This is a genomic window from Arenimonas sp. (genome assembly GCF_041919775.1).
Lineage (GTDB): Bacteria > Pseudomonadota > Gammaproteobacteria > Xanthomonadales > Xanthomonadaceae > Arenimonas.
On record NZ_JAYRTE010000001.1, the window covers coordinates 1 to 225813 of the forward strand.

General features: G+C 69.3%; 208 protein-coding genes, 2 tRNA genes, 2 pseudogenes and 2 riboswitches (1 of these 214 only partly in view). Of the genes and pseudogenes, 80 read left to right on the forward strand and 132 right to left on the reverse strand.

From position 1 onward, the window contains the following. Positions 1-83: 83 nt before the first annotated feature. Together ACE3TE_RS00005 and ACE3TE_RS00010 are read right to left on the reverse strand one after the other, a co-directional pair. Entirely contained in the window at positions 84-1832 is a 1749-nt protein-coding gene (locus ACE3TE_RS00005; RefSeq protein WP_374601022.1) for a phosphoenolpyruvate carboxykinase (GTP), read from the reverse strand. A 47-nt stretch (positions 1833-1879) separates the two neighbouring features. Beyond that, on the reverse strand, positions 1880-2464 hold the full coding sequence (locus ACE3TE_RS00010) for a TetR/AcrR family transcriptional regulator (RefSeq protein WP_374601024.1): 585 nt from the start codon (positions 2462-2464) through the stop codon (positions 1880-1882). 115 nt (positions 2465-2579) lie between these two features. Between ACE3TE_RS00010 and ACE3TE_RS00015 the strand changes: the two genes are divergently transcribed. From ACE3TE_RS00015 to ACE3TE_RS00025, 3 genes are all read left to right on the forward strand, one after another. After that, entirely contained in the window at positions 2580-3452 is an 873-nt protein-coding gene (locus ACE3TE_RS00015; RefSeq protein WP_374601026.1) for an alpha/beta fold hydrolase, read from the forward strand. After that, positions 3449-5926, forward strand: coding sequence for an acyl-CoA dehydrogenase (locus tag ACE3TE_RS00020; protein WP_374601028.1), 2478 nt, complete (start codon positions 3449-3451; stop codon positions 5924-5926). The genes ACE3TE_RS00015 and ACE3TE_RS00020 overlap by 4 nt, the downstream gene beginning before the upstream one ends. A gap of 108 nt (positions 5927-6034) precedes the next feature. Then, complete coding sequence (locus ACE3TE_RS00025) at positions 6035-6505, forward strand: hotdog fold domain-containing protein (RefSeq protein WP_374601030.1); 471 nt, start codon at positions 6035-6037, stop codon at positions 6503-6505. A 297-nt stretch (positions 6506-6802) separates the two neighbouring features. Here the strand turns inward: ACE3TE_RS00025 and fghA are convergent, their stop codons facing one another. The 3 genes from fghA to ACE3TE_RS00040 form a co-directional block, all read right to left on the reverse strand. Further along, a complete protein-coding gene (gene fghA / locus ACE3TE_RS00030) occupies positions 6803-7645 on the reverse strand; it encodes an S-formylglutathione hydrolase (RefSeq protein WP_374601032.1) in 843 nt (280 codons plus the stop codon). Further along, positions 7645-8754, reverse strand: a complete 1110-nt coding sequence (locus ACE3TE_RS00035; RefSeq protein WP_374601034.1) for an S-(hydroxymethyl)glutathione dehydrogenase/class III alcohol dehydrogenase — start codon at positions 8752-8754, stop codon at positions 7645-7647. Before ACE3TE_RS00035 ends, fghA begins: the two co-directional genes overlap by 1 nt. A 78-nt stretch (positions 8755-8832) precedes the next feature. After that, a complete protein-coding gene (locus tag ACE3TE_RS00040; RefSeq protein ID WP_374601035.1) occupies positions 8833-10182 on the reverse strand; it encodes an NTP/NDP exchange transporter in 1350 nt (449 codons plus the stop codon). A 165-nt stretch (positions 10183-10347) separates the two neighbouring features. Here ACE3TE_RS00040 and ACE3TE_RS00045 point away from each other — a divergent pair, with 165 nt between their 5' ends. Next, positions 10348-11940 (forward strand): GMC family oxidoreductase, encoded by a 1593-nt coding sequence (locus ACE3TE_RS00045; protein ID WP_374601037.1) that lies wholly within the window; start codon positions 10348-10350, stop codon positions 11938-11940. A 21-nt stretch (positions 11941-11961) separates the two neighbouring features. On the opposite strand, the gene ACE3TE_RS00050 is transcribed toward ACE3TE_RS00045, so the two are convergent. Then, positions 11962-13869: a M48 family metallopeptidase gene (locus ACE3TE_RS00050; RefSeq protein WP_374601039.1), complete on the reverse strand. Its 1908-nt coding sequence runs from the start codon at positions 13867-13869 to the stop codon at positions 11962-11964. Between the two features lie 2 nt (positions 13870-13871). Next, positions 13872-14459 (reverse strand): LemA family protein, encoded by a 588-nt coding sequence (locus tag ACE3TE_RS00055; RefSeq protein WP_374601041.1) that lies wholly within the window; start codon positions 14457-14459, stop codon positions 13872-13874. Between the two features lie 78 nt (positions 14460-14537). Between ACE3TE_RS00055 and ACE3TE_RS00060 the strand changes: the two genes are divergently transcribed. Beyond that, positions 14538-15746, forward strand: a complete 1209-nt coding sequence (locus ACE3TE_RS00060; protein ID WP_374601043.1) for a serine hydrolase domain-containing protein — start codon at positions 14538-14540, stop codon at positions 15744-15746. Positions 15747-15872: 126 nt separating this feature from the next. Here the strand turns inward: ACE3TE_RS00060 and ACE3TE_RS00065 are convergent, their stop codons facing one another. From ACE3TE_RS00065 to ACE3TE_RS00095, 7 genes are all read right to left on the reverse strand, one after another. Beyond that, positions 15873-16391, reverse strand: coding sequence for a hypothetical protein (locus tag ACE3TE_RS00065; protein ID WP_374601045.1), 519 nt, complete (start codon positions 16389-16391; stop codon positions 15873-15875). 730 nt (positions 16392-17121) lie between these two features. Then, positions 17122-17517, reverse strand: a complete 396-nt coding sequence (gene gcvH, locus ACE3TE_RS00070; RefSeq protein ID WP_374601047.1) for a glycine cleavage system protein GcvH — start codon at positions 17515-17517, stop codon at positions 17122-17124. A gap of 83 nt (positions 17518-17600) precedes the next feature. Further along, the gene (gene gcvT / locus ACE3TE_RS00075) at positions 17601-18692 is read right to left on the reverse strand and encodes a glycine cleavage system aminomethyltransferase GcvT (protein WP_374601049.1); all 1092 of its coding nucleotides are present in this window, start codon (positions 18690-18692) and stop codon (positions 17601-17603) included. Positions 18693-18788: 96 nt separating this feature from the next. Beyond that, positions 18789-20375, reverse strand: a complete 1587-nt coding sequence (locus ACE3TE_RS00080) for an ABC transporter permease (protein WP_374601051.1) — start codon at positions 20373-20375, stop codon at positions 18789-18791. Positions 20376-20379: 4 nt separating this feature from the next. Beyond that, on the reverse strand, positions 20380-21384 hold the full coding sequence (locus ACE3TE_RS00085; RefSeq protein ID WP_374601053.1) for an extracellular solute-binding protein: 1005 nt from the start codon (positions 21382-21384) through the stop codon (positions 20380-20382). A gap of 85 nt (positions 21385-21469) precedes the next feature. Next, complete coding sequence (locus ACE3TE_RS00090; RefSeq protein WP_374601055.1) at positions 21470-21901, reverse strand: NfeD family protein; 432 nt, start codon at positions 21899-21901, stop codon at positions 21470-21472. 3 nt (positions 21902-21904) lie between these two features. Continuing rightward, entirely contained in the window at positions 21905-22870 is a 966-nt protein-coding gene (locus ACE3TE_RS00095; protein ID WP_374601057.1) for an SPFH domain-containing protein, read from the reverse strand. 148 nt (positions 22871-23018) lie between these two features. Here ACE3TE_RS00095 and ACE3TE_RS00100 point away from each other — a divergent pair, with 148 nt between their 5' ends. The 14 genes from ACE3TE_RS00100 to dusB all read left to right on the forward strand — a co-directional run bounded on the left by ACE3TE_RS00100 (position 23019) and on the right by dusB (position 37334). After that, complete coding sequence (locus ACE3TE_RS00100; RefSeq protein ID WP_374601059.1) at positions 23019-25253, forward strand: TonB-dependent receptor family protein; 2235 nt, start codon at positions 23019-23021, stop codon at positions 25251-25253. A 92-nt stretch (positions 25254-25345) separates the two neighbouring features. Further along, positions 25346-25918 carry an RNA polymerase sigma factor gene (locus tag ACE3TE_RS00105; RefSeq protein WP_374601061.1) on the forward strand — a complete coding sequence of 191 codons (573 nt, stop codon included), beginning with the start codon at positions 25346-25348 and terminating at the stop codon, positions 25916-25918. Continuing rightward, positions 25911-26480 carry a hypothetical protein gene (locus ACE3TE_RS00110; RefSeq protein ID WP_374601063.1) on the forward strand — a complete coding sequence of 190 codons (570 nt, stop codon included), beginning with the start codon at positions 25911-25913 and terminating at the stop codon, positions 26478-26480. Before ACE3TE_RS00105 ends, ACE3TE_RS00110 begins: the two co-directional genes overlap by 8 nt. A gap of 24 nt (positions 26481-26504) precedes the next feature. Continuing rightward, on the forward strand, positions 26505-27761 hold the full coding sequence (locus ACE3TE_RS00115) for a PDZ domain-containing protein (RefSeq protein WP_374601064.1): 1257 nt from the start codon (positions 26505-26507) through the stop codon (positions 27759-27761). Positions 27762-27828: 67 nt separating this feature from the next. Next, on the forward strand, positions 27829-28839 hold the full coding sequence (locus tag ACE3TE_RS00120) for a hypothetical protein (protein ID WP_374601066.1): 1011 nt from the start codon (positions 27829-27831) through the stop codon (positions 28837-28839). Further along, positions 28836-29795 (forward strand): hypothetical protein, encoded by a 960-nt coding sequence (locus ACE3TE_RS00125; protein ID WP_374601068.1) that lies wholly within the window; start codon positions 28836-28838, stop codon positions 29793-29795. Before ACE3TE_RS00120 ends, ACE3TE_RS00125 begins: the two co-directional genes overlap by 4 nt. Beyond that, positions 29792-30721: a hypothetical protein gene (locus ACE3TE_RS00130; protein ID WP_374601070.1), complete on the forward strand. Its 930-nt coding sequence runs from the start codon at positions 29792-29794 to the stop codon at positions 30719-30721. Before ACE3TE_RS00125 ends, ACE3TE_RS00130 begins: the two co-directional genes overlap by 4 nt. Then, positions 30718-31695: a hypothetical protein gene (locus ACE3TE_RS00135; RefSeq protein WP_374601072.1), complete on the forward strand. Its 978-nt coding sequence runs from the start codon at positions 30718-30720 to the stop codon at positions 31693-31695. The genes ACE3TE_RS00130 and ACE3TE_RS00135 overlap by 4 nt, the downstream gene beginning before the upstream one ends. Before the next feature lie 47 nt (positions 31696-31742). Next, positions 31743-32309 (forward strand): TMEM165/GDT1 family protein, encoded by a 567-nt coding sequence (locus ACE3TE_RS00140; protein WP_374601074.1) that lies wholly within the window; start codon positions 31743-31745, stop codon positions 32307-32309. A gap of 75 nt (positions 32310-32384) precedes the next feature. After that, on the forward strand, positions 32385-33521 hold the full coding sequence (locus tag ACE3TE_RS00145; protein ID WP_374601076.1) for a GGDEF domain-containing protein: 1137 nt from the start codon (positions 32385-32387) through the stop codon (positions 33519-33521). Between the two features lie 64 nt (positions 33522-33585). After that, a complete protein-coding gene (locus ACE3TE_RS00150) occupies positions 33586-34878 on the forward strand; it encodes a NupC/NupG family nucleoside CNT transporter (protein WP_374601077.1) in 1293 nt (430 codons plus the stop codon). 3 nt (positions 34879-34881) lie between these two features. Next, positions 34882-35832, forward strand: coding sequence for a ribokinase (locus tag ACE3TE_RS00155; protein ID WP_374601079.1), 951 nt, complete (start codon positions 34882-34884; stop codon positions 35830-35832). Positions 35833-35958: 126 nt separating this feature from the next. Next, the gene (locus ACE3TE_RS00160; protein WP_374601080.1) at positions 35959-36294 is read left to right on the forward strand and encodes a YegP family protein; all 336 of its coding nucleotides are present in this window, start codon (positions 35959-35961) and stop codon (positions 36292-36294) included. Between the two features lie 41 nt (positions 36295-36335). After that, positions 36336-37334 carry a tRNA dihydrouridine synthase DusB gene (gene dusB, locus ACE3TE_RS00165; RefSeq protein WP_374601082.1) on the forward strand — a complete coding sequence of 333 codons (999 nt, stop codon included), beginning with the start codon at positions 36336-36338 and terminating at the stop codon, positions 37332-37334. Here dusB and ACE3TE_RS00170 read toward each other — a convergent pair. The 3 genes from ACE3TE_RS00170 to ACE3TE_RS00180 are packed head-to-tail and all read right to left on the reverse strand — an operon-like array spanning position 37280 to position 40976. Beyond that, positions 37280-38383 (reverse strand): metal-dependent hydrolase, encoded by a 1104-nt coding sequence (locus ACE3TE_RS00170; protein WP_374601084.1) that lies wholly within the window; start codon positions 38381-38383, stop codon positions 37280-37282. The genes dusB and ACE3TE_RS00170 overlap by 55 nt on opposite strands. Positions 38384-38430: 47 nt before the next feature. Further along, entirely contained in the window at positions 38431-39255 is an 825-nt protein-coding gene (locus ACE3TE_RS00175) for a UDP-2,3-diacylglucosamine diphosphatase (protein ID WP_374601085.1), read from the reverse strand. Continuing rightward, on the reverse strand, positions 39252-40976 hold the full coding sequence (locus ACE3TE_RS00180) for a lysophospholipid acyltransferase family protein (RefSeq protein WP_374601461.1): 1725 nt from the start codon (positions 40974-40976) through the stop codon (positions 39252-39254). Before ACE3TE_RS00180 ends, ACE3TE_RS00175 begins: the two co-directional genes overlap by 4 nt. 223 nt (positions 40977-41199) lie before the next feature. On the opposite strand from ACE3TE_RS00180, the gene metK reads away from it, so the two are divergent. The 3 genes from metK (at position 41200) to ACE3TE_RS00195 (ending at position 43128) form a co-directional block, all read left to right on the forward strand. After that, positions 41200-42414: a methionine adenosyltransferase gene (gene metK, locus ACE3TE_RS00185; protein WP_374601087.1), complete on the forward strand. Its 1215-nt coding sequence runs from the start codon at positions 41200-41202 to the stop codon at positions 42412-42414. Between the two features lie 139 nt (positions 42415-42553). After that, on the forward strand, positions 42554-42823 hold the full coding sequence (locus ACE3TE_RS00190; protein WP_374601089.1) for a YlcI/YnfO family protein: 270 nt from the start codon (positions 42554-42556) through the stop codon (positions 42821-42823). Next, positions 42820-43128, forward strand: a complete 309-nt coding sequence (locus tag ACE3TE_RS00195; RefSeq protein ID WP_374601090.1) for a type II toxin-antitoxin system RelE/ParE family toxin — start codon at positions 42820-42822, stop codon at positions 43126-43128. Before ACE3TE_RS00190 ends, ACE3TE_RS00195 begins: the two co-directional genes overlap by 4 nt. 34 nt (positions 43129-43162) lie before the next feature. On the opposite strand, the gene ACE3TE_RS00200 is transcribed toward ACE3TE_RS00195, so the two are convergent. From ACE3TE_RS00200 to ACE3TE_RS00210, 3 genes are all read right to left on the reverse strand, one after another. Then, positions 43163-44269, reverse strand: a complete 1107-nt coding sequence (locus ACE3TE_RS00200; protein ID WP_374601092.1) for an McrC family protein — start codon at positions 44267-44269, stop codon at positions 43163-43165. A gap of 155 nt (positions 44270-44424) precedes the next feature. Further along, positions 44425-46563 (reverse strand): AAA family ATPase, encoded by a 2139-nt coding sequence (locus ACE3TE_RS00205; RefSeq protein ID WP_374601094.1) that lies wholly within the window; start codon positions 46561-46563, stop codon positions 44425-44427. A 117-nt stretch (positions 46564-46680) separates the two neighbouring features. Continuing rightward, a complete protein-coding gene (locus tag ACE3TE_RS00210) occupies positions 46681-46977 on the reverse strand; it encodes a type I restriction-modification enzyme R subunit C-terminal domain-containing protein (RefSeq protein WP_374601096.1) in 297 nt (98 codons plus the stop codon). Between the two features lie 55 nt (positions 46978-47032). After that, positions 47033-47123: riboswitch (S-adenosyl-L-homocysteine riboswitch) on the forward strand. Between the two features lie 59 nt (positions 47124-47182). Between ACE3TE_RS00210 and ahcY the strand changes: the two genes are divergently transcribed. Then, complete coding sequence (gene ahcY / locus ACE3TE_RS00215; protein ID WP_374601098.1) at positions 47183-48619, forward strand: adenosylhomocysteinase; 1437 nt, start codon at positions 47183-47185, stop codon at positions 48617-48619. 119 nt (positions 48620-48738) lie between these two features. On the opposite strand, the gene ACE3TE_RS00220 is transcribed toward ahcY, so the two are convergent. Then, positions 48739-49293 carry a DUF3228 family protein gene (locus ACE3TE_RS00220; protein WP_374601100.1) on the reverse strand — a complete coding sequence of 185 codons (555 nt, stop codon included), beginning with the start codon at positions 49291-49293 and terminating at the stop codon, positions 48739-48741. Positions 49294-49498: 205 nt separating this feature from the next. On the opposite strand from ACE3TE_RS00220, the gene metF reads away from it, so the two are divergent. The 3 genes from metF to ACE3TE_RS00235 all read left to right on the forward strand — a co-directional run bounded on the left by metF (position 49499) and on the right by ACE3TE_RS00235 (position 51987). Then, on the forward strand, positions 49499-50323 hold the full coding sequence (gene metF / locus ACE3TE_RS00225) for a methylenetetrahydrofolate reductase [NAD(P)H] (protein WP_374601102.1): 825 nt from the start codon (positions 49499-49501) through the stop codon (positions 50321-50323). 22 nt (positions 50324-50345) lie between these two features. After that, positions 50346-51014, forward strand: a complete 669-nt coding sequence (locus ACE3TE_RS00230; protein WP_374601104.1) for a DUF4124 domain-containing protein — start codon at positions 50346-50348, stop codon at positions 51012-51014. Positions 51015-51075: 61 nt separating this feature from the next. Continuing rightward, a complete protein-coding gene (locus ACE3TE_RS00235; RefSeq protein ID WP_374601106.1) occupies positions 51076-51987 on the forward strand; it encodes a branched-chain amino acid transaminase in 912 nt (303 codons plus the stop codon). Between the two features lie 82 nt (positions 51988-52069). Here ACE3TE_RS00235 and ACE3TE_RS00240 read toward each other — a convergent pair whose 3' ends face one another. The 9 genes from ACE3TE_RS00240 to ACE3TE_RS00280 form a co-directional block, all read right to left on the reverse strand. Beyond that, positions 52070-53356, reverse strand: a complete 1287-nt coding sequence (locus ACE3TE_RS00240; RefSeq protein ID WP_374601108.1) for a sensor histidine kinase — start codon at positions 53354-53356, stop codon at positions 52070-52072. A gap of 3 nt (positions 53357-53359) precedes the next feature. Then, positions 53360-54040, reverse strand: coding sequence for a response regulator transcription factor (locus ACE3TE_RS00245; RefSeq protein ID WP_374601110.1), 681 nt, complete (start codon positions 54038-54040; stop codon positions 53360-53362). A gap of 4 nt (positions 54041-54044) precedes the next feature. Beyond that, positions 54045-54521 carry a hypothetical protein gene (locus ACE3TE_RS00250; protein ID WP_374601112.1) on the reverse strand — a complete coding sequence of 159 codons (477 nt, stop codon included), beginning with the start codon at positions 54519-54521 and terminating at the stop codon, positions 54045-54047. Between the two features lie 259 nt (positions 54522-54780). Beyond that, complete coding sequence (gene rimK / locus ACE3TE_RS00255) at positions 54781-55704, reverse strand: 30S ribosomal protein S6--L-glutamate ligase (RefSeq protein ID WP_374601114.1); 924 nt, start codon at positions 55702-55704, stop codon at positions 54781-54783. Continuing rightward, positions 55701-56174 (reverse strand): ATP-dependent zinc protease, encoded by a 474-nt coding sequence (locus ACE3TE_RS00260; protein WP_374601116.1) that lies wholly within the window; start codon positions 56172-56174, stop codon positions 55701-55703. Before ACE3TE_RS00260 ends, rimK begins: the two co-directional genes overlap by 4 nt. A 4-nt stretch (positions 56175-56178) precedes the next feature. Then, positions 56179-57837: an acetolactate synthase large subunit gene (locus tag ACE3TE_RS00265; protein ID WP_374601118.1), complete on the reverse strand. Its 1659-nt coding sequence runs from the start codon at positions 57835-57837 to the stop codon at positions 56179-56181. Positions 57838-57863: 26 nt separating this feature from the next. After that, the gene (locus ACE3TE_RS00270) at positions 57864-59012 is read right to left on the reverse strand and encodes an L-lactate dehydrogenase (protein WP_374601120.1); all 1149 of its coding nucleotides are present in this window, start codon (positions 59010-59012) and stop codon (positions 57864-57866) included. A 3-nt stretch (positions 59013-59015) separates the two neighbouring features. Continuing rightward, a complete protein-coding gene (locus tag ACE3TE_RS00275) occupies positions 59016-60641 on the reverse strand; it encodes an FAD-dependent oxidoreductase (RefSeq protein WP_374601121.1) in 1626 nt (541 codons plus the stop codon). 8 nt (positions 60642-60649) lie between these two features. Then, a tRNA-Gly gene (locus ACE3TE_RS00280) sits at positions 60650-60723 on the reverse strand. Positions 60724-60789: 66 nt separating this feature from the next. Here ACE3TE_RS00280 and thiS point away from each other — a divergent pair. From thiS to ACE3TE_RS00300, 4 genes are all read left to right on the forward strand, one after another. Next, the gene (thiS, locus tag ACE3TE_RS00285) at positions 60790-60990 is read left to right on the forward strand and encodes a sulfur carrier protein ThiS (protein ID WP_374601123.1); all 201 of its coding nucleotides are present in this window, start codon (positions 60790-60792) and stop codon (positions 60988-60990) included. Positions 60991-61056: 66 nt separating this feature from the next. After that, the gene (locus ACE3TE_RS00290) at positions 61057-61860 is read left to right on the forward strand and encodes a thiazole synthase (RefSeq protein ID WP_374601125.1); all 804 of its coding nucleotides are present in this window, start codon (positions 61057-61059) and stop codon (positions 61858-61860) included. A 13-nt stretch (positions 61861-61873) separates the two neighbouring features. Further along, positions 61874-62587 (forward strand): tRNA (guanosine(46)-N7)-methyltransferase TrmB, encoded by a 714-nt coding sequence (gene trmB, locus ACE3TE_RS00295; RefSeq protein ID WP_374601127.1) that lies wholly within the window; start codon positions 61874-61876, stop codon positions 62585-62587. A gap of 15 nt (positions 62588-62602) precedes the next feature. Beyond that, positions 62603-64441 carry an SLC13 family permease gene (locus tag ACE3TE_RS00300; RefSeq protein WP_374601129.1) on the forward strand — a complete coding sequence of 613 codons (1839 nt, stop codon included), beginning with the start codon at positions 62603-62605 and terminating at the stop codon, positions 64439-64441. On the opposite strand, the gene ACE3TE_RS00305 is transcribed toward ACE3TE_RS00300, so the two are convergent. Further along, positions 64438-64776: a Rieske (2Fe-2S) protein gene (locus ACE3TE_RS00305; protein WP_374601130.1), complete on the reverse strand. Its 339-nt coding sequence runs from the start codon at positions 64774-64776 to the stop codon at positions 64438-64440. The two genes, ACE3TE_RS00300 and ACE3TE_RS00305, sit on opposite strands and share 4 nt — an antisense overlap. Positions 64777-64808: 32 nt before the next feature. On the opposite strand from ACE3TE_RS00305, the gene ACE3TE_RS00310 reads away from it, so the two are divergent. From ACE3TE_RS00310 to ACE3TE_RS00325, 4 genes are all read left to right on the forward strand, one after another. Continuing rightward, positions 64809-65072 (forward strand): hypothetical protein, encoded by a 264-nt coding sequence (locus ACE3TE_RS00310; protein ID WP_374601132.1) that lies wholly within the window; start codon positions 64809-64811, stop codon positions 65070-65072. Continuing rightward, the gene (locus ACE3TE_RS00315; RefSeq protein WP_374601134.1) at positions 65069-65758 is read left to right on the forward strand and encodes a fumarylacetoacetate hydrolase family protein; all 690 of its coding nucleotides are present in this window, start codon (positions 65069-65071) and stop codon (positions 65756-65758) included. The genes ACE3TE_RS00310 and ACE3TE_RS00315 overlap by 4 nt, the downstream gene beginning before the upstream one ends. Positions 65759-65814: 56 nt before the next feature. Next, positions 65815-66231, forward strand: coding sequence for a large-conductance mechanosensitive channel protein MscL (mscL, locus tag ACE3TE_RS00320; protein ID WP_374601136.1), 417 nt, complete (start codon positions 65815-65817; stop codon positions 66229-66231). A 62-nt stretch (positions 66232-66293) separates the two neighbouring features. Next, entirely contained in the window at positions 66294-67703 is a 1410-nt protein-coding gene (locus ACE3TE_RS00325; RefSeq protein WP_374601138.1) for a M28 family peptidase, read from the forward strand. Between the two features lie 3 nt (positions 67704-67706). Here the strand turns inward: ACE3TE_RS00325 and ACE3TE_RS00330 are convergent, their stop codons facing one another. The 8 genes from ACE3TE_RS00330 to ACE3TE_RS00365 all read right to left on the reverse strand — a co-directional run bounded on the left by ACE3TE_RS00330 (position 67707) and on the right by ACE3TE_RS00365 (position 78753). Beyond that, positions 67707-68951, reverse strand: a complete 1245-nt coding sequence (locus tag ACE3TE_RS00330) for a hypothetical protein (RefSeq protein WP_374601139.1) — start codon at positions 68949-68951, stop codon at positions 67707-67709. A 37-nt stretch (positions 68952-68988) separates the two neighbouring features. Further along, positions 68989-69903: a TrmH family RNA methyltransferase gene (locus tag ACE3TE_RS00335; protein WP_374601141.1), complete on the reverse strand. Its 915-nt coding sequence runs from the start codon at positions 69901-69903 to the stop codon at positions 68989-68991. 49 nt (positions 69904-69952) lie between these two features. Beyond that, a complete protein-coding gene (locus ACE3TE_RS00340) occupies positions 69953-73075 on the reverse strand; it encodes an efflux RND transporter permease subunit (protein WP_374601143.1) in 3123 nt (1040 codons plus the stop codon). After that, complete coding sequence (locus ACE3TE_RS00345) at positions 73072-74121, reverse strand: efflux RND transporter periplasmic adaptor subunit (protein WP_374601145.1); 1050 nt, start codon at positions 74119-74121, stop codon at positions 73072-73074. The genes ACE3TE_RS00340 and ACE3TE_RS00345 overlap by 4 nt, the downstream gene beginning before the upstream one ends. A 161-nt stretch (positions 74122-74282) precedes the next feature. After that, a complete protein-coding gene (locus ACE3TE_RS00350) occupies positions 74283-75290 on the reverse strand; it encodes a class I fructose-bisphosphate aldolase (RefSeq protein ID WP_374601147.1) in 1008 nt (335 codons plus the stop codon). Positions 75291-75433: 143 nt separating this feature from the next. Further along, positions 75434-76897, reverse strand: coding sequence for a pyruvate kinase (gene pyk / locus ACE3TE_RS00355; protein ID WP_374601149.1), 1464 nt, complete (start codon positions 76895-76897; stop codon positions 75434-75436). Positions 76898-76928: 31 nt separating this feature from the next. Further along, complete coding sequence (locus tag ACE3TE_RS00360; protein WP_374601151.1) at positions 76929-77576, reverse strand: HAD hydrolase-like protein; 648 nt, start codon at positions 77574-77576, stop codon at positions 76929-76931. A gap of 1 nt (position 77577) precedes the next feature. After that, positions 77578-78753, reverse strand: coding sequence for a phosphoglycerate kinase (locus ACE3TE_RS00365; protein ID WP_374601153.1), 1176 nt, complete (start codon positions 78751-78753; stop codon positions 77578-77580). A gap of 89 nt (positions 78754-78842) precedes the next feature. Between ACE3TE_RS00365 and ACE3TE_RS00370 the strand changes: the two genes are divergently transcribed. Further along, positions 78843-79400, forward strand: coding sequence for a GNAT family N-acetyltransferase (locus ACE3TE_RS00370; protein ID WP_374601155.1), 558 nt, complete (start codon positions 78843-78845; stop codon positions 79398-79400). After that, entirely contained in the window at positions 79397-80365 is a 969-nt protein-coding gene (locus tag ACE3TE_RS00375) for an L-threonylcarbamoyladenylate synthase (RefSeq protein WP_374601157.1), read from the forward strand. Before ACE3TE_RS00370 ends, ACE3TE_RS00375 begins: the two co-directional genes overlap by 4 nt. 5 nt (positions 80366-80370) lie before the next feature. On the opposite strand, the gene ACE3TE_RS00380 is transcribed toward ACE3TE_RS00375, so the two are convergent. The 3 genes from ACE3TE_RS00380 to gap all read right to left on the reverse strand — a co-directional run bounded on the left by ACE3TE_RS00380 (position 80371) and on the right by gap (position 82254). After that, a complete protein-coding gene (locus tag ACE3TE_RS00380) occupies positions 80371-80817 on the reverse strand; it encodes a hypothetical protein (protein ID WP_374601159.1) in 447 nt (148 codons plus the stop codon). Then, complete coding sequence (locus ACE3TE_RS00385; RefSeq protein WP_374601161.1) at positions 80814-81053, reverse strand: helix-turn-helix transcriptional regulator; 240 nt, start codon at positions 81051-81053, stop codon at positions 80814-80816. The genes ACE3TE_RS00380 and ACE3TE_RS00385 overlap by 4 nt, the downstream gene beginning before the upstream one ends. A gap of 187 nt (positions 81054-81240) precedes the next feature. Further along, positions 81241-82254, reverse strand: a complete 1014-nt coding sequence (gene gap, locus ACE3TE_RS00390) for a type I glyceraldehyde-3-phosphate dehydrogenase (protein ID WP_374601163.1) — start codon at positions 82252-82254, stop codon at positions 81241-81243. Between the two features lie 224 nt (positions 82255-82478). Between gap and ACE3TE_RS00395 the strand changes: the two genes are divergently transcribed. Beyond that, complete coding sequence (locus ACE3TE_RS00395; RefSeq protein WP_374601164.1) at positions 82479-83099, forward strand: OmpW family protein; 621 nt, start codon at positions 82479-82481, stop codon at positions 83097-83099. A 47-nt stretch (positions 83100-83146) separates the two neighbouring features. Beyond that, the gene (locus tag ACE3TE_RS00400; protein WP_374601166.1) at positions 83147-83962 is read left to right on the forward strand and encodes a S1/P1 nuclease; all 816 of its coding nucleotides are present in this window, start codon (positions 83147-83149) and stop codon (positions 83960-83962) included. A 4-nt stretch (positions 83963-83966) separates the two neighbouring features. Here ACE3TE_RS00400 and ACE3TE_RS00405 read toward each other — a convergent pair whose 3' ends face one another. Together ACE3TE_RS00405 and ACE3TE_RS00410 are read right to left on the reverse strand one after the other, a co-directional pair. Further along, the gene (locus ACE3TE_RS00405) at positions 83967-85481 is read right to left on the reverse strand and encodes a TonB family protein (protein ID WP_374601168.1); all 1515 of its coding nucleotides are present in this window, start codon (positions 85479-85481) and stop codon (positions 83967-83969) included. Beyond that, positions 85471-85839, reverse strand: coding sequence for a BlaI/MecI/CopY family transcriptional regulator (locus ACE3TE_RS00410; protein WP_374601170.1), 369 nt, complete (start codon positions 85837-85839; stop codon positions 85471-85473). The genes ACE3TE_RS00405 and ACE3TE_RS00410 overlap by 11 nt, the downstream gene beginning before the upstream one ends. 106 nt (positions 85840-85945) lie before the next feature. Here ACE3TE_RS00410 and ACE3TE_RS00415 point away from each other — a divergent pair, with 106 nt between their 5' ends. Together ACE3TE_RS00415 and ACE3TE_RS00420 are read left to right on the forward strand one after the other, a co-directional pair. After that, entirely contained in the window at positions 85946-87931 is a 1986-nt protein-coding gene (locus tag ACE3TE_RS00415; protein WP_374601172.1) for an acetyl-CoA hydrolase/transferase C-terminal domain-containing protein, read from the forward strand. Positions 87932-87960: 29 nt separating this feature from the next. Continuing rightward, positions 87961-88827 carry an MBL fold metallo-hydrolase gene (locus ACE3TE_RS00420; protein ID WP_374601174.1) on the forward strand — a complete coding sequence of 289 codons (867 nt, stop codon included), beginning with the start codon at positions 87961-87963 and terminating at the stop codon, positions 88825-88827. Positions 88828-88843: 16 nt separating this feature from the next. Here ACE3TE_RS00420 and ACE3TE_RS00425 read toward each other — a convergent pair whose 3' ends face one another. The 7 genes from ACE3TE_RS00425 to ACE3TE_RS00455 are packed head-to-tail and all read right to left on the reverse strand — an operon-like array spanning position 88844 to position 96182. After that, positions 88844-89197 (reverse strand): carboxymuconolactone decarboxylase family protein, encoded by a 354-nt coding sequence (locus tag ACE3TE_RS00425; RefSeq protein ID WP_374601175.1) that lies wholly within the window; start codon positions 89195-89197, stop codon positions 88844-88846. A 24-nt stretch (positions 89198-89221) separates the two neighbouring features. Next, the gene (gene trxC / locus ACE3TE_RS00430; protein WP_374601177.1) at positions 89222-89662 is read right to left on the reverse strand and encodes a thioredoxin TrxC; all 441 of its coding nucleotides are present in this window, start codon (positions 89660-89662) and stop codon (positions 89222-89224) included. Then, positions 89659-90387 (reverse strand): DUF3365 domain-containing protein, encoded by a 729-nt coding sequence (locus ACE3TE_RS00435; protein WP_374601179.1) that lies wholly within the window; start codon positions 90385-90387, stop codon positions 89659-89661. The genes trxC and ACE3TE_RS00435 overlap by 4 nt, the downstream gene beginning before the upstream one ends. After that, positions 90384-93611 carry an efflux RND transporter permease subunit gene (locus ACE3TE_RS00440; protein WP_374601181.1) on the reverse strand — a complete coding sequence of 1076 codons (3228 nt, stop codon included), beginning with the start codon at positions 93609-93611 and terminating at the stop codon, positions 90384-90386. Before ACE3TE_RS00440 ends, ACE3TE_RS00435 begins: the two co-directional genes overlap by 4 nt. Next, positions 93604-94662, reverse strand: a complete 1059-nt coding sequence (locus tag ACE3TE_RS00445; protein ID WP_374601183.1) for an efflux RND transporter periplasmic adaptor subunit — start codon at positions 94660-94662, stop codon at positions 93604-93606. Before ACE3TE_RS00445 ends, ACE3TE_RS00440 begins: the two co-directional genes overlap by 8 nt. A 14-nt stretch (positions 94663-94676) precedes the next feature. Next, the gene (locus ACE3TE_RS00450; protein WP_374601184.1) at positions 94677-94880 is read right to left on the reverse strand and encodes a DUF2892 domain-containing protein; all 204 of its coding nucleotides are present in this window, start codon (positions 94878-94880) and stop codon (positions 94677-94679) included. A gap of 30 nt (positions 94881-94910) precedes the next feature. Further along, positions 94911-96182: an NAD(P)/FAD-dependent oxidoreductase gene (locus ACE3TE_RS00455; protein ID WP_374601186.1), complete on the reverse strand. Its 1272-nt coding sequence runs from the start codon at positions 96180-96182 to the stop codon at positions 94911-94913. Positions 96183-96277: 95 nt separating this feature from the next. Here ACE3TE_RS00455 and ACE3TE_RS00460 point away from each other — a divergent pair, with 95 nt between their 5' ends. Next, positions 96278-96619 (forward strand): ArsR/SmtB family transcription factor, encoded by a 342-nt coding sequence (locus ACE3TE_RS00460; RefSeq protein WP_374601187.1) that lies wholly within the window; start codon positions 96278-96280, stop codon positions 96617-96619. A gap of 18 nt (positions 96620-96637) precedes the next feature. Here the strand turns inward: ACE3TE_RS00460 and tkt are convergent, their stop codons facing one another. The 8 genes and pseudogenes from tkt to ACE3TE_RS00500 form a co-directional block, all read right to left on the reverse strand. Beyond that, positions 96638-98641, reverse strand: coding sequence for a transketolase (tkt, locus tag ACE3TE_RS00465; RefSeq protein ID WP_374601189.1), 2004 nt, complete (start codon positions 98639-98641; stop codon positions 96638-96640). Between the two features lie 99 nt (positions 98642-98740). Then, a complete protein-coding gene (locus ACE3TE_RS00470; RefSeq protein WP_374601190.1) occupies positions 98741-100024 on the reverse strand; it encodes a dicarboxylate/amino acid:cation symporter in 1284 nt (427 codons plus the stop codon). A 51-nt stretch (positions 100025-100075) separates the two neighbouring features. After that, positions 100076-101257: an EAL domain-containing protein gene (locus tag ACE3TE_RS00475; protein WP_374601192.1), complete on the reverse strand. Its 1182-nt coding sequence runs from the start codon at positions 101255-101257 to the stop codon at positions 100076-100078. Between the two features lie 68 nt (positions 101258-101325). Continuing rightward, positions 101326-103479, reverse strand: a complete 2154-nt coding sequence (gene pilQ / locus ACE3TE_RS00480; RefSeq protein WP_374601193.1) for a type IV pilus secretin PilQ — start codon at positions 103477-103479, stop codon at positions 101326-101328. A gap of 15 nt (positions 103480-103494) precedes the next feature. Continuing rightward, positions 103495-104007 carry a pilus assembly protein PilP gene (locus ACE3TE_RS00485; RefSeq protein WP_374601195.1) on the reverse strand — a complete coding sequence of 171 codons (513 nt, stop codon included), beginning with the start codon at positions 104005-104007 and terminating at the stop codon, positions 103495-103497. Between the two features lie 11 nt (positions 104008-104018). After that, positions 104019-104654, reverse strand: coding sequence for a type 4a pilus biogenesis protein PilO (locus ACE3TE_RS00490; protein WP_374601196.1), 636 nt, complete (start codon positions 104652-104654; stop codon positions 104019-104021). A gap of 41 nt (positions 104655-104695) precedes the next feature. Further along, positions 104696-105250: pseudogene (locus ACE3TE_RS00495) on the reverse strand (PilN domain-containing protein); the annotation flags it as partial. Then, on the reverse strand, positions 105250-106308 hold the full coding sequence (locus ACE3TE_RS00500; protein WP_374601197.1) for a pilus assembly protein PilM: 1059 nt from the start codon (positions 106306-106308) through the stop codon (positions 105250-105252). The pseudogene ACE3TE_RS00495 and the gene ACE3TE_RS00500, both read right to left, overlap by 1 nt. A 244-nt stretch (positions 106309-106552) precedes the next feature. Here ACE3TE_RS00500 and ACE3TE_RS00505 point away from each other — a divergent pair, with 244 nt between their 5' ends. Together ACE3TE_RS00505 and ACE3TE_RS00510 are read left to right on the forward strand one after the other, a co-directional pair. Then, positions 106553-109018 carry a penicillin-binding protein 1A gene (locus ACE3TE_RS00505; RefSeq protein WP_374601199.1) on the forward strand — a complete coding sequence of 822 codons (2466 nt, stop codon included), beginning with the start codon at positions 106553-106555 and terminating at the stop codon, positions 109016-109018. Continuing rightward, positions 108993-109625 carry a hypothetical protein gene (locus ACE3TE_RS00510; protein ID WP_374601201.1) on the forward strand — a complete coding sequence of 211 codons (633 nt, stop codon included), beginning with the start codon at positions 108993-108995 and terminating at the stop codon, positions 109623-109625. The genes ACE3TE_RS00505 and ACE3TE_RS00510 overlap by 26 nt, the downstream gene beginning before the upstream one ends. Positions 109626-109690: 65 nt before the next feature. On the opposite strand, the gene ACE3TE_RS00515 is transcribed toward ACE3TE_RS00510, so the two are convergent. From ACE3TE_RS00515 to ACE3TE_RS00555, 9 genes are all read right to left on the reverse strand, one after another. Continuing rightward, positions 109691-110980 (reverse strand): citrate synthase, encoded by a 1290-nt coding sequence (locus ACE3TE_RS00515; RefSeq protein ID WP_374601202.1) that lies wholly within the window; start codon positions 110978-110980, stop codon positions 109691-109693. Positions 110981-111218: 238 nt separating this feature from the next. Beyond that, positions 111219-111461, reverse strand: a complete 243-nt coding sequence (locus tag ACE3TE_RS00520) for a type B 50S ribosomal protein L31 (protein ID WP_374601204.1) — start codon at positions 111459-111461, stop codon at positions 111219-111221. Between the two features lie 88 nt (positions 111462-111549). Further along, positions 111550-112482, reverse strand: coding sequence for a nucleoside hydrolase (locus tag ACE3TE_RS00525; RefSeq protein ID WP_374601206.1), 933 nt, complete (start codon positions 112480-112482; stop codon positions 111550-111552). A 36-nt stretch (positions 112483-112518) separates the two neighbouring features. Next, entirely contained in the window at positions 112519-114642 is a 2124-nt protein-coding gene (recG, locus tag ACE3TE_RS00530; protein WP_374601208.1) for an ATP-dependent DNA helicase RecG, read from the reverse strand. A 3-nt stretch (positions 114643-114645) separates the two neighbouring features. Continuing rightward, positions 114646-115029 (reverse strand): RidA family protein, encoded by a 384-nt coding sequence (locus tag ACE3TE_RS00535; RefSeq protein ID WP_374601210.1) that lies wholly within the window; start codon positions 115027-115029, stop codon positions 114646-114648. 67 nt (positions 115030-115096) lie between these two features. Then, the gene (locus tag ACE3TE_RS00540; RefSeq protein ID WP_374601212.1) at positions 115097-117271 is read right to left on the reverse strand and encodes a bifunctional (p)ppGpp synthetase/guanosine-3',5'-bis(diphosphate) 3'-pyrophosphohydrolase; all 2175 of its coding nucleotides are present in this window, start codon (positions 117269-117271) and stop codon (positions 115097-115099) included. A 112-nt stretch (positions 117272-117383) separates the two neighbouring features. Next, positions 117384-117686 (reverse strand): DNA-directed RNA polymerase subunit omega, encoded by a 303-nt coding sequence (rpoZ, locus tag ACE3TE_RS00545; RefSeq protein WP_374601214.1) that lies wholly within the window; start codon positions 117684-117686, stop codon positions 117384-117386. A gap of 137 nt (positions 117687-117823) precedes the next feature. After that, complete coding sequence (gmk, locus tag ACE3TE_RS00550) at positions 117824-118444, reverse strand: guanylate kinase (RefSeq protein ID WP_374601216.1); 621 nt, start codon at positions 118442-118444, stop codon at positions 117824-117826. After that, on the reverse strand, positions 118441-119304 hold the full coding sequence (locus tag ACE3TE_RS00555; protein ID WP_374601218.1) for a YicC/YloC family endoribonuclease: 864 nt from the start codon (positions 119302-119304) through the stop codon (positions 118441-118443). The genes gmk and ACE3TE_RS00555 overlap by 4 nt, the downstream gene beginning before the upstream one ends. 68 nt (positions 119305-119372) lie before the next feature. Here ACE3TE_RS00555 and rph point away from each other — a divergent pair, with 68 nt between their 5' ends. The 8 genes from rph to ACE3TE_RS00595 all read left to right on the forward strand — a co-directional run bounded on the left by rph (position 119373) and on the right by ACE3TE_RS00595 (position 128152). Next, positions 119373-120101, forward strand: a complete 729-nt coding sequence (gene rph / locus ACE3TE_RS00560) for a ribonuclease PH (RefSeq protein ID WP_374601220.1) — start codon at positions 119373-119375, stop codon at positions 120099-120101. Continuing rightward, a complete protein-coding gene (gene rdgB, locus ACE3TE_RS00565; protein WP_374601222.1) occupies positions 120098-120691 on the forward strand; it encodes an RdgB/HAM1 family non-canonical purine NTP pyrophosphatase in 594 nt (197 codons plus the stop codon). The genes rph and rdgB overlap by 4 nt, the downstream gene beginning before the upstream one ends. Before the next feature lie 4 nt (positions 120692-120695). Continuing rightward, complete coding sequence (hemW, locus tag ACE3TE_RS00570; protein WP_374601224.1) at positions 120696-121850, forward strand: radical SAM family heme chaperone HemW; 1155 nt, start codon at positions 120696-120698, stop codon at positions 121848-121850. Between the two features lie 135 nt (positions 121851-121985). Next, positions 121986-122159: a CPXCG motif-containing cysteine-rich protein gene (locus ACE3TE_RS00575; RefSeq protein WP_374601463.1), complete on the forward strand. Its 174-nt coding sequence runs from the start codon at positions 121986-121988 to the stop codon at positions 122157-122159. Between the two features lie 13 nt (positions 122160-122172). Continuing rightward, positions 122173-122357: riboswitch (cobalamin riboswitch) on the forward strand. Positions 122358-122487: 130 nt separating this feature from the next. Further along, positions 122488-124302, forward strand: coding sequence for a TonB-dependent receptor domain-containing protein (locus ACE3TE_RS00580; protein WP_374601226.1), 1815 nt, complete (start codon positions 122488-122490; stop codon positions 124300-124302). 103 nt (positions 124303-124405) lie between these two features. Beyond that, complete coding sequence (locus ACE3TE_RS00585) at positions 124406-126733, forward strand: DUF1631 domain-containing protein (RefSeq protein ID WP_374601228.1); 2328 nt, start codon at positions 124406-124408, stop codon at positions 126731-126733. Next, the gene (locus tag ACE3TE_RS00590) at positions 126730-127080 is read left to right on the forward strand and encodes a PilZ domain-containing protein (protein WP_374601230.1); all 351 of its coding nucleotides are present in this window, start codon (positions 126730-126732) and stop codon (positions 127078-127080) included. Before ACE3TE_RS00585 ends, ACE3TE_RS00590 begins: the two co-directional genes overlap by 4 nt. Next, positions 127055-128152: an FAD:protein FMN transferase gene (locus ACE3TE_RS00595; protein ID WP_374601232.1), complete on the forward strand. Its 1098-nt coding sequence runs from the start codon at positions 127055-127057 to the stop codon at positions 128150-128152. Before ACE3TE_RS00590 ends, ACE3TE_RS00595 begins: the two co-directional genes overlap by 26 nt. 8 nt (positions 128153-128160) lie before the next feature. Here the strand turns inward: ACE3TE_RS00595 and ACE3TE_RS00600 are convergent, their stop codons facing one another. Next, the gene (locus tag ACE3TE_RS00600) at positions 128161-130872 is read right to left on the reverse strand and encodes an EAL domain-containing protein (protein ID WP_374601234.1); all 2712 of its coding nucleotides are present in this window, start codon (positions 130870-130872) and stop codon (positions 128161-128163) included. Positions 130873-130924: 52 nt separating this feature from the next. On the opposite strand from ACE3TE_RS00600, the gene pepQ reads away from it, so the two are divergent. From pepQ to ACE3TE_RS00620, 4 genes are all read left to right on the forward strand, one after another. Further along, on the forward strand, positions 130925-132241 hold the full coding sequence (gene pepQ, locus ACE3TE_RS00605; protein ID WP_374601236.1) for a Xaa-Pro dipeptidase: 1317 nt from the start codon (positions 130925-130927) through the stop codon (positions 132239-132241). A gap of 189 nt (positions 132242-132430) precedes the next feature. Continuing rightward, positions 132431-135190 carry a valine--tRNA ligase gene (locus ACE3TE_RS00610; protein ID WP_374601237.1) on the forward strand — a complete coding sequence of 920 codons (2760 nt, stop codon included), beginning with the start codon at positions 132431-132433 and terminating at the stop codon, positions 135188-135190. Positions 135191-135205: 15 nt separating this feature from the next. Further along, positions 135206-135358, forward strand: coding sequence for a hypothetical protein (locus ACE3TE_RS00615; protein WP_374601239.1), 153 nt, complete (start codon positions 135206-135208; stop codon positions 135356-135358). 33 nt (positions 135359-135391) lie between these two features. Continuing rightward, positions 135392-136006, forward strand: coding sequence for a hypothetical protein (locus tag ACE3TE_RS00620; RefSeq protein WP_374601241.1), 615 nt, complete (start codon positions 135392-135394; stop codon positions 136004-136006). A 31-nt stretch (positions 136007-136037) separates the two neighbouring features. On the opposite strand, the gene rimI is transcribed toward ACE3TE_RS00620, so the two are convergent. From rimI to pssA, 3 genes are read right to left on the reverse strand one after another with little or no spacing between them, the layout of a single operon-like run. Continuing rightward, entirely contained in the window at positions 136038-136481 is a 444-nt protein-coding gene (gene rimI / locus ACE3TE_RS00625; protein WP_374601465.1) for a ribosomal protein S18-alanine N-acetyltransferase, read from the reverse strand. 45 nt (positions 136482-136526) lie between these two features. Beyond that, entirely contained in the window at positions 136527-136784 is a 258-nt protein-coding gene (locus ACE3TE_RS00630; protein ID WP_374601243.1) for a hypothetical protein, read from the reverse strand. Continuing rightward, positions 136781-137539: a CDP-diacylglycerol--serine O-phosphatidyltransferase gene (gene pssA / locus ACE3TE_RS00635; protein ID WP_374601467.1), complete on the reverse strand. Its 759-nt coding sequence runs from the start codon at positions 137537-137539 to the stop codon at positions 136781-136783. The genes ACE3TE_RS00630 and pssA overlap by 4 nt, the downstream gene beginning before the upstream one ends. A 108-nt stretch (positions 137540-137647) precedes the next feature. Between pssA and ACE3TE_RS00640 the strand changes: the two genes are divergently transcribed. The 3 genes from ACE3TE_RS00640 (at position 137648) to ACE3TE_RS00650 (ending at position 140323) form a co-directional block, all read left to right on the forward strand. Continuing rightward, the gene (locus ACE3TE_RS00640) at positions 137648-138046 is read left to right on the forward strand and encodes a hypothetical protein (RefSeq protein ID WP_374601245.1); all 399 of its coding nucleotides are present in this window, start codon (positions 137648-137650) and stop codon (positions 138044-138046) included. Positions 138047-138110: 64 nt separating this feature from the next. Beyond that, positions 138111-139811, forward strand: coding sequence for a proline--tRNA ligase (locus ACE3TE_RS00645; protein ID WP_374601246.1), 1701 nt, complete (start codon positions 138111-138113; stop codon positions 139809-139811). 131 nt (positions 139812-139942) lie between these two features. Further along, positions 139943-140323: an H-NS family nucleoid-associated regulatory protein gene (locus ACE3TE_RS00650; RefSeq protein ID WP_374601248.1), complete on the forward strand. Its 381-nt coding sequence runs from the start codon at positions 139943-139945 to the stop codon at positions 140321-140323. A gap of 15 nt (positions 140324-140338) precedes the next feature. Here ACE3TE_RS00650 and ACE3TE_RS00655 read toward each other — a convergent pair whose 3' ends face one another. Next, on the reverse strand, positions 140339-141598 hold the full coding sequence (locus ACE3TE_RS00655) for a threonine/serine exporter ThrE family protein (protein ID WP_374601250.1): 1260 nt from the start codon (positions 141596-141598) through the stop codon (positions 140339-140341). A 62-nt stretch (positions 141599-141660) separates the two neighbouring features. Between ACE3TE_RS00655 and ACE3TE_RS00660 the strand changes: the two genes are divergently transcribed. From ACE3TE_RS00660 to ACE3TE_RS00675, 4 genes are read left to right on the forward strand one after another with little or no spacing between them, the layout of a single operon-like run. Next, positions 141661-142770: an MlaE family ABC transporter permease gene (locus ACE3TE_RS00660; RefSeq protein ID WP_374601251.1), complete on the forward strand. Its 1110-nt coding sequence runs from the start codon at positions 141661-141663 to the stop codon at positions 142768-142770. Beyond that, positions 142764-143567: an ABC transporter ATP-binding protein gene (locus ACE3TE_RS00665; protein ID WP_374601469.1), complete on the forward strand. Its 804-nt coding sequence runs from the start codon at positions 142764-142766 to the stop codon at positions 143565-143567. The genes ACE3TE_RS00660 and ACE3TE_RS00665 overlap by 7 nt, the downstream gene beginning before the upstream one ends. Before the next feature lies 1 nt (position 143568). Beyond that, positions 143569-144492 (forward strand): MlaD family protein, encoded by a 924-nt coding sequence (locus ACE3TE_RS00670; protein WP_374601253.1) that lies wholly within the window; start codon positions 143569-143571, stop codon positions 144490-144492. Continuing rightward, positions 144489-145130, forward strand: a complete 642-nt coding sequence (locus ACE3TE_RS00675) for an ABC-type transport auxiliary lipoprotein family protein (RefSeq protein WP_374601255.1) — start codon at positions 144489-144491, stop codon at positions 145128-145130. The genes ACE3TE_RS00670 and ACE3TE_RS00675 overlap by 4 nt, the downstream gene beginning before the upstream one ends. Here ACE3TE_RS00675 and ACE3TE_RS00680 read toward each other — a convergent pair. Continuing rightward, on the reverse strand, positions 145096-145608 hold the full coding sequence (locus tag ACE3TE_RS00680; protein WP_374601257.1) for an alpha-ketoglutarate-dependent dioxygenase AlkB: 513 nt from the start codon (positions 145606-145608) through the stop codon (positions 145096-145098). The genes ACE3TE_RS00675 and ACE3TE_RS00680 overlap by 35 nt on opposite strands. Positions 145609-145740: 132 nt before the next feature. Next, positions 145741-147087, reverse strand: coding sequence for an amidase (locus ACE3TE_RS00685; protein ID WP_374601259.1), 1347 nt, complete (start codon positions 147085-147087; stop codon positions 145741-145743). A gap of 102 nt (positions 147088-147189) precedes the next feature. Between ACE3TE_RS00685 and ACE3TE_RS00690 the strand changes: the two genes are divergently transcribed. Genes ACE3TE_RS00690 through ACE3TE_RS00700 form a run of 3 tightly spaced genes read left to right on the forward strand, consistent with a single transcriptional unit; the run spans position 147190 to position 150673 of the window. Continuing rightward, a complete protein-coding gene (locus ACE3TE_RS00690) occupies positions 147190-148797 on the forward strand; it encodes an electron transfer flavoprotein-ubiquinone oxidoreductase (RefSeq protein ID WP_374601261.1) in 1608 nt (535 codons plus the stop codon). Next, positions 148794-149657: a RimK family alpha-L-glutamate ligase gene (locus ACE3TE_RS00695; RefSeq protein WP_374601262.1), complete on the forward strand. Its 864-nt coding sequence runs from the start codon at positions 148794-148796 to the stop codon at positions 149655-149657. The genes ACE3TE_RS00690 and ACE3TE_RS00695 overlap by 4 nt, the downstream gene beginning before the upstream one ends. Then, complete coding sequence (locus tag ACE3TE_RS00700; protein WP_374601264.1) at positions 149657-150673, forward strand: glycosyltransferase family 2 protein; 1017 nt, start codon at positions 149657-149659, stop codon at positions 150671-150673. Before ACE3TE_RS00695 ends, ACE3TE_RS00700 begins: the two co-directional genes overlap by 1 nt. A gap of 20 nt (positions 150674-150693) precedes the next feature. On the opposite strand, the gene cysN is transcribed toward ACE3TE_RS00700, so the two are convergent. From cysN to ACE3TE_RS00715, 3 genes and pseudogenes are all read right to left on the reverse strand, one after another. Continuing rightward, positions 150694-152640, reverse strand: coding sequence for a sulfate adenylyltransferase subunit CysN (gene cysN, locus ACE3TE_RS00705; protein WP_374601471.1), 1947 nt, complete (start codon positions 152638-152640; stop codon positions 150694-150696). Between the two features lie 17 nt (positions 152641-152657). Continuing rightward, a pseudogene (gene cysD / locus ACE3TE_RS00710) lies at positions 152658-153581 on the reverse strand (sulfate adenylyltransferase subunit CysD); the annotation flags it as partial. Between the two features lie 35 nt (positions 153582-153616). After that, a complete protein-coding gene (locus tag ACE3TE_RS00715) occupies positions 153617-155398 on the reverse strand; it encodes an SLC13 family permease (RefSeq protein ID WP_374601473.1) in 1782 nt (593 codons plus the stop codon). 110 nt (positions 155399-155508) lie between these two features. On the opposite strand from ACE3TE_RS00715, the gene ACE3TE_RS00720 reads away from it, so the two are divergent. Together ACE3TE_RS00720 and ACE3TE_RS00725 are read left to right on the forward strand one after the other, a co-directional pair. Next, complete coding sequence (locus ACE3TE_RS00720; protein ID WP_374601266.1) at positions 155509-156255, forward strand: EtfB protein; 747 nt, start codon at positions 155509-155511, stop codon at positions 156253-156255. Between the two features lie 12 nt (positions 156256-156267). Beyond that, entirely contained in the window at positions 156268-157206 is a 939-nt protein-coding gene (locus tag ACE3TE_RS00725; protein WP_374601268.1) for an electron transfer flavoprotein subunit alpha/FixB family protein, read from the forward strand. Here ACE3TE_RS00725 and ACE3TE_RS00730 read toward each other — a convergent pair. From ACE3TE_RS00730 to ACE3TE_RS00805, 16 genes are all read right to left on the reverse strand, one after another. Beyond that, positions 157203-158297 carry a M48 family metallopeptidase gene (locus ACE3TE_RS00730; RefSeq protein ID WP_374601269.1) on the reverse strand — a complete coding sequence of 365 codons (1095 nt, stop codon included), beginning with the start codon at positions 158295-158297 and terminating at the stop codon, positions 157203-157205. The genes ACE3TE_RS00725 and ACE3TE_RS00730 overlap by 4 nt on opposite strands. After that, entirely contained in the window at positions 158294-159439 is a 1146-nt protein-coding gene (locus ACE3TE_RS00735) for a YjgN family protein (protein WP_374601271.1), read from the reverse strand. The genes ACE3TE_RS00730 and ACE3TE_RS00735 overlap by 4 nt, the downstream gene beginning before the upstream one ends. A 123-nt stretch (positions 159440-159562) precedes the next feature. After that, positions 159563-159943: a GtrA family protein gene (locus tag ACE3TE_RS00740; protein ID WP_374601273.1), complete on the reverse strand. Its 381-nt coding sequence runs from the start codon at positions 159941-159943 to the stop codon at positions 159563-159565. Positions 159944-159950: 7 nt separating this feature from the next. Then, complete coding sequence (locus ACE3TE_RS00745) at positions 159951-160586, reverse strand: CoA transferase subunit B (protein WP_374601275.1); 636 nt, start codon at positions 160584-160586, stop codon at positions 159951-159953. Beyond that, positions 160586-161299, reverse strand: a complete 714-nt coding sequence (locus ACE3TE_RS00750; RefSeq protein WP_374601277.1) for a CoA transferase subunit A — start codon at positions 161297-161299, stop codon at positions 160586-160588. Before ACE3TE_RS00750 ends, ACE3TE_RS00745 begins: the two co-directional genes overlap by 1 nt. Positions 161300-161333: 34 nt before the next feature. After that, positions 161334-162539 (reverse strand): acyltransferase family protein, encoded by a 1206-nt coding sequence (locus tag ACE3TE_RS00755; protein WP_374601279.1) that lies wholly within the window; start codon positions 162537-162539, stop codon positions 161334-161336. Continuing rightward, the gene (locus ACE3TE_RS00760; RefSeq protein WP_374601281.1) at positions 162536-163735 is read right to left on the reverse strand and encodes a phytanoyl-CoA dioxygenase family protein; all 1200 of its coding nucleotides are present in this window, start codon (positions 163733-163735) and stop codon (positions 162536-162538) included. Before ACE3TE_RS00760 ends, ACE3TE_RS00755 begins: the two co-directional genes overlap by 4 nt. Positions 163736-163755: 20 nt before the next feature. Continuing rightward, positions 163756-163887 (reverse strand): hypothetical protein, encoded by a 132-nt coding sequence (locus tag ACE3TE_RS00765; RefSeq protein WP_374601283.1) that lies wholly within the window; start codon positions 163885-163887, stop codon positions 163756-163758. 29 nt (positions 163888-163916) lie between these two features. Beyond that, positions 163917-164981 carry a hypothetical protein gene (locus ACE3TE_RS00770; protein ID WP_374601285.1) on the reverse strand — a complete coding sequence of 355 codons (1065 nt, stop codon included), beginning with the start codon at positions 164979-164981 and terminating at the stop codon, positions 163917-163919. Beyond that, positions 164978-166591 (reverse strand): glycosyltransferase, encoded by a 1614-nt coding sequence (locus ACE3TE_RS00775; RefSeq protein ID WP_374601287.1) that lies wholly within the window; start codon positions 166589-166591, stop codon positions 164978-164980. Before ACE3TE_RS00775 ends, ACE3TE_RS00770 begins: the two co-directional genes overlap by 4 nt. Continuing rightward, complete coding sequence (locus ACE3TE_RS00780; RefSeq protein WP_374601289.1) at positions 166588-167928, reverse strand: hypothetical protein; 1341 nt, start codon at positions 167926-167928, stop codon at positions 166588-166590. The genes ACE3TE_RS00775 and ACE3TE_RS00780 overlap by 4 nt, the downstream gene beginning before the upstream one ends. 32 nt (positions 167929-167960) lie before the next feature. After that, positions 167961-169121: a cystathionine gamma-synthase gene (locus ACE3TE_RS00785; protein ID WP_374601290.1), complete on the reverse strand. Its 1161-nt coding sequence runs from the start codon at positions 169119-169121 to the stop codon at positions 167961-167963. Between the two features lie 14 nt (positions 169122-169135). Next, on the reverse strand, positions 169136-170506 hold the full coding sequence (locus ACE3TE_RS00790; protein WP_374601292.1) for a pyridoxal-phosphate dependent enzyme: 1371 nt from the start codon (positions 170504-170506) through the stop codon (positions 169136-169138). A 95-nt stretch (positions 170507-170601) separates the two neighbouring features. Beyond that, a complete protein-coding gene (locus ACE3TE_RS00795) occupies positions 170602-170820 on the reverse strand; it encodes a YdcH family protein (protein ID WP_374601294.1) in 219 nt (72 codons plus the stop codon). A 264-nt stretch (positions 170821-171084) separates the two neighbouring features. Beyond that, the gene (locus tag ACE3TE_RS00800; protein WP_374601296.1) at positions 171085-172035 is read right to left on the reverse strand and encodes an OmpA family protein; all 951 of its coding nucleotides are present in this window, start codon (positions 172033-172035) and stop codon (positions 171085-171087) included. Between the two features lie 2 nt (positions 172036-172037). Next, complete coding sequence (locus ACE3TE_RS00805; protein ID WP_374601298.1) at positions 172038-172403, reverse strand: hypothetical protein; 366 nt, start codon at positions 172401-172403, stop codon at positions 172038-172040. A gap of 103 nt (positions 172404-172506) precedes the next feature. On the opposite strand from ACE3TE_RS00805, the gene ACE3TE_RS00810 reads away from it, so the two are divergent. Continuing rightward, positions 172507-173640, forward strand: a complete 1134-nt coding sequence (locus ACE3TE_RS00810) for a PilT/PilU family type 4a pilus ATPase (protein WP_374601300.1) — start codon at positions 172507-172509, stop codon at positions 173638-173640. A gap of 6 nt (positions 173641-173646) precedes the next feature. On the opposite strand, the gene maiA is transcribed toward ACE3TE_RS00810, so the two are convergent. The 4 genes from maiA to hppD form a co-directional block, all read right to left on the reverse strand. Continuing rightward, a complete protein-coding gene (gene maiA / locus ACE3TE_RS00815) occupies positions 173647-174315 on the reverse strand; it encodes a maleylacetoacetate isomerase (RefSeq protein WP_374601302.1) in 669 nt (222 codons plus the stop codon). A gap of 149 nt (positions 174316-174464) precedes the next feature. Further along, entirely contained in the window at positions 174465-175460 is a 996-nt protein-coding gene (locus tag ACE3TE_RS00820) for a fumarylacetoacetate hydrolase family protein (RefSeq protein WP_374601304.1), read from the reverse strand. A 25-nt stretch (positions 175461-175485) separates the two neighbouring features. Further along, positions 175486-176784, reverse strand: a complete 1299-nt coding sequence (gene hmgA, locus ACE3TE_RS00825) for a homogentisate 1,2-dioxygenase (RefSeq protein ID WP_374601306.1) — start codon at positions 176782-176784, stop codon at positions 175486-175488. A 12-nt stretch (positions 176785-176796) separates the two neighbouring features. Beyond that, entirely contained in the window at positions 176797-177882 is a 1086-nt protein-coding gene (gene hppD / locus ACE3TE_RS00830; protein WP_374601307.1) for a 4-hydroxyphenylpyruvate dioxygenase, read from the reverse strand. Positions 177883-177965: 83 nt separating this feature from the next. Between hppD and ACE3TE_RS00835 the strand changes: the two genes are divergently transcribed. Beyond that, positions 177966-178418 carry a MarR family winged helix-turn-helix transcriptional regulator gene (locus tag ACE3TE_RS00835; protein ID WP_374601308.1) on the forward strand — a complete coding sequence of 151 codons (453 nt, stop codon included), beginning with the start codon at positions 177966-177968 and terminating at the stop codon, positions 178416-178418. Between the two features lie 104 nt (positions 178419-178522). Here ACE3TE_RS00835 and ACE3TE_RS00840 read toward each other — a convergent pair whose 3' ends face one another. The 3 genes from ACE3TE_RS00840 to ACE3TE_RS00850 all read right to left on the reverse strand — a co-directional run bounded on the left by ACE3TE_RS00840 (position 178523) and on the right by ACE3TE_RS00850 (position 182704). After that, positions 178523-180100, reverse strand: a complete 1578-nt coding sequence (locus tag ACE3TE_RS00840; protein WP_374601310.1) for a peptide MFS transporter — start codon at positions 180098-180100, stop codon at positions 178523-178525. Positions 180101-180198: 98 nt separating this feature from the next. Continuing rightward, positions 180199-181782 (reverse strand): AbgT family transporter, encoded by a 1584-nt coding sequence (locus ACE3TE_RS00845; RefSeq protein WP_374601312.1) that lies wholly within the window; start codon positions 181780-181782, stop codon positions 180199-180201. A gap of 61 nt (positions 181783-181843) precedes the next feature. Continuing rightward, positions 181844-182704 (reverse strand): tryptophan 2,3-dioxygenase, encoded by an 861-nt coding sequence (locus tag ACE3TE_RS00850; RefSeq protein ID WP_374601314.1) that lies wholly within the window; start codon positions 182702-182704, stop codon positions 181844-181846. Positions 182705-182842: 138 nt separating this feature from the next. Between ACE3TE_RS00850 and ACE3TE_RS00855 the strand changes: the two genes are divergently transcribed. The 4 genes from ACE3TE_RS00855 to ACE3TE_RS00870 all read left to right on the forward strand — a co-directional run bounded on the left by ACE3TE_RS00855 (position 182843) and on the right by ACE3TE_RS00870 (position 190167). Beyond that, positions 182843-186535, forward strand: a complete 3693-nt coding sequence (locus ACE3TE_RS00855; RefSeq protein WP_374601316.1) for a hypothetical protein — start codon at positions 182843-182845, stop codon at positions 186533-186535. Positions 186536-186691: 156 nt separating this feature from the next. Then, a complete protein-coding gene (gene pdhA, locus ACE3TE_RS00860; protein WP_374601317.1) occupies positions 186692-187765 on the forward strand; it encodes a pyruvate dehydrogenase (acetyl-transferring) E1 component subunit alpha in 1074 nt (357 codons plus the stop codon). Position 187766: 1 nt separating this feature from the next. Further along, positions 187767-188747, forward strand: a complete 981-nt coding sequence (locus tag ACE3TE_RS00865; RefSeq protein WP_374601318.1) for an alpha-ketoacid dehydrogenase subunit beta — start codon at positions 187767-187769, stop codon at positions 188745-188747. Positions 188748-188757: 10 nt separating this feature from the next. Further along, the gene (locus ACE3TE_RS00870; protein WP_374601319.1) at positions 188758-190167 is read left to right on the forward strand and encodes a dihydrolipoamide acetyltransferase family protein; all 1410 of its coding nucleotides are present in this window, start codon (positions 188758-188760) and stop codon (positions 190165-190167) included. Between the two features lie 42 nt (positions 190168-190209). Here ACE3TE_RS00870 and ACE3TE_RS00875 read toward each other — a convergent pair whose 3' ends face one another. The 3 genes from ACE3TE_RS00875 to ACE3TE_RS00885 are packed head-to-tail and all read right to left on the reverse strand — an operon-like array spanning position 190210 to position 192989. After that, a complete protein-coding gene (locus ACE3TE_RS00875; protein ID WP_374601320.1) occupies positions 190210-191301 on the reverse strand; it encodes a diguanylate cyclase in 1092 nt (363 codons plus the stop codon). A gap of 51 nt (positions 191302-191352) precedes the next feature. Continuing rightward, positions 191353-191667, reverse strand: coding sequence for a hypothetical protein (locus ACE3TE_RS00880; RefSeq protein WP_374601321.1), 315 nt, complete (start codon positions 191665-191667; stop codon positions 191353-191355). Further along, complete coding sequence (locus ACE3TE_RS00885; RefSeq protein ID WP_374601322.1) at positions 191667-192989, reverse strand: tryptophan--tRNA ligase; 1323 nt, start codon at positions 192987-192989, stop codon at positions 191667-191669. The genes ACE3TE_RS00880 and ACE3TE_RS00885 overlap by 1 nt, the downstream gene beginning before the upstream one ends. A 105-nt stretch (positions 192990-193094) precedes the next feature. On the opposite strand from ACE3TE_RS00885, the gene ACE3TE_RS00890 reads away from it, so the two are divergent. Further along, positions 193095-193895, forward strand: coding sequence for a hypothetical protein (locus ACE3TE_RS00890; RefSeq protein ID WP_374601323.1), 801 nt, complete (start codon positions 193095-193097; stop codon positions 193893-193895). A gap of 73 nt (positions 193896-193968) precedes the next feature. On the opposite strand, the gene ACE3TE_RS00895 is transcribed toward ACE3TE_RS00890, so the two are convergent. The 12 genes from ACE3TE_RS00895 to ACE3TE_RS00950 all read right to left on the reverse strand — a co-directional run bounded on the left by ACE3TE_RS00895 (position 193969) and on the right by ACE3TE_RS00950 (position 209572). After that, a complete protein-coding gene (locus ACE3TE_RS00895; protein WP_374601325.1) occupies positions 193969-194109 on the reverse strand; it encodes an entericidin A/B family lipoprotein in 141 nt (46 codons plus the stop codon). Between the two features lie 99 nt (positions 194110-194208). Beyond that, on the reverse strand, positions 194209-195129 hold the full coding sequence (rocF, locus tag ACE3TE_RS00900) for an arginase (protein WP_374601327.1): 921 nt from the start codon (positions 195127-195129) through the stop codon (positions 194209-194211). Beyond that, positions 195126-195524, reverse strand: a complete 399-nt coding sequence (locus tag ACE3TE_RS00905) for a rhodanese-like domain-containing protein (RefSeq protein WP_374601329.1) — start codon at positions 195522-195524, stop codon at positions 195126-195128. The genes rocF and ACE3TE_RS00905 overlap by 4 nt, the downstream gene beginning before the upstream one ends. Positions 195525-195595: 71 nt before the next feature. Then, complete coding sequence (locus ACE3TE_RS00910; RefSeq protein ID WP_374601330.1) at positions 195596-198022, reverse strand: EAL domain-containing protein; 2427 nt, start codon at positions 198020-198022, stop codon at positions 195596-195598. After that, positions 198022-198489, reverse strand: coding sequence for a response regulator (locus ACE3TE_RS00915; protein WP_374601332.1), 468 nt, complete (start codon positions 198487-198489; stop codon positions 198022-198024). The genes ACE3TE_RS00910 and ACE3TE_RS00915 overlap by 1 nt, the downstream gene beginning before the upstream one ends. Before the next feature lie 35 nt (positions 198490-198524). Further along, positions 198525-204614, reverse strand: coding sequence for a PAS domain S-box protein (locus ACE3TE_RS00920; protein WP_374601334.1), 6090 nt, complete (start codon positions 204612-204614; stop codon positions 198525-198527). A gap of 18 nt (positions 204615-204632) precedes the next feature. Further along, positions 204633-204708, reverse strand: a tRNA-Thr gene (locus ACE3TE_RS00925). A 33-nt stretch (positions 204709-204741) separates the two neighbouring features. Then, a complete protein-coding gene (locus tag ACE3TE_RS00930) occupies positions 204742-205398 on the reverse strand; it encodes an SPOR domain-containing protein (RefSeq protein ID WP_374601336.1) in 657 nt (218 codons plus the stop codon). Next, positions 205395-206147, reverse strand: a complete 753-nt coding sequence (locus ACE3TE_RS00935) for a type III pantothenate kinase (RefSeq protein WP_374601338.1) — start codon at positions 206145-206147, stop codon at positions 205395-205397. The genes ACE3TE_RS00930 and ACE3TE_RS00935 overlap by 4 nt, the downstream gene beginning before the upstream one ends. Beyond that, positions 206144-207109, reverse strand: a complete 966-nt coding sequence (gene birA / locus ACE3TE_RS00940; RefSeq protein WP_374601340.1) for a bifunctional biotin--[acetyl-CoA-carboxylase] ligase/biotin operon repressor BirA — start codon at positions 207107-207109, stop codon at positions 206144-206146. The genes ACE3TE_RS00935 and birA overlap by 4 nt, the downstream gene beginning before the upstream one ends. Then, on the reverse strand, positions 207106-207717 hold the full coding sequence (plsY, locus tag ACE3TE_RS00945) for a glycerol-3-phosphate 1-O-acyltransferase PlsY (RefSeq protein WP_374601342.1): 612 nt from the start codon (positions 207715-207717) through the stop codon (positions 207106-207108). Before plsY ends, birA begins: the two co-directional genes overlap by 4 nt. A 43-nt stretch (positions 207718-207760) precedes the next feature. Beyond that, the gene (locus ACE3TE_RS00950) at positions 207761-209572 is read right to left on the reverse strand and encodes a DegV family protein (protein ID WP_374601344.1); all 1812 of its coding nucleotides are present in this window, start codon (positions 209570-209572) and stop codon (positions 207761-207763) included. Between the two features lie 154 nt (positions 209573-209726). Between ACE3TE_RS00950 and ACE3TE_RS00955 the strand changes: the two genes are divergently transcribed. Together ACE3TE_RS00955 and ACE3TE_RS00960 are read left to right on the forward strand one after the other, a co-directional pair. Beyond that, the gene (locus ACE3TE_RS00955) at positions 209727-209981 is read left to right on the forward strand and encodes a hypothetical protein (RefSeq protein WP_374601345.1); all 255 of its coding nucleotides are present in this window, start codon (positions 209727-209729) and stop codon (positions 209979-209981) included. Between the two features lie 46 nt (positions 209982-210027). Continuing rightward, a complete protein-coding gene (locus tag ACE3TE_RS00960) occupies positions 210028-210789 on the forward strand; it encodes a zinc-dependent peptidase (RefSeq protein WP_374601347.1) in 762 nt (253 codons plus the stop codon). A gap of 63 nt (positions 210790-210852) precedes the next feature. Here the strand turns inward: ACE3TE_RS00960 and ACE3TE_RS00965 are convergent, their stop codons facing one another. From ACE3TE_RS00965 to ACE3TE_RS00995, 7 genes are all read right to left on the reverse strand, one after another. Further along, positions 210853-212202, reverse strand: coding sequence for an ATP-binding protein (locus ACE3TE_RS00965; RefSeq protein ID WP_374601475.1), 1350 nt, complete (start codon positions 212200-212202; stop codon positions 210853-210855). 45 nt (positions 212203-212247) lie between these two features. Beyond that, positions 212248-212928 (reverse strand): response regulator transcription factor, encoded by a 681-nt coding sequence (locus ACE3TE_RS00970; RefSeq protein WP_188659815.1) that lies wholly within the window; start codon positions 212926-212928, stop codon positions 212248-212250. A gap of 54 nt (positions 212929-212982) precedes the next feature. Next, positions 212983-213381, reverse strand: coding sequence for a hypothetical protein (locus tag ACE3TE_RS00975; RefSeq protein WP_374601349.1), 399 nt, complete (start codon positions 213379-213381; stop codon positions 212983-212985). A gap of 129 nt (positions 213382-213510) precedes the next feature. Continuing rightward, complete coding sequence (locus ACE3TE_RS00980; protein WP_374601351.1) at positions 213511-214422, reverse strand: arginine deiminase-related protein; 912 nt, start codon at positions 214420-214422, stop codon at positions 213511-213513. Further along, positions 214419-214907 carry a YbhB/YbcL family Raf kinase inhibitor-like protein gene (locus ACE3TE_RS00985; protein WP_374601353.1) on the reverse strand — a complete coding sequence of 163 codons (489 nt, stop codon included), beginning with the start codon at positions 214905-214907 and terminating at the stop codon, positions 214419-214421. The genes ACE3TE_RS00980 and ACE3TE_RS00985 overlap by 4 nt, the downstream gene beginning before the upstream one ends. 36 nt (positions 214908-214943) lie before the next feature. Continuing rightward, positions 214944-215939, reverse strand: a complete 996-nt coding sequence (dusA, locus tag ACE3TE_RS00990) for a tRNA dihydrouridine(20/20a) synthase DusA (protein WP_374601355.1) — start codon at positions 215937-215939, stop codon at positions 214944-214946. A gap of 60 nt (positions 215940-215999) precedes the next feature. Continuing rightward, on the reverse strand, positions 216000-216347 hold the full coding sequence (locus ACE3TE_RS00995) for a DUF6522 family protein (protein WP_374601357.1): 348 nt from the start codon (positions 216345-216347) through the stop codon (positions 216000-216002). Between the two features lie 108 nt (positions 216348-216455). On the opposite strand from ACE3TE_RS00995, the gene ACE3TE_RS01000 reads away from it, so the two are divergent. Together ACE3TE_RS01000 and ACE3TE_RS01005 are read left to right on the forward strand one after the other, a co-directional pair. Then, positions 216456-216860, forward strand: a complete 405-nt coding sequence (locus tag ACE3TE_RS01000) for a group III truncated hemoglobin (protein WP_374601359.1) — start codon at positions 216456-216458, stop codon at positions 216858-216860. Positions 216861-216924: 64 nt separating this feature from the next. After that, a complete protein-coding gene (locus tag ACE3TE_RS01005; protein ID WP_374601360.1) occupies positions 216925-217698 on the forward strand; it encodes an SDR family NAD(P)-dependent oxidoreductase in 774 nt (257 codons plus the stop codon). 9 nt (positions 217699-217707) lie between these two features. Here the strand turns inward: ACE3TE_RS01005 and ACE3TE_RS01010 are convergent, their stop codons facing one another. Beyond that, a complete protein-coding gene (locus ACE3TE_RS01010) occupies positions 217708-218307 on the reverse strand; it encodes a hypothetical protein (protein ID WP_374601362.1) in 600 nt (199 codons plus the stop codon). A 65-nt stretch (positions 218308-218372) separates the two neighbouring features. Next, positions 218373-218852, reverse strand: coding sequence for a copper resistance protein NlpE N-terminal domain-containing protein (locus ACE3TE_RS01015; protein WP_374601364.1), 480 nt, complete (start codon positions 218850-218852; stop codon positions 218373-218375). 133 nt (positions 218853-218985) lie between these two features. Here ACE3TE_RS01015 and ACE3TE_RS01020 point away from each other — a divergent pair, with 133 nt between their 5' ends. Both ACE3TE_RS01020 and ACE3TE_RS01025 read left to right on the forward strand, forming a co-directional pair. Further along, positions 218986-219657 carry an energy transducer TonB gene (locus tag ACE3TE_RS01020; protein ID WP_374601366.1) on the forward strand — a complete coding sequence of 224 codons (672 nt, stop codon included), beginning with the start codon at positions 218986-218988 and terminating at the stop codon, positions 219655-219657. 68 nt (positions 219658-219725) lie between these two features. Beyond that, complete coding sequence (locus ACE3TE_RS01025) at positions 219726-220493, forward strand: MipA/OmpV family protein (protein WP_374601368.1); 768 nt, start codon at positions 219726-219728, stop codon at positions 220491-220493. Here the strand turns inward: ACE3TE_RS01025 and ACE3TE_RS01030 are convergent. The 7 genes from ACE3TE_RS01030 to ACE3TE_RS01060 all read right to left on the reverse strand — a co-directional run. Next, positions 220478-221881 carry a diguanylate cyclase gene (locus ACE3TE_RS01030; RefSeq protein WP_374601370.1) on the reverse strand — a complete coding sequence of 468 codons (1404 nt, stop codon included), beginning with the start codon at positions 221879-221881 and terminating at the stop codon, positions 220478-220480. The two genes, ACE3TE_RS01025 and ACE3TE_RS01030, sit on opposite strands and share 16 nt — an antisense overlap. Before the next feature lie 30 nt (positions 221882-221911). Further along, entirely contained in the window at positions 221912-222634 is a 723-nt protein-coding gene (locus ACE3TE_RS01035; protein WP_374601372.1) for an HAD family hydrolase, read from the reverse strand. An 11-nt stretch (positions 222635-222645) separates the two neighbouring features. Continuing rightward, positions 222646-223239 (reverse strand): hypothetical protein, encoded by a 594-nt coding sequence (locus ACE3TE_RS01040; RefSeq protein WP_374601373.1) that lies wholly within the window; start codon positions 223237-223239, stop codon positions 222646-222648. Positions 223240-223301: 62 nt separating this feature from the next. Next, positions 223302-224180, reverse strand: coding sequence for a DMT family transporter (locus ACE3TE_RS01045; RefSeq protein WP_374601375.1), 879 nt, complete (start codon positions 224178-224180; stop codon positions 223302-223304). Between the two features lie 38 nt (positions 224181-224218). Then, positions 224219-224632, reverse strand: coding sequence for a DUF4124 domain-containing protein (locus tag ACE3TE_RS01050; protein WP_374601376.1), 414 nt, complete (start codon positions 224630-224632; stop codon positions 224219-224221). Positions 224633-224740: 108 nt separating this feature from the next. Further along, positions 224741-225208: a DUF4124 domain-containing protein gene (locus tag ACE3TE_RS01055; RefSeq protein WP_374601377.1), complete on the reverse strand. Its 468-nt coding sequence runs from the start codon at positions 225206-225208 to the stop codon at positions 224741-224743. 3 nt (positions 225209-225211) lie between these two features. Next, positions 225212-225813, reverse strand: the final stretch of a protein-coding gene (locus ACE3TE_RS01060) for an alpha/beta fold hydrolase (RefSeq protein WP_374601379.1). It continues 1381 nt past the right edge of the window; the window shows 602 of its 1983 coding nt (coding positions 1382-1983); the start codon falls outside the window, past its right edge; its stop codon occupies positions 225212-225214.

Here is a 225813-nt window from a genome sequence, read left to right on the forward strand (position 1 = left end):
CCTTCAGGCGCGAATTTCTTCTTGGCCTTAGGCCAAGTCAAAAGATTCGCGCCTGAAGGCGCTCCTACAGGCGGGAAGGCGGCTCAGGCCAGTTGGGCGGCGATCTTGGCGCGTTCGGCCTTCAGCGCGGCCGGGGTGCGGTCGCCGTATTCGTCCAGGTATTCGGCGATCGATTCCATCTCGGCCTTCCAGCCGGCGCGGTCGATCGACAGCAGCTCTTCAAGCTTCGCGGCGTCCAGCTCGAGGCCGTCGGTGTTGATGTCCGAGGGCAGCGGCAGGTTGCCGACCGGCGTTTCCACGGCATGCGCCTGGCCGGTGACGCGCTTGAGCATCCACTCCAGCACGCGCATGTTGTCGCCGAAGCCGGGCCACATGAACTTGCCGTCGGCGTCCTTGCGGAACCAGTTGACCTGGAAGATCTTCGGCAGCTTCGCGCCTTCGACGTCGAAGGACAGCCAGTGCGCGAAGTAGTCGCCGAAGTTGTAGCCGGCGAAGGGCTTCATCGCCATCGAATCGCGGCGCACCACGCCGACCGCGCCGGTGGCCGCGGCGGTGGTCTCGGACGCCATCGAGGCGCCGACCAGCACGCCGTGGGTCCAGTCGCGGGCCTCGAGCACCAGCGGCACCAGCGACGCCCGGCGGCCACCGAAGACGATGGCACTGATCGGCACGCCCTGCGGCGCTTCGGCCTGCTCGGTGTAGCTCGGGCACTGCTTCGCGCTGACGGTGAAACGCGCATTCGGATGCGCGGCCGGCGACACCGCCTTGTCGTAGGGGCGGCCCTGCCAGTCCTTGGCCGGTTCGCCTTCGGTCATGCCTTCCCACCAGGGCTGGTTGTCGGCGGTGACACCAACGTTGGTGAAGATGGCATCGCGGTTGAGCATGGCCATCGCATTGGCATTGGTCTTCTCGCTGGTGCCCGGCGCCACGCCGAAATAACCCGCCTCGGGATTGATCGCGTACAGGCGGCCGTCTTCGCCCGGGCGCATCCAGCAGATGTCGTCGCCGACCGTCCAGACCTTCCAGCCGTCGCGGCGATAACCTTCCGGCGGGATCAGCATGGCCAGGTTGGTCTTGCCGCAGGCGGACGGGAACGCGGCCGCGACGTAGTGGGTTTCACCCTGCGGATTCTGAATGCCGACGATCAGCATGTGTTCGGCCAGCCAGCCTTCGTTGCGGGCCTGGTAGCTGGCGATGCGCAGGGCGTGGCACTTCTTGCCCAGCAGCGCATTGCCGCCGTAGCCCGAGCCATAGCTCTGGATCGCCAGCTCTTCCGGGAAATGCATGATGAAGCGGCGGTTCGGGTCGAGTTCGCCGATCGAATGCAGGCCCTTCACGAACGAACCCTCGCGCTCGATGCGCGCCAGCGCCGGGGCGCCCATGCGGGTCATCAGGCGCATGTTCGCCACCACGTAGGGACTGTCGGTGATCTCGACGCCGCAGCGCGACAGCGGCGAGTCGATCGGGCCCATGCAGTAGGGAATGACGTACATGGTGCGGCCGCGCATGCAGCCCTTGTAGAGGGCGTCCATCTCGGCGTGGGCCTCGTCGGGCGCCATCCAGTTGTTGTTCGGGCCGGCGTCGGCGGGGTTGTGCGTGCAGACGAAGGTCAGGTGCTCGACGCGCGCGACGTCCGAGGGGCTCGACCGGTGCAGGTAGCAGTTCGGATGGGTGTTTTCATTGAGCCTGACCAGGTCGCCGGTGGACAGCATCAGCTCGACCAGCCTGGCGTTTTCGGCGTCGGATCCGTCGCACCAGTGCACGGCGTCGGCTTGGGTGAGCTGGGCGACCGAATCGACCCACTGATTGAGGCTGGCGAGCTTGCTTGTCATGACCGGGAGGGCTCCTGTCGGGGCCGGGAAGGGAAAGGAGGACGAAGCTAGTCCGGGATCAACGTCGCCATGACATGGCCGACGTAGGCTTCGAATTCATCGTGGTGCAGGCGCGGCTGGCCCAGCTGCAGCGACAGCTGCAGGAAACCGACGTAAGCCGCGTAGGTGAGGCGCGCGCGGTTCTGCGCGTCCAGGCGCGGCAGGCCGGCCTGGCGGAAGCTGGCGGCCAGGTAATCCAGGCGCCGCTGCGACACGCGGCTCAGCACCGGCTGCACGACTGGATGGTCGAGCGCCTTCAGCAGTTCGCTATAGATGATGTGCGGCTTGAGTTCGTGCGCGACCACCTGGAACAGAGCCTTCAGGCGCGCGCGCGGTTCCGGCACGGCCTCGAGCTGGCCGAACACGGTTTCCTGCTCCATCGCTTCCCAGCGTTCGAGCGCGGCGACCAACAGCGCCTCGCGCGAAGGGAAGTGCCAGTAGAAACTGCCCTTGGTCACGCCGAGCCGGCGCGCCAGCGGTTCGACCGCAACGGCCGCGAGACCCTGCTCGGCGATGACGTCGAGCGCGGCCAGGGCCCAGTCCTCGGCGCTGAGGCGGGCCGGGCGGTCCAGTTTGGAGGCAGGGGTTACCATACGGTCGGCAAGTTTACGGGATGGAGCGATCATGCACCATACGGGCTGGTATTGACAGGCGAACAAATCGCAGCCCATACTCGGCCGTATGGTTCATTCCGCCCCTGCCGTAACGATGCCCGGCCTGTCCCCGCTTTCCCTGGCGGCAGACGGTGGCGTGTACCTGCAGGCCAGCCTGGCAGACGGCGACGGCCCGGGCCTGCTGCTGGCCCACGGCTTCGGCCAGACGCGCCAGGCCTGGCTGGGCACCCAGCGCCGCCTTGCCGACGCCGGCCGGGCGAGCCTGGCCTGGGACCTGCGCGGCCACGGCCAGTCGGGGCGCAATCCCGGCGACCTGCCCTACCGGGGCGAGCAGTTCGTTGATGACGTCGTGCTTGCCGCCGGCGCGCTGGGCCATGCGCCGGTGCTGGTGGGCGCGTCGATGGGCGGACTGACCGGCCTGATGGCCCAGGCCCGCGAGCGGGTGTTCTCGGCGCTGGTGCTGGTGGACATCACGCCGCGCTGGGAAGCCTCGGGCGTCGAACGCATCCTTGGCTTCATGACCGCGCATCCCGACGGCTTCGAATCCTTCGAACACGCCGCCGAGGAAATCGCCGCCTACCTGCCGCACCGCCGACAGCGCAAATCGCCGGCGCAGCTGGCGCACCTGCTCAAGCCGCGCGAGGATGGCCGCCTGGGCTGGCACTGGGACCCGCGCCTGCTGGCCGAATTCATCCCCTCGACCGGCGACCTGCAGGGCGCCATCGAGGATGCCTGCCGCGAACTGGACGTGCCGGTGCTGCTGGTGAGCGGCGGCCGCAGCGACCTGGTCAGCGACCAGACCGTCGGCCATTTCCTCGAACTGGCGCCCCACGCGCATCATGTCCGCCTGCCCGATGCCACCCACATGGTCGCGGGTGACGACAACGACGCCTTCACCGATACCCTGCTTGAGTTCCTGAGCACCCTGGCCGTCCCCCACGCGGCCACCCACGGAGAATCTTCATGAGCATCCTCGCGCCCTTCCTCGCCCTGTTGCTGGCGATCCTGGTCGTCGCCTACCACCGGCTAAGCCTGGCGGTGTTCACCGCGATTTCGGCGACGCTGCTGGTGGCCGTCGGCCTCGCCGGCGCCAACCTCACCGCGACGGTCATCGCCGCCGTGCTGCTGGCGCTGGGCACGCTGCCGCTGCTGATCACCCCGGTGCGGCAGAAGTTCATCACGACGCCGCTGCTGAAGTTCTACACGAAGATCCTGCCGCCGCTGTCGGACACCGAACGCACCGCGCTGGAAGCCGGCACGGTCGGTTTCGAAGGCGAACTGTTCTCGGGCATGCCCAGGTGGGACGAGCTGCTGGCCCAGCCCAAGCCGGTGCTCACCGCCGAGGAACAGGCCTTCCTGGACGGCCCGGTGGAAGAAGTCTGCCGCATGACCAACGACTGGGAGATCACCCACGTCCACGCCGACCTGACCCCGGAGATCTGGGAGTTCCTGAAGAAGAACAAGTTCTTCGGCATGATCATCCCGAAGGAATACGGCGGCCTGGGCTTCAGCGCGCTGGCCCACCACAAGGTGATCCAGAAGCTGGCTTCGGTCTCGGCCACGCTCAGCTCCACCGTCGGCGTGCCCAACTCGCTGGGCCCGGCCGAACTGCTGCTGCACTACGGCACCAAGGAGCAGAAGGACCACTACCTGCCGCGACTCGCCGACGGCCGTGAAGTGCCGTGTTTCGCGCTCACCGGTCCCTTTGCCGGCTCCGACGCCACCTCCCTGCCCGACTTCGGCATCGTCTGCGAAGGCGAGTGGAACGGCGCCAAGGTGCTGGGCGTCAAGCTGACCTTCGACAAGCGCTACATCACGCTGGCGCCGGTCGCTTCCGTCATCGGTCTGGCCTTCCGCCTGCACGATCCGGACAAGCTGCTGGGCGAGGAATCCGACCGCGGCATCACGCTCGCCCTGGTGCCGCGCGACACCCCGGGGCTGGAAGTCGGCCGCCGCCACTTCCCGCTCAACTGCGCCTTCCAGAACGGTCCGGTGCGCGGCCAGGAAGTGTTCCTGCCGCTGAGCCAGCTGATCGGCGGCGAAGACTACATCGGCCACGGCTGGCGCATGCTGGTCGAGTGCCTCAGCGTCGGCCGCGCGATCACCCTGCCGTCCACCTCGGCGGGTGCGTCCAAGCTGGCGGCCGTCGTCACCGGCGCCTATGCCCGCGTGCGCAAGCAGTTCGGCCTGTCGATCGGCCGCTTCGAAGGCGTCGAGGAATCGCTGGCGCGCCTGGCCGGCCATGCCTACGCCTGCGCGGCGCTGTCGCAGTCCACCGCCGCCGCCGTCGATCGCGGCGAGAAGCCCGCCGTGCCCTCGGCCATCGCCAAGTACCACACCACCGAACTGGCCCGCGAATGCGCCACCGACGCCATGGACATCCACGGCGGCAAGGGCGTCATCCTGGGCCCGATGAACTACCTGGGCCGCGGCTGGCAGGCGGCGCCGATCTCGATCACGGTCGAAGGCGCCAACATCATGACCCGCTCGCTGATGATCTTCGGCCAGGGCGCGATCCGCTGCCATCCGTGGGTGCTGAAGGAAATGCAGGCGGCGATGCTGCCCGACCGCGAACAGGCCGTGCGCGAGTTCGACGCCAACCTGTTCGGCCACATCGGCTTCGCGATCTCCAACGCCGTGCGCAGCTGGGTGCTGGGCCTGGTGGCTTCGAGCATCAGCAAGGCGCCGGGCGACGCCTACACGCGCCGCTACTACCGCAAGCTCAACCGCTACTCGGCCAATCTCGCGCTGGTCGCCGACACTTCGATGCTGCTGCTCGGCGGCAAGCTCAAGTTCAAGGAGAAGCTGTCGGGTCGCCTGGGCGACGTGCTGAGCCAGCTGTACATCGCCAGCGCGATGCTCAAGCGCTACGAGGACGAAGGCCGTCCGGCCGCCGAACAGCCGCTGCTGGCCTGGGCCTTCCACGATTCGGCGCACAAGATCGAACTGGCGCTGTCGGGCGCGCTGCGCAACTTCCCGATCCGCCCGGTGGGCTGGCTGCTTTGGCTGCTGGTCTTCCCCTGGGGTCGCCGCGCGCAGGCGCCGAGTGACCGCCTGGGCCGCCGCGCCGCGGCGCTGCTGATGTCGCCCTGCGATGCGCGTGACCGCCTGGCCGAGGGCACCTTCCTGACGCCCTGCGCGAACAACCCGGCGGGCCGCATCAACAGCTACCTGCCGAAGGTGATCCTGGCCGAGCCGGTGGAGCGCAAGTTCCTCAAGGCGCTCAAGACCAGCGACATCGAGGCGCTGGACTTCGCCTCGCAGCTGGCCGAGGGCGTGGCCGAGGGCTGGATCACGGCCGAGGAGCGGACCCAGCTCGAGGAACTGCGGGTGATGACGCTCGACGCGATCATGGTCGACGACTTCGATCCCTTCGAACTCGAGGCCGCGTCGCTGCACATGGACAAGCCGCAGAAGGGCGAGAAGTCCCGCGCCGCCTGACGATTCTCCGTAGGAGCGCCTTCAGGCGCGAATCCCTTCTTTGCCGAAGGCAAAGCCAAAAGATTCGCGCCTGAAGGCGCTCCTACGGTCTTCCTTCCGAGACCCGACATGGCCGAGACGCCGCTGCTTCGCCTCTACAAGAAGTTCAGCCGCTGGCCGGCCGGCCAGTGGCTCTTCAGCCGCGCGGTGTGCTTCAAGGCGCCCTACTTCGGGACCGTGTCGCCGCGTTTCACGCTGCTGGAGAACGGTCGCTGCGAGGCGACGATCCCGCACAAGCGGCGGATGCAGAACCACATCGGCACGGTGCACGCGATCGCGCTGTGCAACCTGGCGGAGCTGGTGGGCGGGGTGATGACGGACGCATCGCTGCCCAAAGGCATGCGCTGGATCCCGAAGGGCATGACGGTGCAATACCTCAAGCGCGCGGTGGGCACGCAGCGCGGCGTGGCGACGCCGGGCGTCCCGCTGGTGCCCTCGGACACGGGCTACGACTTCCCGGTCAACGTCGACGTCTTCGACCCGGCCGGCGAAAAGGTCTTCACCGCCACCATCACCATGTGGGTCAGCCCCTCCCGCTGACCCCGACGCCCCCCTGTAGGAGCGCCTTCAGGCGCGAATCTTCTGCCCTTGCCCTTTGGGCAAGCAAAGCGTCGCTCCCGAGCCCGGCGCGGCTGGAGGCGCCGCGCCTTCGCCCTGGCCGACCTTCGGAGACATGAATGTCGACGAAGAGGTTACATGGACGTACTTGCACCGTGTCGGCCAGGGCGACTGCACGCTGCCTCCACCCGCGAAAGGAACTCGACCCGACGCATTGCTTGGCCGGAAGGCCAAGGCCAGAAGATTCGCGCCTGAAGGCGCTCCTACAGGAGGCGGGTTTCAGGCGCCGAGTTGCGCGGCGTGGTGGCGCAGGTGGTCTTCGATGAAGCTGGCGATGAAGTAGTAGCCGTGGTCGTAGCCGGCATGGCGGCGCAGGGTCAGCGACTGGCCGGCTTCCGCGCAGGCGGCTTCGAAACGTTCCGGCTGCAGCTGCGGTTCCAGGAATTTGTCCGCCAGTCCCTGGTCCACCAGGATAGGCCGCCCGAACGGCCGCCGCCGCACCAGTTCGCAGGCGTCGTGTTCCGCCCAGACCGCGTGGTGATCGCCCAGGTAGCGGCTGAAGGCCTTCCGGCCCCAGGGCACCTCGCAGGGCGCCACGATCGGCGCGAACGCCGACACGCTGAGGTATTGCTGCGGATGCTTGAGCGCCAGCGTCAGCGCCCCGTGGCCGCCCATCGAATGACCGGTGATGCCCATGCGCCCCGGGTCGGCCGGGAAATGCTCGCGCACCACCGCCGGCAGTTCGTGAACGACGTGGCTTTCCATCCGGAACCGCGACGACCAAGGCGCCTGCGTGGCGTCGAGGTAGAAGCCCGCGCCCTCGCCGAACTCCCAGTCGCCCGTGGCGCCTTCGAAGCCGGTGTCGCGCGGGCTGGTGTCGGGCATCACCAGCATCAGCCCCAGCTCGGCCGCCATCCGCTGCGCGCCGGCCTTCATCGTCGCCGTCTCTTCGCTGCAGGTCAGCCCGGCCAGGTAGAACAGCACCGGCACCCGGCCCTCGCGTGCCTGCGGCGGCTGGTACACCGCGAAGCGCATCGGCCCGCCGCAGGCGGCCGAGTCCATGCGGTAGAAACCCTGCACCCCGCCGAAGCAGGCGTGTTCGGAAACAAGCTCGAGCGTCATCAGTACACCACCACGCTGCGGATCGATTCGCCGCGGTGCATCAGGTCGAAGGCGTCGTTGATCTTCTCCAGCGGCATCGTGTGGGTGATCAGCGAGTCGATGTCGATCTTGCCCTCCATGTACCAGTCGACGATCTTCGGCACGTCGGTGCGGCCGCGGGCGCCGCCGAAGGCGCTGCCGCGCCAGTTTCGGCCAGTCACCAGCTGGAACGGCCGCGTGCTGATCTCGGCCCCGGCCGGGGCCACGCCGATGATCACGCTGGTGCCCCAGCCCTTGTGCGCGCACTCCAGCGCCTGGCGCATCACCTGGGTGTTGCCGATGCATTCGAAGGTGTAGTCGGCGCCGCCCTTGGTCAGCGACACCAGGTAGGGCACCAGGTCGCCTTCCACGTCCTTCGGATTGACGAAGTGCGTCATGCCGAACTTGCGCGCCATGGCTTCGCGGTTCGGGTTGAGGTCGACGCCCACGATCATGTCGGCGCCGGCCAGGCGCGCGCCCTGGATCACGTTCAGGCCGATGCCGCCGAGCCCGAACACGACGACCTTGGAACCCACCTCCACCTTCGCCGTGAAGATCACCGCGCCGATGCCGGTGGTGACGCCGCAGCCGATGTAGCAGACCTTGTCGAAGGGCGCGTCCTCGCGGATCTTCGCCAGCGCGATCTCCGGCACCACGGTGTACTGGGCGAAGGTCGACGTGCCCATGTAGTGCAGCACCGGCTTGCCGTCCAGGCTGAAGCGGCTGGAGCCGTCCGGCATCAGGCCCTGGCCCTGGGTCGAGCGGATGGCCTGGCACAGGTTGGTCTTGGGGTTAAGGCAGTACTCGCACTGCCGGCACTCGGGCGTGTACAGCGGGATGACGTGGTCGCCCTTCTTCAGCGTCGTCACGCCCGGGCCGACGTCGACCACGATGCCGGCGCCTTCGTGGCCCAGGACCGCCGGGAACATGCCTTCCGGATCGGCGCCCGACAGGGTGAACTCGTCGGTGTGGCAGACACCGGTGGCCTTGAGTTCCACCAGCACCTCGCCGGCGCGCGGACCTTCGAGGTCGACGGTTTCAATCGTGAGCGGCTTGCCGGCCTGGTGCGCGACGGCGGCTTTGACTTTCATGTGGAAGGCTCCCTGGCGTTTGCCGCCAAGGTTAACGCCGTCGCGCCCTCGTTGTGTTTCGGCGGTGCGAAGGCCGGGTCAGGCCTTCGGCTCGGCCGGCAGCCGGGCCTGTTCGCGCACCAGCCGCCAGGCACCGTAGAGGAATCCGCCCGCCACGAAGACGCCGGCGCCGAACACCACGCTTGAGCCGAAGGCCGACAGCGGCTTGTACAGCCAGGCGAACGACAGGTCGCCGCCCCGGTAGACCACCGTGTCTATCGCGGCCTTGGCCTTGTAGCGGGCCTCGCGATCCACGCGGGTGTAGATGGTTTCGCGGGCCGGCTTGGCCAGGGCGAATTCGGAGGCCCGCGTGCCGACCTGCACCACCGCCACCAGCATCGGCAGCGGCGAGGCCCAGAGCACGCAGAAACCCGCCAGGATCAGCAGCGCCGGACCGACCAGCAGCGGCGCCACGCCCCAGCGCGTCAGCACCGCGCGGGTGACGAAAACCTGCAGCAGCAGCACCAGCCAGTTGATCGACTTGTCGATCATCGAGAAGAAGGCCGTGGCTTCTTCCGCCGCCGCCGGGCTTTCGAGGGTCATGGCCCGGACGATGGCGTTCTGTTCGTTGTAGAGCAGCGTGCCGACGCCGACGCCGAAGAACATCAGCACCGCGAAGGCGCGCAGCAGCGGGTCGGTGGCGATGCGCCGCAGGCCTTCGAGGATGCCGCCGCCCATGGCCTCGTCGCCGCTGCGCAGGCCGGCGGCCTGTTCACGCGCCCGGGCCCAGGGTGCCAGCTTCAGGATGCACAGCAGGCAAAGGCCCAGGAACCCGGCGGACACCAGCAGCAGGTTGCCGACGCCCAGCTGTCCCACCAGCCGGGTGGTGATCTCGGGGCCGAGCAGGCCACCCAGCGTGCCGCCGGCGGCGATGAAACCATAGAGGCGCTTTGCCTGCGGGTCGGTGTAGATGTCGGCCATGAAGCTCCAGAACACCGACACCGCGAACAGGTTGAACACCGCCACCCAGACGAAGAACAGGCCCCCGCGGCCCGGCATCCCGGACTGGAATGCGAAATAAAAGCCGCCCAGGCAGGCGATGAAGACCAGGTAGACCACCGGCAGGAACAGGCGCCGCGGGAAGCGCGACACCAGGGCACCGTAGACCGGCTGCAGCACCACCATCGCAATGAAGGTACCGGTGAAAAGCGCCTGCAGCTGGTAGTCGCCCAGCGCCACGCCGCGGGCCGCGAACCAGTCCACCATGCCCACCGGGAACACCGCCGACGGGTCGTTGGCCGCGCCCATCGCGTCGCGCACCGGCCGCAGCACGTAATAGCCCGTGAGCAAGAAGAAGAAGTACAGGAACGACCACAGCAGCGCCGGGAACTCCCGCAGCGCGCCGCGCAGGTGGTCAAAGCGGCCGGCGATGGGCGGGGCCTGGGGCATCGTGCTTCCGGTCGGGGAGGCCGCACGATAGCCAACCCGGGCCGGCGCCGCCACCCGCCTGCACAGTGACGCTGTGCACGGTTCGTGGTTCCGGACAGCCCCACCGAGTGTTTGCTCTAGCCGCGGAGCCTAGCCTCGGGACGTCATGGAAAAGAAGCAGAACGCGTGTACGACTACATCATCGTAGGAGCGGGCTCCGCGGGCTGCGTACTGGCCAACCGGCTCAGCGAAGACCCCGATTGCCGCGTGCTGCTGCTCGAGGCCGGCCCGCGCGACTGGCATCCCTTCATCCACATGCCCGCGGGCCTGGCCAAGCTGGTCGGCAAGAAGGGCGTGAACTGGGACTACACGACCGCGCCGCAGGCCCAGCTGGGCGGGCGCGGCCTGTGGTGGCCGCGCGGCAAGGTGCTCGGCGGCTCGAGCTCGATCAACGCCATGTGCTACATCCGCGGCCATGCCGCCGACTACGACGAATGGGCGGCGATGGGCGCCGACGGCTGGCACTGGGACAACGCCCTGCCCTACTTCCTGCGCAGCGAAGGCAATGAGCGCGGCGCCAGCGAACTGCACGGCGGCGATGGCCCGCTGGGCGTGTCCGACCCGCGCCACCGCAACCCGCTGTCGGAAGCCTTCCTGCAGGCGGCCGGCCAGGCCGGCCATGCGCTGACCGACGACTTCAACGGGCGCAGCCAGGAAGGCTTCGGCTGGTACCAGACGACCACCCGCGACGGCGCCCGCAGCTCCAGCGCGGCGGCCTTCCTGGCGCCGGTGCGCCAGCGGCCGAACCTCAAGGTGGTCACCGGCGCCACCGCCAGCCGCGTGGTTTTCGAAGCGGGGCGCGCCAGCGGCGTCGTTTACACCGTGGGTCGCCGCAGCTACTGCGAAGGCGCGACGCGCGAGGTCATCCTCAGCGGCGGCGCGATCAATTCGCCGCAGCTGCTGATGCTCTCGGGCATCGGCCCGGCCGACGAGCTGCGCCGCCTGGGCATCGGGGTGCAGGCCGACCTGCCGGGCGTGGGCGCCAACCTGCACGACCACCTCGACATCTGTTCGCTGCAGCGCTGCACCCAGGGCCTGAGCTACGACGGCCTGAGCGACGCCGCCGTGGCTTTCCAGTACTACCTGATGGGCCGCAAGGGGCCGGGCGCCAGCAACATCGCCGAAACCGGCGGCTTCCTGCGCAGCCACCTGGCCGAGGACGAGCGCCCGGACATGCAGTTCCACTTCGTGCCGGCGCAGCTGGACGACCACGGCCGCAACCGCCTGCCCGGCAACGGCTACACCCTGCACGCCTGCGGCCTGCGTCCGCGCAGCCGGGGCCGTATCCGCCTGGCCAGCGCCTCGGCCGGCGACAAGCCGCTGATCGACGCCGCCTACCTCAGCGACCCCGAGGGTTTCGACCTGAAGGTGATGGTGGAAGCGGTGAGGCTGTCGCGCGAGATCCTGGCGCAGCCGGCCTTCGCGCCCTTCCGCGGCGAGGAAGTGCTGCCGGGCGCCAGCGTGCAGGACGAGGCCGGCATCATCGAATTCATCCGCCGCAAGGCCGAGTCCATCTACCACCCGGTCGGCACCTGCCGGATGGGCCGCGGCAACGACCCGGCCACCGTGGTCGACCCGCAGCTGCGGGTGAAGGGCGTCGAGGGCCTGCGCGTGGTGGATGCCTCGGTGATGCCGCGCCTGGTCGGCGGCAACACCAACGCGCCGACGATGATGATCGCCGAACGCGCCGCCGACCTGATCCGCGGCCTGGCGGCCTGAACCACGCCGCGTGCGCCGCGCTCAGCGCGGCTGTTCGAGCATCGGCGGCAGCGGGCAGTGCAGCGAGGCGCAGACCACGCGCAGCAGTTCGGCCTCGGCCACGCTCATGCGGCCGTCGTGGCTGATCGCGGCCACCAGGCCTTCGAGCAGCAGCTCCTTGCCCACCAGGTCCACTTCGTCGAGCACCGGCCAGACCTCGTCCATCGCCCGGTGCGGGTCCGCCGGCGGGCGGTAGGGCGCGTCCAGGCGCGGGAACACGCGCGTCAGCCCAGCCAGGTAGGCGCGCATCGCCGCGGCGCCGTCGGTGTGGCCGGCCTGGGCCAGCACCGCCAGCAGGGTGACCGCCTGCGGCGCGCAGCGCGACAGCTGGCGATGCCCCGGCACCCAGGCGCGTGAGGGATCGAGCGCGTCGCGCACCTGCACCCGCAGCAGGCGGCCGAGGCTGTATTCGAACAGGCTGATGCGGCCATCGGCATGGCTCAGCGCGAAGCAGCTGTCCATGAACTTCTCCAGTTCCGGGCGCGGCCGCTTGCGCAGCGCCGGCATCGCCATCGCGGCCAGCGGCAGGTGCAGGATGCGCGGCAGCTCCTCCAGCCGATCGGCGTAGTCCAGGGCCTGGCGGGCCAGGCGTTCGTCGTGGCGCGCGGCCAGCTCGAACTGCTGGGCCTCGCGCACCGCGCCGCCCTCGGCCATCAGCAGGCCCAGCAGCAGCGGCACCGCCTCGTCGCGTTCGTGCACAGCCTGGCGCAGCACCTCGGGCAGTGCGTCCACCAGCGCGCCGGCGCGCACGTAGTCGTCCGAACGCGGCGCGCCGACCTGGGCGACCACCGCCGGCGGTGCGACCAGCAGCTCGGCCCGGTCGGCCGGGAGCGCCGGCGATTCGGCGGCCAGCCCCATCGCCAGGTCCTCGTCCAGGCCCGAGGGCGGGTGCATCTGCCAGCGCGCCGCCAGGTCGTCGACCATCGCCGGCCGGAACGAGGGCTCCAGCGCCTGGATGCGCTCGACCAGGGGCGGGTGCGTGGCGAACAGCGACGAGAACCCGACGCCGTCGCCGAACAGCATGTGGGAGATTTCCTCGGTGTCGCCGCTTTCGAGCTTCGAACCCGCCGGCAGCCCGGCGATCTTCTTGAGCGCGCCGGACAGGCCGGTGGTCTGGCGGGTGAACTGCACGGCCGAGGCGTCGGCCAGGTACTCGCGCTGGCGGCTGACGCCGGCCTTGATGAGCCGCCCGAAGAACAGGCCGATGTAACCGACCACCATCAGCGCCAGCGCCGCCAGCAGCAGCGGCGCGCCGTCCTTGCCGCGGGCGCCGCGCCCGTGCACCAGGATCTTTCGGCCGACCACCGCCAGGACCAGGATGCCGAACAGCACGCCCATCAGCCGGATGTTCAGGCGCATGTCGCCGTTGAGCACGTGGCTGAATTCGTGGGCGATGACGCCCTGCAGTTCGTCGCGGTTGAGCTTGTCCAGGGCGCCGCGGGTCACCGCGATCGCCGCGTCGCTGGGCGCGTAGCCGGCGGCGAAGGCGTTGATGCCGGCCTCGTGCTCGAGCACGAAGACCTGCGGCACCGGCACGCCGGAGGCGATCGCCACTTCCTCGACCACGTTGCGCAGCCGCCGGTAGTGGAAGTCGTGGGTGTCCCCGGGCACCGGCGTGCCGCCGAGCTGCATCGCCACCGCGGAACCGCCCTGGCGCAGGCTGGCCAGCCGGTAAAGCGAGCCGGCGCCGATGATGCCCAGCGTCAGCAGGGTCGCCATGACCATGCCCGCCGCCAGCGAACCCGGATCGGAGGCCGAGCCCAGGCCGCCGAAGAACAGCAGGAACAGGAAATCGACCGCCAGCACGATCGCGGCCACCGCGAGCACGAACAGCACGACCAGCCGCCGCGACCGGCGGCGGGCCAGGTCCTGGCGGGCGAAGAAGTTCAAGCTCAGAAGCTGACCTTGGGCGCCTCGCGCTTCTCGGGCTCGGTGATCTCGAGCAGGGCGGCGTGGGCGAAGTTGAACATGCCCGCGACGATGTTCGAGGGGAACACCTCGCGCTTGTTGTTGTAGGCCATCACGCTGTCGTTGTAGGCCTGGCGCGCGAAGGCGATGCGGTTCTCCGTGGAGGTGAGCTCCTCGGTGAGCTGCATCATGTTCTGGTTGGCCTTCAGGTCCGGGTAGGCCTCGGCAACCATCATCAGGCGCGACAGGGCCCCGGCCAGGCCGGATTCGGCGCTGCCGAGCTGCGCCATCGCGGCGTCGTCGCCCGGGCGGGCCTTGGCCGCGGCCAGGCCGCTGACCGCGGCGGCGCGGGCCTGGATGACCGCTTCCAGGGTTTCCCGTTCATGCTTGAGATAGCCTTTGGCGACCTCGACCAGGTTCGGGATCAGGTCGTAACGCCGCGTAAGCTGCACGTCGATCTGCGCGAAAGCGTTCTTGAAGGCGTTCCGGGCCGTCACCAGGCCGTTGTAGATACCCACGCCCCAGAACAGCACCACCGCCGCCAGCACCAACAGCACGATCAGGCTCGTCATTTTCTAGCTCCCCCAGGTGGGGACCCGTTTACGCCAGCCGCGATAGACTTGGGTCCGTTCGCCAAGCATACGTCGCTCATGCCAAGCACGAAAGACAAGTCCACGCTCCCCGTCCGCAGCCTGCTCGCCCTGCCCCTGCTCGCCCTCGCCAGCCTGTCGTGGGCGGCGCCATCCCGGGCCGCAGGTGATTTCACCCGCGAGGCGCGCGAAATCGAAGCCCTTGCCGAGCAAATGATGCAGCGCGCACGCATCCCGGGCATGGCCATGGCCATCGTCGCCGACGGCGAGGTGGTGTCGCTGCGCGGCTACGGCGTGGTCGACAGCAAGCTGCGCGACCGGGTGACGCCGGACACCTCGTTCCGGATCGCGTCCCTGTCCAAGCCCTTCGCCGGCACCCTGAGCGCGATGCTGGTGCGCGAGGGCGCGATGGACTGGGACAGCCCGATCGTCAACCAGCTGCCCACCTTCACCCTGCGCGACGGCCAGGCTGCGCAGAAGATCACCGTTCGCCAGGTGCTCAGCCACCAGGTCGGCCTGGGCTACAACACCTACGACCGCGACCTGGAGGCCAACCAGCCCTACCCGCTGCTCGCCGCGAAGCTGGCCGAAGCCCCGCTGACCTGCAGCCCGGGCGAGTGTTACGCCTACCAGAACATCGCCTTCAGCCTGGTCGGCGACATGGTCTTCGCCACCACCGGCGACTTCTACGCGGCGCAGGTGGAAAAACGCATCTTCCAGCCGCTGGGCATGTTCGGCGCCACCTTCGGCCGCACCGGCCTGGAGGCCAGCCCGAGCTGGGCGCGTCCGCACGTGCGCAGCGGCGGCACCTGGGTGCCGGTGCGTCCGAAGGAAACCTACTACCGCATCCCGCCGGCGGCCGGCGTCAACGCCTCGGCGCGCGACATGGCGCAGTGGCTGATCGCCCAGATGGGGCACCGCCCCGAGGTGCTGCCCGAGGAACTGCTCGAGGAAATCCGCACGCCGCAGGTGGAAACCCCCGGCGAAATCCGCGGCAGCGGCTGGCGCCGCGACCGGCTGCGCAAGGCGCACTACGCGCTCGGCTGGCGCATCTACGACTACGCCGGCCACACGCTGGTCTACCACGCGGGTGCCGTGCAGGGTTACCGCGCCATCATCGGCTTCCTGCCGGAGCGCGACGTCGGCGTCGTGATCCTGTGGAACAGCGAAAGCGCGATGCCATCGGGCCTGTTCCCCAGCACCATGGACCGCGCACTGGCGCTGCCGAAGCACGACTGGATGGGACTGCCGCGGGGCCGGCGGCGCTGACCGCGGCCCGGAAAAGCGAACGCCGGCGCTAAGCCGGCGTCTGCGTGCCTTTGGAAAGTCTCCCTCCCCGCCTGGGCAACACGGGGAGAGAGCCCAGCTTTACCGCGTTTGGATGCTCGTCGCGCCTTACAGCGCGGGGGCAACCGGGGCGGCCGGCATCGGAGCCGGCTTCTTGGCGGCGGGCTTGCGCGCCGCCTTCTTCTTCGCAGCCTTCTTGGCGGCCGGCTTCTTGGCAGCCTTCTTGGCCGCCGGCTTCTTGGCCGCCTTCTTGGCTACCTTCTTCTTCGCGGCCTTCTTGGCCGGCTTGCGCGCGGTCTTCTTCGCAGCCTTCTTGGCTACTTTCTTCTTGGCGGCCTTCTTGGCGACCTTCTTCTTCGCGGCCTTCTTGGCCGGCTTGCGCGCGGTCTTCTTCGCAGCCTTCTTGGCTACTTTCTTCTTGGCAGCCTTCTTGGCGACCTTCTTCTTCGCGACCTTCTTGGCCGGCTTGCGCGCAGTCTTCTTCGCAGCCTTCTTGGCCGGCTTCTTGGTGGCCTTCTTGGCGACCTTCTTCACCGACTTCTTCACGGCCTTGGCGGCCTTTTTCACGGTCTTCTTCGCTTTCGCGGCCTTCTTGGCCGGTTTCTTCGCAGCTTTCTTCGTAGCCATGGTCAACTCCTCGTCAGTTGGCTTTTGGACTGCCCAGTCTCAAAGGCACCGCCCCGGGTCAGGGCCCGGGACGTACCGCCACCACGGTCATGCCGCGGCGGTCGGATTCTTGCCGGCGCGGGGCGGCGCCGGATAAACGAACGCCCGGGCCGTGACCGGTCCGGGCGTTGGAAAAAGGGATGTCGGCAGCGGACGAATTCGATTTCGCGGAGGGATGTTTGCCCTGATCCACCATGATGAGTCCTGGGGTGGAGTTCGGAGTTGTGGCTCGCGTTGTCGACTCGTTCCTGATCACTCGCTTCCGCAGTTTGCATCTGCTGGGCGAAAGCTAATCAGGGGATTTCGGGATGTCAACAACTTTGCATAAAAATTTTCAAGGGGTGTCGGCTTGGTTACCGACCGGCAGACCCGCGCTGCCGGCGCGTGGAAACACCGGCGACTTCGCGTACGAAAACCCGCAGTGAAAAAAACGTCGGTAAAAAAGCCTTCTTTGCATTTACACGCGAGCGGCGACACCTCGGTTGCGACGCCCCGGGCGTCGGCGGACGAGCGTCGGGAACGGCATGTCGACACCTTGAAAAAACATCGCGCGCCGCCGCCCCGGAGCGGCGATTGCGCACCGCAAAAAGCAAAACTGCGCGGATTCCCGACGCGTGCGACGGCCTTTCCGATGCCAAAAAAAACGGCCGCCAGGCGGCGACCGTCTTTTGTGCGACGCGGGAAGGCGGCGTCAGTGGCCGTCGTCCTCGAGCAGCTGGGCGTAGTCGTCCGGCGACAGCAGCTCCTTGAGCTGTTCGGGTTCGGACGGCTCGACCACGAAGATCCAGCCTTCGCCGAAGGCGTCCTCGTTGATCGTCTCGGGCTTGTCCGACAGCGCCGAGTTGACCTCGACGACGGTGCCGGCGATCGGCGAATAGACGTCGGAGGCGGCCTTGACCGACTCGACCACGGCGCTGGCGCCGCCCTGTTCGACGGTGTCGCCGACGTTGGGCAGCTCGACGTAGACCAGGTCGCCAAGCAGGCCCTGGGCATGGTCGGAAATACCGACGGTGACGCGGCCGTTGTCTTCGACGCGGGCCCACTCGTGGGACTTGAGGAACTTCAGGTCGCCGGGAATCTCGCTCATGGTCTGGGCCTCGGATCTGGGGGCAGCGGGGTTGGCCGCTAGTTTAAACGCGGCCGGGGCGACATGGCACCCGGCCGGACGATTCAGTCGAGCACGCCCGGCTGGGCGACGCCGTCGCGCACGAACGGGTACTTCACCACCCGCACCGGCAGCTGCCGGCCGCGGATGTCGACGCTGACCGCGCCGAGTGGCCCGGCCGGCACCCGCGCCAGCGCGATCGCCTTGCCCAGGGTCGGCGAGAAGGTGCCCGACAAGACTTCGCCCTGGCCGGCATCGGTAAGCACGGCCTGGCCGTGGCGCAGCACGCCCTTCTCGTCGAGCACCAGGCCGACGATCCGGCGCGGCACGCCAGCGGCCTTCTGCGCCTCGAGCGCGGCGCGGCCGTTGAAGTCGCGTCCCTCGTCCAACGACACCGTCCAGGCAAGCCCGGCTTCGTAAGGCGTCACCGACTCGTCCATGTCCTGGCCGTAGAGCGCCATGCCCGCTTCCAGGCGCAGGGTGTCGCGCGCGCCCAGGCCGGCCGGCTTGACGCCGGCTTCGAGCAGCCGGTTCCAGAACTCCACCACCATCGCCTCGGGCACGATCACCTCGAAGCCATCCTCGCCCGTGTAACCCGTGCGGGCGACGAACAGGCCGTCGGCCTCGCAGGCGACGAACTTGCCGAGCTTGCCGGCCGCTTCGGCCGCCTCCGGCGACAGCAGGCCCAGTACCTTCTCGCGTGCGTTCGGACCCTGCACCGCGATGATCCCGAGGTCGCGGCGCTCGGTGACGTGCAGTCCGAACGGCGCCGCCTGGGCGGTGATCCAGGCGATGTCCTTGTCGCGGGTGCCGGCGTTGACCACCAGCCGGAAGAAGTCCTCGGCCAGGTAATAGACGATCAGGTCGTCGATCACGCCGCCCTTGTCGTCAAGCATGCAGGCGTAGAGCGCCTTGCCGGGCGCCTTGAGCTTGTCCACCGAATTGGCCACCAGCTTGCGCAGGAAGGGCCGCACCTGGTCGCCGCGCAGGTCGAGCACGGTCATGTGCGAGACGTCGAACATGCCGGCGTCGCGGCGCACCTGGTGGTGTTCCTCGATCTGGGAGCCGTAGTTGATCGGCATGTCCCAGCCGCCGAAGTCCACCATCTTGGCGCCCAGCGCCCGGTGGGTGTCATTGAGAACCGTCTTCTTGCTCATCGCCTGCCCTGCCAACCCGGGAAAGCCGCCATTATCGCAAGAAGGAACGGGGTCAGGTTCACTTCCGCCGCGCGGAAGTGAACCTGACCCCGTTCTTTACCGCTGCTGCCTCACCAGCCACCAGACCGGCAGCAGGCCGACCAGGCACAGCCACAGCGCCGGCCAGGCCGCCTGCATCCACAGGCCTTCGCTGGTGTAGGCGTGGATCTTCACTGCCAGCGTGTCCCAGCCGAAGGGGCGCAGCATCAGCGTGGCGGGCAGCTCCTTGACCACCTCGACCAGCACCAGCAGGCCGGCGGCGACCAGGCCGGGACGCAGCAGCGGCAACACCACCCGGCGCAGGCGCTGCCACGGCGAGGCGCCGAGCAGCCGGGCCGAATCGAGCAGCGAAGGCCGCAGCGCATGGAAGGCGGCATCGATGGTTTCGTTGCCGACCCGGAAAAAGCGCGCGCACAGCGCGACCAGCACCGCCAGCACCGAGGAGCTCAGCGCCAGCGCGCCCAGCCAGGGCGCCGACCGTTCGGCGGCGACCAGCAGCCACATCGCCCCCACCGCCAGCACGGTGCCGGGCACCGCGTAACCCAGGCCGGCGACGAAAGCCGCGGAGCGCACGCCGCGGTCGTTGCCGCTGCGCCGCGACAGCACCGCGAAGGCCAGCGCGAGCAGCAGCACCACCACTGCCGCCATCGCCGCGAGCAGCGCGGTGTTGAGCGCGGCTTCGCCGACCTCGGGCAGCGACGTGCGCACCTGCCAGGACCAGGCCAGCAGCTGCAGCACCGGCACCACGAAGCCCAGGCTGACGGTGGCGGCCGCCGCGGCCGTCACCGCCCACCCGCGCAAGCCGGGCAACGGCCGGCGCGCCGGCGGCATCAGCTGCTTGCTGGCATGGCTGGCGCGACCCCGGGTCCAGCGCTCGAGCAGCAGCACCAGCACGACCAGGCCGATCAGGCCGCAGGCCAGCTGCGCCGCCGCCGGCAGCGAGTACAGGCCGAACCAGGTCTTGTAGATCGCCGTACTGAAGGTATCGACGCCCAGGATGCTGACGGCGCCGAAGTCCGCCAGCGCTTCGAGCAGCACCAGCGAAAGCCCGGCCGCCCAGGCGGGACGCGCCATCGGCAGCGCCGCACGGAAGAACGCCGACACCGGGCCATGGCCCAGCGACCGCGCCGCATCCATGGCGGCACTGCCCTGGCGCAGGAAGGCCGCGCGCACCACCAGGAAGACGTAGGGATAAAGCACCAGACCCAGCACCGCCGCCGCACCGGGCACGCTGCGCAGTTCGGGAAAGGAAGCCGGCGGCAGGCCAAGTGCGCGCCAGCCGGTCTGCAGCGGGCCCGCGTAGTCCGCCAGGCCGACGTAGACAAAAGCGACGACATACGCAGGCAGCGCGAGCGGCAGCACCAGCGCCCAGTCGAACAGCCGGCGGCCCGGCCATTCATAACGTGCGCTGGCCCAGGCGAAACCGACGCCCAGCACCATCGCGAACACCGCCAGCAGCACCAGCAGGCCCAGCGTATTGCGCGCCGCCAGCGGCAGGACCTGTTCGAACAGGTGCGGCCAGACTTCGGGCTGGGGCACCGCGAAGGATGTCGCCAGCCACAGTGCCGGCAGCACCAGCGGCGCCGCCAGCAGCCAGGCCATCAGGCGCGACCCGCGAAGGCCGCCGGTCGCGCCGGGGTTCATGCGCTCAGCGCCAGCCCGCCCGGTCCATCAGGCGCACGGCTTCGGCCTGGCGCTTGCCGGCCACGGTGACGTTCACCGGGTCGGGCTTGAACGCCCCCCAGGCCGCGACCACCGGATCGAGCGCCACGCCGTCGCGGGCGGGGATCTCGTAGTTGATGCTGGCGAAGTCGGCCTGCACCGATTCCGAGGCCAGCCACTCCAGGAACGCGCGCGCGGCGGCCTTGTTCTTCGAGGCGGCGACGATGCCGGCGCCGGAAACATTGACGTGCGCGCCACCCTTGCCCTGGTTGGCCCAGAACACCTGCACCGGGAAGTCCGGCGTGTCGGCCTGCAGGCGGCCCAGGTAATAGGTGTTGATGATGCCGACGTCGCACTGGCCTGCAGCAATCGCCTTGGCCAGCTGGGTATCGTCGGCGAACGGCGCGGTGGCCAGGTTGGCGACCCAGCCGCGCACGACTTCTTCGGTGCGATCGGCGCCGAGGCGTTCGATCATCGTCGCCACCAGCGACTGGTTGTAGACCTTCTTGGAGGAACGCAGGCACAGGCGGCCCTTCCATTCCGGCGCCGCCAGGGCTTCGTAGGTCGAAAGCTCGGACGGCTTCACGCGCTCGGTCGAATAGACGATGGTGCGGGCCCGCTGCGACAGCGCGAACCAGCGGCCCTGCGGGTCGCGAAGGTGGGCGGGCACCGCGGCGTCGAGCCTGGCCGATTCGGTCGGTGCGAGCAGGTCGCGTTCGGCGGCCTGCCAGAGGTTGCCGGCGTCCACGGCCATGAAGATGTCCGCGCGGGTGTTGGCGCCTTCCGCAGCCAGGCGTTCGATCAGCACCGGCGCGCCGTCGGAGAGCACGCGGATGCGGGTGCCGGTTTCCTTCTCGTAGCGTTCGAACAGCGGCTTGACCAGCGGCTCGCGGCGTTCGGTGTAGACCACCAGCTCCGCCGCCTGCAGGGCGGGCGCGGCCAGGCTGGCCAGCAGGAGTGCGATCAGCGCATTTCGTGGGGTGCGGGACATGGACGGCTCCTCGTGGGGACCATCAGATGATAATGGTTCTCACTTCCGGCTGGAAGCCACCCCGGCGATGGCCGGGGCCTGGCATTCAGCCGGCATCGCGCACCTGCAGCGCCATGTTGTTCGCCGAGATGACGCGGACGCGGGCCCCGACCGGCAGCTCCGGGCCTTCGACCGGCCAGAAGGCATCGCCGACCTTCACGCGCCCGCGCCCGTCGACGATCGCCTGTTCCAGGTGCAGCACCTGGCCCACCAGCTGCTCGCCGCGGCGGTTGAGGTTGGGGTGGTCGCTGGGCTTCTCGCGCCCGCGGAAGTACCGGATGTAGATGCCGATCGACACGAAGCCCAGCACCACGAAGGCCAGCGCCTGCCAGACCAGCGGCAGGTCCACCACCATCAGCAGCAGGAACATCGCCGCCGCCGCGAAACCCAGCCATAGCAGGAAGACGCCGGGCAGCAGCGCCTCGGCCGCGATCAGCAGCAAGGCGAGGCCGGCCCAGACCACCAGTTCGATGCGCATGGCTCAGGCTCCGGGGAACTGCGCGCGGTTGGCCGGCTTCACCGGCGGCGGCTCCGGCGCCTTGTCGCCCAGGGTCTGCCGGGCAAGTTCGGCGATGCCGCCGAGCGAGCCGATCACGCCGCTGGCTTCCATCGGCATCAGCACGAACTTCTGGTTCGGCGCCTCGGCCAGCGCCTTGAAGGCTTCGATGTACTTCTGCGCGACGAAGTAGTTGATCGCCTGCAGATTGCCGCTGGCGATGGCGTCGGAAACCATGCGCGTCGCGTTGGCTTCGGCCTCGGCCAGTCGCTCGCGGGCCTCGGCTTCGCGGAACGCGGCCTCGCGTTCGCCCTCGGCTTCCAGGATCGCCGCCTGCTTCTCGCCTTCGGCGCGCAGGATCTCCGACTGGCGATGGCCTTCGGCCTCGAGGATGTTGGCGCGCTTTTCGCGCTCGGCCTTCATCTGCCGCGCCATCGCGTCCACGAGGTCGCGCGGCGGCTGGATGTCGCGGATCTCGATGCGGGTGACCTTGATGCCCCAGGGGTTGGTTGCCTGGTCGACGACGTTGAGCAGCTGCGCGTTGATGGTTTCGCGCTGGCTCAGCGATTCGTCCAGGTCCATCGAGCCGATGACGGTACGGATGTTGGTCTGCACCAGCGCGATCGTCGCGATCTCGAGGTTGGAGACCTCGTAGGCGGCCTTCGCGGCATCGAGCACCTGGAAGAAGACCACGCCGTCCACCTTCACGACCGCGTTGTCCTTGGTGATGACGTCCTGGCTGGGCACGTCGAGCACCTGTTCCATCATGTTGATCTTGCGACCGACGTTCTGGATGACCGGCACCAGCAGGTGCAGGCCCGGCGTCATTGAATGCGTGTACTTGCCGAACCGTTCGACGGTCCATTCAAAGCCCTGCGGCACCATGCGCACGGCCTTGAAAAGCAGCACGACGCCGGCGAGCAGGATGATGACGCCCAGAATCTCCAACATGACCCCTTCCCCCGATATGTCAGGGGCGCAGTCTAAGGCCAAGCCGGCCCGTCCGGCAGCAAACGGTATTGCGAATCATTCTCGACCGCAGTACCATTCGCGCCGCCGGTCCCGCCGGCACCGCCCCCGTCAATAAAGACAAGAAACCATGTCCACCCTGCTCCGCACCGCCATCGCGCTGGCCCTGCTGCCGGCCGCCCCCGCCTTTGCCGCCACCGCAACTGCCGCCGCCACCGCCACGAGCACCGCCGAGACCCCGGCCGAGGCCAACGAGTCCCTGGTCCGCCTGGACCGCGTGAACGTCTTCGGCAGCCGCGCCGAGGTCGAGAAGACCGCCGGCTCCGCCCACTACATCGACCAGGCCACCCTCGAGCGCTTCAACTTCCGCGACGTCAACCGCGTGCTGCGCCAGGTCCCGGGTGTCTACATCGTCGAAGAGGAAGGCTTCGGCCTGCGTCCGAACATCGGCATCCGCGGCTCGGGCACCGACCGCAACAACCGCATCACCGTGATGGAAGACGGCGTGCTGATCGCGCCGGCGCCCTACGCCGCGCCCGCCGCCTACTACTTCCCGACCATGGCGCGCATGCACGCCGTCGAGATCAAGAAGGGTTCGGCCTCCGTGCAGGCCGGCCCGCGCACCACCGGCGGCGCCCTGAACCTGCTGTCCACGCCGGTCCCCACGGAAACCGCGGGTGAACTCGACCTCGCGATGGGCAGCAACGGCAGCTTCCTCGGCCACGGCTGGGTGGGCACTTCGGGCGAGAACTTCAGCGGCCTGATCGAGGGCACCCGCCAGCAGACCGACGGCTTCAAGCAGCTCGACGGCGGTGGCGACACCGGCTACGAGCTCAATGACTTCGTGGCCAAGCTGCGCTGGACCAGTTCGCCCAGCGCGGCCCGCTACCAGCAGGTGGACCTGAAGCTGGGCCGCAATACCCAGGACAGCGACGAAACCTACCTGGGCCTGACCGAAGACGACTACGCGGCCACGCCCTTCCGCCGCTACGCCGGCTCGGCGCTGGACAACATCCAGACCCGTCACAAGCTTTACGAACTGCGCCACCTGATCGAGCTCAGCGACAGCGTCGACCTGACCACCGTCGCCTACCGCACCGAGTTCCAGCGCAACTGGTACAAGCTCAACGACGTCCAGGGCGTGTCGATCTCGTCGATCTTGGCGAACCCGGCGACCTATGCCAGCCAGTACGCCTGGATCAGCGGCGAGGACAGCCCGGCCAACGCGCTGCGCCTGCGCAACAACAACCGCAGCTATTACGCCCAGGGCATCCAGTCGGTGATGGGCATCGGTTTCGCCACCGGCGAGGCCAGCCACGACCTCGAGATCGGCCTGCGCGTGCACCGCGACCAGGAAGACCGCTTCCAGGACGACGACCGCTACCAGATGCTGGGCGGCGAACTGGTGCTGACCAGCGACGGTGCGCCCGGCACCCAGACCAACCGCGTCGGTGACGCCGAGGCCCTGGCGCTGTACGTGCAGGACACCATCGAGTGGGGCAACTGGGTCATCACCCCGGGCGTGCGCTACGAGCAGATCGACCTCACCCGCACCAATTACTCCACCGCCACCGGCCTTCGCGACGTCGTGCTGTCGCGGGTCGAAACCGACGTGGACGCCCTGATCCCGGGCATCGGCGCCACCTACCTGGTCGGCGACAACCTGGCCGTGTTCGCCAGCGTGCACCGCGGTTTCAACCCGCCGGGCCCGGGCTCGAACGCCGATCCGGAAGAAAGCGTGAACACCGAGTTCGGCCTGCGCTACGGCACCGACGCGCTGTCGGCGGAGCTGGTCGGCTTCGTCAACGACTATTCCAACCTGGTGGGTACCTGCACGGCGTCGACCGGCGGCAATTGCACCATCGGCGACCAGTTCGACGGCGGCGAAGCCCGCATCCAGGGCATCGAGGCCAGCCTGGGCTACGACTTCGGCACCAACGGCCCGGTCGGCATTCCGTTCGCGCTGTCCTACACCTGGACCGACGCGGAGTTCCGCAGCAGCTTCAGCTCGAGCTTCGAGGAGTGGGATGACGTCGCTTCCGGCGACCAGGTGCCCTACCTGCCCGAACAGCTCCTGCACGCCAGCATCGGCCTGCAGGGCGAGCGCTGGCGGCTGGACCTGGCCGGCAACTACGTCGGTGAAATGCGCACCACCGCCGGACAGGGCAGCATTCCCGCCGGCCAGCGCATCGACTCGGTGCTGCTCTGGGACCTGGCCGTGGGCCTGAAGGTCAGCGAGCGGCTGGAGCTTTACGGCCGGGTCGAGAACCTTTCCGACGAAACCTACGTCACCGCCCGCCGGCCGGCCGGGCTGCGCCCGGGCCTGCCCCGGACCACGGTGCTGGGCCTGCGCTACACGTTCTGATCCAACGTCCAGGGACGGGACGACAGGGCCGGGGGAAACCCCGGCCTTTTTTATGTGCGACGCTTTCGGCTCCCGGCGCATCCAAGACCGATGTGAGCCCAGCCTCCTCCTTCGCCATCGACCTGCCGGACACCCTGGTCCAGCGCGCCCAGCGCGGGGAGGCCAGCGCCTTCGAGCAGATCTACCGGCGCTTCGAGCGGCCCGTGTTCACCCTGGCGCTGCGCCTCACCGGCCAACGCGAGGAAGCCCAGGACGTGCTGCAGGACACGATGTTCAAGCTGTTCGACCGCATCGGCGAATTCCGCGGCGACTGCCCCTTCTGGGGCTGGCTGCGGCAGATCGCGGTGAACGAGTCGCTGATGCGGCTGCGCCGGCGCAACCGCCAGCCGTTCACCGAGGACAGCGACGAGGTCGAGCTGGAAGGACAGGACGTGCTGCTGCCGCCCGCCGCCGCTGACGCCGCACTGCTGGGCGAGGCGCTGCAGAAGCTGCCCGATACCACCCGCAGCGTGATCTGGCTCTACCACGCCGAGGGCTACACCCACGACGAGATCGCCGCCCTGATGGGCAAGACCGCCAGTTTTTCCAAATCCCAGCTCGCGCGCGGCACCCGCCGCCTGCGCGAGATGTTGAAGATCACCCAGGAGGTGGACTCCCATGCCTGACGACCTGCGCTCCCCACCGGACGGACTGCTGCTGTCCGAGGCCATCGCGCGGATGCCGCTCGAGGCGCCGGACCGCAGCGCCTGGCCGCTGCTCGCCGAACGTTTCGATGCCCCGCGCAAGCGGCCGCGTGGCCCGCGCTGGCCTTTCGCCCTGGCTGCCGCAGCCGCCGCGGTGCTCGCACTGGCCGTGGTATTGCCGCTGCCACGCGACCAGGCGGCGTCGCCGGCCGCCGATTCCCCGGCGATGGCAGGCACGACGCCCGGGGCCACCAGCCTCGATGCGCTGATGGCCGAATCCGCCCAGCTCGAAGCCCTGCTCGCCACCGTGTCGCGCGACGAACCGGGTTCGGCCAACACCCTGCTGCTGGGCATGGCACTGGAAGAACGCATCGCCCGCGTCGACGAGGCGCTGGCCTCTCCCGACCTCTCCCAGGGCGAACGCGCCGCGCTCTGGCAGGAGCGCGTCGCCACCCTGCGCGACTACGCCAGCCTCCAGGGCACCGCCCAGTGGGTCGCCGTGCAGGGTGGCCAACACGACGGCGCCCTGGTCGCCACTTTCTGACATCTTCCCCCGAGGAACTCCGCCATGAATATCCGAGTCTTGTCGCTGCTTGTGGCTGCCTCCCTGGCCACCAGCGCCCATGCCGCCGCCCCACGACCAGCGGCTGAAGTAAACGCGGCGGCAAAGGCTGCCGCCCAGGCGCGAAGCGCGGAGCTTGAGCGCGCGCGCGATGATCTCGACAAAGCGGCCAAGCGGGTCGCCGAATTGAGCCGGGAAGTGAACGCGAACCGGATCATCGAGATCAAGCGACTGCGCATGGATGGAAATCGCGCCCGCCTGGGCATCGTGATGCGTCCGGAGGCCGGGTCGCCCGGCGTGCGCATCGCCGCCGTAACGCCGGGCGGACCAGCGGCCCGGGCCGGACTGCGCAGCGGCGACGTGTTGCTCGGCATCGACGGCGATGCGCTCGATGCGCGTGGCGAACAAGGCGTCGACGAGGCCAGGAAACTCCTGGGCGCGCTGAAGATGGGGCAGAAGGTCCGCCTGGCCTATCAACGCGACGGCAAGTCCGAAACCACGACCGTGACCGCCGGCGAAGCGGCGCGCGTCATGATGTTGAGCGGCGGAGAAGACTTCGAGTTCACCTTCGACGACGACGAAGGCCAGGCGTATGCATTGCACCGCCTTGCCGAACGGCAGGCTCAGCCCCTGATCCACCCCGGCATCGAAATGGAAATCGCACGCATGGTCGCTGCACCCTGCGCACCGGGCGACCAGGATTGCAAGCCAACGGTGCTCGCCGAGGCCTTCCGCTGGAACGGACTGAACCTCGCAAGCGTCGACGCGAAGCTGGGCCGCTACTTCGGCACCGACCGCGGCGTGCTGGTGATCAGCAGCGGCGAGGGCCTGACGACGCTGGAACCGGGCGACGTCATCCAGCGCATCGACGGCACCGAGGTAGCCACGCCGCGCGAGGCCATGCGCGCCCTGCGCGGCCAGGATGCCGGTGAAAAACTCCAGGTCCAACTGCTGCGCGACCGCAAGTCGCGCACCGTGCAACTGACCGTGCCCGAAGCCCCGACGATGAAGTGGTTCGCGCCCCCTGCACCGCCTGCGCCGCCAGCCCCGCCGTCGCCTCCCGTCCCGCCGGCGAAGCGCGCGGCGCCCACCGCTCCGGCCGCACCGGCAGCGCCGGCGCCTCCCGTGCCTCCCGCGCCACAGGTGCCACCCGCACCACCCGCACCACCCGCACCACCCGCACCGCCAGTCGACGACGCCAGCGTCGTGTTCGCCGAAGGTGTGGTCACGCGCATCGCCACGCGCAGTCATCGCGTCGATTGAGGACCGGGACTTGCCGCCAATCGCGGGGGCGCGGTTCAATGGCCGCCCGCGGCAAGCTGGCGATTGAATGCGACGTTCCCCTTGGGCCTGGCTGGCCGTGCTCACCGTCCTGGTGCTGATAGCCGCAGCGTTCTGGCTGCGCACAAGCGATGAACAGGGCAGAGCCCCGGCCGGAACGGAGGCCTCGCCCGCGCCGGCGACCGCGAAGGCGCCGATCCGGCCGGACGCGCCGATGCCGCCCGCGGACTTGCCCGCGGCCGCACAGGCCATCCTGCCGGTGGAAGCGCGCGACATGCTGGCCCTTGCCGAAGCGGGCGGCGTGCGCGCCGCGTGCCGGTTGGGCAGCCTGCTCGCCAGCTGCGGGTCGCTCGCGCCGCAGTTCTATTCGGAAGAGACCGAAGCCGAATTGCGGGTTATGGAACTCAGCGCGGCGGGCGAAGGCGACCTGCAACGAGCCAACCAGCTCGCCCGCGCCATGCTGGTGGTCCGGACCCGGCGCCAGCATTGCCACGACCTCCCGGGCGAACTGCTCGCACGCGCCGGCGGCTACCTCCGCCAGGCTGCGCTGGCCGGCGATCGCGAGGCCCTGGTGCGCTACATCCGGGGTGACGCCTTCGTCGGCATCGGTTTCAGCCAGGCCCAGACGCTGCACAACCCACATTTCGACCAGTGGCGACGCGAGGCGCTCACGATGCTCCATGCCGGGTTCGAGCAAGGTCGGCCCGAAGCGGTGCTTCTGCTGCTCGAGGCTCACTCGGATGTCGGCGGCCCGCTTGCACTGATCACGCCCGTGGATCCGCTGCTGGACCGGGCCTATCTGCAGCTCGCCTCCCTGGTCTTCCGGGATTTTGCGCTGCCGGATGACTTCCGCCCCCTGCATCCCGACGAAACCCTCGATCGCCAGGCGCGGGCGCTGGCCCTGCGCTGGCACCGGGAACATTTCGGCGGCAGGCAATTCTCTGTTGGCGATGCGACCCTGGGCTTCGGCAGTGCAATAAGGGACCTTGAAAACCGACGCTGGGTGGGTGCCGGCGGCTGGAGGCCTGCCTGCACCGAAGCCGAGGAAACACGGCAATGAGCGCACGCCGCGCCAGCACCCCCATCGTGATCGTGCTGCTGCTGGCCGCGGGCCTGGCCCTGCTTGCCTGGTGGCGCCAGGACGACGATCGACCCCTGCCAGCTGCCGAAGACAAGCCTGCAGCCGCGCCCGGCGCGCGATCACCGCCGCCGAATGCAGCGGCAAGCCGTGAACAAATTGCAGCCGCGCACAGCCTCCCCGCTTCCAGCGAGCTCGCCAGGCTGATGGCCCTCGCGCAGGCCGGCAATGCCAGGGCCAACTGCCAGGTTGCCTATGAGCTGCTCCGCTGCCAGCACCAGCACCAGCAATCCGGACGAAATCGCATCCTGCTGGGCCTGCTCGCCGAGCGCGAGCGAATCCACGAGGCCGAGGGCGACATCGAAGCCGCCAACCGCGTGGCCGGGCAGCAGGCCCTGCTGATCGAATCCGCCCGCGTCTGCCAGGAAATTCCGCCGGAGCTGGCCGCACTGGGCGGGCAATTCCTTCGCCAGTCGGCCCTGCGCGGTGATCCCGTCGGCATGATGGCCTACGCACAGGGCTATCAGTTCAATCCCTCGGGACGTGGCATGGCGGTTGATCCCACCTTCGAAGCCTGGCGCGACGAGGCCCCTGCCATGCTGCACCGGGCTTTGCTTGCCGGCCTGCCGTCGGCAGCCTTCAGTTTGTCACTGGCTTACCACGAAGACGTCGGCACGCCCTCTTCGCTGGTACCGGACGATCCCTACCGGGCCGCGGTCTACCACATCCTGTCGACCCGTCTTTTTCGGACGGGCGAACAGCGCGCCTGGCTGGACAAACTGGACCTGGACCAGCTGCAGCGTGCGCGACAGGAGGCGGAACGCCTGCACGGCCAGCTCTTCAAAGGGGAGTCGTTCGGTCCGCGTGAGCAGCAGATCCAGTACCCGACCCATTACCAGCCCAACCGTTCAGCCCCTGCCTGTGAGCTGCCGCAATGAATCCAAGGCTTGTTTCAATCTTCCTGGTGGTCGCGGTGATTGTTTTGCTGGTGGTTGCCATCGAGTGGCTGCGGACCGCGGAGGTGCCGCCATTGGCGGAAACGGACCGATCCGAAGTGGCGTCGGCTGGCACCAACGCAGCCTCGGCGGCCAAAGGAAGGATTCCCGCGGTTCCGCCCTTCGACCCTGCGAAACCGGTTCGTACACTCTCCGCCCCGGGCACCCTCGATGAGCTGACCAACGCCGCCACCGGCGGCGACGCCGTCGCGGCCTGCCAGCTGGCGGCGGAGCTCTCGGACTGCCGCGTCCAGCACTACCTGCATGGACTGGATCCCGCGAATGCCGTGAACCGCCCGTCGCCACGCTGCGAGGACCTGCTGGCCCGGCACGGCGACCGCCACCTGGAATGGCTGCGCCAGGCCGCGAGCGCCGGCGAGCCCGAAGCCATGCTGCGTTACGCCATGGGCGAAGGTTTCGGCATCAATGGCGAAAGCTTCGACTACCTGCGTTCGCCCGGTTTCGACACCTGGCGGCGCGAGGCGCCCGGCATGCTGCAGGCGCTGCTGGAAGCCGGTTATCCGGAGGCGGTGATCTACCGCATGGTGGCGAACGAGCCGGCCTTCGGCGGGCCCATGGCCAACCTGCTTCCGGCCGACCCGGTGCAGGACCAGGCCTACAGCGAACTTTTCCTGCTGCTCAACGAGGACTCGCCGCTGGTGGAGATGCTGCGCATCAACCTGCAGTCGCGCGTGGACGAAGGCATCGGCGCCCAGGCGCGGGAACGCGCGGCGCGCTGGCACCAGGACCATTTCGGCGGCCGCAGGTTCGACCTCGAGGCACTCAACGCCGGCCAGGAAACGGCCTTTCCCGTGATGCGGGCACACGGCGCGACCTGCAGCGTGCCCGTCGGCGAGGCCGGGCCATGAAGCGCCGCCACCTGCCCTGGCTGGGCCTGGTGCTGCTGGTGCTGGCCGGCGCCTGGCTGCTGCGTGCCGGCCTGTCCGGGGCAAGCCTGCAGGACGATCCGGTTGCGACCACGCCGTCGGACCAGGCATCCACAGCTTCGCCGGCCGCGACCTCGCAGGCCGAAACGAAAGTAACGTCGCCGTCCGTGCCCGACGAAGCGCTGCCCGACGAATCCCTGCCCCTGCCCCAGCGCCTGGCCGAGCTCGACCGGCTCGCCCGGGACGGCCATCCCGAAGCCAGCTGCCAGCTGCTGGTGGAACGCCTGCGCTGCGAATCCCTGCGGCGCTGGAAACCCGAACCTGGCGCGGGGCGACGCGAGCGGCGCCTTGAAGCCGAAGGCCAGCTGGCCCTGGCCAACCAGCTCGCCGCCGAGACGTTGTTGCAGCTTGAGCAGAAGAAGGCGTGTGCCAGCGCGCCGCGGATGGCGCCAGTCGACCCGCTCACGCTGCTGGGCCCCGCCGCAGCGGCCGGGCACGCACCGTCCGCCCTGCTCTACTTCGAGCTGGGCCACGAGTTCCGCAATGAACGCGGCATCTTCGCGCGCCCAGGATTCGATGCCTGGCGCCGCGACGCCGCCCGGCACCTGCACGCGGCCTTCGAAGCAGGCCACTCCGGGGCCGCGCTTGCGCTCGGCCGTGCCTACCTCGACGACGGCACGTTCGCCAACGGCCTGGTGCCGGACGACCCGCGTCGCGCCTACTTGTATCTGCAGCTTGCCGGGCATCTGTCGGGTGACCCAACCCGGCTGGCCGACGACTTCAACATGGGCCTGGGGGCGGACGAGCGCGCGCGAATCCAAGCCGAGGCGCGACGCCTGCATGACGAGCGCTTCGGCGGGGGCCGCTTCGACCGCGTTGACTACAGCGCCCGGGGTCCCTTCCGGAACCCCGGACGCAGTGCGTTCGACTTCTGCACCCTGCCGCCGCCGCTATAATCGACGGGCCAGCCCCGCTTCGGGGAGTCACCTGCCCCGGAGCCGTATTGGACGCCCTGTTCGTTTCCACCCTTGCCGTCGCCATCGCCGAAATCGGCGACAAGACCCAGCTGCTCGCGCTGGTGCTGGCGGCCCGCTACCGCAAGCCCTGGCCGATCGTGGCCGGCATCCTGGTCGCCACCGTCCTCAACCACGCGCTGGCCGGCTGGCTGGGCGCGCTGGTGTCGGGCTGGGTCGATCCGCAGTGGCTGCGCTGGGGCGTGGTGCTGTCCTTCTTGGCCGTGGCCGCCTGGGCGCTGGTGCCGGACAAACTGGACGAGGACGAAGCGAAGGCGCCGCGCTTCGGCCCCTTCCTGGCGACGCTGGTGGCGTTTTTCCTGGTCGAGATGGGCGACAAGACCCAGGTCGCCACCGTCGTGCTGGCGGCGCAGTACGAGCCGCTGTGGCAGGTGGTGGCCGGCACGACGCTCGGCATGGTGCTGGCCAATGCGCCGGTGGTGCTGCTCGGTTCGCGGTTCGCGGCCAAGCTGCCGCTCAAGGCCGCGCGTTATGCCGCGGCAGCCCTGTTCGCCGGATTGGGGCTATGGGTCGCCTTCTTCGGACTGCCCGGCTGAGCCACGCCGCGGCAGACGGCCGGCCGGGCCGGCGGGTATGCTGCCGGCAAACCCGAACAGGCCACGACCCCCGGCGTGAGTACCTTGAGAGAAACCCTGGACGACCTCGGCAGCGCCCTGCGCGAGCGTCCGGACGACCTGCTGCTTGAAATCGGCGCCGGCGGCGAGCTGCTGGTGGCGCGCCTGCGCGTGTTCGTCGCCAGCCTGCTGATGCTGTTGCCCGGCCTGAACTGGCTCGGCGGCGGCAATCCGAATGAATCCCTGGCCGGCCTGGCCGGCGCGCTCGGCGTGCTGCTGCTGTCGATGGCCTGGCTGCGCCTGGCGCTTCGAAGCCGGCGTCCGGCCTGGCTGCCGATGTTCTCGTCCTGCTTCGACGTCAGCCTGGTCAGCGCCGTGCTGGCGCTGCTGGGCCTGTGGGGCTCGCCGGTGGCCACGCTCAACTCCACCGTGGTCTGGTCCTGCTACCTGCTGGCGATCTTCGCGACGGCCATGCGCCACGACCTGCGCGTCACCGTGGTCGCGGGCTCGCTGGCGGTGCTGCAGTCGGCGCTGCTGTGGCTGGCCGTCGTGAGCCTGTCCAGCGAGCCGCTGGTGTCGGCCGAGTACGGCAGCGTTTCCGCCGCCACCCAGCTGCAGCGGCTGGTGCTGCTGGCGGTGGCGACCCTGGTCGCGGCGGTCATCGTGTTCCGGTCCCAGCGGCTGACCCAGTGGTCCTCCACGGATGGCCTGACCGGCCTGCACAACCGCAGCTTCCTCAACGCCCAGGTGCCCACCAAGGTCGAAGCCGCGCGCCGCGAGGGCCGCACGCTGTGCCTGGCCCTGGTGGACCTGGACAACTTCCGTCACATCAACGCCGAACTGGGCCACCTGGCCGGCGACCGCGCCCTGCGCCACGCGGTGGCGGTGATCCGGCGCGAACTGGGCCGGGAAGAGCCGATGATCCGGGTCGGCGGCGAAGAATTCGTGCTGCTGCTGCCCCTGCCGATCGGCGCCGCCTGGGAACGCATGGAGGTCCTGCGGCGCAAACTCGAGGCCGCGCCCTTCCTGCCCGAGCCCGGCGTCGAGCCCCGCCGCCTGACCCTCAGCGCCGGCCTGGCCTGCTGCCCGCAGGACGCCAACGACCTGTCGGGACTGATGAAACGGGCCGACGAACGCCTGCGCGCCGCCAAGGCCGCCGGCCGCAACCGCGTGATGGCCCGCGACGGCGAGTAATTCCGCCTTGCCCGGGCGGGGGGCGTGAACTACCCTGCCGCATCCTTCCGCGGTCTTGCCTCCCATGGTTTCCAGCATTTTCTTTGGCCTGTTCGGGCTGTCGGTCCTGATCGGCATCGCCTGGCTCTTTTCCAACAACAAGCGGGCCGTGGACTGGCGCCTGGTGCTGACCGGCATCGCCCTGCAGATCGCCTTCGCCGCGCTGGTGCTGCTGGTGCCGGGCGGCCGCGAGGTTTTCGACTGGCTGGGCCACGGCTTCGTGAAGATCCTCGAATTCGTCTCGGCGGGTTCGACCTTCATCTTCGGCAGCCTGATGGACACCCAGACCTACGGCTTCATCTTCGCCTTCCAGGTGCTGCCGACGATCATCTTCTTCGCCGCGCTGATGGGCGTGATGTACCACCTGGGCGTGATGCAGTTCATCGTGCGCATCATGGCCGCCGCCATCACCAAGGTGATGAAGGTCTCGGGCGCGGAAACCACCAGCGTCTGCGCCAGCGTCTTCATCGGCCAGACCGAGGCGCCGCTGACGGTGCGCCCCTACATCTCGCGCATGACCGAGTCCGAGCTGATCACGATGATGATCGGCGGCATGGCGCACATCGCCGGCGGCGTGCTGGCTGCCTACGTCGGCATGCTGGGCGCCGGCGACCCGGTGCAGGGCGCGTATTACGCCAAGCACCTGCTGGCCGCTTCGATCATGGCCGCGCCGGCGACGCTGGTGATCGCCAAGCTGCTGATCCCGGAAACCGGCAACCCGTTGACCCGCGGCACGGTGAAGATGGAGGTCGAGAAAACCACCTCGAACGTGATCGACGCCGCCGCCGCCGGCGCCGCCGATGGCCTGCGCCTGGCGCTGAACATCGGCGCGATGCTGCTGGCGTTCATCGCGCTGATCGCGCTGATCAATGCGCCGCTGACCTGGCTGGGCGACGTCACCGGCATCGCCGCCGCGCTGGGCAAGCCGACCGACCTGGCCACCATCTTCGGCTACGTGCTCGCGCCCATCGCCTGGGTGATCGGCGTGCCCTGGCAGGACGCCACCACGGTGGGTTCGCTGATCGGCCAGAAGATCGTGATCAATGAATTCGTCGCCTACCTGCAGCTGGCCGAGATCGTGAATGGCCGCGTCGAAGGCGTGGAGCTGACTGAGAAGGGCCGGCTGATCGCCACCTACGCGCTGTGCGGCTTCGCCAACTTCAGCTCGATCGCGATCCAGATCGGCGGCATCGGCGGCCTGGCCCCAGAGCGTCGCCAGGACCTGGCCAAGTTCGGCCTGCGCGCCGTGCTGGGCGGCACGCTCGCCACCTTCATGACCGCCACCATCGCCGGCGTGCTGACCTCGCTGGGTGCCTGAGCCATGCCGGGCGTGGTACTGGTGGTCGGTTCGTACAACCAGGACCACGCCTGGACCAGCGACGAATTGCCCGCCCCGGGCGCGACGCGCCTGGGTACCTACGCCAGTGGTCCGGGCGGCAAGGGTTTCAACCAGGCCGTCGCGGCTTCACGCGCCGGCGCCCGCACGGGTTTCCTGACGGCACTGGGCGACGACGCCGCGGCCGCCACCGCCCGCGCGCTCGCCGCCGAGGAAGGCATCGAACTGCTTGCCGAAGTGCACGCCGCCCTGCCCTCCGGCACGGCCGGCATTTTCGTGGATGCGGCGGGCCGCAATGTCATCACCGTCGCCCCCGGCGCCAATGCCGCGCTGTCGGCCGATTACGTGCGCGCGGCGCGGCCCGCGTTCGCCGGTGCCGGCGTGGTGCTGGCCCAGCTCGAGGTCGCGCCCGACGCCGTGCACGAAGCCCTGGCGCTGGCGCGCGACACCGGCGCCACCACGGTGCTGAACCCGGCGCCGGCCAATGCGCCCACCACGGCGGAATTGCTGGCGCTGGCCGACATCCTCACCCCGAACGAAACCGAATTCGCCGCGCTGCTGGCGCGCCACGCCGGGCAGTCAGTGGATGCGGACACGCTGGCCAGTTCCGAGGATGACGCGCTGCATGCGTTATGCCAGTCGGTGCAGGCCACCACCTGGGTCATCACGCTCGGCGGCCAGGGCGCATTCGTTTCGCATGCGGCGCCCGGACGGCATGGCGACGAGGCCTCCTTTTACCGCGTGCCAGCCCATCCGGCGCAGGTGGTGGATACGACGGGCGCGGGGGATGCCTTCAGCGGCGCCCTCGCGGCTGCGCTCGCGGGGAACGACGCGGGCAGCTTCGCCGAGGCCGTGGGCTTCGCCAGCCGCTACGCCGCGCTTTCCACCGAAGCGGCGGGCGCGGCGCTGTCGATGCCCCGGCTTCGCGCCCGCTGATCGACAGGGCCTTTGTCGCGGAAAGCCCCGATGTGCGCGAGGGCTGTCATTGTTAGCGAAATTAACTTTTCGGTAACCCGGCCCTGCCTACCCTGACCGGAAACCCACCCGAAGCAGGAGCAAGGCATGGCCGGCAAATTCGAAGTGTCCCAGCGCGCCAACGGCGATTTCCAGTTCAACCTCAAGGCCGGCAACGGCCAGGTAATCCTGTCCAGCCAGGGTTATTCGGGGAAGGATGCCTGCCTGGGTGGCATTGAGTCGGTCCGCAAGAACGCCACCAGCGATGCCAATTTCGAGCGCCTGGACGCGAAGGACGGCAGCAAGTACTTCTCCCTGAAAGCCGGCAATGGCCAGGTGATCGGTAGCAGCCAGATGTACGCCGACGCCGGCGGCCGCGACAACGGCATCCGCTCGGTCATGGAAAACGCACCCGGCGCCGCCCTGGACGACACAACCGCCTGAACACGGGCAGGCCCCGCGCCGGGCGGCTAGAATGCCGCCCCATGCGCATCGGCCCCCACGCCATCGAACCCCGCGTGGTGCTGGCCCCCATGGCCGGCGTCACCGACAAGCCCTTCCGGATGCTCTGCAAGCAGCTGGGCGCGGGGTTGTGCGTGTCGGAGATGACGACCTCGGACCCGCGCTTCTGGAACACCGCCAAGTCCCTGCACCGGATGGACCACGCCGGCGAGCCCGACCCGATCAGCGTGCAGATCGCCGGCACCGTGCCCGAAGTGATGGCCGAAGCGGCGAAGCACAACGTCGACAACGGTGCGCAGATCATCGACATCAACATGGGCTGCCCGGCCAAGAAGGTCTGCAACGCCTGGGCCGGTTCGGCGCTGATGCGCGACGAGGCGCTGGTGGCCCGCATCCTGTCGGCCGTGGTGTCGGCGGTGGACGTGCCGGTGACGCTGAAGATCCGCACCGGCTGGGCCGCCGGCCAGAAAAACGCGCTGGCCATCGCGCGCATCGCCGAAGACAGCGGCATCGCCGCGCTGGCCGTGCACGGCCGCACCCGCGACCAGCAATACACCGGCGTCGCCGAATACGACACCATCGCCGCGGTGAAGGCGGCCCTGCGCATCCCGGTGCTGGCAAACGGCGACATCGACTCGCCGGCCAAGGCCGCTTTCGTGCTGCGCCACACCGGCGCCGACGCGGTGATGATCGGCCGCGCGGCACAGGGCCGACCCTGGATCTTCCGCGAGGTGGCGCATTACCTGGCCACCGGCGAATTGCTGGCCGAACCCGGCGTCGCCGAAGTGCGCGACATCCTGCTCGGCCACCTCGAACACCTGCACGCCTTCTACGGCGAGGAATCGGGCGTGCGCATCGCGCGCAAGCACCTGGGCTGGTACGCGAAGGACCGCCCGGAAAACGCCGCCTTCCGCGGCGTGGTCAACCGCGCCACCACCGCCGCCGACCAGCTGCGCCTGACCCGCGACTATTTCGACGCGCTGGTTGCCGGTGTCTCACCGGAATTCGCCGCCGCGGCCTGAGCTGGCAACACGGCAAGGCCTGCCGCGACGGCCTGCAATTCTTCCGGCGGACGCGTCCATATCCGGTCCCACATTGCCGCCAGGCGCCGCCCGGCCTCCCAGGGCCACTGCGCCTGCTCGGGCCCGTAGGCACGCCAGCCGTCGCCGTCGCGTTCGGCCACCACGAAGCGGAAGCTGTAGTCGGGCTCGGCGCCCATGCGCAGGTCGGACAGCACGAGTTTCTGCGCGCGTACTTCCGCCTTCATGAAGCCGTGGTTGAACCAGAGCAGGCGCTCCACCACCGGCAGCGATTTCGCCTGGTCCAGCGCCTGCGTGTTCGAGGCGTAGGCACGGAACACCATCGGCCCCTCGTCGGCGATCAGCGAACGTTCGCCCTCCAGGAAACCGTCCGGCGTCATCACCACCACGCGCCAGAGCAGCGTGTTTAAAGGCATCGGCACCGAAAACCGCGGCGCGTCCTGCAAACCCTGCGCCGCCAGCGTGCGTTCCGCAACGCGATCGACCATGAACTTGGCAGTCAGCGACCAGCCGAGATAGACGCTGCTCAGTGCCAGCCCTGCCACCAGCGCTTTCTGCGCCGACGGCCGCCAGCCACGCACCAGCGCCACCAGGCAGCCGACGAGCAGCGGCAGCGTATACAGCGGATCAATGATGAAAAGGCTCGACCACATCGCCGGCGACGGCGGCAGCGGCCACCACAGTTGCGTCCCGTAAACGGTGAAGGCGTCGAGCAGCGGATGCGTCACCAGCGCCAGCGTGATCGCCCAGAACCAGCGTTTCGGCGCCTCGGCCACGCGCCCGCCCGTGCGTTTGAAAAGCCACCACAGCAGCGCTGCCAGCGGCACCAAAATCAGCAGCGAATGCGAAGGCCCGCGGTGCCAGGTCATGTTGGTCACCGGGTCCAGGCCCATGAACCACATCGGCAGCGAGTCGAGGTCCGGCAGGGTGCCCAGCGCCGCACCGGCGGCCAGGGCGGCGCGGCGGTGCCGGGCCGGTGCGATGGCGCCCGCGATCGCGGCGCCCAGGACGATCTGGGTGAGGGAATCCATGGGTGGATGCTAACCGGCACCGGGGTTCGCGGCGCGTGAGTCTGTCTTCAGGCAGCGAGACCGGGCTGGGCCGTGGCGCTGACCATCGGTGTCGACATCCGCGCGGGCAGCCGCGCCAGTTCGCCGCCGTCGTGCCGCAGCAGCACCAGCGAACCATCGGGCTCCTCGGCCAGCGCCGTCAGGCTTTCGACCCAGTCGCCGTCGTTGGCGTAAACCAGACCATTCCGTTCGTACAACCCGGCACGATGGATGTGGCCGCAGACGATGCCGTCCAGGCCGCGGCGGCGGGCGTCGTCCAGGCCGGCCTGCACGAAGCGTGCGATGTAGCGCTCGGCGGCGGCGCTTCGCGATTTCAGGAAATCGGCCAGCGACCAGTAGCGCAGCCCCAGCCGCCGGCGCACGCGGTTGGTGATCCGGTTACCGGCCAGGATGCGCTCGTAGAGCCAGTCGCCGAATCGTTCCTGCAGGTTGCCGAACTGGGTGAGCGCGTCGTAGTCATCGCCGTGCGTCACCAGCAGGCGACGGCCGTCGGCGGTCACGTGGATAGCGCGCCGGCGCAGTCGCATGTTCGGCAGCACCAGGCCGCAGAAGTTGCGCACCGGGCGATCGTGGTTGCCGGGCACGTACACCAGTTCGGTGCCGGCGCGGGCCAGCGCCTGCAGGGCGTCGATGACGCGGCGCTGGTCCGGACCCCAGGCGGCGCGACGTTCGGCCATCCACCACAGGTCGACGATGTCGCCGACCAGGTACAGCCGGCGCGTGTGCAGGCCTTCGAGGAAATCGGCCAGTTCGGCCGCGTGGCAGTGCGCCGAGCCCAGATGCACGTCGGAGACGAAGACGGCCCGGTGGCGCGGGGCCGTCAGCGTCTTCACGCGGCCTCCGGCCCGGCGGCGGCGCGCTGCGCCGACGGCTCGAGGTAGCGCTCGCGCTTGCGCGGCCGCACCCGCGCAAGATCGAGTTCAATTAACCCGTCCACCGAATGATTGAAGTCCGGATCGACGCCAAAGGCCAGGAAACGCGCGCCGCCGGGTTCGCACAGTTCGGTGTACTGCTTGTAGAGCGTCGGCACGCGCGCACCCAGCGAACCCAGGTTGGCCTTGAGGAGACGGAAGGCGTCGTCGGCACCCAGGTCGCCGAAATCCGGCGGCGCGGCCAGGAAGCGGAAAGGCCGGTTCGCGGCGACGCCGTCGGCGGCATCACCGAAGTAGCGCGTGTAGTAGGCAACCATCTGTTCGCGCGCGGCCAGCGGCAGGTCGGCGCTGATCGACACCGGCCCGATCAGGTAGCGAACGCCCGGCTGGTGCCGCAGGTATGCGCCGATGCCCAGCCACAGGTAATCCAGGCTGCGGCTGCCCTGGTAGGCCGGCGCCACGAAGCTGCGGCCCAGTTCGACGCTTTGCATCAGCCGGGGCAGCAGGTGGCAGGGGAAGGTGAACAGCGACGCCGTGTACAGGCCCGCCAGGCCACGCTCGGCGAACACGCGTTCGCAGGGTGCGACGCGATAGCCGCCGGCGATTTCCAGCGCCTCGCCGTCCCAAAGCACGATGTGGTCGTACCAGGTGTCGCAGGCGTCCAGGTCCAACCGCTGGCCGGTACCTTCGCCCGCGGCGCGGAAGGTGAGTTCGCGCAGGCGGCCGATTTCCCGCAGCAGCGGCGAGTCGGCCGACAGCGGGCCGGCGTGGATGCGCTTGCCGTCGGGCGTGCGGCCCAGCAAGGGCATGCGTGAAAGCTCCCGCACCAGCAGCCGGCGATCCACCGCGTGCGCCAGCGGCTGCGGGCCCTCGGGTTTCGCCTCGCGGCGCGAGCCAATGGCGCCCAGGGCCTGGCGGACCGCCTTCAGTGCCCGGCGATCGGGCTCGTCGGCGACGATGCGGCGGGCCTGGCCGATGCGCAGGCCGATGCGGCTGCCGCGCCGGGCGAAGACCTCCCGCGCCAGCATCAGCATCCCGGCCGGACGGTACAGCGCCGATACGCCGTAGAACAGCATCGAATTGCGCGCCTGCACCTGCACCGGCAGCACCGGCGTATTGGTGCCGCGGGCGAAGCGCAGGAAACCCCGCCGCCAGCGACCATCGCGCACGCCGCGCCAGCCCAGGCGCGACACTTCGCCGGCGGGGAAGACGATGACGCACTGCTCCTGCTCCAGTGCGGCCTCGACCGCGCGCAGCGACTCCGCCGTCGGCCGCCCGCCCACGATGCGCACCGGCAGCAGCAGGTCGCGCAGCGGCGACACCGCGCCGAGCAGTTCATTGGCCACCACGCGTACGTCGCGGCGGACACTGCCGACCAGGTGCAGCAGCGCCAGCGCGTCGAGCGCACCGCTGGGGTGGTTGGCGACCACCAGCAGGCGGCCGGTTTCGGGAATGCGTTCGCGTTCGACCTGGTCGACCGTGTAGCGCACGTCCAGGTAGCGCAGCGCGGCTTCGACGAAGGCCAGGCCGCGCAGGTGGCCGTGGGTTTCCAGGAAATCGCCGGCTTCGGCCAGGCCCGACATCTTTTGCACCTTGCCCAGCAGGGGTTTCACCAGGCGGGCGTGTGGGCCCTGGAACCAGCGGGGATGGCGCGCGGCCATCTGGCGCTCGATATCAAGCATGTCGCGTCCGCGGACGGGGGAATTGCCGCGAAGCTTGGGCGTGCCGGCTTGCAGCGGCATGACCCGCAGGCGTCAGGACCGTGACAGCCCGGGCGGGAAACAGCCAGGCCGGGCTTAACGACATAGAAACGGCCGGCGCGGCAGGATGCACCCCGGGGCCGGGGCGTGTATCATTTCGCCCCTTCACCCATCCTTTCATCGCAATCAAAGGATATAAGCCCGAATGTCCAGCTACCTCTTCACCTCCGAGTCGGTTTCCGAAGGCCACCCGGACAAGCTCGCCGACCAGATTTCCGATGCGGTGCTGGACGCGATCCTCGCCCAGGACCCGAACGCGCGCGTCGCCTGCGAAACCCTGGTGAAGACCGGCGCCGCCATCGTCGCCGGCGAGATCACCACCTCCGCCTGGGTGGACATCGAGGAGCTGACCCGCAAGGTCATCAACGACATCGGCTACGACAATTCGAACGTCGGTTTCGATGGCCACACCTGCGCGATCGTCAACATGATCGGCAAGCAGTCGCCGCACATCGCCCAGGGCGTGGACCGCAAGAAGCCCGAGGAACAGGGCGCCGGCGACCAGGGCCTGATGTTCGGCTACGCCTGCAACGAGGCGCCGGAGTACATGCCGGCCCCGATCTATTACGCCCACCGCCTGGTCGAACAGCAGGCCAAGGTGCGCAAGTCCGGCAAGCTCAAGTGGCTGCGCCCGGACGCCAAGAGCCAGGTGACCCTGCGCTACGACGGCAACAAGATCGTCGGCCTCGACGCCGTGGTGCTGTCCACCCAGCACGACCCGGGTGTGAAGCAGAAGGACCTGGTCGCGGGCGTGATGAAGCACATCCTCGAGCCGGTGCTGCCGAAGGCGTGGCTGAAGGCGCTGCCGAAGTCGAAGATCCACATCAACCCGACCGGCAAGTTCGAGATCGGCGGCCCGGTGGGCGACGCCGGCCTGACCGGCCGCAAGATCATCGTCGACACCTACGGCGGCATGGCCCGCCACGGTGGCGGTGCGTTCAGCGGCAAGGACCCGTCCAAGGTCGACCGTTCGGCCGCCTACGCCGCGCGTTACGTCGCCAAGAACGTCGTCGCCGCCGGCCTGGCCGACAAGTGCGAAGTGCAGGTTTCCTACGCGATTGGTGTTGCCGAGCCGACCTCGATTTCGGTCACCACCTTCGGCACCGGCAAGATCAGCGACGAGAAGATCGAGAAGCTGATCCGCCAGCACTTCGACCTGCGCCCCTACGGCATCATGAAGATGCTCGACCTGCTGCACCCGATCTACCGCCTCACCGCGGCCTACGGCCACTTCGGCCGCAAGCCCAAGCAGATCACCTACACCGACGCCAAGGGCAAGAAGCACACCGCCACGGCGTTCTCGTGGGAGAAGACCGACCGCGCCGACGCCCTGCGCAAGGCCGCCGGCCTCAAGAAGTAAGCCCACGCTTCACTGTGGGAGGGACTTCAGTCCCGAAGCTCCACCCGGAACGGGCCGCGAAAGCGGCCCGTTCCCTTTCTTGCACTTCCAACACCTCCGGCGCATCATGCATCGCATCTGCGATGCACGGCCCGCACCCATGAAAACCGCCACCCTCCCCTCCCTCCGCGTCGCCCCGGAGCTGCGCGAAGCCGCCGAGGAAGTCCTACGCGAAGGCGAGACCCTTTCCGCTTTCCTGGAGTCGGCCCTGCGTGCGCAAATAGAACAGCGGCAGGTTCAGGACGCGTTCCTCGCCCGCGGCCTGGCTTCGCGCGACCGTGCCCGGCGCACCGGCCGGTACATCCCGGCCGACGCGGTCGTGGCGCAGCTGCGGGCCCGACTTGAACAGGCCAAGAAACGATCCCGATGAACTTCAGCGTCCGCTTCACAGAAGAAGCCTTGGACGACCTGGACCGGCTCTACCAGTCCCACCTGGAACATTGTGAAGGCGATTGGCAAGCCGCCGAAGTAGCCATCGAGGCCATCCATCGCGGCCTGGCCTTGCTTGAGTCTTCGCCCTTCGCCAGCCGGCGCGCGCCCGGCACCGACCCGATGCACAGGGAACTCCTGGTCGGGTTCGGTGCGGCGGGCTATGTATTGCTTTTGGAGATCGACGCGGGCGGTTTCGTCACCGTGCTGGCGGCGAGGCACCAGCGCGAGGACGACTACCGCTGAACCGCCAACTCCTTGCGGAGAGTGGACAGTCAGATCAGACCGAACCATCCAGAAAGTAGAAACTACCGTGCCTGGCCGGAAAGTCATCGCTGCCGACATCGACACAAACAACATTCAGGCGAACCGGCGCCCCACCCCGCCGTTTCAAGTGGAAGACGGAGGGCGCGGCTGAGTCTATGGATGGATTCCAAGGATAGATCAGGTAGAAATCCTCACAACCGAAGGCGCTCGCATAGGCATTCATCTGATACACGTGCGACGCCTCAGGTTCGATACGCCCAGAACGACCAGGCGCCACTGCCGTCCACTTGGTGTCCGCGATAGCCGCCAGAGAATCGTTTCTACGCAACACCATATCCGGCTTCAATTTAAAGGCAGGATGAGAATCGCGCTCCTCCAATTCATGGCTTGTGTCTTGAACCGCCAGATCAATACCTAAGGGTCGGACGCGTTCTTTCAGGTTCGCTGCAATGGCCGCCTCGAACAGTCGATTCATGTCGAAGAGCATTTCGGGCGCTGCGCTACCACCGGAACGCAGATTTGGCGAGAGCAGCCTCAGTATCAGTTCCGCCCAACGGATCGCTGCTTGGTACCGAAGGGCCCGACGGTCCGGCGGCAATCCATCGATCAATGCGACGGCATCACGCACCAAGCCAGCGCCATCAAACGCCGCACTCAGCTCCGTCAATCGACGCGCAGCGTGGACACTCTCAATCCAAGGTCGAACGACCGCCATCGCGGCACGCAGAACCTGGTTCCTGGGGTTGTCTATTGATAGCTCGTCGAATCGGCAGCTAATTACGTCCGGACGCATGCCGTGTACAGCTGCCTGCCGCGGAACTTGCAGCCGACCACGAACCACACGCAAGTCATCATTTAGCGACTTGTACTGGCGAAGCAAACCACCTCGCGCCAACAACGCAACTTCGTCGAGGAAGGCACTAATGAATACGCCCAGCAGTGTCCTGCGCTCCACACTGTGACCGACAGCTCCCCGCGAATGGATAGGAACGCGTTTAGCAGCATGCAACAGCCTAAGAAACGCTCCGCGATCCGTCGGCGCATCGCTGGAAATACCTACCTTCGGCAGCACCTCGAGTACCCGACTACCCAGATTCACCAATCCAGCAAATTGGGACAACCGTACGCTCCGATTTCCAATCGTGCAGAAGCCGGGTCGGGCGCGGCCAATAGAGACAAGCACGTCCACTTCAGACGCGGAAAGGTCACGAGGGCCTTGTCCGACCGCAAGTGTTTCATGCTCCCACGCAGTTAATAGTGCGGGCATTTACAGAACTAGACAGCTTGGTAGAGGCTAGCGAAATCCAGCAGACTCCAGCCAGCCGGGTCCGTCACGCGATAGCGGAACCGCGGTGACAAGTCGCTGGCTTCGCCCCCCCCGAAGAGCTTGGGCGCCTCGAGCATCTCGCGAGCTATGAATGGCGAGCGCCCTGAACCGTTTGACAGAACCATCTCCACGCGACTCCAGTCGTCGAAAAAACACTCCTGGAGCAAGGGAATTATGCGTCCATGGAACGCCGACCTGAGGTCCGCGAGCGATCGGACGCTGGTCAGATAGGCGTGGCCGATCAGACGATCCCGGTCCGCCAAGAATTCGATTCGATCGTTGAGGGACCGCAACAGCCGAGCTAAGTCAACATTCTCGACGTGCCGGTCAATGACGGAGTACTCAGGGCCCATCTCGCGAAACTCGAAGCGACGACGCAACGCAATGTCCAGCAAGGCGATTGAACGATCGGCTGTATTCATGGTGCCGACAATGTCCAGGTTGTCGGGAACGCCGAATCGCTCGTCTTCGCCCTCTTCCAACCCCGTACCCGGCAACTGCACTTCCATGCCGGCCACAAGGTTCCCAGCCGTGTCATATCGGGCGCGTTTGTCGAGCTCGATCAAGGTAATCAGCTCACCAAAAACCTTGGCAATATCGGCGCGATTGATCTCATCAATAAACAATGCGTGGCGGCGCGTCGGGTTTGCTCTGGCCTCGGCACAAGCCTGCTTGAAAATGCCGTCAACCATCTGAAAACCTACGGCGGCACCGGAGTCAGGGTTGGCTACAGGCCGAAGCCCGATAACGAAGTCCTCGTAGGAATATGAGGGGTGAAAGGTCACCACCCGATATCGCTTTATTGCCGCCGCATTCTTGGCGGGACCAGCGGTCCAGCGATCATATAGCTCCGCTGCCTCGGCATCCTGATCCTGCCAATCCTTGACGACGGACCAAAAGGAATCCGAGTCCTTCTCGAATGTATAGGGGGCACGATGAATAGCCACATTCACCGTATTCGGTTCCCGGTTGGCGTGCTCTTGCAGGTAACCCCAAATGGTTGGACGAACCGTACCCTTTCGATTCCTTTGCGTGGCCTTTGCGCGAATTATTGGGTGATCTTCCAGGTCAGAAACCTTGGTGCGCGCCCCAGCTTGCGCCAGCGCCACAGCAATGACCGCGCGCCAACCGTAGGCTGCAACCAACTGAAGCTCCCAAGCCTTTCGATCAATATCCGCCGGCTGGTCTGTGTAGTCGCGGAACATCTGCTTCAGCCGGTAGGTCTTGCCGGTACCGGGAGGACCAAAAAGGATCAGATTCTTGGCGCGGACAGTCGCCTGGGTGTAGGCCGGCAGCGCTGGCTCGCTTACTCCTGCCGCCAACCCCTCGTCGTCTGTTTCCATTTCAGTCGAACCCTCGTTTGGCTTCTGCCACTCGTCCCGTAGGGGGTGCAGATAAAAGTCCAGATCCGAAACACCGAAACGCGCTTCTTGCACCGAACGAAGCTTGAACAGTTCATCGTCCAGCTGACGATCAGTCCATCTTCTCGTGATGTTGATTGGGGCGACGCCGAACCCAGCAAGGACGCGACGCCGGTCCCCATTACTGGAGATCCGTTCAACCCTATCCGGAAACAGAAAGTACCGGAGCATGTGACGGAATTGCCGCTCTCCTTCCATCGGCACGGTACCGATCCAGTCCATGAATTGATCGTAGTCCGTTAGCACTGTCCTTCTGGTCGCTTCCGGCAGCTGCTTGATCGCCTTGCCAAGCGCGATCAGGTAATTCACCTCGCGCCAGCGATTGGTATTCATGCCCATGCCCGCAGAGCCGATTCCATCTAGCAGGTCGTCAGCGAGTAGCGGATGGCCGGGATCGAGCGAGTCGCCCGACCAACCCCATACCTTGACGATACTCTCGCGCTTCATTTCCTCAGTGATGTTGCTGGGGAACAAGAGGAGCGCCCAGAGCATTTCAGCCATCAGCTTTCTGGCACCTGGCGCCGCGTCGGCGACCTGAAGGCCCAACTTTTCGTAAAAACTTCCATCCCCAGCGTCGGGCCGTTGAACTACGAAGCGGTCCAGCACGTCAAAGTTTGCTGCCGTCCAAACCTCCTCATCTGAGAAGACGCTGCCATCAGCGATCAAGCACTTATCTACCCATTTCTGAGCGGCAGCGATAATGGGCGCAGAATTATGCGGCGGGGAGTATCGGGCCACGGGACACCTTCAGTTCTGTTTTCTGAAACGGCGGCGACAGCGCTCTCAACCGTTGTAAAGATCGTCTTGAAAGCCAGTAAAGAGTCGGCGAATAAGCTCCGACGGCCCTAGCTCACGAACGGCATCGGCAATTGCATTGTTGTAGCGAAGTCTAAGCGATGGAGTCAGCTTCTCTTCGTCCAGCTCTTGAACACCCTCATGAACATACTGGTCCAAGACGAACTCGATGAATTCAGAGTGTCTATATTTGCCCCCTTTTGAGGCTATCTCGGGGAGCTTACCCATAACCGCCCAACGTCGGCATACCGGGCCAGGGGCCAGGTCCCCGGGGCGGACCCCCATTCATGCCTCCATCGCGAGACAGCGATATAATGGCCGCCGGCCCCCAAGGGCCCACCCCGCCGAGGGGCGCTGCAAGCCCGGCCACGCAACGTGGGCAAGGGATCAGGCTCGGCGAAGGTTCCAAGATCCAACGGCGCCCGGTTTCCCCCACCCCAACCCTCCCCCGCGAGCGGGGGAGGGGGAAAAGAACCGGAGCAATAAATCAATGAACGCTGTCACTCCCCTCCAGCACGACTTCAAGGTCGCCGACCTGTCCCTGGCCGATTGGGGCCGCAAGGAAATCGACATCGCCGAGCACGAGATGCCGGGCCTGATGTCCATCCGCCGCAAGTACGCCAAGGACGCCCCGCTCAAGGGCGTGCGGGTCACCGGGTCGCTGCACATGACCATCCAGACGGCCGTGCTGATCGAGACGTTGAAGGACATCGGCGCCGACGTGCGCTGGGCCTCGTGCAACATCTTCTCCACCCAGGACCACGCCGCGGCGGCCATCGCCCGCACCGGCACCCCGGTGTTCGCCTGGAAGGGCGAGACCCTGGAGGAATACTGGGACTGCACGCTCGACGCGCTGTCCTTCCCGGACGGCAAGGGCGGTTTCCTCGGCCCGCAGATGGTCGTGGACGACGGCGGCGACGTCACCCTGCTGATCCACAAGGGCTACGAGCTCGAGAAGGGCGACGAGAGCTGGGTGAACTCGGCTTCGGGCAGCCACGAAGAACAGGTGATCAAGAACCTGCTCAAGCGGGTCGCCCGCGAGCGCCCGGGTTTCTGGACCACGGTTGTGAAGGACTGGAAGGGCGTTTCGGAAGAAACCACCACCGGCGTGCACCGCCTCTACCAGCTGGCCGAGCAGGGCAAGCTGCTGGTGCCGGCGATCAACGTCAACGACTCGGTCACCAAGTCCAAGTTCGACAACCTCTACGGCTGCCGCGAGTCGCTGGCCGACGGCCTCAAGCGCGCGCTGGACGTGATGCTGGCCGGCAAGGTCGCCGTGGTCTGCGGCTACGGCGACGTCGGCAAGGGCTCGGCTGCCTCGCTGCGCGCCTACGGCGCCCGCGTCGTGGTCACCGAGATCGACCCGATCTGCGCGCTGCAGGCGGCGATGGAAGGCTTCGAGGTCAAGACCGTCGAGGACACCCTCGGCACGGCCGACATCTACGTCACCACGACCGGCAACAAGGACATCATCACCCTCGAGCACATGAAGGCGATGAAGGACCAGGCCATCGTCTGCAACATCGGCCACTTCGACAACGAGATCCAGGTGGACGCGCTGTACAACTCGGGCGCGGTGAAGACCAACATCAAGCCGCAGGTCGACAAGTTCACCTTCGACAGCGGCAATGCGATCTTCCTGCTGGCCGAAGGCCGCCTGGTGAACCTGGGCTGCGCCACCGGCCACCCGAGCTTCGTGATGTCCAACTCCTTCGCCAACCAGACCCTGGCGCAGATCGAGCTGTGGGCGAACCGGGAAAGCTACGAGCCCAAGGTCTACATCCTGCCCAAGAAGCTGGACGAGGAAGTGGCGCGCCTGCACCTGGAGAAGATCGGCGTGAAGCTGACGAAGCTCACCAAGGACCAGGCCGACTACCTGGGCGTGGCGCAGGAAGGTCCGTACAAGCCGGAGCATTACCGCTACTGAGGGATTCGCGCCTGAAGGCGCTCCTACAGTGGATTCGGGACGGGCGCCTTCGGGTGCCCGTTTCGTTTTGGGGACAGGTGCAATTTTCCTTTGTAAAATTGCACCTGTCCCCAGTCCGGTCAGCGCCAGTTGGCGTGGGTGTTCCAGAAGGCGACGGCGCGTTTGTAGGCCTCGCGGTCGATCGGCACCCCGCTGCCGCCCTCTTCCACGCCCAGCGCGTTGCGCAGCATGGTGATGGGCACCATCGGGATCTCGGCGGGTTCCATCGTGTACAGGCAGCCGACGATGCCCCAGTCGGCGTCGATGGTGGTGCCCTCCTTCGCCAGCTGCTCGCGGTCGTAGAGGATCGGCACCAGGTAGTTGGCCACCGGCGGCTCCAGGCCTTCGAACCAGCGCACCAGCACCGGCAATTCCGCCGGCGTGCGCGCCTCGTAAGCGCTGCGCAGCTGGTGCTGGTTGTCGGGCGTGATGGGGATGGCCGAGCAGCGGGTCGAGGTCCAGTTGCGGTGCACGTGAAGCTGGCAGAAGGGGGCGTAGCCGGGCAGCACGGCCTCTGGGGCCCCGGCGTTGAGCCGCTCGACGAAGGCTTCGGCGCTGGTGTCCTGGATGGCGGTGCGGCGGCCGTCGCCGGGGAAGAGGCGGCGGCGCGCGAAGTCGGTCATTTGGATGCTCATGGGTGAGATTGTCGGGAAAAACCGGGGGCGGGGAAACCGGGGGTGGGGAAAACCGGGGTCAGAGTCGAATTTCCGCATGAGAAACCCGAAACACCAAGAGTGATGCGGAGGAAATTCGACTCTGACCCCGGTTTTCCCGATTTCTCTACCCATCCATCCGGATGAAAGGATATAGTCGGCCCCATGCCCGCCCGAACCCGTATCCATGACCGCCATCAGCCTCGAGTTCTACCCGCCCAAGAACGACGAGCAGCGCAGCCAGCTCGAGCGCACGGTGCGCAAGCTCAAGCCGCGCAAGCCGGAGTTCGTGTCGGTGACCTTCGGCGCCGGCGGCTCGACGCTCAGCTACACCCCGGAAACCGTGCGCGGCCTGCGCGCCGACCATGGCCTGGATGCCGTGCCGCACCTGAGCTGCATGGGCGGCACCCGCGAAGAACTGGGCGAGCTGCTCGACACCTACAAGGCCATGGGCTGCACCCGCATCGTCGCCCTGCGCGGCGACCTGCCCTCGGGCATGGCCCGGGCCGGCGACTTCCGCTACGCGGCCGACCTGGTCGCCTTCATCCGCGAAACCCACGGCGACCATTTCCGCATCGAAGTCGGCTGCTACCCGGAAACCCACCCCCAGGCCGAATGCGCCCTGTCCGACCTGCGCAACTTCCAGGCCAAGGTCGCCGCTGGCGCCGATTCGGCGATCACGCAGTACTTCTTCAACGCCGACGCCTATTTCCGCTTCGTCGAGGACATGCGCGCGGCCGGCATCACGATCCCGATCATCCCGGGCATCATGCCGATCTCGAACTTCAGCCAGCTGCGGCGTTTCTCCGAGGCCTGCGGCGCCGAGATCCCGCGCTGGATGGCCAAGCGCATGCAGGCCTACGGCGACGACGCCGACAGCATCCGCGAATTCGCCGCGGACGCCGTGGCGGCCATGTGCCGCCGCCTGCTGGACGGCGGCGCGCCCGAACTGCACTTCTACACGCTGAACCTTGCCCGGCCGACCGAAGCCGTGCTGTCGCGCCTGGGCTGAAAATGGCGCTAGGCTGCGCGGCATGTCCCGCGTAGCCGCGTCCCTGCTGCTTGCCGCCACCGCGCTGGCCCTGCCGGCCGGCGCGCACGCGCAGGCGGTGAACCGCTGCGTCGGCGCCGACGGCCGCAGCATCTACAGCGACCAGCCCTGCGACAGCCTCAACGCAGTCGCGCGCCAGGCACCGCGGCGACCGGCCGCCGCCAGTGCCCACGGCTTCACCACCGGCACCGGCACCGTTGGCGCGGGCTGTTCGCGCAGCATCGACGCCCTGCTGATGGGCGTGCGCGGCGCGCTGGAGTCCGGCGACGTCAATCGCCTGGCCACGCACTACCACTGGACCGGCACCAGCGCCCGCGCCGGGCGCTACCTCATGGACGAACTCGAGGACATCGCGCGCCGCCCCCTCGTGGCCATCGACTTCGTTTATCCGGAACCGGTGCCCACCCTGCCGGACGCCTTCGATTTCGGACCGGCGCCGGCGGTCGCACCCGCCGCCGCCGCGCCCGAAGCCACCGAAGCCGCGCCATCCGGGTACCCGCTGGGCAACCGGGCCGGCCGCGCCGCGCCGAACCGCCAGGCGCGGCCGCGGTCGATTCGCATCGAACAGGCCAGCAGCGCCTCCGATCCCGGTTCGACGCGCACCGATTTCCTGCTGCGCCGGCACGCCGGCTGCTGGTGGATCGAACTCTAGGCACACGCCGCCGTCGCGGCCCAAGGCTAGAATGCCGGCTTCGCCACGGAGCCCCACACGCATGAACTACCCCGAACACATCTGGCACAACGGCCAGGTCAAACCCTGGGCCGAAGCCACCGTGCACGTCATGGCCCACGGCCTGCACTACGGCAGCTCGGTGTTCGAAGGCATCCGCAGCTACGCCACGCCGAACGGCCAGGCGATCTTCCGCCTCACCGAGCACCTGCAGCGCCTGTACGCCTCCGCGAAGATCTACGACATGCCGGTGCCCTACGACCTCGACACCCTGGCCAGGGGCTGCCGCGACGTCATCCGCGCCAACGGCCTGGAAAAGGCCTACCTGCGTCCGATCGCCTACCGCGGCCTGGGCGGCTTCGGGCTGTCGGCGGAAACGCCGGTGGACGTGGCCATCGCCGCCTGGCACATGGGCCCCTACCTGGGCCCGGACGTGCTGGATGCCGGCATCGACGCCTGCGTGTCGAGCTGGCAGCGTTTCGCGCCCAACACCATCCCGGCCGGCGCCAAGGCCGGCGGCAATTACCTGTCGGGCCAGCTGGTGGCGCGTGAAGCGCGACGGCTCGGCTTCGGCGAAGGCATCGCGCTCGCCTCCACCGGCCTGCTCAGCGAAGGCGCCGGCGAGAACCTGTTCCTGGTCTTCAAGGGTGCGCTGCACACGACGCCGGTCAGCGCCGCGCTGCTCAACGGCATCACCCGCGATTCGATCATGACCCTGGCGCGCGACGCGGGGCTGGAGGTCGTTGAACGCGACATGCCGCGCGAATACCTCTACCTGTGCGACGAACTCTTCATGTGCGGCACGGCGGCGGAAATCACGCCGATCCGCAGCGTCGACGGCCGCCCGGTCGGCACCGGCAAGCCCGGGCCGGTGACGCGCCGCATCCAGGACCTGTTCTTCGGCCTGTTCGACGGTGCGACGCCGGACAAACATGGCTGGCTGGAGAAGGTCTGACTCCTTCTTGTAGGAGCGGCTTCAGCCGCGAATCACTTCTTTGCCAAAGGCAAAGTCAAAAGATTCGCGGCTGAAGCCGCTCCTACAGGTCCTGGGTGAAGCGCAGGATCGCGACGGCGCCGTGTTCGGGGCGCGGTGCGATGCTGACTTCCCAGCCGTAGAGTTCGCACAGGCGGCGCACGATCGACAGACCGATTCCGCCGCCCACCGTACCGCCGGCCCCCGAGCCGCGGTAGCCGCGTTCGAACAGGCGGGCCGCGTCTTCTTCGCTCAGGCCCGGGCCGGTGTCCTCGATGCGCACCTGGTGGGCTTCGACCACCAGGCGGACCTCGCCTTCGGCGGTGTATTTGCAGGCATTGCCGAGCAGGTTGCCGATGGCCACCGACAGCACCGCTTCGGGCGCTTCGACCAGCGCCTGTTCGTCGCCCTCGCAGTGAACTTCCACCGGTTTGCCGCCCAGCTGGGTGCGCGCGGCGTCGGCGAGCTGCTGGCATAGCTTGAGCAGCGGGGTGTGGCCGGTGCCGCGCTCGTTGCGCGAAAGCATCAGCAGCGCCGTGGTCAGGTCGGTGCACTGGAGCGCGGCGCGGTCGATGCGCAGCAGGCGCTGGCGGGTCTTCTCCGGCAGGTCGGGATTGGCCAGCAGCAGTTCGGTGGCACCACGAATCACCGCCAGCGGCGTGCGCAGCTCATGGCTGACGTCGGAATTGAATTCGCGGTCGCGCTTGACCAGCGTGGTCATGCGTTCGGCGTAGTCATCCAGCGCCGCCGCCAGCTGGCCGACTTCGTCCTGGGCGAAATGCGGGGCCAGTTTCTCCGGGCGCTCGCGTCCGGCCAGGCCCTCGAGGCGCCGCGCCAGTTCGGTGACCGGGCTGATCACCCGCTTGGAGGACCAGAAGCCGATCACCAGCGACAGCAGCGAAAACAGCGCCACCACGCCGACCAGGGCATAGGTGAGCTGCTGCTGGCTCGTGCGTTCCTGGGAAATGTCGTAGGTCAGGAAGAACCAGTGCTCGGCGTCCTTCTTCACCGCCAGCTTGTAGGTGCGGGTGCGGCCGCGATCGTCGGTGTCGGTGATCTCGTGCACGCCGTCGGGCAGGTCGCGCCAGTTGAACGGCACGTTGCCGAAGCGGCGCTTGCTGTAGACGATGCCCCAGATCTTCTCGAACGGCAGGCCCAGGGCACCTTCCGGGTCCCCGTAGAAGCGTTCGGCGTAATCCCCGACGTTTTCGTACAGCGCCTCGCCGATCAGCTGGTCCTCCAGCTGTTCGCGCAGCAGCACCGTGGCCACGGCGAACAGGCCCGTCAGCCCGAAGCCGAGCAGGAAGAAGGACAGGATGATCCGGCTGCGGAGCCTCCGCCGGTAGCGCATGGCCTAGCCCGCGTCGGGATCGGCGATGCGGTAACCGATGCCGTGGCGGGTCTGGATGAGTGCCTTTTCGAACGGCTTGTCCACGGCCGCCCGCAGGCCGTGGATGTGCACGCGCAGCGAATCGGAGTCGGGCAGCTCTTCGCCCCAGACCCGGGTTTCGAGCTCCTGCCGGGTCACCACCGACGGCGAGGATTCCATCAGCGACTGCAGGATCTTGAGCGCGGTCGGGTTGAGCTGGAGCAGCTTGCCGCCGCGGCGCACCTCGAGCGTGTCGAGGTTGTATTCGAGGTCAGCGACGTTGAGCACGCGCGGCTGCGCGGCCTTGCCACGCCTGGCCAGCACGGCCAGGCGGGCTTCGACTTCCTGCAGCGCGAAGGGCTTGACCAGGTAGTCGTCGGCGCCTGAGTCAAAACCCTCGAGCTTGTTGTCCAGCGAATCCCGGGCCGTGAGCATCAGCACCGGGGTCTGCTTGCGGCCTTCCTGGCGAAGCTTGCGGCAGACCTCCAGGCCGTCCATGCCCGGCAGGTTGAGGTCGAGCACGATCGCGTCGAAGTCGTTGACCACGGCCAGGTGCAGGCCGGTCACGCCGTCGGCGGCGTAATCGACCGTATGCCCGCGGTCCTCGAGGTAGTCGCCGAGGTTGGCGGCGATGTCACGGTTGTCTTCGACGACGAGGATGCGCATCCGCTTACATCGAGTCCATGGCGTCTTTCTTGTGGATCGAGTTCTGCTGGCGATGCAGGCGCTCGCGGGAGTCTTCCATGAGGCGGCGACGCTCGGCGACGGTCTGGCAGCGGGTCACGTGGCGATGGCTGCCGGTCGGACGGCTGCGCTCGCAGACCAGGCGGCTGTCGTCACGGGCCTGGGTCAGGATGGTGTTGATGCGTTCCTGCTCGTTGAACACGGTCACCTTGGCCGGCTCGGCCAGTTCGGCGACCGAATCCACGCCCTCGAGTTCGCGGGAAATGCGGTCGAGCGCCTCGCGCACCTGGGCGCGGTCGTTGCTGGCGATCTCGGCGTAGGTCTTGCCGTCGGCAAGGTCTTTTTCGATCACGGCGCGCTGCTCGGCGAAGTCACCTTCGCTCAGGGCCAGCTGGGACTCCTGCGCGGCGAAGGCGAGAACCGGCGTCGCGGCAAGAAGGAAGGCGATCAGGGTCTTTTTCATGGGACGGGTCCTCGGGTCACGGAGCTGCGCGGATGGACTTTTGATTCTTACCACACGTCAAGGCTGTGTAAACAGGCCGAAGGTCCTGCAAACGCGCAAAGAAAGGCCCGGGAGGCGCCTTCGCGACTGACCCGGGCCGAAAGGTTGCTTACTGCCCCGATTGCCGTATTCCATGGAAACCGCTCTGACGAGGAGGACCACTGGTCTACCGGCCGAGCAAGCCTAGGCGCGAAGGTATTAAGGCCGCGTTAAATCCGCTTCAGCCTTTGGTTAATCCGCCGGCCCGCCGACGGGGGGCGCGGACGCGGGGCCGGACCCCGGCCGCCGTGAAGTCGACGATGGCCCCGGCCACATCCACGCCGGTGGCCCCTTCGATGCCCTCCAGGCCCGGCGATGAGTTCACCTCTAGCACCAATGGGCCGGATTTCGACCTCAGAAGGTCCACGCCTGCAACGCCGAGGCCCATCACCCGGGCGGCCCGCAGGGCGGTGTCGATTTCCGGCTCCGAGAGCTCCACCGGGCTGGCGCTGCCGCCCCGGTGCAGGTTGGACCGGAATTCGCCCTCGCCCGCCTGCCGGCGCATGGCCGCTACCACCCGGTCGCCGACCACGAAACAGCGCAGGTCGGCGCCCTTGGCCTCGGCCACGAACTCCTGCACCAGGAAGTTGGCGTACAGGCCACGGAAGGCTTCGATGACGCCGCGCGAGGCGCTGGCGGTTTCGGCCAGGATCACGCCGTTGCCCTGGGTGCCCTCGTTGAGTTTGATCACGTGCGGGGGCTTGCCCAGCATGCCGAGCAGGTCGGTGGTGTCGTCGGGGTTGTCGCCGAACACGGTGAGCGGCAGGCCCAGGCCCTCGCCGGCCAGCATCTGGTGGCAGCGCAGCTTGTCGCGGGCGCGCAGGATGGCGTCGGAGGGGTTCGGGCTGAAGGCACCCATCAGTTCGAACTGGCGCAGCACCGCGGTGCCGTAGAAGCTGACCGACGCGCCGATGCGCGGCACGACCGCGTCGATGCCGGCGAGCTCCTTGCCCTTGTAGCGCATCTGGAAACGCCCGGGGGCGATGGACATGTAGCAGCGCAGCGGGTCGAGCACGCGCACGACGTGGCCGCGTTCGCGCGCGGCCTCGACCAGGCGCTGGGTGGAATAAAGCTTGGCGTTGCGGGAGAGGATGGCGAATTTCACGGGGTCGGTTCCGGGGGTGGTTCCCCCTGCAGGAAGGAAGCAGCGGGATCCACGAGGAAGCGCCCGGCCAGCGCCGTGCGGCCAAGCAGCATGGGGAAAAGCATGTTGCGGCGCTGGGCGAGGTTCACTTCCCCCTCCCATTGCCGGCCCGCCAGGCAAAGGCGGGTCTGGATGAAGATGCGCTCGGTCCGGTGGCCACCGGAATCGGTGACTTCCCGGCGCTCGAGCACGGGCGACTCGGCGAAGGCCAGCGGCGCCTGGTAGCGACCGGTGTCGAGGCCGAAGCGCACCCACTCGACGCCGTCGCGATGGAAGGTTTCCTGCGATTCGACGTGCAGCGAAGAGCTGCGCGCGCCGGTGTCGACCTTGGCGCGGACGGCGACGATGCCCAGCGCGGGCAGCGCCAGCCATTCGCGCCAGCCCAGCAGCGGCAGGTCCGTGGCCGTTTCGACCGGGGAAGGCGCGGCCATCGGATCAGGGCGCCAGTTTGCGCTTGAGCGCACGCGCCACCGTCGGCGGCAGCCGCGGCAGCGTGCGCAGCAGCCAGGGCAGCACCCGGCGCTTGGCGCCGCCGAGCGATTCCGGCACGACGGCGTCGATCAGGTGCGGGCCGGGATGCGCCAGCGCGTATTCCAGCGCATGCGCGAAGGCTTCGGCGGTGTCCGCGCGCACCGCGTGCACGCCCATGCCCTGGGCCAGCCTCGCAAAATCCAAGCGCGGTCCGCCGATGTCGAGCTGGGAGCGCGCCTTGGGCCCGATGCGTTCGGCGCCGACGCGCTCGAGTTCGACGTTGAGCACGGAATACGAGGCGTTGTTGAAGATGATCGTGGTCACGTCGAGATTCTCGCGCGCCATCGTCCACAGCGCCTGCAGCGTGTACATCGCGGTGCCGTCGCCAACCAGGGCGATCACCGGGCGGTCCGGGCAGGCGACCGCGGCGCCGACGGCGTTGGGCAGCGCCTGGCCGATGGCGCCGCCGGTGAGCGTGATCAGGTCGTGGCGCGGGCCGCCCGCGGTCATGAGGCCCAGCATCAGCCCGGAGGTGATCGCCTCGTCCACGATGATCGCGCGCTCGGGCAGCAGGTGGCCGACGGCCTTGCAGACTTTTTCGGCGGTCAGCCGGCCGCGCGGGCGAGCCGGGCGCGACGCCGGCTGCAGCGCGGGCGCGGAGCCTCCGGCGCCGGTCGCGTCGACCAGCGCCTGCAGGCTGGTCGCCGCGTCCTGGTCCGGACGGCACAGCGTGTGCACCTGGCAGCCGGCGGGCACCAGTTCGCTGGCCTTGCCCGGGTAGGCGAAGAAGGACACCGGCGCCTTCGCATCCACCAGCACCAGGTGCTCGAACTCGGCCAGCTGCACGCCGGCCAGCTCGGCCAGGTAGGCGATGCGTTCGACCGGCGGCAGGCCGGCGCCGCGCTCGAGCCGGGTGGGGAACACCTCGGCCAGCAGCGTCACGCCGAAGCGGGCGGCAAGGCGACCCGCGGACACCAGCGCGGGTTCGCGCAGTGCGCGCCCGCCCAGCAGCAGCGCCGTGCGGCCGCCGCCGGCCAGCAGCTTCGCGATGTCGGCGACCGTGTCGGCGTCGGCGCCGGCCGGCGCCATCGGGGCCGGCGGCGCGGCGGGCGTGGCGCCCTCGCCCCAGGACACGTCGGCCGGCAGGATCAGCGTGGCCACCTGGCCCGGCAGCCCGCGGGCGGCGACCACGGCGTCCACGGCGTCGCGGCACAGGTCGCCGGTGCGCATCGAGGTGCGCACGAAACCCGGCGAGACGTTGCGCGCCACGGTTTCGATGTCCGACTGCAGCTGGGCGTCCAGCGGCATGTGGTAGGTCGCGTGGTCGCCGACGATGTTCACCACCGGTACCCGGCCCTTGCGCGCGTTGTGCAGGTTCGCCAAACCGTTGCCCAGGCCGCAGCCCAGGTGCAGCAGGGTCGCCGCCGGCTTGTCGGCCAAACGCGCGTAACCGTCGGCCGCGCCGGTCGCCACGCCTTCGAACAGCGCCAGCACGGCGCGCATGCGCGGCTCGTCGTCGAGCGCGGCGACAAAGTGCATCTCACTGGTGCCGGGGTTGCTGAAGCAGACCTCGATGCCGGCGTCGGCGAGGGTCTTCATCAGGGCTTGGGCGCCGTTGGGCATGGGACTCTCCGGTTCGATGGCCGCGCTCAGGCGCGGTCGAGGTGGTGGGGGCCGATGTCGGCGATGCGGGTGACGCCGGCCAGCGCCATCGTGACCTGCAGCTCGCGCCGCCAGCCTTCGAGCAGGCCGGAAACGCCGCGTTCGCCGCCGCCGGCGAGGGCCCAGGCCCAGGGACGGCCAATCATCACGCCGCGGGCGCCAAGCGCCAGTGCGCGAAAAACGTCCACGCCCGAACGCAGGCCGCCGTCCACCAGCACCTCGGCCCGGCCGTCGACGGCCGCGACCACCGCCGGCAGCCGCAGCGCGGTGGCGGCGGCGCCATCCAGCTGGCGGCCGCCATGGTTCGACACCACGATGCCGTCCGCGCCGGCAGTCACCGCCGCGTCGGCGTCGGCCGGATCGAGCAGGCCCTTCACCACCAGCCTGCCCTTCCAGCGCGCGCGCAGCCAGGCCACGTCGTCCCAGGTGATGGACGGGTCGAACTGGGCGTCGATCCAGGCCCGGAACGCATTGATGTCGCCGGCGACCGGCACGTGCGGGCCCAGGCTGCCGAAACCATGCGGCTTGCCGCGAATGCCGACGTCATGAAGCCAGCCCGGACGCGACAGCAGCTGGGAAAGCTTGAGCAGCTTCGGCCGCAGGCCCGCCTGGCCCAGGCCGTTGCGCACGTCGCGGTGGCGCGGCCCGGCCATCGGCAGGTCGACGGTGAAGACCAGGGTGCGCACGCCCGCGGCCCAGGCCGATGCCACCAGGGCTTCGACCACGCCGCGGTCGCGCAGCATGTACAGCTGGAACCAGGGCGGCGTGCCGGTGGCGGCGACTTCTTCGATGCCGCAGATCCCCACCGTCGACAGCGTGAACGGCACGCCGGCCGAGCGCGCGGCGCGGGCCGCCTGGACTTCGCCGCGGCGCGCCATCATGCCGGCCAGGCCCACGGGCGCAAGCACCAGCGGAAGCGCGCAGTCGTCGCCGAGCACGGTGGCCGAGCTGTCGATGCCTTCGACGTTGACCAGCACGCGCTGGCGGATCGCAAGCTCGCCCCAGGCCGCGGTGTTCGCCGACAGCGTCTGTTCGGCGCCGGCGCCGCCGTCGAGGTAGTCGGCCAGGAAGCGCGGCAGCCGCCGGCCGGCCAGGGCCTGGTAATCGGCGCAGGTGGCGGGGAAACGCCGGACCATGGTTCAGCCCCCCTCGCGCAGCGAGCGCACGGCGGCGCGCGCGGTCAGGATGCAGCCCGGCAGGAAGGTGCCTTCGAGCGAACGTTTGCCATTGCTGCCACCGCCGCCGAAACCGGCCGCCTCGCCCACGCAATACAGGCCGGGAACGGGGGCGCCGTCGGCACCCAGCACGCGGCTGGAAAGATCGGTACGCAGCCCACCCAGGCTCTTGCGGGTGATCAGCTGCATGCGGATCGCGATGAAGGGACCGGCGCCGGCCTGCTGCAGCGGCGCCGGCTTGCAGGTGCGCAGGCGGTCGGGCCGCCACTGCCGGGCTTCCTCGATGCGGCGCACCTGCGGGTCGTCGCGATACCCGGCATCAAAGGCATCAACGGTCGCCTGCAGCCGGGCGGCATCGACATCGTGGCTGCAGGTCAGCGCATTCATCTTCGCCGCCAGGCCGGCGAGGCTGTTGTCGACCAGGAAATCCTCGCTCTCGCGCTGCATCTGCGCGACGAGGCGGCGGTTGCCGGTGAGCGTTTCGAACACGAAGCGCAGGAACTGCTTGTCCCGGATGCGCGGATTGTGTTCGGCGCCGGAGATGGCGAATTCGCGCAGCGCGATGCGCCGGTTGAGCAGGTGCCAGGTCCAGGGTTTTTCCTGCTCCGCGACGCGCTGGCACAGCCAGTGGGTGTCGAAGCCGGTGACCAGCGGTTCGGGGCCGATGCGCTCGCCGCGATGGTCCAGCCACAGCGCCGACTTGCAGGGAATGGTCGAGAGCCCGTGGCCTTCGAAATGCGGGAAGGGGTGCGCGATGCCGGCCGCGTAGTTCCACATCTCGCCGGCATTGACGATGCGCCCGCCGAAGTCGTCCGCGACGTGGTGGTGCAGTCGGCCATCGGAATACGGATGCGCGCCGTTGAGCATGTGCGCCGGCATCGGCCGACCGGCCGGCCAATTCGCGCGGCACTGCGCGTGGCCGCCGTTGATGCCGCCCATCGCCAGCACCACCGCACCGGCGCGCAGACGGAGCTCGCGACCGCTGCTTTCATCCACCGCCAGCGCGCCGCAAACACGGCCGGCCTCCGACTCCAGCCCCAGCACGCGGTGCCGGTGCAGCAGCTGCAGCCGGCCGCCTTCGCCGGCGCGACGCATCGCCTCGCCCAGCTGGATGACAAGCTCGCGCGCCGTGCCCCAGACGACGTGGTATCGCGGCACCGAATTGCCGTCGCCGGCGCGGCCGCGTTCGACCCAGTTCACCGCCGGCAGGAAACGCAGGCCCTCGGCAAGCAGCCAGTCGTGCACATCGGGCCGCGAACGTTCGACGTAATGCCGCGCCCAGGCCAGGGAACATTCGTCGGCCGGGTCGAGTTCGCCGAAGGACAGCCAGTCGCGCAGCGCGATCTCGGGGGTGTCGTGGATCTTCGCCCGCGCCTGCAGCGGCGTGCCGACCAGGGCCATGCCGCCGAAGGCCCAGCGCGCCAGGCCACCAAAACGTTCGGGGGAATCGCGGTCGACCACCGCCACCGACATGCCGGCACGCAGGGCTTCGAGCGCAGTGACGATGCCGGCCAGGCCGCCGCCGACGACCAACACATCCACGCGGGGCACATCCACGACGGGCACGTCCACGGCGGGGATGGGACTCATGGCGGGATTGGAGCGGGTGATGGGAATCGAACCCACGTTAGCAGCTTGGGAAGCTGCAGTTCTACCATTGAACTACACCCGCGGTCGGCCGGGATTATGCAGCCCGACCGGTGGCCCCGCAATGCGCGCCAGGCGATAGAATCGCCGCATGCACATCATGCTCAATGGCCAGCCCACGGAACTCGCCGGCACCCCGACGGTCGCCGGCCTGCTCGAACAGACCGGCCTGGCCGGCCGCAAGGTGGCGGTCGAGGTCAACCAGGAAGTCGTGCCGCGCAGCCGGCACGAACAGCACGCGCTGGCGGAGGGCGACCGCGTCGAGATCATCCACGCCATCGGCGGTGGGTGAGATTTCCCTGAACCTGTTCTTAAAAAAGGGTTAACCCGCCCGGCAAAAGCGGCCATAATCAGGGGCATGACCCGCTCCCCAGACTCCCGGCCCGCCGATCCGCTGGTGATCGCCGGCAAGACCTACCAATCCCGCCTGCTCACCGGCACCGGGAAGTTCAAGGACCTCGACGAGACCCGCCGCGCCACCGAAGCCGCCGGCGCGCAGATCGTCACCGTGGCCATCCGCCGCACCAACATCGGCCAGACCCCGGGCGAACCGAACCTGCTCGACGTGCTGCCGCCGGACCGCTACACCCTGCTGCCCAACACCGCCGGCTGCTACACCGCCGACGACGCCGTGCGCACCTGCCGGCTGGCCCGCGAGCTGCTCGACGGCCACAAGCTGGTCAAGCTCGAGGTGCTGGGCGATCCGAAAACCCTCTACCCCGATGTCGTGCAGACGCTGGCCGCCGCCGAAATCCTGGTGGCCGACGGCTTCGACGTGATGGTCTACACCTCCGACGACCCGATCCTGGCCAAGCGCCTGGAAGAGATCGGCTGCGTCGCGGTGATGCCGCTGGCCGCGCCGATCGGCTCGGGCCTGGGCGTGCAGAACCGCTGGTCGATCCTGGAGATCGTCGAAAACGCGAAGGTGCCCGTGCTGGTGGACGCCGGCGTCGGCACCGCGTCCGACGCCGCCATCGCGATGGAACTGGGCTGCGACGGCGTGCTGATGAACACCGCGATCGCGGGGGCGAAGGATCCGGTGCTGATGGCCAGCGCCATGCGCAAGGCCGTCGAGGCCGGGCGTGAAGCCTTCCTGGCCGGCCGCATCCCGAAAAAGCGCAACGCCAGCGCCTCCTCGCCCCTGGACGGGCACTTCCTCTGAGGGGGGCCAGGGCATGACCGGAACCAGCGACCAAAGCCCCCCGGATCAGCCCGAGCGGCACCGCCCGATCCGCAGCTTCGTGCTGCGCCAGGGCCGCCAGACCGAGGCCCAGAAGCGCGCCTTCGAACTGCACTGGCCCCGCTACGGGCTCGACTACGCCGGCCAGCCGCGTGACTTCGACGCCGCGTTCGGCCGCCGGGCGCAGCGCGTGGTCGAGATCGGTTTCGGCAACGGCGAGCAGCTGCTGTTTTCCTGCGAACGCGAAAGCGCGCGCGACTTCATCGGCATCGAAGTGCACGGGCCCGGCGTCGGCCGGCTGCTCAACGCCGCCGCGGCCGCCGGCCTGCAGAACCTGCGTATCTACCAGCATGACGCCGTCGAAGTCCTGCGCGACGAAGTGGCGCCGGGTTCACTCGACGAGGTGCGCATCTACTTCCCCGATCCCTGGCACAAGAAGCGCCACAACAAGCGGCGGCTGGTGCAGCCGGCGTTCGTGGACCTGATCTGCCAGCGCCTGAAGCCCGGCGGCCTGCTGCACCTGGCCACCGACTGGGAAAACTACGCCGAACACATGTGGGACGTGCTCGACGCCGAACCGCGCCTGCACAACCGCGCCGCCCCCCGCGGCACCTCGCCCCGCCCCGAGTGGCGGCGGCAGACGCACTTCGAGACCCGCGGCCTGAAGCTGGGCCACGGTGTCTGGGACCTGCTCTACGACCGACGCTGAGGACGCCGCCCACGCATGGACACCAGCCTGACCCTGACCCGCGACATGATGATCGTGCTGGGGCTGGTCGGCTTCACCATCGTGATGTTCATGATCGAGCGCATCCGCGCCGACGCCACCGCGCTGGTCGTGCTGGTGCTGCTGGGGCTCACCGGCCAGGTGCCGGCGAACCAGCTGTTCGACGGTTTTTCGGGTAACGCGGTCATCGCCGTCATCGCCACGATGATCCTGGGCGCGGGGCTGGACCGCACCGGCGCGCTCAACCGCGTGGCCGTGTGGCTGCTGCGCGTCTCCAAGGGCATGGAGGAGCGCCTGATCCTGCTCACCTCGGCGCTCGCCGGCCTGATGTCGGGCTTCATGCAGAACCCGTCGGTGATGGCGCTGTTCCTGCCGGTGGCCTCGCGTCTGTCGGGCCGCACCGGTCTGAGCCTGTCGCGACTGCTGCTGCCGGTCGCCGGCGCCATCGTGATGGGCGGCGGGCTGACGATGATCGGCAACTCGCCGCTGATGCTGCTCAACGACCTGCTGGTCGCCGCCAACCGCAACCTGCCCTCGGGCGTGGCGACGCTGGAGCCGCTGGAGATGTTCGCGCCGCTGCCGATCGGCCTGGCACTGCTGCTGCTCGGGCTGGGTTACTGGCGCTGGCTGGGCCAGCGCTGGTTCGCCAAGGCCGAAGACAAGGGCGTGGCGCCAAGCCGCACGCAGAGTTATTTCGCCCGCGCCTATGGCATCGAAGGCGACGTCTACGAACTCACCGTCACCGCCGAAAGCCCGCTGGTGGGCATGAGCGTGGGCGAGGCCGAGGCCCAGCGCGACGCGCCGCTGCTGCTGGCCCTGCTCAGCGGCAACGAGGCCCGGCTGGCGCCGCCAGCCGACCAGATGATCTGGGTCGGCAGCGTGCTGGGCGTGATGGGCCCGCGCGAGGCCATCCAGGATTACGCGCAGAAGAACCTGCTGCGCATGTCGGCGCGGCTGCGCCACTTCGCCGACCTGTTCAATCCCAGCCGCTCGGGCATTTCCGAGGCGGTGATCCCGCCCACGTCCAGCTTCCTGGGCAAGTCGCAGTCGCAGCTGCAGCTGCGCAAGCGCTTCGGCATCAGCCTGCTGGCGATCAACCGCGACGGCCAGGTCTGGCGCGAGGACATCCGCAAGATGTCGTTCAAGGCCGGCGACATGCTGGTCTTCCACAGCATCTGGACCGACCTGGCCCAGGCCAGCGAAAGCCGCGACTTCGTCGTCGTCACCGACTACCCCAAGGGCGAACAGCGGCCGCAGAAGCTGTGGTGGGCGCTGGCGGTGTTCGTCGGCGCGATGGCGCTGGCGCTGTCCACGCTGGTGCCGGTGCCGATCGCGCTGATGGCCGGCGCCGCCGCGATGATGCTGGTCGGCGTGCTGAACATGGACGAGGCCTATGCCGCGGTGAACTGGAAAACCGTGTTCCTGATGGCCTGCCTGATCCCGCTGGGCTGGGCGATGGACTCGACCGGTGCCGCGGGCTGGATCGCGCAGCAGGTGCTTGAACGCATTGGCAGCGACGTGCCGATCTGGGTGCTCGAGGCGGCCTTCGGCCTGCTCGCAACCGCCTTCGCCCTGGTGATCGGCAACGTCGGTGCCACCGTCGTGGTGGTGCCGATGGCGATCAACGTGGCGCTCGCTGCAGGCGGCAACCCGCTGGCCTTCGCGCTGGTGGTGGCGCTGTCGGCCTCGAACAATTTCCTTAGCGTCTCCAACCCGGTGCTGGCGATGGTGTCCGGCCCGGCCGGCTACCGCGCCCGCGACCTGTGGCGGACCGGCGCGCCGCTGACCCTGGTCTACCTGGCGGTCGTGCTGCTGATGGTCAACCTGATGTTCTAGCCGGCGCCGGCCACGGCCACGCGCACCGGCACCAGCGACGCGCCCTTGCACGGGCCCGCCACGCACACGCCCTGTTCCAGTTCGAAACTGGCGCCGTGGGCCGCGCATACCAGCCGGCCCTTGTCGGTCAGGAACTTGCCCGGCGCCCAGTCGAGCCGGCGCCCCGCGTGCGGGCAGACGTTCAGCCAGGCCTTAAGGTCCTGGCCCTGGCGCAGGAGAACCAATGACTGCGCCTCCCCGTCCACCCGGGCCTCGGTTTCGGACAGGCCTTCGGGCGGCCAGTCGGCCAGTTCGATTAACGAACCACTTACACTTTCCACGCGGCGCCTCGCCATACTTCCGGTCCCCGAGTTTGCCACGGCGACGCATGACCTTCTTCTTCCACCGCATGTTCAGCTACTGCCCCTCGAAGCCGCGCAACCCGCTGCTCAAGGTGCTCGTCGGCCTGCTCGGCCTGGCGCTGCTGCTGGTGCTGGTCGGCTTCGGCCTGGTCATCGGCCTGGGCATGCTGCTGTTCGCCGGCGCCCGCCGCCTGTTCGTCGCCACCCGCCGTCCGGCGCCCCGCGCCGACGTTATCGAAGGCGAATACACCCGCGTGCGCGACCCGCATCCGCCGCTTCACCTGCGTTGACCGACACCGTCATTCCCCTGCCCATGCCGACCCTGCTGCCCGTTCGCGGCGGCGGCTCGTTTCCTGTTCGCCGCATTTACTGCGTCGGCCGCAACTTCGCCGACCATGCCGCGGAAATGGGCGCCAGCGTCGATCGCGGCAACCCGGTGTTCTTCCATAAACCCGCCGATGCCATCGTTGCCGGCGGCGGCGACGTGCCCTACCCGTCCGGCACCGCCGACCTGCACCACGAAGTCGAGCTGGTGGTCGCGCTGGGCCGCGACGCCGATGGCCTGGTGGCCGTGGACGATGCGATGGCGCTGGTGTTTGGCTACGGCGTCGGCCTCGACCTGACCCGCCGCGACCTGCAGGCCCGCGCCAAGGCCAAGGGCCTGCCCTGGGACACCGCCAAGGGCTTCGACCATTCGGCGCCGGCCAGCGAGCTGGTGCCGGCGGGCGATGCCGGCGACCTGGGCCAGCGGCTGCTGTCGCTGGACGTCAATGGCGAACGCCGCCAGCAGGCCACGCTGGCCAGCATGGTGTTCAGCGTCGCCGAGGTGATCAACGAACTCTCGAAGCTCTACGCGCTCAAGGCCGGCGACCTGGTCTTCATGGGCACGCCGGCCGGCGTCGCCGCGCTGCAGCGGGGCGACCGCTTCCATGCCGCGATCGACGACCTGGTGACGCTGGACGGTCGTATCACCTGATCCGCCGTCCGGTGTAGATTCACGGTTGCAACCACAACAACAACCGGAGGATCGCCATGGGGATGGCCAAGGAATTCAAGGAATTCGCGCTGCGCGGTAACGTCGTCGACCTGGCCGTGGGCGTGGTCATCGGCGCCGCCTTCGGCAAGATCGTCACCTCGCTGGTGAACGACATCGTGATGCCGGCCCTGGGTTACGCCATCGGCGGCGTTGATTTCGGCGACCTGGCCATCGAGCTCAAGGCCGCCACCGTGGACGCCGCCGGGAACGAGATCCCGGCCGTGCTGGTCAAATACGGCGCCTTCATCCAGACCGTGGTCGACTTCTTCATCATCGCGCTGGCCATCTTCGTGGCCGTGAAGGTGATGAACTCGCTCAAGCGCAAGGAAGCGGCCTCGCCCGAACCGCCGCCGGCGCCCAGCGAGGAAGTGAAGCTGCTCACCGAGATCCGCGACAGCCTCAAGTCGCGCTGACATCGTTCGTTATACCCCGACGCCGGCCTCCGGGGCCGGCGTCGCCTTGCCGGAGACACCGAATGCGACCCGTCCGAACCCTGCTTGCCCTGTCCCTGCTCGCCGCCCTGCCGGCCTTCGCCGCCACCGGCCTGGACCCGGACGACATCGCCGCGGCCGAAGGCCTGCGCGAGCGCGCGATGCGCGGCAGCGAGGCCTGGAACGTGGTCGAGTCCCTGACCACGGAAATCGGCCCGCGCCTGGCCGGCACGCCGGCGGACGCCAAGGCCGTTGAGTGGGCGAAGGCGAAGATGCAGGCGATGGGCTTCGACAAGGTTTACCTCGAGCCGGTGACCTTCCCGGTCTGGCTGCGCCACCACGAGCGCGCCGAAGTCCTGGCGCCCTACCCGCAGCCGCTGGTGATCACTGCGCTCGGCGGCAGCGTCGGTACCGGCGAAACGCCGGTCGAAGCCGAGGTGGTGGCCTTTGCGAACCTCGATGCGCTGAAGGCGGCGCCCGAGGGCAGCCTCGAGGGCAAGATCGCAGTCATCACCAACCGCATGGTGCGCTTCAAGGACGGGCGGGGTTATGGCCCCGCCGTCGGTGCGCGCAGCCAGGGCGCGGTCGAGGCCGCGCGCAAGGGCGCGGTTGCGGTGCTGATCCGTTCGATCGGCACCAGCTCCAACCGCTTCGCCCACACCGGCACGATGCGCTACGCCGAAGACGTGCCGCGCATCCCCGCGGCCGCGCTGTCGAATCCGGACGCCGACCTGATCGAACACATGGTCGCGCGTGGCAAGCCGGTGCGCCTGCGCCTGGACATTGCCGCCGAAACCGTCGCCGACTACACCTCGCACAACGTCATCGGCGAGATCCGTGGCCGGGAGCTGCCGGGCGAAGTGGTCACCATCGGCGGCCACCTCGATTCCTGGGACCTGGGTACGGGCGCGATCGACGACGGCGCCGGCATCGGCATCACCTTCGCCGCCGGCGCGCTGATCGGCCAGCTCGAGCGTGCGCCGCGCCGCACCGTGCGCGTGATCGCCTATGCCAACGAGGAACAGGGGCTTTACGGTGGCAAGGCCTACGCCGAGGCGCGCGCCGCCGCGGGCGAGATCCCGGCGCACCAGCTGGGCGCGGAAAGCGACTTCGGTGCCGGCCGCATCTATGCGCTGCGCGCCGGCGTCGACGCGGCCGCCTGGCCGGTGGTCGCGAAGATCGGCGAGGTGCTGGCGCCGCTGGGCATCGCCACCGAAAGCACCGGCGGCAGCCCGGGCCCGGACGTCGGCCCGATCGTCGCCAAGGGCGCGCCCTGGGCGCAGCTGGCGCAGGACGGCATCGACTATTTCGACTACCACCACACCGCCAACGACACCCTGGACAAGATCGACCCGCGGGCGCTGGACCAGCAGGTGGCGGCCTATGCGGTGCTGGCCTACCTCGCCGCCGAAACCGAGGTCGATTTCGGCAGCCTGCCGGTCAAGGCCGACTAGGGCTCAGTCCAGCAGGTCCGACTGCAGGACCTTGGACGGGCGGCCGATGAGGTCGGCGGCGTGTTCGCGCAGGTCTTCGCGGGAGACTTCGCGCAGCGGCAGCACGGCGCGGACGAGGTCGTCGAGGCTGCGCTTGTTCTTCGTGGCCTTGCGGATCTCGGAGTCGAGTTCGCGCAGCAGCGTCACGCCGCGGGCGGTGCGCGGGCCCTGCGAACGGTTGGAGGTGAGCGAGGCCACGTCCTCGCCGTGGCCGGCCATCCAGTCCTGGGCCTTGTCCGCGCGCGCTTCGCTCAGCAGGCCGGCGCGCCGCATCAGTTCGATCGAGTAGTACTCGGCCACCGCCTCGGTGATCCAGTCGTCGCCGTCGGCGCCGCGCAGGCGGGTGAACACGTGGCTCAGCTCGTGCACCAGGGTGCTGGTGCCGTTCTCGCTGATCAGCGGCCGGTCGGCGTGCAGGTACAGCGAACGCGGACCGGAGAGCCCGCCCCGCCACATCGGGTCGCCGGCACTGACGATCATCACCTTGACCGGCAGCTTGCCGTAGAGCGCCTCGAACTGCGGCACCAGAACGTTGAAGAAGGCCAGCATGTCGTTGCGCCGCACCTCGTCGCCCTTGGGGCCGGCAACGCTGATCTCGATGTTCTCGAACTGCTCGCGGCGCGTGCCGACGTCGCCGGCGATGATCCAGCCGGTCGGGCGATCGAAGTTGCGTTCGGGATTCACCACCACGAAGGACTTGCCGTCGCGGCTTCGCTTGAACGGGGTATCGACGTTGCCCCAGCCCTTGGGCAGCTGGAAACGCAGGCGCGCCCGGGAGTCGGCGCCCTTGGTCGCCACCACCGTGGCCGGCGGCACCAGGTCGTCGCCGCGCAGCAGGGCCCAGTCGGCGGTGATGCGGGCGTCGTAACCGCCATCGCGGCGCCGGTGGTTGATCTCGTGCAGGAAGCGCAGGCGGGCCGGCTCGCCGCGCGGCGGCACCCAGGTCACGATGTCGCCCTTGCGGGTGACCTCGCCGTCGCCGCGCACTTTCGAATACCGGTCTTCCGGCATGCGCAGGCGCAGGCGCCGGACTTCACCGGTGCCGGGCGTCAGGCGGATGCTGACGTCGGCCTGGCCCCTTTCGGGCAGGAAGCGCACCAGGTAATCGACGCCATATTCAGTGCGTTGGGCCAGGGCCAGGGCGGGAAGCAGCAGCGCCGCCAGCACCAGGCCGCGAAGAAGGGAAAGGGAGCGTGGTTTGGTATCCATCCGCCGGATTATGCCGGCGCCGGGCTGAATTGCCGGTTCATGGCCGCTGCTGGCGCCACCATTCGGCGAGGAAGACGCTGGTGGCCGAGGCGACGTTCAGGCTTTCCACCGCGCCCGTGCCAGGGATCGCCAGCTGCAGGGTGGCAGCCTCGGCCAGCAGCGGATCCACGCCGCTCTGTTCGGCGCCCATCACCAGCAGCAGGCGCTCCGGCAGGGTCGCGGCGTGCAGCGGCTGGCCGCCCCGCACCACCGTGGCAGCGGCCACGAACCCGGCCGACGTGAGCTGGGCGAGACTGTTGTCGGCGCGGCCCAGGCGCACCAGCGGCACGACCTCGGCTCCCCCTTCGGCCACGCGCGCGGCGGCGCCCGACAGCGCCAGCGACGAGTCCTTCGGCAGCAGCAGGCCGGCCACGCCGAAATGCGCCGCCGAACGCAGGATCGCGCCCAGGTTGTGCGGGTTGCCGACGCCGTCGAGCCACAGCGCGACCTGCGGGCCGGGCGGCAGCTCACGCAGCCAGCCGGACAGCGAGAGTTCGGGCGCCGGCGTGGCACCGAACACCACGCCCTCGTGGTGGCTGCTGGCGGCCAGCTTCTGCAGGTCCTCGTCGCCGACCACGGTGTAGCCGATGCGGTTCTTCACGCAGTAGGCCAGCACGTCCTTGAGCCGGTGGATACGCGACTCGAGCAGCCAGACCTTGCGCAGGTCGGCGGGACGGCGCGCGAACATGGCCAGGCAGGCGTTGAGGCCGTACAGGCGCTGCTCGCGCGGGCCGCGCGGCGTGGACGGCTCGGCGGCTTCGTGCCGCGATGCCGGCCGCGGCGCGGATGGGCGCGGGGCTGATGGCCGCGATTCGGTGGCCTCGCGGTCACGCTGGCGTTCGCGCTTGTCGCGCCGCTGGGTCGGCGGACCGCGGTAGGGACCGCTGCCGCCCGGGGGTCGGTTGTCGTTCATGGCGCCAGTCTAGCGGACGGCCCGGGCAAGGGGCCGTCCGGACCGGGCTTCAGGCGTGGCCGCCGACGGCCGGGGTCTCGCGCTCGAGCTTCTCGAGCTTGCGCGCCACGGCCTCCGGCGAGCGCGTGTACGGCGCCAGCAGGGTGTAGAAAGCCGGCACCACGAACAGCGACAGCAGGGTCGAGAACGCCACGCCGGCGATGATCACGATGCCGATCGTGGCGCGGCTGGCCGAACCGGGGCCGCCGAAGGCCACCAGCGGCACCGCACCCATCATCGTCGCGATCGAGGTCATCAGGATCGGGCGCATGCGCACCGCCGCCGACTCGACGATGGCGTCGCGGATGGCCATGCCTTCGTCGCGCAGCTGGTTGGCGAACTCGACGATCAGGATGCCGTTCTTGGCCGCCAGACCGACCAGCATGACGATGCCGATCTGGCTGAACAGGTTGAGCGAACTGCCGAACAGCCACAGCCCCAGCAGCGCACCCAGCACCGCCAGCGGCACCGTCAGCATGATCACCACCGGGTGCAGAAAACTTTCGAACTGCGCGGCCAGCACCAGGTAAACCACCAGCAGCGCCATGCCGAAGGTGAAGATGACCGCGCCGCCGGCGCTCTGGTACTCGCGCGACTCGCCCTTGTAGTCGAGCTGGGCGCGGTCGGGCAGTTCTTCGTCGGCGGTCTGGCGCACCCATTCCAGGGCTTCGCCCAGGGTGTAGCCCGGCGCCAGGCCGGCGGAAAGGCTGATCGCGCGCAGGCGGTTGAAGCGGTTGAACTCGCCCGGCTCGGCCAGCTCGGACAAGGTGACCAGGTTCGACAGCGGCACCAGCTCGCCGCTGCGGCTCGAGCGTACGTACAGGTTGTCCAGGTCGGCCGGCGATGCGCGGTCCTCGCGCTGGGCCTGCAGGATGACGTCGTATTCCTCGCCGTCCTCGACGTAGGTGGTGACGCGGCGCGAACCCATCATGGTCTCGAGCGTGCGGCCGATTTCCTGCACCGAAACACCCAGGTCGGCGGCGCGGGCACGGTCGATCTCCACGCGCAGCTGCGGCTGGGTTTCCTTGTAGTCGGAATCGGCGCCGTACAGCCCCGGGTTCTGCTCCATGCGCGCGAGCATGCGGTCACGCCACTCGGCAAGCTCCGCGTAGTCCGGTCCGCCCAGCACGACCTGCAGCGGCTGGCCGCCGCTGCGCACCAGGCCGGTGCGCACCTGCGGACGGGCGACGACGCCGGGCAGCTGGTTCAGTTCGCCGCGCACCTTCTCGACCAGGCCGCTGGTGTCGGTGTCGCGCTCGTCCCAGGGCTTGAGCAGCACGATCGCGCGCCCGGTGTGCATGGTGCCGCCCGCGCCCCAGCCGCCGGGAACGGCGGTGTTGACGCGATCGATCGGCTGGCCTTCGCCGGTGTACTTGAACAGGATTTCCTCGACACCCTGCATCTGTTCGACCGTGTAGTCGTAACCGGCGCCCTCCGGGCCCGAGACGCTGACAAAGAACGCGCCGCGGTCCTCCGGCGGCGACAGTTCGGCCGGGATCACCTGCAGCAGGAAGGCCGACAGGCCCATCGTGCCCAGCAGGGCCGCGCCGAACAGCAGCGGCTTGCCGATCGTGCGTTCGACCGCGCGCCGGTAGCCCTTGCCCAGGTCGTCGAGGTGGCCCTGGATCCAGCGGTTGAGGCCCTTGGGCTCGGAATGCGGACGCACCAGGAGCGAGCACATCATTGGCGTCAGCGTCAGCGCGACGAAGGCCGAGATGATCACCGCACCCGCCAGCGCCACCGATAGTTCGCGGAACAACCGGCCGGTATTGCCTTCCATGAAACCGATCGGCAGGAACACCGCCGCCAGCACCGCCGTGGTGGCGATGACCGCGAAAGCCACCTGCTGGGTGCCGCGGCGCGCCGCCACCAGCGGCGGTTCGCCCAGGTCGGCGCGGCGCTGCACGTTTTCCAGCACCACGATCGCGTCGTCGACGACCAGTCCGATGCACAGCACCAGCGCCAGCAGGGTCAGCAGGTTGATCGAAAAACCGAAGGCCCACAGCGCGATGAAGGCCGCCACCAGGCACACCGGCACGGTGACCGCCGGGATGATCGCCGCGCGCAGGCTGCCCAGGAACAGATAAATCACCACCAGCACCAGCGCGATCGCCTCGAACAGCGTCCAGTAGACGCGGTCCACCGCCGCGTCGATGAAGATCGTGCTGTCGAAAGCGACAAAGATGCTGGTGCCGCCGGGCAGGCTTTCCTGGATCGCCGGCAGCGCCGCCTTGACCTCGCGGGCGACATCCAGGCTGTTGGCGGTGGAGGTCTTGATCACGCCCAGGCCGACGTTGGGCTGGCCGTTGCCGCGGAAATAGGCGCGCCGCTCCGACGAGGCGCGTTCGACCTTCGCCACGTCACCCAAACGCACCAGGTAGCCGTCCTCGCCCTTGGCAAGCGTGAGCTTGGCGAAGTCGGCCGGATCCTCGTAGCCGCGCATCACCCGCAGCGTGAAGTCGCGGTCCTGGGATTCGATGCTGCCGGCGGGCAGCTCGACGTTCTCGCGGCGCAGCGCGTTTTCGACGTCGTTGACCGTCAGGCCGCGCGCGGCCAAGGCCTCGCGGTCGAGCCAGATGCGCATCGAATAGCGCTGGCGGCCGCCGACGCGGACCTGGGCGACACCGTCGATGCTCGAAAGGCGGTCCACGACGTAGCGTTCGGCGTAGTCGCTGAGCTCGAGCGTGTCGAGCTTCTCGGAGTTCATGTTCAGCCACAGGATGACGTCGGCGTCGGCCTCGACCTTCTCGATCTCCGGCGGATCGGCTTCGGGCGGCAGGCGGTCGCCGACGCGGCTGATGGCGTCGCGCACGTCGTTGGCGGCGGCCTCGATGTCGCGGTTGAGCGAGAACTCCAGGGTGACGTCGGCCTCGCCGTTGCGGCTGCGCGACTCGATGGTCTCGATGCCTTCGATGCCGGCGACGGCGTCTTCCAGGATCTGGGTGATGCGTGTCTCGACCACCGCCGCCGAAGCGCCGGGATAGCCGACCTCGACCGACACGATCGGCGGGTCGATGTTGGGCAGTTCGCGCAGCGTCAGGCGGGTGAAGGCGATCAGGCCCAGCACCACCAGCAGCAGGCTCATCACGGTCGCGAAGACCGGCCGCTTGATCGAGATGTCGGAAAGGATCATGGCGCCGGGGTCACGTCGGTGATGGCGCTGCCGTCACGCAGCTTGACCGCGCCGTCGATGACGATACGGTCGCCGGCCGACAGGCCGTCGATCACCTCGACCTCGCCGCGACGGCGCTGGCCCAGCGTCACGTCCACCTGTTCGACCGTGTTGTCGGGTTTGACGCGGAAGACGTGGGCGCTGCGCGAGACCTGGATGACGGCGATCTCCGGCACCACCAGCGCCTGGCGCTCGGGCTGGAAGACTTCGACGGTCAGCAGCATGCCGGGGCGCAGCAGGCGGTCGGGATTGGGCAGGCTGGCGCGCACCGTGACGGCGCGCGAGACCGGGTCGACCCGCGAGTCGATCGTGACCACCTCGCCGGTGAACTCCTGGTCCGGGTAGGCCACGCTGGTGGCGCGGATCGCCTGGCCCGGCTCCAGCGCCGACAGGAAGGATTCGGGCACGGAGAAGTCGAGCTTGATCACCGACACGTCGTCGAGGCTGGCGATGGTGGTGCCCGGCGTCACCAGGGTGCCCGGGCTGACCTGGCGGAAGCCGAGCACGCCGGCGAAGGGCGCCGTGATCACTCGGTCCGAAAGCCGGGCGCGGGTGGCGTCGAGGCGGGCGCGGGCCGATTCCATCGCGGCGCGCTGGGTGTCGAGCTGGCCGGCCGGGATCAGCTTCTGGGCGGCCAGCTGCTGCTGGCGCTGGTACTGCTTCTGGGATTCGCGGAATTCGGCCGCGGCTTCGGCCAGGCCGGCCACCTCGGCGCGCCCCGACAGGTCCACCAGCACGTCGCCGGCCTCGACCAGGTCACCGTCCCCGAAATTCACCCGCACCACGGTTTCAGTCACCTTGGCGGTGACCATCACCGACTCGTTCGCGCGCGCGGTGCCGAGGGCCTGGATGGTGTCGCGCCAGGGCTTGGCCTCGACCGCCAGGGTGGTTACGGTCGCCGCGGGGGCGGCACGCCCGCCTTCGGCTTCTTCGCCGCAGCCCGCCAGCAGGGCGAGCAGGGGCAGGAAGACAAGCAGGAAGCGCAGGGGCGTGGGGCCAAACCTCATGACGGGACGGTTTCCTTATGTGAACGGTGGATTGTACGGCCGCGGTGCGCCGGCAGCGTGCAGGCGGCGCGATGACGCCGAAAAGATAAACGCCGGCACGAGGCCGGCGTTTACATGGACTTGCCGATGGCGGCGGCGGGGCCGCCGGGCAAGGGCCGGGGTCAGCCCTTCTTCCACTGCCCGATGGCGGCGAGGCCGTTGTCGCGGGCGCGGGCGAACACCGTGTCCTGGGCGGACTTGACGTTGCCGGCCATGTCCTTGGCCCACAGCTTCAGGGCCGCCGACTGCATGGCGCGGCCGTAGCTGAAGCTCAGCGGCCAGGGCTTGGCGCCCATCTGGTTCATCGCGTTGAGGTGGGCGGTGGCGTGCTCGTCGCTCTGGCCGCCCGACAGGAACACGATGCCCGGCAGGGTCGCCGGCACGGCCGACTTCAGGCAGCGCAGGGTCATCTCGGCGACTTCCTCGATGCCGGCCTGCTCCGGGCAGTCCTTGCCGGAGACGACCATGCTGGCCTTGAGGATGGTGCCCTCGAGCATGACGTTGTGCTCGTACAGCGCGCCGAACAGCGAGCGCAGGGTGACCTCGGTGATTTCGTAGCAGGTGTCGATGTCGTGCTCGCCGTCCATCAGCACCTCGGGCTCGACCATCGGCACGATGCCGGCTTCCTGGCACAGCGCGGCGTAGCGGGCCAGCGCGTGGCAGTTGGCGTCGATGCAGGTGCCCGAGGGCATGTCTTCGCCGATGGTGATCACGGCGCGCCACTTGGCGAAACGCGCACCCAGCTTGCCGTATTCCTTCAGGCGGTCGCGCAGGCCGTCCAGGCCCTCGGTGACCAGTTCGCCCGGGAAGCCGGCCAGCGGCTTGGCGCCCATGTCGACCTTGATGCCCGGCAGGATGCCCGCGTCCATCATGACCTTGGTGAAGGGCACGCCGGCCTTGGTGGACTGGCGCAGGGTCTCGTCATACAGGATGGCGCCGGAGATGTAGTCGCCCAGCTTCGGGGTCGTCAGCAGCATCTCGCGGTAGGCGCGGCGGTTTTCTTCGGTGCAGTCGATACCGACGCCGTCGAAACGCTTCTTGATGGTGGCGGTGGACTCATCGATGGCGATGATGCCCTTGCCCGGGGCCACCATGGCCTGGGCGGTTTCGGCGAGCTGGTCGATACTCATGGCGGGATTCCGGTGGTGGGTGGACAGCCCACGATTGTACCGCAACCAGCCACCGTTGTAGGAGCGCCTTCAGGCGCGAAGCCCTTGTTTTAAAACCAAAAGCGAAAGATTCGCGCCTGAAGGCGCTCCTGCGGGGGCCAGGATTACAGCTCGCCCAGGCCCTCGGCAGCGCCACCTGGCCCGACCTTGAGCAGGCGCAGGGTGTTCGTGGCCCCGTGCAGCTCCATGTGGTCGCCGCTGGTGATGATCACGCGGTCGCCCTCGGCCAGCAGGCCCAGGCCGAACAGGTGGCGCAGGGCGCCGCGCGCGGCCTCGCGGGTGGTCTGGCCGGCACTGTCGAAATTGACCGGGAAGACGTCGCGCACCAGGGCCATGCGCCGGCGGGCGCCGTCGTGGCGGGACAGGCCGTAGATGGGCACCTTGGACCGGAAGCGCGACAGGAAGCGGGCCGTGCCGCCGGATTCGGTGAGCGCGACGATGGCGCGCACGTCGATGTGTTCAGTCAGGAACATGCTGGCCATCGCGATGGCCTGGTCGGCGCGCTGCAGGCCGCGCTGCGCCTTCTCGAAGTCGGTGTCGTGGTCGAACTGGCGCTCGGCGCCCAGGCAGATGCGCACCATGGCCTCGACCGCCTTCACCGGGTAGCTGCCCGAGGCCGTTTCGGCGCTGAGCATCACCGCGTCGGTGCCGTCGATGACCGAGTTGGCCACGTCCAGCACCTCGGCGCGCGTCGGGATCGGGTTGTCCACCATCGACTGCAGCATCTGGGTCGCGGTGATGACGATGCGGTTGTGTTCGAGCGCGGTGCGGATGATCTTCTTCTGCAGGCCGGGCAGTTCGGCGTCGCCGATCTCCACGCCGAGGTCGCCGCGCGCCACCATCACCACGTCCGAGGCGCGGGTGATTTCTACGAGGTTCTCGATGGCCTCGGCGCGTTCGATCTTGGCGACCAGGAAGGCGTCGGAGCCCGCGGCGACGGCGAGCGCGCGGGCTTCGTCCATGTCGGCGGCCGAACGGCAGAAGGACACGGCCAGGAAATCCACGCCCAGTTCGGCGGCGATGCGGATGTGCTGCTTGTCCTGGTCGGTCAGCGCGCCCAGGGACAGGCCGCCGCCGAGGCGGTTGAGGCCCTTGCGGTCGGACAGCACGCCATCGGTGAGCACGCGGGTGCGGATACGCTCCCCTTCGATCGCGAGTACCTCGACCGCCATCAGGCCGTCGTCCAGCAGCAGGGTGTCGCCGGGGTGCACGTCCTTGACCAGGCCGAGGTAGCTGACGCCGACCTGGCTGGCATCGCCGGGCGGGGCGTCGGCGCTGCAAAGCAGGCTGAATTCGTCGCCGGCCGCCAGCGACACCTTGCCGGCGGCGAACTTCTCGATCCGGATCTTCGGGCCCTGCAGGTCGGCCAGGATGCCGACTTCGCGACCCTGTTCGGCCGCCGCTTCACGCACCGCCGCCACCCGCGCCGCGTGCTGCTCGGGCGTGCCGTGCGAGAAATTCAGGCGCACCACGTTGACGCCGGCGCGCACCAGGCCGGCGAGCACGCCGGGGGCGTCGGTGGCCGGGCCGAGGGTGGCGAGGATCTTGGTGCGGCGCAGCTGGGTCATGGATCGGGTCGGCGGTTTTGACGGCCCTAAGCTAGCACGCGACCCCTGCAAACAATGCGCGCAGGTCCGCCGGGGAAGCGGCCAGGTGGCTGGCGCCGGCCTCGCGCAGTTCGCCTTCGCCGCCGAAGCCCCAGAGCACGCCCACCGAGGGCATGCCGTGGTGGCGGGCGCCGTGGATGTCCATGTGCCGGTCGCCGACCATCCAGCAGCCGTCCGCGGCCAGGCCAAGCCGGGACAGGGCCTCGCCGATCAGCTCGGGCTTGTGGCTCAGCCGGCCGCAGGGCGTGGCGCCGATGATGTCCTCGAAGTGCGCGCCGAAGGGCAGGTGTTCGACGATGCGGTGCGCATGCGGTTCGTTCTTGGCGGTGACCACGGCCAGCCGGTGGCCGTCGGCGGCCAGGGCCGCGACGGTGTCGCCGATGCCGGCATAGATGGCGTGCTCGCGCCAGCCGTGGGTGTCGAAACGTTCGCGGTAGTACTCCACGGCCTGCTCGACCCGCACCGGGTCGCCCAGCTTCGGCGCGAAGCTGTCGCGCAGCGGCGGGCCGATCCAGCCGCGAAGCTCGTGTTCGCCGGGCACCGGTTCGCCCAGGCGTTCGAAGGCGTGCACCACGCAGCGCGTGATGCCCTCGACCGAATCGATCAGGGTGCCGTCGAGGTCGAAGAAGATCGTCGCCACGTCAGCCCGCGCGGGCCTTGAGCGCCGCGACCGCGGGCAGCTCCTTGCCTTCGCAGAACTCCAGGAAGGCGCCGCCGCCGGTCGAGATGTAGCTGATGCCCTTCTCGACGCCGTACTTGTCCACGGCCGCCAGGGTGTCGCCGCCGCCGGCAATCGAGAAAGCCTTCGAATCGGCGATCGCGTGGGCGAGGACTTCGGTGCCCTTGCCGAAGGCGTCGAACTCGAACACGCCGACCGGGCCGTTCCAGATGACGCTGCCGGCCTTGGCGATCATGCCGGCGTAGCGCGAGGCGGTTTCCGGGCCGATGTCCAGGATCATGTCGTCGGGGCCGACCTCGGCCACCGGCTTCACCGTCGCCGGTGCGTCGGCGGCGAAGGCCGGGGCCACCACCACGTCGGTGGGCACCGGGATGTCGGCGCCGCGGGCCTTGGCGTCGGCCATGATCTGGCGCGCGGTGTCGAGCAGGTCGTTTTCGCACAGCGACTTGCCGACCGGGTGGCCGACCGCGGCGATGAAGGTGTTGGCGATGCCGCCGCCGACGATCAGCTGGTCGACCTTCGAGACCAGGGCGCCGAGCAGTTCGAGCTTGGTGCTGACCTTGGAGCCGGCGACGATCGCCAGCAGCGGCCGCGCCGGTTCGTGCAGGGCCTTGGCCAGGGCGTCGAGTTCCGCCATCAGCAGCGGGCCGCCGCAGGCCACTTTCGCGAAGCGGATGGCGCCGTGGGTCGAGGCCTGGGCGCGGTGGGCGGTGCCGAAGGCGTCCATGACGTAGACGTCGCACAGCGCCGCGTACTTCTTCGACAGCGCTTCGTCGTCGGCCTTCTCGCCGACGTTCATGCGGCAGTTTTCCAGCAGCACCAGCTGGCCGGGTTGGACCTGCACGCCATCGGTCCAGTCCTTCACCAGCGGCACCTCGCGACCCAGCAGTTCGCCCAGGCGCGCGGCGACCGGCGCCAGCGAATCCTCCTGCGTCCACACGCCTTCCTTCGGCCGGCCCAGGTGCGAGGTAACCATCACCGCGGCGCCCTTCTCAAGCGCCAGCTTCATCGTCGGCAGGGCGGCGGTGATGCGCTGTTCGGAGGTGATGCGCCCGTCCTTGACCGGCACGTTGAGGTCCTCGCGGATCAGGACGCGCTTGCCGGCCAGGTCGAGGTCGGCCATGCGGAGGATGGACATGGGGTGGCTCCGGATTCGGGGGAAGCCGCCATTTTCCCCCGCGGCGACGGCCGGCGGCAAACGCCGGGGCCGCGTGGGACAATGCCGGCATGGACGATTGCACCGACCTGCCCGTGATCGAAGGCCCGCGGGTCCGCCTGCGGCCGCTGCGGCGCGCGGACGCCGCGGCGCTGTTCACGCTCTACGCCGACCCGGAGGTCTGCCGCTACTGGAGCTTCGCGCCCTGGACCGACGCGGCCCAGGCCGAGGCCTGGCTGGACGAACGGATGGGCTGGAAACCGCCGGCGACCTTCGGCTGGGCGCTGGCGGACCGCGAGGACGATGCCTTCGTCGGCACCACCAGCCTGTTCTCGCTGAGCGGGCCCAACCGCCGGGCCGAACTGGGTTATTCGCTGCTGCCGTCCCGGCAGGGCCAGGGCCTGGCGCGTGAGGGCGTGGGCCTGGCGCTGGCCTTTGCCTTCGGACCGCTGGACCTGCAGCGCGTGGAAGCGGACGTTGATCCGCGCAACGAACCCTCCTGGCGGCTGCTTGAACATTTCGGATTCCAGCGCGAGGGCCTGCTGCGCAACCGCTGGCGGGTCGGCGACGAATTCGCCGATTCCTGGATCTACGGGCTGCTGCAGGACGACTACCGGAGGGCCGCATGAGCCAGACACTGCACGACGCCCTCAATGCCCTGCACCGCGGCGAGGCCATCGGCCTGCCGACCGAAACCGTTTATGGCCTGGCCGCCGATGCCAGCAACCCGGACGCCGTGCGCCGCATCTTCGCGCTCAAGGGCCGGCCGGCCGACCACCCGCTGATCGTTCACGTGGCCGGCGTCGAGGCGCTGGATGCGTGGGCACGTGATATTCCCGCCGCTGCCCGCCAGCTGGCCACCGCCTTCTGGCCCGGTCCGCTGACCCTGGTGCTGCACAAGCAGCCGCGCGTACCCGACGTGGTGACCGGTGGCCAGGACACCGTCGGACTGCGCTGTCCCGACCACCCCGTCGCCCTGGCCCTGCTGCGCGACTTCGGCGGCGGCCTGGCGGCGCCGTCGGCCAACCGTTTCGGCCACGTCAGCCCGACCACGGCGGCACACGTGCGCGCCGAATTCGGCGACGCGGTGCCCGTCGTGCTCGAGGGCGGCGACTGCACGATCGGCATCGAAAGCACCATCGTCGATTTCACCGGCGGCACGCCGCGCATCCTGCGCCCGGGCATGCTGGGTCGCGAGCGCATCGAGGCGGTGATCGGCCCGGTCGAAGCCGGCGCCACCGCGGCCAGCCCGCGCGCCTCTGGCACGCTCGAAGCCCACTACGCCCCGCGCACGCCGCTGCTGCTGCTGCCGCGCGCGGCGCTGGCGCCGGAAGCCTCTGAACAGCAGGCCCTGGGCAAGGCCGTGCAGGTGCTTGCCCTGGGCGAACTGCCCGGTGACACGTGCGGGCTGGCGCTACCTGCCACGCCGATCGACTACGCCCACGGCCTGTATGCGGCGCTGCGGGAGCTCGATGCCCGCGGCGCCAACCTGCTGCTCGCGGAGCGCCCGCCGGAAGGGGAGGCCTGGCTGGCCATCCATGACCGCCTCAGACGCTCGGCCGCCGGCGCCGGTTTCGGTGACGACGCGCCCTGAGCCGGTCAGGCCGACGCGTCTTCGTCGGCTTCAGCATCGGCCGTAGGTGACACCTGCTCGGCGAAAAGCGCCGGCAGCGCGACGCCGATGCCCAGCAGCGAAAGCCCCAGGGTCGCCCAGTCGCCGGCGGATCCCGGCATCGGCGCGCTCGCCAGTCCGGCCACAACCAGCCAGGCGAAGACCGCCGCCAGCAGCAACAGCATCACCCGGTGGGCCCGGGCCCCCGCCCGGTCCATCACCTGTCGCTCGAACTCATCGTGGGGCCGCGCGCCGGCACCCGTGACCCAATGCCCCTTCGCGAACCGCGAGGCCGCCATCACCATCAGCAGCATGCTCAGCAGGAAGGCAGCTTCCAGGAAGCCGCGGCCATTGCCACCCGGACTGGCGAGCTGGGCCACCAGGATCACCGCGAGCGCCGTGATCAGCGCCGCAATCGCGTACTTCGTCTTCATGGGTTTTCTCCTGCTTTCCTGAGGGTCTCCGCGACGGAGGGGAAGGGCTCGAACGAGAAGATCTGCTCGACCGGGACGCCGAAGAAGGCCGCGATCTTCATGGCCAGCTCGAGGCTGGGCTTGTAGTCGGCGCGCTCGAGGTAACCGACGGTCTGCGGATTGACGCCGACCGCCTCGGCCAGCTCGCGGCGGGATACGCCGCGGTCGGCCCGGAACAGGGAAATCCGGTTGTACATGGCAAATTGCCCCGGTGAACAATGATATGTACCGTAAACACAACATTTAGTGCTGTCAACAGATTTATTCGAGGCGGAGTTCGCCGTTCGGATCAGCGGTGTCCGGGCAAAAGAAAACCCCGGCCGGAGCCGGGGTTTTCGAGGGTCGCGTGATCGGGACTGAAGTCCCTCCCACAGGGGCTGCCGGTTACTTGGCGGCCATCAGGGCGAGGGTGGTGTCGAGCATACGGTTGGAGAAGCCCCACTCGTTGTCGTACCAGGAGCAGACCTTCACCAGCGTGCCGCCCATCACCTGGGTCAGCGTGCTGTCGTAGACCGAGCTGTGCGGGTCGTGGTTGAAGTCGATCGAGACCAGCGGCTTGGTGTTGAAGCCGAGGATGCCCTTGAGGGCGCCTTCCGAGGCAGCCTTCACCGCGGCGTCGATTTCTTCCTTGCTGGTCTCGCGCGCGGCGACGAAGGAGAGGTCGACGACCGAGACGTTGATGGTGGGCACGCGCATCGAGAAGCCGGTGAGCTTGCCGTTGAGTTCCGGCAGCACCAGGCCGACCGCGGCGGCGGCGCCGGTCTTGGTCGGGATCTGGCTCTGGGTGGCCGAACGGGCGCGGCGCAGGTCCTTGTGGAAGACGTCGGTCAGGACCTGGTCGTTGGTGTAGGCGTGGATGGTGGTCATCAGGCCGTGCACGATGCCGATCTTCTCGTGCAGCACCTTGGCCAGCGGCGCCAGGCAGTTGGTGGTGCAGGAGGCGTTCGAGATCACGGTGTCGGAAGCGCGCAGCACGCCTTCGTTGACGCCCATGACCACGGTGTTGTCCACGTCCTTGTCGCCCGGGGCCGAGATGATGACCTTCTTGGCGCCCGCGGTGATGTGCGCCGAGGCCTTGGCCTTGGAGGTGAACAGGCCGGTGCACTCGAGCACCACGTCCACGCCCAGCTCGCCCCAGGGCAGCTTGGCCGGGTCGCGCTCGGCGCAGACCTTGATGCGGTCGCCGTTCACGACCAGGTCGCCGCCTTCCACCGTCACCGTGCCCGGGAACTTGCCGTGGGCGGTGTCGTACTGGGTCAGGTGGGCGTTGGTTTCGGCATCACCCAGGTCGTTGATCGCCACGATGGTGATTTCGCTGGTGCGGTTGGCTTCGTACAGCGCACGCAGGATGTTGCGACCGATGCGGCCGTAGCCGTTGATGGCGACCTTGATGGACATGGATTCTCCTGGACCGGCCCGGCCGGCGAAAGGGTGGGTGGAAACGCCGGATTCTACCAAGCACGAGCTCCGGTCCCCAAACCAGCCCTTGTGGGAGGGACTTCAGTCCCAAAGGGCCTCGGGACTGAAGCCCCTCCCACAAGGGCTGGTTTGACTTGGCTCAAGGGCCCGGGGACCTGCCGGTAGGAAACTGGCGCCAGTTGATTCCCCACTGGAGTTCCACCATGCGTACCCTCCTTGCCACCCCGCTCGCCCTCGCCCTGGCGCTCGGTTTCTCCGCCCCGGCCCTGGCCCAGGAGGCCGGCGACTGGACCGTTTCCGTCGGCGCCCACGTCGTCGCCCCAAAGTCCGGCAACGGCACCCTGGCCGGCGGCGCGCTGGCGGCCGATGTCGGCGACGACTGGCGTCCGACCATCACCGCCGAGTACTTCTTCAGCCCCAACCTGGGCCTGGAAGTGCTGGCCGCCCTGCCCTTCGAGCACGACATCAAGCTCAACGGCGTCAAGGCCGGCTCCACCAAGCACCTGCCGCCGACCTTCACCCTGCAGTACCACTTCCGCAACGAGTCGATCGTCACCCCGTTCCTGGGCGCCGGCGTTAACTACACCCGCTTCTTCGACGAGAAGACCACCGGCCCGCTGGCCGGCACCGACCTGTCGCTGGACGCGTCCTGGGGCCTGGCCGCACACGCCGGCCTCGACTTCGCCATCGGTGAAGGCAAGTGGCTGCGTGTGGACGCGCGCCACATCGACATCGACACCGATGTGAAGGTCAACGGCGCCGGCGTCGGCACCGTGAACATCGACCCGTTGGTCTACGGCGCGGCCTTCGTCTGGGCCTTCTGAAGCCCGTGATGGCGGGATTCATGGCCGCTGGCGTAAAGTCCGCGGCCATGAAGCCGACCCTTATTGTCACCGCGCTGGCGCTCGCGCTGGCCACGCCCCCTGCCCTTGCCTGGAGCAAGCAGGGCCACCAGCTGGTCGGCGAACTCGCCGAACGCGAACTCTCGCCCGCGGCCCTCGCCGAGGTGCAGGCGCTGCTGGCCGATGAGCCCGAGCCGAGCCTGGCCGGCGTCTCGACCTGGGCCGACGAGATCCGCGCCGCGAAAACGCCGCTGGGCGAAACCAGCAAGCGCTGGCACTACGTCAACATCCCGGGCGAGGACTGCGATTACGCCGCGGCCCGCGACTGCCCGGACGGCGAGTGCGTGATCGGTGCGATCAACGCCCAGGCGAAGGTGCTGGGTGATGCCTCGCAGCCGCGCCAGGCACGCGTCGAAGCGCTGAAGTTCCTGGTGCACTTCGTCGGCGACGCGCACCAGCCGATGCACGCCGGCTATCCGCACGACCGCGGCGGCAACAACCACCAGCTCAACTACACCGGCAAGGGTTCGCCCGAAGGCGAAGGCACCAACCTGCACGGCGTCTGGGACTACTGGATCGTCCAGGGCGCTGGTTTGGACAACGCCGCCTATGCCGACCACCTGCAAACGCTGCCGCTGCCGGCCGACCCCGCCGCCGGCGCCAACAATCCGGCGCAGGCCTGGACCCTGGAATCCTGTCGCCTGATCCACGCCGAGGGTCTGTACCCGCCCGGCCGCAAGATCACCGACGCCTACCTCGACCAGCACCGTCCGGTCGCCGAAGCGCGCCTGCGGCTGGCCGGGGCGCGCCTGGCGGAACTGCTGGAGAAAACGCTGGTTCCCTGAGTAATCAGGCCTCGGGCGACTTGCCCGGCGGATCGAAGCGCACGGGGACCAGCACCCGACGCCGCACCGGCTTGCCGTCTTCCACGCCGGGCTGGAACTTCCAGCCCGCGGCGACCTGCATCGTATTGCGGGCAATCTCGGAATCTTCCGCGACCGTGCTTTTCTCCGGCACGAACCGGACCTCTTCGGCGCGACCATCCAGGCCCACCAGGACATTGAGCATGACCATCCCGCCTTCGCCGGCGTTCGCCGCGGCCTCGGGATAGGCAGGCGCCTCGCCTTCGATGCCCACCGCCGCCATGCCCGGCGCCGGCGGTCCCAAAGTCATTGTCATTTCGATCTCGATGCCCTTGAAGCTGCCGTCCGGCGATTGCTCGCCAATGCCGATGGCGGCCTGTTCGCGGGTGATCATGCGCGGCTCGCCGACCACTTCGCCGTCGCGCAGAAGCCGCGCCTTGATGTCGAAGGTGCCATCGGCCTGCGGCGTCACCCTCCAGGTGGTTTCCCAGTCCTGGCCGGCGTGCTCGAAGTTCGCCTGGTGGGACTGGCCGGGATCGACATCGGCCATGATGGCCGGGACCGGTTCGCCGTCCACCTTCGCGCGGATGTCCAGTCGCACCTTGCCCGGCGCCAGTTCGGAATGGCTCCCGGGCTGGGCGGCCCACGCAACGGCCGCCGCTGCCAGCCCAAGCAGGGACACGAGCACGAATCCGGCGAAACGACGGCGGCGGGAGGGGGGCGAATTTTTCAGCATGGCGAGTCGCTCCTTCATCGGATGGAAGCCGGACCAGTGGCAGCCCAGGGGCAGCGGCTGGTCGGCCAGGCAGGTCTTGAGCATCGCGTCGCCGTAGCGGCGGCGCTGCCCGGGGTAGCGGCGAAGCACGGCAGCGTCGCAGGCCAGTTCCTGGTCGCTGCGGAAACGCGCGGCCGCGAAGTGCACCAGCGGGTTGAACCAGAACAGCACCCGCAGCGCCGCCGCCAGCAGGCAGGCCGGCAGGTCACCGCGGCGAAGGTGTTCGGTTTCGTGGGCCAGCACCAGCTCGCGCTCCAGCGCGTCGTATCGCTGCTCGAAATCACCGGGCAGCACGATGCGCGGGCGCAGGCCCACCACGGCGGGCAGGCCGCGCGTGGCCAGGCACTGGTGGAAACCGTCGGGACGGCGCGACACCGGGCCCAGGCCCGCGAGGAAACGCCGCTGCTGGCCCAGCAACCAGGCCAGCACAGCCAGGGCGCCCGTCGCCCAGAGCCAGGGCAGCCACGCCAGCGGCTCGGCCACCGCCGGCATCGCCGGGGCAGACGCCGCAGGAACGACCATCGGCGCCACCCGCACCAGGACCGGCAGCACCGGCTCCGCGGCCGCCGGCAGCAGCACCGCGACCAGGCTTGCCGGCACCAGCACCCACAGCCCGTAGGCCGCGGCGGCGCCGAAGCGGCGGCGAACCGGCGTCCGCAGCACAAGTACCGCGAGCAGCGCGCCGGTCAGGGCCAGCGTCGGCTCGAACAGCCAGTCAATGGCCATCGTCGATGTCCTCCAGCAGCTGCCGCAGCTCGGCCAGGTCCTTTTTCGACAGGCGGCCGCTTTCAGTGAAGTGGGCGACCATCGGTGCAACCCGGCCGCCGAAAAGGCGGTCGACCAGGCCTTCGCTTTCCTGGCGCAGCCACTGTTCCCGCTGCAGCACCGGCGAATACAGGAAACGCCGGCCGTCGCGTTCGGCGCTGATCGCGCCCTTCTTCAGCAGCCGGTTGAGCAGGGTCTTCACCGTGGCTTCCTGCCAGCCCTGGCCGGCGGCCACGGCGGCGAAGACGTCTTCGGCCGCCATCGGGCTGGACTGCCACAGCGCCTGCATGACCACGGATTCGGCGTCGCTTATCTGCATTTCGATTACGTCCGTAAACTTTTCTACAGATTACGCCCGTAATCGCGGATGTCAAGAGGCTTCGGACGGGGTGCGATACTGGCCCCCGATGCCCATCGGACCCTCCATGACCGCGCGCCCGACCGCCCCGCCCGACCCTGCCCTGGAAACCGCCGTGGACCGGCTGCTGGCGCACGCCGGCGGCCAGCTGGTGCTGGCGGCGCCGCTGGGCCTGGGCAAACCGCACCGGCTGCTCAACGCCATCACCCGCCGGGTGGCCGCCGACGAGGCGCTGTCCCTGCACCTGCTGACGGCCCTGTCGCTGACGCCGCCCCCGGCGGGCAAGGGGCTGCAGCGACGCTTCCTGGCGCCGTTCCTGGCGCGGCAGTTCGGCGAGGACTTCCCGGTACTCGACTACGCCGTCGCGATGCGACGAAATGCACTGCCGGCCAACATCCGCGTCGAGGAGTTCTACCTGCAGTCGGGCGCCCTGCTCGGCTCGACGAGCACCCAGCGCGACTACGTCAGCCTCAACTACACCCATGTCGCCCGCGCGGTCGCCGCGCGCGGCGCAAACGCGCTGGTGCAGAAGGTCGCGCGCGAACCCGGCGGCACGCGCCTGAGCCTGAGCTGCAATCCGGACCTGAGCTTCGACCTGCTCGACGAAGTGCAGCGTCTCGGCAAGCCGCGCCCGATGCTGGTCGCCGAAGTGGATCCGAACCTGCCCTGGCTCGACGGCCCCTGCGCGGTGCCGGCGGAATTCTTCGACCTCGTGCTGGACCATCCGGCGCCCGCGCCGCGCCTGTTCGCGCTGCCCCGCGAACCCGTCGGCGACGCCGACCACGCCATCGGCCTGTACGCCAGCACCCTGGTGCGCGATGGCGGCACGCTGCAGATCGGCATCGGTTCGCTGGCCGATGCGCTGTGCCATGCGCTGGTGCTGCGACATACCCGCAACGACGACTACCTGGCCGCCCTCGACGCGCTCTCGCCGGGACTGGCGCAGTCGCCGCTCGTAAGGAAGGTCGGTGGCACGGCGCCGTTCTCCCAGGGTCTGTATGGCGCCAGCGAGATGGTCAACGACGGCTTCCGCGCCCTGGCCCAGGCCGGCGTGCTCAGCCGGCGCGTCCTGGATGACGTCGGCGCCATGGTGCGCATCAACCGGGACCAGGCCACTACGCAGGACCGTGAACGCCTGGCGCGCGAAGGTCGCTGGCTCGACGGCGCGTTCTATCTCGGATCGCACGCGCTCTACGACTGGCTGCGCGACATGCCCGCCGACCAGGCCCGCGGCATCGGCATGACCCGCGTCTCGCACATCAACCAGCTCTACGGCGCCCACGAAGCCCTGGAGCGCGAGCAGCGCCGCGACGCCCGCTTCTTCAACACCTGCATGATGATGACGGCCCTCGGCGCCGCGGTTTCCGATGCACTGGAAGACGGCCGCGTGGTGTCCGGCGTCGGTGGCCAGTACAACTTCGTCGCCATGGCGCATGCGCTGGACGATGCCCGTTCGGTCCTGATGCTGCGGGCCCGCCGCGGCCACGGTCGACACGCCACCGCCAACGTGCGCTGGAACTACGGCCACGTCACCATCCCGCGCCACCTGCGCGACATCGTCATCACCGAATACGGCATCGCCGACCTGCGCGGGCGCAGCGACGGCGAATGCGTTCAGGCCATGGCCGCGATCGCGCACGCCGACGACCAGGCGCCGCTGCTGGAGGCGGCACGAAAGTCCGGCAAACTCGACGCCGGGTTCCGCGCACCGGCGGACTGGTCAGCCAATACGCGGGCCGCGCTGGCCGCGCGCCTCGAGCCCCTGCGACTCGCCGGCGTGCTGCCTGACTACCCCATGGGCAGCGATTTCACGCCCGAGGAACAGCGGCTGGCCGCGGCCCTGGGATGGCTGGCCGCACGCACCAGCCACCCCGCCGGCCGCATCGCGACGGTGCTTGCGGCCATGCTGGGCGAGCAAGGCAGCGACGAAGCCGCAATGGAACGCATGGGGCTGCAGCGCCCACGCGGATTCGGCGAACGCCTCGAAGCTAGGCTGCTGCGGCATGCGCTGGCGAAATCCCGGGTTCATCCGGAACCGACCGCGCGCAGCTAGACTTGGAACACGCTTTCGGGAGACCCCTGATGCGCAAAGCCGACATCAAGCCGCACTACCACGAGGACTCCGGCACCTGGAGCTACCTGGTCAGCGACCCCGGCACGGGCCGCGCCGCACTGGTGGACCCGGTGCTCGACTTCGACCCCAGGGCCGGGCGCACGTCCACCGCCAGCGCCGAGCTGCTGCTGGCCTCGGTGCGCGAGGCCGGCGTGCAGGTGGACTGGATCCTGGAAACCCACGCCCACGCCGACCACCTCAGCGCCGGCCACTGGCTCAAGGAAAAACTCCCGGGCGCGAAGCTGGCCATCGGCCAGGGCATCCGCACGGTGCAGAAGACCTTCCGGCCGATCTTCAACCTGGGCGAACACTTCCCGGTGGACGGCTCGCAGTTCGACCACCTGTTTGGCGACGACGAAGTGTTTTCCATCGGCAACGTCGGCGCGCGGGTCATCCCCGTGCCGGGGCATACGAATGATTCGGTGGCCTACCTGGTCGGCGATGCGCTGTTCACCGGCGACTCGCTGTTCATGCCGGACGGCGGCACGGCGCGCTGCGATTTCCCGGGCGGCGACGCGGCCACGCTCTACCATTCGATACAGCGCCTGTTTTCACTGCCGGACGACACCCGCGTGTTCGTCTGCCACGACTACAGCCCGGGCGGCCGGGAGCCGCGCTGCGAAACCACCATCGGCGAACAGAAACGCTCGAACATCCACGTCCGCATCGGTACCGACGAGGAACAGTTCGTGCGCATGCGCACCGAACGCGATACCAGCCTGGCCATGCCCACGCTGATCCTGCCCTCGGTACAGGTGAACATCCACGCCGGCGAACTGCCCGAACCGGAAGCCAACGGCGTGCGCTACCTCAAGCTGCCGATCGACCTGCTGTAGCGGGGCTCCGCCGGCCTCAGCCTTCGCCGGATGGAGCCAGCTCGTCGAAGGCGCGCAGGGTTTCGGCGGCGTAGATCATCGACGGGCCGGCGCCCATGTAGATCGCCATCGACACGGTTTCCAGCACTTCCTCGCGGCTGGCGCCGGCGCGGATGGCGGCCTTGACGTGGAAGCCGATGCAGCCGTCGCAGCGGGTGGCGATGGCGATGCCGATGGCCAGCAACTCCTTGGTCTTGACGTCGAGCTGGCCGGGCGCGAGGGCTTCGCGCGCGAGCGAGCCGAAGGCCTTCATCGGCCCGGGCGCGCCGGCGCGCAGGCGACCGATGGCGGCGTTGAGGTCGTCGATCAGTTCGGGATAGGACTGGCTCACGGGAACTCCTGTCTGGGCGGTTGATCAGTCAACCAGGTGCTGGCGGGTCCAGCGCACGATGTTGTTCGCGTCCATGGCGCCGGACTGGCGGGCCAGTTCGCGGCCCTGCCGGAACAGGATCAGCGTCGGGATGCTGCGGATGCCGTGGCGCTGGGCCAGGGTCGGCGCCACCTGGGTGTCGACCTTGGCGAGGCGGACCTGCGGCTCAAGCTGCGCCGCGGCGCGCTCAAAATGCGGCGCCATCATCTGGCAGGGGCCGCACCAGGGCGCCCAGAAATCGACCAGCAGCGGCAGTTCGCTGCGCTCGGCGTGCGCGGAAAAATCGTCCACGCCCAGCACCAGCGGATGGCCGGTGAACAGCGGTTCGTGGCAATGGCCGCAGTTCGGGCCTTCGCCCAGGCGGGACACCGGCACGCGGTTCATGCCGCTGCAGTGCGGGCAGGCCAGGGTGACAGGATGGCTCATGGGTTCGTCTCCGTCGCAGCGGGAACCTCCACCCAGACCAGGCCGCGCAGGTCGCCTTCAAGGAAACCGGTGGCGCGGTCTTCCGGATACAGGGCGGCCAGACGTTCGGCGATGGGCGGCGCGATGTTGTCGCCGTGGCACATCAGGCAGGCGGCCTCGACGCGGATGCCGCGCGCCATGCGCAGTTCGACGCCGGCGGGAACCTCGTCGCGGATGACGGCCATCTGCGCTTCCGGTGCGCCGCCGGTATTCACGGCCTGCTGGAAGGAATCAAGCAACTCGCCCTGCCAGCCACCGTGGGCATTGCCGGGATTGCGGTTGCGGCCGGCGACGGCGACGCGACCCAGGCGCACGCCATGCGTGGCCATCACTTCATCGGCGATGCGCGGTGCCTGGTCGTGGCAGAAGCTGACCGCCCCGGCCGCACCGTCCTCGCTCATCGCCGCGCGCAGTTCGTTGCGCAGGCGGTCACCGAATTCGCGCATGGCTGCCTGGCCGCGGGCCTGGGCGTCGGGCGTGGCTTCTCCGGCGGGTGCGCTTGCGGGTGCGTGTGTGGCTGCGGGCGCGGGCGCCGATTCGGGGGTGGCCACGGGCGCCGGCTCCGGCGCTGGCGCCATTTCGGTCGCAGGCGTCCTCGAGGCCGCCTCTTCCGGCCCCGGCTCGCTGCCGCAGGCGGCCAACATGGCCAGTACCAGCAGCGGCGAATATCGCTTCAGCGTCTTCATGCAGTCATCTCCTTTTTGCGGGCACGCGCGCTCAGCAGCACGTAATACAGCAGCGGGATCACCACCAGCGTCAGCACGGTCGAGACCAGGATGCCGAAGATCAGCGCAATCGCCAGGCCGTTGAAGATCGGGTCGTCGAGGATGAAGAAGGCGCCGGCCATCGCCGCCAGGCCGGTCAGCGCGATCGGCTGCGCGCGCACGGCGCAGGCTTCAACGACCGCATCGGCCAGCGCATGGCCTTCGGCGATCGACTGGTTGATGAAGTCCACCAGCAGGATCGAGTTGCGCACGATGATGCCGGCCAGCGCAATCATGCCGATCATGCTGGTGGCGGTGAACTGCGCGCCCAGAAGCGCATGGCCCGGCATCACGCCGATCACGGTGAGCGGGATCGGCGCCATGATGACCAGCGGCACGACGTAATCGCGGAACTGCGCCACCACCAGCAGGTAGATCAGCAGCAGGCCCACCGAATAGGCCAGGCCCATGTCGCGGAAGGTTTCATAGGTGATCTGCCATTCGCCGTCCCACTTGATCGAGAAACCCAGCGAGTCCGTCGGCGCGGACAGGAACCGCTGCTCGACCGACGTGTCCGCCAGGGGCTTGTCGCCGACCTGCCCGACCAGGTCGAACATGCCGTACAGCGGGCTGTCGATGTCGCTGGCCTCGTCGCCGATCACGTAGACCACCGGCAGCAGGTCCTTGCGGTGGATCACCGGCTCCCAGGGCAGCCGCTGCACCGTCACCAGCTCCGACAGCGGAACCAGGCGGCCGTCGCCGGCGCGCACGCGCAGGGTCAGCAGCTGTTCCAGGCTGGCCTGGTCGCCGGCCGGCAGGCGCAGGCGCACCGGCACCGGGTACTTGGAAGCGCCGTCGCGCAGGTAGGTGGCATCGCGCCCGGCCACGCCGAGCTGCAGCGCCTGCGCAATCGCGGCCTGGCTGACGCCCAGCCGGGCGGCGCGGTCGCGATCGATCAGCACCAGCTCGCGCTCGGCCCCGGCCTCGACGGTGCTGTCGACGTCGACGATGCCGTCGGTGGCCTCGAACCGGGCCTGCAGGTCGCGGGCGATCTCGCGGGCGCGGGTGGCGTCGGGGCCATAGATCTCGGCCACCAGCGGCGCCATCACCGGCGGACCCGGCGGCACTTCCACCACCTTCACCGAAGCGCCGTAACGCTTGCCGATGTCCGCCAGCACCGGTCGCACCGCCAGTGCGATGTCGTGGCTCTGGCGGTCGCGCTCGCTCTTGCCGACCAGGTTCACCTGCAGGTCGCCGACGTTGGCGCCCTCGCGCAGGTAGTACTGGCGCACCAGGCCGTTGAAGTTCACCGGCGCCGAGGTGCCGGCATAACCCTGGATATCCAGCACTTCGGGCACGTCATTCAGCGCCTGGGCCATGTCCAGCAGCAGTGCGTTGGTGCGCTCGAGCGGCGTGCCCTCGGGCAGGTCCACGACCACCTGGAACTCCGACTTGTTGTCGAAAGGCAGCATCTTCAGCACCACCAGCTGCACGACCGCCAGGCCGGCGGCGGCCAGCACGGCCACGCCGATGCCCGCGAACAGCATGCGGCGGCGGCCCTTGCCGCGCGTGTCGTCGAGGAAGGGTCGCATGGTCCGCTCGAACACGCCGCGCACCCGCTTCGACAGCGCGGTTTCATGGCCACCGCCCTCGGCGTGCACGTGGCGCGAGAGCAGCTTCAGCGAAAGCCAGGGCGTGACTGTCAGCGCGATCGCCAGCGACAGCAGCATGCCCACCGAGGCATTGATCGGGATCGGCCGCATGTAGGGGCCCATCAGGCCCGAGACGAAGGCCATCGGCAGCAGCGCGGCGATAACGGTGAAGGTGGCCAGGATGGTCGGGCTGCCGACTTCGTCCACCGCCGGCGGGATGGCTTCAATCAGGGTCTTGCCGCCCAGGCGCATGTGCCGGTGGATGTTCTCGACGATGACGATGGCGTCGTCCACCAGGATGCCGATCGAGAAGATCAGCGCGAACAGCGACACGCGGTTGATGGTGAAGCCCATCGCCCAGGACGCGAACAGCGTGATCGCCAGCGTAAGCACGACCGCGGTGCCGACGACGATGGCCTCGCGCCAGCCCAGCGCGAACAGCACCAGCAGCACCACCGCGCCGGTGGCGAAGACCAGCTTCTGGATCAGCTTCATCGCCTTGTCGTTGGCGGTGTAGCCGTAGTCGCGGGTCACGGTGGCGTGCACGCCCTCGGGAATCACCGAGGCTTCCAGCACCTTGAGGCGGCTGGTGATCGCGCTGGTGATGTCGGCGGCGTTGGCGCCAGGCTTCTTGGCAATCGCGATCGTCACCGCCGGGGCAATGGCGCCGTCGGGGCGGAGCTTGCCGTCCGGCGCCGTGTACCAGGCGTACTGGCTGGGCAGGTCGGCGCCGCGATGGATGTCGGCGACGTCGGACAGGTACAGCGGCCGGCCGTCGCGCAGGCCGATCACCAGTTCGGCGACCTGCTGGGCGTCGGCCAGGTAGCGGCCGGCGGTCATCGGCAGCACGCCGTCGGCGGTGACGCGGTCGCCGGCCTGGCTGACGACGTTGGCGGCGGCCAGCGCGCCGGCGAGGTCGTCGGCGGTCATGCCGTAGGATGCCAGGCGGGTGGCGTCGAGTTCCACCACCACCGTGCGCTGCGGCGCGCCGATGGTGTAGACGTCGCGGGTGCCGGGCACGCGCTTGATTTCCGCTTCAAGCGTGTGCGCGACTTCGGCGAGTTCGACGCCGCCGCGGGCGGGGTCGTCGGTCCACAGGGTCACCGCCATCACCGGCACGTCGTCGATGCCCATCGGTCGCACCAGCGGCTGGCCGACGCCCAGGCCGGACGGCGCCCAGTCGGCGTTGGAATAGACCTGGTTGTACAGGCGCACCAGCGCGTCCTGGCGCGGCACGCCGACCGCGAATTCGACCGTGATCAGCGCCGAGCCGGCGCGGCTGGTGGAGTACACGTGCTTGACGCCGTCGATCTCGGACAGCACCTGCTCCAGCGGCACGCTGACCAGGTTTTCGACGTCAGCGGCCGGCGCGCCCGCGAAGGGCACGATGATGTTGGCCATGGTCACGTCGATCTGCGGCTCTTCCTCGCGCGGCGTGATCAGGGTGGCGAACAGGCCCAGCAGCAGGCCCGCCACCGCCAGCACCGGCGTCAGCGGATTGGATTGGAAGGCCCGGGCCAGGCGCCCGGACAGGCCGAAGCGCGGCTCAGCCATCGTCGCGCTCCGCGCCGAGGTGGGCGAGGGCTTCGAGCGGGTCCGCAGCGATGCGCTCGCCTTCGCCCAGTCCGGCCAGCACCTCGACTTCGTCGTCGCGGCGGTGGCCCAGGCGGACCTGGCGCAGCACCACGCGGTTTTCGGCGCCGACGACGTACACGGCCGTCACCTCGCTGCGGGTCACCAGGGCGGTGGCCGGGATCCACAGGTGCCGGGCCTCGCCGGTCTTGAAGGCGACCTTGACGGTCATGCCCGGCTGCAGCCCGGTTTCGGCCTCGGGCAGTTCAACGCGCACCTTGAAGCTGTGGGTGCCCGGGTCGGCGTAGGGGAAGACGATGAGCTTGTCGGCCTCCAGGCGGCTGCCGCCGGGCAGCACGACGGTGGCGGTACCGTGTTCGCGCAGGGCGGCGACGTCGCTCTGCGGCACTTCCACGTTCACGCGCAGCTGCTGCAGCGACAGGCCCGAGACCAGCGGCTGGCCCGGCTGCACGGCTTCGCCGACCTCGACATGGCGCTCGGTGAGGATGCCCGAATACGGCGCCCGGATGACGGTGTAGTCCACCTGTTCGCCGGCTTCGCTGACGCCGGCGCGCGCCGCTTCCAACGAGGCACGCGCGGCGTCGCGGCGGGCGCGGGCCTGGTCGAGCGTGGCCCGGGCCAGCAGCTGCTTTGAAACCAGCTCCTCGGTGCGTCGGAAAGCCGCCTCGGCCTCGGTGTAGTCGGCCTGCGCGGCGCTGAGCGAGGCCGATGCCCGCCGCTGGGCGGACACCTGCTCGACGTCGGTGAACCGCACCACGACCTGCCCGGCCTCGACGTAGTCGTTCACGTCGAAGGGCAGTTCAAGCACACGGCCACGCGTCTGCGCGGACAGCGTGGCCTGGTTGACGGCCTCGACCACGCCGTCCCAGCTGCGCTCGCGCGCCGAGGTGCGCGGCGCGACCGTGATCGTCTCGAAGCCCACGGGCGGGGCCGGAGCAGGCACGTTCGGCTCGCTGCCGCAGGCCGCCAGGAACAGGGCAGCAAGCGTGGAAGTGGCCAGGGCGCGGGTCATCGACATCGTTTACCTCACTTGAAGGCGCAGCCGGTGTTGAAACCGAGCTTGCGGAAGATCATTGCGGCCGGGCAGAAGCCCGTAAAGGACGCCTGCAGCATGTTCAGGCCAATGAAGGCCGTGAACAGCAGGAACCAGGGCGAAACGAAGTACACCAGCACGGCGCTGATCAGGATCATCACGCCGGCAAAGGCCATCACGGCACGGTCGAGGTTCATTTGAGTCTCCGGGGTTGGGGTTTCGGGGGTCTACTTCAGGCGCTCGATGCCCAGGGCCTTGAGCACGTACTTCTCGTACAGCGGTTCGGTGTTGCCGGACTTCATCTTCGAGAGGAAGTACTTCTCGTAGGCGACCTTGGCCACGTGCACCCACTTGCCGACCTTGGCCCAGGTGACGTTGCGGGGCGGGTTCTGCGGCAGCGCCACGAAAGCCGCGCCGGTGTCGCCCATGTCGGCAAGGCAGACGGCGTTCCAGGTGGCCTTGTGGTCGGCGGGCTTGCCGGCGAGGTCTGCGGCGATGTTCTGCGCGATGGCGGTCACCATGGACTCGATCATGAAACCGGTCTTGGGTGCGCCCGTGGGCACCGGGGTCATTTCGACCGGCGGGATCGCGACGCAGACGCCGGCCGAGAATACGTTGGGGTAGGCCGGGTTGCGCTGGTGCGCGTCGATCTGGACGAAACCACGCGGGTTGCACATCTCCTTGGCCGAGCGCACCGCATCAACACCCGTGAAGGCCGGCAGCACCATCGAGAACTTGAACGGCAGCTCGTGCGTGGCCAGCGGCTGGCCGCGTGCGTCCATCTCCTCGGCGTGCAGCATGCCGTCTTCGACGCGGGTGATCTTCGCGTTGGTGATCCACTTGATGTGGCGCTGGCGCAGCTCGGACTCGAGCAGGCCCTTGGAATCGCCGACGCCGCCCAGGCCCATGTGGCCGATGTAGGGCTCGGGGCTGACATAGGTCATCGGCACCCGGTCGCGCAGCTTGCGCTTGCGCAGGTCGGCGTCGAGGATCATCGCGAACTCGTAGGCCGGGCCGAAGCAGCTGGCGCCGGCGGCCGCGCCGATCACGACCGGGCCCGGGGCCTTCAGGAACTCCTGGTAGGCCTCCCAGGCGGCCAGCGCATGCGGCGTGGTGCAGACCGACTGCGTGAATCCGCCGTGCGGGCCCAGGCCCGGCACTTCGTCGAAAGCCAGGCGCGGCCCCGTGGTGACCACCAGGTAGTCGTAGGCCAGCTCGCGGCCATCACGCAGGCGGACCTTGTTCTGCGCCGGCAGGACCTCGGCGGCGCCGCCGGCCTCGAAGCCGATGTCTTTCTTCGCCAGGTAGGGGCGCACGCCGATCTGGATATCCGCCGGCTTTCGCCAGCCGACCGCCACCCAGGGATTGGACGGGGTAAAGCTGAAATGTTCGCCCTCGCCGACCACCGTGATCGGGTGCTCCTTGCCCAGCAGGGCCCGGAGTTCGTAGGCGACGTTCATGCCGCCGATGCCGGCGCCAAGGACAACGATACTGGCCATGCCTTCCTCCCGGGCCGATTTATACGTCTGTGCTAATTTAGTGAAATCTTAATTAGCTTTCTGGCATAATGTCAACACCCGATCAAGGCAGACCCATGAAAGCGTCCACTCCCCAGCCCGCCCCCGCGACCACGTCGGCCGAACTGATGGAATCGGCGTCGGAAGCCGCCGCCGAGCTGCTCAAGGCCATGGCCAACCCGCAGCGCCTGCGGGTGCTGTGCCTGCTGGTGGAAAGGGAGATGTCGGTGGGCGAGATCAACGCCCTGGTGCCGCTGAGCCAGTCGGCGCTGTCACAGCACCTGGCGGTGCTGCGCGACAAAAACCTGGTCGCCACGCGTCGCGAGGCGCAGACGGTGTATTACTCCGTGGCCGACGGCACGGTGCACGACGTCATCGAGGTGCTGCACCGGAACCTTTGCGGTCCGATGCCAGGCTGAGGAAACGCCGTCGCGGGCTCAGCCCAGCGACAGCGCCGCGTCGACCACCGCGTCGACGGTGATGCCGAAGTGCTGGAAGAGCTTGTCGGCCGGCGCCGAGGCGCCGAACTGGTCGATGCCGACCACCGCGCCGTCGAGGCCCACGAACTGGCGCCAGTAGCCGGTGACGCCCGCTTCCACCGCCACGCGCTTGCGGCACCAGCCGGGCAGCACGCCTTCGCGCCACTCGATCGGCTGGCGTGCGAAGACTTCCGCGCAGGGCATCGAAACGACCCGCGCCTTGAGGCCCTTGTCGGCCAGGCGGCGCATGGCTTCCATCGCGAGCTCGACCTCCGAACCGGTGGCAACCAGGATGAGGTCGAACGTGCCCTCGCCCGGATCCGACAGCACGTAGCCGCCGCGGGCGATGTCGGCCAGCTGCTGCTCGCTGCGCGGCTGGTGCGCGAGGTTCTGACGGCTGAAGACCAGGCAGCTGGGGCCGTCGGTGCGTTCGATCGCAGCCTGCCAGCACACGGCCGATTCAACCGCGTCGCAGGGGCGCCAGACGTCGTTGTTGGGGATGTAGCGCAGCGCCGCCAGGTGTTCGACCGGCTGGTGGGTCGGGCCGTCCTCGCCCAGGCCGATCGAGTCGTGGGTGAACACGTGGATGGCGCGGGTGGGGATGAGCGCCGACATGCGCAGGGCATTGCGCGAATAGTCGGAGAACACCAGGAAGGTGGCGTCGTAGGGAATGAAACCACCGTGCAGCGCCAGGCCGTTGCTGATCGCCGACATGCCGAATTCACGCACGCCGTAGTGCACGTAATTGGCGCTGGCGTCGCCGCTGGTGACCGACTTGCTGCCCTTCCACAGGGTCAGGTTCGAATGCGCCAGGTCCGCCGAGCCGCCGATCAGTTCCGGCAGCAGCGGGCCGAAGGCGTCGAGCGCCATCTGCGAGGCCTTGCGCGAGGCGACCACCGGGCCTTCGGACTGCAGTTTGGCGATGTAGGCCTGCGCGGCTTCGGCGAAGTCTTCCGGCAGCTCGCCGTGCGAGCGGCGCACGAGTTCGGCCGCCAGCTCCGGGTAGGCTTTGGCGTAGGCGTCGAAACGCTGGTTCCACTGCTCTTCGCGCACCAGCCCGCTGTTGCCGGCGCGCCAGCCGTCGCGAATGTCAGCCGGGATCTCGAACGGCGCGTGCGGCCAGCCCAGGGCTTCGCGGGTGGCGGCCACCTCGTCCTTGCCCAGCGGCGCGCCGTGGCTCGATTCCTTGCCGGCCTTGCCGGGGGAGCCGAAGCCAATCGTGGTGCGGCAGCAGATCAGCGTGGGCTTGCCGGTCTCGGCCTGGGCGGTCCTGATCGCCTGGGCGATTTCCTGCGGTTCGTGCCCGTCCACCTTGCGGATGACCTGCCAGCCATAGGCTTCGAAGCGGGCGGCGGTGTCGTCGGTGAACCAGCCTGACGTGTCGCCGTCGATCGAGATGCGGTTGTCGTCCCAGAACGCGATCAGCTTGCCCAGGCCCCAGGTGCCGGCCAGCGAAGCCACCTCATGCGAGATGCCTTCCATCAGGCAGCCGTCGCCCAGGAACACCCAGGTGTGGTGGTCGACGATGTCGAATTCCGGGCGGTTGAAGCGCTGCGCCAGCAGCTGTTCCGCCAGCGCCATGCCGACGGCGTTGGCCAGGCCCTGGCCGAGCGGGCCGGTGGTGGTCTCGACGCCCGGCGTGTGGCCGAACTCCGGGTGGCCGGCGGTCTTGCTGTGCAGCTGGCGGAAGTTGCGCAGCTCTTCGATCGGCAGGTCGTAGCCCGACAGGTGCAGCAGGCCGTAGACCAGCATCGAGCCGTGGCCGTTGGACAGCACGAAGCGGTCGCGGTTGAACCACTTGGGGTTGTTCGGGTTATGGCTCAGGAAGTCGTTCCAGAGCACCTCGGCGATGTCGGCCATGCCCATCGGCATGCCCGGATGGCCGGACTTGGCCGCCTCGACGGCGTCGATGGCAAGGAAACGCAGGGCGTTGGCGAGGTCGCGGCGGGAGGGCGTGGTCATCGGGGCGTCCAGGGCGTGGGGCCCGGGGCCGGGCCAACGGGGCGCTATTGTCGCCGACCCGGCCGCCGATGTCGCGCTTGAACCGGCCCGGCCGGGGTGTTAGCCGGCCGCGGTGTGCTCCGGCGGCGCTTCGCGCACGCCTTCCTCGCTGCGGCCGATGACCACGGAGCCGACCATGTCGCCGCCGACGTTCACCACCGTGCGGCACATGTCCAGCAGGCGGTCGACGCCCAGGATCAGGCCGATGCCCTCGGGCGGGATGCCGAACATGGCCAGGATCATCGCGATCACCGGCAGCGAGCCGCCCGGCACGCCCGCGGCGCCGATCGAGCCCAGCATGCACAGCACCAGGATCATGGCCTGCTGGAACAGGCTCAGTTCGACGCCGAAGAACTGGGCCAGGAACAACACCGTCACGCCCTCGAACAGGGCCGTACCGTTCATGTTCGCGGTGGCGCCGAGCGTGCAGACGAAGCGGGCAACCCGGCGCGGCACGCCCAGTGCTTCCTCGGTGACCTTCAGGGTGGTGGGCAGCGTGGCGCTGGAGGACGAAGTGGAGAACGCCGTCAGCAGCGCGGGCTCGGCACCCTTGAAGAACGCCAGCGGCGACATGCCGCCGAAGGTCCGCAGCAGGATCGGGAAAACGATGAAGAAATGGATCGCCAGCGCGGCGAGCACGGTCCCGACGAAACGCGCCAGCTGGATCAGCACGTCGAAACCCAGCTTGGCAGTGATCGAGAACAGCAGCGCCGCCACGGCCCAGGGCGCCAGCCGGATGACCCAGTCGATCAGCTTCAGGCAGATGTCATAGACGCCCTGCACGGCGGAAACGAAGGCCTTGGTGCCCTCGCTGCGGATGACGGTGGCGGCGATGCCGAACATCAGCGCAAAGAACATCACCGCGATCAGGTCGCCGTTGGCGGCCGCCTGCACCGGGTTGCGCGGCACGATGTTGAGCAGCACCTGGATGCCCGAGACCTGTTCGCGGCCGGCGGCGATCTGGGTGGCCCGGTCGCCGGTGCCTGCCATGATTTCCGCGCCCAGCTCGGCCGGAATGCCCTGGCCGGGGCGGATCAGGTTGACCATCACCAGGCCGATGACCACTGCGATGGTGGTGACGCCGAGGATCCAGACCAGGGTCTTGCCGCCGATGCGCCCCAGCGAACGCGGGTCACCGATTTCCACGACGCCGAGCACCAGGGCCGAGAACACCAGCGGGATCACCAGCATGAACAGCAGCCGCAGGAACAGCTGGCCGACCGGGTCGGCAACGTAGGTGACGATGGCGTCGAGCCACCCTGCGTCAGCGGCAAAAATATTGGCGGCAAGTCCGAGCACGGTACCGGCGACGAAGCCGAGCAGCATGCGGGTGTGCAGTGACATCGAGGGCATTCCTGGCGCTCCGTGCGGCCTGGGTTCTGGACGAAGCTTACCTCAGCCGCCGAACGGACCCGGCGGGGCTTCGGCGAGGATTTCCGCGAGCGTGCGCGGGCGGCCGATCAGGTAGCCCTGTGCGTAATGGCAGCCCAGGCGACGCAGTGCCTGCAGCTGCGCCGGCGTCTCGACGCCTTCGACGACGATCTCGGCCTGCAGGGCCCTCCCCAGCTGCACGATCGCTTCAACCACCGCCATCGCGCGCGGTTCGCCGAGCATGTGGCGGGAGAAGGCCTGGTCGACCTTGAGCACGTCGAACTCCAGGCGGTGCAGGTGGGCCAGGTGCGAATAGCCGGTTCCGAAATCGTCGAGGGCCACCTTGATGCCGTGCGCATGGCAGAGGCTGATCACCTGGCCGACCAGGTCGTAGTCGAGGACCTGGCTTTCGGTGATCTCCAGCTTGATGCTGCCGCGCGGCAGGCTGGCCGCGTCGGCACGTGCCACGATGCGTTCGACCAGGCCGGGGTGAGAGAGCTGGCGGGCAGACACGTTGACGGCGACGAAGGGCCGGTCGTGGCCCGCGTCCACCAGGCGTGCGACGGACTCGCAGGCGGTGTCCATGACGTATTCGCCCACCGGCACGATCAGCGAGGTTTCTTCCGCCAGAGCGACGAACTCCGCCGGAGATATCGGACCGCGCTCCGGGTGGTGCCAGCGAACGAGCGCCTCGTAACCGGCGATGCGGTCGCGGTCGACGTCCAGCAGGGGCTGCAGGCTCAGTTCGAGTCCGCGAGCCGCCAGGGCTTCGCGAAGCTGTGCTTCCAGGCGGATCTTGTTGACGCCCAGGCGCTCGGAGGTGGTCATGGGTGCCTGGCCGGTGTCGGGACCCAGGCCCTGCAGCGCCGCGAGGGCCCCGCGATAGCGCTTGAGCTGGCCTTCCAGCAGGGAGCGGACGATCGGGTCGGTGCCCGCCAGACGTTCGGCGATCTGGCTGCGGTCTATCGGGAACAGCACGGTTTCGCCGATCGCGGTAGCGGTGGCCGTGCGCGGCGAATCGTCGATGACCGCCATCTCGCCAACCAGGTCGCCGGGGCCGAGCAGGCTGAGCACCACGTCCTTGCCGCGCTGGCGCGCACGCACCTCGATACCGCCGCTTTCGATCAGGTAGGCAGTGTCTGGCGGATCACCCTCCCGAAAGAGGACTTCGCCGGGCTGGAGCGTGGTGCGCAGGGAGTGGCTCATGGTTCTGGGGGGGCTGGAAAGAAACAGGGCCGCTTGCGCGGCCCTGTCCATGTTCAAGCCGGGACCGGTCAGGATCCCCGGTGCGCCACCTGCAGCACGCGCGGGGTGACGAAGATCAGGAGCTCGGCCTTCTCGATGCCGCGGGTCTTGTTCTTGAACAGGTTACCCAGCACCGGCAGGTCGCCCAGGAAGGGCACCTTGCGCAGGTCCTCGCGGTTGCTGAACTCGTAGACGCCGCCGACGACCACGGTCTGGCCGTTGTCGATCAGCACGGCGGTACTGACCTCACGACGGGCGATCTGAGGCACGAAGCCGCCGGCCGGGTTGGCCACCAGTTCACTGACTTCGTCCTTCTTCACCGCCAGGTTCAGGTAAACGCGGCCGTCCTGGGTGATGGTCGGGGTGACCTTGAGCTCAAGCAGGACTTCCTTGAACTCGACGGTCGCCTGCGGCACGGCACCCGGCGTGGTGGACGGCTGGATAGTCAGGTAGGCCACTTCGTCACCCTGGCGGATGATGGCTTCACGCTGGTTGGCCGTGATGACGCGCGGGTTGGAAACCACCTCGCCGCGACCCTCTTCCTCGAGTGCCGACAGTTCCAGGTCGAGCGCAATGTCCTGGCGAAGGATGCTGAGGTTGAGGACGCCCGCGGCAGGATTCACCGGCAGGTTCACCATGAAGCCGGAGTCCGTCGTCGTCCCGTTGCTGTTCTGCAAAGTACCCGTACGGTCCTGCACGCCGAACATCACACCGAGTTCGCGAGCGAACACCTCGGTGGCGACGACGATCCGAGCCTCGATCAGCACCTGGTCGACCGGGCGATCGAGAATCGCCAGCATGTTCTTGATCTCGTCCACCTTGGCCTGGGTATCGACCACGAGCAAGGTGTTGGTGCGCGAATCGAAACTGACGCTGCCGCGCGGGGAAAGGAAGCCGCCAGCAACCTGCTGGGAACCGCCGCCACCGCCAACCGTCTGCGCCTGCTTGCTGTCATCGGTCAGCAGACCGGCCAGGTCTTCGGCAATGCCGTAGTTCACCGGGATGTACTCGGTAACCAGCGGCTCACGGACTTCGTTCGCGATGCGTGCGTCCGCCACCGCCTGCTCGAAATCGGCGATTTCCTTCTGCGGCGCGACCCAGATGACGTTGCCGTCGCGACGCTTGTCGAGCTGCTTGGCGCGCAGCACGATGTCCATCGCCTGGTCCCAGGGCACGTTGATCAGGCGCAGGGTCACGTTGCCCTGCACCGTGTCGGAGGCGACCACGTTCAGGCCGGACTCTTCGGCGATCAGCTGCAGGACGGTGCGCACCGGCACGTCCTGGAAGTTGAAGGTCACCGGACGGCCGCCGTAACGCTTGGCTTCCGGCTCGCCGGCAACGGCACCGGCCGCCCGGCCGGGCGCACCCGCGACAACCGGGCCGGCAGCGCCACGCTTGGGCGTGACTTCGACCACGTATTCGTTGCCGGTCTGGTAGGCCATGGATTCGACGGCACCGTTGGTGTGGATCACCAGGCGGGTGCTGCCGGCGTTGGCATTGGGCTCGAGGCTCTTGACCGGGGTGGCGAAGTCGGTGACGTCCAGCCGGCGGCGCAGAGCCTCCGGGATGCTGGCGTTGGCGACGTCGACGACCAGTCGGTTGCCTTCGTTGCGCATGTCGGCCGCGGCGCCGTCGCCGCTGAACTTCAGGATGACCCGGCCGGAGCCGTTCTCACCGCGACGGAAGTCGATGTTGGCCACCTGCAGGTCGGTCGCGACCTTCTTGCTCGGGTCGGGACCGGTCGCCAGGTTGTTGGGCTGGGCACCGCCGTCCACCGTGAGCACCAGAAGGTTGCCGGCGGCGCGGGTGGTGTAGCCGGCGGGGCGGAACAGGTCCACCACGACCCGGGTCCGGCCACCGGCCTCGACGGCCGAAACCGCCGAGGTGGCGCCGCTGCCGATCACGATGCGACGCTGGTCCAGGCCATTGCTGGTCCCGGGCAGGTCCATCGCGATGCGCGGCGGCGTGTCGGTGGTGAATGCCTGCACGTCACCCACGGGTTCGGAGAACTCCAGGGTGATGTCGACCTTTCCTCCGGGGGCCGAGGCATAACGCACGTCCTGCAGGACGTTCGCCGCCAGCGCGGACAGCGACGTCGCCATGCCGACGGCGAGCGCTCCCATGGCCAGCACCCAGCGACGCTTGGTGCCCATCCCCTCGCCGTTCGTTTTATTCGCGGTCATCGTGCATTCCCCCAATCAATTGTCTTCAAGGGCGATCCGGGCCTGGCGTTCCAGCCAGCCGCCCGCCCCATCCGGTACGAGTTCGACAATCTCGATGCGGTCTTCATAGACCGCGGTGATACGACCGTCGTTGAGACCCAGGTAGTTGCCGGCCCGCACGCGATGCGTGACGCGGTCCGGTCCCATCACCAGTCCGACGACGCCGGTGCCACCACCGATCGTGCCGACCATGTCCAGGCTGTCCAGCGGGAAGGCCTCGAGGACCTCCTTGCGCCGGTTCGGGTCCGGCCGCAGCGCGTTGTTGCTGTCGCGGTCGGCTCCCGGCTGTGCGAACGGGTCGCGCATGTCCTGCGCGGCATATTCAAAGGTTTCGAACTGCTTCATCACCGGCAGCGGGTCCAGCGGCGGCGCCGGGCGGGCCTTGACCTCGGCCACCCAGGCCTCGAGGTCACGCTTGCCGCGGGTGCAGGCCGACAGGGACAGCGCGATCGCCGCGATCAGCAGCCCGCTCATGGCTTTACGGGTCATGGACGGGGCCATCACTTGGAGCCTCCCGCGGTATTGGATTCCTCGACGGCTTCCTCGTCTTCATCGAGGTAGCGGTAGGTCTTGACCGTGCCGGAGAGCACGAGCGAGCCTTCCTGGCCTTCGCGCGGCTCCAGCGAGATGTCGTGCATGGTCATGATGACCACCCGCGGCAGCGAGGCGACGCCGCTGACGAAGGCGCCGAACTGGTGGTAGGAGCCCACCATGCGCAGCTGGATCGGCTTCTCGGCGTAGAACTCCAGCTGGTTCTCGGCACCGGGCTGGAAGAGCTCGTTGCTGATGCCGGCGGCCAGCGCGGTCTGGGAGATGTCGACGATCAGGTCCGGCATCTCGTTCTTGCTGGGCAGCTGGCGCAGCATCTGCTGCAGCATCACTTCCATCTGGGCCAGCTGCTGCTTGAGCGGCTCGAGGTTGGCGGCCCGGCCCTGCTTGCCCTGGAACTCCTCGCGCAGCTGGACCTCGGTGGCCTCCTCGGATTCGAGGGTCACGCGACGGTCGCTGACGAACAGGTACCAGCCCAGGCCGATGATCAGGGCCACCAGCAGGAAGCAGGCGCCCACCTTGACCTGGGTCGGCCAGGCACCGGCGTTGTTGAAGTCGAGACTGCGAAGGTCGATGTTCTTGCTCACTGGACACCTCCCACGACCGCGTCTCCGTCAGCCGGCACGGGGTCCGCTTCCTGCTTCGGGGTCACCAGTTGCACCTTCAGGGAGAAGGCGTTGGGCAGGCCCTTGTCCTCGCCCTTGGTTTCGATGATCGAAAGATCCGGATTGGCCATCCAGCCGGACTCCTCCAGGTTTCGCATGTAGGAGCTGACCCGGGCGTTGGACTGCGCCGAACCTTCCAGCGTCAGGATCGACCCGGCCTGCTTGATCGAGTTCAGGCGCACGCCCTCGGGAATGGTCCGGACCAGCTGGTCGAACAGGTGCACCATCTGCGAACGGCTGGCCTGCAGCTCCTCGATCACCTGCTTGCGCGCAAGCAGGTTGGCCTTCTTCTTGTCGAGGGCCTCGATTTCGACTATCTGGGCGTCAACCGCCGCGATTTCGTCGCGCAGGTACTGGTTGCGCTCCTGCTGGCCTTCGATCTGGCCGCTGTAGTACATGACGATCAGGAAGCTGATCAGCACGCCGACCAGGGCCGAGAGCCCCAGCATGGTCATGAATTCCTTCTGGCGCTGCTTGCGCCGCTCGGCGCGCCAGGGAAGCAGGTTGATTCTGGCCATCAGTCGAAGCTCCTCAGGGCCAGGCCGCAGGCGATCATCAGCGCCGGGGCGTCCTGCGCCAGGGCATGTGCCTGGACGCGGGGGCCGAGCGCCATGTTGGCGAGCGGGTTAGCGATGACGGTCGGGACGCCCAGCTGCTCCTCGACCAGGTTGGCGATGCCGGCGATGGAGGCACAGCCGCCGGCCAGGACCACCTGGTCGACGCGGTTGAAGTCGCTGCCGGCGTAGAAGAACTGCAGCAGTCGGCTGACCTGCTGGACCAGCGCTTCCTTGAACGGCTCGAGCACTTCGACCTCGTAACTTTCCGGCAGGCCGCCCTGGCGCTTGGCCAGGCCGGCTTCGTCGTAGCTCAGGCCGTAGCGGCGCATCACTTCGTCGGTCAGCTGCTTGCCGCCGAAGACCTGCTCGCGGGTGTAGATGCTGCGCTGGGCGCGAAGCACGTTGAGCGTGGTCATCGTGGCGCCGATGTCGACCAGGGCGACGATTGCGTCCTTGGGCACCGACAGCTGGTCGGCGACCAGCTTGAAGGCGTTCTCCATCGCGAAGGCCTCGACGTCGACGACCTTGGCGCTGAGGCCGCCGAGCTCGAGCGCCGACTGGCGCAGCTCGACGTTCTCGGTGCGCGAGGCCGCCAGCATCACCTGCACCATCTCGGGGTTGTTCGGCACGGGGCCGATCACCTCGAAATCGAGGCTGACTTCCTCGATCGGGAACGGGATGTAGTTCGAGGCTTCGAGCTGCACCTGGTCCTCGAGGGCATCCTCGTCCAGGTCGCCCTGGATCGGGATGATCTTGGTGATCACCGAGGAACCCGAGACCGTGGCCGCGGCGTGCCGGGCCTTGGTGCCGGAGCGGGCCACGGCACGCTTGATCGCCTCGCCGACGGCCTCGACCTCGACAATGTTCTTCTCGACCACGGCATTGGGCGGCAGCGGTTCCACCGCGTAATGCTCAACGCGGTACCGCCCGCCGGACTCGGTGAGCTGAAGTAGCTTGACGGCCGTGGAACTGATGTCCAGGCCGACCAGCGGTGTCTTGGCATTTCCGAAAAGACCCACGGTTTCTCCCCTTCCGACGGGCGCTTACACACGAATGGTGCGCCATTACATTAAATAACGAAAAATTCCCAAATGGCAATGCCCCCCCCGCCCGGATCTCCCCTGGGCCCCTGCTGGCCACCCCGGCTTCCCCTACAAGACGCATTCCGGGTCCGATTCCGGCCGTTCCCCGACAACACGGCCGGACCCTGCCTCGTTCTATACTCCCCGACCCACGCCGCTGTAAACCTCGGAGGGGCCCTGGATGGCCCGATTCAAACGCCTGCTCCGGCGGGCATTGATACTTTTCGCCGGCCTCGCCGTACTTGGCTTGGCCACCCTGGGCATCCTGTATTGGCTGATCGCACCGCGCCTGCCGGACGTGCAGGAGCTGCGCAATGTGCAGCTGCAGGTGCCGCTATCGATCTACACCCGCGACGGCCGGCTGATCTCAGTCATAGGTGAGACGCGCCGCTTCCCGGTGGATATCGAGGACGTACCCGAGCAGGTCAAGCAGACCTTCATCGCCATCGAGGACGCCCGGTATTACGAGCATCCGGGCGTGGACTGGCGGGGCATCGCCCGCGCGGTCTGGCTGCTGGCCACCACCGACGACAAGCGCGTGCCGGGCGGCAGCACGATCACCCAGCAGGTGGCCCGCCAGTTCTTCCTCAGCACGGAATATTCGTACACGCGCAAGCTGACCGAGATCTTCCTGGCGCTGAAGATGGAGCGGGAGCTCAGCAAGGACGAGATCTTCGAGCTCTACCTCAACAAGAGCTTCTTCGGGAACCGGGCCTACGGCATCGCCGCGGCCGCCGAGTTCTACTACGGCAAGACGCTCGACCAGCTGACCCTGGCCGAAGCCGCCACGCTGGCTTCCATCCCGAAATTCCCGTCCTCCGGCAATCCGATCATCAATCCGGAACGGGCCCTGGTGCGCCGCAACTACGTGCTCCAGCGCATGCGCGAGGAAGGCATGATCAGCGAGGCCGAAGAACAGGCGGCGCGCGCCGAGCCGATGCACGCCAGTCCGCACGAGCCCAAGATCGAAGTCGAGGCGCCGTACGTGGCCGAGATGGTGCGCGCCGAGATGGAGCAGCGCTACGGCGCCGAAGCGACCACCAGCGGCCTGAGCGTCTTCACCACGCTCGTATCCGACGACCAGCTCGCCGCCGTGCGCTCGCTGCAGGCCGGCCTGCTCGAATACGACCGCCGCCACGGCTACCGCGGGCCGGAAGCCCAGCTTGATCTGGCCGAAGGCGAATCGGCCGACGACATGCGCAAGCGCCTGCGCGACTACCCGACCCTGGGCGGCCTGCAGGCGGTGCTGGTGACCGGGACCGAAGGCGATTCGGCGGAGCTGATCACCGCCGCCGGCACGCCGCTCGGCCTGGACGCCGAATCCACGCGCTGGACCCGCAAGACGCCTGCCCAGCTGTTCAAGCGCGGCGACGTCATCCGGCTCGCGCTCGACGCCGAGTCGGGCGAGCTGCGCCTGGCCCAGCTGCCGCAGGCGCAGGCGGCGCTGGTGTCGCTGCAGCCCGAGGACGGCGCCGTGCGCGCCCTGGTCGGCGGTTTCAGCTTCGGCCTGAACAAGTTCAACCGCGCCACCCAGGCCCAGCGCCTGCCGGGTTCGAGCTTCAAGCCCTTCGTCTATGCGGCCTCGTTCGAACGCGGCTTCTCGCCGGCCAGCATCGTGCTCGATGCGCCGGTGGTGTTCCGCGACCGTGCCGGCAACGTCTGGCGACCGCAGAACGACGCCGGCAACTTCGCCGGCCCGATGCGCCTTCGCGAAGCCATGGTGCAGTCGCGCAACCTGGTTTCGGTGCGCCTGCTCGACGCCATCGGCGTGGACTTCGCCAGCCGCTACATCACCCAGTTCGGCTTCAGCCAGGAAAGCCTGCCGCCGAACCTGTCGATGTCCTTGGGCACGTCCTCGCTGACGCCCCTGTCGATCGCCCGCGGTTACACCGTGTTCGTCAACGGCGGCTACCTGATCGAACCCTGGTTCATCGAACGCGTGCTCGACCGCGACGGCCGCGTGCTCAGCGAACACGTGCCCGTGCGCGCCTGCCTGGGCTGCCCGGGGCGTGGCAGCGAAGGCGCCGCGGCGGGTCGCGAGGCCACGGTGGTCGACGGCTTCAACCTCGGTGCGCCGGCACCGGCACCCGAGCCGGAAGAGGCGCCGGAGCCGGCGCAAACCGCCGCGAGCGAAGAGCCCGAAGGTCCGGTTTCGCTGGCTCCCCGGGCCATCGATGCCCGCACCGCCTTCATGATCCAGTCGATGCTGCGCGACGTCGTGCAGCGCGGCACCGGCCGGGCAGCCACCGCGATCGGCCGCCCGGACATCGGCGGCAAGACCGGCTCCACCAACGACTACCGCGACGCCTGGTTCTCGGGTTTCGGTGGCGACCTGGTGACCACGGTGTGGGTCGGCAAGGACGACTTTTCCAGCCTCGGCCGCGGTGAGTACGGCGGCAAGGCCGCCCTGCCGATCTGGATCAACTACATGGACGCCGCGCTCAAGGACGTGCCGCTCTACGATCCCGAGGTTCCGGCGGGAACCGTCACCGCGTCGGTGGACGCGGGCTCCGGCCGCCTGGTGCCCGAAGGCACGCCGGGAAGCGTGCGCGACTATTTCAAGCGCGAGGATTACGACCGGATCACGGCCCAGGGTTTCGACGTGGAGCCGGCCCTGAGCAATGAAGAGGCGTTCGACATCTTCTGACCCGCTGGCGGCGCGGGCACGCCGCCAGCGGGTCGCCGCCGAAACCGCGCGCCTGCTCGCGCAGGGCGCCGGCGACATCGCCACGGCGCGACGAAAGGCCGCCGAAAGGCTGGGCCTTCGCGACCCGGCCTCGCTGCCGGACGCCGAAGAAATCCGTGAAGCCCTGCAGGCCCACCACCGGCTGTTCTCTCCGGGCCGGCTCGACGCCGGGCGGCTGCGACGGCAGCGCGAAACCGCGCTCTCGGCGATGGACCACTTCGCCGATTTTGATCCCCGGCTGGCCGGGCCGGTGCTGGATGGCAGCGCCGGTCCCGACGAGGCGGTGGTGATCCACCTGCACGCCGATCACGCCGACGCCGTGGCCCGGCTGCTGGCCGACCGCGGCGCCCCCGCGCGCCAGCGCATGCGCCGCATCCAGCTCGCCGCCGGCGGCGCCACCGAGGTGCCGTGCTGGGAAGTGGTGGCCGGCGACCAGGCCTTCGAGCTATGGGTGCTGCCGCTCTCGGCAGCCCGCGTGCCGCCGCGTGATCCCCTGGGAGGGGGTGCCCTGCCCCGGGCCTCGCGCACGGCCCTGGCGCGGCTCCTGGAGGATGCCCCGGCCTCCTGACCGGCCTCCTGAAACGCGAACGCCCCGCACGGGGCGGGGCGTCCGGGAAACGCAGCTGAGGTGGCTCAGCGCTTGGCCAGGTCCACGTAGTCGCGGCTGGCGGCGCCGGTGTAGATCTGGCGCGGACGGCCGATCTTGGCTTCCGGGTCGGTCTGCTGCTCGAGCCAGTGCGACACCCAGCCGGCAGTGCGGGCGATGGCGAACATCACCGTGAACATCTCGGTCGGGATGCCCAGCGCCTTGTAGATGATGCCCGAGTAGAAGTCGACGTTCGGGTAGAGCTTGCGCTGCACGAAGTACTCGTCCTTGAGCGCGGCCTCCTCCAGGCGCATCGCCACTTCCAGCAGCGGATCGTCCACGCCCAGCTCGTCGAGCACCTGGTGGCACATCTCGCGGATGATCGTCGCGCGCGGGTCGAAGTTCTTGTAGACGCGGTGGCCGAAGCCCATCAGGCGGAAGCCCGAGTTCTTGTCCTTGGCGCGTTCGACGGCCTTGGAAACGTCCTCCGGCCGGCCGATTTCGTCGAGCATCTTGAGCACTGCTTCGTTGGCACCGCCGTGGGCCGGGCCCCAGAGCGCGGCCACGCCGGCGGCGACGCAGGCGTAGGGGTTGGCACCGGTGGAGCCGACCAGGCGAACGGTCGAGGTGGAGGCGTTCTGCTCGTGGTCGGCGTGCAGGATGAACAGCAGGTCCAGCGCCTTGGCGGCGACCGGCTTGAGCTCCAGCGGGCCCGAGGGCACCTCGAACATCATGTGCAGGAAGCGGTCGACGTACTCGAGGTTGTTGCGCGGGTAGCGGATCGGCCAGCCGATGGAGTGGCGGTAGCAGGCGGCGGCGATCGTCGGCACCTTGGCCAGCAGGCGGATCGCGGCCAGGCGGCGCTGTTCCGGGTCTTCCAGGTCGAGGTCGTCGTGGTAGAAGGCGGCCAGCGAGCCGACCATGCCGCAGAGCATGGCCATCGGGTGGGCGTCGTGGCGGAAGCCGTGCAGGAAGCTCTTGAAGGCCTCGTGCATCATCGTGTGGTGCGTGACTTCGTGCTCGAACTTCGCGAACTGCGCCTTGTCCGGCAGCTCGCCGTTCATCAGCAGGTAGCTGGTTTCGAGGAAGGACGAGTGCTTGGCCAGCTGTTCGATCGGGTAGCCGCGATAGAGCAGCACGCCCTCGTCGCCGTCGATGTAGGTCACCGCACTCCGGCAGCTGGCCGTGGCCACGAAGCCGGGATCGTAGGTGAACATCCCGGTTTCCTTCGGCAGCCGCGTGATGTCGACGCAGGGCGCGCCGAGGGTGCCTTGGTGGACGGGAAGCTCGACGTTCTTGCCGGCGGCGTTGAGTACGACGCTCTTGTTGTCGGACACGGGCAGACTCCTTTCAGGGATGTGCGGGCCGCAATCCATCAAGGTGCTGGCGCGGCGCCCGCTACAGGAAATCGGAAGATGCCGCCGGGGCGGTCACCATCCGCATAAGTATCTCACGGCCCGGCGGCGAAGTCAGTGACACGGGGCCCGTTTGCGACCCTGCCACTGCAACGCAAAAGGCCACCCGCGGGGGTGGCCTTTCGTGGGCTGGGGCCGCCAGGCGGCCCGGGCCGGGCGCTTACTTGGCGTAGCGCTTGCGGAAGCGATCGACGCGGCCGCCCGTGTCCATCACCTTCTGCTTGCCGGTGTAGAACGGGTGCGAGGCCGAGCTGATGTCGATCTTGATCAGCGGGTATTCGTTGCCGTCCTCCCACTTCACCATTTCCTTGCTGGAAAGGGTGCTACGGGTGAGGAACGCGAAGTCGGAGGACAGGTCCTGGAAGACGACTTCTTTGTAGGTCGGATGGATGTCGGCCTTCATGGCTGGTGCTCCGCCGGTTATTCGTGGGGAAAGACCGGAATTATAAGCCGGTTTTGGCGTCCGGGGCAAGCACCCCCTGGGCCCGGCCTCAGGCCCCCAGCGCCGCCCGCACCTGGGCCTCGAACGCCGCCTGGTCGTAGGCCATCACGATGCGGGCATTGGCCGGCTGGCCCGTACGCTGCTGCCAGTCCACCAGCGTGGCGCCCCGGCTCAGGCGGCCCTCCAGCTCGACCGCCAGGTAGCGGTCCTCGGCCTGGACGATGCCGTCGGGGCGCAGGGCGGCGGCCATGGCCAGGGCGTCGGCGCTGTGCCAGCGCTCGCCGCGGCGTTCCAGCGACCATTGCCGGGTGAAGCGGGAGATGGCCTCGTAGAAGGTCGCCCGGCCATCGCCGGCGGCCGCCCAGGCCTCGAAGTCTGCGTGACGCAGGCCATGCCGCAGCACCGCCTCCCAGTCCACCACCTCGGCCTTCGGGAAGGCCCGGAAGACCACGTCGGCGGCTTCGGGATCGAAGGCGATGTTGAACTCGGCCGGGATCGAGGTATTGCCCTGCCCCGTGACCGCACCGCCCATCACCACCAGCCGGCCGATGCGCGCGGGCAGGTCCGGGTCCAGGCGCAGGGCCAGGGCCAGGTTGGTCAGCGGCCCCAGCGTCACCAGCAGCAGCCGGCCCTCGTGTTCGCGCGCCAGCCGCAGGATCGCCAGCGCACCGTGTTCGGTTTCGGCGGCGCGCGCGGCCGACGTGTAGCCGGTATCGCCGAAGCCGTCCTGGCCGTGCACGTAGGCGGCGTCGGCGGCCGGGTGCACCAGCGGCACCGGGCAGCCTGGGAACACCGGTACGTCCACGCCGGCGACTTCGCAAAGCTTCAGGGCGTTGGCGACGGTGTGCGCGAGGCCGACGTTGCCGGCGGTGACGGTCAGGCCCAGCAGCCGGTGGCGCGTATCGGCAAAGGCCATCAGCAGGGCCAGGGCATCGTCCACGCCCGGGTCGGTATCGATCAGCAGCGGTATGCGTTCGTCCATCCGCCCGATTATCCCCGAATCGCGGCCTCGGCGGGCTCAGGCGCCGGCGAAGCGCGCGGCGCCGCCGACCCAGCGTGCGACCACGCGCTCAGCCAGGTCGGGCGAAGTCGCCAGCAGCTCTTCGGCGGCGCGGTGCACTTCCGGCAGCAGGTCGGCGTCGCGCACCAGTTCGGCCACGCGGAAGCTGGCCAGGCCGGTCTGGCGGGTGCCCAGCAGTTCGCCGGGGCCGCGCAGCTCCAAGTCCTTTTCGGCGATCAGGAAGCCGTCGGTGCTCGCGCGCATCACCTCAAGGCGTTCGCGCGCCAGCGCCGACAGCGGCGGCTTGTACATCAGCACGCAGCTCGAGGCCGCCGCACCGCGGCCGACGCGGCCGCGCAGCTGGTGCAGCTGCGCCAGGCCCAGTCGCTCGGCGTTTTCGATCAGCATCAGGCTGGCGTTGGGCACGTCGACGCCGACCTCGATCACGGTGGTCGCGACCAGCAGGTGCAGATCGCCGGCCTTGAACCGCGCCATGACGGCCTGCTTTTCCGCGGGCTTCATGCGTCCGTGCAGCAGGCCGAGGCGCAGTTCGGGCAAGGCCTCGCCCAGCTGTTCGAAGGTGGACTGCGCGGCCTGGGCCTCGACCTCCTCGCTGTCCTCGATCAGCGTGCAGACCCAGTAGGCCTGGCGACCTTCGGCGCAGGCGGCGCGGATGCGTTCGACCACCTCGGCGCGGCGCTCGCCGCTGACCGCCACCGTGGTGACCGGCGTGCGGCCCGGCGGCATTTCGTCGATCACCGAGACGTCGAGGTCGGCGTAGGCCGACATGGCCAGCGTGCGCGGGATCGGCGTGGCCGTCATCACCAGCTGGTGCGGCACCTGGCTGCCGGACAAGCCCTTGTCGCGCAGCGCCAGGCGCTGGTGCACGCCGAAGCGGTGCTGCTCGTCCACGATCGCCAATGCCAGGGAGGCGAAGGCCACGCTTTCCTGCATCAGCGCATGCGTGCCCACCGCGACCTGGGCGCGGCCGCTGGCGATTTCCTCCAGCGCCGCGGCCCGGGCCTTGCCGGTGACCTTGCCGGCCAGCCATGCGACGCGCAGGCCGAGCGGTTCGAGCCAGGCGCGGAAATTGTTGAGGTGTTGTTCGGCCAGCAGCTCCGTGGGCGCCATCAGCGCCACCTGGCGACCCGCCTCGACGGCGTTGGCGGTGGCCAGGGCCGCGACCACGGTCTTGCCGCTGCCGACGTCGCCCTGCACCAGGCGCAGCATCGGCTCGGGCCGCGCCATGTCCCTGGTCACTTCGTCCATTACCCGCTGCTGCGCGCCGGTGAGGCTGAAGGCCAGGCGCTGGCGCAGGGCCTGGGCCAGTTTGCCCGCCGGACGCACCGGCATCGCGCCGTGGGCGCGCAGGGCGATGCGCTGGCGGCGCAGGCTGAGGTGGTGGGCCAGCAACTCCTCCAGCGCCAGCCGCCGCTGGGCCGGGTGGCGACCGGCGGCGAACAGCGCCAGGTCGGCGTCCGGCGGCGGGCGGTGCGCGGTCAGCAGGGCATCGCGAAGCGTCGGCAGGCCCAGGCGTTCCCGCATGCCATCAGGCAGCAGCTCCAGCTCTGCGGCCTCGGGCAGGCGCTTGAGCGCCTCTCCCACCAGCCGCGCCACCGACTGCGGCCCCAGGCCTTCGATCGCCGGGTACAACGGGTCGAGCGAATCGCGGGCACTGGCATCCGCCTCGTCGGCCAGCAGGCGGTAGCTCGGATGCACCATCTCCAGGCCATGCTGGCCGGGCCGGACCTCCCCGTAACAAAGGATGCGCCGCCCCGGCACGAACATCGCGACCTGGGCCTTGCCGAAGTGGAAGAAGCGCAGTACCAGGGTGCCGTGGGAGTCATCGCCGATCGCCACGCGCAGCATGGGCCGGTAGCGGAAGCTGCGTTCGACCGCCTCCACGCGCGCCAGCACCTGCGCGGGCTGGCCCGGGCGCAGCGAGGCAATGGTTTCGATGCGCGTGCGGTCCTCGTAGCGCAGTGGCAGGTGCAGCCACAGGTCCTGCAGCGTCTCGAGCCCGCGCGCGACGAGCTTCTCCGCGACCTTGGGCCCCACGCCGGGCAGCGTGGAAACCCGCTGCGCGCCCGCGGGCCCCAGGGCGGTACCGTCGTTGCCGCCGCGGCGCGGCGCGCGCTTCATGCCTCAGCCGGTGACCAGCACGGCATCCACTTCCACGCGCGCACCCTTGGGCAGGCCGGCGACCTGGATGGTCGAACGCGCCGGATAGGGGGCCTGGAAATAGTCCGCCATCACCGCGTTGACCGCGGCGAAATCCGACAGGTCGGTGAGGTAGATGCCGACGCGGGCGACGTCGTCGAGACTGCCGCCAGCCGCTTCGCAGACCGCCTTGAGGTTGTCGAAGACGCGCCGGGTCTCGGTGCTGATGTCGGCCTGCACCAGCTCGCCGGTGGCCGGGTCGAGCGGAATCTGGCCGGACAGGTACACGGCGCCGCCGGCGCGCACGGCCTGCGAGTAGGGCCCGATGGCGGCAGGCGCGCGTTCGGTGGCGATGGCGGTGCGGGGCATGGCGGACCTCGGTGTGGGACGTGGACGGCCATTGTAGGAGCCGCCGGCGCCCCGCCGCCAGCAGCCGTCAGACGCGCTGCACGCCGTGCACGACGCCCAGTCGGCGGATACGCCGGATGACGTCGGCGAGGTGCTTGCGGTGGCGGACCTCGATCGAGAATTCCATCACCGACACCGTCAGGTCGCGTTCGCGATATTCGACCGCGTCGATGTTCGAGTTGCTCTCGGCCACCGCCGCCGCGACCTGGGCCAGCACGCCGGGCTTGTTCTCGACTTCGATGCGCAGAACCACCCGGTAGTCGCCGCCGACGCTGCGGTCCCAGGCCATGGGCACGCAGCGCTCGGGGAACTTGCGGTACTCGGTGACGTTCGGGCAATCGGCGCGGTGCACCACCACGCCCTTGCCGGCGCTGAGGTAGCCCATGATCTCGTCGCCCGGGATCGGATGGCAGCAGGCGGCGAAGCTGAGCACGCCGCGCTCATTGCCGGTGATCATGATGCGTTCGGTCGGCGCCAGCGGCAGTTCGGCGTCGGTCAGCGGCAGGTCGTCCTGGCCGTTGACCATCATGCGCGCCACCTGGGCCGGCATGCGGTTGCCCAGCGCGATGTCGGCAAGCAGCTCTTCGAGGCGGCGGTAGCGCAGGTCGGCCAGCAGCTGCTCGATGCGGTCGGGCGGCACGCGGTCGAGCGAACTTTCCATGGCCTCGAGCGCGCGGTCGAGCATGCGGTGGCCCAGGTCGACGGCGTCCTCGTGCTCAAGACGCTTGAGGAAGTGCCGGATGGCGGTGCGCGCCTTGCTGGAGACGACGTACTCGAGCCACTGCGGGCCCGGCGACGCCGACGGCGCGGTGATGATCTCGACGCTCTGGCCGCTGGTGAGCTTGGTGCGCAGCGGCACCAGCTTCTTGTCCACGCGGGCGGCGACGGCGTGGTTGCCGACGTCGGTGTGCACCGCATAGGCGAAGTCCAGCGCGGTGGCGTTGCGCGGCAGCGCCATGATGTCGCCTTGCGGCGTGAACAGGTAGACCTCGTCGGGGAACAGGTCCACCTTCACGTTGTCCAGGAACTCCAGCGACGAACCGGCTGCCTGCTGGGTGTCCATCAGGTTGCGGATCCAGTCCTGGGCGCGCGTCTGGGCGGCGCTGCTGCCGCTGCCGGCGTTCTTGTAGAGCCAGTGGGCGGCGACGCCGCGTTCGGCCACCTGGTCCATTTCCTCGGTGCGGATCTGCACTTCGACCGGCGCGCCGTAGGGGCCGAACAGCACCGTGTGCAGGCTCTGGTAGCCGTTGGCCTTGGGGATGGCGATGAAGTCGCGGAAGCGGCCTTCCAGCGGCTTGTACACCGAATGCACCGCGCCCAGCGCGTGGTAACACTGCATCACTTCCGGCACCACGATGCGGAAGCCGAAGACGTCGAGCACCTGGTCGAGGCTTTTGTGCTCCTGCTTCATCTTGGTGTAGATGCTCCAGGGCGACTTCACGCGACTGACCAGCGAATGCGGCAGCTGTTCCTGGGCCAGCCGCGCGGCCAGCTGCGCCTCGACGGTGGCCAGCGCCTCGCGGCGCATCACCGGCTGGGAAGCAATGCGCCGTGAAATGACCGAATGCCGCGTCGGGTGCAGGGCACGGAAACCCAGGTCCTGGAGTTCGGCCTTGAACTTGTTCATGCCCAGGCGCTGGGCGATGGGCGCGTAGATCTCCAGGGTTTCGCGCGCGATGCGGCGGCGCGATTCCGCGGCCATCGCGTCGAGCGTGCGCATGTTGTGCAGGCGGTCGGCCAGCTTGATCAGGATGACGCGCAGGTCGCGCGCCATCGCCAGCATCATCTTGCGGAAACTCTCGGCGGCGGCTTCCTGGCGATCGCGGAAGTGCAGCTTGTCGAGCTTGGTGACGCCGTCCACCAGCTCGGCGACGGTGGGGCTGAATTCACGCTCGATCTCGCTGCGCGGCAGCGGCGTGTCTTCCAGGGCGTCGTGCAGGATGGCCGCGCACAGGGTTTCGGCGTCGAGCCGCAGCTCGGCCAGCAGGGAGGCCACCGCTACCGGATGGGTGATGTAGGCCTCGCCGGACTTGCGCAGCTGGCCCTCGTGGGCCCGGGCGCCCATTTCGTAGGCGCGGCGGACAAGCCTGACCTGGTCGGCCGGCAGGTAGTCCGACAAACGCCGCTCGAGCGCCTCCACCTCGTCCGGACAGGGGTCCGGACAGGGCGCTTCCGCCAGTCTTGGCTTGGAGAAGGAGGACATGTCCGCAGCCTACGCGGGCGCGGTAAAGGCATCAATGGCGGGGGCTGCGGTCCTTGCCGGACAATTCAGGCAAGGCCTTCACGCGGCGGCCGGCATGGCGCCGGCCGGGGCCTCAGAGGTCGTCGCCGCCCTTGCCCAGGTCGTCGTCGACGACTTCGGCGGCGGCCCACTCCAGGGCCTCACGCTCGGCGCGTTCGCGCTCGGCGCGCTCGACGTCGTCGATCATGGCCTGGTCGACCTTGCGGGCGGCGATTTCACGCAGCGCCAGCACGGTGGGCTTGTCGTCGTTCTCGCTGTTGTCCAGCACCGGGTCCACGCCCTTGGCCAGCTGGCGGGCACGCTTGGACGCCATCAGGACCAGCTCGAAGCGGTTGTCCACGACGGACAGGCAATCTTCCACGGTAATGCGGGCCATGGGATCTCCTCGACCACGATGCCCGGCCAGGGCAGCGCGGAAAATCAATAAGTTACGCGAACCGGGTATTCTACCCCCGAGCCTTTTCCGGTGCAAATGAACGGCCCCGGGCGCAGCCCGCGCGCCGGTCCGGCCCCTCAGGCCAGCAATTCGCTTATCAGATGGGCATGGCGCCGGGCCTGCACCGGCCGGCGCAGCCGGTGCGCAACGAAGATCGCCCGCAGCTCGGCGGCGGCGGCATCGAAGTGTTCGTTGACGATGACGTAGTCGAACTCGTCGTAATGGCTCATTTCCTCGCGCGCGGCGGCCAGCCGGCGGGCGATGGTTTCCTCGCTGTCCTGGCCGCGGTTGCGCATGCGGGTCTGCAGGGCGTCGCGGGACGGCGGCAGGATGAACACGCTGACACAGTCCGGCACCTGCTCGCGCACCTGGCGCGCGCCCTGCCAGTCGATCTCCAGCAGCACGTCCTTGCCCGCCGCCAGCTGGGGCTCGACCGACTGCCGGGCGGTGCCCTTGTAGTCGCCGTGCACCTGGGCGTGTTCGAAGAAGTCGCCGGCCGCGACCATGGCCACGAACTCTTCCTTGCTGACGAAGTGGTAGTGCTGGGCGTGGCGTTCGCCCGGCCGCGGCGCCCGCGACGTGAACGAGATCGACAGCGCGATGCCCGGTTCCTTGGCCAGCACGGCGTTGACCAGGCTCGACTTGCCGGCCCCCGAGGGCGCGGCGACGATGAAGAGCGTGCCCCGGGGCGTGTTCATTCGAGGTTCTGCACCTGTTCGCGGAGCTGTTCGATCAGCACCTTCAGCTCGACCGCGGCCTGGGTGGTGCGGCTGTCCACCGACTTCGAGCCCAGGGTATTGGCCTCGCGGTTGAACTCCTGCATCAGGAAGTCGAGGCGGCGGCCGACGGCTTCGGGCAGGCCCAATACGCGGCGGGCTTCGGCGACGTGGCTGGCGAGGCGGTCGAGCTCCTCGTCGACGTCGATCTTCTGCAGGTTAAGCACCACTTCCTGCTCCAGCCGGCCCGGGTCGAGCGGCAGCTTGAGGTCGGCCAGCTTGCCGTCGAGCTTGGCGCGCAGGGCGGCGCGGATCTCCGGCAGCCAGTCGCGGACCTGGCCGGTGATGCGTTCGATGCCGTCGATGCGTTCGCGCATCACCGCGGCCAGCTTGGCGCCCTCGCGTTCGCGGGCGGCGACGAATTCGGCCAGGGTCTCGTCCAGCAGGGCCAGCGCATCGGCCTGCAGTCCGGCCTGGTCCAGGGCCTCTTCCTCGACCACGCCCGGGTAGCGCAGCAGGTCGGTGAACTCGGTGCGCAGGCCGGGGAAGCGGCCTTCCGCCCCCCGGGCGGCCTCCGCCAGCTGGTCGAGCAGCGGCTGGTTGAGCCGGAGTTCGCCGCGGCTGCCGGCCACCGGACGGAAGCGCAGCACCAGGTCGACCTTGCCGCGCGACACCTTCTGGGCGACACGTTCGCGCAGCGCCGGTTCGATGGCCCGCAGTTCCTCGGGCGCGCGCACGCTCAGTTCGTGGAAGCGGTGGTTGACGGAGCGCAGCTCGCAGGCCAGCTGGCCGCCGGTGGCGGCGCGCTCGCAGGCGGCGAAGGCGGTCATGCTGCGGATCATGGGCGTCGGGCCGTGGGAAACAGACCGAATGGTAATCTAGCCGGCCAAGGATTGCCGGAATACGCCCGATGACCGTTTCAAACCGCCCCAGCGGCCGCGCCCACGATGAACTCCGCGCCATCGGCATCGAACGCAACTACACCCGGCATGCGGAAGGCTCGGTGCTTGTGAGCTTCGGCGACACCCGCGTGCTGTGCACCGCCAGCGTCGAACCGCGCGTGCCGGGCTTCCTGCGCGGCAAGGGCGAAGGCTGGGTGACCGCCGAATACGGCATGCTTCCGCGCGCCACCAATACCCGCAACGACCGCGAGGCCGCACGCGGCAAGCAGGGCGGCCGCACGCTGGAAATCCAGCGCCTGGTCGGCCGCAGCCTGCGCGCCTGCGTCGACCGCCGCGCGCTTGGCGAACGCACCATCACCCTGGACTGCGACGTGCTGCAGGCAGACGGCGGCACCCGCTGCGCGGCCATCACCGGCGCCTACGTGGCGCTTTGCGATGCGGTCAGCTGGCTCAAGGCCCGCGGCGACATCACCCGCGACCCCGTCATCGGCGCCGTGGCGGCGGTGTCGGTCGGCATCTGGCAGGGCACGCCCGTGCTGGACCTGGACTACCGCGAAGACAGCGGCTGCGACACCGACATGAACGTCGTGATGAACGACGGCGGCGGCTTCATCGAGGTCCAGGGCACCGCCGAAGGCCATGCCTTCCGCCGCGACGAACTCGACGCGCTGCTGGCCCTGGCCGAACAGGGCGTGGGTGAACTGATCGCCCTGCAGCGGGCAGCGCTGGCCTCGTGAAACAGCTCGTCCTCGCGACGTCCAACGCCGGCAAGCTGGCCGAACTGAAGCCGCTGCTGGCCGAGTTCGACTACGCGTTGGTTACGCAGGGCGAGTTGGGTGTCACCGACGCGATCGAGGATGGCCGCAGCTTCATCGAGAACGCGATCATCAAGGCGCGCCATGCAAGTGCCGCGACCGGCCTGCCGGCGCTGGCCGACGATTCCGGCCTGGTCGTGCCGGCGCTGGGCGGCGAACCGGGCATCCACAGCGCGCGTTACGCAGGCACGCACGGTGATTCCGCGGCCAATATCGCCAGGCTGCTCGAAGCGATGCGAACCCTGCCCGACAGCCAGCGCGCCGCGCATTTCACCTGCGTGCTGGTGCTGCTGCGCCACGCCCACGACCCCGAACCGCTGGTCGCCGAAGGCCGCTGGTTCGGCCAGGTGCTGCTGTCGCCGCGCGGCGCGAAGGGCTTCGGCTACGACCCGGTTTTCCTCGATCCCCGCCACGGGCTGACGGCGGCCGAACTCGACCCCGCCACCAAGAATGCCTGCAGCCACCGCGGCCAGGCCATCGCCCGCCTGCGCACCCTGCTCGCCGGGGCCTGAGCCGATGCTGGTGCCGCCGCCGCTGTCGCTGTACATCCACATCCCGTGGTGCGTGAAGAAGTGCCCGTACTGCGACTTCAACTCGCACGGTAAAACCGGCGAGCTGCCGGTGAAGGATTACGTCGCCGCGCTGGTGCGCGACCTGGAACAGGACCTGCCGCTGGTCTGGGGCCGCCCGGTGCACAGCGTGTTCTTCGGCGGCGGCACGCCCAGCCTGTTTTCGCCCGAAGCCATTGGCGACATCCTCGATGCCTGCAGCGCCCGCCTGCGTTTCACCCCGGCCGCTGAAATCACCATGGAATGCAATCCCGGCACCGCCGAGTTCGGCCGTTTCGAGGGTTACCGCGCCGCTGGCGTGAACCGGGTGAGCTTCGGCATCCAGAGTTTCGACGATGGCTGCCTGGCCCGCCTGGGCCGCATCCACGACAGCGCCGAGGCCGAGCGCGCGGTGAAGCTGGCCCAGGACGCCGGCCTGGACAACCTCAACCTCGACCTGATGTACGCCCTGCCCGGCCAGGACCTGGCGATGGCCCTGCACGACGTCGAGCGAGCCATCGCCCTGCAGCCTGCGCACCTGTCGCACTACCAGCTGACGATGGAGCCGAACACCGCCTTCGCCGCCCGCCCGCCCGAGGGCCTGCCGGACGAGGACAGCGCCTGGGACATCCAGGAGCGCTGCATCGAGGCCATGGCCGCCACCGGTTACGCCCAGTACGAAGTCAGCGCCTACGCCCGGCCCGGCCGGCAGTGCGCGCACAACCTCAACTACTGGCGCTTCGGCGACTACCTGGGCATCGGCGCCGGAGCCCACGGCAAGATCAGCCTGGGCGCCAGCGGCGGGATCCGCCGGCGCTGGAAGCTCAAGAACCCGCGCGATTACCTGGCCCACGCCGGTACGCCCACCGGCATCGGCGGCGACGATCCGATCGAACCGGCGAACCGGCCCTTCGACTACATGCTCAACGCCCTGCGCCTGGTCGAGGGTTTCGACCTGGCCGATTTCGAATCGCGCACGGGCCTGGAACGCGGGACGATCACCGCTGAACTCGAACAGGCCCGCCAGCGCGGCTGGCTCGAGGCCAACGGCAGCCACTGGCGGCCGACCGAGCTGGGCAAACGTTTCACCAACGACGTCATCGGCCTGTTCCTGCGGGGCTGAGTCGGGGACAGGTGCATTTTCCCCCGACCAACCACCGGTAGCCGACCGTCCGTCAGGGAAAAATGCACCTGTCCCCAACCGCGGCTCACGCGGCGCTCAGGTCCGCCCGGGCAGGCTGGCGCCATCCTCGACACCATCGTCCTCACCTGCCCGCACTGCGGCGAACGTTTCGAGACCCTGGCCGACCCCTCGGCCGGCGATGCCGAATACGTTGAGGACTGCTTCGTCTGCTGCCGGCCGATCACCGTGCGCCTGCACGTGGGCGGCGACGGCCGGCTCGACGGTTTCGACGCCGACCGCGACGACTGACCCGGTCTTGATCTAGAATTCACGCGCCCCTGGTGCTCGGGAAGCCGGTCCGAATCCGGCGCTGCCCCCGCAACGGTAGGCCAGTCAAACCTTCCAGCAAGCCACTGTGCCCCCGGGCATGGGAAGGCGGAAGGCCCGGCACGACGCCCGTCGCGCCACTGGCAAGCCCGGAGACCGGCCGGGGGCTGGCTGCCGGCTTGCCCGGCGGCAATCACGGCGCGTCGCGGTGGGCGACGGGGCGACGCCATGGCCCCTGCCCTGCGCGTTCCCCCTCCTTCCCCGCGCGCGCCCCGACCCGCGGGTGAGCGCCACAGGAGGTTCCACCACCATGTTTTTCCCTTGCCAACGCCGCGCGCTGTGCGCGGCCATCGTGTTTTCCCTTTCCACCCCGTCCCTGGCCCAGGACGCGCGCACGCTCGATGCCGTGCAGGTCACCGCCAGCCGCGTCGAGCGCCCGGTCAGCGAAACCCTGGCCTCGGTCACCGTGATCACGCGCGGAGAGATCGAGGCCAGCCAGGCCCCGACCCTGATCGACCTGCTCGGCCGCCAGGTCGGCGTCGACATTGCCCGCACCGGCGGACCCGGCAACGCCAGCACCGTTTTCCTTCGCGGTGGCAATGCGCCGCACGCGCTGGTGCTGGTGGACGGCGTCCGCGTGTCGTCGACCGGCCAGGGCGTGTTCGATTTCGCCCACCTGCCGCTGGAGCAGATCGAGCGCATTGAAATCGTGCGCGGGCCGCGCGCCGCGATCTGGGGTTCGGACGCCGTCGCCGGCGTCATCCATATCTTCACCCGCGATCCGTCCGCACCGTCGGCGCGCCTCACGGCCGGCAGCTACGGTCGCCTGGGCGCCAGCGCCGGCACCGGTTTCGGCGACGATCACCGCGGACTGGGGATCACGGCAGGCTGGCAGCGGCTGCGCGGCTTTTCGGCGACCAATCCGGACAACTGGGGTTTCAACCCGGACGACGACGGCTACCGCAACCTCAACCTGGGCCTGCGCGGACGCACCGCGCTTGGCAGCCAGCGCCTGGCCTTCAGCGCGGTCGCCACCGACGCCGACGTGGAGTTCGACCAGGGCGACACCCGGGCCCGCAATCGTTCCGCCGGCCTGAGCCTGGGCGGCAAGCTCGGCGCCAACTGGAGCCACCAGCTGGCCCTGGGCCACGCCCGGGAGGACCTGGACACGGTTTCCGGCTTCTCGAACGCCTTCCGCAGCCGCCGGACCAGCCTCGACTGGGTGAACAGCCTGGCGCTGGGCCCTTCGGGCACGCTGAACCTGGGCGTGAACTGGCAGGACGAAGAGGGCATTTCCTCGAACGCCTTCGACGGCGAAACCTTCTCCCGCGGCCGCAGCAGCCGCGCCGCGTTCGCCGGCTACGGCGGGCGCTGGGGCAGCCAGCTGTTCGACCTCTCGCTGCGCCGCGACCACAGCAACCAGTTCGGCGGGGCCACCACCGCCGGCGCCGCCTGGGGCTGGGCCTTCAGCCCCGACGCGCTGCTGCGCCTGTCCTGGGGCGAGGGTTTCCGGGCACCGAACTTCAATGAACTCTATTACCCGGACAGCGGATACGGCTTCGCCGGCAACCCGGACCTGCGCCCGGAGCGCTCGGAAACGCTGGAAGCGGGCCTGAGCCTGGCGCCGGCCCCGGGGCATGAGCTGGGCCTGTCGGCCTACCGTACGCGGGTCCGCGACCTGATCGCCTTCGCCGCCCCGGGCACCAACAACGCCATCAACATCAACCGTGCCCGCATGGACGGCGTCGAACTCGACTACCGCTACGACGGCGACCCCTGGACCTTCGGCGGCAACGTCGCCTGGCTGGACACGGAGGACGAAGCCACCGGCCTGGCGCTGCTGCGCCGCGCCCGCCACAAGGCCCACGTGGATGTCGGCTACCGGTTCGCCAACGGGATGGAGCTGGGCCTGGACGGGGACTACGCTTCGTCGCGCCGCGACTTCGGGGGCGATCCCGGTGCCTACGCGATCGCGCACCTGCGCCTGGCCTGGGCGCTGTCGCCTGCGTGGCGGCTCGAGGCACGCGTCGAAAACCTGACCGACCGCGACTACACCCTCGTGCAGGGCTACAACACGCCAGGTCGCAGCGGGGTGCTTAGCCTGGTCTGGAACGGCGGCCACTAGCCGCCCCGGCCATCCGCGGCGCCGGCGTCGCGGGTGGCCCGGCCCTAGGCGCAGGCGCCCGGGTGTGCCTAGAATCGCGCTGGGGAATCACACGGAGAGACGGATGTCCGCATCCGCACCACCTCCGCACGCGTCGGCACCGACGCTGGCGTCGCGGCCATTGCCGGAACGCGTGCGCGGCCTGCTGGGCGGCGTGCTCGAGTATTCGTCGGACGAACTCGAGCGCACTCTGGTCGGCATGCTCAACGAATTCGAGCAGCAGCTGTTCAGGTATGCCGAACAGGCGCGCAGCGACATCGTCCAGACCCGGTGGCTCGAGGCGCAGCGGCTGGTCAAGCGCACCCGCCCCGATCTGGTGCCGCGTTTCCTCATCGCGCTCGAGGCCGAACTGGCCTGCATCCGCGACCCGGTCGGCCCCAAGGCCCTGATCGGCGGCTTCCGCTTCAACCGCGACGAACTGGCCCTGGTCGACAACCTGGAGCTGGACGAAGCCACGGTGCTGACCGAAGTCGCCGGCCGCGTCGAGGTTCGCAACAGCCTGCCGCTGTACCTGCTCGGCCAGCGCTTCGGCGTCCTGGCCGGCAAGCCGGCCTTCGACGCCGAAAACCTGCCGGTGGGGCCCAACGCCCTGTGCCGGATGCTGCGCCAGGCGGCCGAGTGCCTCGAGCTCAACGCCGAGCACCGCGCCCTGCTCTACCGCACCTTTGAACGGCACCTCTCGCCGCTCTACGGCAGCTTCATCGAATCGATCAACACCTACCTCTCGCGCAATGGCGTGCTGCCCAACCTGCACTACGTGCCGGTGCGTGCGCGGCCCACGGCCACGACCACCGGCCCGGCCAAGGCCGCTCGCGGTGGTGCCGGGGACGGCGCAAGCGGGGACGCACGTGGCGGCACGTCCGGCGGCGGACGCGGCGCCCAGGGTGAAGGCCCGGCCGCCGGCGAAGACAGCTTCCAGCAGATGCGGCACCTCCTGGCGGGCCGCCGGCAGCTGCTCGGCAAGCTCGTGGGCGGTGGCACCGGTGGTGGCGGCGCCGGCGGTGCCCGCACGGCGCCCGGCAACGCCGTCGTGGTCGAACCGGCCCTGGTGCAGGAAGTGCTCGGCCTGCTGCAGAAGAAGGCACCGGCGCCGGTCATGGTCAACGGCAAGCCCGCCGTGCGCACCGTCAACCATCTCAAGCAGGACCTGCTGGCCCAGCTGCGCATGGCCACGCCCGACGGCCGGCCGCCGGCCCTGCCGGACGAGGACAGCGACGCCATCGACCTGGTCGGCATGCTGTTCGACCACCTGATGAAGGACGTGCGCCCCAGCAGCCCGGCCTCGAACCTGCTGGCCAAGCTGCAGGTGCCGCTGCTGCGCGTGGCGCTGCAGGACAAGGGTTTCTTCAGCCGCCAGCAGCACCCGGCCAGGCAGATGCTCAATGCCATCGCCGAAACCGGGGCCTACTGGCTCGGCGAGGAGGACGCGGACCAGCAGCTGGTTGGCAAGATGCAGTCCGTGGTCGACCGCACCGTGCGCGAGTTCGACGGCGACCTCGGCGTTTTCAGCAACCTGCTCGAAGACCTCAGCTCGCACCTGCAAACGGTGTCGCGCAAGGCCGAGGTGGCCGAAAAACGCCACGTCGAAGCCGCCCGCGGCAAGGAGCGCCTGGCCCTGGCCCGCGACCGCGCGGCCACCGTGGTCGAGGCCATGCTCAAGAAGCAGAACCTGCCGCGGTTCACCCACACCCTGCTCAGCCAGGCCTGGACCGACGTGATGGCGCTGACGGCGCTGCGCCAGGGCGAGGATTCCGACGCCTGGCGCCAGCAGCTCGAGATCGCCGAACGACTGGTCGCCGTCGCCCGGTCGGGCCCGGGCGCGGCCGGCCTGCCGAGCGACGAGGCAACGGCGCTGCAGCAGGACATCCAGGGCGCCCTGACCCAGGTCGGCTACCACGACGAAGAAGCCGCGGCGATCGCCCAGCGCCTGGTCGACCCGCAGGGCGGCTCCGGCGATGACGACTCGGCGGCCAGCCGCACCGAACTCACGATGCGCCTGAAGGCCCGCGCCCGCCTGGGCGAGGACCTGCAGGAGTCGAAGAAAAGGAAGATCAGCCTCTCCCCCGACGAACAGGCCCGCCTCGAGCAGATCAAGCACCTGCCGTTCGGGACCTGGTTCGAGTTCACGCTCAACCAGCAGGGCGAAAAAGTGCGTCGGCGCCTGTCGTGGTTTTCGACGGTCACCGGCCACGCGCTGTTCGTCAACCACCGCGGCCAGAAGGTCGGCGAACACTCGCTCGAGGGCCTGGCGCGGGCCATGGCCCAGGGCCAGGTGAAGCTGGTCGAAGAGGAAAAGGGCACGATCATCGACCGCGCCTGGGGCACGGTGATGAACGCGCTGCGCTCCTTCGCCGGCCAGCCCCGTAAGGACGCGGAGGCTCCCCGCAAATGAACACCGAATACCGCCGCGCCAAACGCCGCAAGGTCGGCTTCGACGTCGATGTCACCGACACGATGACCGGCCACGTCATCGGCAAGCTCAGCAACCTGTCCGAGACCGGCATGCTGCTGATCCTGGGCGAGGCGCTGACCAGCGACGCCCTGTTCCAGCTCCGGTTCACGCTGCACGATGTCTCGGGCCGGGACCGCACGGTCGAGGTCGGCGCGCATGAGCTGTGGTCGGACGAAGCCGCCGCGCCCGGACAGGTCTGGACCGGCTTCCGCTTCATCGACATGGCGCCCGAAGACGTGGCCTTCATCCGCGGGTGGGTGGATGCCCCGGGCAGCCAGTACGTCTGAGCCGCGCGCCTGGCTGACGCTTGCTGGCGCGCTGTCCCTGGCGCTGGCCGGATGCGGCCGTGCGCCGCCCGCCGAGCGTGTCGAACAGCTGCTGGTGTTCGGCGCCACCGCCGAAATCCGGCTGCGCGACGCGGAGCCCGGCGCGGCCCAGGCGGCACTCGCCGAACTGTCCGCGCAGCTCAACCAGCGCCACCGCGAATGGCATGCCTGGGAACCGTCGGACGTCACCCGCATCAACGAAGCCTTCGCAGCGGGTGAAGCCGCCGAAGCGCCGGACTCGGTGATCGAGCTCGTCCGGATCGCCCAGCCCCTGTCGGTCGCCACCGGCGGCCTCTTCGACCCTGCCGTCGGCGGCCTGGTCGCGGCCTGGGGTTTCCATACCTCGAGCTATCCGATCCTGACCCCGGTCCCGGATGACGACACGCTGGCCGACTGGCGGGAAAACCGCCCGCGCATCACCGGCGTCCGCATCCGCGGAAACCAGCTGCAGGCCGACAATCCCCGCACCCAGCTCGACTTCGCGGCGATGGCCGAAGGCGTCGCCGCCCGCGACGTGGTCGCGACCCTGGCTCGGCACGGCGTGCACGACGCGCTGGTGAACCTGGGCGGCGACGTCACCGCGCTCGTCGGTGACGGCGCCGAGCCCTGGCGGGTGGCGCTGCGCGACCCCTTCGGCGGCGTGCTGGGCACCGTCGAACTGGGCAATGCCGAATCACTTTTCAGTTCGGGCGACTACAACAAGTTCCGCTACTCGGCCGCCGGCGCCAGGCAGGCGCACATCCTGGATCCGCGGACTGGCCAGCCCGCCCGGGGCACGGCGTCCACCGTCGTGCTCCACCCCGACCCGCTGCTTGCCGACATCGCGGCCTCGGCCCTGTTCGTGGCCGGCCCCGCCGGCTTCGCCGACCTGGCCCGGCAGCTTGGCCTGGGCTGCGCGCTGATGGTGACCGACGAGAACGAACTGCTGGTGACCGTGGCCATGAAGGCGCGCGTCACCCTCGCCCGCGACCCGGTGCCGCTGGGCCCCCCGCTCGACCTGGGCCCGGACTGCAGCGCGCCCCCGGCCCGCTGAATCCTGCTTCAAGCCTTCGGCGGATCCCGGAAGCACAGCGCCGGCTCGGGCTTGTGCACCGCGAAACCCTGGGCGTAGTCCACGCTCAGGCCGCGCAGCAGGTCGCGCGCACGCTCGTCCGCCACCCATTCGCCGATGACCTGCAGGCCCAGCTGGTGGCCGATGTCGGTGACCGCGCGCACGATGGAATAGCTGACCGGGTCGGTTTCGATGTTCCGGATGAAGCTGCCGTCGATCTTGATGTAGTCCACCGGCAGGTTCTTGAGGTAGCCGAACGAGGCCATGCCCGAACCGAAGTCGTCGAGCGAGAACCGGCAGCCGGTCGCGCGCAGCCTCTGCATGAACTCCACCGCCCGGGCCATGTTGCTCACTGCCGCCGTTTCGGTGATCTCGAAGCAAAGGTGCCGCGGCGAGACGCCGTGGCGTTCGATCGCCTCGAGCACGAAGTCGGCGAAGGCCCCGTCTTCGAAGGTCGGGCCCGACAGGTTGATCGCGCACAGCTTCACCGGCTTGCCGGAAGGATGCAGGCGGCTGAAGTTGGCCAGGGTGGTCTCGACCACCCACCGGTCGATCTGCGGCATCAAACCGAACCTTTCCGCGGCGGGGATGAAGGCGCCCGGCGGCACCAGGGCGCCCGTCTCGTCGCGCAGGCGGATCAGCATCTCCATGTGCACGCCGTCGGAGCGTTCGCCTTCCCACAGCGGCACCAGCTCCTGGAAGTGAAGCAGGAAGCGGCCGTCGGCCAGGGCCTGGCGGATGCGGCCGGCCCACTCCATCTCGCTGCGCCGCTGCGTAGTCTCGGAATCCTGTTCCGAAAACAGGTGCACGCGGTTGCGGCCGCGCTCCTTGGCCATGTAGCAGGCGGTGTCGGCATGCGCGAGCAGGGTGCGCTGGCTCAGCCCGGCGCCGCACAGCATCACCACGCCGATGCTGGCGCTGATCGTGTAGTTGCGCTGTTCCCAGCCAAAGGAATAGCCGTCGATCTCGGTGCGGATGCTTTCGGCCAGGGTGACCGCGTCGTTTTCGGTGGCCCCCTCGACCAGGATCGCGAACTCGTCGCCACCCAGCCGGGCCACGACGGCCTTTTCAGGCAACATCCCCGAAAGCAGGGTCGCCAGCTGCGCCAGCAGCTGGTCGCCGGCGTAGTGGCCGGAGGTGTCGTTGATCAGCTTGAACTGGTCCAGGTCCATGTACAGCAGCGCCCAGGGCGGTCCGCCGGCATCGAGCGCGGTGATCGCCGCGTCCAGGCGGCGCTCGAATTCGCGCCGGTTGTACAGGCTCGTCAGCGAGTCGTGCTTGGCCTGGTAGCTCAGTTCTTCGCTGAGCACCCGCAGCTCGGTGATGTCGTTGGCCACCGCCAGCAGGTGCGGTTCGTCGCCGAGGTCGATGTTCGACACCGACAGCGTGGCCCAGAAGGGCGCCTGGTGCGGCCCGTGCAGCTGCGCGGATTCATTGATGATGCCGTCGGGCGAGCCGGGCAGGCCGGCGATGCGCGCGCGCAGGGACGGATCATCGACCACGTCCACCAGGCGCATCGTGCCGGCGTCGTCGCCGACGCCGAAACGGTCGCGGCAGGCCTGGTTGGCATACACCAGCCGGGTGTCGTCGGCCCGGGCCAGCATCACCAGCGCCGGCAGCAGTTCGTTGAGCGCGCGGAAACGCGCCTCGCTCTGGCGGTACTGCGCCGCCATGTCGCTGGCCAGCGCCAGCGCCCGCGACCGGGTGCCCGCGATCGACCAGGCCAGGCTGGCCAGCAGCAGGCTGGCCAGCACCCCGATGCCGAAGGTCAGCGCCGGCAGCCAGGTGGCTGGGTCCGCGTCGGGCAGGGGCGTGGCTTCGATCCGCCAGGTCCGGCCCCCGTAGGCAAGGTCGTGCACGTAGGCGTCCTGGCCCGAAGGCATCCCCGCATCGGCGCCGGACGCCGCTTCCGCGCCGGCCTGTTCGAACAGCATCGCGCGGCCGCCGTCGGTCACGTCCAGGACGCGGATGTGGAAGCGCTCCCGGGTCTCGCCGGGCAAGGCGTCGGCGATCAGCCGGCTGACCCGGAACGACGCCGCCAGCGTCCCCGTTTCGCGCTGGCGGCGCTCGGCCAGGTCGCGCGGCGGCGGACCGGCGCTGAAGATCGGCAGGCGGATCGTCACACCGTCGTTCGGGCCGGCCATGCCGCTTCGCTGGATCAGCTGGAAGGGCGCCGACATCACCGGCCGGTCGGCATCGCGGGCGAAACGCGCCGCCGCCAGATTCGCCGGCTGGGTGGCGACATCCAGGCCGACCAGGGCCTCGTTGCCGGAGCGCGGCGCGACCAGGTTGGTCAGGTAATGGTCGCGGCCATCGGGTTCGGCATCGGAGGCCGGGCGCGCGGAACGTTCGGCGTAGGCCATGGCCTGCAGGCTGGGGAATTGTTCGCGCGGGCGCAGGTTGTCGTAAGTGGCCTCGAATTCATCCGCCGTGACCTCGTCCGAGGCCAGGAACAGCGCCTGCACCGCCCGCACCAGCAGGCCGCAGGTCTGCAGCTGCGCGTCCACGGCTTCGAAACTGCGTTCGGCCAGGCGGTCCAGGCGCATCCGGTCGGACCGGTCCAGCGCGTCGTGGTGCAGCGCGGCCGCCAGTGCGCTGAGCAGCAGGCCAACCACCAGCGCGCCAAAGCTCCACAACCAGGTGGGCTGGCCGAGGAAGCCGCCGTCTTTGCGCTGCTCGTGCAAGCCCTTCTCCTGCGTCATTACCCTGGTTTACGGCAGAATCCCGGACCTGACCCCGAACCGGAAGCCATCCATGCCCCACCAGGACCTCGGCCATCTATATCGTGCGCACCTGTCGACAATCAAGGAGCGCGCCGACCGTGCGCTGGAAAAGGGTGGATTCGATCACCTTCTGGTCGCATCGGGCGTCGAGAAGTACGAATTCCTCGACGACCGCCCCTACCCGTTCAAGCCCAACGCCCACTTCAAGGCCTGGCTGCCGCTGACCCGGCACCCGTCCTGCTGGATCGCCTACACGCCCGGCCGCAAGCCGGTGCTGGTGTATTTCCAGCCCGACGACTACTGGCACGTGCCGCCGACGGCTCCCGGGGGCGTCTGGGTCGACGAGTTCGACATCCGGGTCATCACGGACCCCGCCGAGGCCCGCCAGCACCTGCCCGCGAGCGGCAAGTGCGCGATCCTCGGCGAAGCCGATGCCGCCCTGCCCGGCTTCGAACCCAACAATCCGCGGGCGGTGATCGACTTCCTGCACTTCCATCGCGCCTGGAAAACCGCCTACGAGCTCGACCGCATGCGCGCCGCGCAGCGCCGTGCGGTGCCCGGCCACCTGGCGGCCCGCGCCGCGTTCCACGCCGGCGCCTCGGAAGCCCGCATCCACGCCGCCTACCTGGCGGCCACCGGCCATACCGACCTGGACGCGCCCTACAACAGCATCGTTGGCCTGAACGAACATGGCGCGACGCTGCACTACCAGTACAAGGCCGCCGAGGCGCCCGGCCGCCATCGTTCGCTGCTGATCGACGCCGGCGCCGAGGTCGATGGTTATGCCTCGGACATCACCCGCACCTGGGGCGACGGCGACGAACATTTCGCGACGCTGGTGAACGCCGTCGACAACGAACAGCAGGCCCTGTGCGACAAGGTCCGCGCCGGCACCGACTACCGCGACCTGCACCTGGAATGCCACCTGCGCCTGGGCGGCGTGCTGCGGACGCTGGGCATCGTCGACATGGACCCGGGCCAGATGCTGGCGACGGGACTCACCTCGACCTTCTTCCCGCATGGCCTGGGCCATCCGATCGGGCTGCAGGTGCACGACGTGGCGGGCTTCACCGACGAGGACGGCACGGTGATCCCGCGCCCGGACGGCCACCCGTTCCTGCGCATGACGCGCACGCTGGAGCCGGGCATGGTGGTGACGATCGAGCCGGGGCTGTACTTCATCCCGACCCTGCTTTCCAAGCTCAAGGCACGACCCGAGGGCAAGGCCGTGAACTGGGACAAGGTCGAACAGCTGCTGCCCTGGGGCGGCGTGCGCATCGAGGACGAGGTCCACTGCACCGACGGCGAGCCGGAAAACCTGACGCGGGATGCCTTCGCCGCGGTTTGAGGATCGAAGAGCGGCGGGCTGCGTTGGCGCAAGGCCGTCAAGACTCGGGCTTTGTTTTGCGCTTCTGATTTCGTGCCAAACGCCGTGACCGGTCGGGGAGGCAAGCCCCCGGCAGCCCCACAATTGATAGAATTCGCGTCCTTTCAGCCCAAAAACCCCGGCAAATCACCGGGGTAGCGACCCGCCCCCATGGACAAGAGCTTCGAGCCCAGCACCTTCGAGACCAAGTGGTACGCCCATTGGGAGTCCACTGGCTGCTTCAAGCCCTCGGGCCAGGGCCAGCCCTACACCATCATGCTGCCGCCGCCGAACGTCACCGGCACCCTGCACATGGGCCACGCCTTCCAGCACACGCTGATGGACGCCCTGGTCCGCTACCACCGCATGAAGGGCTACGACACCCTCTGGCAGGTCGGCGCCGACCACGCCGGCATCGCCACCGAGATGGTCGTCTCGCGAAACCTCGCGCTCGAAGGCAAGGGTGAAACCCGCGACTCGCTGGGCCGCGACAGTTTCATCGAAAGGGTCTGGGCCTGGAAGCAGGAGTCCGGCGACACCATCGCCCGCCAAATGCGCCGCATGGGCGCCTCGGGCGACTGGAGCCGCGAACGTTTCACCATGGACGAAGGCCTGAGCAAGGCCGTGATCGAAACCTTCGTGCGCCTGCACGAAGAAGGCCTGATCTATCGCGGCCAGCGCCTGGTCAACTGGGACCCGGTGCTCAAGACCGCCATCTCCGACCTCGAAGTCGTGAGCGAGGAAGAGGACGGCAAGCTCTGGTCGATCCGCTACCCGCTGGCCGACGGCGGCGAGCTGGTCGTGGCCACCACGCGTCCGGAAACCATGCTCGGCGACACCGCGCTGATGGTGCATCCGGAAGACGAACGCTACACCCACCTCGTCGGCAAGACCGTGAAGCTGCCGCTGAGCGACCGCGAGATCCCGGTCATCGCCGATGATTACGTCGACCGCGAATTCGGCACCGGCGTGGTGAAGGTGACCCCGGCGCACGACTTCAACGACTACGCGGTGGGCCAGCGCCACGGCCTGCCGATGATCAACATCCTCACGCCCGACGCCGCGATCAATGACAACGCCCCGGAGAAATACCGCGGCCTGGATCGTTACGCCGCGCGCAAGGCCGTGCTGGCCGACCTCGAGTCCCAGGGCCTGCTGGTCGAGGAGAAAAAGCACAAGCTGCAGGTGCCGCGCGGCGACCGCACCGGCCAGGTCATCGAGCCCTACCTCACCGACCAGTGGTTCGTGAAGATGGACACGCTGGCGGCGCGCGGCCTGGAGCTGGTCGAGAACGGCAGCGTGAAGTTCGTGCCGGAAAACTGGATCAACACCTACCGGCACTGGATGGGCAACATCCAGGACTGGTGCATCAGCCGCCAGCTCTGGTGGGGCCACCGCATCCCCGCCTGGTACGACGCCGCCGGCAAGGCCTACGTGGGCCGCGACGAAGCCGAGGCGCGTGCGCGCAACGGCCTGGCCGACGACGTGGCGCTGACCCGCGACAGCGACGTGCTGGAAACCTGGTTCTCGTCGGCGCTGTGGTCGCACAGCACCCTGGGCTGGCCCGACGCCGGCGACATGGAGAAGTACGGCTACGCCAAGCGCCTGCCGACCTCGGTGCTGGTGACGGGTTTCGACATCATCTTCTTCTGGGTCGCCCGGATGATCATGATGACCGACCACTTCACCGGCGAAGTGCCGTTCAAGGACGTGTACATCACCGGCCTGGTGCGCGACAAGGACGGCCAGAAGATGTCCAAGTCCAAGGGCAACGTGCTCGACCCGATCGACCTGATCGACGGCATCTCGCTCGACGACCTGGTGGCCAAGCGCACCAGCGGCCTGATGAAGCCGACCGATGCGCCCAAAATCGAAAAGGCCACGCGCAAGGAATTCCCCGACGGCATCCCGGCCTTCGGCGCCGACGCCCTGCGCTTCACCTTCGCCTCGCTGGCCACGCACGGCCGCGACATCAAGTTCGACCTGGCGCGCTGCGAGGGCTACAAGAACTTCTGCAACAAGCTCTGGAACGCGGCGCGATTCACGCTGATGAACTGCGAGGATTTTGTGGGAGGGACTTCAGTCCCGACGCCGCAAACCGACGCCGAACGCTGGATCCTGCACCGCTTCAATGAAACCCTGCGCGACGTCGAGAAGGCCTACGCCGACTACCGCTTCGACCTGGCATCGCAGGCGCTGTACGAATTCGCCTGGAACGAGTTCTGCGACTGGTTCCTGGAGCTGGCCAAGCCGGCGCTGCACGGCGACAAGGGCGCGGCGGCGGACAGCACGCGGCACACGCTGCTTTACGTGCTCGAAGGCCTGCTGCGCGCGCTGCATCCGGTGATCCCCTTCGTCACCGAGGAAATCTGGCATTCGGTGGCGCCGAAGCTGGGTATCCGTGGCGACACCATCAGCACCCAGCCCTGGCCGGAAGTGAACCCGGCCTTCGACGCCCACGCCGCCGCCGCCGACATCGAGTGGCTCAAGGCCGCCGTCACCCAGCTGCGCTCGATCCGCAGCCAGATGAACATCGCGCCCTCGAAGGCCGTGCCGCTGCTGCTGCAGGACGGCGACGCCAGGGACCGCGCGCGCACCGATCGCTATTCGGCGGCGCTGGGCTTCCTGGCCCGCCTGGAATCGATCCACTGGCACGAAGGCGAAGCGCCGGCATCGGCCGCCGCCGTGCTCGGCGACCTGAAGCTGCTGATCCCGCTCGAGGGCCTGATCGACCTGGACGCGGAACGTTCGCGCCTGGACAAGGAGCTCAAGCGCATCGCCGGCGAGATCGCCAAGTGCGAAGCCAAGCTCGGCAACGCCACCTTCGTGCAGAACGCCCCGGCCGCCGTGGTCGACACCGAACGCGGCCGCCTGGCCGACTGGGCCCGGCAGCATGCCGCGCTGCAGGCCCAGCGCGCCAAGCTGGGCTGAACGCCGGCCGAGGGCGTGATGGCCGTTCCCGGCATCGCTGCCCTGGTGCTGATGCCCGGCCTTGCCCTCGCCCAACGCGCCGGCGCGCCGGAGGTTGATCGCGTCCAGCTCGCCGTCGTCGACGGCGGCGGCGCAAGCTGTCCGCGCGACGCGGAGCTCACCGCCTGAGCCCACACGAACGGCCCCGGCACCGTCCGCTTCGTGATCCACAACAGCGGCGGCGGCAAGACCGGCGAACTGAAGGCCGATGCGGTGCCGGGCGCGGCGGGCACCTACCTGGCCACCTACCGCCACAGCTTCAAGGTCACCGCCGACGTGGACATCCGGTACATGGCGGAAGCGTCGGGCACCGAGTCCAACTGGGTGCCCTTCAAGGCCACCTGCGGTCCCCAGGCGCGGGCCACCACCTCGGCAACCGGGTCTTCGGGCCGGCCGCCGGCCAGGACCGCGGAGGAAAGCCGCGCGCGCGAGTCCCTCGGCAAGCCCACCGCCGGCGGCGGCAAACCGCCCGCCACCAGCGGCAAGCCGCCCGCCGAATCCGGGTCTGGCCCCAAGCCAAACTCCGGCGGTTCGAGCAAACCCAATACCGGCGCCGACGGACGGCAGTGCGGCAAGACGATCGCGGTGATGCGCTATGCGGCCCTGAACCGGGAAGCCGGCAAGGCGACCGCCCTCGTCACCTGGATGGCCGCCGTCGTGCAGGAGTATCCGGACAGCTGGAAGGACTGGAACAAGGCCAGCCATCGCTCCCTGGGCTGCGAGCGGGCCGGTGCCCTGTGGACCTGCAAGGCCTCGGCACGTCCCTGCGAACCCTGAGCAGGCACGATGCATCGGCAGCCGCCGGGTTTCAGGCGTCGAAGTCCGGCGGCACCAGCTCCATCGCCATCACGATCGCATCCTCCCGGCCCTTCGAGGCCGGGTAGTAGTTCGGCCGCAGCCCGATCTCGTTGAAGCCGTATTCGCGGTACAGCGCGATCGCCTTCGGATTCGAAGGCCGCACCTCCAGGAACACCTGCGCCGCCCGGTTCCAGCGCGCCAGGTCCATCATGCGCGCCAGCAGCCGCCGTCCATGGCCGTGCCCCTGGTGTTCGGGGGCAATGCACAGGTTGAGCAGATGGGCCTCGCCCGCGGCGGCGCTCAGCACCCCGTAACCCAGCAGGCCCGAGGGCGATTCAAGTACCCAGCAGTGGTGCCCCGCCCGCAGGCAGTCGCGGAAAATCCCCGGCGACCACGGAAACGGATAGGCGCGCTTTTCGATCGCCGACACCGCCTCCACGTCGGCCTGTTTCATCGGCCGCACCTGGCTGGCGTCGGAGGGACGCGCGTTCACGTCGCCTCAGTGCGAGCGACGCAATGCCCGGAGCCGGGCCCACAGCGCACGCTTCGCGGAAGCTTCCGCGCGCAGCGTTTCATAAGGCGGCAGGGCCAGTCCTGACACGTCGTCCCGACGCGCCGCACGGCGGATCGCCTGCAGCAGCGGACCTTCGGGCAGGGACGCCCCTTCGGGCACCGGGGCGGCTCCAGTTCCCGCCCGGCGATAGAGCACGTAGCCCATCGCCCCCAGCAGCACCTGCTGCCCGGCGCTCCAGCTCATGACGCGGCCTGCCGGCGCTTGAACTTCTGCCACAGCCACCAGGCGGGACCCGACAGCACATACAGGAGCGCCAGCGCGAACAGCCCCTTGGCCTGGGCGATGAACAGCACCGCGATCGTGACCACCACCAGCGCCATCACGAAAAACGGCACCCGGTCGCCCTTGGGCAGGCCCTTGAAGCTGTAGAAACGGATGCGGCTGACCATCAGCAGGCCGGCCAGGACCGTCACGCACAGCGCCAGCCAGCGCAGGCCCTGGCCGCTGTAGCCGAAGGTGTTCATCGCCCAGACGAAGGACACCACGAAGCCGGCCGCGGCCGGGCTGGCCAGGCCGATGAACCAGCGCTTGTCGCTCGAGCCCACCTGGGTATTGAAGCGGGCCAGGCGCAGCGCCGCGCAGGCGGCATAAAGGAAAGCCGCGGCCCAGCCGACCTTGGCAAGCACCGGCCCGTCGGCCCGGAAACCCACCAGGGCCCAGTGGTACATCACCAGCGATGGGGCCATGCCGAAGCTGACCAGGTCGGCCAGCGAGTCGTACTGCACCCCGAACTCGCTGGTGGTGCCGGTCAGGCGGGCCACGCGGCCGTCGATGCCGTCGAACAGCCCGGCCACGAAAACCGCGATGCAGGCATTTTCGAAATTGCCGCTGGCCGCCGCCAGGATCGCGTAGAAGCCGGCGAACAGGCCACCGGTGGTCAGCAGGTTGGGCAGCAGGTAGATGCCGCGGCCGCGCGTCGCGCCGGGTTCTTCGTTCAGGTCCATGGGCGGCAGTGTAGCGGCTCGCCGGGGCCGCCCATAGCCTCGCCTTGCGGGGGCCGGTCGGCGGTGGTATCACGGTCGCACGATCGCCCCCGGAGTCACGCCATGAACCGCCTTGCCCTGCCCCTGCTGGCCGCCGCCACCCTTTTCGCGGGGCTGGCCCAGGCTGATGAAAAAACCACGGTGTACAAGTCCAAGGGTGCGTCCGGGGAGACGGTTTATTCCCAACTTGAAGTTTCCGGTTCGCAGCGACACCAGATCGGGATCAACGAGCCCGACGAGGCGGCTGCAAAGGAAGGCGCGCCGGCCAAGACCCCGGCCCAGATAGCCTGCGAACGCGCCCAGGCCAACCTCGCGGTGCTCAACTCGCCCCAGAAGGTGACCTTCGACCGTGACGGCGACGGCGAGCCCGATGTCATGACCGATGAAGAGCGCGCCGCCAACAAGGAAGCCGCCCAGCGCCAGGTGACCGCCTACTGCGAGCCGGTTGCCGACGGCGGCTGAAGGCCGCCACGCCGGACCGGGCGGCCGCTACAATGGCCGACCCGACAAGTGGCCCGGTCCCCGCATGCGCCTTTCCCAGTTCCACCTCAGCACCAGCAAGGAAACCCCCGCCGACGCCGAGATCGCCAGCCACCAGCTGATGCTGCGGGCCGGCATGATCCGCAAGCTCGCCGCCGGCCTGTACACCTGGACCCCGCTGGGCCTGCGCGTGCTGCGCAAGGTCGAGGCGATCGTGCGCGAGGAAATGGACCGCGCCGGCGCCATCGAAATGCTGATGCCGTCCATCCAGCCGCGCGAGCTGTGGGAGGAAACCGGCCGCTGGCAGAAGTTCGGGGGCCAGCTGCTCAAGATCAGGGACCGCAAGGACGGCGAGTTCTGCTACGGCCCGACCCACGAAGAGGTCGTCACCGACTTCGCCCGCGCCGAGCTGCGCAGCTACAAGCAGCTGCCGCTGAACGTCTACCAGATCCAGACCAAGTTCCGCGACGAGATCCGCCCGCGTTTCGGCGTGATGCGCGCGCGCGAGTTCCTGATGAAGGACGCCTACTCCTTCCACCTGGGCCACGACAGCCTGGCCGATACCTACCAGGCGATGTACGACGCGTACACGCGCATCTTCACCCGCCTGGGCCTGCGCTTCCGCGCCGTCAACGCCGACACCGGCGCCATCGGCGGCAGCGCCTCGCACGAATTCCACGTGCTGGCCGACTCGGGCGAGGACGCGATCGCGTTTTCCGACAACGGCGATTACGCCGCCAACGTCGAAATGGCCGAGGCGGTTTCGCCCGGTCCGCGCCCGGGCCCCACCGAGGCCATGCACGAGGTCGAAACCCCCACCCAGAAAACCTGCGAGGACGTCGCGGCGCTGATGGGCATCCCGCTGGTACGCACCGTCAAGTCGGTGGCGCTGGTCGGCGAGCAGGGTTTCGTGCTGGCGCTGGTGCGCGGCGACCATTCGGTGAACGAAATCAAGCTGGCCAAGCTGGCCGGCCTGGCCGATTACCGCCTGGCCACCGAAGCCGAAATCGCCGACGTGCTGGGCAGCGAGCCGGGTTTCCTCGGCCCGGTGAAACCGGCCAAGCCCATCACCGTCGTCGCCGACCGCAGCGTCGCCGCGATGGCCGACTTCGTGGTCGGCGCCAACCGCAAGGGGTATCACCTGGCCGGCGTGAACTGGGGCCGCGACCTGCCGGAACCCGACCTCGTCGCCGATATCCGCAACGTCGTGCAGGGCGACCCCTCGCCCGACGGCCAGGGCCGCCTGGGCATCGCCCGCGGCATCGAGGTCGGCCACGTGTTCCAGCTGGGCCAGAAATACGCCGAGGCGATGAAGGCCACCGTGCTCGACGCCGACGGCAAGGCCCAGGTGATGCACATGGGCTGCTACGGCATCGGCGTGTCGCGCATCGTCGCCGCCGCGATCGAACAGAACCACGACGCCAGCGGCATCGTCTGGCCGGCGCCGATGGCGCCCTGGCAGGTGGCGGTGTGCATCATCAACCCGAAGAACGACCCGGCGGTGGTCGAGGCCGCCGTCGCGATGTATGAGCAGCTGCAGGCCGCCGGCCTGGAGGTGGTGCTCGACGACCGCGGCCTGCGCCCGGGCGTGATGTTCGGCGACATCGAACTGATCGGCATCCCGCACCGCGTGGTGGTCTCGGGCCGGGGCCTGGAGGCGGGCACCTACGAATACCGCGGCCGCCGCGACGCCGAAAGTGAAAACCTGGACCTGGCCGCGCTCCGCGCCCGGCTCGGCCTGGCCTGAGAAAACCGCCCGGGCCGGCGTCGGAAACCCGGGGCAAACCCTGCCCCGGGCTTCATCAGGATGCGATGAAGGGTTTACCATGGGGTTTGCCGGGCAGTCGCCCACCCTTTTCAGGCAACCCAAGGAAACCCATGAGCATCAATCTCGAAGGCCTTTCGGCCAAGGAACTCCAGGCCCTGATCGCCAAGGCCAACAAGCGCAAGAAGACCCTGGCCAAGCGCAAGCCGGTCGCGGCCGTGCGCAAGAAGCTGGTTTCGATGGCCAGGGCCGAGGGTTATACCGTCGACGAACTCTTCAGCACCGGCCGCCAGGTCCGGGAAAAGGCCGGCACCTCGGCGAAGAAGTCCGCCGCCAGCCGCAAGTCCAGCGCCAAGGGCACCAAGGTGCCGCCGAAATACCGCAACCCCGCCGACGCCTCCCAGACCTGGGCCGGCCGTGGCATGCCGCCGAAGTGGCTCTCGGCCGAACTGGCCCGCGGCAAGAAACTCGAAGATTTCGCCATCAGCCAGTAACCCGCCGGGGAAACCTCAGATATTCCGCCGCGAGGGCACCAGCAGGTTGCCGAACAATAGTCCGGCAACCAGCGCGACCAGGGCCGACAGCACTGCGAAGGTGGTATCCAGGCCAAGGAACACGTCGCGTTCCATGACGAAGTTCAGGCTGCGGAACCCCATGCTGCCCGGCACCAGCAGGATGATGCCCGGCACCCGGATCAGGGCGCCGGGCCGGTTGCGCCAGCGTCCGTAGGCATTGCTGATCGCGGCCACGCCCATGCCGGCGAAAAAGGCCCCGCCGGCGAAGTTCTCCGAGGCCAGGCCCAGCACTTCGCCGCCCAGCCGGGTCAGGCCGTAGCCCAGCAGCACCGAAATCATCACCAGCGGGTAGTCGCGACGTGCGGCCTGGAACAGCACCGCAAAGGCAAAGGCGGCCACCGCCAGCGAGGCCATTTCGCCCGCCGGCGACAGCGGCACCGGCAGCGCGTCCTGGGGCAGCCAGCCGAGCAGGCGGATGATCTGCATGCCGGCAACGGTGCCGAAGGTCAGCTTGAGCAGGATCATCAGCGCGCCGGCGAAGCGCGCGGTGCCCGACACCAGGTGCTGGGCCGAAAGCTCGCTCACGGCGTTGGTCAGCATCAGGCCCGGCATCAGCACGATCAGCGAAGCGACGATGACCGTCTTGAACGCGATCGGCTCGATGAAGGTCGCGACCACCGCCGCCAGCAGCGTCGCCACCAGCGCTGCGATCGCCTCCAGCGCCTCGTTCAGGCGCGGCCGCCCCTTGGCCAGCACCGCCATCGCACCGGTCACCAGGCCGATGGCGCCGGCCGTCAGCACGCCTGGCACCGCCGCGCCGAGCAGCGCCGCCACCGCGCCCGCCGACAGGCCGAAGCTCAGCGCCGCGAGCACGCGGGCCCGCGCCGGCTCGGCCCGGTCCAGCGCCCGCAGCGCCGCCAGGCCGGCGGCGAGGTCGCGGCGGCCCGCCAGCACGTCTTCGGTGATCGCGTCCGTGGCCGCCAGCTTCGACAGGTTCTGTTCGCCCAGGTCGAGCCGGATCACGCGGGTGATGCCGTTCTGCTGGCCGCGCACCGGGTCGGCGAAACTCAGGATCATGCCGGTGGGGTTGGACCAGATCTCCAGGTCCAGGCCCAGCCGGTTGGCCACGCCCTCCACGGCCGCTTCCAGGCGCTGGGCGGTGGTGCCGTAGACGTGCAGGCGCATGGCCAGCTCGGCCACGAAGTCGGCCTGGGCCTCGTACTGGGCCTGGCTGGTGAGGACCGGGGCATTCATGGCGCGGAAGCATGGCATGTTTCGGCTATCCTGAGACCCTCCCCGCGCCCCCGCACGAGTGAATGAGCCAGGCTCCCCGCATCGAAACCAGCGAACGCCACCCGGGCATCCTCATTGCCCGCGGCAACTGGACCCTCGCGCATGCCGGCGAGATGCTGGAGCTCATCGACCAGGCGCCCGCCTCGGCCGAGGACATCGACGGCCGCGACATCGGCCGGCTCGATTCGGCCGGCGCGATGATGCTTTCGCGCTACGCGGTGAAGGTCGGGCTGGGCCTGGCCACGGTCGAGGTCAAACCCCAGCACCAGTCGCTGACCGAAACCGTTCGCGCGATCTGCGAAAACCCGCCGCGGGTGAAGCGCAAGGACTACGGCGTCCAGGAAATGCTGGCGCGCATGGGTTATGCCGTCGAGGACTACACGCGCGAGGTGCTGGCGCTGGTGGGTTTCCTGGGCCTGACGCTCAAGACCGCGCTCGGCGTCATCCTGCGTCCGGCCCGCTTCCGGCTGACGCCCACCGTGCACCACATGGAACAGGTCGGCCTCGACGCCGTGCCGCTGGTGCTTCTTCTGAGTTTCATGGTCGGCGCGGTCATCGCCTTCCTGGGCGCGACCGTGCTGCGCGACTTCGGCGCCGAGATCTTCGTGGTCGAACTGGTCGGCATCGCCTTCCTGCGTGAGTTCGCCGTGCTGCTCACCGCCATCCTGCTGGCCGGCCGCACCGCCAGCGCCTTCACCGCGCAGATCGGCGCGATGCAGAGCGGCGAGGAAATCGACGCCATCCGCACCCTGGGCCTGGACCCGATCGAACTGCTGGTGCTGCCGCGCCTGACCGCCCTGCTGGTGATGCTGCCGCTGCTGACCTTCCTGGCCATGGTCGCGGGCATCGCCGGCGGCATGGCGGTCAGCGTGGCCAGCCTGGGCATGAGCCCGGACATGTTCCTGCAGCGCCTGCAGGACACCATGGAAATGCGCCACTTCTGGGTCGGCGTGGCCAAGGCCCCCATCTTCGCGATGGTGATCGCGCTGATCGGCTGCCTCGAGGGCTTCCAGGTGCAGGGCACGGCCGAATCGGTCGGCGAGCGCACCACCTCCTCGGTGGTGCAGACGATTTCGCTGGTGATCCTGCTCGATGCCTTCGCGGCCATGTTCTTCATGGAGATGAACTGGTGACCGACGAGACCATCGACCCGTCGGCCCCGGCCATCCGCGTGCGCGGCCTGCGCAACAGCTTTGGCGAACAGGTCGTGCACGACAACCTCGACCTGGACGTCGAACGCGGCGAGATCATCGGCGTGGTCGGCGGCTCGGGCACCGGCAAGTCGGTGCTGATGCGCGCCATCCTCGGCCTGCGCCCGCCCCAGGCCGGCGCCATCGAGGTGCTGGGCGTGGACGCGCTGTCCGACCGCGCCCGCGAATCGGGCCTGATCGAACGCAATACCGGCGTGCTCTACCAGAACGGCGCGCTGTTCTCGTCGCTGTCGGTCGCCGAAAACGTTTCGGTGCCGCTCAAGGAACACTATCCCGAGCTGCCCGAGGACATGATCCACGACCTGGCCATGCTCAAGATCCGCATGTCCGGACTGGGCGAGGACGCCGGCGCCAAACTGCCGTCCCAGCTTTCCGGCGGCATGCGCAAGCGCGCGGCGCTTGCGCGCGCGCTGGCGCTCGACCCGGCGCTGCTGTTCCTCGATGAACCCACCGCGGGCCTCGACCCGATCGGCGCCGCCGCCTTCGACGAACTGATCAAGACCCTGCAGCGCGCGCTGGGCCTGACCGTCTTCCTCATCACCCACGACCTCGACACCCTGTATGCCATCTGCGACCGCGTCGCCGTGCTGGCCGACAAGCGCGTCCTGGTCAATGCCCCGCTGGCCGAGGTCGAAAAATTCGACCACCCGTGGGTGCAGGAATATTTCCACGGCCCGCGCGGACGCGCCGCGCAGGCTGCCCTGGCCAAGGAGGCTTGAGATGGAAACCCGCGCCAACCATGTGCTCATCGGCGCCTTCACCCTCGGCGTTTGCGTGTTCGCGGTGCTGTTCGCGCTGTGGATGGCCAAGTACACGACCGAGAAGGCCTATGCCGAATACGACGTCGTCTTCCAGGAGGCGGTGACCGGCCTGAGCACCGGCAGCCAGGTGCTGTATTCGGGCATCAGCGTCGGCGAGGTCCGCGAGCTGTCGCTGATGAAGGACGACCCGCGCAAGGTCGTCGCCCGCGTCCGCCTGTCGGCCGAAACCCCGGTGCGCACCGACACCCGCGCCAAGCTCACGATGACCGGCCTGACCGGCGTCGCGGTGATTCAGCTCAGCGGCGGCAGCCCCGGCGCGCCGCGGCTGGAAGGCGGCAGGGGCAACGACGTGCCGGTGATCCAGACCGAGCCCTCGGCCCTGCAGAACATCGCCGCCACAGCCAACGAGATCGTCGAGCGCATCAACCGCCTGCTCAGCGACGCCAACGTCGAACGCATCACCCGCACCCTGGACCAGCTCGACCAGGTCACCGGCTCGATCGCCGGCGAACGCGAGGAAATCGCCGCGCTTATCCGCAACGCCCGCGCCGCGAGCGAAAAACTCGACGCCACGCTGGCCAATGCCAACCAGACCATCACCAACCTGGACCAGGGCCTGGTGCAGCAGCTGCCGCCGCTGGTCGAAAAACTCGATGCCACGCTCAGCCAGCTCGAATCGGCCAGCAAGAACGCCAACGGCATCCTCGCCGAGAACCGCGATTCCTGGGCCGAGTTCAGCCAGGACGGCCTGGGCCAGGTCGGCCCGACCATGCGCCAGCTGCGCGGACTGATCCGCGAAATCGACGACCTTGCCAACAAGCTCGAGAACAATCCGGCCGGCTACCTGCTGGGCCGCGAAGAACCCGAGGAGTTCGAACCATGATCCGTTTCCCGCGCTTTGCCCCGCTGGCCGCCCTGGTGTTGCTGGCGGGCTGCACCGCGATCGGCGGCCCCAAGCAGGAAGTCAGCATCTACGCGCCGGAAACCGGCATCCAGGCCGACCCGGCCTGGCCCTCCGTGGACTGGCAGCTGACCATCGGCGCCCCCGACACGCACGCCCTGCTCGACTCCCAGCGCATCGCCGTGCGGCCGACGCCCGACCGCCTGCAGACGTACAAGGGCGCGCGCTGGGCCGACACCGCGCCGGAGATGGTGCAGCTGGCGCTGGTGGAGGCCTTTGAGGATTCGGGCCGCATCCAGGCCGTAAGCCGCTGGGGCGCCGGCCGCGGCGATTTCGGCCTGTACAGCGACCTGCGCGCCTTCGAAACCATTTACGAGGGCGGTACGCCGAAGGTCGTGGTGGAAATCCAGGCCCGGCTGGTGAAACACCGCGGCAGCGGCGGCCTGGTCGCGGCGCGGCGCTTCCGCACCGAGGTCGCGCCCGCTGGCGCCGACATCGAACCGGTGGTCGCGGCCTTCGGCGAAGCGCTGGCAGGAATCAACGCCGACATCGTCGGCTGGGCGCTGGTCGAGGGCGAGCGTTCGCTCAGCGAGCCGGCGGAAGAATCCGCCGGAAAGTAAGGTTGATCCGCGGCGGCACCGGCCGCACCGTGCGCGGCAGCGCGTGCTTCCAGTCGGCCTGGGTGTCGCCTTTCATCAGCAGCAGGCTGCCGTGTTCGAGCGGCAGTTCGAGCTTGCGGGACGGATCGCGCCGGTGCTTGAACACGAAGCGCCGCGTGCCGCCCAGGCTCAGCGAGGCGATCACCGGCCGCGGGCCCAGTTCGGGCTCGTCGTCGCTGTGCCAGCCCATCGCATCCCGCCCGTCGCGGTAGAGGTTGGCCAGCACGCTGTTCATCGCCACGCCGGCGGCGGCATCGATGCGCGCGCGCAGGGCCTGCAGCGCCGCCGGCCACGGCCGCGGCTCGAAGCGCGCCCCCGAATACACGTAACCGGTGCCCGGATCGCCGATCCAGCAGCTGAGCCGCGGCGAATCCACCCAGCGCCCGAACATCCGGATCCGGTGCACCTCCCACGGCACGTCCGCCAGCAAGCCGGCCAACAATGCATCGGCCTCGCAGGCTGACAGCCAGGCGGGAAGTAACGCTATTTCGGGTGGATTTTTATTGGCCACGGATGAACACGGATGTCCGCTTTTATCCGTGTCCATCCGTGTTCATCCGTGGCAAAAAATCTACTCGCCAGTATCCGCGACGGACGCCAGCACGCCGCCGAGTTCCAGCAGGCGCAGGTCGCTGCCCGGTGCGCCGACCAGCTGCAGGCCCAGGCCCCCGGGCAGGGGCAGGCTGAGCGCCGGGCAGCCGGCCAGCGACGCCAGTGCGGTCAGGTCGGCGAGATGCGCCGGTTCGGCGGATCCCCAGGCCGGCGGCGCCGTCGAAACGGTCGGCAGCAGCAGCACGTCGAACTGTTCGAACAGGCGCCGCACCTTCACGATGTGGCCATCGAGACGGCGGTGCGCGCGCGCGGCGTCGGCCGCCGACTTGCGGTGTGCGAACTCCAGCAGGCCCTTGAGCCGCTCCGAGGCGCCGCCCAGGCGCGATTCGTGCGCGGCCAGGATCTCCGCCTCCATCAGCAGCAGCGCAGCGCGGCGGGTTTCGGCCACCTCGAGCGGCGCCACTTCCAGCGCCACCGGCAGGGCGCTGCCGAACACCGGCGCCACCCGCGCCATCAGCGCGCTGAAGTTTTCCACCACCGCGGCATCGGCGCCAATGGCCGAGAGATCGGTGACGACGCCGGCCTTGAGCTCGCCCGGCACCCAGTCCGGCGGCGCCAGCGGCACGCGGCGCTTGCGCGAGCGCGGGTCGCCGGCGTCGTAACCGGCCAGCACGGGCAGCATCAGGCCCACGTCCTGCACCGCACGCGCGAGCAGGCCGGGACAGTCGAGCCGGCGCAGCGCCGACGCCATGCCGCGGGCGCTGAGTTCGCCCAGGGTCGGCTTGTGCCCGACCAGGCCGCAAAAGGCCGCGGGGATGCGCGTCGCGCCCAGCGTGTCGACACCCAGGGCAACCACGGCATGGCCGGCGGCCAGCGCGGCGGCGGCACCGCCCGAAGCACCGCCGGCGGCGCGGTCGGGCAGGCGCGGATTGCGCACGTCGCCATGGTGCGGATTGCGCCCGACGGTGCCGAACGCGGCTTCGTCGAGATTGGTCTTGCCCAGGAACACCGCCCCGGCGCCGCGCAGGCGGCGCACGACCTGGGCGTCCTCGCTGGCCAGGCCCGGATGCCCGGGCAGGCCCAGGCCGGTGGGCATGCCGGCAATGTCGAAGGCGTCGGTGATCGCGACCGGCACGCCGTCCAGGCGGCCCAGGGGCTTGCCCTCGGCGCGGCGGTCGTCGCTGGCGCGGGCCGCCGCGATCGCCCCGGCGGAATCGACCCAGGTCCAGGCATTGAGATGGCCGTCGCGCGCGATCGCCGCCAGGCAGGCGCCGGTCAGCGCCTCGCTGGTGGTTTCGCCGCGGGCCAGGGCGTGCAGGACGCGGTAGAGCGGGGCCTGGCGCAGGTCGTCGGGGCTGGCGGTCATGCGCGCATGATTCCGTGGCTTGACTGGCCCCGCAGTGTCCTTGATTGCCCGCCCGTCGGCAAACCGGGACAATCCGGACATGAGCGTATGGAGGCAAGCCGGATGAGTGAGCGTGACGTGATGGAATACGACGTGGTGACCGTCGGTGCCGGTCCTGCCGGGCTGGCGTTCGCGATCCGGCTCAAGCAGCTCAAACCGGAGCTGTCGGTCTGCGTCATCGAAAAATCCTCGACCATCGGCGCCCACATCCTGTCCGGTGCGGTGATCGAACCCGGCCCGCTCGACGACCTGCTCCCGGGCTGGCGCGACAGTCCGCCGCCGGTCTGCGTGCCGGCCACGGACGACGAATTCTGGTACCTCACCAAAACCGGCGGAACCAAGTTCCCGGTCATCCCGCCGGGCATGTCCAACCACGGCAATTTCATCGTTTCGCTGGGCGCGATGTGCGCCTGGCTGGCGCCGCAGGCCGAGGCCCTGGGCGTCGAGATCTACCCGGGCTTCGCCGCCGCCGAGACCCTGTTCGACGAGACCGGCGCCGTCTGCGGCGTGCGCATCGGCGACATGGGCGTGGCGAAGGACGGTTCGCACAAGGCCGGCTACACCCAGGGCATCGACATCCGGGCGAAGGTGACGGTGATGGCCGAGGGCGCCCGCGGCCACCTGACCAAGCAGCTCATCCGCAAGTTCGGCCTGGACGCGGAATCGGACCCGCAGAATTATTCGATCGGCATCAAGGAGCTCTGGCAACTGCCGGCCGGACGCGTGCAGCCGGGCAAGATCTTCCACAGCTTCGGCTGGCCGGCCGACAGCAAGACGTATGGCGGCAGCTTCATCTACCACCTGGACAAGGACCGCATCGCCATCGGCTACGTCTCGGGCCTCGATTACCGAGACCCCGAATACAAGCCCTACGAGGCCTTCCAGCAGTTCAAGCACCATCCGAAGGTGAAGCCGCTGCTCGAAGGTGGCGAGATCCTCAGCGCCGGCGCCCGCGCCATCGTCACCGGCGGCTGGCAGTCGCTGCCGAAGGTGGAAATGCCCGGCGCGCTGCTGATCGGCGACACCGCCGGCCTGCTCAACGTGCCCAAGGTGAAGGGCACCCACCAGGCGATCCGCAGCGGCATGCTCGCGGCCGAGCACCTGGCCGGCCGGGAGGCTCCCGCTGCCGCCGGTTTCGACGCCAAGCTGCGCGCCTCGCCGGTGATGGCCGAACTGCGCAAGGTCCGCAACATCAAGCCGGGTTTCAAGAAGGGACTGTGGTTCGGCCTGGTCAATTCGGCCTGGGAAACCGCCACCGCCGGGCTCTCGCCCTGGACCTGGCGCTGCCACCCGGACTGGAGCGCGCTGCAAAAGCTCGACGAAGCCGAGAAGCCGCTGCGTGACTACGTCGACCGCACGCTGCCGCCGCGCGACCGCCTGGCCGGCGTCTATTTCGCCGCCACCGAACACGACGAGGACCAGCCCGTGCACCTGCACGTGGCCGACCCGAACATCTGCATCACCCGCTGCGCCGAGGAATACGGCAACCCCTGCCAGCGCTTCTGCCCGGCCGGTGTTTATGAAATCGTCGAGGACGACAAGGGCAAGCGCCTGCAGATCAACGCCGCCAACTGCGTGCACTGCAAGACCTGCGACATCAAGGACCCGTACCAGATCATCAACTGGGTGACGCCGGAAGGTGGCGCCGGTCCCAACTACCAGAACCTGTGAAACTTGCACTCGCGACAGCCATAGCCGCCCTGTCTCTGGACGAGGATCTCGCTCCCCTGCACCAGGCGTGCATCGACGCGGGCATCGATGCGCAGGTGCTGGCCTGGGACGACCCGACGGTCAGCTGGTCCCGCTTCGACGCGGTGCTGCTGCGTTCGACCTGGGACTACATGGACCGGCTGCCGGAGTTCCTGGCCTGGTGCGACCGCGTGCACGCGGTGTCGCGCCTGTGGAACCCGCCCGAGGTCGTGCGCTGGAACACCGACAAACGCTACCTCGCCGACCTGGCCGCGCGCGGGCTGCCGGTGATCGAAAGCCATTTCCTCGCACCCGGCGACGACCCGGCCTCGCTGCCCGACCTCGATGAGTTCGTGGTCAAACCGACGGTTGGCGCGGGCTCGCGCGACGCGCAGCGCTACCAGCGCGGCGACCGCGACGCCGCCGTCGCCCATGTGCGGCGCCTGCTCGACGCCGGCCGCCACGTCCTGGTGCAGCCTTACCTGCACGCCGTGGACGAACACGGCGAGACGGCCCTGCTGTTCTTCGACGGCCGCTTCAGCCACGCCATCCGCAAGGCGCCGTTGCTTCGGCGCGGCGAAGGCCCGACCCGGGCGCTGTTCAAGGAAGAACACATCCAGCCGCGCGAACCCTCGGATGCCGAACATGCGCTGGCCGCCGCGGTCCTGGCCAGCCTGCCGTTCGAGACCCTGGCCTACGCCCGCGTCGACCTGCTGCCTTCGCCCAGCGGCCCGCAGCTGCTGGAACTGGAACTCACCGAACCTTCGGTGTTCCTGCCCTACGGGGAAGGCAGCGGCGCACGCTTTGCGCGGGTGCTGGCGCGCCGGCTGGAAATGGCCTGATGGCCACGGCGCCGGCCGGGGGAATCGGCGTTGCCGTCGTGGTCCCGTGCTACCGCGTCACCCGCCACGTGCTGGAGGTGCTCGCCCGCATCGGCCCGGAAGTCGATCGCATCTACTGCGTGGACGACGCCTGCCCCGACGGCAGCGGCGACCATGTCGAGGCCGGCACCCGTGACCCGCGCGTGCGCGTGCTGCGGCATGCCAGCAACCAGGGCGTCGGCGGCGCCACCCTCACCGGCTACCGGCAGGCCATCGCCGACGGCGCACGAGTGATCGTCAAGCTCGACGGCGACGGCCAGATGGATCCGGCGCTGCTGCCGGCCTTCGTCGCGCCGATCCTTGCCGGCGAGGCTGACTACGCCAAGGGCAACCGTTTCTGGGACCTCGGCCAGGTACACGCGATGCCGCTGGCGCGGCGTGTCGGCAACCTCGGCCTGAGTTTCCTGGCCAAGGCCAGCACGGGGTACTGGGACATCTTCGACCCCACCAACGGCTACACCGCCGTGCACGCCGGGCTGGCGGCAAGGCTGCCGCTGGAGCGCATCAGCCGCCGCTACTTCTTCGAGTCCGACCTGCTGTTCCACCTAAACCTGCACCGGGCCTGCGTGGTGGACGTGCCGATGGCCGCGAGCTACGGCAGCGAAACCAGCCACCTCAATGCCGGCCGCGCCCTGCTGGAGTTCCCGCTGCGGCATGCCCGCAATGCGCTGCGGCGGATCTTCTACAACTATTTCTTCCGCGACATGTCGGTCGGTTCGATCGAACTCCTGGCGGCGCTGGGGCTGCTGGGGTTCGGCGCCGTCTTCGGCGGGCTGCACTGGTGGGACTCGGCGCGCTCCGGCGTCGCCACGCCCGTCGGCACCATCATGATCGCGACGGTGGCGGTGATCAGCGGCCTGCAGTTCCTGCTCGCCTTCGTCAGCTACGACGTCTCGTCGGTGCCGCGCAGGGCGGTGCATCGCGCCCTGGCCCGAACGGGCGGGAGGGACTTCGGTCCCGAAACGTTCCGGGACTGAAGTCCCTCCCACAAAAGAGGTCAGCCGAGCAGGCGGTCGATGATCCGTTTCGCCATCGCCTCGGCGGATTCCTGGCCACCGGCGAGGTGGATCTCGGGATTCTCAGGCGTTTCGTAGGGTGAATCGATGCCGGTGAAGTTCTTGATCCGGCCGGCGCGGGCCTTGGCATAGAGGCCCTTGACGTCGCGGCGTTCGGCTTCGGCCAGCGGCGTGTCGACGAACACTTCGATGAACTCGCCTTCCGGGAACATCTCGCGCGCCATGCGCCGCTCGGCGCGGAAGGGCGAGATGAAGCTCACCAGCACGATCAGGCCGGCGTCGGTCATCAGCCGCGCTACCTCGGCGACGCGACGGATGTTCTCGACGCGGTCCTCGTCGGTGAAACCCAGGTCCTTGTTCAGGCCGTGGCGCACGTTGTCGCCGTCGAGCAGGTAGGTGTGGAAGCCCTTGGCCAGCAGCTGCTTTTCCACCAGGTTGGCGACGGTGGACTTGCCCGCGCCCGACAGGCCGGTGAACCACAGGCAGCGCGGCGACTGCCCCTTGATGCCGGCGCGCGCCGCCTTGTCCACTTCCAGCGGCTGCCAGTGGATGTTGGCCGCGCGGCGCAGCGCGAAGTCCAGCGTGCCCGCGGCGACGGTGGCGTTGTTCTGGCGATCGATCAGGATGAAGCCGCCCAGCGCGCGGTTGTCGCGGTAGGCCTCGAACGCGATCGCCTGGTCCAGGCCGAGGTTGCAGTAGGCGACCTCGTTGAGTTCGAGTGACTTCGCGGCCAGCGGCGCCTGCGTGTTCACGTCGACCTTGTGCTTGATCTCGGTGACCTGGGCGCTGACCGTGCGGGCGCCGATCTTCAGCCAGTAAGGCCGGCCCGGCAGCAGCGGCGCGTCGCCCATCCACAGCAGGTGCGCCGCGAACTGGTCGGCGACCTGCGGTGCGCGTTCGGCGGCGGCGATCACGTCGCCGCGGCTGACGTCGACTTCGTCGGCCAGCACCAGCGTGACCGCCCGGCCGGCAATCGCGCGCGGCAGGTCGCCGTCGGCGGTGACGATGCGCGCCACGGTCGAACGCCGGCCCGAGGGCAGCACCACCACCGCGTCACCCGGCTTCACTTCACCGGCTGCGATGGAACCGGCAAACCCGCGGAAATCCTGGTTCGGCCGGCACACCCACTGCACCGGCAGGCGGAAGCCGACGTCGCTGCCGTCGCGAAGCGCGTCGACGGTTTCCAGGTGCTCGAGCAGGCTGGGGCCGGTGTACCAGGGCATCGCCGCCGACGGGCCGGTCATGTTGTCGCCCTGCAGTGCCGACAGCGGGATGGCCTGCACCTGCGGGATGTCGAGCTGCTTCGCCAGTTCGGCATAACCGGCGACGATCTCGTCGAACACCGCCTGGTCGTAGTCCACCAGGTCCATCTTGTTCACCGCCAGCAGCACGTGGCGGATGCCCAGCAGGGACACGATGTAGCTGTGCCGGCGGGTCTGGGTCAGCAGACCCTTGCGCGCGTCCACCAGCACCACCGCCAGGTCGGCCGTGGAGGCGCCGGTGGCCATGTTGCGCGTGTACTGCTCGTGGCCCGGGCAGTCGGCGACGATGAACTTGCGCCGCTCGGTGTCGAAGAAGCGGTAGGCGACGTCGATGGTGATGCCCTGCTCGCGCTCGGCCGACAGGCCGTCCACCAGCAGCGCGAAGTCGATGGCTTCGCCCTGGGTGCCGTGGCGGCGGCTGTCGGCCTCCAGCGCGGCCACCTGGTCGTCGAACAGGCGCTTGGTGTCGTGCAGCAGCCGGCCGATCAGCGTCGACTTGCCGTCGTCGACGCTGCCGCAGGTGATGAAGCGCAGCAGGCCCTTGGTTTCGTGCTGGCGCAGATACTCTGCAACCAGCGAGGCTTTTGTAGGAGCGCCTTCAGGCGCGAAGCCTTTGCCTTCGGCAAAGGAAAGATTCGCGCCTGAAGGCGCTCCTACAGGTGCCATGGGCTTTTCCGCGGCCATCAGAAGTAGCCCTCCTGCTTCTTCTTCTCCATCGACGCCGACGGGTCCTGGTCGATCACCCGGCCCTGGCGTTCGGACGTGGTGGCCACCAGCATCTCGGCGATGATCGCCTCGAGCGTATCGGCCTGCGATTCGATCGCGCCCGTGAGCGGGTAACAGCCCAGCGTGCGGAAGCGCACCCTGCGCAGCTGCGGCGCCTCACCGTCGCGCAGGGGCAGGCGATCGTCGTCGACCATGATCAGGGCGCCGTCGCGTTCGACCACCGGCCGATCGGCCGCGAAGTACAGCGAGGGCACCGGGATCTTCTCGCGGTAGATGTAGAGCCAGACGTCGAGTTCGGTCCAATTCGAGATCGGGAACACCCGCACGCTCTCGCCCTTGTGGATGCGGGCGTTGTACAGGTCCCACAGCTCGGGGCGCTGGGTCTTGGGGTCCCAGCGGTGCTGGGCGTTGCGGAAGGAGAACACGCGCTCCTTGGCCCGCGACTTCTCCTCGTCGCGGCGGGCGCCGCCGATGGCGGCATCGAAGGCCCACTGGTCCAGCGCCTGCTTGAGCGCCTGGGTCTTCATCACGTCGGTGTGCACCGTCGCGCCGTGCGTGACCGGGCTGACGCCCTGGGCCAGGCCCTCGGGATTGGTGTGCGTATGCAGCTGCACGCCGGTTTCGGCGGCGCGGCGGTCGCGGAAGGCGATCATCTCGCGGAACTTCCAGCCCGTGTCCACGTGCAGCAGCGGGATCGGCGGACGCGCCGGCGCAAACGCCTTCACCAGCAGGTGTAGCAGCACCGAGCTGTCCTTGCCCACCGAATACAGCATCACCGGGTTGCGGAACTCGGCCGCGACCTCGCGCAGGATGTGGATGGACTCGGCCTCGAGGCGGTCGAGGTGGGACAGGCGGTCGCTGACGGTCATTTCAGGGCTTTGGGCGGCAACAGGGAGAGTATAGGCAGGCCTGCCGGCTAGAACGGGAAGAACCGCGGTATCAGCCACAGCGCCACCAGCCCGACCAGCAGCGACAGCGGCCCGCCCAGGCGCACGTAGTCGCCGAAACGGTAACCGCCGGGGCCGTAGACCATCAGGTTGGTCTGGTAGCCGATGGGCGTCATGAAGCCCGCCGAGGCGCCGATCATCAGCGCGATCACGAAGGGCGTCGGGCTCACGCCCAGCTGCCCGGCGACGCCCATCGCGATCGGGAAGACCAGGATCGCCGCCGCGTTGTTGGTCAGCAGTTCGGTGAACACCACCGCCATCACGTACACCAGCACCAGGCTGGCGAAGGGGTCGGCGCCGGCCAGCCCGCCCAGGCCGGAGGCCACGACGCCGGCGACGCCAGTGCGGTCGACCGCCGCGCCCAGCGCGAACGAGCAGGCGATCACCAGCAGCAGGCGCAGGTCCAGGCTGCGCCAGAGTTCCTTGAGGTTCACGCAGCGCGCCAGCACCACCGCCACCGCCGCACCCACCGCCGACCACAGGATCGGCAGCCCCAGCACCGAATTGGCCAGCACCATCGCGCCCAGGATGCCCAGGGTGGTCACCGCCCGGCGCCGGTCCACCGGACGTTCGCCGTCGAGCAGGGTGACCATCAGGAAATCCGAGGCCGTGCCGAAACGCGCCGTGAAATCGGGCTCGGTCTCCACCAGCAGCGTATCGCCGGCCTGCAGCACCACGTCGCCGGGCTTCTGGTGCAGGCGCTGGCCGTGGCGGTTGACTGCGATCACCACCGCACCGTAACGGTCGCGGAAGGCCGATTCGCGCAGCGTATGGCCCACTGCCGGCGAGAACCGCGACAGCACCAGCTCGGCCAGGTGGCGCTTGCCGCTGACCGTGTCGAGCTTGAACCACTGGTCGGTCGCCGGGCGCAGGCCGGGGATGCGCCGCAGTTCGCGCACCGCGTCGGTGCCGCCGACGAACACCAGCCGGTCGCCGGAACGCAGCACGGTATCCGGGCTGACTGCCGACAGCAGGTCACGTTCGCGCGAGAGTTCGATCAGGAAGCTGCCCTTGAGGTGGCGCAGGCCGGCCGTCGCCACCGTCTTGCCGGCCAGGCCGCCGCCTTCGGTGACCAGCATCTCCACCGCGTATTCCTTCGCGTCCTGGGCCGCCTGGTCGAAAGCCGAGCGCCGCAGCGGCAGCAGCCAGCGGCTGGCGATCGCCAGGTACAGCAGGCCCGCCAGCAGCACCGGGAAGGCCACCGGGAAAGGGTCGAACATGCCCATCGCCGGCAGCCCGTGCGCGACCACCAGGCCGGCCACGATCAGGTTGGTGCTGGTGCCCAGCAGCGTGCACATGCCGCCCAGGATGGTGGCGTAATTCATCGGCAGCAGCAGCTTGGACGGCGCCACGCCGCTGGCCCGGCTCCAGTTCTCGACCGCCGAGGTCAGGGTGGCCACGATCGGCGTGTTGTTCACGAAGGCGCTGAGCACGCCGGCCAGCCCCGACAGCCGCAGCCGCGCCCGCAGCTCGCCGCGCGGCGGCCCCAGCACGCCCCGGCCGATCCAGTGGATGGCGCCGGTGCTGCGCAGCGCCGCCACCAGCACGAACAGCACCGCCACCGTCAGCACGCCCGGGTTCCAGAAGCCCGCCAGCGCCTGGACCGGCGTCAGCACGCCGGTGAGCATCAGCAGGCCCGCGGCGCCGGCCAGCACCTTGTCCGGGCCCAGCCGGCCCCACCACAGCAGGCCCAGCGTGGCCAGGACCACGCCGATCGTCAGCCATGCCTGCCAGCCCAAGCCCGCCACCATACGGTCCACCGCTCCCGTGCACACCCCCGGCACCAGCGGCCAAGGTAGAATTGCTGATTCTACTTGCGGGCGCTCCCCACGGGCGCCCACCGGAACGGAGCGCAACGTTTATGAAGATTCTGGTCGGTTACAAGCGGGTGGTGGACTACAACGTCCGCATCCAGGTCAAGCCCGACGGTTCGGGCGTGGTCACGGACGGCGTCAAGCTCTCTGCCAACCCCTTCGACGACATCGCCCTGGAAGAGGCCCTGCGCCTGCGCGACAAGGGCGTGGCCACCGAAGTGGTCGTGGTCACGATCGGCCCGGCCGACTGCCAGGCGCACCTGCGCAACGGCCTGGCCATGGGCGCCAACCGCGCCATCCACGTGGTCAGCGACCAGCCGGTGCAGCCGCTCACCGCCGCCCGCGCCCTTCTCAAGCTGGTGGAAAAGGAGCAGCCGCAGATCGTGCTGCTGGGCAAGCAGGCCATCGACGACGACGCCAACCAGACCGGCCAGATGCTGGCCACGCTGTGGGGCCGCCCGCAGGCGACCTTCGCCGGCAAGGTCGACGCCACCGACAGCACCGCCGTCGTGATGCGCGAGGTCGATGCCGGCCTGGAAACCCTGGAAGTGCAGCTGCCGGCGGTGATCACCACCGACCTGCGCCTGAACGAGCCGCGCTTCATCAAGCTGCCCGACATCATGAAGGCCAAGTCCAAGCCGATGGAAACCATCAACTTCGCCGACCTCGGCGTCGAGGACGGCAACCACCTCAAGACCACCACCTACGCGCCGCCGCCCAAGCGCAGCAAGGGCGTGATGGTGAAGGACGTCGCCGAGCTGGTCTCGGCCCTCAAGGCCAAGGGCCTGGCCTAAGGAGACCAAAGAATGAGCAAGATCCTGATTGTTGCCGAACACCTCGACGGCAAGCTCAACGCCTCGACCGCGCGCTGCGTCAGCTGCGCCCGGGCCATCGACGGCGCCGAGATCCACGTCGCCGTGCTGTCCGACGCACCCGAAGCCGTCGCCGCCGAAGCCGCGAAGATCGACGGCGTCGCGAAGGTGCTTACGGTCGCCAACCCCGCCAGTGCGCATCCGATCGCCCAGGTGCTGGCGCCGCAGGTCGCGAAGCTGGCCGACGGCTACTCGCACGTGTTCGGCCCCTCCACCACCTTCGGCAAGGACCTGATGCCCTGCGTCGCGGCGCTGCTGGGCGTGGCCCAGGTGTCGGACATCATGGCGGTCGAGTCTTCGCACGTCTTCAAGCGCCCGATCTACGCCGGCAACGCCATCATCACCGTGGAGGCGCCGTCCTCGATGGCCGTGGTGGCCACCGTGCGCACCGCCTCGTGGCCGCAGGCCGGCGAGGGCGGCAGCGCGCCGGTCGAAGCCGCCAGCGTCGACGCCACCCTGCCCGACCACACCCGCTTCGTCGAACTCAAGCAGGGCAAGTCCGACCGCCCCGACCTGCAGGGCGCCGCCAAGGTGATTTCCGGCGGCCGCGCGATGGGTTCGCCGGATGCGTTCAAGATCATCTACTCGCTGGCCGACAAGATGGGCGCCGCCGTCGGCGCCTCGCGCGCGGCGGTGGACGCCGGCTACGTGCCCAACGAACTGCAGGTCGGCCAGACCGGCAAGATCATCGCGCCGGACCTGTACGTCGCGATCGGCATCTCGGGCGCGATCCAGCACCTGACCGGCATCAAGGATGCGGGCACGATCGTCGCGATCAACAAGGATCCGGAGGCACCGATCTTCGAGATCGCCGACATCGGCCTGGTCGGCGACCTGTTCCAGATCGTGCCGGAGCTTGAAAAGGCGCTTTAATCGCCGGACGCTTGTTCCGCGACGGGCGGGTCCTTCGGGGCCCGCCCGTTTTCTTTGCCGGCCTGGTCCTTCTTCGCGGCCGCGCGCGCGGCGTCCATGCGCTCGCCGCTGGGCGGATGCGAAGTGAGGTAACCCACCGGGCCGAGGCCACGATCACTCTCGCCGTCGCCCGACATCCGCCCCATGATCCGGGCGAAGGCCTCGGGCGAATAGCCCCGGTCGGCCAGCAGGCCGAAGGCGAAGGCGTCGGCCTCGCGCTCGTGGCCGCGCGAGAAGCCCTGCTCGACCAGCAGTACCGGCAGCGACACCGACAGCGCACCGGTGCCCGAGACGTCGCCGAACAGGAAACCCACGACCACCAGCATCGCCGACTTCTCAAGCGCCCGGCGCAGGCCGTGGCGGTGTTCGTGGTGGCCGGCTTCGTGCGCCAGCACGGCCAGCAGTTCCTCGTCATCCTGCGCCAGTCCGACCAGCTGGTCGGTCATCACCACCTGGCCGTTGGGCAGCACGAAGGCATTGGGTCCCAGGCCCGGCGCGTGCCGGAAATCCAGGCGCAGGCCGTCGCCGCGCGGCAGCTGGCGGGTCATCTCGCGAAACTGGATTTGCAGCGATTCGCGCCGCGCGGCCGACAGGCGCGTAGGTTCGAGCAGACGGCCATCGAGCAGGGCCAGGCCCTGTTTGGAAATGGTGTTCTCGATCGGCGCCGGCACCAGCGGCGCGACTTCGCGCGCCATCCAGGGCAGGCCCAGCTGGAAGAAGGCCCAGACGCCCACCACCAGCCCCACCGTCGCCGACAGCACGGCGGCACGCCGGCGTTCGAGCCAGTCCACGCCGGCCTCGAAGCGGTTACGCGCCGGCAGCCAGTCGTCGAGCAGCGGCGAGTCCTCCACTTCCAGGTGGCCGCCGTCCGCGAACCGCAGCTGCCGGGCCAGGCGGCCCAGGCGCGGACTCAGCTGCACGCTGCCGGGGTCGAACTCCCGGACCTGATCACCGGCCACCAGTCGCAGGCGGCCCGGCGCGGGTGACTCCAGCCGGGCCGGAAGCCCGCGGCTGCTGCGTCCGTCGTACCAGGTGCCCGGCAGTTCGCTCACAGGCCGATACCGACGTCCAGGTCCAGCGCATCCACGAGCTCCGCGCTCGCGGCGCCCTCGGCGCGTTCGGCCTCGGCGACGAAATCGTCCAGGTCGCCCAGGGCCAGCAGTTCGAAATGCGCGGCGCGATATTTCGCCAACCGCACCATCGCCCAGGGCACGGCCAGGCCCAGGGTGCACAGGATCGCCACGCCGTTGCTCAGGTAGATCCAGATGATGTCGCGCGCCCGCAGCGTGCAGGCGAAGCGATGCGGGCCGAGCCGGGCATTGCCCCACATCAGGTTGGTGTAGCGGGTGCGCAGGAACACCGGCAGCACCAGCAGCGCCAGGTACACCACCGCGACGGGCAGCATCACCGCCAGCATCACGTGGTTGGGCTCGCCGTCGCCGCCGCTGCCCCCGCCGTCGACCAGCAAGGCCCCGGCGAACACCGCCGCCAGCATCACGATATAGCCGATGAAGCCGGCGCCCACGCAGATCGCGAACGGAATGTAATAGGGCCCCAGTTCGCCCTGGAACCCGAACCGCATGCCGCCGAAACGGTGGCCGGTGACGATGTACTCCTGCTGGTGCTTCCTGACCCAGGGCAGCAGCATGTACAGGGTCGGGATCATCAGCAGCGGCCGGAACATGAAGTTCAGGTAGGCCTCGTCCACGCCGTTGACGAAGCGAAAGCGCAGCCCGCGCCAGGCCGAATACCGGGCCCGGAACCGCAGCGCCCGCTGCAGCAGCCAGGGCAGCAGCAGCAGGACGGCGATGACCAGCGGGAAATACACCACCAGGAAGCCGAAGTGCGCGCTGATGCCCATCGCGATGACGACGGCATAGGCAACCAGCCGGCCCTTGAGGATCTGCACCGGCGTGGCCAGGTACTCGAAGGGCGAACCGTCGATGCGCGTGTTGCCGTAGAAATAGCGCTCGGTGCGCACCTTGGCCCAGGCCGAATAGATGCCCAGCGTGAGCAGCGTCAGCACGACGTTGACGATCCAGATGCCGAAGTACTCCCCGACCCGGCCGGTGAATTCCACCGGCAGCCGGCGCGGTTCGTGCGGCGGCGGCTGGGCCGGCCGCGGCGGCAGCGCGGGCGGTTCCGCGGCCTCGGCGGGCGCCGACACCGGCACCAGGACTTCGTCAGCTGGCATGGATTCCCCGGAAAACCCGGCTCCCCTGCCGGCAGGCTGAATTTACCGGGCTCGTCCGGATGAGGCCAGCCGACGAAGGGGACGGGTGCAATTTTCCGAAGGAAAATTGCACCCGTCCCCTGCCTAGCGGTAGATCCAGTACTTCGCGGCAAGAAACCCCAGTCCCGCCAGCGCCGCGTCCACCACCGGCTTGCCCAGCCAGGCAGCGTGCAGGCCGCGCAGCTGGTCCAGCCCCGTCACGGCGAGGGTGCTGATCGCCGTCATGGCCAGCCAGAAAAACACGAAGCGCAACAGGCGTCGGCGGCCGAGGCGCGGCGGCTCACCCGGCCGCGCGAAGGTGAAGCGGCCATTGGCCCAGAACCCGAGGCCGGCGCCGGCGATGCGGCCGGCGAGGTTCGCCGCCGGCACCATCAGGCCCAGCGCCGTCAGCGCGACGAAACAGGCCCAGTCCAGCAGCAGCTGCAGGCCGCCGACCACGCCGAAGCCGACGACCTGGCGGATCATCGCCGGCTCAGGCCGCCGTGCGGAATTCCACGCCGGTCTTGCCGCGCAGTTCCACTTCGGTGACGCCGGGCGCGGTTTCCACCAGCACCAGGCCGTCGGCGGTGACGTCCATCACGGCCAGGTCGGTGATGATGCGGTCCACCACGCCGACGCCGGTCAGCGGCAGCGTGCACTTGGGCAGGATCTTGGGTTCGCCGTTCTTGGTGCAGTGCTCCATCAGCACCACCACGCGCTTGACGCCGGCGACCAGGTCCATCGCGCCGCCCATGCCCTTGACCATCTTGCCGGGCACCATCCAGTTGGCCAGGTCGCCCTGGTCGGTGACTTCCATCGCGCCCAGGATCGCCAGGTCGATGTGGCCGCCGCGGATCATCGCGAAGCTGTCGTGGCTGCCGAAATAGCTGGCGCCGGCGCGGGCGGTGACGGTCTGCTTGCCGGCGTTGATCAGGTCGGCATCGACTTCGTCTTCGCTCGGGAACGGGCCGATGCCCAGCAGGCCGTTTTCCGACTGCAACCAGACGTCGACGCCGTCGGGGATGTGGTTGGCGACCAGGGTCGGCAGGCCGATGCCCAGGTTCACGTAGGCGCCGTCGGTGAGTTCGGCGGCGGCGCGCTGCGCCATTTCATCGCGGGTCCAGGCCATCAGTTCGCTCCTCGCACGGTGCGCTGCTCGATGCGCTTCTCGGGGGTCGGGTTGTGCACGATGCGGTCGACGTAGATACCCGGCAGGTGCACCTGGTCGGGATCGATGTCGCCCACCTCCACCACTTCCTCAACCTCGGCCACGCAGACCTTGCCGGCCATCGCGCAGGCCGGGTTGAAGTTGCGCGCGGTCTTGCGGAACACCAGGTTGCCGGCCTTGTCGGCCTTCCAGGCCTTGACCAGCGACAGGTCGGCGGTGAGCGCGGTTTCGAGCACGTAGTGCTTGCCGTTGAACTCGCGGGTTTCCTTGCCTTCGGCGACCACGGTGCCGTAGCCGGTGGCGGTGAAGAACGCCGGGATGCCGGCGCCGCCGGCGCGCAGGCGCTCGGCCAGGGTGCCCTGCGGATTGAATTCGAGTTCGAGTTCATTGGCCAGGAACTGGCGCGCGAACTCCTTGTTCTCGCCCACGTAGGACGAAATCATCTTGCTGATCTGCCGGGTTTCCAGCAGCTGGCCCAGGCCGAAACCATCGACGCCGGCATTGTTGGAAATCGCGGTCAGGTTCTTCACGCCGGAATCGCGCAGCGCGGCGATGAGGGCCTCGGGAATGCCGCACAGGCCGAAGCCGCCAACCGCCAGCACCTGGCCGTCGGCGACCAGGTCGGCCAGGGCCGTCCGGGCGTCGGGATAGAGTTTGGATTGGGACAGGCTCATGCAAGGCGTCTCTGGCCGATTCGAGCGCCCGATTCTACCAGCCGATGCCCCGCGGCAGCCTGGTACCTTCGTCCGGGGCCGTCGGCTGAAGCCCGTCGGGAGCCGGCGCTGGCTTGCGCCGCTGCAGGTACGGCCTTTCAACGAAGTGCCAGGAGAAGGCTGCCAGCAACAGGGTCCCGGCCAGCGTGGTCAACAGCAGGGGCAGGCCACCGGACATGCCCGCTGCCAGCAAGGTCAGGAGCACCGGAAGGTGCCACAGGTAGATGCCATAGCTGATCTCGCCGAGGTAGCGCAGCGGGCGCGTCAGCCTAACCAGAGTCAACGGCAGGGCCATTGCTGCAACGATGATCGCGCCTAGCGCCACGGCCAGTAGAGTCCGCCAGCCGACCACCATCTCCCAGCGCGGCCAGTAATCACCTCGTGGCCAGAACACCCACATTGCCGCAAAGGTGAGGAACCCGGCGACCCCGAGCCAGCCGGCAAATCGCGCCCAACCTGGGGCCACGGCAGCGGCGAATCGAGGTTTCGCCGTCACCAGCATCGCCAAGAATATGCCCACCGCGAACTCATCCAGGGAACCTGGCAACTGGGTCGTGAAGATGTGCATTTTGTGCGCAGCGGCATCGGCACCGCCCAGTACGAGGAACGTGCCCGCACGCCAAGCCAGCGCCACGCCGATCAGTAGAAGGGCGCTGAGCCAAGGCCGCTGCCGCACGAGCCAGGGACCGAACACCAGCATCAGCAGGTAGAACTGCATCTCCAGCGCCACCGACCAGTTCGGTCCGTTGATCGAGCCGTGTGTGTCCACCGTGAGGTTGTGGAGAAACAGCGCATGCGTCCCGACATGCCAAGCCATCACCTGCCAGCCCTGCAGCAAGAGCCCTGGTTGGACCATAAACAGGAATGCCAGCAGCGTCAGGAAATAGAGGGGCGCGATGCGACGCCAGCGCCTCTCGGCGAAGTCGCGACGAAAGGCACCGGGACTGCCTGCCTTCGAGATGCCGTTGATGACTGCCAGCGCGATCACGAAACCGCTGATCACGAGAAAAAGATCGACACCCAACCAGCCGAGGCGGAACAGCAGCAGCGGTCCCTCCTGCGGAAAGGTCGTCCACTGACCATGCGCGATGACGTGGTACACGAGCACCATCATCGCCGCGAACCCCCGTAGGATCTCTACGCCGGGATAGAAACGCCGGCCCGCCGGCAACTCGGACGCACCCTCCAGGCGGTGCGTCACGCGATTTGGGTCCGGTCGTAGGTATATCCGGCCAGACCGGTTGAGTCGTAGTAAACCAGGCTGCCACGCGCGAAGTTGTGAGTCACGATCGAGCGCCGGCTGAGGGACTTGTCCCGCCGCACGCTGCCCGCGTGCATCAGGTTTTCATGCCAGATGAGCACGCTGCCGGACTTGGGAACGTAGGGCTGCGGCGTGAATCCTGCCGCTTCGACCAGCTCTCCCCAGCGTTTGACCACGGTCTCGCCGAAGCGGCTCCAGTCCCCCTGGACCTTGGGGCACGAGGTGTCCTTCATGTAGACACGCGGGAGGCGATGGCTGCCCGGGTAGACGACCAGTTCGCCGGAACCCGGCTGGACGTCTTCCAGCGCCACCCACACGCCGCACATGTACCCGGCCGGGTACGGCGTAAGGTGGATGGTGTCCTGGTGGGCATCCTGCTGGCTGCCGAAGACATACACCAGCGACTGGCAGGGTTGCGACTGCTCGTCGAAAAGAAGGCCGAGCAGGCGGTGGATCCTTGGCAACAGCCAGATCTCGCGGATGGCGGGGAAGGTCGCGTGCATCTGCTCGAGCCGCGTGCTCTCGCCCCACTGGTAGCCCTGGTAGCCCTCGTCCACGGCCTTGGCGATGTCGGCTTGCGCCCGAGCCACCAGGTCCTCGGGCAGCGCCTCGGGAACCGCGAGGAATCCGTCGCGGACAAAACCACGCAGCAGTTCGGCTTCCTCGGCATCCACCCGACCGGTTTCCTGCAGGTTCGTGATGTGCGCCTCCGCGTCCGGCCTGTCGAACCAGGGCTGCAGCGAGGAGTCGGCATAGTCGTAGCGACCCGCATCACAGGGCCCGGCGAAAGCCAGTGGCACCCGGCCGCGGCGAAGCGTCTCGCGCACGCGTTCGGCAAGCGCGCCCTCATTGGCAACCTGGAAACCGTGGCTGCCGGTGCTCGCCTTGCCATCGTCGGCCTGGACCTGCAGTTCCAGCTTCACGGGGCCGTTGCCCAGCAGATGCGTGTGGATGTTCACCGGCACCTGGGTGGCGTCGGCCGGCAGCGCGGAAAGATCGACCGGATGGGACTGGTCGCCGACCTTCAGGGTGATGCCCTGCAGTCCCGTCGCCGGCCGCATCAGCGTGGCGCGCAGCAGCCCGTGCACACGCCCTGACTGCGACCACTCCACTCCCACCGAACGTCCGAACAACATCGCCTCTGCTCCTACTGGATTCAGCCCCGCAGGGCTCTTGCGAACACCCGCCACAGGCCATCGCGCGCCACGGCGCGCCGGAGGCGCTGCCACTGGCTGTCACGATAGCGACCGTCCACCAGGCTGAGCCGGAGCGAACCCAGGAGTCGCATGAAGCGCGCTCCCGCGTTGCGCAGCCGTCTCAGCCGACGGCTTTTTTTTCGAAATGCTCCGGGAACTCGATCGGCCCCTGGTGGCGCATCCAGTAAAGCAGCGACTGGCCGTGCGCGTCGAACGGATCCGGGTAGGCCGCCTGCAGGTCCACGCGTTCGCGATAGACCCGCCGGTGCCCGACCGGGATCGGCGTGCCGTCGTCGTAGCTGCCGAAGGCCCAGCGCACCTTGCTGGCCGGGTCCTGGTCGTCGAAGCGGGTCTTTTCGCGGTACCAGTCGACCAGCGCCTGCACCGAGGCGTTGCCCGGCGCGTTCTTGCTGGCCATCACCTGGTGGGCGCCGCTGTCGAAGCCGGTGAAGTGGTAGAAGCCCAGCGGCTTGCCGTCGACGGTGAAGCCTTCGTCGGCGCTGCCGGCCAGCTTGCGCGTGGTCAGGTTCCAGGTGGCGACGTTGAAGCGCGGCTCCTTGAGGATGCGCACGTCCTCGAAGAACACCGGCGCAAAGTCCACCCATTTCTGGTCGGTGAACAGGCCGCCGGGAATGTCGGCCACGCAGTAGTGGTAGATGCGGTCGGCCCACCAGGCGGCGAAGCGCTTGCCCTCGTCATTGGCGCGCACGCCGACGAAGCCCAGGTTGAAGATGCCGTGCTTGAGGCTGCAGATCTCGTTGTCCTTGATCGCCTCCATGCCGGTCTCGGGCACGATCTGGTGCGGCGTCAGCGCGACGCTGCCGGTGTCCAGGGTTTCAAGCAGGTCGTCCAGGCGCGAGAACAGCACCATGTCCGGGTCGAAGTAGATCACCCGCTCCACGTCCGGCCGGGCCAGCAGGGTCTTGAGCACGAAGGGCTTGATCGCCGTGGCCAGCTCGACGATGGCGTGGAAGAAGATCCAGCGCCGGCGGTCGGGAATGTCCAGGTCCTCGACCGCGATGACCTCGTCGATCAGGGCCGGGTCGAAGGCGACCTCGGCGCTGCGGCGGTCCGGCAGGGCCAGCACGATCTCGAACTCGGGGTGGAACTTGCGCAGCGATTCGCACAACAGCCTGACCTTGGGCAGGTAGTTGACGGCGGCCGAGGTGAAGACAACGGTTTTCATCGGGATTCCAGGCGGGGGGCCGCGGCGGCGAGGCGCGCGCGCAGCGCGAACAGGGCGTCCAGGGCGGCCCGGGCGTCGATCGCCGGGATTATAGCCCCCCGCGCATAGCCCCTGACCCGCTCGGCCGGCGCCCCCAGGTCGAACACGGCCAGCGGCAGCCCATGCGCCATCAGCTCCGAGGTCACGTAGGAAAACGTCTCGTGCCAGATCGAAGGCAGCAGGCAGACGCCCGTGCGCTCGCGGCGCAGCAGCTCCGGCAGCTCGCCGGCGCGGTAGGGGCCGGTGATGCGCAGCACCGGCGACACCGGCGGATCATCCAGCGTTCCGACAACCACGAGTCGCGCCGGGAGACGCTCGCGTTCGATCAGGACCGCCATCCCGCGCACGATGTCGGCGCCCTTGTAGCGGTTGATCTGGCCCACCACCGCGATCACCAGCGGGTCGGCGAAGTCGGGCTGCACCGGTTCCGGGCGGATGTAGGAGGTGTCGTGCGGCCGCAGGTGCAGGCGGTCCGCCGGCAGCTGCGGGAAGGCTTGGCGCAGCACGTCCAGCGAGGCCTGGGAAAAGGCGACGATTTCATCCGCGCCGGCCAGGACCGCGCCCCAGCGCTGGCGCCAGGCCGGCAGGTCCAGGTCGGGCAGCAGGCCCAGGAAGGGCGCGTCGTTGGCGGGCAGGCAGCGGGCGCAGCGCTCGTAGGCCGGCAGGCCGCAATAGCGGCCGGTGTCGTCGACCAGGGTCCAGGCCGGGCAGGCCGGGTGGTAGTCGTGCAGGTAATAGGTGACGGGCACGCCCTCGGCCTGGCGCGCGGCCACCCAGTCGAGCACCCGCCCCGGGTCGTCGAAGGAGACCAGGCTGTTGAGCACGATGCGTCCGGGCGCGGGCAACGCGTCCAGCGCCGCCGCCAGGCTGCCGTATTCGGCCTCGCGTTCCGGCGCCGCACCGCATTCGCGCAGCTGGTAGGCCTGGGTCGGCAGGTGCGGCGTGAGCAGGCTGACCAAGCGGCCCTCGGCGCGCCAGTGGGCCAGGCACTCGTCGCGGAAATGGTTGGCGCCGCCGCCCATCGCGTGGTCGAACACCACCCAGGGCGCCGGCTGGCCTGCCGGCGTCGGCGTCGTGCGGCTTCGCTGCGCTTCGGCCCGGCGCCGGCGGCCGGCGAGGCGGCGGGCCAGCATGTCCCGCGCGCGCCGCAGCAGGGCGCCAAGGTTGCCGCGTGCCAGCAGCGCCCGCGCCACCAGCCAGCGGCCCCGCCAGGACGACACGGCGCCCTGGCTGCCGAGGTAATGCCCGGGAAAACCCGCCAGCGTCGTCTGCGTGTGGTGGCCGTCGGCGTACTCGACGTCCAGCGAGGCCGCGGCACCCGCAACCGGTCCGCGCAGCCGCGCCTGCACCAGGAAACCGGCGCCCGCGGCGTGCGGGATGTCTGCATAGGCTTCGGCCAGGTCCGGCCGGTGGCCGGAAGGCTGGCAGCGCACGCGGGTTTCGCTGCCGTCGGCGTGCTTCACGACCAGCACGATGCGTCGCGCGGGCCCGCGCGGGTCGAGCCACCAGCCCCAGCCGAACAGCCGGTCCTCGCGCAGGACCAGCGAATCAAACGCGTGCCTGGGGCTCATGGACGCGGCTGGCCCCGCAGCCGCCGGGCCAGCGCGCGCAGCGGCCGGGTGAGGCGCCAGGAGCGCGAGGCCAGCACGCGGGCGTGTTCGGCCTCGAGCGCGGCGTGGCGCGTGCCGAGCGCGGCGTGGCGCGTGCCGAGCTCGGCGAGGCTGGCCTGCAGCGCCTCACGTTCTTCCGCGGACGCGGCCAGCGCCGCCTCCAGCGCGTGAATGGCGGCCATTCGCTCCAGCGACAGCGCCTTGGTGTCCTCAAGCGCGGCATGGACCTCGTCAAGCCGCTGCTCCATGGCCTGCAGGCTGGCCAGGCGTTCCATCGAGAGCGTCTTCGCGTCTTCAAGCGCCGCGTGCACGGCGTCGAGCTTCGCGCCCTGCCCGGCGATCTCGTCCAGCCGCGACAGCGACAGCGCCCGCGCCTCTTCGAGGCCTTGCTCGGCCTCGCCGAGCCGGGCCTGCAGCGCGCCGGCCGCGACGCGGCTGCGGTTCAAGGGCGTGGCCAGGGCAGAGGCCCCGGCCAGCATCGTCTGCACGTGGGCTTCGAGCGATTCCCCCAGCGCGGCCAGCGCCTGGCCCTCGTCCTCGCCGTGGGCGAAGGCCAGGCTGGCGGCGTGCAGCTGCGCGACCCAGCCGGCCAGCCCTTCGCCGCCCGCGGGCGCGGCCAGGCGATGGTGGCGACGACCCGGGTCCAGGTGCGCACGCAGGCCTTCGTGGCCTTCCGGCGCCTGCGGCCAGTCCAGGCCGAGTCGCCGGGCCAGGGCCTCGAGCGTGGGCGCCGGCGCCTCCAGCAGGTCGGTGAAGGCCACCGCCGCACGGATCGCGCCGCGGCTGTCGCGCTCGGCCAGCACCAGGTGCTGGGCCCAGAGCAGGCGCGCATACCAGGCCGGCAGGCCGTCGCGGGCCTGCAGCGAGCGCGCCACTTCATCCGGCGCGCGCAGGCTCAGCACGAAGGCCGGTTCGATGCCCTGCCGCGCCAGCAGCCGGCGCCACAGCGGCAGCAGGCGGCAGGTGCGCGGGTCCTTGAAGGCCCACAGCGCCTGGCCGTCGAAATCGGCGGCGATCCAGGCGGCGAGTTCGTCTTCGGCGGCCCTTGCCGGCTCGCTGTCCAGCCAGCCCTCCGGCAGCGGGCGCAGGTCGTCCCAGCCGCGGCCGAGGGCCAGCAGCAGGCGCTCCTGCACCTGCACGGCGTCCGCGTTTTCGAAATAGCCGGCGGGGTTGTCGGCCTCGGCCGGCACCAGGCGCCGGCCCAGCGGCAGGCCCAGCGCCGCGAGGGCGCCGGCCAGCGCCGAGGTGCCGGCGCGGTGCATGCCGAGCACGATCACCGCGCGCGGCGGCGCGTTCACGCGTCGGGGCCCCGGTGGCTTCGGCGGGCCATTCAGGCCAGCGCCGCCTCGAGTTCGGCCAGCAGGTCCTGCACGTCCTCGACGCCCACGCTCAGGCGCACCAGGTTGTCGGTGACGCCCAGCGCGGCGCGGCGGTCGGCCGGTACCGAGGCGTGGGTCATCACCGCCGGGTGGTTGGCCAGGCTTTCGACGCCGCCCAGGGATTCGGCGCAGGCGAACAGCTCCAGCTTGCCCATGAATTCCTTGGCAGCCTCGAAGCCGCCCTTGAGCCAGACGCTGACCATGCCGCCGGCGCCCTTCATCTGGCGCGCGGCCAGGGCGTGCTGCGGGTGCGACTTCAGGCCCGGGTAGGCGACGCGTTCGACCTTCGGGTGCTTTTCCAGGTATTCGGCGATCGCCTGGGCGTTTTCGCAGTGCGCCTTCATGCGCAGGTGCAGGGTCTTGAGCCCGCGCAGGGCCAGGAAGCTGTCGAAGGGGCCCTGCACGCCGCCGATGGCGTTCTGCAGGTAGGCCATCTTTTCCGCCAGCGCAGTGTCGTCGCCGACCACGGCCATGCCGCCGACGATGTCGGAATGGCCGTTGAGGTACTTGGTGGCCGAGTGCATGACGATGTGCGCGCCCAGCGCCAGCGGCTGCTGCAGCATCGGCGAGCAGAAGGTGTTGTCGACGACGACGATCAGGCCGCGCGCGCGCGCCTTCGCCGCGACGGCTTCGATATCGACGAGCTTGAGGGTCGGATTGGTCGGGGTCTCGATCCAGACCATCTTCGTGTTCGGCTTGATGCCGGCCTCGAAGGCGGCGTCGTCGTTGAGGTCCACCCAGCTGAAGTCCAGGCCGGCGCTGCGCCGGCGCACGCCTTCGAACAGGCGGTAGGTGCCGCCGTAGACGTCGTCCATGCACAGCACGTGGCTGCCGCTGTCGAGCAGCTCGAGGATCGTCGAGGTCGCCGCCAGGCCCGAGGCGAAGGCGAAGCCGCGGCTGCCGCCCTCGAGCGCCGCGACGCAGCGCTCGTAGGCGAAGCGCGTCGGGTTGTGGCTGCGCGAGTACTCGAAGCCCTGGTGCACGCCCGGGCTTTCCTGCACGTAGGTCGAGGTGGCGTAGATCGGCGTCATCACCGCGCCCGTGGACGGGTCGGGCGACTGGCCGGCGTGGATCGCGAGGGTGCCGGGGCGGTGGGTCGGGGCGTGGGGCATGGAAGGTCCTTGGGTTACTGCACCCGGCGGCGCAGGTAGTTGAGCAGGTCGATGCGGGTGATCAGGCCCAGGAAACGCTCGCCGTCGACGACGATGGCCACCTGGCCGCGGTCGAACACCGGCAGCAGCGATTCCATCGGCTCGGTGACCTGCAGCAGGGTGAGCTGGGTGACCATGGCGCTGGCGACGCTGTCCTTGAAGCGCTCCTCCTTGCCGTAGACATGCATCAGCACGTCCGACTCGTCGACGATGCCGACGATCTTCTCGCCCTCCATCACCGGCAGCTGGGAAACGTCGTACATCTTCATGCGCTGGTAGGCGACGTGCAGGGTGTCGTTGGGGCCGACCACCACGGTGTCGCGCTGGGCGTAGGGGCGCAGGATCAGGTCGCGCAGGTCGTCGTGCACCTCGCGTTCGAGGAAGCCGTTGTCGAGCATCCAGTAGTCGTTGTACATCTTCGACAGGTACTTGTTGCCGGTGTCGCAGACGAACACGACCACCTTCTTCGGCTCGGTCTGTTCCTGGCAGTACTTCAGCGCCGCCGCCAGCAGGGTGCCGCTGGAGCTGCCGCCGAGCACGCCTTCCTTCACCAGCAGTTCGCGGCCGGCCAGGAAACTTTCCTTGTCGGAAATGGCATAGGCCTTCTTCACCCGGCTGAAATCGGAGATGTCGGGCAGGAAGTCCTCGCCGATGCCTTCGACCATCCAGCTGCCGGACTTGGTGCTCAGCACGCCTTCGTTGATGTACTGGGTGAGGATGGAGCCGACCGGATCGGCCAGCACCAGCTCGACGTGCGGCGCGGCCTTGGCGAAATACCGCGACAGGCCGGTCATGGTGCCCGAGCTGCCGCAGCCGAAGACGATGGCGTCCATGTCGCCGTCCATCTGCGCCCAGATCTCCGGGCCGGTGCCCTGCTCATGCGCCGCCGGGTTGTCGGGGTTGCCGAACTGGTTGATGAAATAGGCGCCCGGGGTTTCGGCGGCGATGCGCGCGGCCATGTCCTGGTAATAGTCAGGGTGGCCCTTGGCCACGTCCGAACGCGTGAGCACGACCTCGGCGCCCATCGCGCGCAGGTTGAAGATCTTCTCGCGGCTCATCTTGTCGGGCACGACCAGCAGCAGCCTGTAGCCCTTCTGCTGGGCCACCAGGGCCAGACCGATGCCGGTGTTGCCAGCGGTGCCCTCGACGATCAGCGCACCGGGCTTGAGGTCGCCCCGGGCCTCGGCGGCTTCGATCATCCGCAGGCCGATGCGGTCCTTGATGGACCCGCCGGGATTCATGCATTCCAGCTTCAGGTAGAGCTCGCAGACCCCGGTATCGAGGTGCTGGGCCTTGACCATCGGCGTATTGCCGATGAGTTCGAGCACGTTGGCATTTGCCGTCATGGAGGGGAACCGGGCGATTTCGCGGACCCCGATTCTACCGGAGAGCGCGGCGGCGGCGACCCGACGAGGTGGGCCGCCGCCGCCACGGCGGTAACTCAGTGCCGGCGTTGGTCGAACATTCGGGTCAGCCGGTCCTTGGCGTTGAGCTTTTCCTTCTTCATGCGCCCCAGCGTGGTGTCGTCCAGCGGCAGGACGCCCAGTTCGGCGTCCAGCACCTGCTTGTCGAGTTCACGATGGCGGTGGTAGAGCTGCCGGAATTCCGGGTCGCTCTTCATCAGCGCTTCGAGTTCCTGTTGCGGTTGCCCTTCAAACATCGGAATGACCTCCTCCATAAAACGCGAACGCCCCGGCTGGGAAGACCGGGGCGTTGCGGATCGAGATTAAGGTCAGGTCGCTTTCGCGGGCGGCGCCTCCACGCGACGCGCGCGCATCCCGAAGGAAGGCGGCGCGTCCGGCGGTGGCGAGGTCTGCTTTCATCGGCCTGGCTCATGGTCCCGGGGGCATCGGGCCGCCGGGAATTTGAACCTACTCCCCCTCCACGGGGGTCGCAACCACTTTCGCAAGCCTTTGTTTTTAAATCAGTTGATGATTATCTCGACCCGGCGGTTGCGGGCCCGGCCGGCGGCGTTGCCATTGTCGGCCACCGGGCTCGATTCGCCCAGACCCGCGGCCTGCAGGCGCCCGCCGTCCACCCCGGCCTCGACCAGAACCCGCTTCACGGCCTCGGCGCGGCGCTGGGACAGCGCCTGGTTGGCGGCTTCGCCGCCCTGGCTGTCGGTGTGGCCCTCGATGCGCACGCTGCCGGAGCCGCTGAGCAGTCCGGCCAGCGCACGCAGGCTGGCCTGGGCCGCGCCGGTCAGGCTGGCGCTGCCGCTGCCGAAGGCGTTGCCGTCGAGCGTGTACACGTCGCGCCCGCCCTTGCGACTGAGCGGCGGCGGGCTGGCGTCGGTGATGTCGTCGGCGGCGATGGCCGCGGCGAGTTCGGCCTCCTGGCGCGCCAGTTCGGCCTCGCGGGCCCGGGCGGCGGCCAGCTTGCGGGCCTGGGCGGTTTCGGCCTCGGCGGCCTCGAGTTCGGCCACGCGCTGGGTTTCGGCCTGTTCGAGCTCGCGCTGGATGGCCTCTTCCCGCGCCATCGCCTGCAGGCGCAGGCGTTCGGCCTCGCGACGGGCACGCTCGGCCTCGCGCTGGCTGGCTTCGAGCATGATCTGGTCGCGCTCGCGGTCGAGCTGCCGGGCCTGCCCGACCAGCAGCTCGGCTTCGGCGGCCAGCCGGGCCGCCTCGAGACGCACGGCGGCCAGGCCGAGCTTGTGTTCGCGGTCGCGGCGGCGGGCGTCGCGGGCGTCGGCGATGGCCTGGCGGGCCTGCAGGCGCTCGAGCCGGGCCAGCGAACCCAGCGACGGGTCGGTTTCCAGGGCGCGAAGCTCGGCGGTCAGGCGCGCGACCGCCTCCTCGTGGTCGGTGCTGGCGGTGGCCGGGCCGCACAGGGCCAGGCCGGCGGCGAGGAGCAGGGCCAGAAGTCGGGTGCTCATGTTCAGCGCTCCCCGTTCACGAGCAGGCGCCGGCGCAGGTCGGCATTGCGGGCCGCGGCGCTTTCGACGGCCTGGCGGGCGGTGTCGAGGCGCGCCTTGGCATGGGCCAGGTCGGCATTGGCGGCGGCCGCCTCGGCCAGCCGCAGCCGGTCGGACTTGCGCCGGGTCGCCAGCGCGGCGGACCACTGGCCTCGCGCCTGTTCAAGGGCCCTGGCCGCATCGCCGCGCGGCTCGGCGGCCTCGGCGGCCATCACCGCGCGTTCGGCGGCGGCCAGCGCCGCGTCGACCTCGTCGGCCGCCGCTGTATTCACGCCAAACAGCGAAACCGCCAGCAGGATTGGCAGCGCACGATGGATTTTTAACGGCATTGATGTCATAAGGCGAACTCGCAGGTGGGCGTTTCGGCGAGGCCATTGTAGCCACGCCCGGGCACCCGCCGGGACCGAACTCAGGGGCTGCAAGGATACTGACATGGACATCGGCTACTTCCTGAAGCTGATGACGGAAAAGAACGCGTCGGACATGTTCCTCACGACCGGCGCGCCCGTCTATATCAAGGTCGAAGGCAAACTCTACCCGCTTGGCAATACCGGCCTGCCCGCCGGCATGGTCAAGAAGATCGCGTACTCGCTGATGGACGAGGGCCAGGTCCCCGCCTTCGAGCGCGACCTGGAGTTCAACATGGCGATCGCCGTGAAGGACACCGGCCGCTTCCGCGTGAACGTGTTCAAGCAGCGCGGCGAAGTGGGCATGGTCATCCGCGCCATCAAGTCCGAGATCCCGGGCATCGACCAGCTCAAGCTGCCGGCGGTCCTGAAGGACATCGTGATGGAACAGCGTGGCCTGGTCCTGGTGGTCGGTTCGACCGGCTCGGGCAAGTCCACCACCCTGGCCGCGATGATCGACCACCGCAACGCCAGCACCACCGGCCACATCCTCACCATCGAGGACCCGATCGAGTTCCTGCACAAGCACAAGAAGTCGATCGTGAACCAGCGCGAGGTCGGCCTGGACACCCACGCCTTCCACAACGCGCTCAAGAACGCGATGCGCGAGGCGCCGGACGTGATCCTGATCGGCGAGATCCTCGACGCGGTCACCATGGAATCGGCCATCGCCTTCGCCGAAACCGGCCACCTGTGCATGGCCACCCTGCACTCGAACAACGCCGACCAGACCCTGGACCGCATCCTGAACTTCTTCCCGGAGTCGGCCCACAAGAACGTGCTGATGAACCTCTCGCTCAACCTCAAGGCGATCATCAGCCAGCGCCTGGTGGTGGGCAAGGACGGCAAGCGCCTGCCGGCCGCCGAGATCCTGATCAACACCCCGATGATCCGCGACCTCATCCGCCGCGGCGAGGTGCACGAGATCAAGGACGCGATGGACAAGTCGCTGCAGGAAGGCATGCAGACCTTCGACCAGTCGCTGTTCCGCATGTACAAGGAAGGCAAGGTTGAGCTGGAGGAAGCCCTGCGCAAGGCCGATTCGCGCGATGGCCTGGCGCTGAAGATCCGCCTGTCCGAAGGCGCCAGCGGCGAACACGACCCCTACGCCGACATGTACGGCGGCGCCGGTCCCGGCAGCGAAACCCAGACCTACTGAGCCGGCTCAGCTGCCGGCGGGCGCGTCCGGCTGGTTTTCCGGCCGGGCGGCGTCGAAAGCCTCCAGCGCCAGGCATTCCCGGGTGATCCGCCGGATCGTGCGGTAGGGCGCCATGTCCACGCCGAAACGCTCGGCGTTGTAGACCTGCGGCACCAGGCAGCAGTCGGCCATGGTCGGCACGTCGCCGTCGCAATAGGCGCCGGTGGACGGGTTGTCGCACAGGGTGTCCTCGAGGGCATCGAAACCCACCTTGATCCAGTGCCGCACCCAGGCTTCGCGTTCGGCCTGGGGCACGTTCCAGGTGCTCTCGAAGAACTGCAGCACCCGGAGGTTGTTGAGCGGGTGCATGTCGCTGGCGATCAGCTGCGAGATCGCGCGAACGCGCTGGCGGTCGCGGGCGGTGGCCGGCATCAGCGGCGGCGCCGGCCAGGTTTCGTCCAGGTATTCCATGATCGCCAGGGACTGGCGCAGGATGCGGTTGCCGTGCAGCAGCACCGGCACCAGCTCCTGGGGATTGAGGTCGCTGAAAGGTGGCTTGTGCTGTTCGCCGCCGTCGCGCACCAGGTGCACCGGCGTGGTCTCGTAGGGCAGGCCCTTGAGGTTGAGCGCGATGCGCACGCGGTAGGCGGCGCTGGAGCGCCAGTACGAATAAAGCCGGATCGAGCCCGCGTTCATGGCGTCTGCTCCCTTTCCTGCCCTGCCTGATCCCAGCATACGCCGGGCCGACGCCGCCTGTGTAGGAGCGCCTTCAGGCGCGAATGTCTACTTTGCCAAGGACAAAGTCAAAAGATTCGCGCCTGAAGGCGCTCCTACGGGTGCCGGCCTCAGGCCCTCTGGATGCGCTGCTCGATCGCGCCGAAGATGCTGTTGCCGGCCTTGTCGAACATCTCGATGCGCACGGTGTCGCCGAAGGCCATGAAGGGCGTGCTCGGCTTGCCGTCGCGCAGGGCTTCGACCGTGCGCTGTTCGGCGAAGCAGCTGGCGCCCAGCGAAGTGTCCTCGTTGGCGACCGTGCCGGAGCCGACGATGGTGCCGGCCGACAGCGGCCGGGTCTTCGCGGCATGGGCCACCAGCTGGGCGAAGTCGAACTGCATGTCGACGCCGGCTTCGGGCGCGCCGAACCACTTGCCGTTGATGTGCGTCAGCAGCGGCAGGTGCAGCTTGTTGCCCTGCCAGGCCTCGCCCAGCTCGTCCGGCGTCACGAACACCGGGCTCAGGGCCGAACGCGGCTTGGACTGCAGGAAGCCGAAGCCCTTGGCCAGTTCGCCCGGAATCAGGTTGCGCAGCGAGACGTCGTTGACCAAGCCCACCAGCTGGATGTGGCCGGCAGCCTCGGCCGGCGAGGCGCCCTGGGGCACGTCGTCGGTGATCACCACGATCTCGGCCTCCAGGTCGATGCCGTGGGCCTCGTCGGCCACCAGCACCGGGTCGCGCGGGCCGTAGAAGCCGGCGCTGACCGCCTGGTACATCAGCGGGTCGGTGTAGAAGCTCTCGGGCACCTCGGCGCCGCGCGCCTTGCGCACCCGCGCCACGTGCGGCAGGTAGGCGCTGCCGTCGACGAATTCATAGGCGCGCGGCAGCGGCGAGGCCAGCTGGGCGAAATCCACGTCGAACACCGGCTCGCCGTTCACGGTTTCCGGCGTGCCGGCTTCCAGCGCCTCGAACACGGCGTTGAGCCGCGGCGCCGTGTTGGACCAGTCTTCCAGCGCCTGCTGCATCGTCGGCGCGATGCCGGTGGCCTTGACCGCGCGGGTGAGGTCGCGCGAGACCACGATCAGCGTGCCGTCGCGGCCGCCTTCCTTGAGGGAACCCAGTTTCATCGCTTGCTCCTTGCGTCCGTGCGGCTCAGCCGCGCCGGGTGGGGTCGAAATGTTTCTGCAGGCCCTGCCAGCAGGACTGGTAGTCGCGCTGGCGGTGACCGGCGTCCAGGGCCTGGGCCGCGGGCCGGATGACGCCGCGCGATTCGAACATGAAGGCCATCGTGTCGGTGATGACGTCCGGTTTGGACAGGTCGGCGTGGCTGGCCTTGTCGAAGGTCGCCGCGTCCGGGCCGTGGCCGGTCATCGCATTGTGCAGCGAACAGCCGCCGGGCACGAAACCCTCGGCCTTGGCGTCGTAGGCGCCGTGCACCAGGCCCATGAACTCGCTGGCGATGTTCCGGTGGAACCACGGCGGCCGGAAGGTGTCCTGGGCCACCAGCCAGCGCGGCGGGAAGATCACGAAGTCGATGTTGCTGGTGCCCGGCGTGTCGCTGGGCGAATGCAGCACCAGGAAGATCGACGGGTCCGGGTGGTCGTAGCTGATCGAGCCGATGGTGTTGAAGCGGCGCAGGTCGTATTTGCTCGGCGCGTAGTTGCCGTGCCAGGCGACGACGTCCAGCGGGCTGTGGGCGATGTCGGCGCGCCACAGGCTGCCCTGGAACTTGGCCACCAGCTCGAAGTCGCCCTCGGTGTCTTCCCAGGCCGCCACCGGCGCCAGGAAATCACGCGGGTTGGCCAGGCCGTTGCTGCCGATCGGGCCCAGGTCCGGCAGCCGGAACATCGCGCCGAAGTTTTCGCAGACATAACCGCGGGCCTCGCCGTCGGGCAGCGAGATGCTGAAACGCAGGCCACGCGGGATCAGCGCGATCTCCTGCGGCTCAATCTCAAGCACGCCCAGCTCGGTGGCGATGCGCAGGCGGCCCTGCTGGGGAACGATCAGCAGCTCGCCGTCGGCGTCGTAGAAATAGCGCCCGTCCATGTCCTTGTTGGCGGCGTACACATGCACGCCCATGCCGGTGCCGGCCCAGGACCCGCCGTTGCCGGCCATCGTGAACAGGCCGTCGAGCCAGTCGGTCGGCGCCGACGGCATCGGCAGCGGGCTCCAGCGCAACTGGTCCGGCGTTACCGGGCCGTGGCCGAAATCATTGTGGAAACCCGCATGCGCCAGTTCGGTGAACGGGCCGTGCATCGCCGCCGGACGGATCCGGTACAGCCAACTGCGCCGGTTGCTGGCGCGCGGCGCGGTGAACGCCGTGCCGCTGACCTGCTCGGCGTAGAGGCCGTAGGGCGCCTTCTGCGGCGAATTGCGCCCCACCGGCAGCGCACCGGGCAGCGCCTCGGTCGCGAACTCGTTCCCAAAACCGCTCTGGTAACTCAGGCTCATGCGCGGCTCCGGTCAGAGCACGCCGCGGCGCATCTGGTCGCGTTCGATCGACTCGAACAGGGCCTGGAAGTTGCCCTCGCCGAAACCCTCGTTGCCCTTGCGCTGGATGATCTCGAAGAAAATCGGACCGAACGCGTTCTGGGTGAAGATCTGCAGCAGCTTGCGCTGCTTGGTCTCCGGGTCGGCGTCGATCAGGATGCTGTTCTTGCGCAGGCGGGCGACGTCCTCGCCGTGCGCCGGGATGCGCTGGTCGATCACGTCGAAGTAGGTGTCCGGGGTATCGAGGAACTTGACACCGGCCTCGTGCATGGCTTCCACCGAGCTGTAGATGTCGTCGGTGAACAGCGCGATGTGCTGGATGCCCTCGCCCTTGTACTCGCGCAGGTATTCGTTGATCTGGCTCTTCTCGTCGCTCGACTCATTGAGCGGGATGCGCACCACGCCGTCGGGCGCGGTCATCGCCTTCGACAGCAGGCCGGTCTTGGCGCCCTTGATGTCGAAGTAGCGGATCTCGCGGAAGTTGAACAGCTTCTCGTAGTAGTCCGACCACTTCTGCATGTTGCCCATGAACAGGTTGTGGGTCAGGTGGTCGATGAAGGTCAGGCCGAAACCCTTGGGGTTCTGGTCCACGCCCGGGATCGGCGCGAAGTCCGCGTACAGGTCCTCGCGGCCGTCGTCGACCAGGTACAGCATGCAGTCGCCGATGCCCTTGACCACCGGCGCGTCCACGGCACGGGTGTCGGCACGGTGGTCCTGGCGCTCGCCGCCGTTGGCCAGCACGTGTTCGAGCACCTTCGAGGAAGGCGTCTTGAACCGGATCGCGAAACCGCAGGCCGAGGGGCCGTGCTGGGCCGCGAAATCCGAAGCAAAGGAATCGGGCGTCTCGTTGAGCAGGAAATTGATCGTGCCCTGGCGGTACAGGGTGATCGGCCGGCTCTTGTGCTTCGCAATCGCGGTGAAGCCGAGGTTGCGCAGGTACTGCGCCATCGCCTCGCCGCGATCGGCCGGCGCGGCGAATTCAACGAACTCGAAGCCGTTGATGCCCATCGGATTTTCGAAGGTGGTGGGCTGCATGCCCAGGTTGGGTTGTGCGCTCATGGAAAACCTCCGGGAAGCCGCTTGCATGGGGAAGACGTCCGTTATAGTTTCAACTGAAACCATTTGCAAGGTGCATTGCCGCAATGCCTGAACGCGACATCCTGGACCTGGCGCATTTCCTGCCCTACCGGCTGTCGGTGCTGTCGAACCGCATCAGCCAGGACATCGCCCGCCTCTACGCCGACCGCTTCGACCTGGGCGTGACCGAATGGCGGGTGCTGGCGGTGCTGGGCCGGCGCGACGACCTGTCGGCCCGGGAGGTCGCCGAACGCACCGCGATGGACAAGGTCGCCGTCAGTCGCGCCGTCGCCAGCCTCCAGGCCGCCGGCCGCATCGAGCGCGACACCCACGGCGACGACCGCCGCCGTTCCGTGCTGCGCCTCAGCCCGGCCGGCCGGGCCATCTACGAAGACGTGGCGCCGATGGCCCTCGCCTACCAGCGCCGCCTGCTCGAGGGCCTGGACACCGACGAACGCGCCACCCTCGACCGCCTGCTGACCCGCATCGAAGAACGCGAAGCCGCCACCCGCGACTAAGCCGCCGGGCGGCCGGGGGGACGGGTGCTACTTCCCCCGCGCAAATGAAAACGGGTGCAATTCCCCGAAGGAAATTGCACCCGTCCCCATACCCTCAGCCAGCTTCAGGCCTTGGGATGCGTCCCACCCGCCTGCGGCTCGCCGACTTCCGACTTGCCGGGCACGTCGTCCTCGAAATCCTGCAGCGTGTCGAGGTGCATCAGCTTCTTCACCAGCGGCGCGATCACCACCATGACCACGCCCACGCCCACCGCGACCCAGCCGACCGTGGTGTAGACCTCGAGCACGCGCTCGGGGCCGGCGTTGTCCACGCCTTCCGAACCCGTGGCCGCGGCGATCATGCCGGCGGCGAAGTTGCCCGAAGCCGAGGCGAAGAACCAGGTGCCCATGATCAGGCTGGCCAGGTGCGCCGGCGACAGCCGGTTCATCGCCGACAGGCCCACCGGCGACAGGCACAGTTCGCCGGTCGTGTGCAGCAGGTAGATCAGGAAGATGAACAGCACCGGGGTCAGGCCGCCTTCGTAGATGGCCGACGAGCCGGCGACCAGCACCAGGAAGCCGGCGCCGAGCTGGATGACGCCCAGGCCGAACTTGGCCGGCGACGAGGGCTCCAGGCCGCGGCGGCCCAGGAACAGCCACAGGCCGGCGAACACCGGTCCGAGCAGCACGATGTAGATCGCGTTGATCGACTGGAACACCGAGGCCGGCACTTCGTAGCCCAGCAGGCGGCGGTCCACCGAGCTGTCGGTGAACAGGTTCAGCGACGAACCGGCCTGCTCGAACAGCGCCCAGAACAGGATCGAGCCGACGATCAGGTACATGGCCGCGAAGATGCGGTCACGGTCCTGCGGCGCCAGCTTGAACACCGCGGTGAACATCACGTAGCCGACCAGGATGATGCCGGCGCCACCGAGCAGCCAGCCGACCAGGCTCTGGTACTGAATCAGCACCCAGACCAGGCCGACGCCGCCGATGCCCACCAGGTACAGCCACCACTCCATGCTCAGGCCGGCGGTGCGGCGCGAAAGGCGCTCGGGATCGCGCGGTTCGCCCTTGCCCATCAGGGCCGGCTTGCCGATCACGAACACGATCAGGCCCAGCAGCATGCCCAGGCCGGCGGCGCCGAAGCCGTAGGCCCAGCCGTAGGTCTCGCCCAGCCAGCCGGCGATGATCGCGCCCAGCGCGGCACCGAGGTTGATGCCCATGTAGAAGATCGTGTACGCCGAGTCACGGCGCAGGTCGGTACGCGGGTAGAGCTGGCCGACGATGACCGAGATGTTGGCCTTCAGGAAACCCGAGCCGACGACGATGAAGCTCAGCGCCAGCCAGAACCAGTTCAGCGCCCAGCTGTCCTGGCCGCCGTTGCCCTCGATCGCCATCAGGCAGTGGCCGATGGTCAGCAGCACGGCGCCGTACAACACCGCCTTGCGCTGGCCCAGGTAGCGGTCGGCCAGGTAACCACCCAGCACCGGCGTGATGTAGACCAGCGCCGTGTAGGCGCCGTATATGATCGACGATTCTTCCTCGCTGTAGAGCCAGTGCTTGACGAGGTAGAAGATCAGCAGCGCGCGCATGCCGTAGTAGGAGAAGCGCTCCCACATTTCGGCGAAGAACAGGACGTAGAGTCCGCGCGGGTGGCCGAGGAAGGTTTTCTCCCCGGCGGTATTCGGAAGGCTGGCCACTTGGTTGCTTACTCCCCTGGGTAATCAAAGTGAAACAAGGCGCGAAGGTGTAACCGGTGGGGGCCGGCGGCGTCAAACGCCGGCCGGCCCGTTCAGCCTCAGCCGCCGGCCGGGTAGGTGAAGCTCGAACCCACGCCCAGCGGGAAGCCCAGGGCCCAGAAGCCGATCAGGAAGGCGGTCCAGACCACCAGCAGGGTGATCGAGTACGGCAGCATCAGCGCCAGCAGGGTGCCGACGCCGGCACCCTTCACGTACTTCTGGCAGAACACCACGATCAGCGGGAAATACGGCAGCAGCGGCGTGATGATGTTGGTCGAGCTGTCGCCGACGCGGTAAGCGGCCTGGGTCAGGTCGGGCGAGACGCCCAGCTGCATCAGCATCGGCACCATCACCGCGCCGATCAGGGCCCACTTGGCCGAGGCCGAGCCGACCATCAGGTTCACGAAGCCCGACAGCAGCACGATGCCCACCAGGGTCGCGGCCATCGGCAGGCCCATGGCCTGCAGCAGGTTGGCGCCCTTGATCGCCATCAGCACGCCCAGGTTCGACTGCCCGAAGGCAAAGATGAACTGGGCCGCGAAGAAGGCCATCACGATGTAATAGCCCATGCCCGACATCGCCTTGGACATGCCGGCGATGATGTCGCGGTGGGTCTTCACCGTGCCCGCGACGTAGCCGTACACCACGCCCGGGATCAGGAAGAAGATGAAGATCAGCGGCACGATCGAGCGCATCAGCGGCGAAGTGAAGGCCAGCAGCGGATGCGTGCCCGGCGCCAGCGTGGCCGGGTCGGCGGCCCAGGGCGTGCCTTCCGGCAGAAGGGTCAGCACGAACAGCACGATCGCCACGGCCATCGCCAGCATCGCCGCGACCAGGCCCTTGCGTTCCTCGGGCCGCAGCGCCTCCATTTTCGGCATCTGGCTGGTGTCGCCGTCGACCGGCGTCGCCTTCAGGCGCGGCTCGATCACCAGGTCGGTCAGGATCCAGCCGACGATCATGATCAGCAGGGTCGAGCTGGTGGTGAAGAAATAATTGTTGAGCGGATTGACCTCGTAGCTCGGGTCGACCAGCTGCGCCGCGGCCTGGGTGAGGCCCGCCAGCAGCGGATCCAGGCTCGAGGGCACGATGAAGGTGGCCGAGAAGCCACCGGACACGCCGGCGAACGCCGCCGCGATGCCCGCCAGCGGGTGCCGCCCGGCGGCGTAGAAGATCACCGCGCCCAGCGGGATCACCAGCACGTAGCCGGCGTCGACCGCCACATGGCTGAGCACGCCGACGCCGACAAGCGCCGGCGTCAGCAGCGCCTTCGGGGTGACGCTGAGCATCGCCCGCAGCGCCGCGTTGATGAAGCCGGTGTGCTCGGCCACGCCCAGGCCCAGCATCGCCACCAGCACCACGCCCAGCGGCGCGAAGGTGACGAAGGTGTTGACCATGCTGGCCATGAAACTGGTCAGGCTGCTGCCGGACAGCAGGTTGACGATTTCCACCGGCGCCTGGGTGCGCGGGTCGATCTCGGCGAAGCTCATCTGCGCCATCACCGCCGACACGGCCCAGGTGATCAGCATCAGGATCAGGAACAGCACCGCCGGGTCCGGCAGCTTGTTGCCCACGCGTTCGACGAGGTCGAGGCCGCGGGTGATCAAGCCGCGCTTGGCGAGATCGGGCGGGATGGCTTGGCTCATGGTGGCTCCGGGCGGGTTTCGGACAAGGCCCGAAGACTAGCAGCCCGTCCGGCCGGATGCCTCAGCCGGGCTGGCCCAGCACGGTGCGCACCTCGAACAGCTCCGGGAAGAAGGTTAGTTCAAGCGCTTGCTTGAGGAAGCCCACGCCGGAACTGCCGCCGGTGCCACGCCTGTAGCCGATGATGCGCTCGACGGTCTTCATGTGCCGGAAGCGCCAGAACTGGAAGCTGGCCTCGACGTCCACCAGCTGTTCGCAGGTCGCGTAGGCCTCCCAGTGGGTGTCCGTGTCTTCGTAGATTGCCTTGAACACCGGGACCAGCGCCGGCTCGCGCTCGTAGGGCTGGGACCAGTCGCGTTGCACGCAGCGCGCCGGGATGGCGTAGCCCTTGCGGTGCAGGTGGCGCAGGAATTCGTCGTACAGGCTCGGGGCGTTGAGCACCGCCTCCAGCTCCGCCGTCGCCGCCGGGTCGTGCGAGAACACCTTCACCATGCCGGCGTTCTTGTTGCCCAGCAGGAATTCCACCAGCCGGTACTGCAGCGACTGGAATCCCGAGGCCGGGCCCAGGATGTCGCGAAACTGCAGGTAGTCGGCCGGGGTCAGGGTTTCGAGCACCGACCACATTTCGGTCAGCTGCTTCTGCACCTGCTTCACCCGGGCCAGGATCTTCTGCATCGGGTCGAGCTCGTCGCGCTGCAGGCAGGCCACGGCGGCGCGCAGCTCGTGGATCAGCAGCTTCAGCCACAGCTCCGAGACGTGGTGCTGGACGATGAACAGCATCTCGTCGTGGTGCGGCGGGTCCGACAGCGGCTTCTGGGCCGACAGCAGGGTGTCGAGCTGCAGGTAGCCGCCATAGGTGAGGCGGTCGCGCAGGTCGGTCGTGATGCCCTGCTCGAGGGCGCGCTGGTTCGGGGGCTGGGACAAGGCGGTTCCCGGGTTTTGCTGGGGTGCACAAGATTAGCCCCCCGGGACCGTAACGCCAACGCAACCAAAAACGGCTACCATCCGGCTGCGAAAGCCGTCAATCAGGCTTTTGCGTCTTTTACCAGGGGAAAACCAATCATGAAGCTAGCGCCACGCGCGTCCGCGTTGCTCGTCCTGTGCCTGGCGGCCGGGGCGGCCTCGGCCCAGGTGTCCCTCACCGGGCCCGCCTACACCCAGGATTTCGACACCCTCGCCAACTCGGGCACGGCCAACGCCGCCCTGCCGGCGGGCTGGCTGATCAACGAAACCGGCGGCGGCAGCCGCGACAACGAGCTCTACGCCGGCGATACCGGTGGCAGCAATTCGGGCGACACCTACAGCTACGGCGCCAGCGGCTCGGCCGAACGCGCGCTGGGTGGCCTGCTGAGCGGCTCGCTGAACCCGACCTTCGGCGCCTGCTTCACCAACAACACCGGCAGCGCCCTCGAGGCGCTGGACATCGCCTACACCGGCGAACAGTGGCGCTCCGGCACCGCCGGCCGTGCCGACACGATCAACTTCCAGTACAGCCTCGACGCCACCGACGTGGCCGGCGGCACCTGGACGGACGTGGACGCACTGGACTTCAGCACCCCGAACACCGTCGGCACCGGCGCGAAGAACGGCAACGACGCCGCCAACCGCACCGCCATCGCCGGCCAGATCGGCGGCCTGGCCATCGCCAATGGCAGCGGCTTCTGCATCCGCTGGACCGACTTCAATGCCTCCGGCGCCGACGACGGCCTGGCGGTGGACGACTTCTCGCTGACGCCGGTGCTTTCGGCCAGCGGTCCGGACCTGATGATCGAGATGTCCGCGGACCCGGCCGAAACCATCCCGGGCGGCCTGGTCCTGATCCGCACCCGTTTCACCAACATCGGCACCGCCACGATCACCAACACCCTTTACACGCGCTCTGTCCCAGGAACGCTCACCCCGGCGGGCCCGGCAGGCTTCGAGGACATCGTCGGCGAGATCGGCACCGAGGTTTCGGGCTCCTGCAGCACCTCCGGCGGCGCCGGCGGCGACTCCACCTGTTCGCTCATGCTGGCCCCGGGCGCCGCGGCCACGTTCTACTACGGTTACACCGTTGGCGCCGGCGTTTCCGGCCCGGTGGTCATCAGCGGCGTCGCCAACAACGCCGGCGACCCGGACACCGGCAACAACAGCGACCAAGTCGAGATCACCGTCTACGACACGTATTCCGATGTGGCGGTCACCCTGGCCGACAACGCCGACCCGGTGGTGACTGGCGGCAGCGTGGCGTATACCGCCACCGTCGCGAACAACGGCCCGCAGGCCGTCACCGGCCTGGCCCTGAGCCTGCCGATCCCGGCCGGCACCACTTATGTTGGCCACACGGTCGCCCCCGGCGTGTTCGACGGCTGCGCCGTCGTCGCCGCGGTGCTCGAGTGCACCGGTGCCGGCCCGGTCGCGTCCGGCGCCAGCAGCAACGTCGTGCTGGACCTGCAGGTCAGCGGTGCCTTCGCCGGCACCCTGAGCACGACGGCCACCGTTTCGTCGGCCCTGTTCGACCCGCAGCCGGCCAACAACCAGGCCACCGAGACCACGGAAGTCGAGGCGCCGCTGCTGGGCATCCACGACGTCCAGGGCGCGGGTGCGCTGTCGCCGATGGACGGCGGCCTGGTGGCCGTCGAGGGCATCGTCACCGCGCTGCGCTTCAACAACGCCTTCTTCGTGCAGAGCGCCTCCGGCGAGGAAGACGGCAACCCGGCCACGTCCGAAGGCCTGCTGGTCTACACCGGCTCGGCCCCCACCGTGGCCGTCGGCGACCGCGTGCGCGTGACCGGCACGGTCGAGGAATACCGCCCGTCCTCCAACCCGCACCAGGACTTCATCACCGAACTGACCGGCCCGTCCGTCAGCGTCATCAGCTCGGGCAATGCCCTGCCGGCGCCGGTGGAGATCACGGCGGCGATGACCGACCCGAACGGCCCGGTCGACCAGCTCGAGCCGCTCGAAGGCATGCGCGTCTCGGTGGCCCGCCTGGTGGCGACCGCGCCGACCGAAGGCAGCATCGACGAAAACGACGCCCTCGCCTTCCCGAACGGCAACTTCTGGGGCGTGGTCGACGGCATCGCCCGTCCGTTCCGCGAGCCGGGTATCGGCACGCTGGACCAGACCCCGCCGCCGCCCGCCAACACCCCGATCTTCGACACCAACCCCGAGCGCCTGCGCATCCAGAGCCGCGGCCAGGTCGGCGCGTCCCCGCTCGTGGTGGACACCGGCGCGGTCGTCAGCGGCCTGGTCGGCGTGCTCGACTACGGCGTCGGCGCCTACATCGTGATGCCGGACCCCACGGCGGCGATCACCGTCGAAGGCGGCGCGATGCCGGGCGCGGTGCCCGACCCGGCGGCCGGTGAGTTCACCATCGCCAGCGCCAACATGCTGCGCTTCTACGACGAAGTGAACGACGTCGGCGGCGACGTGCAGCTGACCGCGCTGGCCTTCGAGAAGCGCCTGGCCAAGGCCTCGCTGGCGATCTGCGACTTCATGAAGGCCCCGGACATCCTGGGCGTGGTCGAAGTCGAGAACCTGCGCACCCTGCAGCTGCTGGCCGACCGCATCAACGCGACCTGCGCCCGCGGCCCGCAGTACCAGGCCTACCTGGAGGAAGGTAACGACGGCAGCAAGATCAACGTCGGCTTCCTGGTCAACACCGCGGAAGTGCGGGCCTCGGTGCCGCGCGTGCAGGTCGAGTCGGTGGTGCAGTACGGCAAGGACGCCCGCATCACCAACCCGAACGCCAGCACTTCGGTGATGAACGACCGGCCGCCGCTGGTGCTGCGCGCCGTGCTCAACAACCCGGTCGGCACCGGCACCCCGGTGACCGTCATCGCCAACCACCTGCTGTCGCTGATCGACATCAACTCGACCGATCCGGGCTCGAATGGCTACGCGACCACCGGCGATCGCCGCCGGATCAAGCGCGCCGAGCAGGCGGTGTTCCTGGCCGGCCTGGTCGAGCAGTTCCAGCAGGCCAACCCGCAGGAACGCATCGTGCTGCTGGGTGATTTCAACGCCTTCGAGTTCAACGACGGCTACGTCGACGTGATGGGCATCGTCACCGGCCAGGAAGCGGCGAACGACGCGGTCTACCAGTACGCCGACAGCCCGCTGACCACCCCGCTGAGCAACCTGACCACGCTGCAGCCCGCGACCGGTCGTTATTCCTTCTCCTTCGAAGGCAACGCCCAGACCCTGGACCACATCGTCGTCAACCAGGCGCTGCTGGCCGACTTCCCCGGCCTGCGCACCGCGCATGCCCGGGTCAACGCCGACTTCGCGGTGGACAACTTCGCCGACGAGTCGATGGCGGTGCGGTTCTCCGACCATGACCCGGTGGTGCTGTACCTGTCGAAGTCCAACACCCGCCGCGCGGACCTGATGTTCGACATCGACGCGGTCAACAAGTCCTACCGCGTCGGCGTGCGCAACGTGCTGCTGGTGACGGTCGCCAACCTGGGTCCGGACCTTGCGCTGTCGCCGACGGTGACGGTGCTGGTGCAGGCCGCGCCGGCCGAGATCGACATGGCGCCGCCGGCCAACTGGACCTGCAGCAAGGACGGCACCGCGCTGGCGACGCTGATCACCTGCCAGGTGACCGGCGGCATCCTGGCCGGCAACGAGGACGTGCTGGAACTGGGCGTCACCACCGGCAAGCCGCCGCGCAACAGCCGCTTCGACGTGCTGGGCTGGGTGCAGTCGCGTTCGGCCGATCCGAACACCAGCAACAACCTCGAGGCCCTGCGCATGCCGCTGGCACGCTGAGCCCCGCGCGGGTGGCCGCGGCCACCCTCGGCGACACCGGAAACCCCGCTTCGGCGGGGTTTCTTTTTGCCTGCGCCAAAGACGGCGCGAAAGCCGTCGCGACTTGCCTTGGGCGGGCGCGGGCTGCTATCAAGGGCGCCTGCCCGGGAGGCCCGAATGAGTACCGTCGCCACCTTCGAAATCGAATACCTTCAATACCTTGGCCCCGACGGCCGGCTGGTCCGCGACGACCTGCCCGAGTTCGCGAAGGACCGTCGCAACCTGGTCGAGCTGTTCAAGCACATGCTGCTGGTGCGCACCTTCGACTCCAAGTCGGTGGCGCTGCAGCGCACCGGCAAGCTGGGCACCTACGCCAGCTGCCTGGGCCACGAGGCCGCGCACATCGGCATCGGCAGCGCCATGCAGTACGACGACGTGCTGGCGCCCAGCTACCGCGAGTACGGCGCCCAGTTCATGCGCGGCGTGAAGCCGCGCGACGTGCTGATGTACTGGGGCGGCGACGAACGCGGCAACGATTTCTCCGGCCCGCCGCACGATTACCCGTGGTGCGTGCCGATCGCCACCCAGTGCCTGCACGCGGCCGGCGCCGCCCTGGCCTTCAAGCTGCGCGGCGAGCCGCGCGTGGCGGTCACCTGCGTCGGCGACGGCGGCAGCTCCAAGACCGACACCTATGCCGCCATCAATTCGGCCGGCGCCTACGCGCTGCCCTTCGTGCTTTGCATCATCAACAACCAGTGGGCGATCTCGGTGCCGCGCAAGGCGCAGACCGGCGCGAAGACGCTTGCGCAAAAGGGCCTGGCCGGCGGCCTGGACTGCGTGCAGGTGGACGGCAACGACATCATCGCGGTGCGCGCGGCAATGGACCACGCGCTCAAGCGCGCCCGCAACGGCCACGGCGGCAGCGTCCTCGAACTGGTCACCTACCGCCTGTCCGACCACACCACCGCCGACGACGCCCGCCGCTACCGCGACGACGCCGAAGTGAAGGAAGCCTGGGAACGCGAACCGATGTCGCGCCTGCGCACCTTCCTGATTTCCGAAGGCGTCTGGAGCGAGGCCGAAGAGGCCGAGTGGAAGGAGAAATGCGGCAAGCTCGTGGACATCGAGGTCAACGCCTACCTGGAAACCAAGGTGCAGCCGGTGGAAGCGATGTTCGATTACCTCTATGCCGAACTGCCGGCCGAGCTGGAAGCCCAGCGTGCCGACGCGATCAAGTGGGAGGGCCGCTGAGATGGCCGCCATCACCCTGATCGAAGCGATCACCCAGGCCCTGGCCTGGGAAATGAAGCACGACGACACCGTGCTGGTGCTGGGCGAAGACGTCGGCGTCAACGGCGGCGTCTTCCGCGCCACCGCCGGCCTGCAACAGACCTTCGGCGACCAGCGCGTCATCGACACCCCGCTGGACGAAACCACCATCGCCGGCCTCACCGTCGGCCTGGCCTCGCAGGGCATGAAGCCGGTGGCCGAGGCGCAGTTCGACGGCTTTATGTACCCGATGGTCGACCACATCATCTGCCACGCGGCGCGCTTCCGTTACCGCACCCGCGGCCGCCTGACCTGCCCGATGGTGCTGCGCGTGCCCTGGGGCGGCGGCATCCGCGCGCCGGAACACCACTCGGAAGCCAACGAGTCGATCTTCACCAACGTGCCGGGCCTGCGCGTGGTCATGCCCTCCTCGCCGCAGCGCGCATACGGCCTGCTGCTGGCCGCGATCCGCGACCCGGATCCGGTCATCTTCATGGAGCCCAAGCGCATCTACCGGCAGTACAAGGAAGAGGTGCCCGACGACGGCGAGGCCTTGCCGCTGGACGTGTGCTTCCAGCTGCGCGACGGCGACGACCTGACCCTCGTCACCTGGGGCGCGCAGGTGAAGGAAACGCTCGAAGCCGCCGACGAACTGGCCAAGCAGGGCATCAGCGCCGAAGTGATCGACGTCGCCACGCTCAAGCCGCTGGATTTCGACACCATCCGCGAGTCGGTGGCCAAGACCGGCCGCTGCGTCATCGTGCACGAGGCGGCCAAGACGGCGGGCTTCGGCGCCGAGATCGCCGCGCGACTGGCCGAGGAATCCATGTACGACCTGCTGGCCCCGGTCGAGCGCGTCACCGGCTACGACACCCACATCCCCCTGTTCCGCCTCGAGATGAAGTACCTGCCGAGCGTGGACAAGATCGTCGCCGCCGCCAAGCGCGCGCTGGCGGCGGGCTGAGGAAACAGACATGAGCGAGAAGAAGCTGTTCAACCTGCCCGACCTGGGCGAAGGCCTGCCCGACGCCGAAATCGTCGAGTGGCTGGTCAAGGAAGGCGACGTCATCAAACTCGACGAGCCGCTGGTGTCGATGGAAACCGCCAAGGCCGTGGTCGAGGTGCCCTCGCCGTTTTCCGGCAAGGTGACCCGCCTGGCCGGCAAGGCTGGCGACGTCATCGAAACGGGCAGCTGGCTGGTCGAAATCGAAATCGATCCGTCCCTGCCCCAGCGCGCGGATGCCCAGGACACCGGTCATTCGCATGGCCACAAGGGCGCCGGCAAGCCGGTGCCGAACGAAGAATCGCGCGACGACGGCGACGACCTGACGGTCATTGCCTCCGACGAAGGCGGCGAGATCCGGAAGGAACCCGCCAGCGACGACGGCGAGGACGACGGCGATGCGGGCACCGTGGTCGGCGCCATGCAGAGCTCCAACGCCGTGCGCAGCGAACAGGCCGTCGCGGTCGGCGGCGTGCGCGCCATGCCGGCCGTGCGCGCGCTGGCCCGCAAGCTCAAGGTGGACCTGTCGCGGGTGAAGGCGACGGGCACCGACGGCGTGGTGACGGCGGCGGACGTGAAGAAAGCCGCGGCCGATGGCAGTGCGCCCGCGGGCGCCGCCGGCCGCAGCGTTGCGCCCCCTCCCCCGCTCGCGGGGGAGGGCCGGGGTGGGGGCAGCGCGAAGTCCTCGGCGCCCGCCTCCCAGCCTCCCCCCGCCAGCGGGGGGAGGGGCAGTTCGCCGGCAATGGATGTCGACGAACCCATCCGCGGCGTACGCCGCAACATGGTGCGCACGATGTCCCAGGCCCACGCCGAGGTCGTGCCGACCTCGCTGATGGACGACGCCGACATCCATGCCTGGGCGCCGGGCGAGGACATCATGGCGCGCATGATCCGTGCGATCGCCGTGGCATCCGAAGCCGAGCCGGCGATGAACGCCTGGCTCAACGCGAAGGAAGGCACGCTGCGCCGGCACGCGCGGGTGGACGTGGGCATCGCCGTCGACTCGCCTGACGGCCTGTTCGTCGCCAACCTGCGCAACGCCGAGCGGCTGGAGGCCCACCAGGTGCGGCAGGCGATCAACCGCATCCGCGACGGCGTCAAGAACCGCTCGCTGCCGCCGGAAGAACTGCGCGACTACACCATCATGCTGTCGAACTTCGGCGTCTTCGCCGGCAAGTACGCCACGCCCGTGGTGGTGCCGCCCTGCGTGGCCATCATCGGCGCCGGCCGCCTGCACCACGCGGTGGTGCCGGTGCTGGGTGGCCTGGAAACGCACCGGATCATGCCGATCTCGCTCACCTTCGACCACCGGGCCGCCACCGGCGGCGAGGCCGCGCGTTTCCTGCGCGCCCTGCTCGACGACCTGCAAAAGGCGCGCTGAGCACCCGCGGCACCCGACCGGCCACCGCGCCGGTCGCGGCCGCTAGTTGTCGGCGACTTCGATCCGGTTCCGGCCGCGGTGCTTGGCCTGGTACAGGGCCTGGTCGGCGCGCTCGAAGACCGACTCCGTGTCGTCGCGGCCCGCCTGGCCTGCGGCGATGCCCGCCGACAGGGTCACCGGCACCGGCAGGTCCGGGTGGCCGGCCACGCTCTGGCGGATGCGTTCGACCACGCTGAGGGCGCCGTCCGGCGGCGTCGCCGGCATCAGCACCAGGAATTCCTCGCCGCCGTAGCGGGCCGCGACGTCGCCGCCGCGCACCGCCTGCCGGATCTGTTCGCCGACCAGGCGCAGCACGTCGTCGCCGATGGCGTGGCCATGGCCGTCGTTGATGCGCTTGAAGTGGTCGATGTCGAGCAGGGCCACCGTGAACTGGCCACCGCCGGCCCAGAAGCCGCCCAGCGTCGCCTGCTCCAGGCCACCCCGGTTGAGCAGGCCGGTGAGCGCGTCGCGGCGCGCCTCTTCGGCCAGCTCGCTGTTGCGCGCTTCCAGGCTGCGCTGGTAGTCCTGCAATTCGCGCGTGGCCAGTTCGCGCTCGGCCAGCAGGCGCTGGGCCTCGAGCTCGCGCCGGCGCAGTTCGAGCAGGGCGACGGCCATGCGCGCCAGCGCACGCAATGATTCGACCTGGTCGAGGCTGATTTCACGGGGAACCACGTCCACCACGCAGACCGTGCCCAGGGCGAAACCATCGGGCGTGACCATCGGCGCGCCGGCGTAGAAGCGCAGGTGGTCCGGACCGGTGACCTGCGGATAGTGCATGAACACCGGATGCTGCGAGGCATCGTTGACGATCGTGACCTCGTCGGGCCGGCGGATCGCGATGTCGCAGAAAGCGATGCCCCGCTCGGTCTCCTCGCCTTCGATGCCGCGGGCGGCCTTGAACCACTGCCGGGACTCATCGACGAAGGTGACCACCGCCTGCGGGGTACCGCAGATCGTCGTCGCCAGCTGCACCACGTCTTCGAAGGCCTGCTCGGGCAGGCTGTCGAGGATGCGGTAGCGGCGCAGGGCCTGCAGGCGAAATTCGTCGCCCGGGGGCGGGCTCCAGCCGGGCAGCGGGCCAGGGGTGGTGGTCATCGCCTCTCCTCGCTCGCGGTTCGCCCCAGTGTAGGCCTCCCGCGGCGTGGATCAAGCAATCCGACGGAAGCGTTGCCCGCGCCAGGCCCAGGCCACGCCGATCACCAGCAGGAAGGCTTTGTAGGCCAGCAGGCTGGCCAGCACCTGGCGCCAGATCGGCCCCGCCTCGATGCCGGCGGCGGCCGTGGCGTAACCCCAGCGACCGGCCAGGAAGGCGGCCACGAAAGCCAGCGCCAGCGCGGTGACGTCGAAACGCCGGCGCGCGGCCGTCTTTTCCAGGTGGCGCGGGTAGAACCAGTACAGCACGCCCAGGATGGCGAACCAGGGCAGGAACAGGATCAACGCAAGATCGGCGACGTCGGCCATCAGGCGTCCTCCTCCACGAAGGCCTGCAGCGCGGTTTTCGCATCGTCCAGCGAAACCCCCGGCGCCAGCGCGCCGATCCGCAGGTCGCCCAGCCACAGCCCGTCGTCCTGTTCGCGCAGGCCGCTCGCGCCCTCGAGCTTGAGCCGCGCAACCCGCACGCCGGCATCGCGCGGCGACTCGAAGCCGCCGCCGCCCAGCAGTTCCTGGCCCTCGCCATTCACGAGCTTGAAGTGGAAACGGCCGTCCTTTTCCCGGTACTGCTTGAACTGCGGCAGCGCCGGCTTCGAGGACTCCGTCGTCCGGACACCGGCCTGCTCGCGCAGGTCGCGCAGGCCCACGGCGCGGCGCAGGTCGGTCATCAGCGGTCCGGCGATGCGCCGGGCCTTTTCAGCGCCGGCGCGCAGCACCTCTTCGATGTGGTCGGGCCGGGCCATCAGCGCCTCGTACTTCTCGCGCAGCGGTGCCAGCTCTTCGTCGAGCCGTTCGAACAGGGCCTGCTTCGCCTCGCCCCAGCCGATGCCGTCGGCGAAGGCCCGGGCGAAGTCGGCCGACTGCGCCGGCGTGGCGAAGGCCTGGTGCAGCTGGAACAGCGCCGAGCCTTCGGTGTCCTTGGCCTCGCCCGGCGCCCGCGAATCGGTGACGATCGAGAACACCAGCTTCTTCAGGATTTCGCGCGGCGCGAACAGCGGGATCGTGTTGTCGTAGCTCTTGCTCATCTTGCGGCCGTCCAGGCCCGGCAGCGTGGCGACGTTTTCCTCCACCGCCGCTTCCGGCAGAACGAAGTGCTCGCCGTAGAGGTGGTTGAACCGGGCGCCGAAATCGCGCGCCATCTCGATGTGCTGCACCTGGTCACGGCCCACCGGCACCGAGTGCGCCTTGAACATCAGGATGTCGGCGGCCATCAGCACCGGGTACATGAACAGGCCGGCGCTGACGCCGGCGTCCGGGTCTTCGCCGGCGGCGGTGTTCCTGTCCACCGCGGCCTTGTAGGCGTGGGCGCGGTTGAGGATGCCCTTGCCGGCCACGCAGGTCAGCAGCCAGGTCAGCTCCGGGATCTCGGGGATGTCGGACTGGCGGTAGAACCACACCTGTTCCGGGTCCAGGCCGCAGGCCAGCCAGCTGGCCGCGATCTCCAGGGTCGAACGCTGCACGCGTGCCGGGTCCTGCACCTTGATCAGGGCGTGGTAGTCGGCCAGGAAAAAGAAGCTTTCCACGCGGGGCTGGCGGCTGGCGGCCACCGCCGGGCGGATGGCGCCGGCGTAGTTGCCCAGGTGCGGGGTGCCGGAGGTGGTGATGCCGGTGAGTACGCGGGTGACGGTCATGGAGTTTTCGGACGAAGGAACCCCGCGAGTTTACCGCGTCGGCGCACCAACCCCGTTCCGGCCACCGGAACGTTGCATTGACGGCCCCCGAACGAGGAGTCCGCCATGAAATCCGTGAATGCCCTGCTGCCGATCGCACTTGCCGCCCTGGCCATGCTGGCCAGCCCGCCCGCCTGCGCCCGCCAGGCCCCTTTGGTCGACCTGCAGGTGCAGGATCTAGAACTCGGCCACGCCCTGCCCTGGCACCCCCACCGCGGCCGCCACTACATCGAGGGCCGGCCCGGCCACCGCTACAGCCTGGTGCTGCACAACACCACCGGCGAACGGGTCCTGGCGGTGGTGTCGGTGGACGGCGTGAACGCCATCAGCGGTGAAACCGCCGGCACCGGCCAGTCCGGCTACGTGCTGGGTCCCTGGCAGCGGCTGGAAGTGCGCGGCTGGCGCAAGAACCTGTCCGAAGTCGCGCAGTTCCACTTCACCGACCTGCCAGACAGCTATGCCGCCCGCACCGGCCGGCCCGACAACGTCGGCGTGATCGGCGTGGCGGTGTTCCGGGAACGCCCGGTGGCCGATTACCCGTCGTCACCGGTGCCGATCGCAGGCAAGGAGTCGCGCGGCGCGGGCAAACCCGGCCCCGCCAGCGACGCCGCCGCGCCGTCGGCCGAGGCCAGCCGCATGGACCGGGGCCTGGCCCGCCAGCAGCTGGGCACGGGCCACGGCGAACGCCGCCGGGACGCGGCCACCACGACCCGGTTCGAACGCGCCAGCCGCTGGCCGGCGCAGACGCTGCAGCTGCATTACGACGGCACCGAGGCGCTGGTGGCACGCGGCGTGCTGCCGCGCCGATGGCCGCAGCATGAGGACGCGCCGGTCGCCTTCCCGATCGGTTTCGTCCCCGACCCGTAAAACATCTCGCATGAAAAAGGCCGGGCATCCCTGCCCGGCCTTTCGCGATGTCTGGCGGCGCCTTCGAACCGGATCAGTTCTTGGCGTCTTCCGCCGCTTCCTCGAGCTCTTCGCCGGCCTTGGAGACATCCTTGCCAAAACCTTCGACGGTGTTGCAGCCGGAAAGCGCGAACGCGGCCAGCATGGCCGCCAGCATCAGGCGGGTACGGGTCATGGGTCTCTCCTGTGGGTGGGTTACCTGCCGAGTCTAGCCCTGCCCGGGAGCCTGTCAATCACTGCCGGCGCATGTTTCACGGGGGATTCACGCCGCGGTTCAGTCCCGCATCAGGGTGGACTTGCCGAACAGGCTTTCGACCAGGTCCACGGCCAGCTTGCCGGTGCGGTTGTGGTCGTCGTAGGCCGGGTTGAGTTCCATGATGTCCAGCGAACCCAGCCGGCCGGTGTCGGCGATCATCTCCATCACCAGCTGCGCTTCGCGGTAGTTCGGGCCGCCGGGCACGGTGGTGCCGACGCCCGGCGCGATCGAGGGGTCGAGGAAATCCACGTCGAAGCTCACGTGCACGTGGGTCTGGTCGTCGATGCCTTCCAGCGCCTCCTCCATCACGCGCTTCATGCCGATCTCGTCGATGTAGCGCATGTCGTAGATGTCGACGCCGTATTCCTTCACCAGGCGCTTTTCGCCCTGGTCGACCGAACGGATGCCGATCTGGCGCAGCACGCTCGGATCGATCGCCGGGGAGTCGCCGCCGAGATGGGTGAGCGCCTTGGGGCCGACGCCGCACAGGCAGGCGACGGGCATGCCGTGCACGTTGCCCGAGGGCGTGACGTCGCTGGTGTTGAAGTCGGCGTGGGCGTCGAGCCAGAGCACGCGCAGCTTCTTGCCGGTGTCCCTGCAGTGGCGTGCCACCGCCTTGATGCTGCCCAGGCCGAGGCAATGGTCGCCGCCCAGCAGCACCGGCAGGCGCCCCTGGCCGAGCTGGGACTGCACGGCCTCCATCACCAGGCGGTTCCACTCGACCACCTGCTCGAGGTGGCGGTAGCCGTCGGTCGGCGGCAGCCAGGGATTGGCGGGGCCGGAAAGATTGCCGGTGTCGATGACCTCCAGGCCGCGCTCGCGGAGCGCTTCGCCGAGGCCGGCCACGCGCAGGGCCTCGGGGCCCATCACGGCGCCGCGATGGCCAGCGCCGATGTCGGTCGGTGCGCCGATCAGCGCCAGGGTGCGGGAGAGGCTCATTCGCCGCCCTCCGCCCCATCCGGCACGCGCACCGGACGGTCTTCTTCCTGCCAGCGCAGCCAGCTGCCCTCGACCTGGCGCACTTCGATGCCGGCTTCCTCGAGGATCTCCTGCGCGGTGGTGGCGCGCTTGCCGCTGCGGCAATACACCAGCACCCAGCGGTCGCGGTTGATTTCGTCCAGGCGCTCGGCCAGCTGGTCGTGCGGGATCAGCACCGCGCCCGGCAGGTGGCCCTGCGCGAATTCCTCGGGCGTGCGCACGTCGAGCAGGATCGGCGCATCGGCGCGCGCGGTGATTTCGGCGACCGCGGCGGGCGCAACCGCCGGCCGGCCGGCCAGCGCAACCGCAGGCAGCGCCGCGAGCAGCAGCAGGGAAAGCGGAATGAAGCGACGCATGGCGACGGCTCCTTCAAAACGGGGCCTTACAGGATATTCCCCGCAGTGGCCGGCTGACCACCCGCGTCCGTTCAGTCGCGCGGGAACCGGGCCTCGATCTCCGCGGCCGGCGCCGGCCGGCCGAAGTGGTAACCCTGCAGCTCGTCGCAGCCCATTTCCCGCAGGAAGTCGGCCTGTTCCTGGTTTTCCACGCCCTCGGCGGCGACCACCATGCGCAGTTCGTGGCCCACGGCGACGATCGTGCGGGCGATGGCGGCATCGGCGGCGTCGCCGGGCAGGTCGGTGACGAAACTGCGGTCGATCTTGAGCTTGTCGAGCGAAAACTGCTTTAGATACGCCAGGCTGGAATAGCCGGTACCGAAGTCGTCCAGCGACAGCGACACGCCCAGGGCCTTGATCTCGGCCAGCCTGCCCTTCACGCGGTCGACGTTTTCCATCAGCGAACTTTCGGTCAGCTCGATCTCGAGCATCGCGCCCGGCACGCCGTGGCGCTCGAGCGCCTCGCGCACGCGCTGGACGATGTCCGGCCGCTGCAGCTGGTGGGCGGAGAAGTTGATCGCCACCGTGAAGCCTTCCCGGCCCTGGTCGCGCCAGGCGCGCAGCTGCCGGCAGGCTTCGTCGAGCACCCACAGGCCCAGCTCGGGCATCAGGCCCAGCGATTCGGCGATGGGGATGAAACGACCCGGCGGCACCGGGCCCAGGTCCGCGCTGTTCCAGCGCAGCAGCGCCTCGAAGCCGGTGATGCGCCGACTGCCGGCGTCGAGCTGGGGCTGGTAGTGCAGCTGCAGTTCGTTGCGCGAGACCGCTTCGCGCAGGCGGGCGCCCAGCACCAGCCGGTCCTCGAGCTCCTGCATCTGCGCGGTGGAAAATTCGCAGACCGCGTCGCGCCCCTCGCGCTTGGCGCGGCTCATGGCCGCCTCGGCGCGTCGCAGCAGGTCGGTGCCGGTGCAGCCATGGATGGGCGAGCGGGCGATGCCGATGCTGGCCGTCAGGAACAGGTTGTAGCCGTCGCCGGTGACCGGCTGGGCCACGGCCTGGCGCAAGGCTTCGGCCACTTCGAGCACTTCCGCCGGCGTGGCGTCCGGCACCAGCGCGACGAATTCGTCGCCGGCGAACCGGGCCAGGTAACCCGGCCCGCCGAGCACGTCGCGCAGGCGTTCGGAAACCAGGCGCAGGGCCTCGTCGCCGATGATGTGGCCCATGGATTCGTTGATGGCGTGGAAATGGTCGATGTCGATGAACAGCAGCGACAGCTCGGTGCCCTCGCGCTCGAGCAGGCTGCTGATGGCCGTTTCCAGGATCGGGTAGCGCGGCAGCGCGGTCACCGGGTCGTGGTTGGCCGCGTAGGCCAGCTCGGCCTCGACCTGGCGGCGTTCGGTCAGGTCGTTCTGGATGCCGACGAAGTGCGTGATGGCACCGCCTTCGTCAAGCACCGGTGAGATGAACAGGTGGTTCCAGAACAGCTCGCCGTCCTTGCGGAAGTTGCGCAGGATCACGTTGCAGTCTTCGCCCCCGGCCAGCGCCCGGCGCAGGATCTCGAGCTCCGGCTGGCGGGTCTCGTCGCCCTGCAGGAACCGGCAGTTGCGGCCCATCACCTCGTCCGAGCCATAGCCGGTGAGCGCTTCGAAGGCGGGGTTCACGTACAGGATCGGCAGGTCGGCGGCCTGGGCATCGGCGATGACGATGCCGTTCATGCTCGACTCCACTGCGCGCTGCAGCAGCAGCAGGCGCTCCTGCGCCGCGCGCTGGGCGGTGATGTCATGGGCGATGACCATCCGGCAGGCCTTGCCATTGAGTTCGACCGGATGCCCGGTGACCTCGGCCCAGAGCAGGCTGCCGTCCTTGCGGCGATGCCGCCACACGCCCGCGCCGCCCGAGTAGCCGGCCCGTCCGGGCAGGTAGGCCTTCAGGCGTTCGGCCTCGTCCGCGTCACGGATGTCGAAGACCGTCATGCCCTGCAGCTCGTCGCGGCTGTACCCGTAGTTCGCCACCATGGCGTCGTTGACGGCGATGAACCGGTAGGTGTCGGCGTCGTAAACCCAGATTGGAAACGGATTGAGTTCGAACAGCTGCCGGTAGCGCCGCTTGCCGTCCTCGATCTGGGCCATCTGGCGCGCCCGCTCGGCGGCGTAACGCAGGGATCGCGCCAGCTTCTCGGCGTCGATGTTGCCCTTGACCAGGTAGTCGGACGCGCCCGCGGCCAGCGCCTCGCGGTCCACGTCGGGATTGCCGTGCCCGGTGAGCATGATCACCGGCCGGTGCGCGCTGCGCTCGGTGACGGCCATGCGCACCAGGTCCATGCCGTTGTCCGGACCCAGGTGGTAGTCGACCAGGAAGACGTCGTGCCTGTTTGCGCGCAGGGCCTCGACGCCCTCCGCGAGGGTGGCGACCCAGTCGAGTTCGAAGCGCCCCTGCGGATAGTCCGCCAGCAGGTCGCGGAGGATCAGGAAGTCCTCCTCGTCGTCGTCGACCACCAGCACCCGGAGCACGCCGTCCATCAAGAGGCGCTGCCCTCCGCACCGGCGGGCAGGTCCACCACCTGCAGCCAGTACTTGCCCAGGGTCTGCACGACATCGAGCAGGGCGGCGAAAGTCACCGGCTTGGAGATGAAGGAGTTCACGCCGTCCCGGTAGCTGCGCAGCACGTCCTCTTCGGCCTTGGAGGTGGTCAGGATGACGACGGGGATGTAGCGCAGCCGCGGGTCGTCCTTGATCTCGCGCAGCACCTCGCGGCCATCCTTGCGCGGCATGTTGAGATCGAGAAGGATCAGCCCGGGCATTGGATAGGCGGCTTCGTCGGCATAGGGCCCGCGGCGGTGCAGGTAGTCCAGCAGCTCCTCGCCGTCGCTGACGAAATGCAGAGGGTTGCGCAGCCGGCACTCGGTGAAGGCCTCCTGGGTCATCAGGCGGTCGTCGGGATCGTCATCCGCCATCAGGATCGTGATCGGCTGGCGCGGCTTGTTCATTGCAGGACGGCGTCCTTGGGCTGGCGGTTCAGACTCTACGGGTCCGAGAGCGGGTTCGCCAGCCCGGCCGGACCGGCCGGCTGCCGCTGCGGCAGGCGGATGACGAAGGTCGAGCCCTCGCCCGGACGTCCCTCGGCATGGATCGTGCCCCGGTGCCGTTCGACGATCCGGCGCACGATGGCCAGGCCGATGCCGGTGCCGTCGTACTCCTGGCGCGCATGCAGCCGCTGGAAGGGCGCGAAGACCTTCTCGGCGTGGCGGGGCTCGAAACCGATGCCATTGTCCTGGAAACGCAGGATCCAGCCCGGACCGTCCACACCGGACTCGGCTTCGGCGCTCACGTGAACCACCGGCGCCCGGTCCGGGGAGCGGAATTTCAGCGCGTTCGAGAGCAGGTTCTGGAACAGCTGGCGCATCTGCGTGGCATCGGCCTCGATCGTCGGCAGCGGGCCGGCCTCGACCCGGCCACCGCTGGCCTCGAGGCTGGCCTCGAGGTCGTCGAGCACCCCGGCCATCACGCCGTCGAGCTTCACCTGGGTGAACGGCTTGCCGCGCGCGGCGACGCGCGAATAGGCCAGCAGGTCGTTGATCAGCACCTGCATCCGGTTGGCCGCCTGGCTGGTGCGGTCGAGATAGTCCCGGGCCTCGTCGGCCAGGGAGGCGGCGTGCCGCTGCTGCAGGCGGTCGGCGAAGGCGCGGATCTTGCGCAGCGGCTCCTGCAGGTCGTGCGAGGCGATGAAGGCGAAATCCTGCAGTTCCCGGTTGCGGGCATTGAGGTCGGCCAGGGTCTGGCGCAGGGTGGCCTCGGCCTGCAGGCGCTGGGTGATGTCGCGGCCGACGGCATAGACCAGGCCGTCGGTGGAGGGCGCCGACATCCACTCCATCCAGCGCACGCTGCCGTCGCGGCAGACGTAGCGGTTGACGAAGCTCAGGTTCACCTTCTCGCCCTGGCCGAGGCTGCGCGAGCGGTCGCGCGTGGCGGCCGCGTCGTCGGGATGGATGTAGTCGATGATCGGCCGCGAGCACAGTTCCTCCCGGGTGTAGCCGGTGATGTCGGCCAGCATCTGGTTCACCTGCACCCAGCGCCCGGTGGTGGGGTCGTAGACCACGAAGACTTCCAGCGACATCTCGAAGAAGCGGTCGCGCACCTGCAGCTTGGCCAGCAGGCGTGCGCGCTCGATGGCGATCACCGCCATCTGCGAGAACTGCAGCGCCACCTGTTCGTCCTCTTCGCTGAACTCGCCGCGGTATTTGTCGCTCAGCTGCAGGATGCCCAGGGTCTGGCCGTCGCTGCCCACCATCGGCACCGCCAGCCAGCCGCGCATCGGCGGATGCCGCTGCGATTCGGCGCCGAAGTTGCTCCAGCGCGGATGCGCCTCGAGCTCGGCCTGGGTCATGCGCATCGGCAGCTGGGTTTCGCCGACCAGCGAATAGATGCCGCTGCCGTCGATGGGTGCATCGTATTCGCGCCAGCGCGCGTACTTGTCCGACAGCGAGAACGCCGTGAGCAGCTGGCCGCCGCCGTCGGTGGCCGCCACGCTGACCAGGGACTGGTGCGCGCCGATGATCTCGCGCGCCCGCTCCACGAGCTGCTGGTACAGCGTTTCCTCGTCCAGGTCGCGGTTGACCGAAATCGAGGCTTCGCTGAGCCGGTGCAGCTGCTGGCTGAGGTTTTCGGCGGCGTCGAGCGCGTCCGAGAGTTCGCGCTGGTGCTTGCGCAGCACGCTGATGTCCTGGGCGATGCCGAACACGCCGGTCACCCGGCCGTCCACGATGATCGGCAGGTTGGTCACCCGCATCTCGACCCGGCGCCCGTCCTCGGCCACCGCGGTCATCTCGTAGCTGCGCGCCTCGCCGTGGGTGGCCGCCTCGAAATGGGCGCGGACCACCTCGCGCTCGGTGTCGAGCACGTGTTCGTCGAAGGGCCGGCCCAGGATGCCATCGGGGCGCAGACCGGCCACGCGCTGGAACTGTTCGTTGACCTCGGTGAAGCGGCCCGCGAGGTCCAGCGAATACACGACGTCGGGATGTTCGTCGAAGAGCGAACGGAAGCGCTGCTGTCCGGTCGCGATCGACTGGAAGGCGGCGTCGTGCTCGATAGCGACCGCGCAAAGCGCCGCAAGCCCGTCGATCAGCTCCAGGTCGGATTCAAAGGGTTCTCGCACCTCGCGGTAGTAAATGGCGAAGGTGGCCACGACGCGGCCATCGGAGGCCTTGACCGGGGTCGACCAGCAGGCCCTGAGCCCGTGCGGCTGCGCCAGCGACACGTAATCCGTCCACAGCGGGTCGTTGTTTATGTCGGACACGACCACCCTTTCACCGCGGAAGGCCGCGGTGCCGCAGGAGCCCGCGGCCGGGCCGATCGCGAGCCCGTGGATGGCGGCGTTGTATTCGGCGGGCAGGTTGGGCGCCGCGCCGACCCGCACGTGCTCACCGGTTTCGTCGAGCAGCAGCACCGAACCGAAGGCACCCGGCATCTGCCGCTCGGCAAGCCGCACCAGCGCCATCAGGTTCTCGCCCAGCGGGCGGCGGGCAGCGATCGCCGCCAGGATGCGGCGCTTGCCGTCTTCCAGCGACTGGGCGCGCTTGCGCCCGGTGATGTCCTGGACGCTGCCGGCCAGCTTCCAGGGCCGGCCCTGGTCGTCGCGCAGCAGCTGGGCGCGCTCGTGCACGTAACCCAGGCTGCCGTCGGGCAGCACGATGCGGTGTTCGACGTCCAGGTCGCCCTTGCCGGCCAGCGTCCGCGCCTGCGCCTGCTGCAGCAGGTCCAGGTCGTCCGGGTGGACGCGGGCGGCGAAGGCCTCGAAGGTGCCCTCGAACTCCTCGGGCGCGACCTGGAAAAGCCGGTAAACCTCGTCAGACCAGTAAAGCTGGTTCGCGATGATGTCGAATTCCCAGGCGCCCATGCGGGCGACCGTCTGCGCCAGCTGCAGGGCCGCCTTCGCCTGGTGCAGCGCCTCCGACTGGCGGGTCGCCTCGGTGACGTCACGGGCGATGGCGAACATCATCCGGTCGCGGGCCGACCACACCGCCGACCACTGCATGGCCACCACGCGCCCGTCCTTGCGCACCACCCGGTTGCGGAAATCCACCGTCGGCCGCCCGGCCAGGACTGCGGCGCCTTCGCGCAGGGTGTGGGCCCGGTCGTCCGGATGCGCCAGGTCGAAGTGCGCGCGCCCCACCAGTTCGCCCGGCGCATAACCCCAGACCGATTCCGAGGCGGTCGACACCTGGGTGAATCGGCCGTTGGCGTCGAGCACGCAGATCACGTCCAGCGAGTTCTCCAGCACCAGCCGGTTCATCACCAGCGACTGCTCCAGGCGCCGCGACAGTTCGCGCAGGGCGTTTTCCGCGTGCTGCTGGTCGGTGGTGTCCTGGATCGCACCCGAGGCGGCGACCGGTTCGCCGGCGGCATTGCGCACCAGGGTGCCCAGCTCGCGGACCTGCCGGGTCTCGCCGTCGGGATGCAGGATGCGGTACTCGACTTCCAGGTCGGCGTCCTGGCCGGCATGGAGCCGGTGACGGGCCTGTTCGAGCCGGTTGCGGTCCTCGAAGTGCACGCGCTTGAGCAATTCAGGGAAGCTGCGGATCGCCTGGCCCGGGCCGAGGCCGAAGATCGATTCCGCTTCCTTCGACAGGTGCAGTTCGCCGCTGGCCAGGTCCTGTTCCCAGCTGCCCAGGCGCGCCATGCGCTGGGCGCGTTCGGATGCGGCGCGCGCCTGCCGGGCCGCCGCCTCGGCGAGCTTGCGGTCGGAGATGTCCTGGAAATACACCGCCAGGCCCTGCGGGTGCGGATAGCAGCGGGCGATGAACCAGCGGTCCAGCGGCGGGAAGTACACCTCGAACTCGACCGCGACGCCTTCGTTCACCGCTTCGCGGAACTTGTGTTCGATCACGGTGCCGCGTGCTTCGGGAAAGACCTCCCAGACGCGGTTGCCGACCAGTTCCGCGCGCGGCTTCTGCATCATCTGTTCGGCGCGTGGGTTGACGAAGACGAAACGCCAGTCCCGGTCGAGCGTGTAGAAGGCATCGCTGATGCTTTCGAAAACCGAGGACAGCTCCTGCTCGGCCTCTTCCAGCGCGAGGCTGGCGCGCTGGGCGGCCTCCACCTGGTCGGCCAGTTCGCGCCCGCGGCGCTCCGCCACCTCGGCCCGCTCGCGGGCCAGGCCGGCCAGGCGCAGGGCGAGGGCCACCAGGCCGCCGGTGATCAGGCCGGTGAACAGCAGCACGTTGGCCAGCGCCGTGGACTCGGCGGCATCGGGCCACAGCCGCAGTTCCAGCGTCGCGCCCGCGCCTTCGATCGGCCGGACCAGGGCCTCGGTGCCGGGCGGCGGCGTGCCGCGTGCGTAGAGCAGATCGCTGCCATGGCGCAGCTCCAGCGCGTTGTCCGGCGCAGCGTTGCCGAGGACGCGGGCGAACAGCTCCTCGTACTTCACCACCGCGACCAGGAAACCCTGCAATTCGCCGCCGCGCGACAGCGGCGCGACCAGCAGTTCACCCGTGCCGCCATCGAGCAGCGCCACCGGCGGCGACTCGCCGACCTCGCCGTCGCGCCGCACCTGCTCGAACAGACGCTCGCGAATCGGGTCGAAGTCGAGCGAACGCCCCAGCACGTCCACGCCCTCGCCCGGCCGGCTGCGCTGCCGCAGCACCCGGGCCTGCTGGTCCGTCCAGATCAGGGTGACGAAGGCGGGGAAGTCCCGCAGGTAGATCTCGGCATCGAGGTCGAACAAGGCCGCCCGGTCCGTCGCGTCGGCGGCATCGACCATGCGCAGCGCCATGCGCCGCAGCTCATTGCTGCGATCCCGGATGCCACTTTGCATCGCCTGCTCGACCAGGTCCGACTGGCGCTGCAGCACGGCCTCGCGGCGCGTGGCCTGGTCGCGGTCGATCGCAAACCACACCATCAGCGACACGCCGATGGCCGCCGCGGCCACGACCAGTGGCACCCAGCCGGCGCGCTGGCTCAGCGCCCGGCGATATTCGGAGCCCCCGGCCCCCAGGGCCACGCCGATCAGCAGCAGCGCAATGGCAGTCATCAACGCCATCGGCGTGTAGGCGCCCCAGCCGCGCAGCACCGGGACCTGCATCAGGTAACCGGCCAGCACGATCAGCGCGATCATCGAGATCACGAACCCGCAGGCCCAGGTCGCCGACCAGCGTGCCGGGCTGCCCTTGCCACCGGCCGGTGCCAGCACGATGCCGAAACTGGCCAGGAGGAAGGCGGTGGCGGTATTGGGCGCCATCCGCCCCGGCACCACGCCTTCGGCCACGATGCCGTGCTGCACCAGCCACTCGCCGGCCCCGAGCACCAGTCCGGCGTATTCCTCGAGCAGGCTGGCGGTGCAGAAGATGACGACCGGCGCCAGCGGCAGCAGCGCCAGGTTGCGCCGGCCGGCGGCGAGCAGGCGCAGCGCGGCGGCGACCAGCAGCGCGCAGACCGCGCTGTTGAACTGCATCGGCACGTACTGGGTGCCTCCCTGCACGATGTAGGGAACGTGCAGGAACCAACCCGTCATCACCAGCAGGGCCAGGCCCGCCAGCAGGGCGGTGCAAAACCGCAGGGTCCGGAACGGGCCCGGCTCGAGGTCGCGCGCCATCAGCCAGGTACCCAGCGCCGCGTAGGCAAGGATCGAACCCAGGCCCAGGGCGAGCGTGCCCTTCGGGGAGTCGTCGATGACGGCCACCAGCGACAGGCCGGCCAGCGCCACCAGGAAGCCCCCCAGCGACCGGGCCACCACGCCGACCGCCGGCGCCACGCCGCCGATCCGGGCGCCGACGCCGATCGCCGCGGCCATCGCGGCCAGCCAGGGTGCCGGGCTGCGCAGGCTTTGCCCGTCCGGCATCGGCCAGGCCAGCCAGAGCACCGCCAGGCTGGCGAAGGCCACGGCCCAGGCGGGCAGCATCCAGCCCCGGCGGTCGGCCCGGAAAAACACGCCGGCGCCGGCCAGCAGCGGCGCCAGCAGCGACAGTGCACCGGGCCAGCCCGGGGGCAGCGCAGCATCGAGGAACAGCCACTCGGCCAGCGCGACCAACAGCGGCAGGAACGCCAGCGCGATCACGACGCGTTCGCCGCGCGAAACGGCGGCTGGCGTGGCCTGGTTCCCGATGCGATCACTCCCCATGCGTGATGCGGGTCTCCCTGGTGCCGGCTCCCGGAATCGAACCGGGGACCTACCGCTTACAAGGCGGTTGCTCTGCCTGCTGAGCTAAGCCGGCGTTCCGGGGGATTCTAGCCGGTTGCGCGCGGCGCTAGTCGCACTCGGCGACGCGGGCCTCGACGCCGCGGGGCTGGCCCAGCGCGGCCGCCCAGTCCAGCCCCGGCTCCGCGACCAGGTCGATCCACCACTGCGTGGCCTGTTCGGTGCGTGGCTCGAGCTGCGCACCGAAGCCCTGGGCGGCGATTTCCTCGCGGCGCTTCTCGGCATTGGCCAGTTCATTGAAAAGGCCGAGCGAGACGGTGTTTTCCTGGTCGCCGGCGGTCACCACGTAATAGTCGCGCACGCCCCGCGCGGCCAGCTGGCGGGCCGCGGCCAGCGCCTGCTCGCGGCTGGCCGCGGCCGGCAGGAAAACGCGGTAGCCGCGCACTTCGGTCGCGGGCAGTTCACGGTACTGGATGCGCGCGGCCAGCGGCGTCAGCGCATTCATCGCCGCGCGCAGTTCCGCCGGCGTGCCGAACGGACCCAGGCTCAGGCACACGGGCTGTTCGGGCATCGGCACCGGCACGCCGGCCAGTTCGGCCGCATCCGGCGAGGCCGGGGCCTCGGCCTCGCCGAGCAGCACGAGCCCGCCCACGCCGTTTTCGAGCGGCGGCGGCGTCTCGCCAGCGGGAACCCGGTGCAGGAACCACCACAGGCCCACGGCCAGGTTCATGCAGGCAAGCAGCACCACGAGGCTGCGGGTGATCATGCGGACGCGGCTCCCGTTTCGGCGGCATAAACGGCCAGTCCTTCCAGCACCAGCGCCGGCGCCTCCACGACCTGCAGCTCAAGGGCTTCGGCCAGCCTTGCGCCGCCCCCGCCGCCCAGCAGCACCGTCGGCGCCTGTCCCAGCAGGCGCGTGGCTTCGCGATGGCTGCGTTCGACCAGGCCGGCGGCCGCGCCCAGGCTGCCGCCGGCCAGGGCATCGGCGGTGTCGGTGGCGAAGGCCTGCGCTTCGCCGCCGGCATAGGCCAGGGCCGGGAACCGCGAGGCCAGGGCCGCGCGCATGTGTTCGGGACTGGGCGCGATCACTCCGCCGCGGTGAAGGCCGTCGGCGTCCAGCAGGTCCACCGTCAGCGCACTGCCGGCGGAAACCAGCAGCCAGGGGCCCGGCCCGCGCGCATGCGCGCCCAGCAGGGCCAGGAACCGGTCCACGCCAAGCCGCGACGGTTCGGCGTAGGCAATGCGCACGCCGGCCGCTTCCGGCAGCGTGCGTGCGCGCTGGGCCGGGCAGCCGTGGCGGGCCAGTTGTTCGGCCACCGCGGCGGTGACCTCGGAGCCGGCGACCGAGGCCAGCCAGCAGGTGTCGCCCGGGCGCAGTTGGTCGAGCCAGGGCTGCAGCGTACCCGGGAAATCGGTGGCGCCGTGCGACCAGGCCTGCACCGGACCAAGCTTGCCGCTGCGCGGCCAGGCGGCCACCTTCAGGCGGGAATTGCCGAGGTCGAGCAGCCAGTTCATGCGGCGCGCAGGCTCGTTTCGCCGGCGTGGCAGCGGCGCTCGCCGTCGGCGGTGCGCAGGCGCAGCGCGCCCTCGCCGTCGATGCCGAGCGCGATGCCATCGATCGAACGCCCGCCTTCCTCAAGCCGCACCGGGCGGCCCGCCAGCAGGTCCAGCCGCGACCAGGTCGCCTGCCAGGGTTTCAGGCCCGCGTTTTCGTAGTCGGCCAGCAGCGGCACCAGCGCGTCGAGCAGGCCTGCGCAGAGTTCGCTGCGGCCCGGCGGATTCGGCGCCAGCGACGCGAGGTCGCACCAGGGCTGGTCGATGCCTGCGGCCGCCGGGGCCGGCATCGCCACGTTCAGGCCCAGCCCCACGACCACGTGCAGCGGGCCGGCGGCGTCGCCGCGCAGTTCGACCAGGATGCCGCCGAGCTTGCGGCCGTCGGCCAGCAGGTCATTGGGCCATTTCAGGCCGACCTGGGGGAAGCCCTTCGCGTGCAGCACTTCGGCCGTGGCGGCACCGACGGCCAGGCTCAGGCCCTGCAGGGCGCCGATGCCGGCGTCGAAGCGGCGCGAAAGGCTCAGGTAGACGTGAGCGGCCAGCGGCGACACCCAGGTGCGGCCGCGCCGCCCGCGGCCGGCGGTCTGTCGTTCGGCCAGCCAGGCCTGCACGCCGGTGGCCGGCGCCGGATGGCGCAGGGCCTCGGCATTGGTCGAATCGATGTCGAAATGCAGTTCCAGCCCGGCCAGCCGCTCGCGCGTGGCCGGCGCCAGCGCAGCCTGGATCTTCTCGGCGTCGAGCAGGTCGGGGGTGCGTGCGAGCGCGTAGCCCCGGCCCGGCGTCGCGGCGACATCCACGCCGGCGGCACGCAGCGACTCGATGCGCTTCCACACCGCGCTGCGGGTGATGCCGAGCTCCGCTGCCAGCGCCGCGCCCGAGGCTGGCCCGCGGGCGAGGCGCGCCAGCAGCGCCTGGTCGCTCATGCCCGGCTCCGGCGCAGCAGGCGCGCGCGTTCGAACCGCGGCTCGGTGCCGGCACGCAGGCGGGCCAGGTTGCTGCGGTGGGTGAACACCAGGAACAGCGCGACGGCGATCGCGAACACCAGCCGCGCCGGGCCGGCACCGGTGGCCAGCGCCAGCGGCACCAGGGTGGCGCCGGCCAGCACGGTGGACAGGCCTACATATCCGCTGGCCACCAGCACCAGCAGCCAGGCACCGATCATCACCAGCACGCCCAGCGGCCACAGCACCAGCAGCGCACCGACCAGCGTGCCGGCACCCTTGCCGCCGCGGAAGCCGTGGAAGACCGGGTACACGTGGCCTAGCACCGCCGCAGCCGCAGCCGCATAGGGCAGCCAGCCGACGTCGCCGCCGAAGCGAAGCGCCAGCCAGGCCGCGAGCGCGCCCTTGCCCACGTCCACCAGCACCGTGCCCAGGGCGAACTTCCAGCCCTGGGTGCGCAGTGCGTTGGTGCCGCCGGCGTTGCCGCTGCCCAGCTGGCGGATGTCGACGCCGCGCAGCTTGCCCAGCAGCAGGCTGCCGGACAGCGAGCCGAGCAGGTAGGCGACGAGAAGGATCAAAACGATGGGCATGCCGGCATTATGGGCCACGCCCTGCGTGGCCGTCAGTCGCCGCCTAATCGACAGGCTGCACGGAAACCACCAGTGCGCCCGGCCCGGCGTGCGCGCCGATCGCCGAACCCGTTTCCACCAGCCACGACGCCTCCGGCGCCAGCCGCTCGCGCAGCGCGTCGAGCAGGCGCTGGCCGTCTTCCGCGGCGTCGCAGTGACCCACCAGGAGGCGCAGCCGCGTGCCCGCCGGCACACGGCGCGCGACATAGGCCGCGTAGCGTTCGGGCACGCGGTCCTTGCCAAACAGCCCGCCCACCACGCCCAGCCGGCCGCTGGGCTTGACCTTCGCGATCGGCGTCAGGCCCAGCCACTCCACCGGCCCCCTGGCCCAGGCCGGGATGCGGCCACCGCGCACCGCGTGGCTGATGTCGCGGGCCAGCGCCCAGGTCAGCGTCAGCGGCTTGAGCCGGGCCAGCTCCGCCAGGATCTGCGCCGACCCGGCGCCGTCCGCGGCCATCTCGGCCGCGCGCATCACCAGCAGACCTTCGCCGGCCGAGGCGTTGCCCGTGTCGAAGACGTGGGTGCGGTCGGGATGGCCCCGCTGGGCCGCGGTTTCGGCCGACTGCAGCGTGCCGGACACCGCGCGCGACAGGCCCACGTAAACCAGTTCGCGATGATGCGAGAGCAGGAACTCGAACTGCCTGCGGAAATCACCCGGCGGCGGCTGGCTGGTCCGGGGCAGCACCAGTTCGGTGCGCAGCTTGCGATAGAACTCGGCGGTCGAGAGCCCGACCTTGTCCAGGTAATCCTGGTCGCCGAAGTTCACCCGCGCCGGCACCATGTGCACGTTGAGCCGGCGCATCTCGTCCGCGGGCAGGTCGGCCGCGCTGTCGGTGATGACCGCGACGCCGGCGGCACCGGCGGCGGTGCGCGCCTGCGCGTGCATGTCGTCGGCCTTGGCGCCTTCGACCCGGCCGAAGCGGCCGGCGACGTCGAACAGCTGGCTGGGCTCGGCCACGTGGGCATGCAGGCGAAGGCGCGAGCTGCTGCCGGCGATCACCACGCAGGACGCGCCGAGTTCGCCCACCGCTGCGCGCAGGCCGGCGCGGTCCAGGCCTTCGCCGACCAGCAGGCATTCGCTGCACCAGCGGTGTTCGGGATCGGCGTCGGCCAGTTCGCCGTGGGCTTCGGCGGCCTCGAGGTCACCGGGCAGCTCCTCGGCCACCCCGCTGGCGTCGACGGCGCCGGAGGCGATGAAATCGTGGATGCCTTCGAGCAGGTCGACGAAGCCCTGGGCGCCGGCGTCGACCACGCCGGCCCGGGCCAGGACGGCCAGCTGGGTCGGCGTCGCCGCCAGGGCCTTGCGGCTGCGCTCGAGCGCACGGCGGAACCAGGTCGCCAGGTCGCCGTCGGCCGCCGGCTCCAGGCCATCGGCGAACGCACTGATGACGCTCAGGATCGTGCCTTCCTTCGGGTCCGAAAGGGCCTGCCGCGCCGACGTGGCGCCGGCCCGCACGGCGCGGGCCAGGGTCGCGGCCTCCAGCGCGCGGGCATCGCCGGCCGCTTCGGCCACGCCGGTGAGGAACTGGGCCAGGATCGCGCCGGAATTGCCGCGCGCCCCGTCCACCGCGTCTTCGCCCACCCGCCGCAGCAGGTCGCCGGCACCCTGCCCGCGCCGGCTCAGCGCGCCGGTCAGCACGCCGCCGAGGGTGAAGGCCAGGTTGCTGCCGGTGTCGCCGTCGGGCACCGGGAACACGTTGATCTTGTTGAGCATCTCGCGCTGGGCGATGACCCGGCGGGCACCGGCGATCAGCGCGCGGCGAAGGGCGGGGCCACGTATAAGCGGCTGCGGAAAGGACAGGGTGGCGGCGTTCATGTGCCGCCGGAGTCTGCCCGAAGCCGACGGCTTGTCCATGCTGCAGCGCCGCAGAACCGGCACTGGCGGCGGCTCCCGGGCCGGGTAGAATCGGCGGCAACCTTTCGGCACCCCGACGCATCCATCGGGGTGTCCCGTCCTGCAGGTGTCGCCCATGCTCCGGATCGTGCTCAGCCTCAGCCTCCTCTTCGCGACCGCCGCGGTGCAGGCCGCCGAAGCCACGCCCGCTGAAACCGACCCGGGCACCTGCGCAAAGTCGGCCGGTGCGGCCGAGAAGCCGGCCGAAGCGGCGGCGGCCGAACCCGCAACCACGCCGGGCGCCACCTCGCCTGTGCGTCCGCGCAGCGGCGCCGCCTCCGGTCGCCCGACACCGCGATGGAACTCGCTGCTGCCCGGCATGATCCGCTGAGCGCAGGCGGCTTGCCGCGCCGTCGCCGGCCGCGCGGAACGCGCACATGAAGTCACTGCTGCGCCGTCTGCGCGCCGCCGCCGCGCCGCCGTCCCTGTCGGAGGCGCAGATCGCCAAACTCCAGCTGTCCCTGCCCTTCCTCGACCGCCTGGCGCCGGGGCGACTGCAGCGCCTGCACGCCCTGGCCGCGCGTTTCCTCGGCGAAAAGACCATTACGCCGCTGCAGGGCCTGGAACTGGACGAACGCCAGCGCCTGCAGCTGGCTTGCCTGGCCTGCCTGCCCCTGATCGAGTTCGGCGCCGAGGGCCTGCACGGCTGGAAGCAGGTGCTGGTGTATCCCGGCGCCTTCCGCGTGCACCGGCGCCACCACGACGAGGACACCGGCGTGGTCGCCGAATGGGTGGACGAGCTGGCCGGTGAATCCTGGGACCTCGGCCCGCTGGTGCTGAGCTGGGACGACGTGCAGGCCGACCTGGCCGACCCCGAGGCGGGTTACCAGCTGGTCGTGCACGAGATGGCGCACAAGATCGACTTCCTCGACGGCGCGATGGACGGCACGCCGCCGCTGCCGGCGGCGTGGCAGCGCGAATGGGCGCGTGATTTCCAGGCGGCCTACGACACCTTCTGCGCGCGCGTCGACCGGGGCGAACAGACGCCCATCGATGCTTATGCCGCCGAGGCGCCGGAGGAGTTTTTCGCCGTCGCCAGCGAATACCACTTCAGCGCGCCGGCGCTGCTCAAGCAGGAAATGCCGGCGGTCGCCGCGCACCTGCAGCGCTTCTACGGCGACTCGCCGATTCCCGGCTGAATTTGTGGGAGGGACTTCGGTCCCGAAAGGCGTCGCGACTGAAGTCCCTCCCACAGAGCATTTCTAGAACGCCGGCGGGATGCGCACGGCGAAGCGGGCGCCGCCGAGCTCGGGCGCGCGCGTGACGCGCAGCTCGCCGTGGTAGGCGGTGACGATGTCCTGCACGATCGCCAGGCCGATGCCGTGGCCGTGCACGCGTTCGTCGCCGCGCACGCCACGCTGCAGCAGGCGGTCGACCTTTTCGGCGGGAATGCCGGGGCCGTCGTCGTCCACGGTGAAGTTCACGCCCGGGCGGCGGTCGGGCGGTGCGGCCTCGACCGACACGATCAGCAGCACGCGCTTGTCGGCCCACTTGAAGGCGTTTTCCAGCAGGTTGCCCAGCAACTCCTGCAGGTCGCCCAGTTCGCCGTGGAAACGCGCCGCCGGGTCGATCTCGAACTCGCACAGCACGCCGCGGCCGGCGTAGACCTTCTCCAGCCCGGCGACGATCTCCTCGGCGCGCGGCTCGATCTCGATCGGCGCCGAGTACAGGGCGTGGCCGGTGCGCGCGGCGCGGGTGAGCTGGTAGGACACGATCTCGTTCATGCGCTGCACCTGGGCAGCGACTTCCGCGCGCAGCTGCTCGTGGTCGGCGTCGGCGTCAAGCCGCGAGCGCAGCACCGCCAGCGGCGTCTTGAGGCTGTGCGCCAGGTCCGACAGCGTGTTCCGGCTGCGCTCGAGATGGGTGCGCTCGCTTTCGATCAGCGAGTTGATGGACCGGGTGATCGACTCGAGTTCGCGCGGATGGCGCTCCGACAGCTGCTGCGATTCGCCCTGGCGCACGCGCGCCAGTTCGCGCTCGACGTTGCGCAGCGGCAGCAGGCTCCAGCGCAGCACCAGCAGCTGCACCATCATCAGCAGCAGCGCGGCGAGCAGCAGGTTGCTCCACAGCGCGCGCCGGTAGATGCGCACCTGGTCCTCGATCTGCTGGGCGTCTTCGAAGACGCTCAGCGTCAGCGGGATGTCGCCGGTCGCCGACTCCCAGATCAGGCCGAAGGAATACGCGTAGACGGCGTTCTCGAGGCCGTCGGAATCGACGATGGTCAGCGGGCCTTCGAAGCGGCGCTCCATCGGCGCCAGCAGCTCCATGGGCGGCATCGACCGGCCCAGCGTGGAAGCGGAGTCCCAGGTGACGCCTTCGCCGCGGATGTTGGCGTACAGGCCGCTCTTGGGTTCGAGCAGGCGCGCGTCGGGCGGGATTTCCGGGGTGATGAAGGACCGGTTGCGGTCGAATTCGCTGCCGCCGATGTAGGCATTGGCGAAATTCGCCAGGCGCTCGCGCAGCGCGTACTGGGCCGTCGCCACGAAGGCGCGGTCCAGGGCCAGGCCGGTGAAACCAAGGAAGGCGACCAGCGCAAGGCTGGCCGCCAGCATTTGCCGGGCCTGCAGCGACAGCGTGCGCCAGGCGCGCACGCCGCCTTACTCGTCGCGCGGGATGGCGAAACGGTAGCCGCGGCCGCGTACGGTCTCGATCGGCTTGATCTCGCCTTCCGGGTCGAGCTTCTTGCGCAGGCGGCCGATGAAGACTTCGAGCACGTTCGAATCGCGGTCGAAATCCTGCTGGTAGATGTGCTCGGTGAGGTCGGCCTTGGACACCAGCTCGCCCGCGTGCAGCATCAGGTACTCGAGCACCTTGTACTCGTAGCTGGTCAGGTCGACGCCGGAGCCGTTGACGCTGACGGTCTGGGCGGAAAGGTCCAGGCGCACCGGGCCGCAGTCGAGCGTGGGCTTGGACCAGCCGGCGGCGCGGCGAAGCAGCGCATTCATGCGCGCCAGCAGCTCCTCGACGTGGAAGGGCTTGACCAGGTAGTCGTCGGCGCCGGACTTGAGGCCTTCGACCTTGTCCTGCCAGCTCGAACGCGCGGTCAGGATGAGGATCGGGAACTTCTGGCCGGCCTCGCGCAGCGCCTTCACCAGGTCCATGCCGGACATCTTGGGCAGGCCCAGGTCGATCACGGCGATGTCGAACGGCACTTCCTTGCCGTGGTACAGGCCTTCTTCGCCGTCGCCGGCGGTATCCACGGCGAAACCCTCGCGCTTGAGTCGCGCGGCAAGGGTTTCACGCAGGGGGGCTTCATCCTCGACCAGCAGTACGCGCATGGCGTCTCCTTCAGCAGGGGGGACGGCCCCACGCGGGGACCGCCGGGACAGGGTTCAGTCGTCGCCGTTGCGGGCTGCGCGGGCAGCGGGCTTGCGGGCTTCGGTTTGGGGGCCTACCGGACGCGGCGCGGGGCTGCGCCGGGCATGGTCGCGCAGCATCAGGCTGCGGCGGTCGATGCTGCGGCGGTCGCTGCGGGGCGGCGGGCTGGCTTGGGCCGGGCGGCGGTCGTGCAGCACGCGCACGCGGCCTTCCGGGGTCAGCACCTTGATGCGGTAAACGTCTTCGCCGCCGCGCTGCATGCGCTCGGCGCGCAGCACCCGGCCGCCGTCGCGTTCGACCTCGCGGATGCGTTCGCCGACCTCGGCGCGCTGGGTGCGCGCCTCTTCCGCCAGCGCGGGCAAAGCCAGCGCGAGGGAGGCGATCAGCAGCAGGGGGCGAAGGGCGTTCAGCATCGGCGGGAGGATAGCTCCGAGTGGCGGGACCGGCTAGCCGGAAGACGGGGGAGAGTCTGGTTGCCGGGCGGTGAATCCGGTATGAACCCTAAGTACGTCAATAACTTGTACCTGAACAATGCCGCGCTGTCAGTAAATTTCCGCCACGCAGCAGCGCAGCGAGCCGCCGGCCTTCTCGATCTCGTCCAGGGGCACGGGGGCCAGTTCGAAGCCCGCGTCGGCCAGGCCGGTCCGCTGGCCGGCGGACAGGGCCGCGGCGCCCGCGGCGCTCATGCGCACCCGGTCGGGGCGCAGCGCGATGCAGTTGCCGGCGAAGGCCGCCTTCTGCGCCGGCGCCAGCACCAGCACGTGGGGCGCGTAGATCTCCGCCAGGGCGTCCGCGACGGCGCGGTCCGCGAAACCCGAGGGCGCCACCACCAGCGCCCGCCCCGCCAGCACGCTCATCACCACGTTAGTGTGGTATTCGCCGGCGGCCAGGTCGAACAGCAGGGTGCCGCGCAGGCCCAGCGCCGCATGCAGCGCCCGCGCACCGGCCTCGTCGCAGCGTTCGCCCAGGCCGGCGAAGGCGAGTCCGCGGGCGCGGTCGATCACCGCCGAGCCGGTGAGCTCGCATACGCCCGGCTGCCGGCGAAGGTCGATTTCTTCATAACCCAGCAGGCCGCTGAAAAAGCCGCGGATGTCGGGCCGCTCGGCCTCGCGCTGGCGCACCGGGTGGCGCATGCGCCCGACCAGCAGCCGGCCTGGCCCGGTGGCGAAGACATTGTTCGGAAACAGGCCATCGGGCGCCGCCGGATCGCCCGGGAAGCACACCACCGGCAGGTCCTGCGCCAGCGCCGACTGCAGACCGCGGTGCTGCGCCGACGCCCGCGCCGGATCGACAGCCACCGACAGGTCCATGTAGGCGTTGTCGCTGGCCGACTGTTCGGCGAGGGCGAAGCCGTCGGGGGCGACCAGGAAGGCCGCGCGTGCGCAGGCCGGCCCGAAGTCGGGCGCCAGGCCGCGCGCGAATTCCACGAAGGCGCGGGGATCGCGGGTGATCACCCTTCGCTCCGGTTTTCGTAGGTCGCCGTGATCGAGGCTTTGGCCAGGGTATGGAAATGCAGGTTGAAGCCGAACACGGCGCCGGAATCCTCCGGGCCCACGTCCAGGCGTTCGGTGTCGACCGCGAACACGGTGAAGATGTAGCGGTGGCGGCCGTGGCCCGGCGGCGGCGCGGCGCCGCCGTAACCCGGGCGACCGAAGTCGGTGCGGCCCTGCACGGCGCCGGCGGGCAGGTCGCGGCCGTCGGGCGCGCCCGCGCCGGCCGGCAGTTCGCTGGTGTCCGCCGGCAGGTTGGCGACGGTCCAGTGCCAGAAGCCGGAACCGGTCGGTGCATCGGGATCGAAGCAGGTGATCGCGAAACTTTTCGTGCCTTCCGGCGCGCCGGTCCAGCGCAGCTGCGGCGAAGTGTCGCCCATGGCCTTGACGTGCAGGTCCGGCAGGGTGTCGCCGTCCTGGAAACTGGCGGAGCTGAGTTTGAAGGTCATCGCAGGATCCTCCGTGGGCGGGATGGAGCGGCCATGCTAGCCGCCTTGGGTAGCCGCGAGCGCACGTTCGACCAGCGACCAGTCGGCGCCCGGACGCGGCGCGCCTTCGCTGAGCACCTGCCGGAAAATGCGGCCGCCGGGCTGGCCGTGGAACAGGCCCAGCCAGTGCCGCGACTGGTGCTTGAGCGCGATGCCGCGCGACAGGCAGCGCTCCACGTACGGGCGCATCGCTTCGAGCAGTTCCTGGCGGGTCCGCGGCGGCTCGGCCGGCGCATACAGCGCGCGGTCCATCAGGTGCAGGCGAAAGGGTTCGTGGTAGGCGGCGCGACCGATCATCACGCCATCCACGCCGGGCAGCACCGACAGCACGTCCTCGACGGTGGCCAGGCCGCCGTTGATCTCGATGCGCAGGTCGGCCCGCTCGCGTTTGAGCCGGAACACCCAGTCGTAGCGAAGCGGCGGGATTTCGCGGTTTTCCTTCGGGCTAAGGCCCTGCAGCCAGGCCTTGCGCGCGTGCACGACGAAGTGCGTGCAGCCGGCCGCCGCGACGCTGTCGACGAAGGCGCGGAAGACCGCGTAGTCCTGCATCTCGTCCACGCCGAGCCGGCACTTCACGGTGACCGGTACGTGCGCCGGCGCGGCGGCGATCATCGCCGCCACGGCGTCGGCGACCAGGGCCGGCTCCTTCATCAGGCAGGCGCCGAAGCGCCCGGCCTGCACGCGGTCGGACGGGCAGCCGACGTTGAGGTTGACCTCGTCGTAGCCCCAGTCGGCGCCGATCCGGGTCGCCTCGGCCAGGTGCGCGGGATCGGAGCCGCCGAGCTGCAGCGCGACCGGGTGTTCGACCGGGTCGAAACCCAGCAGGCGCTCGCGGTCGCCGTGGATCACCGCCTGCGCGTGCACCATTTCGGTGTACAGGCGCGCGTGCGGCGCCAGCAGGCGGTGGAAGACGCGGCAATGCCGGTCCGTCCAGTCCATCATCGGGGCGACGGACAGTCCGTGCGTGGCGGGATCGTGGGGCTGGCGCGGCATGACGACTCGTATTTCGTGGCGCCGCGAAGGATACACGCCCGATGCCGGGCAAGCCCCGCCTCAGGCCGGGCCGGAACCCGCTGCCGCCGGCCTGCCCCGGTCATCCGTGACCAGCCGGAAGCGCTGCTTGCCGAAGTAGAAGGTGAACCGGAACAGGCCCGCGTCCTCACCAACGCCCCGTTCGCACAGCGTGGCGATGCGGCGGTCGGCCACCATCGCCGGCACCTGGGCCGGGTCGAGGCCCAGGCCCTCGGCCACCAGCACGGCGTCGACCTCAACCGGCCCCGGGGCACCGGGCTGTTCCGACGGGCAGTCCGGCGGCGACAGGTCCACGCCGGCGGCATCCAGCGCCTCGGCAACGCCGCTGAGCGCATGGGAGTCGAAATCGTTCCAGTCGATGTTGGTCATGGCGGGGTCCTCCGAGGGTCCCATCCTCCCGCCCCCGAACCGGGGTTTCCCTGACCTGGGTCAGCCCGCGGACAGGGCCCGCCGTCCGCCGGCCGCTACCATGGCGGCATGGATCGCACGCACACCCTCGACGAAGCCTCGCTCGCCGTCCTCGTCGACCGCTTCTACGACAAGGTCCGCGCCGACCCGACGCTGGGCCCGGTTTTCAACGCGGCCGTGCACGACTGGCCGGAACACAAGCAGCTGCTGACCTCGTTCTGGTCCTCGGTGGCCCTGGGCACGCGCAGCTTCCGCGGCAACCCGATGGCCGCCCACCGGGCCCAGCCGGGCATCACCGCGGCCCATTTCACCCGCTGGCTGCAGCTGTGGCGCGAAACCACGGCCGAGGTGTTCGAACCCGACGCAGCCCGAACGCTGCAGTCCTACGCCGAGCGCATCGGCGAAAGCCTGCAGTACGGCCTCGGCATCCGACCCGGCAGCCGCGACCTGGGCCTTCCCCTGCGCGCGGACTGACCTGCGTCAAAACACCGCCCGGTGATCGGCGCAAACTGGCTTCTCCCCGCCACGGAGCAAGACCATGGATCGCGTGAAAGGCAAAACCTGCATCGTCACCGGCGCTGCGCTGGGCATCGGCCGCGCCTGCGCCGAACGCCTGGCCGAAGAAGGCGGCGCGGTCGCCCTGTTCGACCTTCATGACGCCGAAGGCGAAGCCGTCGCCGCGGCCATCCGCGAACGCGGCGGCCGGGCCCGCTACTGGCACGTCGACGTCACCGACGAAGCGGCGGTCAAGAAGGCCGTGGACGAAGCCGCGGCGGAATTCGGCGGCGTGCACGTGGTGGTCAACAACGCCGGCATCTCCGGCTCCACCAAGCTCACGCACGAGATCACCGAGGCCGAGTGGGACAAGGTGCAGGCGGTGAACGTCAAGGGCGTGCTGTTCTGCTGCAAGCACGCCATCCCGCACCTCCGGGCCGCAGGCGGCGGCAGCATCATCAATCTTTCGTCGATCTATGGACTGGTCGGCGCGGCCGACATTCCCGCCTACCACGCCTCCAAGGGCGCGGTGCGCCTGATGAGCAAGACCGACGCGCTGTGTTACGCCGCCGACCGCATCCGGGTGAATTCGGTGCACCCCGGATTCATCTGGACGCCGATGGTCGAACACCACCTGCAGGCCAGCGGGGCCACCGACATCGATGCCGCCCGCCGCGACGTGGGCAACCTGCATCCGCTGGGACACATGGGCGACGTCGACGACATCGCCTGGGGCGTCGTTTACCTGGCCTCGGACGAATCGAAGTTCGTCACCGGCGCGGAGCTGGCGATCGACGGCGGTTACACCGCGCGCTGAAACCGCCGGTCAGCGGCCCTTGCCGTTGCCCTTGTCGCCCTTGCCACCCTTGTCCGGCTTGCCGCCGCCCTGGCCACGGCCCGGGGGCGGACCGGCATCGCGGCTGCGGGCGGACGGGCCAGCGTCGCGGCGGGAGGGGCCAGCAGACGCCTTCGGGCCGCCGCGGCCATGCAGGCGCTCGTGGCCCTTGCCGACCCGGCCCTTGAGCGCATGGAAGGCCGGTGATCCGGGCTTGATGCCCAGGCGCTTGGCGACCTCGCCCCAGCCCTGGCCGCGGTTCTGGTCGTAATAATCGGCGACCTCGAGGCAGGGCCGGCCAAGCTGCCGGGCCAGCGCGCAGGCGTAGTAGATGTCGCCCGGCGCCCAGCCGCGGTCGTAATAGAGGTCACGGACCAGCGGCCGCGGCGCGCCGAAACTCACCACGACGTCGTCGATGAAGCCGTCGGTGTTGCCGCGGGCGAAGACGTTGATGTCGCCGAGCCGGGTGTCGACCCAGGCGTCGCCCGTGCGGGGGCTGAAGCCGACCGCGACGTCGTCGATCATCGCCTGTGCGCCCATCGAGGCGGCCAGGCCCAGGCCCAGTGCGGCGGCAAGCAGTTTACGGTTCATCAGATAGTCCTCGCTGCGGGTCCGGGGCCGATTCTGCACCGGCCGGATGAATGCAAAGCCAATGCTTACAGGCGCTGCAGGCGGTAGCCGATGGCATCCGGCCGCGACTCGCCGTCCGCGCCCAGCAGTTCCAGGCTGCCGTCGGGCTGCAGCCGGTAGCGGTGGTCGACGCCCTCCGGGTCGATCCGAAAGACGGTGGCCGGGCCGTCGTCGCCGCGCTGCGCCGCCTGGCGCCAGGAGCCTTCGACCATGAACACGCTGTCCGGCCCGGCGCCGAGGTAGGTTTCCTCGAGCTCGAAATGCTGTTCGCCGCCGTCGTCGCGGCGCAGGGTCAGCCGGGTCTGGATGCCGGCGCAGTCGCTGCAGGGCAGCACGCCCTGCCAGCTGCGCACGAAGACCTCCCCGGCCGACGGCGCCAGCCCCGTCGCTGGCGCCGGGCCGTCGTCGGCCGGCACCGGCTCGTCGCGATCCGCACTGCAGCCGGCGAGCGCCAGCATCAGCGCCAAAGTGAACGGGAAATTAGCGAAGGACGTGATCCGGGCCATGGTTTGCATCCTAACGCTTGCGCGGGCGCGCGGCGTGGGCGCAGCTTCGGATCATGCGACGGACGGCGATGCCCAACCCCGTTTGCGCCGCCGGCACGTTCAAGACCCTGCCACCCACCCAAGGAGGTGTCCCATGGTCCACAGCCTGCCGTCGTCCCGCCCCACCCCGCCGGGCTTCCGGCTTGATGGCAAACGCATCGCCGGCAACACGCTGGCGATCAGCGTGCATGTCGTCGCGCTGGGCGTGCTGATGTTCCCGTCGAGCTGGCAGCCGCCGGCCGAAGCGCCCCGGACGCAGTCGGTGCCGGTGCTGTTCGAACGCCTGCCCGAACGGGAGATCCCGGCCACCGTGCCGCCGCCGCGGCAGCTCCCGCGCCCGGTCGAACAGCCAAGCCGGCCGCAGCCGCGCCTTGAAACCACGCCGCTTCCGATGACCGACAGCACGCGGGTGTTCGAGCAGGGCGAGATCGAGGCGCCGCCGGTCACCGACACCGGCGCGGAAACCACGTCCTTCGATCCGGGCCCGCCGGCGCTGGCCACCCTGGCCTACGACCTCGCCCCGGCGCCACGTTATCCCCGCGCCTCGCTGATCGCCGGGCACGAGGGGACGGTGACGCTGCGGGTGCTGGTGGACGAGACCGGCCGCCCCCTGGAAGTGTCAGTGGAATCGGGCAGCGGTCACCGCGAGCTCGACCGTGCCGCACGCCTGCAGGTGCTCGAGCACTGGCGCTTCCATCCGGCGCAGCGCGGGGGCCGCGCGGTGGCGGCCTACGCGCTGGTGCCGATCGTGTTCAGCCTGCCCTGAGGCTGGACAATCACGCCGGTACGACGGATCGTCTCCCACAGTCACGATTCGTCGTACCGGAGCCCTCCATGTCGCCACGCCGCCTGTTGCCCACCCTGCTCGCCGCCTCGCTGGCGATGGCCACTGCGCCGGCCCTCGCCCAGCAGGGGCCCGACGCGCCGCCGCGCTGGACCCTGGGCCTGCTGGCGATCGAACGCGACGCGCCCTACCGCCAGCTCGACGAAGACCTGCTGGTGGTGCCGCTGGTGCGCTTCGAAGGGGAACGTTTCTACCTTCGCGGCCTGCGCGGCGGCGTCGTGCTGGCCCGGGACGGCGGTTTTGAGTTAGGAGCCTTCGTGCAGGGCCGCGGCGACGGCTACGAGGCGGCGGATTCGCCCTACCTGGCCGGCATGGACGACCGCGATTTTTCGCTCGACGCCGGCGTGGCCGCCAGCTGGCGGGTGCCGCGCGTGGGGCAGTTCGAAATCTCGGTCGCCACCGACATGCTCGACCGCAGCGGTGGCCAGGAAGCGGTGCTGTCCTGGACCGGGCTTGTGCGTGCCGGCGGCTGGCGCCTGCTGCCCGGCGCCGCGCTGATGTGGCAGAGCGGCGACATGGTCGACTACTACTACGGCGTGCGCCCCGGCGAAGCGCTGCCTGGCCGCCCGGCCTACGCGCCGGGTTCGGCGATGATCCCGGAGGTGTCGCTGCTGGCGACGCATCCGGTCGGCGAACGCTGGGAGTTTTTCGCCCGCGCCGGCCACGCCTGGCTGCCCTCGGAAATCACCGACAGCCCGCTGGTCGGCCAGGACGGCCGCACCAGCCTGATCGTCGGCCTGGGTTACACCTTCGACTGAGCTTGCACCGCGCGGTCGCGGCCCTCGGTCTTGGCCCGGTAAAGCGCGGCATCGGCGCGCGCGACCAATGACTGCGGCGTTTCCCCGGCGATGGCCTCGGCCACGCCAAGGCTGGCGGTGACCGGCCCGAAGGGCCAGTCGGCGACCCGGAAGTCGCGGCAAAGGCGTTCGGCGACCATCAGGCCACGCGACTGGTCGATACCGTGGAGCAGGACCGCGAATTCCTCGCCGCCGTATCGCGCGGCCAGGTCGCCCGGCCGCAACGCGGCCCGCAGCAACGCACCCGCCAGCCGCAGCGCCTGGTCGCCTGCAAGATGCCCGTACCGGTCGTTGTATTGCTTGAAGTGGTCAAGGTCGAGCATCACCAGGCAAACCGGTGAACCGCCCTTGGCGCGGCGCGCCAGCAGCCCGGCCAGTGCTTCGTCGAAGGCCCGGCGGTTGCCGACCCCGGTCAGCGCATCGGTGTTCGCGCTGGCCTCAAGCCGGCGGCTGTTTTCGCGTTCGCGCTCAAGCCGGTCGAGCAGGCCGGCGCCCCACCAGACCAGGCCGGCGACGAAAAGGCCCGACGCGACCGCCATCCAGGTGATCGTGGCACCCACCGACAGCCAATCCTGGCGCACCGCCAGCTGGGCCAGGAAAGCCACGACCACCGGCGCCACCAGCGCCGGCGCCAGCGCCCGCCGTCCCAGTTCCCCGCCCAGGCCCGGGCTGGCCAGGATCCTCGCCAGGCCGCTGCCCGGCTGCGAAGCCAGCCAGCCCAGCGCCAGCAGGAACACGCACACCGACGTGTTCAGGCCCAGCGGTGTGAAGGGCACCTGCCCGCTTTCGGTGCCCATCGCGTAGCCGTAGGCGCTGAGCGCGAACAGCGCGATCACCAGCATCACCACCGCCAGGGCCTGGCCCAGCCAGGCGCCAAAACGCTTCCAGGCCATCAGGCCGATCGCGCCGGCAAGGACGAAGGACACCGCCGTCAGTTCGGACATGCGCCCGGGCGAGCGGCTGGCCTGCAGGGCTTCGGGATCGTGGAACAGCAGGTCATCGAAGCCCAGGTCGATGCCCCAGGCGAACTGCAGCAAGGTGGCGATGCCCAACAAGGCCACGCCCAGCGATGCCGGGCCGGACACCTTCAGCGGCAGCCAGCCGGGGCGCACGCAGGACGCCAGCGCCGTGCCGGCCAGCATCATCCCGATAGCCGTGTTGGCCTTCATCGCCACGTGGCCGGGAAGCACCGTGCGCAACAGCGGCACGTCGGCCACCCAGCCCAGCAGCGCCGCCAGGCCCGTGCCGGCGACAAGCGCCGCGGCGGTCAGGGCCGAACGCTGCAACCAGCGTACGTGTTTCCCGTCCTCGGCAAGCGCGGCCTGGTCCATGCCGCCGAGATTGCTCAAGTCGCCGGCGCCTGGCAAGCCGGCGCGGGCTCAGCCACCGGCCCGGACGGCCAGCGCCACGACGGCCGCCGGTATCTGCGCGGGCAGCTCGACGCTTGCCATGCGCGAGGCATGTTCCGGGCCCAGGCCATGTTCGAGTTCGTGCGCCCAGGTCACGTGATAGGGCATGTGCACGCCCCAGCCACCCAGGCGCAGCACGGGCTCGATGTCCGAACGCAGGGAGTTGCCCACCATCACGAAGCGCGACGGTTCGAGCGAGAACTCCGACAGCACCCGCGCATAGGTACCGGCATCTTTTTCGGACACGATCTCGATGCGCCGGAACAGGTCGGCCAGGCCGCAGGCGCGCACCTTGGCTTCCTGGTGGAACAGGTCGCCCTTGGTGATCAGCACCACCGGCCATTCGCGCGCCACCGCCTCGACCGCGGCGCGGATGCCGGGCAGCAGGTCGACCGGATGCGCCATCACCGCCTTGCCCAGTTCGACGATGCGGTGGATGTCGGGGGCGCCGATGCGTTCGCCGGTGAGCGCGATGGCGGTTTCCACCATTGAAAGGGTCATGCCCTTGGCGCCGTAACCGAAGAGTTTGATGTTGCGGCGCTCGGTCTCGAGCAGGCGCTCGTGCAGGCCGGCATCAGCCAGGTCGACGTAGTTGCCGACGATGGCCTCGAACTCGGCGTGCGCGGCGCGGAAATAGCCCTCGCTGTGCCAGAGCGTGTCGTCACCGTCGAAGCCGACCAGGCCGAATCCCATGCCCGCAGGACTCACTGGCTGACCGGCTGGTCGAGATTCGGATCGCTGCCGCCGATGATCACGCTGCTGATGCGCATCTGGTAAAGCGCGTCGTGTGGCTTGCCGAAAACCTGGTCGGTGGCCTCGGCCAGCGCGGGACCGGCGCCGCCCTGCATCACGTAGCTGGCGCATTCGGCGCCCAGCGCCGAGGCGGCTTCCCGGCGGCTGTTGCCCAGGCCCTGGCCGGTGATGCGCTGGGGCTGGTCGCCCAGGGCGACGATGGCCTGCACCTGCGTTTCCGGACCGGGCCGGATGTGCCAGGCGGTGGCTTCCGGCGCGGTCAGCAGCAGGGCCACCGGGCCGGGCACGGCGATGTCGACGCGGCGGATCATCTCGCGACCCGGCTCGGTGCCCTCCACCGGCGTGGCGCCGTCCACCACGAACAGGCGCGCGGCCAACGGCATCGCAAGGCCCGGGATCCGGCAGGGACCCCAGTCCGGTTCGGCGACCACGGCGACCGCGCCCTGTTCGTCTGTGGCCTGCGCCTGGGCTTCGGGCTCGCCGCTGCCGCAGGCGGACAGCAGGCCGATGGAGACCAGGGCGGCGGGCAACAGGCGTGGCGACATGCGGGGACATCCTCGGACCGGGGGGCAAGCCGAAGCATAACCCCAGCGTCACGGCCGCGGGCTCAGCCGGGAGGGCGACGGCCCAGCACACGTTCGCGGTGCACCAGGTACAAGCCGCTGCTGACGATGATGCCGGCGCCCACGAAGGTCCAGCCGTCGGGCAGCACGCCCCAGATCATCAGGTCCAGGCCGAGCCCCCAGGCCAGCGCGCCGTACTCGAAGGGCGCGACCACGGAAGCCTCGCCCGAGCGGAAGGCTTCGGTAATCGCCACCTGGCCCAGGAAACCGGTGACGCCGACGCCCGCGATCACCCAGCCGTCCACCGCACGCAGCGGCACCCAGCCCGGCAGCGCCAGCAGCGAGGCGCCCGCGGCGGTCATCACCAGCATCCAGAACACCATCGACTGGCCGCTGTCGGTGCGATGCAGCACCCGCACCAGAATGGCCGAAAGCGCGTAGCCGGCGGCAGCCACCACCACGGCCAGGCCCGCCCAGCCGAAAAGCCCCTCGCCGGTGGGCCGCAGGACCACCAGCACGCCCACCAGGCCAACCCCGATCGCCGCCCAGCGGCGCGGGCCAACGTATTCGCCCAGCATCGGTACCGACAGCGCGGTGATCAGCAGCGGCGCCACGAAGAAGATGGCGTAGGCGCTGGTCATCGGCATCTGCTTCAGTGCGAACGCAAACGACGAAAGCATCATGATCGACAGGCCGGCACGCAGCAGGTGCAGGCGCCAGCGGACCTTCAGCAGGCCGACCGCCGAGCCGGTGGCCAGCACCCAGGCCAGCACCAGCGGCAAACCGGAGAGACCGCGCAGCGCCGCCACCTGCATCGGCGGGTAGTGGCCGGAGAGCTGCTTGAGGCCGCCATCCATCAGGGAGAACAGGCCGACGGCAAGCAGCATGGCGACGATGCCGCGGAGGTTTGACTGGGTTTGCATGCGGGTATTGTCGCCGGTGCCGGGGCTGGCCGGGGCAATTACCGCCCGCAGGCCCGGGCCACCTTTGCGTCCAGGTCCGAGCGCTGCCGGAAGTCGAGCTTGTTCCACAGCCGGTCGCGCAACGCATCGGCTTCCCGGCGGGCCTTTTCGCAGCGCATGCGGCGTTTCTGCGCGGCGCCGGGCTGACGCGGCTTCGCCTGGCGCACCGTCGCAGCCGCCGCGCGGCCCCTGCCCGGCGGCCCGGCAGCCCGGACACGACCGGCCTGTGCCCGAGGCGCCGGCGCAACTTCGGCCTTCACGGGCTGCACCCAGGCCTGACGGCTGTTGCCGGCACAGGGCAGCGACTGGTAGCTGACGGCGCCCGACGGCGCGACGCACTTGTAGAGGTCGGCGCCGGGACTGGCCGCGGAAAGCAGCAGCGCCGGGAACAACACGAACGACGGGAAGCGCATGGCAGGCTCCGGACGGAGGTGCCAGTGCACCGCATCCGCCGTCACGCGCCCATCGGCCAACCACCGCGTTCTGGCGCAGGAACTTGCCGCGCCGGCAGCGGAGAAAACTCAGGAATCGTAGACGTGCGCGCACTGGGCGACCACCCAGGCCCGCAGTTCCGCCTGCTGGGATTCGGTCAGCCGCAGCCAGTCTTTTTCCAGCGCCGCCTCGGAGAATTCATGCGCCTTGGTGCAGTCGCTCTTGAGGCGGGGATCGCCGGCAGCTTCCGCTGCCTGTGCACGCGCCTGCGCCTCCTGCTCCTGCTGCCGGGCCAGGCGCGCGGCTTCGGCCAGCCGGGCTTCTTCCGCCGCCCGTCGCGCCTCGGCCTCGGCCAGGGCCGCGCGGGCCGCCAGCTCCTCGACGCTGGGCCCGGCCTCCGGCGTGGCATCGCGTTTCCACACCTGGGTGCTGCCGGCCGGACAGGGCTGGGACAGGATGCTCACCGCGCCCTGGGCGTCGGTGCACTTGTAAAGGGACTCGGCCGCGGCCGGCGCGGCCAGTCCCAGGCAAACCAGTGTCAGCACGAAACGACGCATGGCTTACTCCGCCGGCGCCGCGTCGGCCGGCGCACTGCCCTTGAGGTGGGTGTCGAGGAAGGCCCGGATGCGGCCGTAGCCTTCGATCTGGTTCTTCTTCTTGGAGAACCCGTGGCCCTCGTCGTCGAACACGACGTATTCGACCGGCACGCCGTTCTTCTCCACCGCCGCGACGATGTCGTCGGACTCGGGCTTGATCACGCGCGGGTCGTTGGCGCCCTGCAGCACCATCAGCGGCACGTTGATCTTGTCGGCGTGGAACAGCGGCGAGGTTTCGATCAGGAAATCGCGCTGCGTTTCCGGATTGCCGATTTCCTGGTACAGCGCCTCGCGGAAGGACTCCCAGTAGGGCGGGATCGACTCAAGCGTGCGCAGCCAGTTCGAGACGCCGAAGATGTTCACGCCCACCTTGAACTCGCCCGGCTGGAAGGCCAGCGCCGAGAGCACCATGTAGCCGCCGTAGCTGCCGCCGATGATGCCGATCTTGTCGTCGTCCACGTAGTCCAGGGTCTGCAGGTACTTCTTGGCCTCGACCGTGTCCCACAGCGGCTCGCGGCCGTGCTTGCCGTCGTCGGCGGCGAAGAAGGTCTTGCCGTAGCCCGAGC

Coding starts and splice junctions, on each gene's coding strand:
- ACE3TE_RS00005 (WP_374601022.1), bottom strand. CDS start 1,832: ATGACAAGCAAGCTCGCCAGCCTCAATCAGTGGGTCGATTCGGTCGCC.
- ACE3TE_RS00010 (WP_374601024.1), bottom strand. CDS start 2,464: ATGGTAACCCCTGCCTCCAAACTGGACCGCCCGGCCCGCCTCAGCGCC.
- ACE3TE_RS00015 (WP_374601026.1), top strand. CDS start 2,580: ATGCCCGGCCTGTCCCCGCTTTCCCTGGCGGCAGACGGTGGCGTGTAC.
- ACE3TE_RS00020 (WP_374601028.1), top strand. CDS start 3,449: ATGAGCATCCTCGCGCCCTTCCTCGCCCTGTTGCTGGCGATCCTGGTC.
- ACE3TE_RS00025 (WP_374601030.1), top strand. CDS start 6,035: ATGGCCGAGACGCCGCTGCTTCGCCTCTACAAGAAGTTCAGCCGCTGG.
- fghA (WP_374601032.1), bottom strand. CDS start 7,645: ATGACGCTCGAGCTTGTTTCCGAACACGCCTGCTTCGGCGGGGTGCAG.
- ACE3TE_RS00035 (WP_374601034.1), bottom strand. CDS start 8,754: ATGAAAGTCAAAGCCGCCGTCGCGCACCAGGCCGGCAAGCCGCTCACG.
- ACE3TE_RS00040 (WP_374601035.1), bottom strand. CDS start 10,182: ATGCCCCAGGCCCCGCCCATCGCCGGCCGCTTTGACCACCTGCGCGGC.
- ACE3TE_RS00055 (WP_374601041.1), bottom strand. CDS start 14,459: ATGACGAGCCTGATCGTGCTGTTGGTGCTGGCGGCGGTGGTGCTGTTC.
- ACE3TE_RS00060 (WP_374601043.1), top strand. CDS start 14,538: ATGCCAAGCACGAAAGACAAGTCCACGCTCCCCGTCCGCAGCCTGCTC.
- ACE3TE_RS00065 (WP_374601045.1), bottom strand. CDS start 16,391: ATGGCTACGAAGAAAGCTGCGAAGAAACCGGCCAAGAAGGCCGCGAAA.
- gcvH (WP_374601047.1), bottom strand. CDS start 17,517: ATGAGCGAGATTCCCGGCGACCTGAAGTTCCTCAAGTCCCACGAGTGG.
- gcvT (WP_374601049.1), bottom strand. CDS start 18,692: ATGAGCAAGAAGACGGTTCTCAATGACACCCACCGGGCGCTGGGCGCC.
- ACE3TE_RS00080 (WP_374601051.1), bottom strand. CDS start 20,375: ATGAACCCCGGCGCGACCGGCGGCCTTCGCGGGTCGCGCCTGATGGCC.
- ACE3TE_RS00085 (WP_374601053.1), bottom strand. CDS start 21,384: ATGTCCCGCACCCCACGAAATGCGCTGATCGCACTCCTGCTGGCCAGC.
- ACE3TE_RS00090 (WP_374601055.1), bottom strand. CDS start 21,901: ATGCGCATCGAACTGGTGGTCTGGGCCGGCCTCGCCTTGCTGCTGATC.
- ACE3TE_RS00095 (WP_374601057.1), bottom strand. CDS start 22,870: ATGTTGGAGATTCTGGGCGTCATCATCCTGCTCGCCGGCGTCGTGCTG.
- ACE3TE_RS00100 (WP_374601059.1), top strand. CDS start 23,019: ATGTCCACCCTGCTCCGCACCGCCATCGCGCTGGCCCTGCTGCCGGCC.
- ACE3TE_RS00110 (WP_374601063.1), top strand. CDS start 25,911: ATGCCTGACGACCTGCGCTCCCCACCGGACGGACTGCTGCTGTCCGAG.
- ACE3TE_RS00115 (WP_374601064.1), top strand. CDS start 26,505: ATGAATATCCGAGTCTTGTCGCTGCTTGTGGCTGCCTCCCTGGCCACC.
- ACE3TE_RS00120 (WP_374601066.1), top strand. CDS start 27,829: ATGCGACGTTCCCCTTGGGCCTGGCTGGCCGTGCTCACCGTCCTGGTG.
- ACE3TE_RS00125 (WP_374601068.1), top strand. CDS start 28,836: ATGAGCGCACGCCGCGCCAGCACCCCCATCGTGATCGTGCTGCTGCTG.
- ACE3TE_RS00130 (WP_374601070.1), top strand. CDS start 29,792: ATGAATCCAAGGCTTGTTTCAATCTTCCTGGTGGTCGCGGTGATTGTT.
- ACE3TE_RS00135 (WP_374601072.1), top strand. CDS start 30,718: ATGAAGCGCCGCCACCTGCCCTGGCTGGGCCTGGTGCTGCTGGTGCTG.
- ACE3TE_RS00150 (WP_374601077.1), top strand. CDS start 33,586: ATGGTTTCCAGCATTTTCTTTGGCCTGTTCGGGCTGTCGGTCCTGATC.
- ACE3TE_RS00155 (WP_374601079.1), top strand. CDS start 34,882: ATGCCGGGCGTGGTACTGGTGGTCGGTTCGTACAACCAGGACCACGCC.
- ACE3TE_RS00160 (WP_374601080.1), top strand. CDS start 35,959: ATGGCCGGCAAATTCGAAGTGTCCCAGCGCGCCAACGGCGATTTCCAG.
- dusB (WP_374601082.1), top strand. CDS start 36,336: ATGCGCATCGGCCCCCACGCCATCGAACCCCGCGTGGTGCTGGCCCCC.
- ACE3TE_RS00170 (WP_374601084.1), bottom strand. CDS start 38,383: ATGGATTCCCTCACCCAGATCGTCCTGGGCGCCGCGATCGCGGGCGCC.
- ACE3TE_RS00180 (WP_374601461.1), bottom strand. CDS start 40,976: ATGCTTGATATCGAGCGCCAGATGGCCGCGCGCCATCCCCGCTGGTTC.
- metK (WP_374601087.1), top strand. CDS start 41,200: ATGTCCAGCTACCTCTTCACCTCCGAGTCGGTTTCCGAAGGCCACCCG.
- ACE3TE_RS00190 (WP_374601089.1), top strand. CDS start 42,554: ATGAAAACCGCCACCCTCCCCTCCCTCCGCGTCGCCCCGGAGCTGCGC.
- ACE3TE_RS00195 (WP_374601090.1), top strand. CDS start 42,820: ATGAACTTCAGCGTCCGCTTCACAGAAGAAGCCTTGGACGACCTGGAC.
- ACE3TE_RS00210 (WP_374601096.1), bottom strand. CDS start 46,977: ATGGGGGTCCGCCCCGGGGACCTGGCCCCTGGCCCGGTATGCCGACGT.
- ahcY (WP_374601098.1), top strand. CDS start 47,183: ATGAACGCTGTCACTCCCCTCCAGCACGACTTCAAGGTCGCCGACCTG.
- ACE3TE_RS00220 (WP_374601100.1), bottom strand. CDS start 49,293: ATGAGCATCCAAATGACCGACTTCGCGCGCCGCCGCCTCTTCCCCGGC.
- metF (WP_374601102.1), top strand. CDS start 49,499: ATGACCGCCATCAGCCTCGAGTTCTACCCGCCCAAGAACGACGAGCAG.
- ACE3TE_RS00230 (WP_374601104.1), top strand. CDS start 50,346: ATGTCCCGCGTAGCCGCGTCCCTGCTGCTTGCCGCCACCGCGCTGGCC.
- ACE3TE_RS00235 (WP_374601106.1), top strand. CDS start 51,076: ATGAACTACCCCGAACACATCTGGCACAACGGCCAGGTCAAACCCTGG.
- ACE3TE_RS00240 (WP_374601108.1), bottom strand. CDS start 53,356: ATGCGCTACCGGCGGAGGCTCCGCAGCCGGATCATCCTGTCCTTCTTC.
- ACE3TE_RS00245 (WP_374601110.1), bottom strand. CDS start 54,040: ATGCGCATCCTCGTCGTCGAAGACAACCGTGACATCGCCGCCAACCTC.
- ACE3TE_RS00250 (WP_374601112.1), bottom strand. CDS start 54,521: ATGAAAAAGACCCTGATCGCCTTCCTTCTTGCCGCGACGCCGGTTCTC.
- ACE3TE_RS00260 (WP_374601116.1), bottom strand. CDS start 56,174: ATGGCCGCGCCTTCCCCGGTCGAAACGGCCACGGACCTGCCGCTGCTG.
- ACE3TE_RS00265 (WP_374601118.1), bottom strand. CDS start 57,837: ATGCCCAACGGCGCCCAAGCCCTGATGAAGACCCTCGCCGACGCCGGC.
- ACE3TE_RS00270 (WP_374601120.1), bottom strand. CDS start 59,012: ATGGTCCGGCGTTTCCCCGCCACCTGCGCCGATTACCAGGCCCTGGCC.
- ACE3TE_RS00275 (WP_374601121.1), bottom strand. CDS start 60,641: ATGAGTCCCATCCCCGCCGTGGACGTGCCCGTCGTGGATGTGCCCCGC.
- thiS (WP_374601123.1), top strand. CDS start 60,790: ATGCACATCATGCTCAATGGCCAGCCCACGGAACTCGCCGGCACCCCG.
- ACE3TE_RS00290 (WP_374601125.1), top strand. CDS start 61,057: ATGACCCGCTCCCCAGACTCCCGGCCCGCCGATCCGCTGGTGATCGCC.
- trmB (WP_374601127.1), top strand. CDS start 61,874: ATGACCGGAACCAGCGACCAAAGCCCCCCGGATCAGCCCGAGCGGCAC.
- ACE3TE_RS00300 (WP_374601129.1), top strand. CDS start 62,603: ATGGACACCAGCCTGACCCTGACCCGCGACATGATGATCGTGCTGGGG.
- ACE3TE_RS00305 (WP_374601130.1), bottom strand. CDS start 64,776: ATGGCGAGGCGCCGCGTGGAAAGTGTAAGTGGTTCGTTAATCGAACTG.
- ACE3TE_RS00310 (WP_374601132.1), top strand. CDS start 64,809: ATGACCTTCTTCTTCCACCGCATGTTCAGCTACTGCCCCTCGAAGCCG.
- mscL (WP_374601136.1), top strand. CDS start 65,815: ATGGGGATGGCCAAGGAATTCAAGGAATTCGCGCTGCGCGGTAACGTC.
- ACE3TE_RS00325 (WP_374601138.1), top strand. CDS start 66,294: ATGCGACCCGTCCGAACCCTGCTTGCCCTGTCCCTGCTCGCCGCCCTG.
- ACE3TE_RS00330 (WP_374601139.1), bottom strand. CDS start 68,951: ATGGATACCAAACCACGCTCCCTTTCCCTTCTTCGCGGCCTGGTGCTG.
- ACE3TE_RS00335 (WP_374601141.1), bottom strand. CDS start 69,903: ATGAACGACAACCGACCCCCGGGCGGCAGCGGTCCCTACCGCGGTCCG.
- ACE3TE_RS00340 (WP_374601143.1), bottom strand. CDS start 73,075: ATGATCCTTTCCGACATCTCGATCAAGCGGCCGGTCTTCGCGACCGTG.
- ACE3TE_RS00345 (WP_374601145.1), bottom strand. CDS start 74,121: ATGAGGTTTGGCCCCACGCCCCTGCGCTTCCTGCTTGTCTTCCTGCCC.
- ACE3TE_RS00350 (WP_374601147.1), bottom strand. CDS start 75,290: ATGAGTATCGACCAGCTCGCCGAAACCGCCCAGGCCATGGTGGCCCCG.
- pyk (WP_374601149.1), bottom strand. CDS start 76,897: ATGACCCAGCTGCGCCGCACCAAGATCCTCGCCACCCTCGGCCCGGCC.
- ACE3TE_RS00365 (WP_374601153.1), bottom strand. CDS start 78,753: ATGTCCATCCTCCGCATGGCCGACCTCGACCTGGCCGGCAAGCGCGTC.
- ACE3TE_RS00370 (WP_374601155.1), top strand. CDS start 78,843: ATGGACGATTGCACCGACCTGCCCGTGATCGAAGGCCCGCGGGTCCGC.
- ACE3TE_RS00375 (WP_374601157.1), top strand. CDS start 79,397: ATGAGCCAGACACTGCACGACGCCCTCAATGCCCTGCACCGCGGCGAG.
- ACE3TE_RS00380 (WP_374601159.1), bottom strand. CDS start 80,817: ATGAAGACGAAGTACGCGATTGCGGCGCTGATCACGGCGCTCGCGGTG.
- ACE3TE_RS00385 (WP_374601161.1), bottom strand. CDS start 81,053: ATGTACAACCGGATTTCCCTGTTCCGGGCCGACCGCGGCGTATCCCGC.
- gap (WP_374601163.1), bottom strand. CDS start 82,254: ATGTCCATCAAGGTCGCCATCAACGGCTACGGCCGCATCGGTCGCAAC.
- ACE3TE_RS00395 (WP_374601164.1), top strand. CDS start 82,479: ATGCGTACCCTCCTTGCCACCCCGCTCGCCCTCGCCCTGGCGCTCGGT.
- ACE3TE_RS00400 (WP_374601166.1), top strand. CDS start 83,147: ATGAAGCCGACCCTTATTGTCACCGCGCTGGCGCTCGCGCTGGCCACG.
- ACE3TE_RS00405 (WP_374601168.1), bottom strand. CDS start 85,481: ATGGCCATTGACTGGCTGTTCGAGCCGACGCTGGCCCTGACCGGCGCG.
- ACE3TE_RS00410 (WP_374601170.1), bottom strand. CDS start 85,839: ATGCAGATAAGCGACGCCGAATCCGTGGTCATGCAGGCGCTGTGGCAG.
- ACE3TE_RS00415 (WP_374601172.1), top strand. CDS start 85,946: ATGACCGCGCGCCCGACCGCCCCGCCCGACCCTGCCCTGGAAACCGCC.
- ACE3TE_RS00420 (WP_374601174.1), top strand. CDS start 87,961: ATGCGCAAAGCCGACATCAAGCCGCACTACCACGAGGACTCCGGCACC.
- trxC (WP_374601177.1), bottom strand. CDS start 89,662: ATGAGCCATCCTGTCACCCTGGCCTGCCCGCACTGCAGCGGCATGAAC.
- ACE3TE_RS00435 (WP_374601179.1), bottom strand. CDS start 90,387: ATGAAGACGCTGAAGCGATATTCGCCGCTGCTGGTACTGGCCATGTTG.
- ACE3TE_RS00440 (WP_374601181.1), bottom strand. CDS start 93,611: ATGGCTGAGCCGCGCTTCGGCCTGTCCGGGCGCCTGGCCCGGGCCTTC.
- ACE3TE_RS00445 (WP_374601183.1), bottom strand. CDS start 94,662: ATGACCCGCGCCCTGGCCACTTCCACGCTTGCTGCCCTGTTCCTGGCG.
- ACE3TE_RS00450 (WP_374601184.1), bottom strand. CDS start 94,880: ATGAACCTCGACCGTGCCGTGATGGCCTTTGCCGGCGTGATGATCCTG.
- ACE3TE_RS00455 (WP_374601186.1), bottom strand. CDS start 96,182: ATGGCCAGTATCGTTGTCCTTGGCGCCGGCATCGGCGGCATGAACGTC.
- ACE3TE_RS00460 (WP_374601187.1), top strand. CDS start 96,278: ATGAAAGCGTCCACTCCCCAGCCCGCCCCCGCGACCACGTCGGCCGAA.
- tkt (WP_374601189.1), bottom strand. CDS start 98,641: ATGACCACGCCCTCCCGCCGCGACCTCGCCAACGCCCTGCGTTTCCTT.
- ACE3TE_RS00470 (WP_374601190.1), bottom strand. CDS start 100,024: ATGTCACTGCACACCCGCATGCTGCTCGGCTTCGTCGCCGGTACCGTG.
- ACE3TE_RS00475 (WP_374601192.1), bottom strand. CDS start 101,257: ATGAGCCACTCCCTGCGCACCACGCTCCAGCCCGGCGAAGTCCTCTTT.
- pilQ (WP_374601193.1), bottom strand. CDS start 103,479: ATGACCGCGAATAAAACGAACGGCGAGGGGATGGGCACCAAGCGTCGC.
- ACE3TE_RS00485 (WP_374601195.1), bottom strand. CDS start 104,007: ATGACCCGTAAAGCCATGAGCGGGCTGCTGATCGCGGCGATCGCGCTG.
- ACE3TE_RS00505 (WP_374601199.1), top strand. CDS start 106,553: ATGGCCCGATTCAAACGCCTGCTCCGGCGGGCATTGATACTTTTCGCC.
- ACE3TE_RS00510 (WP_374601201.1), top strand. CDS start 108,993: ATGAAGAGGCGTTCGACATCTTCTGACCCGCTGGCGGCGCGGGCACGC.
- ACE3TE_RS00520 (WP_374601204.1), bottom strand. CDS start 111,461: ATGAAGGCCGACATCCATCCGACCTACAAAGAAGTCGTCTTCCAGGAC.
- ACE3TE_RS00525 (WP_374601206.1), bottom strand. CDS start 112,482: ATGGACGAACGCATACCGCTGCTGATCGATACCGACCCGGGCGTGGAC.
- recG (WP_374601208.1), bottom strand. CDS start 114,642: ATGAAGCGCGCGCCGCGCCGCGGCGGCAACGACGGTACCGCCCTGGGG.
- ACE3TE_RS00535 (WP_374601210.1), bottom strand. CDS start 115,029: ATGCCCCGCACCGCCATCGCCACCGAACGCGCGCCTGCCGCCATCGGG.
- ACE3TE_RS00540 (WP_374601212.1), bottom strand. CDS start 117,271: ATGTCCTCCTTCTCCAAGCCAAGACTGGCGGAAGCGCCCTGTCCGGAC.
- rpoZ (WP_374601214.1), bottom strand. CDS start 117,686: ATGGCCCGCATTACCGTGGAAGATTGCCTGTCCGTCGTGGACAACCGC.
- gmk (WP_374601216.1), bottom strand. CDS start 118,444: ATGAACACGCCCCGGGGCACGCTCTTCATCGTCGCCGCGCCCTCGGGG.
- ACE3TE_RS00555 (WP_374601218.1), bottom strand. CDS start 119,304: ATGATCCGCAGCATGACCGCCTTCGCCGCCTGCGAGCGCGCCGCCACC.
- rph (WP_374601220.1), top strand. CDS start 119,373: ATGACCGTTTCAAACCGCCCCAGCGGCCGCGCCCACGATGAACTCCGC.
- hemW (WP_374601224.1), top strand. CDS start 120,696: ATGCTGGTGCCGCCGCCGCTGTCGCTGTACATCCACATCCCGTGGTGC.
- ACE3TE_RS00580 (WP_374601226.1), top strand. CDS start 122,488: ATGTTTTTCCCTTGCCAACGCCGCGCGCTGTGCGCGGCCATCGTGTTT.
- ACE3TE_RS00585 (WP_374601228.1), top strand. CDS start 124,406: ATGTCCGCATCCGCACCACCTCCGCACGCGTCGGCACCGACGCTGGCG.
- ACE3TE_RS00590 (WP_374601230.1), top strand. CDS start 126,730: ATGAACACCGAATACCGCCGCGCCAAACGCCGCAAGGTCGGCTTCGAC.
- ACE3TE_RS00595 (WP_374601232.1), top strand. CDS start 127,055: ATGCCCCGGGCAGCCAGTACGTCTGAGCCGCGCGCCTGGCTGACGCTT.
- ACE3TE_RS00600 (WP_374601234.1), bottom strand. CDS start 130,872: ATGACGCAGGAGAAGGGCTTGCACGAGCAGCGCAAAGACGGCGGCTTC.
- pepQ (WP_374601236.1), top strand. CDS start 130,925: ATGCCCCACCAGGACCTCGGCCATCTATATCGTGCGCACCTGTCGACA.
- ACE3TE_RS00610 (WP_374601237.1), top strand. CDS start 132,431: ATGGACAAGAGCTTCGAGCCCAGCACCTTCGAGACCAAGTGGTACGCC.
- rimI (WP_374601465.1), bottom strand. CDS start 136,481: ATGAAACAGGCCGACGTGGAGGCGGTGTCGGCGATCGAAAAGCGCGCC.
- ACE3TE_RS00630 (WP_374601243.1), bottom strand. CDS start 136,784: ATGAGCTGGAGCGCCGGGCAGCAGGTGCTGCTGGGGGCGATGGGCTAC.
- ACE3TE_RS00640 (WP_374601245.1), top strand. CDS start 137,648: ATGAACCGCCTTGCCCTGCCCCTGCTGGCCGCCGCCACCCTTTTCGCG.
- ACE3TE_RS00645 (WP_374601246.1), top strand. CDS start 138,111: ATGCGCCTTTCCCAGTTCCACCTCAGCACCAGCAAGGAAACCCCCGCC.
- ACE3TE_RS00650 (WP_374601248.1), top strand. CDS start 139,943: ATGAGCATCAATCTCGAAGGCCTTTCGGCCAAGGAACTCCAGGCCCTG.
- ACE3TE_RS00655 (WP_374601250.1), bottom strand. CDS start 141,598: ATGAATGCCCCGGTCCTCACCAGCCAGGCCCAGTACGAGGCCCAGGCC.
- ACE3TE_RS00660 (WP_374601251.1), top strand. CDS start 141,661: ATGAGCCAGGCTCCCCGCATCGAAACCAGCGAACGCCACCCGGGCATC.
- ACE3TE_RS00670 (WP_374601253.1), top strand. CDS start 143,569: ATGGAAACCCGCGCCAACCATGTGCTCATCGGCGCCTTCACCCTCGGC.
- ACE3TE_RS00675 (WP_374601255.1), top strand. CDS start 144,489: ATGATCCGTTTCCCGCGCTTTGCCCCGCTGGCCGCCCTGGTGTTGCTG.
- ACE3TE_RS00685 (WP_374601259.1), bottom strand. CDS start 147,087: ATGACCGCCAGCCCCGACGACCTGCGCCAGGCCCCGCTCTACCGCGTC.
- ACE3TE_RS00690 (WP_374601261.1), top strand. CDS start 147,190: ATGAGTGAGCGTGACGTGATGGAATACGACGTGGTGACCGTCGGTGCC.
- ACE3TE_RS00700 (WP_374601264.1), top strand. CDS start 149,657: ATGGCCACGGCGCCGGCCGGGGGAATCGGCGTTGCCGTCGTGGTCCCG.
- cysN (WP_374601471.1), bottom strand. CDS start 152,640: ATGGCACCTGTAGGAGCGCCTTCAGGCGCGAATCTTTCCTTTGCCGAA.
- ACE3TE_RS00715 (WP_374601473.1), bottom strand. CDS start 155,398: ATGGTGGCGGGCTTGGGCTGGCAGGCATGGCTGACGATCGGCGTGGTC.
- ACE3TE_RS00720 (WP_374601266.1), top strand. CDS start 155,509: ATGAAGATTCTGGTCGGTTACAAGCGGGTGGTGGACTACAACGTCCGC.
- ACE3TE_RS00725 (WP_374601268.1), top strand. CDS start 156,268: ATGAGCAAGATCCTGATTGTTGCCGAACACCTCGACGGCAAGCTCAAC.
- ACE3TE_RS00735 (WP_374601271.1), bottom strand. CDS start 159,439: ATGCCAGCTGACGAAGTCCTGGTGCCGGTGTCGGCGCCCGCCGAGGCC.
- ACE3TE_RS00740 (WP_374601273.1), bottom strand. CDS start 159,943: ATGATCCGCCAGGTCGTCGGCTTCGGCGTGGTCGGCGGCCTGCAGCTG.
- ACE3TE_RS00745 (WP_374601275.1), bottom strand. CDS start 160,586: ATGGCCTGGACCCGCGATGAAATGGCGCAGCGCGCCGCCGCCGAACTC.
- ACE3TE_RS00750 (WP_374601277.1), bottom strand. CDS start 161,299: ATGAGCCTGTCCCAATCCAAACTCTATCCCGACGCCCGGACGGCCCTG.
- ACE3TE_RS00760 (WP_374601281.1), bottom strand. CDS start 163,735: ATGTTGTTCGGACGTTCGGTGGGAGTGGAGTGGTCGCAGTCAGGGCGT.
- ACE3TE_RS00765 (WP_374601283.1), bottom strand. CDS start 163,887: ATGCGACTCCTGGGTTCGCTCCGGCTCAGCCTGGTGGACGGTCGCTAT.
- ACE3TE_RS00770 (WP_374601285.1), bottom strand. CDS start 164,981: ATGAAAACCGTTGTCTTCACCTCGGCCGCCGTCAACTACCTGCCCAAG.
- ACE3TE_RS00775 (WP_374601287.1), bottom strand. CDS start 166,591: ATGAGCCCCAGGCACGCGTTTGATTCGCTGGTCCTGCGCGAGGACCGG.
- ACE3TE_RS00785 (WP_374601290.1), bottom strand. CDS start 169,121: ATGCCCCACGCCCCGACCCACCGCCCCGGCACCCTCGCGATCCACGCC.
- ACE3TE_RS00790 (WP_374601292.1), bottom strand. CDS start 170,506: ATGACGGCAAATGCCAACGTGCTCGAACTCATCGGCAATACGCCGATG.
- ACE3TE_RS00795 (WP_374601294.1), bottom strand. CDS start 170,820: ATGTTTGAAGGGCAACCGCAACAGGAACTCGAAGCGCTGATGAAGAGC.
- ACE3TE_RS00800 (WP_374601296.1), bottom strand. CDS start 172,035: ATGAGCACCCGACTTCTGGCCCTGCTCCTCGCCGCCGGCCTGGCCCTG.
- ACE3TE_RS00805 (WP_374601298.1), bottom strand. CDS start 172,403: ATGCCGTTAAAAATCCATCGTGCGCTGCCAATCCTGCTGGCGGTTTCG.
- ACE3TE_RS00810 (WP_374601300.1), top strand. CDS start 172,507: ATGGACATCGGCTACTTCCTGAAGCTGATGACGGAAAAGAACGCGTCG.
- maiA (WP_374601302.1), bottom strand. CDS start 174,315: ATGAACGCGGGCTCGATCCGGCTTTATTCGTACTGGCGCTCCAGCGCC.
- ACE3TE_RS00820 (WP_374601304.1), bottom strand. CDS start 175,460: ATGAAACTGGGTTCCCTCAAGGAAGGCGGCCGCGACGGCACGCTGATC.
- hmgA (WP_374601306.1), bottom strand. CDS start 176,784: ATGAGCCTGAGTTACCAGAGCGGTTTTGGGAACGAGTTCGCGACCGAG.
- hppD (WP_374601307.1), bottom strand. CDS start 177,882: ATGAGCGCACAACCCAACCTGGGCATGCAGCCCACCACCTTCGAAAAT.
- ACE3TE_RS00835 (WP_374601308.1), top strand. CDS start 177,966: ATGCCTGAACGCGACATCCTGGACCTGGCGCATTTCCTGCCCTACCGG.
- ACE3TE_RS00845 (WP_374601312.1), bottom strand. CDS start 181,782: ATGAGCCAAGCCATCCCGCCCGATCTCGCCAAGCGCGGCTTGATCACC.
- ACE3TE_RS00855 (WP_374601316.1), top strand. CDS start 182,843: ATGAAGCTAGCGCCACGCGCGTCCGCGTTGCTCGTCCTGTGCCTGGCG.
- pdhA (WP_374601317.1), top strand. CDS start 186,692: ATGAGTACCGTCGCCACCTTCGAAATCGAATACCTTCAATACCTTGGC.
- ACE3TE_RS00865 (WP_374601318.1), top strand. CDS start 187,767: ATGGCCGCCATCACCCTGATCGAAGCGATCACCCAGGCCCTGGCCTGG.
- ACE3TE_RS00870 (WP_374601319.1), top strand. CDS start 188,758: ATGAGCGAGAAGAAGCTGTTCAACCTGCCCGACCTGGGCGAAGGCCTG.
- ACE3TE_RS00875 (WP_374601320.1), bottom strand. CDS start 191,301: ATGACCACCACCCCTGGCCCGCTGCCCGGCTGGAGCCCGCCCCCGGGC.
- ACE3TE_RS00880 (WP_374601321.1), bottom strand. CDS start 191,667: ATGGCCGACGTCGCCGATCTTGCGTTGATCCTGTTCCTGCCCTGGTTC.
- ACE3TE_RS00885 (WP_374601322.1), bottom strand. CDS start 192,989: ATGACCGTCACCCGCGTACTCACCGGCATCACCACCTCCGGCACCCCG.
- ACE3TE_RS00890 (WP_374601323.1), top strand. CDS start 193,095: ATGAAATCCGTGAATGCCCTGCTGCCGATCGCACTTGCCGCCCTGGCC.
- ACE3TE_RS00895 (WP_374601325.1), bottom strand. CDS start 194,109: ATGACCCGTACCCGCCTGATGCTGGCGGCCATGCTGGCCGCGTTCGCG.
- rocF (WP_374601327.1), bottom strand. CDS start 195,129: ATGAGCCTCTCCCGCACCCTGGCGCTGATCGGCGCACCGACCGACATC.
- ACE3TE_RS00905 (WP_374601329.1), bottom strand. CDS start 195,524: ATGCGTCGCTTCATTCCGCTTTCCCTGCTGCTGCTCGCGGCGCTGCCT.
- ACE3TE_RS00910 (WP_374601330.1), bottom strand. CDS start 198,022: ATGGACGGCGTGCTCCGGGTGCTGGTGGTCGACGACGACGAGGAGGAC.
- ACE3TE_RS00915 (WP_374601332.1), bottom strand. CDS start 198,489: ATGAACAAGCCGCGCCAGCCGATCACGATCCTGATGGCGGATGACGAT.
- ACE3TE_RS00920 (WP_374601334.1), bottom strand. CDS start 204,614: ATGGGGAGTGATCGCATCGGGAACCAGGCCACGCCAGCCGCCGTTTCG.
- ACE3TE_RS00930 (WP_374601336.1), bottom strand. CDS start 205,398: ATGATCACCCGCAGCCTCGTGGTGCTGCTTGCCTGCATGAACCTGGCC.
- ACE3TE_RS00935 (WP_374601338.1), bottom strand. CDS start 206,147: ATGAACTGGCTGCTCGACCTCGGCAATTCCCGCCTGAAGGTGGCCGCC.
- birA (WP_374601340.1), bottom strand. CDS start 207,109: ATGAGCGACCAGGCGCTGCTGGCGCGCCTCGCCCGCGGGCCAGCCTCG.
- plsY (WP_374601342.1), bottom strand. CDS start 207,717: ATGCCCATCGTTTTGATCCTTCTCGTCGCCTACCTGCTCGGCTCGCTG.
- ACE3TE_RS00950 (WP_374601344.1), bottom strand. CDS start 209,572: ATGAACGCCGCCACCCTGTCCTTTCCGCAGCCGCTTATACGTGGCCCC.
- ACE3TE_RS00955 (WP_374601345.1), top strand. CDS start 209,727: ATGCTCCGGATCGTGCTCAGCCTCAGCCTCCTCTTCGCGACCGCCGCG.
- ACE3TE_RS00960 (WP_374601347.1), top strand. CDS start 210,028: ATGAAGTCACTGCTGCGCCGTCTGCGCGCCGCCGCCGCGCCGCCGTCC.
- ACE3TE_RS00965 (WP_374601475.1), bottom strand. CDS start 212,202: ATGCTGGCGGCCAGCCTTGCGCTGGTCGCCTTCCTTGGTTTCACCGGC.
- ACE3TE_RS00970 (WP_188659815.1), bottom strand. CDS start 212,928: ATGCGCGTACTGCTGGTCGAGGATGAAGCCCCCCTGCGTGAAACCCTT.
- ACE3TE_RS00975 (WP_374601349.1), bottom strand. CDS start 213,381: ATGCTGAACGCCCTTCGCCCCCTGCTGCTGATCGCCTCCCTCGCGCTG.
- ACE3TE_RS00985 (WP_374601353.1), bottom strand. CDS start 214,907: ATGACCTTCAAACTCAGCTCCGCCAGTTTCCAGGACGGCGACACCCTG.
- dusA (WP_374601355.1), bottom strand. CDS start 215,939: ATGCCGCGCCAGCCCCACGATCCCGCCACGCACGGACTGTCCGTCGCC.
- ACE3TE_RS00995 (WP_374601357.1), bottom strand. CDS start 216,347: ATGACCAACATCGACTGGAACGATTTCGACTCCCATGCGCTCAGCGGC.
- ACE3TE_RS01000 (WP_374601359.1), top strand. CDS start 216,456: ATGGATCGCACGCACACCCTCGACGAAGCCTCGCTCGCCGTCCTCGTC.
- ACE3TE_RS01005 (WP_374601360.1), top strand. CDS start 216,925: ATGGATCGCGTGAAAGGCAAAACCTGCATCGTCACCGGCGCTGCGCTG.
- ACE3TE_RS01010 (WP_374601362.1), bottom strand. CDS start 218,307: ATGAACCGTAAACTGCTTGCCGCCGCACTGGGCCTGGGCCTGGCCGCC.
- ACE3TE_RS01015 (WP_374601364.1), bottom strand. CDS start 218,852: ATGGCCCGGATCACGTCCTTCGCTAATTTCCCGTTCACTTTGGCGCTG.
- ACE3TE_RS01020 (WP_374601366.1), top strand. CDS start 218,986: ATGGTCCACAGCCTGCCGTCGTCCCGCCCCACCCCGCCGGGCTTCCGG.
- ACE3TE_RS01025 (WP_374601368.1), top strand. CDS start 219,726: ATGTCGCCACGCCGCCTGTTGCCCACCCTGCTCGCCGCCTCGCTGGCG.
- ACE3TE_RS01035 (WP_374601372.1), bottom strand. CDS start 222,634: ATGGGATTCGGCCTGGTCGGCTTCGACGGTGACGACACGCTCTGGCAC.
- ACE3TE_RS01040 (WP_374601373.1), bottom strand. CDS start 223,239: ATGTCGCCACGCCTGTTGCCCGCCGCCCTGGTCTCCATCGGCCTGCTG.
- ACE3TE_RS01045 (WP_374601375.1), bottom strand. CDS start 224,180: ATGCAAACCCAGTCAAACCTCCGCGGCATCGTCGCCATGCTGCTTGCC.
- ACE3TE_RS01050 (WP_374601376.1), bottom strand. CDS start 224,632: ATGCGCTTCCCGTCGTTCGTGTTGTTCCCGGCGCTGCTGCTTTCCGCG.
- ACE3TE_RS01055 (WP_374601377.1), bottom strand. CDS start 225,208: ATGCGTCGTTTCGTGCTGACACTGGTTTGCCTGGGACTGGCCGCGCCG.